Origin of the sequence: Sphingobacterium sp. CZ-UAM, assembly GCF_002000245.1 — a bacterium.
In the GTDB taxonomy this organism is placed as follows: domain Bacteria; phylum Bacteroidota; class Bacteroidia; order Sphingobacteriales; family Sphingobacteriaceae; genus Sphingobacterium.
Genome location: NZ_MTCM01000001.1, coordinates 57672 through 288357, shown reverse-complemented (window position 1 = coordinate 288357; position 230686 = coordinate 57672). Strand labels below are relative to the sequence as shown.

At 39.9% G+C, this 230686-nt stretch carries 177 protein-coding genes, 2 tRNA genes, 1 other RNA gene and 1 pseudogene (1 of these 181 running past the window's edge); 75 read left to right on the top strand and 106 right to left on the bottom strand.

Features of this window, described 5'->3' with window-relative positions; translation table 11 throughout:
- A protein-coding gene (locus BWD42_RS01165; RefSeq protein WP_077432651.1) for a tetratricopeptide repeat protein crosses the window boundary here: on the bottom strand, positions 1 to 644 show its start. It extends 1834 nt beyond the left edge of the window; the window shows 644 of its 2478 coding nt (coding positions 1–644); its start codon is at positions 642 to 644; its stop codon lies off the left edge, out of view.
- 202 nt (positions 645 to 846) lie between these two features.
- Between BWD42_RS01165 and BWD42_RS01160 the strand changes: the two genes are divergently transcribed.
- Complete coding sequence (locus BWD42_RS01160; RefSeq protein WP_077432650.1) at positions 847 to 1386, top strand: hypothetical protein; 540 nt, start codon at positions 847 to 849, stop codon at positions 1384 to 1386.
- A 26-nt stretch (positions 1387 to 1412) separates the two neighbouring features.
- Here the strand turns inward: BWD42_RS01160 and BWD42_RS01155 are convergent, their stop codons facing one another.
- From BWD42_RS01155 to BWD42_RS01130, 6 genes are all read right to left on the bottom strand, one after another.
- The gene (locus BWD42_RS01155; protein WP_139350976.1) at positions 1413 to 2255 is read right to left on the bottom strand and encodes a hypothetical protein; all 843 of its coding nucleotides are present in this window, start codon (positions 2253 to 2255) and stop codon (positions 1413 to 1415) included.
- A gap of 217 nt (positions 2256 to 2472) precedes the next feature.
- Entirely contained in the window at positions 2473 to 3177 is a 705-nt protein-coding gene (locus BWD42_RS01150) for an NUDIX hydrolase (RefSeq protein ID WP_077432648.1), read from the bottom strand.
- 4 nt (positions 3178 to 3181) lie between these two features.
- Entirely contained in the window at positions 3182 to 4096 is a 915-nt protein-coding gene (locus BWD42_RS01145; protein WP_077432647.1) for a hypothetical protein, read from the bottom strand.
- A 155-nt stretch (positions 4097 to 4251) separates the two neighbouring features.
- Positions 4252 to 5034, bottom strand: coding sequence for an NAD(+) synthase (gene nadE / locus BWD42_RS01140; protein WP_077432646.1), 783 nt, complete (start codon positions 5032 to 5034; stop codon positions 4252 to 4254).
- Positions 5024 to 6532 (bottom strand): nicotinate phosphoribosyltransferase, encoded by a 1509-nt coding sequence (locus BWD42_RS01135; protein WP_077432645.1) that lies wholly within the window; start codon positions 6530 to 6532, stop codon positions 5024 to 5026. Before BWD42_RS01135 ends, nadE begins: the two co-directional genes overlap by 11 nt.
- Positions 6525 to 7334 (bottom strand): phosphoribosyltransferase family protein, encoded by an 810-nt coding sequence (locus BWD42_RS01130; protein ID WP_077432644.1) that lies wholly within the window; start codon positions 7332 to 7334, stop codon positions 6525 to 6527. Before BWD42_RS01130 ends, BWD42_RS01135 begins: the two co-directional genes overlap by 8 nt.
- 399 nt (positions 7335 to 7733) lie before the next feature.
- Between BWD42_RS01130 and BWD42_RS01120 the strand changes: the two genes are divergently transcribed.
- The 3 genes from BWD42_RS01120 to BWD42_RS01110 all read left to right on the top strand — a co-directional run bounded on the left by BWD42_RS01120 (position 7734) and on the right by BWD42_RS01110 (position 10175).
- Complete coding sequence (locus BWD42_RS01120; protein ID WP_077432642.1) at positions 7734 to 8228, top strand: hypothetical protein; 495 nt, start codon at positions 7734 to 7736, stop codon at positions 8226 to 8228.
- Positions 8215 to 9177 (top strand): hypothetical protein, encoded by a 963-nt coding sequence (locus BWD42_RS01115; protein ID WP_217699974.1) that lies wholly within the window; start codon positions 8215 to 8217, stop codon positions 9175 to 9177. The genes BWD42_RS01120 and BWD42_RS01115 overlap by 14 nt, the downstream gene beginning before the upstream one ends.
- 320 nt (positions 9178 to 9497) lie before the next feature.
- Complete coding sequence (locus tag BWD42_RS01110; protein WP_077432640.1) at positions 9498 to 10175, top strand: YiiX family permuted papain-like enzyme; 678 nt, start codon at positions 9498 to 9500, stop codon at positions 10173 to 10175.
- 1 nt (position 10176) lies between these two features.
- Here BWD42_RS01110 and BWD42_RS01105 read toward each other — a convergent pair whose 3' ends face one another.
- Positions 10177 to 11367 carry a M20 family metallopeptidase gene (locus BWD42_RS01105; protein ID WP_077432639.1) on the bottom strand — a complete coding sequence of 397 codons (1191 nt, stop codon included), beginning with the start codon at positions 11365 to 11367 and terminating at the stop codon, positions 10177 to 10179.
- A 263-nt stretch (positions 11368 to 11630) separates the two neighbouring features.
- Here BWD42_RS01105 and BWD42_RS01100 point away from each other — a divergent pair, with 263 nt between their 5' ends.
- Positions 11631 to 12830, top strand: coding sequence for an MFS transporter (locus tag BWD42_RS01100; protein WP_077432638.1), 1200 nt, complete (start codon positions 11631 to 11633; stop codon positions 12828 to 12830).
- Between the two features lie 304 nt (positions 12831 to 13134).
- Here the strand turns inward: BWD42_RS01100 and BWD42_RS01095 are convergent, their stop codons facing one another.
- From BWD42_RS01095 to BWD42_RS01045, 10 genes are all read right to left on the bottom strand, one after another.
- On the bottom strand, positions 13135 to 17310 hold the full coding sequence (locus BWD42_RS01095; protein WP_077432637.1) for a two-component regulator propeller domain-containing protein: 4176 nt from the start codon (positions 17308 to 17310) through the stop codon (positions 13135 to 13137).
- Positions 17311 to 17372: 62 nt separating this feature from the next.
- A complete protein-coding gene (locus tag BWD42_RS25125) occupies positions 17373 to 19994 on the bottom strand; it encodes a glycoside hydrolase family 88 protein (protein WP_077435673.1) in 2622 nt (873 codons plus the stop codon).
- Positions 19995 to 20152: 158 nt separating this feature from the next.
- The gene (locus tag BWD42_RS01085) at positions 20153 to 21340 is read right to left on the bottom strand and encodes an alginate lyase family protein (RefSeq protein WP_077432636.1); all 1188 of its coding nucleotides are present in this window, start codon (positions 21338 to 21340) and stop codon (positions 20153 to 20155) included.
- Between the two features lie 18 nt (positions 21341 to 21358).
- Positions 21359 to 23929 carry a glycosyl hydrolase family 95 catalytic domain-containing protein gene (locus BWD42_RS01080; protein ID WP_077432635.1) on the bottom strand — a complete coding sequence of 857 codons (2571 nt, stop codon included), beginning with the start codon at positions 23927 to 23929 and terminating at the stop codon, positions 21359 to 21361.
- A 4-nt stretch (positions 23930 to 23933) separates the two neighbouring features.
- Entirely contained in the window at positions 23934 to 26408 is a 2475-nt protein-coding gene (locus BWD42_RS01075; protein ID WP_077432634.1) for a glycoside hydrolase family 2 protein, read from the bottom strand.
- A 36-nt stretch (positions 26409 to 26444) separates the two neighbouring features.
- Positions 26445 to 27899, bottom strand: coding sequence for an alpha-L-fucosidase (locus BWD42_RS01070; protein WP_254846152.1), 1455 nt, complete (start codon positions 27897 to 27899; stop codon positions 26445 to 26447).
- A gap of 18 nt (positions 27900 to 27917) precedes the next feature.
- Positions 27918 to 29486 (bottom strand): RagB/SusD family nutrient uptake outer membrane protein, encoded by a 1569-nt coding sequence (locus BWD42_RS01065; protein ID WP_077432632.1) that lies wholly within the window; start codon positions 29484 to 29486, stop codon positions 27918 to 27920.
- 11 nt (positions 29487 to 29497) lie between these two features.
- Positions 29498 to 32587, bottom strand: a complete 3090-nt coding sequence (locus tag BWD42_RS01060) for a SusC/RagA family TonB-linked outer membrane protein (protein WP_254846151.1) — start codon at positions 32585 to 32587, stop codon at positions 29498 to 29500.
- A gap of 288 nt (positions 32588 to 32875) precedes the next feature.
- Positions 32876 to 34390, bottom strand: a complete 1515-nt coding sequence (locus tag BWD42_RS01050) for a RagB/SusD family nutrient uptake outer membrane protein (RefSeq protein WP_077435669.1) — start codon at positions 34388 to 34390, stop codon at positions 32876 to 32878.
- Between the two features lie 113 nt (positions 34391 to 34503).
- Positions 34504 to 37605, bottom strand: coding sequence for a SusC/RagA family TonB-linked outer membrane protein (locus tag BWD42_RS01045; RefSeq protein ID WP_077435667.1), 3102 nt, complete (start codon positions 37603 to 37605; stop codon positions 34504 to 34506).
- Positions 37606 to 37927: 322 nt separating this feature from the next.
- On the opposite strand from BWD42_RS01045, the gene BWD42_RS01040 reads away from it, so the two are divergent.
- From BWD42_RS01040 to bglX, 5 genes are all read left to right on the top strand, one after another.
- Entirely contained in the window at positions 37928 to 40813 is a 2886-nt protein-coding gene (locus BWD42_RS01040; protein ID WP_077432630.1) for a triple tyrosine motif-containing protein, read from the top strand.
- 265 nt (positions 40814 to 41078) lie between these two features.
- On the top strand, positions 41079 to 44177 hold the full coding sequence (locus BWD42_RS01035) for a SusC/RagA family TonB-linked outer membrane protein (protein ID WP_077432629.1): 3099 nt from the start codon (positions 41079 to 41081) through the stop codon (positions 44175 to 44177).
- A 19-nt stretch (positions 44178 to 44196) separates the two neighbouring features.
- A complete protein-coding gene (locus BWD42_RS01030) occupies positions 44197 to 45627 on the top strand; it encodes a RagB/SusD family nutrient uptake outer membrane protein (protein ID WP_077432628.1) in 1431 nt (476 codons plus the stop codon).
- Positions 45628 to 45709: 82 nt separating this feature from the next.
- On the top strand, positions 45710 to 47095 hold the full coding sequence (locus tag BWD42_RS01025) for a glucoamylase family protein (RefSeq protein ID WP_077432627.1): 1386 nt from the start codon (positions 45710 to 45712) through the stop codon (positions 47093 to 47095).
- 234 nt (positions 47096 to 47329) lie between these two features.
- Positions 47330 to 49606: a beta-glucosidase BglX gene (gene bglX, locus BWD42_RS01020; protein WP_077432626.1), complete on the top strand. Its 2277-nt coding sequence runs from the start codon at positions 47330 to 47332 to the stop codon at positions 49604 to 49606.
- A 346-nt stretch (positions 49607 to 49952) separates the two neighbouring features.
- Here bglX and BWD42_RS01015 read toward each other — a convergent pair whose 3' ends face one another.
- From BWD42_RS01015 to BWD42_RS01000, 4 genes are all read right to left on the bottom strand, one after another.
- Positions 49953 to 51317, bottom strand: a complete 1365-nt coding sequence (locus tag BWD42_RS01015; RefSeq protein WP_077432625.1) for a sulfatase-like hydrolase/transferase — start codon at positions 51315 to 51317, stop codon at positions 49953 to 49955.
- A 42-nt stretch (positions 51318 to 51359) separates the two neighbouring features.
- Positions 51360 to 52967, bottom strand: a complete 1608-nt coding sequence (locus BWD42_RS01010) for a RagB/SusD family nutrient uptake outer membrane protein (RefSeq protein WP_077432624.1) — start codon at positions 52965 to 52967, stop codon at positions 51360 to 51362.
- Positions 52968 to 53000: 33 nt separating this feature from the next.
- Positions 53001 to 56096 carry a SusC/RagA family TonB-linked outer membrane protein gene (locus BWD42_RS01005; RefSeq protein WP_077432623.1) on the bottom strand — a complete coding sequence of 1032 codons (3096 nt, stop codon included), beginning with the start codon at positions 56094 to 56096 and terminating at the stop codon, positions 53001 to 53003.
- A 430-nt stretch (positions 56097 to 56526) separates the two neighbouring features.
- Entirely contained in the window at positions 56527 to 57513 is a 987-nt protein-coding gene (locus BWD42_RS01000; RefSeq protein ID WP_139350974.1) for a hypothetical protein, read from the bottom strand.
- Between the two features lie 138 nt (positions 57514 to 57651).
- Between BWD42_RS01000 and BWD42_RS00995 the strand changes: the two genes are divergently transcribed.
- Together BWD42_RS00995 and cydB are read left to right on the top strand one after the other, a co-directional pair.
- Complete coding sequence (locus BWD42_RS00995) at positions 57652 to 58989, top strand: cytochrome ubiquinol oxidase subunit I (protein WP_077432621.1); 1338 nt, start codon at positions 57652 to 57654, stop codon at positions 58987 to 58989.
- A gap of 6 nt (positions 58990 to 58995) precedes the next feature.
- Positions 58996 to 60072, top strand: a complete 1077-nt coding sequence (cydB, locus tag BWD42_RS00990; RefSeq protein WP_077432620.1) for a cytochrome d ubiquinol oxidase subunit II — start codon at positions 58996 to 58998, stop codon at positions 60070 to 60072.
- A 17-nt stretch (positions 60073 to 60089) separates the two neighbouring features.
- Here the strand turns inward: cydB and BWD42_RS00985 are convergent, their stop codons facing one another.
- The 5 genes from BWD42_RS00985 to BWD42_RS00965 all read right to left on the bottom strand — a co-directional run bounded on the left by BWD42_RS00985 (position 60090) and on the right by BWD42_RS00965 (position 64670).
- Positions 60090 to 60713, bottom strand: coding sequence for a response regulator transcription factor (locus BWD42_RS00985; RefSeq protein WP_077432619.1), 624 nt, complete (start codon positions 60711 to 60713; stop codon positions 60090 to 60092).
- A 14-nt stretch (positions 60714 to 60727) separates the two neighbouring features.
- A complete protein-coding gene (locus BWD42_RS00980; RefSeq protein ID WP_175991925.1) occupies positions 60728 to 62650 on the bottom strand; it encodes a sensor histidine kinase in 1923 nt (640 codons plus the stop codon).
- Between the two features lie 278 nt (positions 62651 to 62928).
- Positions 62929 to 63501, bottom strand: a complete 573-nt coding sequence (locus BWD42_RS00975) for an NADPH-dependent FMN reductase (RefSeq protein WP_077432617.1) — start codon at positions 63499 to 63501, stop codon at positions 62929 to 62931.
- 6 nt (positions 63502 to 63507) lie between these two features.
- Positions 63508 to 63999 (bottom strand): DUF2480 family protein, encoded by a 492-nt coding sequence (locus BWD42_RS00970; RefSeq protein WP_217699973.1) that lies wholly within the window; start codon positions 63997 to 63999, stop codon positions 63508 to 63510.
- Between the two features lie 44 nt (positions 64000 to 64043).
- Positions 64044 to 64670: a superoxide dismutase gene (locus BWD42_RS00965; protein WP_077432615.1), complete on the bottom strand. Its 627-nt coding sequence runs from the start codon at positions 64668 to 64670 to the stop codon at positions 64044 to 64046.
- A gap of 194 nt (positions 64671 to 64864) precedes the next feature.
- On the opposite strand from BWD42_RS00965, the gene BWD42_RS00960 reads away from it, so the two are divergent.
- From BWD42_RS00960 to fabF, 3 genes are all read left to right on the top strand, one after another.
- Positions 64865 to 65491, top strand: a complete 627-nt coding sequence (locus BWD42_RS00960; protein ID WP_077432614.1) for a helix-turn-helix transcriptional regulator — start codon at positions 64865 to 64867, stop codon at positions 65489 to 65491.
- An 84-nt stretch (positions 65492 to 65575) separates the two neighbouring features.
- Positions 65576 to 66169, top strand: coding sequence for a TetR/AcrR family transcriptional regulator (locus BWD42_RS00955; protein ID WP_077432613.1), 594 nt, complete (start codon positions 65576 to 65578; stop codon positions 66167 to 66169).
- Between the two features lie 60 nt (positions 66170 to 66229).
- Complete coding sequence (fabF, locus tag BWD42_RS00950; protein ID WP_077432612.1) at positions 66230 to 67468, top strand: beta-ketoacyl-ACP synthase II; 1239 nt, start codon at positions 66230 to 66232, stop codon at positions 67466 to 67468.
- A gap of 322 nt (positions 67469 to 67790) precedes the next feature.
- Here the strand turns inward: fabF and BWD42_RS00945 are convergent, their stop codons facing one another.
- A complete protein-coding gene (locus tag BWD42_RS00945; protein ID WP_077432611.1) occupies positions 67791 to 68672 on the bottom strand; it encodes an AraC family transcriptional regulator in 882 nt (293 codons plus the stop codon).
- Positions 68673 to 69177: 505 nt separating this feature from the next.
- On the opposite strand from BWD42_RS00945, the gene BWD42_RS00940 reads away from it, so the two are divergent.
- The 3 genes from BWD42_RS00940 to BWD42_RS00930 are packed head-to-tail and all read left to right on the top strand — an operon-like array spanning position 69178 to position 74474.
- The gene (locus BWD42_RS00940) at positions 69178 to 70566 is read left to right on the top strand and encodes an aminopeptidase P family protein (RefSeq protein WP_077432610.1); all 1389 of its coding nucleotides are present in this window, start codon (positions 69178 to 69180) and stop codon (positions 70564 to 70566) included.
- 55 nt (positions 70567 to 70621) lie between these two features.
- Complete coding sequence (locus BWD42_RS00935) at positions 70622 to 72796, top strand: S9 family peptidase (protein ID WP_077435665.1); 2175 nt, start codon at positions 70622 to 70624, stop codon at positions 72794 to 72796.
- A 4-nt stretch (positions 72797 to 72800) separates the two neighbouring features.
- Positions 72801 to 74474 carry a M1 family metallopeptidase gene (locus BWD42_RS00930; protein WP_077432609.1) on the top strand — a complete coding sequence of 558 codons (1674 nt, stop codon included), beginning with the start codon at positions 72801 to 72803 and terminating at the stop codon, positions 74472 to 74474.
- 141 nt (positions 74475 to 74615) lie between these two features.
- On the opposite strand, the gene BWD42_RS00925 is transcribed toward BWD42_RS00930, so the two are convergent.
- The 5 genes from BWD42_RS00925 to BWD42_RS00905 all read right to left on the bottom strand — a co-directional run bounded on the left by BWD42_RS00925 (position 74616) and on the right by BWD42_RS00905 (position 80122).
- Positions 74616 to 75881, bottom strand: a complete 1266-nt coding sequence (locus BWD42_RS00925) for an NAD(P)/FAD-dependent oxidoreductase (RefSeq protein ID WP_077432608.1) — start codon at positions 75879 to 75881, stop codon at positions 74616 to 74618.
- A 20-nt stretch (positions 75882 to 75901) separates the two neighbouring features.
- The gene (locus tag BWD42_RS00920; protein ID WP_077432607.1) at positions 75902 to 76900 is read right to left on the bottom strand and encodes a 4-hydroxyproline epimerase; all 999 of its coding nucleotides are present in this window, start codon (positions 76898 to 76900) and stop codon (positions 75902 to 75904) included.
- 19 nt (positions 76901 to 76919) lie between these two features.
- Complete coding sequence (locus BWD42_RS00915; RefSeq protein WP_077432606.1) at positions 76920 to 78377, bottom strand: aldehyde dehydrogenase (NADP(+)); 1458 nt, start codon at positions 78375 to 78377, stop codon at positions 76920 to 76922.
- 84 nt (positions 78378 to 78461) lie between these two features.
- Entirely contained in the window at positions 78462 to 79361 is a 900-nt protein-coding gene (locus BWD42_RS00910; protein ID WP_077432605.1) for a dihydrodipicolinate synthase family protein, read from the bottom strand.
- A 230-nt stretch (positions 79362 to 79591) separates the two neighbouring features.
- Positions 79592 to 80122: an NAD(P)H-dependent oxidoreductase gene (locus tag BWD42_RS00905; RefSeq protein ID WP_077432604.1), complete on the bottom strand. Its 531-nt coding sequence runs from the start codon at positions 80120 to 80122 to the stop codon at positions 79592 to 79594.
- A 157-nt stretch (positions 80123 to 80279) separates the two neighbouring features.
- On the opposite strand from BWD42_RS00905, the gene BWD42_RS00900 reads away from it, so the two are divergent.
- Positions 80280 to 80639, top strand: coding sequence for a winged helix-turn-helix transcriptional regulator (locus BWD42_RS00900; RefSeq protein ID WP_077435663.1), 360 nt, complete (start codon positions 80280 to 80282; stop codon positions 80637 to 80639).
- Between the two features lie 529 nt (positions 80640 to 81168).
- Here the strand turns inward: BWD42_RS00900 and BWD42_RS00895 are convergent.
- From BWD42_RS00895 to BWD42_RS00865, 7 genes are all read right to left on the bottom strand, one after another.
- A complete protein-coding gene (locus tag BWD42_RS00895) occupies positions 81169 to 82584 on the bottom strand; it encodes a Gfo/Idh/MocA family oxidoreductase (RefSeq protein WP_077432603.1) in 1416 nt (471 codons plus the stop codon).
- Positions 82585 to 82590: 6 nt separating this feature from the next.
- The gene (locus BWD42_RS00890; RefSeq protein WP_077432602.1) at positions 82591 to 83982 is read right to left on the bottom strand and encodes a DUF1080 domain-containing protein; all 1392 of its coding nucleotides are present in this window, start codon (positions 83980 to 83982) and stop codon (positions 82591 to 82593) included.
- Positions 83983 to 84302: 320 nt separating this feature from the next.
- Positions 84303 to 84875 carry a Crp/Fnr family transcriptional regulator gene (locus tag BWD42_RS00885; protein ID WP_077435661.1) on the bottom strand — a complete coding sequence of 191 codons (573 nt, stop codon included), beginning with the start codon at positions 84873 to 84875 and terminating at the stop codon, positions 84303 to 84305.
- 206 nt (positions 84876 to 85081) lie between these two features.
- Complete coding sequence (folK, locus tag BWD42_RS00880) at positions 85082 to 85540, bottom strand: 2-amino-4-hydroxy-6-hydroxymethyldihydropteridine diphosphokinase (RefSeq protein ID WP_077432601.1); 459 nt, start codon at positions 85538 to 85540, stop codon at positions 85082 to 85084.
- 416 nt (positions 85541 to 85956) lie between these two features.
- On the bottom strand, positions 85957 to 87066 hold the full coding sequence (locus tag BWD42_RS00875; RefSeq protein ID WP_077432600.1) for an AAA family ATPase: 1110 nt from the start codon (positions 87064 to 87066) through the stop codon (positions 85957 to 85959).
- Positions 87066 to 87764, bottom strand: coding sequence for an RNA ligase family protein (locus BWD42_RS00870; protein WP_077432599.1), 699 nt, complete (start codon positions 87762 to 87764; stop codon positions 87066 to 87068). Before BWD42_RS00870 ends, BWD42_RS00875 begins: the two co-directional genes overlap by 1 nt.
- A gap of 265 nt (positions 87765 to 88029) precedes the next feature.
- Positions 88030 to 89205 (bottom strand): hypothetical protein, encoded by a 1176-nt coding sequence (locus tag BWD42_RS00865; RefSeq protein WP_077432598.1) that lies wholly within the window; start codon positions 89203 to 89205, stop codon positions 88030 to 88032.
- Between the two features lie 336 nt (positions 89206 to 89541).
- Here BWD42_RS00865 and BWD42_RS00860 point away from each other — a divergent pair, with 336 nt between their 5' ends.
- Entirely contained in the window at positions 89542 to 89940 is a 399-nt protein-coding gene (locus tag BWD42_RS00860) for a hypothetical protein (protein ID WP_077432597.1), read from the top strand.
- A 133-nt stretch (positions 89941 to 90073) separates the two neighbouring features.
- Positions 90074 to 90685, top strand: a complete 612-nt coding sequence (locus tag BWD42_RS00855; protein WP_077432596.1) for a hypothetical protein — start codon at positions 90074 to 90076, stop codon at positions 90683 to 90685.
- 98 nt (positions 90686 to 90783) lie between these two features.
- On the opposite strand, the gene BWD42_RS00850 is transcribed toward BWD42_RS00855, so the two are convergent.
- Positions 90784 to 91080, bottom strand: coding sequence for a hypothetical protein (locus BWD42_RS00850; protein ID WP_139350973.1), 297 nt, complete (start codon positions 91078 to 91080; stop codon positions 90784 to 90786).
- Between the two features lie 438 nt (positions 91081 to 91518).
- Positions 91519 to 91592 (bottom strand) — tRNA-Ile (locus tag BWD42_RS00845).
- A 388-nt stretch (positions 91593 to 91980) separates the two neighbouring features.
- On the opposite strand from BWD42_RS00845, the pseudogene BWD42_RS25145 reads away from it, so the two are divergent.
- The 5 genes and pseudogenes from BWD42_RS25145 to BWD42_RS00820 all read left to right on the top strand — a co-directional run.
- A pseudogene (locus tag BWD42_RS25145) lies at positions 91981 to 92163 on the top strand (NUDIX domain-containing protein); the annotation flags it as partial.
- 66 nt (positions 92164 to 92229) lie between these two features.
- Entirely contained in the window at positions 92230 to 93162 is a 933-nt protein-coding gene (locus BWD42_RS00835) for a hypothetical protein (RefSeq protein WP_077432593.1), read from the top strand.
- Positions 93163 to 93318: 156 nt separating this feature from the next.
- Complete coding sequence (locus tag BWD42_RS00830) at positions 93319 to 93696, top strand: hypothetical protein (protein WP_077432592.1); 378 nt, start codon at positions 93319 to 93321, stop codon at positions 93694 to 93696.
- Between the two features lie 81 nt (positions 93697 to 93777).
- Positions 93778 to 94314: a GNAT family N-acetyltransferase gene (locus tag BWD42_RS00825; protein ID WP_077432591.1), complete on the top strand. Its 537-nt coding sequence runs from the start codon at positions 93778 to 93780 to the stop codon at positions 94312 to 94314.
- Positions 94315 to 94493: 179 nt separating this feature from the next.
- Complete coding sequence (locus BWD42_RS00820) at positions 94494 to 95024, top strand: NADPH-dependent FMN reductase (protein WP_077432590.1); 531 nt, start codon at positions 94494 to 94496, stop codon at positions 95022 to 95024.
- Positions 95025 to 95347: 323 nt separating this feature from the next.
- Here BWD42_RS00820 and BWD42_RS00815 read toward each other — a convergent pair whose 3' ends face one another.
- The 7 genes from BWD42_RS00815 to BWD42_RS00785 all read right to left on the bottom strand — a co-directional run bounded on the left by BWD42_RS00815 (position 95348) and on the right by BWD42_RS00785 (position 105266).
- Positions 95348 to 96496: a TlpA family protein disulfide reductase gene (locus BWD42_RS00815; RefSeq protein ID WP_077432589.1), complete on the bottom strand. Its 1149-nt coding sequence runs from the start codon at positions 96494 to 96496 to the stop codon at positions 95348 to 95350.
- Between the two features lie 8 nt (positions 96497 to 96504).
- On the bottom strand, positions 96505 to 97695 hold the full coding sequence (locus tag BWD42_RS00810) for a thioredoxin family protein (protein ID WP_077432588.1): 1191 nt from the start codon (positions 97693 to 97695) through the stop codon (positions 96505 to 96507).
- Positions 97696 to 97770: 75 nt separating this feature from the next.
- A complete protein-coding gene (locus BWD42_RS00805) occupies positions 97771 to 99219 on the bottom strand; it encodes a RagB/SusD family nutrient uptake outer membrane protein (RefSeq protein WP_077432587.1) in 1449 nt (482 codons plus the stop codon).
- A gap of 12 nt (positions 99220 to 99231) precedes the next feature.
- Complete coding sequence (locus BWD42_RS00800; RefSeq protein WP_077432586.1) at positions 99232 to 102894, bottom strand: SusC/RagA family TonB-linked outer membrane protein; 3663 nt, start codon at positions 102892 to 102894, stop codon at positions 99232 to 99234.
- 90 nt (positions 102895 to 102984) lie between these two features.
- Positions 102985 to 104127 (bottom strand): FecR family protein, encoded by a 1143-nt coding sequence (locus tag BWD42_RS00795; protein WP_077432585.1) that lies wholly within the window; start codon positions 104125 to 104127, stop codon positions 102985 to 102987.
- 99 nt (positions 104128 to 104226) lie between these two features.
- Positions 104227 to 104820 carry an RNA polymerase sigma factor gene (locus tag BWD42_RS00790; RefSeq protein WP_077432584.1) on the bottom strand — a complete coding sequence of 198 codons (594 nt, stop codon included), beginning with the start codon at positions 104818 to 104820 and terminating at the stop codon, positions 104227 to 104229.
- A 104-nt stretch (positions 104821 to 104924) separates the two neighbouring features.
- Complete coding sequence (locus tag BWD42_RS00785; protein ID WP_175991924.1) at positions 104925 to 105266, bottom strand: winged helix-turn-helix transcriptional regulator; 342 nt, start codon at positions 105264 to 105266, stop codon at positions 104925 to 104927.
- A gap of 111 nt (positions 105267 to 105377) precedes the next feature.
- Between BWD42_RS00785 and BWD42_RS00780 the strand changes: the two genes are divergently transcribed.
- From BWD42_RS00780 to BWD42_RS00750, 7 genes are all read left to right on the top strand, one after another.
- On the top strand, positions 105378 to 106442 hold the full coding sequence (locus BWD42_RS00780; protein ID WP_077432583.1) for an NADH:flavin oxidoreductase: 1065 nt from the start codon (positions 105378 to 105380) through the stop codon (positions 106440 to 106442).
- Between the two features lie 169 nt (positions 106443 to 106611).
- Positions 106612 to 107334: an alpha/beta hydrolase gene (locus tag BWD42_RS00775; RefSeq protein ID WP_254846150.1), complete on the top strand. Its 723-nt coding sequence runs from the start codon at positions 106612 to 106614 to the stop codon at positions 107332 to 107334.
- Between the two features lie 243 nt (positions 107335 to 107577).
- Positions 107578 to 108633: an L-dopachrome tautomerase-related protein gene (locus BWD42_RS00770; RefSeq protein WP_139350972.1), complete on the top strand. Its 1056-nt coding sequence runs from the start codon at positions 107578 to 107580 to the stop codon at positions 108631 to 108633.
- 26 nt (positions 108634 to 108659) lie between these two features.
- Complete coding sequence (locus BWD42_RS00765; RefSeq protein WP_139350971.1) at positions 108660 to 109667, top strand: alpha/beta fold hydrolase; 1008 nt, start codon at positions 108660 to 108662, stop codon at positions 109665 to 109667.
- A gap of 346 nt (positions 109668 to 110013) precedes the next feature.
- The gene (locus BWD42_RS00760; RefSeq protein ID WP_077432580.1) at positions 110014 to 110328 is read left to right on the top strand and encodes a hypothetical protein; all 315 of its coding nucleotides are present in this window, start codon (positions 110014 to 110016) and stop codon (positions 110326 to 110328) included.
- Between the two features lie 27 nt (positions 110329 to 110355).
- On the top strand, positions 110356 to 110676 hold the full coding sequence (locus tag BWD42_RS00755) for a hypothetical protein (RefSeq protein ID WP_077432579.1): 321 nt from the start codon (positions 110356 to 110358) through the stop codon (positions 110674 to 110676).
- A gap of 11 nt (positions 110677 to 110687) precedes the next feature.
- Entirely contained in the window at positions 110688 to 111020 is a 333-nt protein-coding gene (locus BWD42_RS00750) for a hypothetical protein (protein ID WP_077432578.1), read from the top strand.
- Between the two features lie 12 nt (positions 111021 to 111032).
- On the opposite strand, the gene BWD42_RS00745 is transcribed toward BWD42_RS00750, so the two are convergent.
- The 4 genes from BWD42_RS00745 to BWD42_RS00730 form a co-directional block, all read right to left on the bottom strand.
- Positions 111033 to 111896, bottom strand: coding sequence for a DUF72 domain-containing protein (locus tag BWD42_RS00745; protein WP_254846149.1), 864 nt, complete (start codon positions 111894 to 111896; stop codon positions 111033 to 111035).
- A gap of 131 nt (positions 111897 to 112027) precedes the next feature.
- Positions 112028 to 112741, bottom strand: a complete 714-nt coding sequence (locus BWD42_RS00740) for a WG repeat-containing protein (RefSeq protein ID WP_175991923.1) — start codon at positions 112739 to 112741, stop codon at positions 112028 to 112030.
- Positions 112742 to 112881: 140 nt separating this feature from the next.
- On the bottom strand, positions 112882 to 113760 hold the full coding sequence (locus BWD42_RS00735; RefSeq protein ID WP_139350970.1) for a hypothetical protein: 879 nt from the start codon (positions 113758 to 113760) through the stop codon (positions 112882 to 112884).
- A 19-nt stretch (positions 113761 to 113779) separates the two neighbouring features.
- Positions 113780 to 114283 carry a hypothetical protein gene (locus tag BWD42_RS00730; RefSeq protein ID WP_077432575.1) on the bottom strand — a complete coding sequence of 168 codons (504 nt, stop codon included), beginning with the start codon at positions 114281 to 114283 and terminating at the stop codon, positions 113780 to 113782.
- Between the two features lie 291 nt (positions 114284 to 114574).
- Here BWD42_RS00730 and BWD42_RS00725 point away from each other — a divergent pair, with 291 nt between their 5' ends.
- The 3 genes from BWD42_RS00725 (at position 114575) to BWD42_RS00715 (ending at position 115988) form a co-directional block, all read left to right on the top strand.
- Positions 114575 to 114814, top strand: coding sequence for a hypothetical protein (locus BWD42_RS00725; RefSeq protein WP_217699972.1), 240 nt, complete (start codon positions 114575 to 114577; stop codon positions 114812 to 114814).
- A gap of 86 nt (positions 114815 to 114900) precedes the next feature.
- Positions 114901 to 115404, top strand: a complete 504-nt coding sequence (locus BWD42_RS00720; RefSeq protein WP_077432574.1) for a YfbM family protein — start codon at positions 114901 to 114903, stop codon at positions 115402 to 115404.
- 41 nt (positions 115405 to 115445) lie between these two features.
- Positions 115446 to 115988, top strand: a complete 543-nt coding sequence (locus tag BWD42_RS00715; protein ID WP_077432573.1) for a GNAT family N-acetyltransferase — start codon at positions 115446 to 115448, stop codon at positions 115986 to 115988.
- 80 nt (positions 115989 to 116068) lie between these two features.
- On the opposite strand, the gene BWD42_RS00710 is transcribed toward BWD42_RS00715, so the two are convergent.
- From BWD42_RS00710 to BWD42_RS00700, 3 genes are all read right to left on the bottom strand, one after another.
- A complete protein-coding gene (locus BWD42_RS00710; protein WP_077432572.1) occupies positions 116069 to 118312 on the bottom strand; it encodes a GH92 family glycosyl hydrolase in 2244 nt (747 codons plus the stop codon).
- Between the two features lie 32 nt (positions 118313 to 118344).
- A complete protein-coding gene (locus tag BWD42_RS00705; RefSeq protein ID WP_077432571.1) occupies positions 118345 to 120594 on the bottom strand; it encodes a GH92 family glycosyl hydrolase in 2250 nt (749 codons plus the stop codon).
- 478 nt (positions 120595 to 121072) lie between these two features.
- Positions 121073 to 124210 (bottom strand): GH92 family glycosyl hydrolase, encoded by a 3138-nt coding sequence (locus tag BWD42_RS00700; RefSeq protein ID WP_077432570.1) that lies wholly within the window; start codon positions 124208 to 124210, stop codon positions 121073 to 121075.
- A gap of 773 nt (positions 124211 to 124983) precedes the next feature.
- On the opposite strand from BWD42_RS00700, the gene BWD42_RS00695 reads away from it, so the two are divergent.
- A complete protein-coding gene (locus tag BWD42_RS00695) occupies positions 124984 to 125745 on the top strand; it encodes a response regulator transcription factor (RefSeq protein ID WP_077432569.1) in 762 nt (253 codons plus the stop codon).
- A gap of 16 nt (positions 125746 to 125761) precedes the next feature.
- Here BWD42_RS00695 and BWD42_RS00690 read toward each other — a convergent pair whose 3' ends face one another.
- Together BWD42_RS00690 and BWD42_RS00685 are read right to left on the bottom strand one after the other, a co-directional pair.
- Positions 125762 to 126451: a hypothetical protein gene (locus tag BWD42_RS00690; protein ID WP_077432568.1), complete on the bottom strand. Its 690-nt coding sequence runs from the start codon at positions 126449 to 126451 to the stop codon at positions 125762 to 125764.
- 113 nt (positions 126452 to 126564) lie between these two features.
- The gene (locus BWD42_RS00685; protein WP_077432567.1) at positions 126565 to 127311 is read right to left on the bottom strand and encodes a HesA/MoeB/ThiF family protein; all 747 of its coding nucleotides are present in this window, start codon (positions 127309 to 127311) and stop codon (positions 126565 to 126567) included.
- 212 nt (positions 127312 to 127523) lie between these two features.
- On the opposite strand from BWD42_RS00685, the gene BWD42_RS00680 reads away from it, so the two are divergent.
- Both BWD42_RS00680 and BWD42_RS00675 read left to right on the top strand, forming a co-directional pair.
- Positions 127524 to 128090, top strand: a complete 567-nt coding sequence (locus BWD42_RS00680; protein WP_077432566.1) for a hypothetical protein — start codon at positions 127524 to 127526, stop codon at positions 128088 to 128090.
- Between the two features lie 62 nt (positions 128091 to 128152).
- Positions 128153 to 128503 carry a DUF2200 domain-containing protein gene (locus tag BWD42_RS00675; RefSeq protein ID WP_077432565.1) on the top strand — a complete coding sequence of 117 codons (351 nt, stop codon included), beginning with the start codon at positions 128153 to 128155 and terminating at the stop codon, positions 128501 to 128503.
- A 59-nt stretch (positions 128504 to 128562) separates the two neighbouring features.
- Here BWD42_RS00675 and BWD42_RS00670 read toward each other — a convergent pair whose 3' ends face one another.
- Positions 128563 to 129771, bottom strand: coding sequence for an exo-beta-N-acetylmuramidase NamZ domain-containing protein (locus BWD42_RS00670; RefSeq protein ID WP_077432564.1), 1209 nt, complete (start codon positions 129769 to 129771; stop codon positions 128563 to 128565).
- Positions 129772 to 130149: 378 nt separating this feature from the next.
- Here BWD42_RS00670 and BWD42_RS00665 point away from each other — a divergent pair, with 378 nt between their 5' ends.
- Both BWD42_RS00665 and BWD42_RS00660 read left to right on the top strand, forming a co-directional pair.
- A complete protein-coding gene (locus BWD42_RS00665) occupies positions 130150 to 131016 on the top strand; it encodes a helix-turn-helix domain-containing protein (protein ID WP_077432563.1) in 867 nt (288 codons plus the stop codon).
- A 178-nt stretch (positions 131017 to 131194) separates the two neighbouring features.
- Positions 131195 to 132718 (top strand): acyl-CoA dehydrogenase family protein, encoded by a 1524-nt coding sequence (locus tag BWD42_RS00660; RefSeq protein WP_077432562.1) that lies wholly within the window; start codon positions 131195 to 131197, stop codon positions 132716 to 132718.
- A gap of 47 nt (positions 132719 to 132765) precedes the next feature.
- Here BWD42_RS00660 and BWD42_RS00655 read toward each other — a convergent pair whose 3' ends face one another.
- A complete protein-coding gene (locus tag BWD42_RS00655; RefSeq protein WP_077432561.1) occupies positions 132766 to 134679 on the bottom strand; it encodes an AAA domain-containing protein in 1914 nt (637 codons plus the stop codon).
- Positions 134680 to 134905: 226 nt separating this feature from the next.
- On the opposite strand from BWD42_RS00655, the gene BWD42_RS00650 reads away from it, so the two are divergent.
- The 3 genes from BWD42_RS00650 (at position 134906) to BWD42_RS00640 (ending at position 136211) form a co-directional block, all read left to right on the top strand.
- Complete coding sequence (locus tag BWD42_RS00650; RefSeq protein ID WP_077432560.1) at positions 134906 to 135244, top strand: cupin domain-containing protein; 339 nt, start codon at positions 134906 to 134908, stop codon at positions 135242 to 135244.
- A 67-nt stretch (positions 135245 to 135311) separates the two neighbouring features.
- A complete protein-coding gene (bla, locus tag BWD42_RS00645) occupies positions 135312 to 136061 on the top strand; it encodes a BlaB/IND/MUS family subclass B1 metallo-beta-lactamase (RefSeq protein WP_077432559.1) in 750 nt (249 codons plus the stop codon).
- Positions 136062 to 136137: 76 nt separating this feature from the next.
- Positions 136138 to 136211 (top strand) — tRNA-Ala (locus BWD42_RS00640).
- 94 nt (positions 136212 to 136305) lie between these two features.
- Here the strand turns inward: BWD42_RS00640 and BWD42_RS00635 are convergent.
- Entirely contained in the window at positions 136306 to 136734 is a 429-nt protein-coding gene (locus BWD42_RS00635) for a nuclear transport factor 2 family protein (RefSeq protein WP_077432558.1), read from the bottom strand.
- A gap of 289 nt (positions 136735 to 137023) precedes the next feature.
- On the opposite strand from BWD42_RS00635, the gene BWD42_RS00630 reads away from it, so the two are divergent.
- Positions 137024 to 138280: a hypothetical protein gene (locus BWD42_RS00630; RefSeq protein ID WP_077432557.1), complete on the top strand. Its 1257-nt coding sequence runs from the start codon at positions 137024 to 137026 to the stop codon at positions 138278 to 138280.
- A gap of 3 nt (positions 138281 to 138283) precedes the next feature.
- Here the strand turns inward: BWD42_RS00630 and BWD42_RS00625 are convergent, their stop codons facing one another.
- Positions 138284 to 139408 (bottom strand): lipid II:glycine glycyltransferase FemX, encoded by a 1125-nt coding sequence (locus BWD42_RS00625; RefSeq protein WP_077432556.1) that lies wholly within the window; start codon positions 139406 to 139408, stop codon positions 138284 to 138286.
- A 259-nt stretch (positions 139409 to 139667) separates the two neighbouring features.
- Here BWD42_RS00625 and BWD42_RS00620 point away from each other — a divergent pair, with 259 nt between their 5' ends.
- Together BWD42_RS00620 and ybaK are read left to right on the top strand one after the other, a co-directional pair.
- Positions 139668 to 141326 (top strand): DNA polymerase/3'-5' exonuclease PolX, encoded by a 1659-nt coding sequence (locus BWD42_RS00620; protein ID WP_077432555.1) that lies wholly within the window; start codon positions 139668 to 139670, stop codon positions 141324 to 141326.
- A gap of 11 nt (positions 141327 to 141337) precedes the next feature.
- Complete coding sequence (ybaK, locus tag BWD42_RS00615) at positions 141338 to 141814, top strand: Cys-tRNA(Pro) deacylase (RefSeq protein ID WP_077432554.1); 477 nt, start codon at positions 141338 to 141340, stop codon at positions 141812 to 141814.
- A 19-nt stretch (positions 141815 to 141833) separates the two neighbouring features.
- Here ybaK and BWD42_RS00610 read toward each other — a convergent pair whose 3' ends face one another.
- The 8 genes from BWD42_RS00610 to BWD42_RS00575 all read right to left on the bottom strand — a co-directional run bounded on the left by BWD42_RS00610 (position 141834) and on the right by BWD42_RS00575 (position 151851).
- The gene (locus tag BWD42_RS00610) at positions 141834 to 142601 is read right to left on the bottom strand and encodes a methyltransferase domain-containing protein (protein WP_077432553.1); all 768 of its coding nucleotides are present in this window, start codon (positions 142599 to 142601) and stop codon (positions 141834 to 141836) included.
- A 42-nt stretch (positions 142602 to 142643) separates the two neighbouring features.
- The gene (locus BWD42_RS00605; protein WP_077432552.1) at positions 142644 to 143627 is read right to left on the bottom strand and encodes a lipoate--protein ligase; all 984 of its coding nucleotides are present in this window, start codon (positions 143625 to 143627) and stop codon (positions 142644 to 142646) included.
- Positions 143628 to 143889: 262 nt separating this feature from the next.
- Positions 143890 to 144891 carry a glutathione synthetase gene (locus tag BWD42_RS00600; protein WP_077432551.1) on the bottom strand — a complete coding sequence of 334 codons (1002 nt, stop codon included), beginning with the start codon at positions 144889 to 144891 and terminating at the stop codon, positions 143890 to 143892.
- 14 nt (positions 144892 to 144905) lie between these two features.
- Complete coding sequence (locus BWD42_RS00595; RefSeq protein ID WP_254846148.1) at positions 144906 to 146738, bottom strand: flavohemoglobin expression-modulating QEGLA motif protein; 1833 nt, start codon at positions 146736 to 146738, stop codon at positions 144906 to 144908.
- On the bottom strand, positions 146728 to 147507 hold the full coding sequence (locus tag BWD42_RS00590; RefSeq protein WP_077432550.1) for an N-formylglutamate amidohydrolase: 780 nt from the start codon (positions 147505 to 147507) through the stop codon (positions 146728 to 146730). The genes BWD42_RS00595 and BWD42_RS00590 overlap by 11 nt, the downstream gene beginning before the upstream one ends.
- A 789-nt stretch (positions 147508 to 148296) precedes the next feature.
- On the bottom strand, positions 148297 to 149565 hold the full coding sequence (locus tag BWD42_RS00585) for a Glu/Leu/Phe/Val dehydrogenase dimerization domain-containing protein (RefSeq protein ID WP_254846147.1): 1269 nt from the start codon (positions 149563 to 149565) through the stop codon (positions 148297 to 148299).
- Complete coding sequence (gene hppD / locus BWD42_RS00580; protein WP_077432549.1) at positions 149537 to 150664, bottom strand: 4-hydroxyphenylpyruvate dioxygenase; 1128 nt, start codon at positions 150662 to 150664, stop codon at positions 149537 to 149539. The genes BWD42_RS00585 and hppD overlap by 29 nt, the downstream gene beginning before the upstream one ends.
- Positions 150665 to 150693: 29 nt before the next feature.
- A complete protein-coding gene (locus BWD42_RS00575) occupies positions 150694 to 151851 on the bottom strand; it encodes a homogentisate 1,2-dioxygenase (RefSeq protein ID WP_077432548.1) in 1158 nt (385 codons plus the stop codon).
- A gap of 315 nt (positions 151852 to 152166) precedes the next feature.
- Here BWD42_RS00575 and BWD42_RS00570 point away from each other — a divergent pair, with 315 nt between their 5' ends.
- Together BWD42_RS00570 and BWD42_RS00565 are read left to right on the top strand one after the other, a co-directional pair.
- On the top strand, positions 152167 to 153141 hold the full coding sequence (locus BWD42_RS00570; protein WP_077432547.1) for a fumarylacetoacetate hydrolase family protein: 975 nt from the start codon (positions 152167 to 152169) through the stop codon (positions 153139 to 153141).
- Positions 153142 to 153154: 13 nt separating this feature from the next.
- Positions 153155 to 154054, top strand: a complete 900-nt coding sequence (locus BWD42_RS00565; protein ID WP_077432546.1) for a flavin reductase family protein — start codon at positions 153155 to 153157, stop codon at positions 154052 to 154054.
- Positions 154055 to 154173: 119 nt separating this feature from the next.
- Here the strand turns inward: BWD42_RS00565 and BWD42_RS00560 are convergent, their stop codons facing one another.
- The 10 genes from BWD42_RS00560 to BWD42_RS00515 all read right to left on the bottom strand — a co-directional run bounded on the left by BWD42_RS00560 (position 154174) and on the right by BWD42_RS00515 (position 164791).
- Positions 154174 to 155802 carry an NAD(P)/FAD-dependent oxidoreductase gene (locus BWD42_RS00560; protein WP_077432545.1) on the bottom strand — a complete coding sequence of 543 codons (1629 nt, stop codon included), beginning with the start codon at positions 155800 to 155802 and terminating at the stop codon, positions 154174 to 154176.
- Entirely contained in the window at positions 155780 to 157294 is a 1515-nt protein-coding gene (locus BWD42_RS00555) for a polyamine aminopropyltransferase (RefSeq protein WP_077432544.1), read from the bottom strand. Before BWD42_RS00555 ends, BWD42_RS00560 begins: the two co-directional genes overlap by 23 nt.
- The gene (locus BWD42_RS00550; protein ID WP_077432543.1) at positions 157287 to 157505 is read right to left on the bottom strand and encodes a DUF350 domain-containing protein; all 219 of its coding nucleotides are present in this window, start codon (positions 157503 to 157505) and stop codon (positions 157287 to 157289) included. Before BWD42_RS00550 ends, BWD42_RS00555 begins: the two co-directional genes overlap by 8 nt.
- A 14-nt stretch (positions 157506 to 157519) precedes the next feature.
- Complete coding sequence (locus tag BWD42_RS00545) at positions 157520 to 158956, bottom strand: hypothetical protein (protein ID WP_077432542.1); 1437 nt, start codon at positions 158954 to 158956, stop codon at positions 157520 to 157522.
- A 3-nt stretch (positions 158957 to 158959) separates the two neighbouring features.
- Positions 158960 to 159319: an S-adenosylmethionine decarboxylase family protein gene (locus tag BWD42_RS00540; protein WP_077432541.1), complete on the bottom strand. Its 360-nt coding sequence runs from the start codon at positions 159317 to 159319 to the stop codon at positions 158960 to 158962.
- Between the two features lie 81 nt (positions 159320 to 159400).
- Positions 159401 to 161158 carry an aromatic amino acid hydroxylase gene (locus BWD42_RS00535; protein ID WP_077432540.1) on the bottom strand — a complete coding sequence of 586 codons (1758 nt, stop codon included), beginning with the start codon at positions 161156 to 161158 and terminating at the stop codon, positions 159401 to 159403.
- Positions 161159 to 161290: 132 nt separating this feature from the next.
- On the bottom strand, positions 161291 to 162493 hold the full coding sequence (tyrS, locus tag BWD42_RS00530) for a tyrosine--tRNA ligase (protein ID WP_077432539.1): 1203 nt from the start codon (positions 162491 to 162493) through the stop codon (positions 161291 to 161293).
- 312 nt (positions 162494 to 162805) lie between these two features.
- A complete protein-coding gene (locus BWD42_RS00525; RefSeq protein ID WP_077432538.1) occupies positions 162806 to 163771 on the bottom strand; it encodes a hypothetical protein in 966 nt (321 codons plus the stop codon).
- An 81-nt stretch (positions 163772 to 163852) separates the two neighbouring features.
- Complete coding sequence (locus BWD42_RS00520; protein ID WP_077432537.1) at positions 163853 to 164272, bottom strand: SH3 domain-containing protein; 420 nt, start codon at positions 164270 to 164272, stop codon at positions 163853 to 163855.
- 15 nt (positions 164273 to 164287) lie between these two features.
- Positions 164288 to 164791, bottom strand: coding sequence for a BON domain-containing protein (locus BWD42_RS00515; RefSeq protein ID WP_077432536.1), 504 nt, complete (start codon positions 164789 to 164791; stop codon positions 164288 to 164290).
- 308 nt (positions 164792 to 165099) lie between these two features.
- Between BWD42_RS00515 and BWD42_RS00510 the strand changes: the two genes are divergently transcribed.
- On the top strand, positions 165100 to 166203 hold the full coding sequence (locus tag BWD42_RS00510) for a DUF695 domain-containing protein (RefSeq protein ID WP_077432535.1): 1104 nt from the start codon (positions 165100 to 165102) through the stop codon (positions 166201 to 166203).
- Positions 166204 to 166250: 47 nt separating this feature from the next.
- A complete protein-coding gene (locus BWD42_RS00505) occupies positions 166251 to 166871 on the top strand; it encodes a murein L,D-transpeptidase catalytic domain-containing protein (RefSeq protein WP_077432534.1) in 621 nt (206 codons plus the stop codon).
- On the opposite strand, the gene BWD42_RS00500 is transcribed toward BWD42_RS00505, so the two are convergent.
- Positions 166865 to 168373, bottom strand: a complete 1509-nt coding sequence (locus BWD42_RS00500; RefSeq protein ID WP_077432533.1) for a hypothetical protein — start codon at positions 168371 to 168373, stop codon at positions 166865 to 166867. The genes BWD42_RS00505 and BWD42_RS00500 overlap by 7 nt on opposite strands.
- A gap of 140 nt (positions 168374 to 168513) precedes the next feature.
- Here BWD42_RS00500 and yiaA point away from each other — a divergent pair, with 140 nt between their 5' ends.
- The gene (gene yiaA / locus BWD42_RS00495; RefSeq protein ID WP_077432532.1) at positions 168514 to 168981 is read left to right on the top strand and encodes an inner membrane protein YiaA; all 468 of its coding nucleotides are present in this window, start codon (positions 168514 to 168516) and stop codon (positions 168979 to 168981) included.
- A gap of 97 nt (positions 168982 to 169078) precedes the next feature.
- Here yiaA and BWD42_RS00490 read toward each other — a convergent pair whose 3' ends face one another.
- Positions 169079 to 170416, bottom strand: coding sequence for a sigma-54-dependent transcriptional regulator (locus BWD42_RS00490; protein ID WP_077432531.1), 1338 nt, complete (start codon positions 170414 to 170416; stop codon positions 169079 to 169081).
- Between the two features lie 267 nt (positions 170417 to 170683).
- Between BWD42_RS00490 and BWD42_RS00485 the strand changes: the two genes are divergently transcribed.
- The 3 genes from BWD42_RS00485 to BWD42_RS00475 all read left to right on the top strand — a co-directional run bounded on the left by BWD42_RS00485 (position 170684) and on the right by BWD42_RS00475 (position 174951).
- Positions 170684 to 172276, top strand: coding sequence for an ABC-F family ATP-binding cassette domain-containing protein (locus BWD42_RS00485; protein ID WP_077432530.1), 1593 nt, complete (start codon positions 170684 to 170686; stop codon positions 172274 to 172276).
- Positions 172277 to 172578: 302 nt separating this feature from the next.
- Positions 172579 to 174315, top strand: coding sequence for a GMC family oxidoreductase (locus BWD42_RS00480; protein WP_077432529.1), 1737 nt, complete (start codon positions 172579 to 172581; stop codon positions 174313 to 174315).
- Positions 174316 to 174318: 3 nt separating this feature from the next.
- The gene (locus tag BWD42_RS00475) at positions 174319 to 174951 is read left to right on the top strand and encodes a gluconate 2-dehydrogenase subunit 3 family protein (RefSeq protein ID WP_077432528.1); all 633 of its coding nucleotides are present in this window, start codon (positions 174319 to 174321) and stop codon (positions 174949 to 174951) included.
- Between the two features lie 88 nt (positions 174952 to 175039).
- On the opposite strand, the gene BWD42_RS00470 is transcribed toward BWD42_RS00475, so the two are convergent.
- Both BWD42_RS00470 and BWD42_RS00465 read right to left on the bottom strand, forming a co-directional pair.
- Complete coding sequence (locus BWD42_RS00470; protein WP_077432527.1) at positions 175040 to 175918, bottom strand: flagellar motor protein MotB; 879 nt, start codon at positions 175916 to 175918, stop codon at positions 175040 to 175042.
- Between the two features lie 102 nt (positions 175919 to 176020).
- On the bottom strand, positions 176021 to 176545 hold the full coding sequence (locus BWD42_RS00465) for a hypothetical protein (protein ID WP_077432526.1): 525 nt from the start codon (positions 176543 to 176545) through the stop codon (positions 176021 to 176023).
- A 436-nt stretch (positions 176546 to 176981) separates the two neighbouring features.
- Here BWD42_RS00465 and BWD42_RS00460 point away from each other — a divergent pair, with 436 nt between their 5' ends.
- The 4 genes from BWD42_RS00460 to BWD42_RS00445 all read left to right on the top strand — a co-directional run bounded on the left by BWD42_RS00460 (position 176982) and on the right by BWD42_RS00445 (position 182033).
- Positions 176982 to 177356 carry a hypothetical protein gene (locus BWD42_RS00460; protein WP_077432525.1) on the top strand — a complete coding sequence of 125 codons (375 nt, stop codon included), beginning with the start codon at positions 176982 to 176984 and terminating at the stop codon, positions 177354 to 177356.
- Between the two features lie 67 nt (positions 177357 to 177423).
- The gene (locus BWD42_RS00455) at positions 177424 to 179400 is read left to right on the top strand and encodes a DUF3857 domain-containing protein (RefSeq protein WP_077432524.1); all 1977 of its coding nucleotides are present in this window, start codon (positions 177424 to 177426) and stop codon (positions 179398 to 179400) included.
- A complete protein-coding gene (locus BWD42_RS00450; RefSeq protein WP_077432523.1) occupies positions 179397 to 181298 on the top strand; it encodes a DUF3857 domain-containing transglutaminase family protein in 1902 nt (633 codons plus the stop codon). Before BWD42_RS00455 ends, BWD42_RS00450 begins: the two co-directional genes overlap by 4 nt.
- Positions 181299 to 181373: 75 nt before the next feature.
- Entirely contained in the window at positions 181374 to 182033 is a 660-nt protein-coding gene (locus BWD42_RS00445) for an HAD family hydrolase (RefSeq protein ID WP_077432522.1), read from the top strand.
- A 137-nt stretch (positions 182034 to 182170) separates the two neighbouring features.
- Here BWD42_RS00445 and BWD42_RS00440 read toward each other — a convergent pair whose 3' ends face one another.
- Both BWD42_RS00440 and rnpB read right to left on the bottom strand, forming a co-directional pair.
- Positions 182171 to 183562, bottom strand: coding sequence for a sigma-54-dependent transcriptional regulator (locus BWD42_RS00440; RefSeq protein WP_077432521.1), 1392 nt, complete (start codon positions 183560 to 183562; stop codon positions 182171 to 182173).
- A gap of 65 nt (positions 183563 to 183627) precedes the next feature.
- Positions 183628 to 184005: RNase P RNA component class A (rnpB, locus tag BWD42_RS00435), an RNA gene on the bottom strand.
- 158 nt (positions 184006 to 184163) lie between these two features.
- Between rnpB and BWD42_RS00430 the strand changes: the two genes are divergently transcribed.
- Positions 184164 to 185207, top strand: coding sequence for a helix-turn-helix transcriptional regulator (locus BWD42_RS00430; protein WP_077432520.1), 1044 nt, complete (start codon positions 184164 to 184166; stop codon positions 185205 to 185207).
- 86 nt (positions 185208 to 185293) lie between these two features.
- Here the strand turns inward: BWD42_RS00430 and BWD42_RS00425 are convergent, their stop codons facing one another.
- From BWD42_RS00425 to argS, 3 genes are read right to left on the bottom strand one after another with little or no spacing between them, the layout of a single operon-like run.
- On the bottom strand, positions 185294 to 186487 hold the full coding sequence (locus BWD42_RS00425) for an NAD(P)/FAD-dependent oxidoreductase (RefSeq protein WP_262507799.1): 1194 nt from the start codon (positions 186485 to 186487) through the stop codon (positions 185294 to 185296).
- Between the two features lie 9 nt (positions 186488 to 186496).
- Positions 186497 to 187573, bottom strand: a complete 1077-nt coding sequence (locus BWD42_RS00420; protein ID WP_077432519.1) for an oxidoreductase — start codon at positions 187571 to 187573, stop codon at positions 186497 to 186499.
- 4 nt (positions 187574 to 187577) lie between these two features.
- Positions 187578 to 189362, bottom strand: coding sequence for an arginine--tRNA ligase (gene argS, locus BWD42_RS00415; RefSeq protein WP_077432518.1), 1785 nt, complete (start codon positions 189360 to 189362; stop codon positions 187578 to 187580).
- A 108-nt stretch (positions 189363 to 189470) separates the two neighbouring features.
- Here argS and BWD42_RS00410 point away from each other — a divergent pair, with 108 nt between their 5' ends.
- Positions 189471 to 190862 carry an arginine decarboxylase gene (locus tag BWD42_RS00410; RefSeq protein ID WP_077432517.1) on the top strand — a complete coding sequence of 464 codons (1392 nt, stop codon included), beginning with the start codon at positions 189471 to 189473 and terminating at the stop codon, positions 190860 to 190862.
- Between the two features lie 499 nt (positions 190863 to 191361).
- Here the strand turns inward: BWD42_RS00410 and BWD42_RS00405 are convergent, their stop codons facing one another.
- Positions 191362 to 191868 carry a thioredoxin family protein gene (locus BWD42_RS00405; protein ID WP_077432516.1) on the bottom strand — a complete coding sequence of 169 codons (507 nt, stop codon included), beginning with the start codon at positions 191866 to 191868 and terminating at the stop codon, positions 191362 to 191364.
- Positions 191869 to 192235: 367 nt separating this feature from the next.
- On the opposite strand from BWD42_RS00405, the gene BWD42_RS00400 reads away from it, so the two are divergent.
- From BWD42_RS00400 to BWD42_RS00390, 3 genes are read left to right on the top strand one after another with little or no spacing between them, the layout of a single operon-like run.
- Positions 192236 to 193813: a glycerol-3-phosphate dehydrogenase/oxidase gene (locus BWD42_RS00400; protein WP_077432515.1), complete on the top strand. Its 1578-nt coding sequence runs from the start codon at positions 192236 to 192238 to the stop codon at positions 193811 to 193813.
- 25 nt (positions 193814 to 193838) lie between these two features.
- Positions 193839 to 195338, top strand: a complete 1500-nt coding sequence (gene glpK / locus BWD42_RS00395) for a glycerol kinase GlpK (protein WP_077432514.1) — start codon at positions 193839 to 193841, stop codon at positions 195336 to 195338.
- A gap of 9 nt (positions 195339 to 195347) precedes the next feature.
- Positions 195348 to 196082: an MIP/aquaporin family protein gene (locus BWD42_RS00390; RefSeq protein ID WP_077432513.1), complete on the top strand. Its 735-nt coding sequence runs from the start codon at positions 195348 to 195350 to the stop codon at positions 196080 to 196082.
- A gap of 33 nt (positions 196083 to 196115) precedes the next feature.
- Here BWD42_RS00390 and BWD42_RS00385 read toward each other — a convergent pair whose 3' ends face one another.
- Both BWD42_RS00385 and BWD42_RS00380 read right to left on the bottom strand, forming a co-directional pair.
- The gene (locus tag BWD42_RS00385; protein WP_077432512.1) at positions 196116 to 197075 is read right to left on the bottom strand and encodes a GNAT family N-acetyltransferase; all 960 of its coding nucleotides are present in this window, start codon (positions 197073 to 197075) and stop codon (positions 196116 to 196118) included.
- Positions 197076 to 197080: 5 nt separating this feature from the next.
- Positions 197081 to 197914 (bottom strand): 1-acyl-sn-glycerol-3-phosphate acyltransferase, encoded by an 834-nt coding sequence (locus tag BWD42_RS00380; RefSeq protein ID WP_077432511.1) that lies wholly within the window; start codon positions 197912 to 197914, stop codon positions 197081 to 197083.
- Between the two features lie 243 nt (positions 197915 to 198157).
- On the opposite strand from BWD42_RS00380, the gene BWD42_RS00375 reads away from it, so the two are divergent.
- The 9 genes from BWD42_RS00375 (at position 198158) to BWD42_RS00335 (ending at position 208508) form a co-directional block, all read left to right on the top strand.
- Positions 198158 to 198820: a CBS domain-containing protein gene (locus BWD42_RS00375; protein ID WP_077432510.1), complete on the top strand. Its 663-nt coding sequence runs from the start codon at positions 198158 to 198160 to the stop codon at positions 198818 to 198820.
- A gap of 51 nt (positions 198821 to 198871) precedes the next feature.
- Complete coding sequence (locus tag BWD42_RS00370; RefSeq protein WP_077432509.1) at positions 198872 to 199756, top strand: NAD kinase; 885 nt, start codon at positions 198872 to 198874, stop codon at positions 199754 to 199756.
- Between the two features lie 236 nt (positions 199757 to 199992).
- Positions 199993 to 200730: an isoprenyl transferase gene (locus tag BWD42_RS00365; RefSeq protein WP_077432508.1), complete on the top strand. Its 738-nt coding sequence runs from the start codon at positions 199993 to 199995 to the stop codon at positions 200728 to 200730.
- Between the two features lie 115 nt (positions 200731 to 200845).
- Positions 200846 to 203410, top strand: a complete 2565-nt coding sequence (gene bamA / locus BWD42_RS00360; protein WP_077432507.1) for an outer membrane protein assembly factor BamA — start codon at positions 200846 to 200848, stop codon at positions 203408 to 203410.
- A 387-nt stretch (positions 203411 to 203797) separates the two neighbouring features.
- The gene (locus BWD42_RS00355) at positions 203798 to 204331 is read left to right on the top strand and encodes an OmpH family outer membrane protein (protein WP_077432506.1); all 534 of its coding nucleotides are present in this window, start codon (positions 203798 to 203800) and stop codon (positions 204329 to 204331) included.
- 104 nt (positions 204332 to 204435) lie between these two features.
- On the top strand, positions 204436 to 205002 hold the full coding sequence (locus tag BWD42_RS00350; RefSeq protein ID WP_077435645.1) for an OmpH family outer membrane protein: 567 nt from the start codon (positions 204436 to 204438) through the stop codon (positions 205000 to 205002).
- Positions 205003 to 205454: 452 nt separating this feature from the next.
- Positions 205455 to 206126 carry a TetR/AcrR family transcriptional regulator gene (locus BWD42_RS00345; RefSeq protein ID WP_077432505.1) on the top strand — a complete coding sequence of 224 codons (672 nt, stop codon included), beginning with the start codon at positions 205455 to 205457 and terminating at the stop codon, positions 206124 to 206126.
- Between the two features lie 281 nt (positions 206127 to 206407).
- Positions 206408 to 207706, top strand: coding sequence for a (Fe-S)-binding protein (locus BWD42_RS00340; protein ID WP_077432504.1), 1299 nt, complete (start codon positions 206408 to 206410; stop codon positions 207704 to 207706).
- A gap of 7 nt (positions 207707 to 207713) precedes the next feature.
- Positions 207714 to 208508 (top strand): (Fe-S)-binding protein, encoded by a 795-nt coding sequence (locus BWD42_RS00335; protein WP_077435643.1) that lies wholly within the window; start codon positions 207714 to 207716, stop codon positions 208506 to 208508.
- Positions 208509 to 208897: 389 nt separating this feature from the next.
- On the opposite strand, the gene BWD42_RS00330 is transcribed toward BWD42_RS00335, so the two are convergent.
- From BWD42_RS00330 to BWD42_RS00290, 9 genes are all read right to left on the bottom strand, one after another.
- A complete protein-coding gene (locus tag BWD42_RS00330; RefSeq protein WP_077432503.1) occupies positions 208898 to 209599 on the bottom strand; it encodes a class I SAM-dependent methyltransferase in 702 nt (233 codons plus the stop codon).
- Positions 209596 to 210615 (bottom strand): ABC transporter substrate-binding protein, encoded by a 1020-nt coding sequence (locus BWD42_RS00325; RefSeq protein ID WP_077432502.1) that lies wholly within the window; start codon positions 210613 to 210615, stop codon positions 209596 to 209598. The genes BWD42_RS00330 and BWD42_RS00325 overlap by 4 nt, the downstream gene beginning before the upstream one ends.
- Before the next feature lie 6 nt (positions 210616 to 210621).
- Positions 210622 to 212781 (bottom strand): TonB-dependent siderophore receptor, encoded by a 2160-nt coding sequence (locus BWD42_RS00320; protein WP_077432501.1) that lies wholly within the window; start codon positions 212779 to 212781, stop codon positions 210622 to 210624.
- Positions 212782 to 212914: 133 nt separating this feature from the next.
- Positions 212915 to 213505 (bottom strand): TIGR00730 family Rossman fold protein, encoded by a 591-nt coding sequence (locus BWD42_RS00315; RefSeq protein WP_077432500.1) that lies wholly within the window; start codon positions 213503 to 213505, stop codon positions 212915 to 212917.
- 24 nt (positions 213506 to 213529) lie between these two features.
- The gene (locus BWD42_RS00310) at positions 213530 to 214927 is read right to left on the bottom strand and encodes an aldehyde dehydrogenase family protein (RefSeq protein WP_077432499.1); all 1398 of its coding nucleotides are present in this window, start codon (positions 214925 to 214927) and stop codon (positions 213530 to 213532) included.
- 39 nt (positions 214928 to 214966) lie between these two features.
- A complete protein-coding gene (locus BWD42_RS00305) occupies positions 214967 to 216043 on the bottom strand; it encodes an SO2930 family diheme c-type cytochrome (protein WP_175991922.1) in 1077 nt (358 codons plus the stop codon).
- A 2-nt stretch (positions 216044 to 216045) separates the two neighbouring features.
- On the bottom strand, positions 216046 to 217320 hold the full coding sequence (locus BWD42_RS00300) for a parallel beta-helix domain-containing protein (protein WP_077432497.1): 1275 nt from the start codon (positions 217318 to 217320) through the stop codon (positions 216046 to 216048).
- A 27-nt stretch (positions 217321 to 217347) separates the two neighbouring features.
- Positions 217348 to 220101 carry a TonB-dependent receptor plug domain-containing protein gene (locus BWD42_RS00295; RefSeq protein ID WP_077432496.1) on the bottom strand — a complete coding sequence of 918 codons (2754 nt, stop codon included), beginning with the start codon at positions 220099 to 220101 and terminating at the stop codon, positions 217348 to 217350.
- A 76-nt stretch (positions 220102 to 220177) separates the two neighbouring features.
- Complete coding sequence (locus tag BWD42_RS00290) at positions 220178 to 220786, bottom strand: TetR/AcrR family transcriptional regulator (RefSeq protein ID WP_077432495.1); 609 nt, start codon at positions 220784 to 220786, stop codon at positions 220178 to 220180.
- 326 nt (positions 220787 to 221112) lie between these two features.
- Here BWD42_RS00290 and BWD42_RS00285 point away from each other — a divergent pair, with 326 nt between their 5' ends.
- Together BWD42_RS00285 and BWD42_RS00280 are read left to right on the top strand one after the other, a co-directional pair.
- Complete coding sequence (locus BWD42_RS00285) at positions 221113 to 221784, top strand: DinB family protein (RefSeq protein ID WP_254846146.1); 672 nt, start codon at positions 221113 to 221115, stop codon at positions 221782 to 221784.
- Between the two features lie 4 nt (positions 221785 to 221788).
- Positions 221789 to 222238 carry an SRPBCC family protein gene (locus BWD42_RS00280; protein WP_077432494.1) on the top strand — a complete coding sequence of 150 codons (450 nt, stop codon included), beginning with the start codon at positions 221789 to 221791 and terminating at the stop codon, positions 222236 to 222238.
- 365 nt (positions 222239 to 222603) lie between these two features.
- On the opposite strand, the gene BWD42_RS00275 is transcribed toward BWD42_RS00280, so the two are convergent.
- The 5 genes from BWD42_RS00275 to BWD42_RS00255 all read right to left on the bottom strand — a co-directional run bounded on the left by BWD42_RS00275 (position 222604) and on the right by BWD42_RS00255 (position 230675).
- Positions 222604 to 223914 carry a hypothetical protein gene (locus BWD42_RS00275; protein ID WP_077432493.1) on the bottom strand — a complete coding sequence of 437 codons (1311 nt, stop codon included), beginning with the start codon at positions 223912 to 223914 and terminating at the stop codon, positions 222604 to 222606.
- A gap of 103 nt (positions 223915 to 224017) precedes the next feature.
- Positions 224018 to 224515, bottom strand: a complete 498-nt coding sequence (locus tag BWD42_RS00270) for a lipid-binding protein (RefSeq protein WP_175991921.1) — start codon at positions 224513 to 224515, stop codon at positions 224018 to 224020.
- A gap of 25 nt (positions 224516 to 224540) precedes the next feature.
- On the bottom strand, positions 224541 to 226013 hold the full coding sequence (locus BWD42_RS00265) for a SusD/RagB family nutrient-binding outer membrane lipoprotein (protein ID WP_077432491.1): 1473 nt from the start codon (positions 226011 to 226013) through the stop codon (positions 224541 to 224543).
- A 99-nt stretch (positions 226014 to 226112) separates the two neighbouring features.
- Positions 226113 to 229313 carry a SusC/RagA family TonB-linked outer membrane protein gene (locus BWD42_RS00260; protein ID WP_077435639.1) on the bottom strand — a complete coding sequence of 1067 codons (3201 nt, stop codon included), beginning with the start codon at positions 229311 to 229313 and terminating at the stop codon, positions 226113 to 226115.
- Between the two features lie 102 nt (positions 229314 to 229415).
- Positions 229416 to 230675, bottom strand: a complete 1260-nt coding sequence (locus tag BWD42_RS00255; RefSeq protein ID WP_077432490.1) for an OmpA family protein — start codon at positions 230673 to 230675, stop codon at positions 229416 to 229418.
- Positions 230676 to 230686 lie beyond the last annotated feature (11 nt).

The following is a 230686-nucleotide window of genomic DNA, read 5'->3' as shown; positions in this document are numbered from 1 at the left end:
ATCCCTGCTTCGTTGAATTCAAATATCTCATCATATTTCGCAGCGACCAGGATATTTCCACCCGCATCCTTTAATCCTTGTTTTCCATTTTCTTCAAAAACTTCGGCTCCCTCTTTCTGAAAGGCATCTTCTTCCCACAAGCCCAAACCATAATTAATCCAGTCTGTCTCGAGCATTTCCAGAAAAGTATCGTAGCCAGACGGGCGCAAAATTTCCTGTAGCGGATCCAAATTTTGTTGCTCAAAGGCCTGTGTATATAATGCCCCTGTTCTCCTGATTTCATCAACCCAGTCACTCGCCTGTTCCGTATGGTTTTCTTCATTCATATTGAAGACATCCCGACCATCGATTTGAAAAGTATCAAATGGCAAACTTTCCAAAAATTCAAACATCTTATTAACAGGTTCGGTATACTTCTTTTTGTAATGCAATTGATAAACATCAGCAAGCAATGCATAAAAATAGCGTAGCCTTGCAATACCGTCTTCCTTATTGGCATAGAGCTGTGTTCCTCGGGAACGGATATCCGAAGAAAATAGCGGGAACATCAAGGCTGGAATTTCATAATTCCATTCGGCCAGATGTGATTCAAATGTTTCTTTTGTTTTAAGATTTACGTTATATATATAAATGCGATGCGCCATAACCTTATTGCTAGATAGCCTTAAAATAGATCGTGCTTACCTCAATAGATGAAAACGGCAAGCACTATACCCGATGCAGTAAAATTACAGCTATTATTAAATATTCTGCTTAGCGGAAAACAGGGATTTTTATTTTTACAGATTTTCCGCAACTTTGAACCGGATTTTGTTTAATAATAAAATAATAGCTCTATTTAATGTTATGCGCTATCTTATTACACCTTTGCTGATCTTGTTTGCAAGCTCGGCGTGTCAGGAAAAACAGCAAAAAAAGCAGCAGTTAGCACTACCGGCGAGCCAATTCAGCCATAGCAAGGATACGCTGGTTCAGCGACCTAAAACACCGACGCTGTCCCGCTTGGACAGCATTGATCAAGCAAATGCAACAAGTATTCTTGAATCGGATGAATTAACAAAGGCACAGGTCAACCTTAGTACCAAAGATAGTATTATACGTTTACGGGCGAATATCCGAGTCGACCATCGTTTTTTTGGTTACGAACAGCCAAATATTCAGTCAAAAAAGCTGCTATTGTTCTCTATTTTTACGAATGATGTGCAAGATAACCCTTTCCAGCTCAAATTCGGCGCATATTATGAGACATCAGGGTTGGATGACAAAGGCCTCAAGCTAAAATACCTGCGGACAAAAGATGATTTTATTGAAGCTGAGCTGATCGATGTCAGTGGCTATCCGGTTACAACAATTTATTTTGAAAAAAAATGGGTTGATATTAAATAATAGCAAACAATCCGATATGTAATTTTTTATTCAACACCTTTATATTGGTTGCTGTTGTTTATTTCAGCAATAATATCTAACCTGTAAAAACCTGCTCGCTTATCATGCGGTGCTCCATAGAAAAAATTCCTAAAGTATAGCTGCTGATCTCCTTTCCAAAAGATCTCTTTTAGGGTACATAGTTCAAAGTTATTATTCCAATCTAAGGGAATCTGCGCATAGGTCAGATAGACCTCATTTTCCTTTTTTTGCAAAAAATAACTGGAACATTCCTGTCCGTCAAACATGCCATTCAATCTATATTTCTTATGCTTAGAGAAATAGACATAGTCTAAATTGCCGATTTCTTCCACATCCCATTTTCCTAGACGCAAATCGAGCGCCTGATCGGTGCTATGCCCCCCTTCAAGCAGCAGAACCTCCTCGGAAGGATAATATTTTACAAACATATTTTCAAACAGATCAATCTCTCCTTCTGTTTTTCCAGCTTCTAGCAATCGGCCATCGTTAAATCGTACCCGAACAATTAAATCTCCCTCCACAACGGTATCAATTTCCATTGGCTTACCTGGCATATAACGTCCAAATTTAACACGTCCCTGCAATAGTTTTCTCGCGACATTGATATCGCTAATGGAAGCAATGGTATCCCTTCGGTAATCGGCCTGCTGCCGCTCCTTAAAAAAATTGACGGAATCTATCTTATAAATTCGGATCATGTTATCCTGGAAGACAAGCGAATCGACCGCTGGCTTTTCGTTTACAATAGTCTCCTTTATCGGAGAAAGAACAGGATTTTTCACTTGGTTTTGTTGACATGCCGAGCATATCAACAAAACAATACCTACGCAATAAAGTACTTTATTCATCACAGTGCATCATTAAGATATTCTAATATCGTATTTCAGCCGGATAATGAAGCAGCTCAATTAATTTAAGCGCCATAACAATCCATATTCGACTTGTGGTCACCAATATGTTATAGAGAATCATCGCGATTAAATTGATCATCCGCACACAGCCCTAGTCCATCCTTTACACCGGATGTCTTTATTATTTCAAGAGCCTGATGCATACACCAAATGATCAGATTTCAAAATAAAATCCCTTTTCTTTTAATTCTTCGTATTTTTCTTTATCAAAACTATAGATCTTTGCTGCTCTGGCATGTCTATCCTTTTGCATATCGCTATGGTCGATCAACAGATCCATGCTCAGTATCTTTTTGCGAAAATTACCGCGATCTATCGAACGCTGCAGAATCGTTTCATACAATTTGTGCAGGTCTGGTAAGGTAAACTGCGCTGGCAGCAGTTCGAATCCGATGGGCTGGTAACGGATTTTACCTTTTAGGCGTTCGACCGCGACAGACAAAATCTGCTGATGATCAAAAGCCAAATCAGCAACCTCTTCCAAACTAAACCATTGCACCGCATCGATGTCAAGTCCGGCCTCCAGGGTATATTCGTTAGGTTTAACTAAAGCATAATAGGCAATACTGATGACCCGTCCCCGGGGATCACGATTTAATTCCGAAAAGGTATAGAGTTGCTCAAGAAAGATATTGCTGAGCCCAGCTTCTTCGGACAATTTACGTAGCGCACATTCATCCGCAGTTTCATCCTCCTGAATAAAGCCGCCGGGAAATGCCCATTTCCCTAAGTAGGGTTCTATTGCCCGTTTGGTTAACAACAGTTTAAGCTGATTTTTTTCAAAACCAAAGATCACACAATCGACTGTAACTGCGGGTCTGGGGTATTCGTAGTTATATGTTTTTGGAGTACTGGCCATCTTGTTATAAAATTACGTCTGTGGATTTTTTGATCTGTATGCCATATTTTTCACGCAGTGATTCAAAAGCCTGCAGTGTAGCCTCTTCGAAACCAGCAATAGGCGACATACAGTCGATCAGTAGTGTAATGCGAGACGTAATCGCTTTATCCTCCGCAAAATATTCCAATATCTGCATTGCAGATGCCAATACACAGTGACTTGATGCCTGTCCTGCAATATAGATGGCATCGTAAGCCTGGATAGCCTCGAGCACGGCATGATTGACAAATTTATTGTCGTCGTATTCGGCTTTGATGATACCATACATTTCAGTGTAGGGATCCTGTCCTTTATAGACCAATAGGGGTTTGACTCGCCGTGCGGCGCTGTGAAAATAGAGCATATTGGTAAATTGACTTTCCAATTGCGCCCCTGAACTCCCCTCTAAACAATGATAGGGCCAGATACAAAGCTCCTTTCTCCCTTCGGCTTCTAAATTTTTAAGATAAACTAGAGATTGTTCAGCTGTGTCCGAATTGGCAACAGTCCAGGTTCCATCGATAAGATCCTTGTGACGGATGACCGTAAAAGGTTTAGGCTGATTTCCTTGCTTATCCACCCACCAGTCTGCATGGAAAATCTGCCGCAGTGAATGGCAGTCAAGGCTGCACATAACCTGCGTCAAAGAAGCCATATTGTTGTATATCCATTGGGTCAGTCGTTGTACATCAGCACGCGAACCAGCTACCGGTAGACTCCCAATGGATTCCATAAAATCGTTTTGTACATCAATCGCCAAAAGCAGTGTCCGCTTTTTATCTGATGCAGCAGGCAGGATTTGCTCCTGTTCCGCCAATGACAATATAGCCGGAATATCCCCTCCTTTTTCGGATGCGATCTTCCTTACATCAACGATCTGTTCATATCTTGTTTTCATCTGTCAATAATTATGTGTTTTAGGTATCCTATCGATGATATAAATAAATTGTTATGCTCCTATACCATCTGTCAAATGGGCGTTACTCCGTTTAAAATCTACATTCCTTTAGCCAGAATTCTAAACCCAAAGATTTCTATCAATTATGTTTTTTACTAGCCTTTGAAAGTTGGAATCGCCGCAAACTTATGCGCAGACTGTTGTTGACGTCTGCGGATCAGTTCATCTATCGTTGAATCACCGGATGTTCCAGTCAGAATAAATCCGTCAATCTGTGCATAACGCATGCCCAATTCTTCTTCGTCTGTCTGTCCTTCCCATAACCCTGCAGAGGGGCTCTTATATTGAATGGATTCGGGAACACCTAGGTATTTTGCCAGTGTATATACTTCTTGCTTGGTCACCATGGCCAAGGGATTAAGATCATAAGCGCCATCTCCCCATTTGGTAAAGTAACCTACGGTCGCTTCGGCCATATTGCCGGTACCGATCACAAAACGGCTTCCCAATTGTGCAAATTGATAGAGGTAGGTCATACGAACCCGTGGCCGGATATTGGCTAAGCTCAAAACACGGTTGGATTCGCTGGAGGCTGCGATATAGGCTTCATTATTGATGGTCAACGCATCGACAGCTGGCTTGATATCAAAGATATGGTAAGGAAAATCAAATTTTTCAATAAGCTCCATCCCATGTGCATGACTCTTACTATTGTTCATATCGCTACCATAGGGCATCATGACCAAATGGACATCCACTTTCGCCAGATGGCATAGACAAGCCACCACACTACAATCAATCCCGCCGCTCATGCCAAGCACTAAACCTTGACGGTTTGCCGCATTTACCTGACCCGCAATCCATGATGCCATTTTTTGGGCATACTGTGCAACGTTTTCATCATTGATGAAAAACGGTTTTCTTAAGTTATTTTCCATATACTCTTACTGATTCTGTTTCCAATCTGTTTCTTATTTCCTTAAAACTAGCCGCGCTGACAAAGGCCCCATCCACAAAACATTCTTTGAGCAGATTACGTTCATTCAATTGTTCGATAGTTACTGGATTGAGGTCGTCTATCATACGAAAATCGTTATCTTCGAATATAACAGCAACCATACCCTTTTGGGATTTTTTAAAGTTACCTGTATCTGTGGCCGGCCTTTTCTGAATAGCTTTAAACTGACCGTCAACAATTTCGGCCGTTCCCTTTAAAGCGAAGCCAAAGGTATCTCTCGTAACATACTGATAGGTATAGGATCCTATTCCAAGTATTGTATTGGTCGAGGCAAAACCTTTCGCCACCAAACCTTCGCAGATCTTTGTTGCCCGTTCCACGGTGATGGAATCGCCATATACAACAGCAATATGCGGATCAAGTTCTTTGAAGCCTTTCGCGTTGACCTTCCCGCCAAAAAGTTCAAACAAACGTTCGACAATCCCTTTTTGAACTGTTTCGTGGTCAGCTTCCGGATCACCACAAATAATCTTAACAGGATCGCCACTGTCTGGTCGAATGACAACTTTGCCTTCCCGTCCCATGATCAGTTCTTTCAATTGTGGCAATACATGATCGACAACATGCCATAGGTCATAGGTGTCGGACACAATAGAAATGTTTCCGCTGGGATAAACCTTCGTAATCAAATGCCGGAAGGCTTCAACCTCCTGTTCACCGTAAGAACACATCACACTATGTTCTGTTGAAGGCGTGTACATCATGACATCACTTGTGGCTGCGTAATAGGTTTTGAGGTATTCCCGAACGGAGAGTGTTGCAGAAACACCGAAGCTTAGTAAATGCCCGCCTGCAGTGCGATAAGCCGTTTCAGGTGACCCCATACCCCGCATGGAGAAATCTCCAGCTTGGGTGAATACTTTAGTGACATCACCTGTTTTTTCAGCAAAACCTGTCAACAATCGCTTGTATTGATCAGCGATAGTCGCAGCGGTCATTGGTGACCAGATATAAGCGGAGAGTTGCGTTTCAAGATAACCTGGCAACCAGAAGAAATCTGGATGGGTATTCTCGATCGTAAACATCGGCACGCCTATCGGTACGAGACTGCCCTCTTTCAAAGCTTTCACCTTAATCGGAAGATAACCCAAACGATGTAAAGCGCGTATATGTTGTGACTGATGTGTACTCGCAAAATTAGGATTGGTCATCGCGAACACTTCACGAATGGCTTCTTCATACTGTGCAACAACTGTGTCCTCAGGTTGGTTAAAAAAATACTCGTCGAAAGAATTATTGATCTCTGCTAAGGCACCCTGCAATCCAAAGAATACAACATGGCTTATTCCTGCGATCCTTGACATCCGGGGAGTCCAGGTTTCATATACCCATTCTGTATGCGCTGGATACTGATCCTTGTGACACAATTTGTAACCGTCCGTCCAGAGAATCGGATTTTTGCTAATTGCTCTAAACATAGCTTTCAGTTGTTAAGTTGATATAATTTAATTTCGGATGCGTAGTGTTCATCATAGAATCTGTGGTAAAAACAAGGTCGATCGGTGAATCTTCCTCCAACAAAGTACCTTTGAAAATCCTTGACTCACAATGGGTCACCAACAGGTAGATTTCACCTGCCCCCATCTCCTTTAGAATTTTTCCGGCCCAGAGAAATGTTCCACCTGCAGAACATAAATCATCGACAATTATGCATTTGGCACCTTTTACAATGTTACCTGTTTTTAATTTCATCGCTTCGATACGTCCCGTTTGTGGATTGCGTTGCTTTTCAAACACACAGACATCTTCGTAGCCACTATTTAAATAGCGTGCTGCTGCCCCTTTATCCGGAAATACAATTCGGTCATTAGCTGAAAATTCGAGTTTTTCCATTAGTTTCGGCAACCAATCAAGCGCAGGATAAATTGCTACACTATTTTCCAGTAAGGTGAGGGTTGTTTCGGAATGCGGCTCGACAACATATACTTTATCAAACTGCAGGCTATTAATAAATGCAGCGACATATTTTAGGGAAAACAGGTCGCCCTCAATTTTGCGATCCATACGACTATAGGGCATATAACGAATCCATAATTTACAACTCGCCCCTGCTTCCTCAAGTCGCTTCTTGACAAAAAACAAACGGATCAAATCGCCATCTTCCTGATAGGTAAATTCTAGCAGATTATCCGCTTTGATCCACTGATCGAAATCCTTCACTTTCGTTTCTCCATTTGGAAACTGTTCGGTGATGAGCTGATGTTTATTTAATATAATCATTTTTCTTTTTTTACAGCTACTCTAGTTGAGTACTTTTTACTCAACAAATATGCGTATTATTTTTACTTTAACAAAATTCATTGAGTATTTTTTACTCAATGAATCAAAACAAAGACACAATCAGCTAAATATCAGTGGAATAAATTTCATTAAAAACACTTTATTTATTAATAAAGCACAATACAAAATCACAGTTTTACCTTCAGCGACACCTAAACATACGCAAACAAACGCTAAAATTTGCTTGAAAATGAGAAACACAAAACGACCAGGAGGCCGTATAAAATTAGCTGAATACAGGGATAGTATCTTTCGCAGAAAACCGGATCTTTGTCTTTAAGACAAACAGTCAAACGAATTGATCACGATCGTTGACTGCCAAAAGAACAAAATATTCGCATGAACAAAGCAAATTTAATCAATAAGGATATTGAAGCTATTTTACAAACAGAATATCAGGACATCTCGCAGTTGGTCAAAGATTATCAGGACGTTCCGGTCAGTGAAGAAAATCAGGAAGCCTTATATGCCTATAACCTGCTTTACATGAATATACATTCCTTATCGGAACAGGAATATCTTGATGCATTCAATCAACTAGGTGAAAAATACCCTAATTACGGTCTAGCGGCAGAAAATGACCACAGAAGAACAATTGCCGAACTGGAGCGGTTGAAACAGGCGTTCAGCCAACTTTGCTTACAAACCGAGCAAGGGCAGTATTTACTTCAACTCAAACTCAGGAGTATTGATCTGGACATTCAAGTATATCGAAAACTGATGCAATTGCCGATTACTCCGGCCATTCAAGCCGACATCGACCTGCTGGAATCAGCCTCCTATAAACTTACAGATGAGATTGAGGCAATTTTAGCGCAATATGATGTTGAATAACTTGTATTTTGTTCGAGCATTTCTTTTGCGGACATCAACGTATATATGCTATTTATTTATCAGTCTAAGCACACTCTTATTGCCACAGGACACTTGGGCCGCTTCGCCTGATCAGCTCCAACAGCAGTCATTCAGTCCCTATTCGATCAGTGACGACGGCTATTTACACTATAATCTACAGGTAAATGATAGCAGCTATCTTGCTATAGTATTGAATCTGAATACCCTATTCCCAAGCACAAACGTCGAGAATCTTAGGCTGAAACAATATGAATTAACAGGCTCAGAACTTAAAATCAGTAGTTATCAGGGGTCTCCCATTTCTATTCATTATCAGGTTACTGATAACGAACTCAAAATATTAAGAACCAGCAATTTACCATCCAAACCTAGATTGAACAGCCATTTATTTTCTTTGAACTTTATCAGGGAACTGGAAACTTTATTTGCAGTGAACGATTTAGAACAATTAAAAATACTCAACTGGGGGACCGTTCCCAAAGAAAACATACTCTTGTTTTTAAGCCAATTGAACGATTTCTCCAACACAGCAGAATTTGGTTACAATGCGATCCACAATTTGTTAGCCAGTAAAAACTATGCTGTGGCAAAGTTCTTTTATAACTCATTTTTGACAAAGAATAAGAATTTCAATGACTTCGAATTACTTAAAATGGCGATCGAACAGGAGGACTTGGATTTTATCAAAAAAACATCCTTAAACAGTTTAGACATCTTGGGTATAGATGAGGTCAAATTCGACTACAGTTTTACACAATGCACCTTGCTCGGTAAAGCAATACAACAAAAAAATAAGGTTATCGCACGTTATCTTTTGGATCATCGTGCTTCAACAGAAAAGGTATACAAATATGAAACAGAAGTACTTAATGCAATTCAATTCGCAGAGCGGGCGAAAGCAAAAAAGCTAGCTGATCTTTTTAAATAAAACAACACTTATCACATATCAAACTATCTATCATCCTAATAGCTAAACTTAAAAACAATTCATAGCCATAAGATAAGGACAACAACTTATGCTATGCACTACTTCTGGTAGTATAGTGACTGAATAACAGCATAGCTGTTTAAAAGGAATGACAGGATTGAAACAACAATACATAATCAGCGCATACTAACAACAGCTAAAATAACGTTACCAAAATAAGGTCATACAGATAAATCTATAAATTATGCCGATACGTTTCTTATCTTGCTGGAATAAAAGATGATAGCAGATTATATGATCCTATTTAAAAAACTACACATATGAAAAAAATAGCTTTATTTGTCCTGTTGCTCATTTGCACGCTCCTGATCGGGCTATCTTATTTCCAGATTAATGCAACGAAAGCTCAAAACGGAGCTTTAGATAAAAAAGTTAACAGTAGCGCGATGCTACCTCAGTTAAAAGATGGCGATATGATCTTTCAGTCATCCGTCTCGCCGCAGTGTAAAGCTGTGCAACTAGCCACAGGTTCTCCTTACTCTCACTGTGGTCTTATTTTTCATGAGGATGGAAAACCTTACGTGCTGGAGGCTGTTCAACCCGTCACAGTGACCAGCATGATGGATTGGATCGCTCGAGGAAAAAACAAACATTATGTCATCAAACGACTTAAAGAGGCAGACAAAGTACTATCGACAGAAGTTTTAGCTAAAATGAAGGGAATCGGTAAAGAATTTTTGGGCAAAAACTACGATGCTACATTCGAATGGTCGGATAACCGAATTTATTGTTCGGAACTAATCTGGAAAATCTATCAGCGCGGTGCCGGAATCGAAGTGGGCAAACTGGAAAAACTCAAAGATTTTGATCTCAGTAGCGTCGAGGTCAAAAGCAAACTCAAAGAACGTTACGGCAATCGGATCCCTTTGGAGGAAACAGTAATTTCCCCTGCATCTATTTTCAATAGCAAGCTTTTGACAACAGTAGCAAGCAATTAATTTAAGACTCGTTCAAGAGGGACAGTGCAGCATTTATAAAAACTGAAATTCCTATTTTAAACGCCTTTTCGTCGAGGTTGAACTGAGGATTATGAAGCCCATGTTGAGTCGCATTATCGTTATTATTCGTCCCTACTAACATAAACAAAGACGGATATCGATAAGAGTAATAAGCAAAATCTTCTGCTGCCATCCAAATTTCCAAATCCTGTACCACGTCATTCCCCATGTTTGCCTGTATGATATTTTTTACCTGCTGGGTCAATACAGGGTTGTTGTTCAAGGCTGGATAGCCATGTCGAACCTCGACATCCACTGTCGCTCCCAAAGCGACAGGTAATGTTCGCGAAATTTCGGCAACTGTTTCCAACGCTTCTTTACGCCAGGCTTCGTCCATTGTCCGGAAGGTTCCGGCCAGTTTGACTTCTTCAGGGATAACATTCGCTGCCCCCTCACCGATAAAACGACCAAAAGTAAGTACGGATGGGATATCCGGATTCGCCTTACGGCTGACCACTTGCTGTAAGGTCGTGAGCAGCTGCGCAGCGATCATAATGGGGTCGATGGCCCGATGTGGCTCAGCAGCATGACCACCACGTCCTTTGATTGTCATATAGAATTCATCACTCGAAGCCATAAACCTTCCTGGTCGTAAGCCTATTTTTCCCAATGGAACGCGTGGACTTACGTGCATTCCCAAAATAGCCTTAATCTTTCCACCAAAAGATTCCAATATCCCGGATTCCAAAATCTGGATTGCCCCACCGGGAATTTTTTCCTCCGCAGGCTGAAACAGTAATACAATCTTTCCTGAAAATTCAGCTTTATACCCCTTTAATACAGAGGCTACACCCAATAGATTTGCTGTATGAAAATCATGTCCACAAGCGTGCATGACGCCTTCATTTTTAGATTTATAGAACACATCATTCTGCTCATGAATCGGCAATGCATCAATGTCAGCCCTTAAAACCACAATAGTATCACTAGGCGATTTTTCGCCCTCCAATAGGGCAACCACACCGGTATTGGCCACAAGTTTAAATGGGATATCGAGTGCGGTTAATTGTTCCTGGATATAGGCACTCGTCTCATACTCCTGAAAAGATAACTCAGGATGCTGATGGATATGCCGACGGATAGCAACGACCTTTGGAAAAATAGCATCAATTTCAGCGTTCAGGTTTTTCATTATCGAGATATTAGTTAAAAACGATATTTCTATTATGATAATCTTTATAAATCGTCCAACAAGTTAAGTTAAAAATGTTGTATGCCAAAGCCAAGGAAAAAAATACCAAGTCTATTATGCGAACCCGCACAGCGTCATAATCGCGTCAATATTCTTGCTTTAGGCGCATTGTGATATAGCTGTTTGATTTTCACAATAATTTATTTGAATTCTATATATTTTGTATCCATCAATGGAATTATTTTTGTCGACAAATTATCACGATGGAAAAAAACACTAAACCCAGACAATCCTTTGTTCCAACGATACTGGCTTTTGCGCTTGTTCCGATTACAGGTCTTGCTACTGATATCTATCTCCCCTCGATGCCCCAAATGGCATCAGAGCTTGGTCTCAGTGAAAGCCGTATCCAGTTAACACTGTCCTTATTTCTGATCAGCTATGGTGTAGCTCAATTCTTCACGGGCGCACTCGTGGATGCGTGGGGAAGATATCGGATCAACCTGATTTCACTGTTTCTCTTTATCCTTAGTTTTTGGATAACCGCAACTACTGATGATATCTGGATTATTTACGGCATGCGTATTCTTCAGGGAATTCTATCTGCATTCGTCGTCATTTCCAAACGGGCTTACTTTGTCGATGTGTACGAGGGCGAGCAACGCAAGCACTATCTCAGTATCATGACCATCGTCTGGTCTATTGGACCTATTATTGCTCCCTTTATCGGCGGATATCTTCAAACACAGTTTGGATGGCGTTCAAATTTCATGGTCCTTGCTGTTTATAGCGCCATACTTTTTGTTCTGGAATTTATCTTCTCTGGCGAGACAATTAAACAAAGAAAACCACTACACGTCAATTATCTTATCGGCGAATTTAAAATGATGTTAAAGACAAACGATTTTACTTTTGGCGTGTTGATGTGTGGAATATCTTACGGCTTAGTGATGTTTTATAACCTTAGTGGCCCATTTTTTATCGAGCATCAATTGGGTTACGGAGCAATCACCACGGGCTATACATCACTTATCATGGGATTAGCTTGGATGTGCGGTGGTTTTATTGGAAAAGCGCTGATCAAAAGAGCCTTAATACCAAAGCTGCGAGTCGCTAATTTTATCCAGATTATCCTGGTACTACTGATGATTGTGGTATCCCCTTATCAGACGAATTTATATACACTAACATTCTTCGCATTTGCAGTACATTGTTCCGCCGGATTTATATTCAATAATTATTTCAGTTATTGTTTGGGTCGATTCCCATTGTCAGCAGGAATAGCCGGCGGATTGGTCGGTGGAATTACTTACCTATTAACGTCCTCCCTGAGCTACGGTACAGTCAGTTTAATCAATCCCTCTTCTCAACTTGAAATCGGACTGGGATACGCCGTATTTGCGAGTTTGGGACTGCTCACACTCTTTTTCATCAGTAAGCTAGCTAAAACGAATAGGCTATAGCTAAAACAAATAAAAAGACTTTGTCAATTTTAAGCTACACATTTCAATATAGCTGCTATTTTATTTTTGGAATAAGTTAAAAACAGTTATCTTTGTATCATCATAATTTAGGTTTATAATTGGTTATTGAAGGTTTTCATTCTCCCCGTTTGAAAACCTTTTTTTATGCCCATTTTTATTGATTCTTTTTTTATTAAGGGACTAGACAGCGTCCAGCACTCGGCTTATTGACCGGAAAGGACCCGCAGTCAATTTTCATAATCGTTGTCCTTTTGATAACATGAAGATTTATGATATAATTATCTTAATTATTTTTAACACTAAATTTCTCGATATAGGTACGTGGGCTTTCTTTATAGAATTTCTTAAACGTTTTGCTAAAATATTTTGGGTCATTGAAACCGACCTGATAGGCAACTTCACTAATACTCAATTCGCTATCACTCAACAGTATTTGCGCCGCTTTTTTCAGACGTACCATATTGATAAATTCGACCAGATTCAAGCCCGTTTGCTGTTTTATTTTACGGTATAAAACTGACCTGCTTACCCCTATTGCCTGCGTGAGCTCTTGTACACCGAAATCCTCGCAGCCTAGATTTTCTTCCACAATACGCAATACCTGATCCAAAAAGCGTGTTCTTTCGGTTGTCTCTGTCGCTTGTCCTCCCAAAAGATAATTTTGAACAAACTTTTCTTCCAAACGTTTTCTTGTCTGTATGATATTTGATATCTTTTGAATCAAATGTGGCATACTGAATGGTTTGGTAATATAATCATCAGTTCCAACTTCAAAAGCTTCGGTAATATAAGGATCCGCCGTCCGCGCAGTCAATAAAATAACCGGAATGTGATTTGTACTATTATCATTTTTTACCTGTTGCAACAGCGTGATACCATCGCAATTTGGCATCGTCACATCCGAAATAATAATATCAGGCTGCTGTTCATGGATCAAGGCCAGCGCCTCGTTTCCATCATTGGCTTCCAAAACCACATATTTTTTGCGTAAATTTTCACAAAGAAAACATCTCAGCTCCACATTATCTTCAGCGACAAGTATAATCGGTTTCTCATCCGTCGTACGATCAATTTCTACGGGAGTATGCTCATGCTCTTCTACCAATTGTTCAGCCTGTTCAGGGATAGCGTCGATAGCTGACTCACGGAAAATATAAGCGGTCGATGATGGATCCGTAGGCAAATTTTGCTGTGGTAAACTGATCCGAAAGACTGTATTATAGGCTAAAGGTTCTGCGGCCATATTACTTTCAACAGTTAATATACCGCCATGTAATTGGATAATGGATCGTGACAATGCAAGTCCAATACCACTACTTGTGGCAACAAATCCTTCGGTATTTGCCTGATAGAATTGTTCAAATACAAATGGAATATCTTTTGCAGGGATGCCTCTACCGGAATCCCAGACGGAAACAAGTAATTTAGCCGCATCGTCATTGCCCTCGAGTTCAACTTGCACTTTTATCCTTCCGCCCTTATCGGTAAATTTAAAAGCATTGTAAATAAGATTGACAAGCACTTTCTCAAACTGCTCAGGATCAAAATATGCCTGGTAATCAGTGGAAATATTATTATCAAGGAAAAACTGGATATTATTCTTCTCTGCTATAAAATGGAAGTTTAATAAAACGTTTTTCAGATATTCGGATACAAGAACTTTCTGACTGTGCAGTTCCATTTTTCCGCCTTCATGTTTCCGGAAATCAAGTAGTTGATTGACCAAATTCATCAAGCGATTGGCATTTCGTGTGGCGTAGCCCAGATGTTCCTGTGCATAGTCAGATAGCGAATGATCCGTTTTCAATTGATTCAATGGTCCTATAATCAAAGACAGGGGTGTGCGGAATTCATGCGAAATGTTTGTAAAGAAATTGAGTTTGGCCTCATGTAGCTCCTCCTGTTTTTCAGATGCAATTTTTCGGATCAAAAGGTCACGTTTTAGTTTATTTCTACCATGAAAAAAACGGATAATCAAGAACACAACAAAACCCAAAATCAAGAAATAACCTGTATAAGCCCACCATGTTTTCCACGGTGCTGGGAGAATTCTTATTTTTAAAACCCGCGCCTTTTCATTCCAGATTCCATCATTATTTGATCCTTTTATCCAGAGTTCGTAATTCCCCGGATCCAAGTTTGTATATGTAGCGACCGGATTGCTTACAAAATTCCACTCTTGATCAAAGCCTTTTAAGTAGTAAGCATAGCTGTTTTTTTCAGGATGAACATAGTTTAACACACTGAATTCAAGACTAAATACATTCTGATTATGATCTAAGACCAATTCATCCATCATGGATATGTCCTTGGGGATTACACCATCTATTCCGGGTCTAACGGTACGATTAAACAATTTAAGATCAGTAAACTGTATCGGCGGAACATAGCTATTGACGCTAAGACTGTCAGGATTGAATAGGGTAAAACCAGAAAAGCTACCAAAGGCGAATTTTCCGTCTCGTAGCACGGTGGCTGCATTTTGAATATATTCATTACCAGGCAAGCCATCCACTTTTGTATAACTTCTAACAGTTCCAGCTTGCGGGTCGAAACAAGTAATTCCTGTATTCGTGCTCAGCCACAATTTGTTCTTTTGATCACTCAGTATACCAAAAACATTGTTGACAGGTAGTCCATTTTGTTCATTGAAACGTTTAAAGGCTTTCTTTTCGGGCAGATAGCGATTTAAACCGCCCATATAGGTTCCGATCCAGATTTGTCCTTTTCGATCTTCGTGAATGCTAATGATATCGTTACCACTGATTGAAAGTGAATCGTTTTTACGGTTCAAAAAAGAAATGAATTTATCGGTACCTGCTATTTTAAGATTGAGCCCATTCGAAGTACCGATCCATAAGTTACCTTTGGAATCCTCCATTAATGCTCTCACCATATTAGAGCTCAATTGTTTACCGGCAACGTTGAAAGTCTGGAAATAACCGGTTTTTTGATTTTTCCGCTGTACCTGCAAACCGCCACCAAATGTTCCGATCCAAATATCGCCCTGCCGATCTTCCAGCAATGCATACACGTTATTGTTTGCCAGTCCATTGATGTTATTGGGATCAAAACGAAAATGCTCGTAAACCTGTTGTCCTTTACGTCTTAAATTTAATCCACCATCATAAGTGCCTACCCACAAATTACCCTCCCGGTCGCGACAGATAGACTTTACATTATTATGGCTTAGGCTTCCCGCACTACTTTTATCATGACGTTCATTAAAAAAAGAATTGCTGTATCTGTTAAAATAGTTCAAACCACCCCCCTCCGTTCCAATGACCAAATCGCCATTTGGATTCTCCAAAAAAGCACTGACTACATTGTAGCTCAAGCTGTTTCTCCGAGACTGATGCGTAAAATTTTGAAAATTAGGGATATCTTTATCGTAGATATTAATCCCGCCAAAATAAGTACCGATCCAGATAGAGCCTCTTTTATCCTGAAATATTGGCCGAATAGAGTTGTTACTCAAACTATTGGGATTGTTATCGTCGGCCTGTATAAATAATATTTTCCCGTTTCGGTATAAATAAAGGCCATTGAATGTTCCAATCCAGATGCTCCCATCGTCAGCCTTCTTCAAAGAGCGTACATCCTGATTCGCCAAATTTACAGTAGGACTGTCATCCGTATTCAAAGAAGATACCTCTCCTGTATTTTCATTGATTATTTTTATGCCGTTGTATTTCGTTCCTACCCAAAAAACACCAGGCGCAAATTCCAGAACAGCCTGAAATCGTTGATTTACTTTGTTAACCAATCCTTTCTGATTGAAATAAGTCCGCAACACCTTCAATCTATTGCCATCCTTGGAAGCTGACTGCATCAGCACGATTGCATCATCTGTGCAAAACCATAATCTTTTCTTCCCGTCCTCGTATATCGTTCTAAAATTTCTAAAATATGAGCGGCCATTGCTCCCCTCCACCGTGATTTCATTGAAAACTAACTCAGCCTCCAAATGCGCGCCTTCTTTTATCCGATATAATCCAACATTTGTCGCAATCCAAATTACACCATTTGAATCTTGGAAAATCTGATGCACATTTACTTCTATTTTCCCACTTGTACTCTCAACCACAGGTAAAGGAATACGTGTAAAATTATCTGCATTTCGATTGTATAAGTTAAGACCACCTGTTGTCCCTACCCAAAGACGTTGTTTCCTGTCCTGGGTAATTGCTTGTATAAAATTATGTTCCAGGGAAAGGCTATCCTGCGGATTGCTTCTATAAATTGTAAACTTACGTGCATCATATTTATTCAGGCCATCCCGCGTACCAATCCACATAAAGCCCAGATGATCTTGCTCAATAGCAAAAACGCTACCTTGTGATAAACCTTCGTTTACATCAAGATGTAAAAAACGATAGTTCTTCTCCTGTGCATTAGAAATAGAAAGGACAAACAGCGTACTAAAAACCCAAAGTATACAAATACGTAATGGCATCATGAGGAATATAATTGAAATTGGATACGATAAAAATAATCATTCCATTCTATAAACACCAATAGTTATTTATTTAATCTATCGTTCAATTGTTGCTCATAAAGTGACTCTAAGAGCAATTTTTTATTTTGATTTTCCCAAAAACCGGCAGTCCTGTCTTTAAAACGACCTTGATTTTTTTCCCCCACTACCCCTATGGCAAAATTTTGCCCGGAAGCCCAAGGCTGTTGTACGGCTGCACGCTTGACTTTGCAATTCCACAATACCTGTGTCACGCCGGCCCAACCGTGTCCGCTCCCCCAGTTACCGCGATCCTGAACATTAATCTCGCCATCGGTGGTTATCTGATCGTACAGGGTGCCTACTGCCCAACGATGATGTGGTCCAATATCCGCATGGGTATTTGTTGCAGTGGACAAGCTAAAAACATTTGGCCCCAAAGTTCTTGCTCCCGTGACATAGTCATGCCGCCCTTCTGTGGTATATAATTGTCGAAATAAATTGAGCTGACCATTGTTATTGAATGAATACCTACGTCCTCCTGTAATTTGAGATTTGGGATCCAAACATTTCGAGTTGATCACTGTTATTTGTTTTGCTAAGGATTCCAAGCTCACCGCCGCGTAACCAAAATAGCATGTGGTGATGTTTCGCACCCATGCATTTTCGACTTTATCAAGTTCAACGGCTATCCATCCATGATTTTCGTCTGTTTCGTTGGCATATTCGGATTCAAAACGTAGGTTTTCAACCCCAACTTCCCGAATACGCCCTGTAAAACTATATGGTACGACAGACACTTTACCAAACTGTGGGTTTATGGCCATAACAACAGGATTATCTAAAAACAATGTATCTCCGCTGATGGCGGAGATAACACGTTCAAATTTTAGTCTGTATTCTTTGGTTGTCCACTGTTTTGTTCCTTCCCGTGTTATAATCTGATTCATTTTAATGGCACTAATCCAAGCCTCATTGAGTTCATAAGAAAGGAGAACCGGTTCATCTTTCTGGAAGACACGACTATCGTCCACAACGACATACTGAGTACCAACCGGTATATATATTGCTTTAACGACCTGTTCTTTAGCCTTATCTTCGACATAATTCCCTTCGCCAGAAATTTTAAGCAAGCTACGCTGTTGCCCTCCGGTCGCACGCAATAAGGTTTTACCTTCCATATCGCCTTCGCCTCTCAGAACGATACCACTCGATCTGATCAGTAAACTCCCGGGGATATTATACGTGCCTTTTTTTAGCATTATTGCTCCTCTATAACCATTCTTATCGAGGGGTTTTCCGGAAATTTCATCGATGGCACGCTGGATCATCTGTTGATCAGTTCCATCTCGTGTAGGAAACAACGAAATAGTGTTAGCAACAGTAGGAATTGGCCGATTTCCCTGATGATAGCCAACCCGGCTAAAATCAGGGATGATATTCCCCTTATTATCGGGGAAATAGATAAGCTTTCCTTCAGGGTCTTTCCGAACCAAACTCGATTGCACCTTCCCCGAGCGCAGGTTTTCTTCCCGAAGCAAGGCTTCTAAAAAATAGTAATCAGCATAACTTAAGGGCTTATCGACCTCTGAATTGGAGGGTTTTGATCCCGTACTGTGCAATAATATAAATCCCTTGTTTTTATTTGGAGGGGACATATATCCATCAATTAGATTTGATAATATCGTACGTGCCCTGCTCAAATGCTCCTTTCCCTGTTTACTGAACGTACTCAATTCCAATAGTCCGGATGCGATCACTGTTGCGGCTGAAACGTCCCGCGGTTCGTTGGGAATATGAGGTGCATCAAAATCCCAATAAGGGATTAAATCCTTTGGCATACGTGGATGGGCAAAAAGCCAATGTGCTATTTGTTCTGCTTGCTGCAGATATTTCGGATCCCCTGTTTCGCGATAGCACATGGTATAACCATACAGAGCCCATGCTTCCCCCCGGGCCCAGGTAGACTCGTCACTAAAGCCCTGATGTGTATTTCTGTGCTGTATTTCGCCGCTGACGGGATTATAGTCAATAACATGATAGGTACTGTAATCCGACCTAAAATGGTTTTTCATGGTTGTGTTTGCATGGCTAACAGCAATATGGTAATACGTAGAATCCCCCGTCAGTTTTGTTGCTTCAAAAAGCAATTCCAGATTGAGCATATTATCAATAATGACCGGAAAATCCCAACGATGGCTATTGTGATCCCAGGAGCGGATACATCCGACCTTTGGATTAAACCGTGTTGCCAAGGTCTTCGCGGATTGGATAATAACATCCCGATAATGGGTATTGGCAGTAAGGCGATAGCCATTACCAACGCTACAAAAAATCTTAAAGCCCATATCATGGGTCTTCCCATTATATTGTTCAGCTTCTATTGATTTGGTCAATTCGCCCGCCAGCTCTTTCCATTTATGTTTGCCGGATTTCTCATACAAATACCATAAAACCCCAGGATAAAAACCACTGGTCCAATCGCCACGTTTAACGGCCACCAACTCGTTATTTTCGGAGAGTGTACGTGGAGAAGCCAATGTAGAATCCGCTTTTTTTAGCAACTGCAGTTCCTTATAGAGCAATTGCGACTGTCGATCAGCAAGGGCCCAGGCTTTTTTCAATTGACTGGTGCTCTGTGCCTTCATTTCCTCAGCAGCACAAAGGATATATATTATGCACAACATCCAAATGATAAACCGTTTTCTGCAGATAAAACGATTCGAAACATCTACGTATTTTGATAGCAGCCTATTTATATTGAAAATCATATTACATTTAGGTTTATTTAAGTAAAAGGTTAATTGGTCAGATTTATAGTTGGATTAACATTATTGCACGATGATTATAGCCAGATTAAAGGATTGCGGATAGGCAAGTTACGAATGACCTCTTCCTCTTTGGAATTATGGTCGAGCTTAGTCCAAAGTCGTAAATAGCTACTGTCTTTATAAGCATTTGCGGCAAAGACAAGAGCAGGCTGAGCAATAGGCCACTGCTCCCAGTACATTACATCTTTTTGATAAGGCCATTTGTTCTTATTACTGATATAAGGTATCATAAAATCGATCCCTTTTTTTATTGTACGTCCATCGGACAGCGTGTATTGCCATAGCGATTCGTCTGCTGTTGATAGGATATGACAAATCATGGTCATTGCATCAAGGTTAAAAAGGGAATATCCAAAAGGCTTCGTACGTTGAAGTTCCCGTGGAAAACTACCGTCTTTTTCCATCTGATTGGGCAGTAAAATTTGTTGATAGCGTTCGCTGCACATCTTGAGCAAAGCTGTGTCCTTTACTAAGCTGGCAAAGGAGGCTACCTGCATCACCCAACAAGTGCCATGATTATTTGCTGCATTCATTTCATCTTTACCGTATTGGTGCTCCGTCAACCAGCGTAAGTAGGTAGCAAACCAACGGTGTATGGCATCTTTAGTTGACTGTGGAAAGTTAGGATCATTTTCGAGCATTTTTACGCCCTGTGCCACTTCCATTAAATGAATGGTGTCAATAATCCCGATACCACGCCCTGTAAATCGTCCTTGTACAGCTTGGGCATACAGCAGATTTGGACTCATCCTGGTCGCCGAATCAACAAACCAGGCATTCAAATGCAGCAGCGCCTGTTGTACGTATTTTTTATCAGGCTGCAAACGATAAGCAGAGGCTAATGCACCTATAATTCTGCTAAAGCGGATCATGGCTTTTCGATGGGCAACAAAATTCGCAGGATTACTCATACCATCCCTTTGGACATAGGGCGCACCCGCATCCATTGGATCTGGCCACCAATAGTCGCCTTCCGAGTAAAAGTCATGAATGCCACCGCTACTTCGAACTGCAGGATAAGCCGTCACGGTCAAGGGCTTTTGCTTCATGGCCCATTTTGATTGCTTTTTTACGATAGGACGCAAAACTGTCACGATTTTACTCTTGAAAGATCCATTGGGTTCATTCGCCCCAGCGAACAGGGGGAGCAGCACAATCCCAATAAATGTGCTAGCGCGTCTGAAAATTGATTGTAAATTCATTTCCTTAGATTTTATGAGCTATATCGGGATAATGCGGTACTCTTTTCCTTTCACTGTTTGAAATTCAATTTCAAAAGTTTCTTTGGTTGATAAAGGCGATAATTTTTCGCGGTCAAGGATATGGTATTTCAATGAACTTGGTTTGTATAGCAATTCATTTTCAGCCCCATTGACTTTATTCCCATTCGTTCCAATTACTTTCACTGGCATAGCGGTCCGTAACTTGCATATTCCACCTATATTGGAAACGATGCGCGCCTCTTGCAATTTATTATCCTTCCAATCCATATCGACTGTAAAGTTTCCTCTTGCTTTAATTCCCTTGATATGTCCCGCGGACCACTCATCGGGTAATGCGGGCAATAAATGAACTGCACCATCATGACTTTGCAAAAGCATTTCAGTCATTCCGGCCGTAGCACCAAAATTTCCATCGATCTGAAACGGAGGATGTGCATCAAATAAGTTCGGATAAGCACCACCACCACTCATTTGAGCGCGGTCCAGTTTGGGATCAATAAAATTCAATGCATCCTTAAGTATTTTATAGGCATGGTTTCCATCCTGTAATCTTGCCCACCAATTTGTTTTCCAAGCCATCGACCAACCGGTACTCACATCACCGCGCAGAAGCAACGATTTTTTTGCCGCAGCGGCCAATTCACTATTTGCTGTAACGCTGATCTGGTTACCCGGGTAAAGTCCAAAAAGGTGTGAAATATGTCTATGCTGATCTTTGGGATCATCCCAATCTTTAAACCATTCTTGCAGTTGACCATATTGTCCAACCTGATAGGGATATAATTTTGCACTCGCCTGTTCCAATGTCGATTTAAATTCAGGATCAACCTGTAGCACATCGCAAGAACGAATTACCGCGGTAAATAACTCGCGGATAATGGCCATATCCATTGTGGAGGCCATGGTCAATTGATATTCCTTTCCTGCTATTTTTATCGTATTCTCAGGTGATGTAGACGGATTTGTGATCAGGTATTTATTTTCAGGATCAGCAATTAACCAGTGTAACATAAACTTCGCTGCCCCCTTCATCAGTGGATAAGCTTTATTTTGAAGAAAAGATTTATCTCCAGTAAAGCGATAATGCTCCCACAGGTGCGTGCTGAACCAAGCCGCAGCCATTGGCCATGCAGACCATCTCGGCATTCCCTTTGGATCCCATTCATATCCCCCAGGAGGAGAAGTTTTGGCCCACAGATCTGAATTATGATGGACCACCCAGCCCTCCTTTATGTTGTAATTTACGGCAGCAGTTTTAGCTCCATTAACGGCCAATTCTTCCATAAAATCAAATAATGGCTGATGACATTCGGACAGGTTGGTATTTTCCGCCAGCCAATAATTCATTTCAGTATTGATATTCGTGGTGTAGTTACTTCCCCAAGGTGGCTGTACATGATCATTCCAAATCCCCTGTAAATTGGCCGGTCTACCGCCCTGTCGCGAGCTTGCAATCAGTAGATAACGTCCAAAATGATAATACAACGTCAATAAATCAAGGTCGGCAGGTCCTTTGGAAAATTGCATAATGCGCTGGTCTGTCGGTAAACTTGCATGTGTTGACATTCCGGCCAGTTCAAAATCTACCCTGCTAAATAGCGATCTGTAATCCTTCTGATGATCAGCAAGCAATGTTGCGAAATTTTTAGCAGCAACCTGTTTCATCAAACCGTTAACTGCTGTTTTTACATCTTTTCCTGCTTGGCTTGGCGATTTGTCGAAACCGTTAAAACTGGTCGCTTCTGTCAGCAATAGTAATACCTCGTCGGCTCCCGTAATACGAAGCTTATCTTTTTCCTGTTGTACTTTTCCTCCTTTTGCCTGTACCTTAACACGCATTTCGAAAGTCATCCCCTTTCCCTCAATGCTATCGTAAACCACCTGTTTAGGCTCATAATCCCTATTTGCAACAAAACTCGGTGCTTTCCCCACGAGACTTAACATATCACTACCGATTGCAGAAACAGTACTTTTAAGCTTACTCGTCATGGATAGATCGAATGTTATCGATTTTGCTCGATCTGCTTTCAGGCGAATAACCAAAGCTTTGTCCGGATAACTGACAAAACTTTCCCGTTGATATTGCACACCTTGATAAGTATAACTTACCGTACTTACTGCCCGTTCCAAATCCAAATCTCTTCGGTAAGCTTTCACCGCTTTCTCGTCTTGGTGAAAATCTAACCATAGATCGCCCATAGGTAAATAACGTGCCGAATAAGGACCTTGCATTTTCTTCCAGAGGGCAGCAGCTTCTTCATATTTGCCCGCTAAAACGGCTTCACGTACTGATGGTAAAATTTGGGGACCATTGGGGTTGTTGCCAGCCTCGGGTTCCCCCGACCATAAGGTATTATCATTCAACTGAAAACGATCTTTCGTTACCCCGCCAAAGACCATAGCCCCAGTTGTACCATTGCCCAATGGCAATGCTTCTTCCCAATAAGCAGCAGGTTTATCGTACCAAAGTTCCAGCTTCTTCTGTTTATGCTGTGCAAAACCGTAATTCACAGTCCCCATTATCCCGAGCAATAGTAAAATGCTCAAATTACTGTTCAATTTTATCATCGCACTATTTTTCAATTGTCAACAATGTACTTTTTGATTCGTCCAAGCGTCCTGAGACAACGGCCTTCCCCTCGGATAGACGCAATCGTATGCAGGCACTTCCATTGTATGCCTGCACTTTTTTGGCGCCGATTGATGTGCCTTGATCAACAATCAGTTCACCATCTCCCGTTGCATCAAAATAAATCCAGTTTTTGGCATCCAGACAAAGGATCCCGTTTTTATCGAGCACTTTGGCCTGCACCGTTATGATATCACCTTCCCGTGCAATTTCTTCAACCTGTAATTTTGTAGGTTGTCCCCAGGCTTGAGTCTGATACACTTGTTCGATTTCATCTGTCAGTAGTTCCTTGCCATTTTTCGCAACTGCTTTGAGCTGATTTTTCCCTTCACGTAACTTTACCATCCAACGCAATCCAGCAGCGGGGAAATCTTGGCTATTTCTTTTCTTGACCCCTTGACTTTCACCATTGACAAATAGCTCGACTTCTTTCGCGTTAGAATATACTTTAATCATCTTCGCTTCATCAGTCTGTCCCCAACGAACAGGCCAGGTATGTCCATAGATATGCAACATAGGTTTTGAAGTCCAGTACGATTGAAATACATAATAGGATTCTTTCTTCGTAAAATCGCGTTCGACGACACCTTTCTGATTGACGTAGGGAACCGGATTATCAGGCCGAACAGGTGTAGAAAAATCTTTAAAGGGCCAATAAGCGGTACCGGTAAGCCATGGCATGGTTTCCTGTTCCTTGAGGTGCCAATCGATCAAGTTACAGATATAGCTCTCACTCCAGTCACCATCCTTGGAAACTCTTGCTGCACCGCCAATGAGCGATGCATCACCAGCCCGCTCATCGGTGGTACCATCACCTTCTATTTTGGCTAATGCCCGATCCGGATCCTCGGCATGTCGACGAGCATGACTATCTCCACCCCACTCCACATGAAGAAAATGTTTGACCTTTTTCATTTCTTCTGTCGAGGCCGTTTTATAATCTGTATATACGCCACGGTACCAACCGGCCCAGATAGAAGGTGAATACACATCGACAATATCTTTACAAAAATCACAACGCCGTATGGCTGTTTTCCGACTGGGATCCAATTGGTGGGAAAGTTCGTGCAGTTCACGCATAAATGTTCTGATTTTCTCTTTGTCGAATTCAGGGAAATCGCCAGGCCAATCATTTTCATTACCTAGGCCCCAGATAATGATCGAAGGGTGATTATAGTGCTGCTCTATCATATTTGTCAGCATACGTTTTCCCTGTTGCTGATAGATTTCACCGCCCAAGCCACCACGGCACCAAGGGATTTCCTCCCAGACTAAAATACCGAGGCTGTCACATGCTTCGAGCACCCTGCGGCTTTGCTGATAATGCCCCAATCGAATAAAGTTGACCCCCATTTCTTTCATCATCGTCATTTCCTGTAGAATCTGTGCATCCGTCATCGCTGCTCCTACGGCAGCATGATCTTCATGACGGTGAGTCCCACGGAGCAACAATCTTTTTCCATTTAGCAAAAAGGGACCATTCGCTTTAAATTCTACATGCCGGAAACCAAAAACGGTCTCTTCTTTAAATGTCTGTCCATTGCTTTTAACGATGGTCACCAAACGGTACAAAGCGGGATGATCCGGACTCCACAATGCTGGTTTTTTAACCGTTAATTTTCCAAAGTCAAGAGATCCTTCCACCGAACGAACAACCGGCGTCTGACGCTCAAGCAATTTACCCGAAGGGTCGTAAAGCTGCGTTTCGACATCAAAATTTGAGCTGTTGGATTCTGTTAATAGCCGACCACGGATTTGCAACAGACCTTGCTTTCCCTCCACATCCACTGTAGGGCTAACAAAGACCTTTTCTAAGGCCGTCTGTGGTACATATTTCAAATTCAGGTGGCGATAGATACCTCCATAAAGATTAAAATCGGAAAGATCCGAGGGAATCATTTCGAGGTCACGTGAGTTATCTACCCGAATTGAAACAGGTATCTTTCCTTTAAACTGTGTTTTATAGGCTTCCGTTTTTTTAAACTGCTCGACCGCCTCAGTAATATCTACTGTCCACTCATCATATCCCCCAACATGTTCTCCTACTTTTTGCGTATGGATATAAACCGTGGACTTTTGTCCTGCACCTTCAAAATGGAGCAATGTACGACCATTTGAATAAGGATTTTCGATCGTTAATCTCTTTCGATACCAACTGGGGCCCTGATAATAATTGACATCGGGATCAACCGCATCCAAAGCATTATAGCAATGTGGTAAACTAACGGTTTGCCATAGTGGAACAGATTCTGGATTGCCTGCTCCTACAGGCCGGACAGCCTCCCAGATCCCCCCAAGATCACTCCTTAGAAAATCCCATTCTTGATCGATTCGCTTTGATTCCTGAGCCTGGATCTGTAAAGCGCCAAATCCCAAGAGCAGTGTAAGTATTTTATAAAATTTATTTTCTGTTATCATTAATGTGCTTCTCTTTTCTTAATCTTTGGTCCCAGATTACTCATCCAAGGCTCCAGTTTTCATTTTCTTTGCTGTGGCTGTCTTATCTCTTTCTAGTTTTCCAGCCAACTCCATTTTGATCACCGTTGCGACAGGATCAATTGCCTGTTTGGAAACTTCAATTTTGATCGCATCAGACTGCGATTTCACGTTAAGTGTTTTACCATTCGCTAAAAAACTAGCTTTTAAAACCTTATTCTTTATTGGAAGAACGATCGTTCCATCTTGAGGCCAGTCAAATATGGTCAGGTAAAGCAGGGTCTTGTCGCCCTGCTCCTTCATTGTGCATCTTCCCCAATCAAAAGGCTGCAAAGGACTGCTTTTGGTCGCATAGATAGCCTCGCTGTTTGTTTTCATCCATTTCCCTATCGTCGCCAATCTATCTATGCTTTCCTGTGGGAAGGTACCATCGGGTTTCGGACCAACATTTAGCAAATAATTCCCGCCTTTGGATGCGATATCAACCAAATTACGGATCAATGTTTCCGCCGACTTCCATTTATGGTCAGAGGTACGATATCCCCAGGTTCCATTCATCGTCATACAAGTTTCCCAGTGCTTTCCTTCTAATTCGCTCCAATCAGGAATTTTCTGTTCTGGCGTCTTGGTGTCGCCAGGAAAATTTGGTCTTTTCAAACGATCATTGGTAATAATATTGGGTTGCAGGCGCAGTTGTTCCTGGAGCATACTTGCGGCTTCATCAGTCATATTTGTTGGTGTATCCCACCATAACACAGCAATGTCGCCATAATTGCTCAACAGTTCTTTCACCTGTGGTACAGACACATTTTTGATATAGTCGTCAAAGCTCGCTGCCTCTTGCTTGGGATCCCAATGGCCTTTGTGCGCTAAGGTATACGCATCAATCTTCGCTGAATCCGGATTTGGCCAACCTTCCCGCATGAGTTTTCGAGCAGCTGAACCTCCTGGGTTATTCCAGTCTTGTGCTTGCGAATAATAGAATCCTAATTTAATGCCATACTTTTTACAAGCCGCAGCTAAAGGTTTTAACAGATCTTTACCATAGGGAGTTGCATCAACCATATTCCATTTGCTGGTTTTTGTTTCGAATAACGCAAAACCATCATGATGTTTGGCTGTGATAATGAGGTATTTCATACCGGCATCCTTCGCCATACGTACCCATTCATCTGGATTATATTGTATCGGATTAAATTGAGCTGCCATTGCCTGGTATTCGTCAACGGGGATCTTTGAACGGTTCATAATCCACTCTGCTCCCCCTCGAGCTTGCTCATGACCACGATAGACCCCACCGAATTGCGCATATACCCCCCAATGGATAAACATGCCAAATCTGGCTTCCTCCCACCATTTCATGCGCAGACTATCAGGAAGCTTATTTTCTTGCGCCATCGATGTGCTACTTGACATTCCTGATACCAAGAGTATCAGCAATACTATTTTATACATGTTGAGTTTAGTCTTCATACCTATCTTGGTTATATTTTAGAATCCTATTGTTTGCTTAAATTTATCATTTCCCAAAGTTTTAGCAATATCTACCTCAGATTGCGGAACCGGCCAAAGGGTATCTCTCGCGGCAAATAAGCGCATCGCACCATCGGGATCTTTAGTGTTATCCATGACCTGTTTGATGACTCCCCATCGCTTCAGGTCAAAATAACGTTGCCCCTCAAGCGCTAGTTCAACACGTCGCTCGTGGCGGATAATATCTCGAAATTCATCCTTAGTCAATGAAGAACTAAATTCCAACAAAGGCATTTTAACATCTGCGCGCGAACGCACTTGATTCAACGCGTCTACTGCAGTTTGCTCAGGTCCAACGCTTTCATTTTTTGCCTCAGCATACATCAACAGCACATCGGCATAACGAAGAAATACCCAATCCTGGTCACTTTGCGTAGCATAGCTGGTGGGCCATTTGGCTTCATTGATATATTTTCTAGGTAAGAAGCCACCCTTAACATCCGCTGCTACAGGATCAAATGCGGAGGAAGCTGTCGTACCACGCCATACGCCACTGTAGATAATAGATGCCTTCAATCGCGGATCACGATTTTCATACGGATTTTTCGCATCATATTTGGCAGAAGTACTGATATCTTTACCATCAATACAGTGGTATGAATCTACGAGATACCCCAAAGGCTGTACCGTCATTAAATAAGAATACATCATATCCGCAGGACTGTACATATTAGGTGGTAAAAAGCGTGCTGAAAACATGATTTCGGGATTACCATTTTGACCGGGTTTTCTAAATAAATCCCGGTATCCACCTTGATAGATCGAGAATTTGTTTTCATCGATCACCATCTTTGCCGCTGTGGCGGCTTCAGCCCATTTCTTATTTGTCAATAATACCTTTGCTTTATAACCGAGGGCAGCCCCCCTAACAGCGTGGCCTTTATAGGCCGTATTTGGCAATTTTTCAATGGCATAATCAAGGTCTGCCAAAATAGCTTCTACTACTTTGCCTTTTTCGGCCCTTCCCAGTCTAGCACTGGCATCATCCATCCCCAAGGGCTCAAGTATCAAGGGTACATCACCATAGAGATTAGTCAGCAAGAAATAATAATGTGCACGAATGAAACGCGTCTCAGCTTTATACCGATCCCGATCCTGTTGGCTCATGCTGGTAATTCGGTCAATATTCGCAATCAGTTTATTACAAGCCGCGATTGCTTGATAGGAGATTTCGTAGCCTTCAGCTTGCATACCGCCTGTTGTTGAGGTCAATCCGCCTCTAGAAATTGTGTTAAAATTATTGGACGTACTGGATATAAATGCGTCATCGGAAAGCCCGTCCCAAAACATGCTGGCTCCGCCCCATCCCCCTCTCGCGTTGGAAGAAGATGTAGAGTTATAGCCGCGACATAGGAATTCATACACACCCGATAGCGCGAGGTCTGCGTCTGCCTGAGTTTTCCAAAAAGTAGATTCCGGTATTTTATCAGTTGGGTTTTTATCTAAGAAATCTTTTGCACAACTGCCCAGCGCTGTGGTAGCCGCCAAACAAAAATATAGATATGTTTTTTTAAGTTTAATTTTCATGATCTCATCAGTTAGAAGGTGATATTTGCACCAAATGCAAAAACTTTATTTTGAGGATGGGTTACATAGCGTCCTGAGGTAGCACCACCACTGCTGGAAACACCTCTTTCAGGGTCTAAACCTGGGAACTTCGAAAAAGTAAGCAGATTATCTGCGGCAAAATAAACCCGAAGACCTGAGATACCTGCCTTCGACAATGTGCTTTGCGGAAGACTATATCCGATTTGAATATTTTTCAATCGCAAGAAAGATCCATCTTTCAGGAAAAATGTCGAGGCTGTCCTGACATTATTTGCTGCAGGAGAATTATCTAAGCCTACAATCGGCAACGATGCATTTGGATTTTCCGGTGTCCAGGCATCCATCCATTCACGGGTGAAAGTTCCCCCTTGTCTAAAAGGAACGATTCCCCATTCGCTAACAAATATTTTCTGGCCTTGAGATCCAAAGAAAAATGCTGTAAAATCAAAATTTTTCCATACTGCTGTTGCATTAAAGGAATAATCAAAATCTGGGAATGCTCCTGGCACAACAACGCGATCATTATTATCCACCATATTATCGCCATCGACATCTGCAAATTTCAAATAACCAGGTTGTGCTGGCACTTGTTGTTTTGGCGAATTTGCAACCTCCTCCTTAGAGCGAAATATGCCTACACTTTCCAATAAATAAAAACTGCCATAGGGTAGACCTTCACGGGTAATTGTATTGCCCGAAATACGTTCAGCTCCATATTTTATAACCTTATTGCGATTGGCCTGAATATTTCCGTTCAATGTCAGCGAAACCTCACCTATTTTTTCACGGTATTGCAGTCCGAGTTCGATCCCTCGATTACGGAGCGTTCCATAATTTACCGTCGGTGCCGTCAGACCAATATAGGAAGGGAATGCTGTCGACGAGGAAAGAATATCAGAGGTGACTTTATTGTACCAGTCAAAGGAGGCTGTCAGTTTATTATTCCAGAATCCAAGATCAAAACCAAAATCGAGTACCCGGGTGCTCTCCCATTTTATCTGTTCATTTGCCATGGCAACCTGACGTGCGCCCTGTTGTAGGTTTTCTTCAAATGGATAGGCAAAAGCAGAGCTGTAAACCGTCTGATAGGGGTAATTGCCAATATTCTGATTACCCAAGGTTCCGATGGAAGCCCTAAGTTTGACTTCATTCACTGTTTCTTTAAGCTGCTCGCCAAAAAAAGCCTCGTCTGAGATCTTCCATCCTGCCGATACAGATGGGAAAAAGGCCCATTTACGATTCTCAGGAAAACGTGAAGAAGCATCATAACGGGCATTTCCCTCCAAGAGATACTTACCCTTGTAATCATAATTCAAACGACCATAATAGGACCTTAGCGACCATTCATTCGTGATACCACTATTAGACTGCTGTCCTGCGCCGCCACCATCTAATTCCAGCAAATCCTTATTTGGGAACTGCAATCTGCTGCCAAATAATTTTTGCGCCTTATTATATTCGGTCTGTGTACCTGCCAATACCTTTAGATTATGGTCTCCGAATGACTTATCATACGTTAGTTGGGTATAACCTACAGGATAGACATTATTATCATCCGTCACTTCCAATCCTTGGCCACCAACGTCCAATTGTCGCGCCGGAAGCGCATCTGGTTTTGCCTGCCACATGTACTGGTTGATTACAGGTTTGTTGGTGTAGTTTTTTGTAAATCCATAAGTCAGACCGCCACTGGTTTTCCATTCCAAGCCATCCAGTAATTTTATATTAACAAAAATATTTCCCTGCATAAAATAATTGTTTAGCCTTGTGAATGCATTTTCAGCAACGGCTACAGGGTTTTTATTGGGAGACTGAAAAGGATATGCCCTGGAAGTATATCGACCACTACCATCCGGGAGTACTGGACCATATAACGGCGATTGGCTTATTGTTGACAGAAACTGATCTTCGGCTCCATTTCTTGGATATTTTCGATCACCGTAATTCAGCGTAATGCTCGAACCAAAACTTATTCGATCATTGATTTTCGAATTGAGGTTCAACTGCAAATTATACTTTTTAAAGGACGTGCCGATCATAATATCGGGCTGATCAACATAGCCAAGGATGACGTTGTAATTGGTTCCATTAGCACCACCACTTAAACTTAAATTATGCGTTTGCACAGGTACCGTTTTAAATACGGCATCCAACCAGTTGAAATCCGGATAAAGTGTCTTATCCGTCGCATTTTTATAGGCGTCGATCATTTCCTGGCTGAAAAACGAATTCGCATTGGTAATACCTGAATTTTTAGCAGCTTGATTATATAGGCTCATATAATCTACCGAATTATAGACCAAATCAGGCAATGCTGAAGCCTTTGTGATGCCGACATTGTAATCGTAACTCAATTGTGCCTTTCCAGATTTACCCTGTTTGGTTGTCACTAGGATGACACCGTTTGCAGCTCTTGCCCCATAGATTGCTGCGGAGGCGGCGTCTTTTAATACCGTAATATTTTCAATCGCCTGTGGATTCAGGTTTTCCAAACTACCAGGAATCCCATCTACGATGACCAATGGCGCAGAAGATGCACCGTAAGAGCCCAATCCCCTAACCTGTAAATTCACATTTTCATTCCCGGCCTCTCCGGAGCCCTGTGTCACACGAAGTCCCGGCATACGCCCCTGAAGTAATTGTGTAGGGTTTGTTGCGATCCGCTTGTTCAAGGTTTTTCCGTCCACTGCCGCAACAGCCCCTGTTAAGTTACTCTTCTTCTGGGTTCCATAGCCTACTACGACAACTTCATCCATAAGACTACTTGATTCTTGTAGGACAAGATTGATATGATCTTTTTTATCAACAGCTATTTCTGCTTTTTCTCTACCTACTAAAGAAAAGATCAATACATCGATATCTTTAGCTATAATTTGGTAATTGCCGGATACATCTGTAACAGTCCCATTCTTTGCGCCTTTAATCTGTACTGTCACCCCCGCGAGTGGTTCGCCCGCAGGTGAGGTTACTTTTCCGGTTATTTTTAACTGAGACTGGGCAAATACATTTGGCGCAGTCATACTCATCAGCGAAAATAAAAGCAAACCCTTCCCTACCGTTTTGGTTATCGGTGTTATCATAGTTCTCTTGGTTTATGTGGTTATTTGAACTCAATAAATGAAACCAAATATCAAAAATCGCGGGTTTCCCAAGGGAGAATTTTCGTTCAAATAAGTGGAAAAAATGTCTTTTCCCTCGATTTTCAGCGGAATTAAACGGATTTTTAAAAAAATCTTATTTTCAATTGCTGATTCACTATTGAATAGGGCCTGAAAAATGCTTTTTATATACTTATTAAAAGAAAATATCAACTTACGAATAGGTTGATATTTTCTTTTTTTTGCTTCAAAGGAGTATGCTACTGAGGTTTAATACCCTGGATTTTGAGGTAGTAAATTGTTATTACGTGCGATTTCATCCTGAGGAATAGGCATCAGTGCGTGAAAATCTTTTACTTTTGGCTGGCTTTCATAAGCACCCTGTCTTGTAAATGCCTCCACGACCTGTCCCCAGCGTTTGATATCGTACCATCTTTTCCATTCAAAAGCCAATTCGACACGGCGTTCCTCTTGCACTGCTTTTCGAAAGTCAGCCTGTGTCATACCTACTGTCAGATCCGCTGGAAAATTCTGTACTCCCGCCGGTGTGTATCTTGCTCTGGCCCGAACAGCATTTATATAACTATAGGCTTTCTCTGTTGGTCCACCTTTACTCTCATTTATAGCTTCAGCAGCCATTAAAAGAACTTCGGCGTAGCGAAAGATAACATGCTTGATATCAGAATCAGAACCATCCGCCCCGGCATTAGCTCCCGGGTGCAGGCACCATTTTGCGGTATGTATACGGGGCCATTTCCATTTTTGATAAGGGGTCATCACTCCTTTTACAGGTGTTTCGGTCAGGAAGCTGATTTTCTTTCTGTAATCTTGATCGGAAAAGCTTGCATATACGCCATTGGACGGTACAATGACACTCCATCCCAACATATCAGCATCCCGTACCCCCGTCATTGGGGCGGTATAATCCTGATTGGATGCATTTTCACCAGTAATTCCGCCTAAAAAGTCAACTACCCAAACATGTTCGGTCTGAAAACCAAGATCGGCATCCCATAGGCTATTGTAGTCTTTGACCAAGGCATACTGGTATTTGTTTGCATCATTGATTACAGCCTCAGCCATCTTAGCGGCATCATCCCATTTTTTCAAGACCATATAGACCGAAGCCAACAAAGTCTGCGCGGCGCCCTTAGATGGTCTCGCTTTATTATTGTTGGCATAGGTATTCGGCAAATTCGCTATGGCATATTCGCAATCCGCGATGATATTGTCATAAACCTTTGCTGCCGGAGTTTTGCTGATAGCAATTACCTTACTTGGATCACTGACGAATTCGCTAATATAGGGAATGTCCCCAAATAGTTGAACCAAGTGATAGTAATACAAAGCCCGTAGCAATCTCGCTTCGGCGATAAGTGCGGATTTTTTAGCCTCATTCATGGTAACAGCCGGAATACCATCTATCGCGGCATTTGCCGCACCAATACCCAAATAAGCGGTTTTCCATACGGCTAGCAGATCTTGGTTGCTTGCATCGTGTGTAAAACTGTTGAGCTGAATACGACTAGACTGTGTCCCAATATCCGCAATATCAATGTCATCTCCCAGCAATTGCAGTACCATGGTCAATCGTCGTCCATAAAAATCTGCATTGGCCAAAAGTCCATAAATTCCCATAACGGAAGCCTCAGCATCCGCTTCGGTTTTAAAATATTGCTTAGGATCCAAAATACTTACCGGTTCTTCGTTTAGTTTTGTACAGGAAAACAAGCTGGTAAAACACAGCGTCGTAAGTATCATACGATATAGAGTTATCTTTTTCATTAGCATAAATTTTAATGGGTTTTATTTCCAGCATCTTGCTAAAAACTATTACACCCAATTATTTATTTTTCATTTATTTACCATCAATAGTACTTCGTAGGTTCTACTTGATGTTAAAACCTTAGATTTAGACCAAGGGTGTACGATTTAATATTGGGGTAACCCATATAATCCAACCCTACATTTCGGTTAGAGTCTTGATAGCTTACCTCAGGGTCAAAACCCGTATAGTTGGTCCAGGTCCATATATTTTGTGCGCTGAGGTATATTCTTAAATATTTTAAATGAATTTTTTCGAGCGACTTTTCTGAAAAATTATAGCCCAGAGCAAGATTTTTCAAGCGAAGATATGAGCCATCTTCTACCCAGCGTGAGGAAACTTCCGGATTGTTTGTTGAGCTTGCCCTTGGAACATCCGTATTTGTATTTTCCGGTGTCCAGCGTCGCAAGGCATCCTTGGTAGCATTTCCTTTTCCGGCCATCCAGTCCAGTTCCATTCGTGTGATGTTCAACATATCATTTCCATAACTTCCTTGCATAAAAATGTTCAGATCGAAATTCTTATACTTAAAATCATTGTTAAAACCGAAGGTGAAATCAGGATTTGGATTGCCTATAATCGTACGGTCATCGGCATTCACAACACCATTTGCGCCCGCGGTCAACTGATTATTCTGATCGCGGCCAAATAAATCCTTATACCGGATGTCTCCTGGTTTTTTATTAGGTTGCGCACTAAAATCGTCACCCTGCTGATAAATTCCGTCTGTCACCCATCCAAAAAATGCACCAAGGACCTCACCTTCACGTAGCAGCTGCGAATCCGTTGAAAGCATGTGTCCCGGTATGGTGTTATATCGGATCTCACCGCCGGGAAGCTGCAAAATCTTGTTGCGATTGAAACTGATATTAAAATCTGTTTTCCATCCAAAAGCACCGTTGAGATTCGTTGTCTGCAATCCAAATTCCCAGCCTTTATTTTGCACACTTCCCACATTCTGGAGTGCAGTTGTAAAACCTGAATAAAGCGGCAGTGGCACCTGATACAACAGGTTGATTGTTTTTTTGTAATAATAGTCTACCGATAGATTGATTCTGCTTTTTAGAATACCGATATCCAATCCAGCGTCTGTCTGCTTGGTTGTCTCCCAGGTTAAATTAGGGTTGGCAACATTCGTAGGCCGAACAGCATTAACAGGACTTCCCCCCATTGTTGTTAAAGTAGGTGAGAATCTAGCCAAAGATTGGTAGGAACCAATTTCCGAGTTTCCGGTTTCGCCATAACTTGTTCGCAATTTTAAATTGCTCAGCCAATCGATTGATTTCATAAACGGCTCCTGGCTCAGGTTCCAGGCAAGTGCTCCAGAAGGAAAGAAGGCCCATTTATTGTTATCACCAAACTTCGAAGATCCATCATACCGCCCAGTAGCTGTAATAAAATAGCGATTTTTGTAGTTGTAGTTTAAGCGCCCATAAAATGAAGACATTACCCAATCTTCGAGATTCGATGCTGCATTTTGATAATTGGAACCAGCACCCAGATTCCAATAGCTAAAGCTGTCTGAAATGAAATTTCGATTATTGGCCTGCCAGGTTTCATTTCTGGAACTTTGATAAGAATAACCAGCCATGGCATTCAGATTATGATCTTCGTGAAATGTTTGTGTATATGTCAAGAAGTTCTCATTGATCAAGTTGGTATTTTTATGCGCCGCAATGGATCCAACCCCACCAAAATTTCTCCCTTCGACGAGTTCTTTTGACACATAGTTACCTGTACGTTGATTGCTGACCTGCACACCGAAGGTGCTACGAAAGGTTAAATTTTCTAAAATCCCCAACTCCACAAATCCATTTCCCTGAAAAAGGTCTGTAATCACCTCATTTTTCCTTTCCATAGCAGCCGCTACCGGATTGTCATGTGGATCGCCGAACTGCTTCAGCGTGTATTTTCCTTCCGCATTGTAAACGCCCTGTGTGGGTTCAAAACGCAATGCTGCGGAGATCACTCCCGCGCCTGTCGTTCCGCTACTTCCTTCCTGTGTCCTTACTCCATTCAATTTATTGCGGTTAAACAGCAACCTTGTTCCAATTTTGATTCGATCAGAAACCTTCATTTCTAAATTTGAGGTCCCAGATAATCTTCTAAAATCGGAATTGATCACGGTTCCTTTCTGTCCAAAATGGCTCACGGAGGTATAATACCTGATGTTGTCGCTGCCACCGGACACAGAGACTTGATTATTCAACTGATTTCCGTTTCTAAAAATAAGATCCTGCCAATCTGTTCCTTCACCAAGAGATTGCGGATCTTTAAATGGTAAATTGTTGTTCCCCGCATTCGCATAGGTATCATTAATATAAGAAGCAAATTCCGAAGCATTTAATAGCGAAAGGCGCTTACCTACTTTTTGAGAGGCAAAGGAATTATTTAATTCAATAACAGGTTTGCCCGAACGCCCTTTTTTCGTTGTAATCATGATCACTCCATTGGCACCTCTCGAACCATAGATCGCTGTTGCAGAAGCATCTTTTAATACTTCGATAGATTCAACATCTTCGGGAGCCGGAGCCGAGCTACCAGGAAATCCGTCTACAACATACAAGGGATCGCTACTTGCATTGATAGAGCTACCACCCCTGATCCGTACGCGCGGAGCTTTGCCAGGTTCTCCATTCGTGCTGGTGACCGAAACCCCAGCAGCCCGTCCCTGTAAAGCTTGTGCAGTACCGGCCAATGGGAAAGCATTGATTTGATTTGCGTTAATGGAAGATACAGAACCTGTTAAATCGCTTTTTCGCTGTGTTCCATACCCCACCACGACAACCTCATCCATAACAGACTCGTTCGACTCTAAAGTAAGCTGTATAGTCTTTTGATTTGTAGCAAGTTTAATTTCCTGCTTAGCGTATCCTACGGACGAAAAAGTTAATGTTGCTTGCGCAGGTACCTTTAGCGTAAATTCACCTTTTTCGTTGGTCTGAGTACTCCGGCCAGGAACTCCCTTTACGCTAATAGAAACTCCTTGCAAAGGCGAATTGTCTCTATTGACAACCTTACCTCTGATTTCTGATTCTTCCTGATTAATGCGATGATAAATGCCGATACCTTCGCCCCTAGTTGCTCCCATGGATAAGCCCGGGGACAAAAATATGGCCATGGAAGCATAGGGAATAAGTGCACAAGGCCCTCTTCTGAAAAGCTTTGATTTCATAATTTTACTGTTTAGTGTTTTTGGGTTTACGTTTGTAATTGATGGATTCACTCCTTGAGCAATTCGTTTGAATCCAAATCTAATTTCTAAAGATTTGTTCAAGTCATAATCATGTTTTATTTGGTTATTTGTTTCCAAGGTAATTAAAAAACGAGTAGACTTTACTGAATCGGACTATTAAAAATGCGAAAACGATTTCGACTATTTGATCAAAAAAATAAGCTTGAATGCCTATAATGACATTCATCTGCTGTAAGTATTCTGCCATTTGCGATAAAATCTATATATTGCTTTTCAAAATCAATTTAAAGTGACGGATTCGATGATATCAAAAAAATATAGCGTTGCCTATATCTTTTGGTTATGCGCTTTTTTTATACTGAATATGAATACTGGCTATGGCCAGACAATCATACCTACAGGCACACCTTTTGTAAAGCAGTACAAGAAAAGCCAATACAAGGCTGGAAACCAAAACTGGTCATTGGCTGTTGATCACGAAGGGCGAATCTATAGTGCTAATACAGAGGGATTATTGCGGTTTGATGGACAATACTGGCGCATATACCCACTCCCCAACCACTCGACGGTCCGCAGTGTAGCTGTTGATAAAGCGGGAAGAGTATACACCGGTGGACGCGGTGAATTTGGCTATTGGACACCAAAGGCTTTTGGAGATATGAGTTACCATAGCCTTTCCAAGCTGGTCAAAGACAAAACTTATTTTCCAAACGAGGAAATTTGGAAGATCATTGTGGAGGATCATCGTGTATTCTTTCATACATTTTCCAAAGCCTATATCTGGGAAAATAATACGATAAGACCGCTTACAGCTAAAGGTGAGCCTTTCTTATTTCCACATCAACTTAACGGCCAGCTGTTTTTTGAACAACTTCCGAGTGGCTTACATGAATTCAAAGCGGATAAATTAGTACCTGTACCAGGAAGGGCGGCACTTAAAGACAAAAATGTCTTGGCCATATTGCCCTATGATAAAAATAGATCAATTATAGCAACTGCCCGTCACGGGCTCTATCTTATGGATTCCAATGGGACTATTAAACCCTGGCCCATTGCTGCTAATTCAATCCTAATCCAATCCCAAATAAACAACGGTATCTATTTATTTGGAGGACAGTATGCCTTTGGAACCATCCAAAATGGTGTAATTATTATTAATAAAAATGGAGAAGTCGTCCAACATATCAATAAGAATAATGGTCTACAGAACAATACTGTACTCAGTATTGCGAAAGACAGACAACAAAATATCTGGGTCGGCCTGGACAATGGTATTGACCGGATCGAAATCAACTCCCCCTTATCTTTTTACACCGATTTTGCAGGAAAAATAGGTACCGTATATACTTCTATTATCTATCAGGGGAAAATTTATCTAGGAACCAATAAAGGTTTATTTGTCAGCCACTGGAAAGGATTAAACAATTATAATTCCCTGGATTTTGCCCAAGTGCCCAATTCAAATGGTCAGGTCTGGACATTGGCTATATTCGGTACAGAACTGATCTGCGGCCACAACGATGGAACCTTTAGATTGGTCAACGGTAAACTGGAAAAAATTTCTGAAATTACGGGCGGCTGGATATTCAGACCTATATTCGGGACAAAAAATATTCTTCAGGGGAATTATACAGGATTATCAAAATTCGTTTTTGATGATATGCAGCTGCGATTTGTACAACAATTTTCCACGATTAAAGAACCTGTCCGATTCCTTGCTCAAAAAGACAATCATTCATTCTGGATTGGTGACTGGGGACAGGTGCAGTTAATTGGTCTTGACGCAAACTTTCAACAAGTCCAAATTCAATTTACATCAAGGCAAGATAGTCTTGCTTCCAAAAGAAGATTTACGGGTATTTACACGCTGGAAAACAACCTTGTTTTTGCTACGGATAGTGGATTCATGCAGTTTGATAATATCGTCAAACGCTTTAGTTATGCAAACGAATTAAACAATGCTTTAGGAAGTTATAAAAATTCAAACAAGATCATTCCAATCAATACCAACAGCTATTGGTTTATTCAAAAGACAAGAATCGCCAAGGTAGATTTTGATAGCAAAGGAAAGCTTAAAATCGATTCTAACCTGCTGAGCCCCTTGCAGGATCGGATGATGAGCAATTATGAAAACATCCTACCGATCGAAAATCATTATTATCTTATCGGATTAGACGACGGCTTTGCCATCTATCGGAATTCAGGTCAAAATTATAAATCTGTATTGCCCCCACCTCAGGTTGCTCAATTGACCAACCTTACAACTGGTGAAACAATCCTACCCAATGCTGAGCTCAGATTGGCTTCATCCGAGAATAACCTGAGAGTAAGTTTCTCAAGCCCCTATTACTCTTCTTCTCCCTTACAATATCAGTATTACCTGGAAGGTTATTCAGATAAATGGTCGGATTGGAGCGAAACAGCTTATCAAGATTTCACAAATCTACCCTATGGGCATTTTGAAATTAAGATAAGGGCCAGAACCAATACCGGCCTGACTTCAGAAATACGGACAATATCTTTTACGATTAAATATCCCTGGTACCTATCCTGGTGGGCAAAAATCTGCTATATCTTTATGGTTACGGGCTTGATCTATCTTATTTATAACTTCAATCTTCAACGAGAAAGGAAGAGACAGTTTCAGGCAAAGCGAAAATGGCTGGAGGAAAAGAAAATTGCATTGGAAAGAGATGCCGAACAACAGGAGAAGGAATGGATTAAATTAAAAAACCAGCAGCTGGAGGATCAACTCAGTCTAAAAAATAAAGAATTGGCCAATGCTGCGCTCAATATTGTTTATAAAAATGAAATGCTGAACAATCTACACGATGAACTCAAGCAACTCAAAGATGCTGAAGGAAACAAGCTCAGTTCGGACGAACTGAAAAAAATAAATAAGCTAATCGAAGATGCGCATAACGACGATCGCGACTGGCATATTTTTGAGAAAAGTTTCAATGAATCACATGAGAATTTCTTTAAAAAATTAAAGCAGGAGTTTCCGGATCTCGTTCCCAATGATCTAAAACTATGTGCTTATTTGCGGCTCAATATGTCCAGTAAAGAGATTGCTTCGCTACTTAACATCAGTACACGCGGGGTCGAGATCAGGCGCTATCGTTTACGCAAAAAACTGGGCATACCAACAGACAAAAACCTATCCGAATTTCTATTGGAACGTTAAATTTTTGCTACAAAGACTACATCATTACCACACAAGCGCTTTAGTGTAAAAACAACACTAAAGCGCTCTTTTTTTTACAAAAAAATATAAATTAAAAACCTCAATATCAAAATATTACAACTAAACAAAAATTGCATTGAGAAAGTACAAATCCACTGTAGTAGTGATGTGAAAATGTTAAATTTTGGCAAACTTGTACTACATCAACATATTTGCTGAGGGAATAACCAATTGAATTTTTAAACAAACACCAAAATTTTACGATATGAGGAATCTATCCGCATTATTTTTGACATCCATGGTCGTCTCGGTTGCCTATGGACAAACTTCTATACAGGGAGTGGTCAAAGATGGTTCCAGCATGATATCCATGCCCGGGGTCACCATTAGTATCAAGGGGAAAGCAGTATCTACCAAAACCGACGCAACGGGTAAATTTCAGATCAACGCCGCTCCTACCGACTCCTTAGTTTTCAATTTTCTAGGCTACCGCACGCAAACGGTATACATCGGAAACCAAACTCAACTGAATGTTTTTCTAGAGAACGAAAATAAAGCCTTGGAAGAGGTTGTCGTAATCGGTTACGGTACCCAGAAAAAGGCCGATCTGACAGGATCAATCAGTTCATTAAAATCAGCTGATATAACTAAACAGCCCGCAATGTCAGCGATGCAATCTATACAGGGTAAGGCCGCAGGTTTAAATATTGTTGCCAATGAAGCTCCGGGCTCATCCCCCAATGTCATTATCCGAGGCTTAGGAACAGCGCTTTCTGGACGTAATCCATTATATGTTGTTGATGGTATCGCCCAAGATGATATTAATAACATCAATCCGTCGGATATCGAATCTATGGATGTGCTAAAAGATGCTTCCTCGGCTTCTATCTACGGCTTAAGGGCTGCAAATGGGGTCATTATAGTAACCACAAAAAAGGGTAAAGCGGGTACTGTCAACATTAATTATGAAAGTTATGCTGGGATGAAAAAAATTCTAAATGGTGTCAAAATGGCCAATGGGGATCAATTCAGAACGTATTTTAATGAAAACTTACTCTCTCTTGGAATAACTGATTGGGAATTAAAAGAAAATCAGCCCAATAATACGGATTGGTATGACGAATTAATCAAAACCGGAACTGTATTTAATAATGCCATAAACATTGCCGGTGGTACTGAAAAGGTCGATTATTTTGTTTCGGCGAATAACTTTACCGAGAATGGAATCCTCGATGGCTCCAAATATGTCCGAAACACAATCCGGAACAACAATGTCTATAAATTTCTAAACAATAGGCTCAAATTTTCGCAAAACCTCAATTTAACTTTAACAAACGCGACGCCAAAACCCAATAGCGCTTTTACAAGCGCATATAAGCAATCTCCGCTCGTGCCATTAATGTATTCGAACGGACGGTATGGGATCGGACGTGTCAACCAAAAAACAGGGATAGTGGGAATTGACGGAACTGCCGGACAGACCATTGGAAATTTAAATACGATCGGTAATCCAGTCTATGAAGTGCTTCGACAAAATGAACGCACAAATACCTTACGGTTACAGGGGAGCTTCGAAGCTGAATTTAAAATCACGGATTATTTAAAAATAAATTCTCGCATCGGTGCCAACAAATTCTATTCTAAACAGCGAGTCTTCACTGATATCAAAAACAATTGGCTACAGGCTAACCCATTGCGGTCGGAAGCCGATTTCTATACCGAGAAAGCAAAAGGGGGCGCTGGCAATGTTGCTTTTGCTAACAATAGCCTCAAATATGAAAATCTTGAACAGTTCAGATGGTCATGGGAAAATTTCCTAACATTCAACAAATCCTTTGATAAGCACAACATCGAAGCTGTACTGGGAATGTCTCGAGAAAAATATGATATAAACAATATGAATAGCCAAATGGGCTATAATGTCCCGGGGCAGGAACAGTACTGGAATATTGATCTGGCATCGGATGAATACAAATTGGTCACTCGTCAGACTTACTATACACCGAGAGCTTTAGCCTCTTATTTTGGGCGGGCGCAGTATAACTATGACAGTCGCTATTATTTAACAGCAACAGTTCGAAGAGATGCCTCAAGTGTATTTCGTAATACAGGTAAATATTGGGGAACATTTCCATCCTTCGGCCTGGGCTGGACCGCATCCAATGAAGAATTTGTTAAAGACATCAGCTGGATCAACTTCTTAAAAGTTAGGGCTAACTATGGTCATTTGGGGAATCAGAATATTCCATTAAACGTCTTTAATATTTTTTCCAGTCCGGAGAGTTCCAACTACAACTATGTTTTTGGTCCCGAACAGAATATGGTATACGGTAGCGCCAAAGGAACACCTCCGGTCGACTTAAGCTGGGAGGTTACCAAGGAAACCGGTGCCGGAATAGACTTCACGTTATTTAATAATCTGTCAGGTTCAGTCGATTATTATCATAAAAAGAATACCAATACCATTCTCGACGTCACTCCGATTTATTCGTCACCAGATGAAAAAAACTATTACGCACATGGCGCCAAGGTATTAAATCAAGGAGTTGAAGTCGCCTTAAATTGGAACAAGAATATCTCGCCAGATTTTAGTTATTCGGTCGGAGTCAACTATTCTTATAACAGCAACAAAGTAACAGAGGTAGTCCATACCTATGATGGCGCTACCGGGGGGAGTCTGAACAATGGTGAAATCACAAAGCAGCTGCGGGTCGGCCAACCTATTTATGCTTGGTGGATGTTTGAATCAATCGGTGTATTTCAGGATGCGAATGATATCGCTAATAATCCTTCTTTCGGACCAGCTAAACCAGGTTACTTAAAATATAAAGATCAAAATGAGGATGGCGTAATTGATACCAGAGATAAGAAATTTTTCGGTTCCTTTATACCAAGTTCAACCTATGGGATTAATCTGGGTATCAACTATAAGGTCATTGATTTTAATGTTTCAGGTTATGGTGTTGCCGGCAACAAGATTTATAATGGCATGAAAAGTACACGTACCGATGGTGGAGAAAATATTGCCCTGTCGACCTTTGAGAACCGTTGGACAGGACCAGGTTCAACCAATGTACATCCAGGAGCCGAACGGGCAATCTGGGCCTCAAGTTACTTCCTTGAATCAGGCAGTTATTTCCGTATCAACAACATCACTATTGGCTACACATTTGATAAACTATATAGCTCAAAATCAAAATTACGATTATATGTAACCGCTCAGAATCCATTTATGTTCACCAAATATAGCGGTTTCTCGCCTGAATTGGCTGGTGACGGTAGTCCCAATTTGACCTCCGGTATCGAGCTTTCGGCTTATCCGACCACCCGTAATTTCCTTTTTGGACTTAACATGCAATTTTAATCTTTAAAATTACAACACGATGAAAATTAATAAACTCTATATAGCAATCGTACTCAGCGCAGGTTTGACATTACATTCCTGCAAAGACAGCAAATTTTTAGATGTTCCTTCAAAAGAAAATGTCGAGGCAGAAGATAGTGGTACGGTATATACCCCTGAACAATTTGTGAATGGTGTCTATGGCATGTTTACGGATTGGGATTATGCTTTTTCCTTTTTGGGAATAACTGAAATGATTTCAGATAACGCAGATAAAGGGAGCTCCGCAACCGATTCAGGTGGCGACAAATTATTATTGGATAATCTTACCTATACCTCCACAGCGGGTTCATTTCAATCGATGTGGGCCCGATGGTATAAATCTATAGGTCGCGCTACACGCGCAATTGAGTATACTGAAGAGTATGGCCTAACTGATGAGGCCTATAAAAACAGATTAATCGGAGAAGCCAGATTCCTTCGGGCACTGAACTATTTTTATTTGGTCCGCGGCTGGGGGGACGTTCCCATCCAAGAACGCGATTACATCAAAAGGGAACCAGCTGCCGAAGTCTATGCGTATATCGAAGCGGATCTTAAGTTTGCAATTGACAACCTTCCTGTAAAATCTGCATATGCGGCAAAAGATCTCGGACGCGCGACCAAAGGTGCTGCACAAGGATTATTATCAAAAGTGTATCTATATCAAAATAAGTGGCAACAAGCAGCCGATATGGCCAAAACTGTTATCAACTCAGGGGGCTATAGCCTTGAAAAAGACTACGCGACAATTTGGCGGCTGGCAGGAGAGAATGGTCCAGAATCATTATTTGAATGGCAGGCACGCGGAACATCCATTGCACATGGCATCCAACAATATAGCCAAGTACAGGCTCCCCGTGGTGGTGCAGTCGCTTTAGGCTGGGGTTTCAATATCCCCAGCCAAAATCTACTGAATGCTTTCAATGCAGAAAATGACAGCATCCGTCGCGACGCAACCATTATTTTCAGAGGTGAAACGCTTTATGATGGCCGGTTGATCGACAATGGCGTAGAAAATCCGATGTATAACGAAAAAGCCTATTCTTCCGCAAACGGTGGTGCCGGTGATACGGATAAAAACATTCGTTATCTGCGGTTAGGCGAGATTTATCTTATCCTTGCAGAAGCTTCCAACGAACTTGGTAACAGCAATGAAGCCTTAGATGCACTCAATATAATCCGTACACGTGTAAAATTACCGAAAATAACGACGACGGATCAAGCGCAGCTCCGTCAATTAATATGGAAAGAAAGACGCCTTGAACTAGCTTTCGAACATGATCGTTGGTTTGATCTGATACGTACAAAACAAGCTAAAGCCGCAATGGCCGCAAATGGAAAAACATTCCAGGACAAAATGCTTTTATTTCCAATTCCAGAAAATCAGCGTATACAAACACCAGAAATGCCGCAAAACCCAGGTTGGTAATACAGCACAAACAATAACACTGTCCAAACGACACGATGGTCGTTTGGACATTTTTCAAGACTCTTAAAAAACTTTTTTATCCATGAGAACACGAATAGCATATCCAAGCCTTGCCGGTATTGCTTTGGCCCTTCTTCTCAGTAGTTCATGCCAAAACACCGCCACCAAAAACGTTGGAAATCCATCCACAAATGATTCTATAGATCAGTCTCAAATGAATGAAGACTCGCTGTTGACGAATATTCAACAACAGACCTTCCAATATTTTTGGGAGGGTGCCGAGCCAACGTCAGGGCTAGCACGCGAACGTATCCACATGGATGGTGTATATCCGGAGAATGATCGTAATGTGGTGACTATCGGTGGAAGCGGTTTTGGTCTGATGGGGATGATCGTTGCCATGGAACGAGGCTTTATCACAGCGGAACAAGGTATTCAAAAGCTCAACCATATGATGGACTATCTTGCCAAGATCGAAAGATTTCGCGGTGCCTGGGCACATTGGTATAACGGCGAATTAGGCACGGCCAAACCTTTTAGTGACAAAGACAATGGTGGAGATATTGTTGAAACGGCCTTCTTAGCACAGGGACTCATCACTATTCGTGAATATTTAAAAGACAAGAGTGACGCGGCTAAAGTAGTTTCCCAAAAAGCGGATAAACTTTGGAAAGAAATCGACTGGAACCATTATACAAATGGAAAAAATGTGCTGTACTGGCATTGGAGTCCAAAATTTAATTTTCAACAAAACCATCCCATCAAAGGCTATGATGAATGTCTGATTACCTATGTTCTAGCAGCCTCCTCTCCCACTCACCCGATTTCACCGCGTGTGTACCACGAAGGATGGGCAAGATCCGGCGGGATTAAAAGCAATGCTAAAAAATATGATATTCCATTAGTCCTTAAACACAATGCCAAAGAAGGCGAAGTAGGCCCTTTGTTTTGGGAACACTATTCTTACTTAGGTTTAAGCCCGAAAGGCTTAAAAGATCAGTATGCTGATTATTGGGAGGCCACCAGCAACCATGTTAAAATAAATCTGGCTTATGCGGGACAAAACCCAAAAGGTTACAAGGGTTATGGACCTGACAAAGGTTGGGGCTGGACAGCCAGCTATTCCATCAAGGGATATGATGCGCATCATCCCGACAACGACCCGGGTGTCATCTCACCTACCGCAGCATTATCTTCGATACCCTACACCCCACATGAAAGTATCCGGTTTGCGCAATATCTCAACGGAAAACTAAGGGATAAAGTTTGGGGTAAATATGGTTATTATGATGCCTACAGTGAAACTGCCAACTGGTTTCCACAACGTTATCTAGCCATCGATCAAGGACCGATCATTGTTATGATCGAGAATTATAGAACAGGAAAGATCTGGGATTTATTTATGCAAGCACCAGAGATCCAGCAAGGACTGAAAAAACTTGGTTTTACAAGTCCTTATTTAAAGTAGTGGTAAACGTCGGAATCATTTTTAATCCGTCACACGTTAAAAATGGTTCCCTCCACGAAAATATAAAACCGTCAATAACAAACATGAACAGATTATAAAGATCATATTGAGCTGTAAATTAAATTAGGTTATAGCATGTAATCGTGATCTAACAAAACTTCAATCATCCACAAAACCGGATATGGTAAGCCCGTTTATAACAATCGTTCATAACAATATAAAAGAAATTAATACATGAAAAAAGTAGTAGGAACATTCCTCCTTGCGTTTTTGGCTTGGCATGCCAGCCCAGCACAGTCGAATCAAAAAATGGACCAGTTTATAGACCAACTCATGGCTAAAATGACTGTAGAAGAAAAGATCGGGCAGCTAAATCTGGTCACAGGCGGTGAAGCGACAACAGGAACTACGGTTTCCACGGATGTGGAAACTAAAATCCGAAATGGTCAGATTGGTGGCATATTCAGTATGAGTACGCCATCCAAGATTCGGAAAACCCAAGAAATTGCAATCAAACAGTCCAGGCTTAAGATTCCGATTATCTTTGGTATGGATGTTATCCATGGCTATCGCACGGTTTTCCCTATTCCTTTGGGCCTTGCAGCGACATGGGACATGGGATTAATTCAGCAGTCTGCCCGTATTGCTGCCGAGGAAGCCACAGCTGATGGGATAAACTGGGCTTTCTCGCCGATGGTAGATATTTCGAGGGATCCAAGATGGGGTCGTATCTCTGAAGGCGCCGGTGAAGATACTTACCTGAGTTCGAAGGTTGCCGAAGCTGTTGTTCATGGTTTTCAAGGCGATAATCTAGCTGCACACAATACCATGATGGCCTGTGTGAAACATTTTGCGTTATACGGTGCCGCAGAAGCTGGCCGGGACTACAACAGTACCGATATGAGCCTTCATCGTATGTACAATGAATATCTACCGCCCTACAAAGCGGCTATAGATGCTGGCGCAGGGAGCATCATGACTTCTTTCAACGACATCAATGGCGTACCTGCTTCGGCCAATAAATGGTTGATGACCGACGTATTACGCAAACAATGGGGCTTTAAAGGCTTGGTCGTAACCGACTATACCGCTGTTAATGAACTCTCAGCACATGGCCTTGGAGATCTGCAACAGGTATCGGCGCTCAGCTTAAATGCCGGAGTAGACATGGATATGGTCGGCGAAGGTTTTCTAACCACGTTGAAAAAATCACTTGATCAAGGTAAAGTCCAACTCGCCGATATTGATCGAGCCTGTCGTTTTGTACTGGAAGCAAAGTATAAACTGGGATTATTCGAAGATCCTTATCGTTATTGCGATGATCAGCGCGCAAAAACCGTCATCGGTTCTGCAGCCAACCAGGCCAAAGCAAGAGAAATTGCGGCTAAATCATTCGTTTTATTGAAAAATGAAAATCAGATTCTCCCATTAAAAAAGTCGGGCACAGTCGCTGTAATCGGCCCGCTAGCCAATTCAGGTGCCAATATGCCGGGAACCTGGAGTGTGAGTGCGGAATTAGAGAAAACAGCTTCATTGGTGGAAGGAATGAAAGCGGTTTTGGGTAACAAAGTAAATCTCCTTACGCACTTGGGCAGTAACCTTCTGGAAGATCCTACTTATCAAAAACATGCAACAATGTTTGGCCGTACAATAGCCAGGGATCCCCGAAAAGAAGATGAAATTATTGCGGAGGCGTTGAAGGTTGCCGAACAAGCGGATGTCATTGTTGCAGCACTTGGGGAATCCTCAGAAATGTCCGGCGAAAGCTCAAGCCGTTCCGAACTGGATATTCCGAAAAATCAGCAAAATCTTTTAAAAGCCTTGTTATCAACCGGAAAGCCAGTTGTGCTTGTTTTATTTACTGGTAGGCCGCTTACCTTGACCTGGGAAGATGCCCATGTCCCCGCTATATTAAATGTTTGGTTTGGGGGCACAGAGACCGGAAAGGCCGTTGCAGATGTATTGTTTGGAGATGTCGTTCCCTCTGGAAAGATTACAGCAACTTTTCCGCGCAATGTTGGGCAAATCCCCATCTACTATGCGCACAAAAATACCGGAAGACCTTATGGAAATTCTGGGGATTTTGAAAAATTTAAATCGAATTATTTAGATGTAAGCAACGCTCCGCTCTACCCTTTTGGTTATGGACTGAGTTACACAAGCTTTACTTATGGTGATATTCATCTAGATAAAAACACATTGGACAACAACAGTAGTATTCAAGCGAGTATCACGATTAGCAATACCGGGAAATATGATGCCGAAGAAACAGTTCAGCTCTACATCCAGGACTTGGTTGGCTCAGTTACCCGTCCGGTAAAAGAATTAAAAGGATTTCAGAAAATATATTTGAAGAAAGGTGAAATGAAGACGGTTAAATTTGAGATTAACGTAAAGGATCTCAAATTCTTCGATAATAATCTGAACTACGTAGCCGAGCCAGGAGATTTTAAAATCTATATCGGTCCCAATAGCCGTGATGTTAAAGAGGGGAATTTTAAACTACTTTAAAGTCGATCTGCCACATTCGCAACTGGCTTTACTTTTAGATTGCTTTCACTCAACACTTATTGAGCACAAATTAACTACTGATTAATACCAACTTCGCCTTTAATAGGGGTTTAACAGGGATATAGCAGGGGGGTAACAGGGGTATTCCCCTATTAACCCCCTGTTAATACCTTATAAAATTCCTACTGATCTGGTTTTATATACGAAATTGGTATTAAGTTGGTCACAAGTTAAGTACTAGCATTTGTAAACAACCCATTAAAGCAAATAGGTACGATTTCCACAATAGATCCAATATTCCCCACGGAGAAATTAGCACTATAAGCGGAAATTCATAATCTCCTGACTATTTCATATTCCCATCAAAGCTTTCAAATAGTGCACGTAATTCCGCTGCTTTCTCCGGATAATCTGCAATTACATTCGTTCTTTCGCTCGGGTCCCAAGCAATATTATGTAGTTCTTCTACCGCCTCGTAGGGTTTTCCCGATATCTGGTTAACACCCGCCGGTAGGCGTCTATATTTCCAGTCGCCAGCTCGAACAGCTTCAACATGCCCATAGTTTACTAGAAATATCGGTCGGTGTGCCGCCTTTAGATCTTCTGTTTTACCATTTAATAAAGCATCTATTGCCTGACCATCAATGGATTTTTTTGGAAGCGGTGCCCCTGTCCATTTTGCGATTGTCGGTAATACATCTAAATTACTGATCGCCTGTCTAATCACCTTCCCTTCCTGAGCATATCCTTTCCCGTATACGATAAATGGCACACGCACTCCACCTTCCGTAGTTTCGGCTTTCGAACCCTTAAATACTCCAGCCGTACCCACATGCCAATTTTTTGTTGCATGGTCATCTGACATCCGCGAAGGATAGGCGATCCATGGGCCATTGTCGCTCGAGAAAATCAGAATGGTATTATCTGCCAATCCCTTTTTCTCAACGGTCTTCCAAAGTTCAGCAAAATTATGATCCAGTTCCCGCATGACGGCTCCCAAGGGACCTGCATTCTGTTGATCCGCAAATTTGTTCTTATTGTTCGCAAAGGCTAATGGGAGATGCGGGAAATTGTGCGCGTAATACAAAAAGAATGGATGATCTTTATCCTGATTTTCAATAAAACTCACCGTTTCCTTATGGTATAATGCACTTAAATCCGAATCGTCGGGAGCAATGACCTCGGGTTTTCTATTCCTAAAGATTTTAATTACAGAATCTGTTTTTACATAAGGATCGCGATAGTCATGACTATATAACATTCCATAGAAAAAATCGAAACCTTGTTTATTGGGATGATGATAAACCTGTTTATCACCAAGGTGCCACTTACCGATCAGACCAGTACGATAGCCTACTTTTTTAAGTAGTTCGGCAATGGTTTCCTCCTCATCAGGTAGCCCGACATTTGATCCGGGACCGATTGGCACCGGAAGATTATAACGAGAAGCATATCGTCCGGTCAGCAAAGATGCCCGCGAAGGAGTACAAGAGGGAGTCGACACCATAAAATTTGTTGCACGCACACCTTTGCTGGCGATGGAATCCAAAAAAGGAGTCGAAATATTCGGACTACCATAACAGCCGAGGTCACTATAACCTAAATCATCTGTAAGAATCAGGATTATATTAGGCTTCTTGTTTTGTGCATTAACAAATGTAACGAAGAGAAACATGGTCATTGCCATGAAAAGTTTAGTATATCGCATCATGATTGTATGATTTAATTGGAAACAATGTCGCAATATAAGAAATTACCAATTTGGATTTTGCCGTAAGTTAGAATTTAGATTTATTTCACGCTGGGGGATTGGCCAAAGGTAATGTTTTAGCGGATCGAAAACACGACGTTCGGAAGCTGCTTCAACTACAACCGTTTCGCCCTTGTTATTTTGATAGGTAATACCATACACTTTACCGGGGACGACCTTTTCAGCCGTTTTCCATCTTCGAATGTCCGCCAGGTGTAAGCCTTCGAAAGCAAGTTCGACAGTGCGCTCACGACGAACAAGCTGACGAAGCTGCTCGCTGTCTCCTATTGCATTTATATTTGGTAATTTTACGTCATTCCGGGAGTTTCTTACTTGATTAATTGCAGCATAGACGCTTTCATCGATTTCTCCAATTTCAATTTTAGCCTCTGCAAAAGTCAGCAATACTTCTGCATAACGTAACAGTATAATATTTAGTCCACTTTTGGAAGGGTTGGAGAAGTCTTTTTTATCAATATATTTTTTGATATTAAATCCTGTTGTTGACGCAATATAGGTACTACCTACTGCATCGGCGGTCCCACTGTTCGGCGCGGGATGAAAAATCGCACCACTAGGTAGTTGATCGCCATCTAAAAAAACCGAATGATAAAGTCTAGGATCTCGGTTTTTATAAGGATTTTTGACGTCATAGTCAGCAGCATCTGTGATCACTTGTCCGTTACTGGTCACGTAACTATCGACCAAAGCTTTTGTCGGTACATAAGTGCTTTGTCCATTCTGCTGACTGTAAGGTGCCAACTGACTGAAAACATTTTGAGTATATATATTTTCTAAAAATTGCTTATCTAAAAGGACTTCTTTATTATTTTCTGCTGCATAGGAGAAAAGCGTCGCATAGGAAGGATACAGTTCAAACTGATGACTATCAATAATTAACTTGGCCGCTTTGACTGCAGCTGCAAAACGTCCTGCATAGAGGTCTGCTCGTGCCTTCAGGCCTAAGGCTGCCCAGCGCGTGATCCTCCCGATATCATTCCCGCTATAAAAATTAGGTAAGCCCGCTGCTGCTTCCTCCAGTTCCTTGTCAATAAAATCATATATTTCAACAAGCTCTGCCTGCTGCACTTCCCTTCCTTCCTGCAATGTCAACGGTGTTTTTACCAAAGGCACCTTACCGAATAAATAGGCCAACTTGATATACTGATAAGCCCTTAATACCCGAGCTTCGCTGATATATTGCGTAATTAATGCTTCATTTTTACTTCCTTCAATTTTATTGACATTTGCCAAGAAATAATTGACGGCACCAATTCCCTTATACGCATTACTCCAGGTGTTATATAGACGCGAACTTGATGCATCATAAGTTCCTTGTTCGATATACGCGTCTACCGCAAAAGGCTGATTGACATGCGCAATATCTGTTAACGCATCCAGATAGAAAATTTCCGCTCCATCCAGGTCATTATACAATGCATTAACAGCTAATTCTGCATCTGCTTGACTTTTCCAAAATATATTTTCCGAAAGTCGATCTGTAGGTACTGTATTTAGGAGATCTTTATCGCATCCGGCCGTCAGCAAGGATAGGATCATGAAAGCGTAAAAAAGATTTCTTTTTTGATATAAATAGTTATAAAAATTCATTGCTCTTCAATTTAAAAAAACACAAAAAATGGTCTAAAGGGTCAAATTCACGCCGAAGGTATACAGTGCTGTCTGAGGATAATAAACTGCCCTTCCCGATTCCGCCTCTGGATCCAAATTCCATTCATTCAGTTTGGAGAAGGTCAGCAAATTAGTAGCAGACAGATAGACACGCAGTTTGCTGACACTCACTTTCCCTATCCTGTTTAGTGGAACAGTATATCCTAATTGTATATTTTTCAAACGGAGATATGAGCTATTGACAACCAATCTGTCAGCGGTTGCAACATTGCGCAGATCATATTTCACCACGCGTGGAAAAGATGTATTGGGATGTGTTGGTGTCCAATAATTAGCGGTATAAATTTCATGGGTAAATCCCTCCTGATTTCCCATCTCTGCCAGTGCACCCGAAAGTCGGGCATCAACTTTTGCTGTCCCCTGAAATAGGATATCAAGATCAAAATTTTTGAAGGCAAAGCCACCATTCAGTCCGAAAGTATATTTTGGAAAAGAATTTCCAATAGCTGTCATATCACCCGCATTGATTACACCGTCTCCATTCAGATCTACATATTTCACATCACCGGGTTGCGTATTTGTTGCATAGGTTGCGCCATAGGCTTTTATCTCTTCAGCGGACTGAAATAGCCCATCAGTCTTATAGCCCCATAGGGTATTGATTGGCAATCCCGTTGCAATGATATACCTTGGATCAATATCAGAACCGACGATATAGGGTCCCGTGCCTTTCAAATCCGTCACCTCATTATGGTTGATACCCAAGTTAGCGTTGATTTGATAAGTAAAAGCACCGGGACGCGATGCCCTTTTATGATAATTTACGGCAAATTCCCAGCCGCGGTTAAGTACGGTTCCTGCATTCTGAGGTGAAGGTTTTAGCCCCAACACAGCCGGAATATCCAAATTTAATAAAATATCATTGGTCACTTTATGATAGTAATCCAATGTGAAAGCCAATCTATTGTTTAAAAATGAAGCATCCAATCCTAAGTCATACTGTTGCGTAGATTCCCAGCCAAGTTGTTGATTCGCGTAGCTATCCAGTCGATAACCTTGCACGGATTTGCCACTAAAATTATAACCGGCCGCCACCAATGCAGAATAATAACTATATAGATCGACAGATTGGTTACCAGTTTTACCCCAAGAAGCACGTAGTTTAAACTCATTCAGCCAGTTTTTTATTGGTGTCCAAAACTGCTCATTCGACAGCAACCACCCAGCTGAGGCAGAAGGGAAAAAACCGTATTGTTTATCACCCGTAAAACGGGATGAACCATCATATCGACCATTAAATTCAACTAGATATCGGCCGTTCCAATCATAATTCAGCCTGCCGAAAAAAGAGCGCAATCCATATTGTGCGTCGAATCCATTGTTATTTTTGGTTGCGTCATCCGCCCCTTGCCCAATGGATGTGATGTCATTACTATAAAATCTTTCCCGATATGCGGTGAGATTGTTTTGGTAATTGTGGATCTGTGAATATCCTGCAAGCGCTTTAATATGATGTGAACCACTCGTCAGTTGGTAAGTAAGTAAATTATTCCAGGTATATTCACTGTTATTGTCCCTAAGCTCAGTCAACGAATTTATAGGAAAACTTTTTACTATTCCTGTATTCCTGTCCCTGTTTTCAAAGGCATTTAGAAGAGTCTTTGTGTTGTTAAAATTCAGTCGGACTCCGAACTGGGAGGTAAAAGTTAGGTTTTCCAACAGCTGTACATCTGCTTTTACAATGGAGCTTAAATAATTTTCGCTTACCTTTTTATAACCGCTTTTCTCAATCAACATCAATGGATTATTTCCTTGTGTACTCAATCCATAGGTTCCATCATCGTATTTGGGAACTACCCACATCGAGCCGTGAAGGAAGTTGTTAATCGGATCGCGCCCGGGCTCATAGGCTTTACTATAACGGTAATTAATACTTCCAGTAAAATTGAGCCAGGATGTTGCCTTATAATCATTATTCAATCGAAAGTCAGCCAATTCTGCACCATAATTATCGATGATACCGTTTTGTTTGTTATAGCGCACTGCTAATCTAGACTTCAATACTTCGTTCCCGCCCGAAAATGATAGCGAGTGATCGTGCTGTGGCGCTGTTTTCAATAAGGTTTCAAACCATGTGTTTGGCAAGGGGTATTTTTGACGATCTGTTGCATTGCGATAACTTTCGATTGATTCATCTGTAAATCGTGCGGGTACAGCCAGCCCGGCGTTACGATAAGCATCCTGCTGCAATTGGAGATAGGATATTACATCCATTTGCTGTGGCCGATTGATTGATTTCTGCACCGCATAGTAGCCATTGTAATCAATAATAACATGACCGGTTTTTGCACTCTTTGTCGTTACAAGAATAACACCATTGGTAGCACGGGAGCCATATATTGCTGTGGAAGATGCATCTTTTAAAACAGAAATTGAAGCGATGTCATTTGGATTGAGCTTGGACCAAGGCTGCTCGATACCATCTACAATAACCAACGCATTGTTTTTGCTCAAATCATACCCACTGGTATTGCTTGAATTGGTGTTAAAAGTAGTTAATCCGCGAATTCGAATATTTGCAGCAGATTGTCCAGGTTTTCCTCCTAAATCCTGTACAGTTACACCAGGTAGCATCCCCTGCAATGCTTGTTGTGTATTAGAAACAGGGCGTTTGTTCAATTTCTCACCATCGATACTAGCAATCGAATTCGTCAAAGAAATCTTCTTCTGTGTTCCATACCCTACGACAATGACTTCATCCAGATCCTTGGTGACAGGCTCCAACTCTATGATAACAGGGGATTGAGACACAGAGATCGTCTTTCTATTGTAACCAACGCGTGAAACAGTGATCGACAGCGGCAACTTTTGTCCGGTAACAAATTGAAAAAATCCTTTTTGATCCGTTTTAACGCTATGTGTAACTGCTTCAAGTTGAACGGTTACATCTCCAAGTGCTAATTTGCTCTGGCTGTCGTAGATATATCCGGCTAGTGATGCATTAATAATGGGTTTAGGTTCAGTTTGTGCATAGGTATATTGCCCAAGACAAGATAAGCCTAAACATAAAGACAATGTAGAATACCGTAGTACCCTAAAATTTTTCATAGGTAAAGATTTAATTGTGAATACTAACAAGTGCCAACGCCAATCGAAAACTTGTTTCTATTTTGAAGACATTCAGGGAAGCGAGCGCTTCCCCAATTGTCAATTTGAGAAAAGATAAGGGAAATTTATCCTATGATCACATTCGCATTTTTCTTACAGAAGGGATTCTAGCCATGAAAGACTTTAAAGTAAAACTTGTAAGGAATGTGATTTTACTAATGTTGGTATAGTTCATAATGTATTAAAATTTTCTTTTGCTACAAAGACGCCATTTTCATCCTCGTACGCTTTCGATGTCCTTCACAAATATAAAAGATATTTCAATATAATCTACTAATTCTATAGATTTTATTAAATTCCCAATAAAATACACGTTGTGGAATGCATAAATCCGTGAATACTAAATACAAATACTCTACAAATAGAATATTTATTTCAAGGAATTGAGATAGTCCTTTATTAGTGTGATGCCTTCCGCATGAAGTATCGTAGTACCTTTTTGGGGCATATGCATCTCACCCAATACAGACATTCGGCCAATAATTTTTGCCTGTTTGAGCAAAATTCCCGTTTCGTTTAGCGGGCTTTCAAATCTAAGATCGAGCATCGTCATATAGGCAGTTCCCATAGGATTATGGCAATGGGCGCAATTCACCTCCATATAAGCTCTTGCACGCCGCTCGACAGATTGATTATGGTCTTCGTAACTTGGTAACAGACTTCGTTTTCTCAAAGGGGAAATAGCCAGTATGCCTAGATGTTTCAGATAATCCAACTGTTGAATGGTATCATTTGCCCGATACAAAACCCGATTTAAATTTCTGATTTTGGGACCGATCGGGAGGATACGGTTCACTTGGCGATGACATGCAATACAGTCCTTACGGGAAGGAATGATATAATGCGTCTGCCGCTTCACACCTTTACCGTCTAAAAATGAAACAGGGACAATTGCACTATCAGCTAATAAGACAGCTTCATCCTGTGCCGAATTCCATTGATAAGTCGCTGCATTCCATTGTCCCCCTTTGTTGATCAGGAGACGCGTTTCTAACAAGACTGATTTAGGCCCTCGTAAACTATCTATATTTGGGTAAAAAAAAGATTTGGCAATAATAGTTCCATCCGGAAAATCAGGCAGTCCATCATCCGAAGCAACTATTTTTTTTCCTTTTGGCAGGAAGATAACACGTTTTTTGTCCGCATAATCTGTAAAAAGACTCGAAGCCAGCTCATAAGAAACTCCTTGGTCATTAGGTACAAGATCTGCTATTTTCCCTTTGAACAAACCATAATCGGATAATTTATCCCGGAATATTACATTATCCGCAGCCACTTTGCCCCTGTTCTTATTGTTGAGTACAATAAAGAGTATAGGTATAAGCAAAACGCCTATTAAAATTATCGCTTTTTTCATATCTCCTGTGCTCCGCTTCCCTTGTCGCCATTTTCTGTTATCAGGGCGAAGATAAGACAAAAAAAATAATACAGCGTGGGAGTTAGGTACGACAAAAAAATTTTATATTTAAATGTCATTAACCAAAACTCCGGATCCATGGAAGACATGATTCTTTACAATCGGCTTCAATTTGCCTTTACAATTACATTCCACTACCTATTCCCTCAATTGACTATGGGATTATCCTTGATGATTGTTTATTTCAAATGGAAATTTCTAAAAACCCACAACGAAGATTACAACCATGCCTCAAAATTTTGGATGAAAATCTTTGCATTGAATTTTACAATGGGTGTTGTGACGGGGATCCCTATGGAATTTCAGTTTGGCACGAATTGGGCAAAGTTTTCCGAGCTTACAGGGGGAATCATTGGGCAAACTTTGGCCATGGAAGGTATGTTTTCTTTTTTTCTGGAGTCTTCTTTTTTGGGAATGTTTCTCTTTGGAGAAAGATTACTTGGCCACAAGCTGCACTTTCTCTCCGGTTTGATGGTATTCATTGGATCCTGGGCGAGTGGATTTCTGATTATTGCCACGCATTCCTGGATGCAGCATCCGGTTGGATATGAAATTCTCGAAAATGGCAAATTTGTATTGAACAATTTTGGTTCTTTATTCAGCAATCCATGGTTATGGCCCTCTTATCTACACAATCAGGCGGCATCCTTAGTCACAAGTTCCTTTTTTGTAGCCTCAATTGGAGCATTCTATCTTCTCAGCGACAGACATAGCAAATTTGGCAAGATATTCGTTAAAAGCGGCGTTATCTTTGGAGCTATTTCCTCCATTCTTGTTGCGTTTCCTACAGGAGATCTAGCGGCCAAAAATGTGGTGAAATATCAACCTGCAGCATTCGCAGGCATGGAGGGGATCTTCAAGACGGAGAAAGGGGGATCCGAGATTATCCTTATCGGTCAACCTGACATGGAAAACAAAAAACTGGACAATAAAATTGCAGTTCCTAATGTTTTAAGCTTCCTCACCTATCAGCGTTGGGATGCGGAAATAAAAGGATTGAATGAATTTCAGGACGCTTTACATCCCACCAATGTCCCCGGTCTTTATTATAGTTATCACATCATGGCCGGCCTAGGCACAATATTTATCGGAATCATGATCTTGGGCACTGTTTTACTTTGGCGGGATAAATTATACCAGACCAAATGGCTCTTATGGATCATTATGTTTATGATTCCTTTTCCTTATATCGCCAATACCGCAGGATGGTATACAGCCGAACTCGGACGGCAACCCTGGTTGGTCTACAACTTGATGCGTATGGTAGATGGTGTATCCCCTACGGTATCTTCTGGTAACACCTTATTTACCTTACTCGGATTTGTCGGATTATATATTCTTTTGGGACTGTTATTCCTGATGTTAGTATTGAAAATTATTAGAAGAGGCCCCGAGCCCCATATTGTTTTAAATTAATTTGTCATGGAAATATTCTGGTTTATAGTATTGACTTTCATGTTGGGTATCTACATTGTCCTTGATGGCTATGATTTTGGAGCAGGAATTGTACATTTATTTTTTGCAAAGACCGAACAGGAGAAAAAGGCTGTAACAAATGCAATCGGACCTTTTTGGGATGCCAATGAAGTCTGGCTTATCGCAGCCGGTGGTGTTTTATTCTTCGCCTTTCCAACATTATATGCTTCATCTTTCAGCGGATTCTACCTCCCGCTGATGTTAGTATTATGGCTGCTGATCTTTAGAGCAATAAGTCTTGAACTCAGGGGACAGATCCATCATAGACTTTGGGAGGCATTATGGGATAAAGGGTTTGGTTTAGCCAGCTTACTCCTGGCGTTATTTTTTGGTGCCGCTTTAGGCAATGTCGTGCGCGGAGTCAATCTGGGAATGGTGGAAAATGGGATTTCAACACAAGAGCCACATTATTTCTTCCTGGCGCTCTGGAACCCGACATTCGACCCTTTGGCCGAACATCAGGGTATCATAGACTGGTTCACCTTAATCCTGGGCTTGGTCGCGGTAGTAACGCTCACCATCCACGGCGCAGGATGGGTCATATTAAAAACATCCAGTTCACTCAATCAGCGGCTCAAAACCATCATATTCAAGTTGAATTTTGTTTTGCTATTATTAGTGATCTTATCGGCTTATGTCTGGCATTATGTGAAACCAATCTCCTTAAATAATTTCCAACAATATTACTGGCTCTGGATATTCCCCTTAATTGCGGCAATCGGCCTGCTGGGGCAATTCTGGGTTAGAACCTTCAGAAAAGACGGTACAGGTTTTTTCTTTTCCTCCCTATTTATTCTTGGGAGCTTTGCGACCACAGTCGCATCTATGTTTCCGACCTTATTACCATCAACGAATGAAGTAAACCCTTCACTTACCATACAGAATGCTGCAGCACATGAATATGGCCTTTCTGTAGGATTGGGATGGTTTATTTTTGCTGCGATTTTGGTCGTAGCCTATTTTGTTATCCAGTTTAGGGTTTTTAAAGGAAAGCTCGATGAGGTAGGTTATGGCGAACATTAACCGGTCACACGGCTAAGCTAGTGCTCCAATAATCTATGTTTTAGTGCAAGTTGCACCAACTCAATCATGTTTTTCACTTTAAATTTGGTCAATAGATTACGTCGGTGCGTTTCTATCGTAACAGGGCTTAAAAATAGTTTCTCCGCAATCTGATTGCTGGTATGGCCATTTGCAATCATTGTCAAAATTTCCTTTTCCCTTTGTGTTAACCGTGGAAGATCTTGCAGGGAAGAAACAGCTCCCGTGTAAAGCTCCTTTGCTTTATCGCAAAGGGCTATCTTTCTGTCCAGTCCAAGATGCACACAATGAAGAAACTCATCATTGGACACATCCTTTAATATATAACCATTTCCGCCATTTTGCATAAACTGAAAAATAAGATTGCGGTCTGCGATATTGCTCAATGCGACAACAGGAAGGCCAGGAAATAATTTTTTCAATTGTACACAAACCTCAAGTCCGCTGATATTCAAGAGCTGCATATCCATAAGTACCAAATCTACTTCCGTGGTATTCAGAAATTCTATCAACGATACTTCCTTCAGAAATGAATATACCTTATACCCTTTTTGGTTGTTAAGAAAAGAGGTCACCCCCTCCAACAACAGGGGATGATCGTCTAGTACGGCAATAATTTTCATATACTGGTTTTTAACTAAACACTTACACCTATTTCAATTTGGGTACCAGATCCAGGTTTACTCCGTATTTCAATAGATCCATTGATCCAGTTAATTCTCTTGACAATATTATTTAATCCCATTCCATAATTGGCCACAGAAGCGTCAAATCCTTTTCCATTGTCTTCTATCAAAACCTGCAATATTGCTGCTGATTTACTTACCTGAACAATAATAAGGTCTGCATCTGCATATTTCAATGCATTTGAGATTGCCTCCTGGACAATCCGATAGATTGCCAACCCTTTTTGGAAGTCGAGCTGTACTTCGTCCTCATAGTTTTCAAATTGGATCTGCACCTTATTATTTTTCATTGAAAGACATAATTGTTCCAATGCTGCTATCAGACCAAATTGCCGCAATGACTCGGGCATCAGATTATGCGATATACGTCGTACTTCACCCAAGATATCGTTCAGTTTGTGCGGTAATTCGTCCTTCAGATCATATTCTCCAGTCTGCTCTCCAGCGATCTTAAATTTCAATCCTGTCAGCATCCCGCCAATACTATCGTGTAAATCTTGCGCAATACGTTGCCGTTCCTGCTCTTCGGCCTTTAGCATAGACTCAGAGATCTGCAGCTGTTTTTCCTTCGCCAGTTTCTCCAAAGCAATCTCATGATTCATCTGGATCTGTCCATTCAGCTTCCGTTGTTTCCTATAAGAAAAAGTGGCAAATAAAACAGCTATGAAAAGTAAAACAGCAATACCCAAGACAAGAAAAACCTTTAGCTGGTTGCGTTCTTTATCTGCGCGAAGATTTAAAATCACTTTTTCTTTTTCGACGGCTTTGTATTTAGCCTCCATTTCATTCATTTTTTCCAAAAGCTGAACCTTCTGTATACTATCCGAGAGCTTATTTGCAACATTCGACATCTTCAATGCTTCTTTGTAATCTCCCATTAATTCATTTACAGCGGCCAGTTGGCTATAAACAATTTTACTGTTATAGAGATCACGTGTCAATAGTCCATTTTTTATAATCTCTTCTAAGGGCTGTTTCGCTTCAGCATATTTTTTCTGCATCAAATAGACATTAAACTTTCTAAACAGCATCATCTGGTAAGATCTCCAATTGTTCGTTTTCTTAGACCAATCCAAACCAGTATTCAGCATGCGCAACGCTTCATCAGTTTGCTGCTTCGTTGTAAAATAAAGTGCTTCATTGTAATAGTAATTGGGCAATTGCGAGGAGTTGGCATTATCGCCCAACATGACCTTGACTTTATCTAACAATAGCCGGGCCTCCTTTGATCGGACTTGATAACAATAAGTGCTAACAGCATTTAAATAGGCGACCAATAGCGTTGTACTCTTTGGTTGCTGCTCCAGCTGTTTAATCGCCAACTGGTGATATTCATCTGCTTTCGCCAATTGATTGGATGACATAAAGGCCATACCAATCATGGTATTTATAGCCCCTTCCATGAGGGGATCATGTGCTTTGGCATAGGGCATACACCTACTATTAAGTATATCCAGGAGATCAGCAAAGCCTTTTTTTGGGAACCGAATTAATCCCAGATTATACCATGCTCTGGCCAACAGCTCTTGCTCAAAGGGCAGTTTGGTATCAGCAAGGATATCTATGCATTTTTGGGCTTCTATCCCGGCATGCTTACTGTCCAAAAATTGCCCATAGTAAATGCTTTTGTAAAGTGCAGCCATAGCCCGAAGGCTTCGAAAGGGCTTAGCTAATCGCTCTCCCTGCCGCATATTTTCCCAGAATTTCAGCGTATCCCGAAAGCGGTAGTAATCCGATAGATAAAAGTATTGTAGTGCCCTTACACTATCCTCTGAGGTCGACTTCAACAGCATTTCGGCATCAGCCCGATATTGATCCTCATTTAAGGGCAGAAAACTTTGGGCCCGGCTGAGCTGTACAGTAAAATACAGCATACAACATGCAATTAACTTTAACCAAACTATACGTTGTAAACTCATTAACTAAAACTTATATCTGATGAATAATAAATACAGTTTATTGCATTTTTTTGAGATGCGGCTCCATAGCTGTGTTATTCCGGAAAATTCGATGAATATGATGAACACTCCCATACACGGTTTCTCAAAACTAAACAATTTTGAAAACATATAAAGCACCCCAATGGATATTGAGGTGCTTTATTATAAGATGCAGCAATAATTTATAAACTGCCTTTATGGAAACAATATTTTCAGGAACGTCCCAATAATGTTTCAAACGTTGCCGTTCGCGTAGTTGCTATATTGATCAACAGATCCAATTTACAGCTATAATTCGACGATAGTTCTTTTGAACCACTGTTTCCAAATAACTCCCTTTTTACAATGGGGACACTAAAAGGTAAAGTCCATGCCCGTAATGATTTAGCTATTGCATCCATCGCATTGATCCCCTGCAAAGCCTGTACACCATCTGCCCAGCAAACCAGACCTACAGTTTTATCGGTGAGGTAGGCCGGGCTATTCTTTGCACTTATCTCCAGCCAATCCAAACAGTTTTTCATTACCCCCGGCACACCGCCATGATATAAAGGCGATAACCAAAAATGTAGATCTGCCTCCAGAAAAAGACTGTTCATGATCTTTACACTATTGGGTATCCTACTGAGACTTGTATCAAAAAGTGGTATGCCACTATCCGCGAGATTAAACACACTGTTCTCAATACCAAGCTGATTCAATTTTTCGGCAAAATAATTAGACAATACTCCTGAAGTCGACTCTTGTCTACGCTCCAGAGCGCCATTAAATATCAATGCTTTCATTCTTTTCTATGCTCTTTTAAAAATAACTTTTGGCATTCCGATCTCTCCGTACATCAATGATTTAACAATCGGAATTAAACGTTCGGCAGCTAACATATAAAGTGATTCAGGCATATTTGGTCTCGCCCTTACAACCACCTTTTGCCCCAGATAGGAAGACAGATCTGCCCTGGTCAAATTCTGTGTCCATAATTCCAATTCCAGCGTTTCCACAGTTTTAAAATCATAATATGCTACCTCAGCATGAAATTTCTCCGCTAAAGCCATATAAACCCAAGGAGGAATAATGGCATCAGCAGAACAGGTAAAAGCGACAGCTTTGCCTTTATAAGGGGTCAATTCCAATGCAGCAAGAGCCGCTTTAAACTCCTTTTCTTTGACGATCATTTCCTGGAAAAAAAGGGTTTTAATGTCAAAGTCTATAATGTCAACTGTGGGTTTGAAATCAATGAGATCAAGCGCCAAAATACCCGAATTTTCAACCTTATTTACAAACATGCTTTTTATAATTATTAGCTCCGCTACCCAAAACATTTAACATGCTATATCAGTTTGCCGATCATCTCTTCGTATCGCTTTTCGACTGCAGACCAGTCCAGGACAGACCAAAATGCATCCAAATAATCGGCTCTTTTATTCTGATATTTCAAATAGTATGCATGTTCCCATACATCAACTCCCAAAATGGGAACTCCTCTACTGGTCAATTGTGTATCCATTAATGGATTGTCCTGATTGGCTGTAGCCACCACATCCAAAGTGCCGTTGTATTTGATGTAAAGCCAGGACCATCCTGAACCAAATTGTCCAAGTCCAGCATTTTTTATCTTCGCTTTCAACTCATCTAAAGAACCAAAAGTTGCGTCTATTTGACTCGCCAACTTTCCGGTAGGCGCGGTTTTCGGTGCGGCAGATAAAACTTGCCAAAACAAGGAATGATTATAATGTCCGCCCGCATTATTACGTATAGCAGGACTATACTGACTCACCTGTGCCAATATATCTTCTAATTCAAGGCCTTCAGCACTTGTACCGATTACGGCTTTATTTAAATTATCGACATAGGCCTGATGGTGTTTTTGATGATGAATCGTCATTGTCTCCCGATCAAAGTAAGGTTCAAGTGCCCCATAAGTAAAGGGTAAATCCGGTAACTGAAATTTGCTCATATTAATCTAATTTGTTGTTTCAATAATGATTCAAAACTAAATAATAGACATTAATAAAACAACCAATAAGTTGTTTTATTAATGTCATAAAATTATTCCGCCATTAGAAAAAACTTTACTATTATGCATAATAGTGATAATAAGAAAAACAGTATCTTTGTTGACAAGAATTAAAACAACTTTTTAATTGCCAAATGCAAAAGACTCCAGCAGATCGAATATTAATGTTATTAAAAATGCGAGGTGAGGTTACCGCCGCTCTTATTGCGATAGAGTTGGGTATTACAAAGGAGGGCGCCCGCAAACAGCTACTCAATCTTGCGAACCAGGGTTTAATTGAATCCTATGCGAGAAGTGAAGGCAGAGGCCGGCCATCGACCTACTATTGTCTTTCAGCGCTAGGACTTGCAAAATTCCCGGATAGTCATGCTGACATTACGGTACAACTGCTGCAATCCATTAAGCAATTGCTCGGTGAGAATGCTTTGGATCTACTGATCAGCGATCGGGAATCAAAAGTATATGAGAAGTATAGAAAAGCATTGTCTGCTAGTAAATCCATCGAAAGCAAACTTGATATCATCGCCAGCAAAAGAACGGAAGAAGGTTATATGGCTGAATGGAGAAAAGATGAAGGATCTTATCTTCTCATTGAGAATCACTGTCCCATTTGTGCCGCAGCGACTGAATGTCAAGGTTTTTGTCGTTCAGAACTCCACAATTTTCAACAGCTTATCGGTCCATCTTATTCGATCGTTAGAATAGAATACCTGATCGAAAATGGTTCCCGCTGTACCTATCGCATAACGGAAAGAAAATAATGTAACTTTTTCAGGTACATCCATGGAAATAAATAATATACCGAAAAGTATTTTTTATATTTGCATCCAAAGAATAGTGTCATTATGTCAAAAGCGGAACAGACCCGACAATTTATCGTTGAGAAGACAGCCCCAATCTTTAATAAAAAAGGATATTTTGCTACTTCACTTTCGGACATTACAACAGCTACGGGCCTAACAAAAGGAAGTATTTATGGTAATTTTAAAGACAAAGATGACTTAGCCCTCCAGGTCTATAGTTATCAAAGCAAAAAAATTGCCAACGCTGTGGAACAGCAGATCAGCCCCCACAGGACGGCCTTAAAAAAACTCTTCGCTTTTTTTGATTTTTACAAAGAAAATTTCAAAAATATCGCTGCTTCAGGGGGATGTCCGCTGATGAATGCTGCAGTTGAGGTGGATGATTCCCTCCCTTTTTTAACCCCAAAGGTCAAACGGTCGTTTACGCTTTGGAAAGAACGATTGATTTCGATATTGGACGAAGGAATTAAGAATGGAGAATTTAAAAAGCATATTTCTACCGAACAATTTGCAATTATTTTCATGGCGATGATTGAGGGTGGGATTTTACTTGCAAAGATTTCCGGCCGGGCTAAAGATCTAAGTATTGTCTTGGACAATATGAAAGACATGGTCGATCGGGAGATCAAAATCTAATTTTTTTTAACAAAATATATACCAATCGGTATATTGAATATTAATGAAAAAAAATAAAAAATGAAAAGAGTAGTCATTACCGGCATGGGGACAATTAACCCCTTGGGCGAGAATGTTGATACATTCTGGGAGAATATTTTACGAGGTGAAAATCATACTGCTATCATCAGCCGTTTTGATGCATCTCTATTTCGGACGCAAATCGCAAGTGAGGTCAGGAACTTTCAACCGGAAAAGTACCTGGACAGAAATGAGATCAAGAGAAGTGACTTATTTACACAATATGCTTTATATAGCGCATCCCAGGCGCTGGAAGATTCTGGTTTGGATCCCAACATCATGGATCCATTTGATATAGGTGTTATTTGGGGTGTTGGTCAAGGTGGAATGGAAACATTCGAAAATGAAGTTGAGAGTTATGTAAAAGGCAATTACGCGCCACGGTTCAGTCCTTTTTTCGTTCCGAGGCTTATTGTTAACATGGCATCAGGGATGATATCGATGAAATTTGGTTTGAAGGGAATAAATTATACAACAGTGTCTGCCTGTGCGACTTCGAATACGGCTTTCATGGATGCATTCAATTACATTCGATTAGGGAAGGCCAAAGTTTTTATCAGTGGTGGTTCAGAAGCCCCCATTACTCCAGCTTCAGTCGGTGGTTTTTCTGCGATGAAAGCAATGTCCAGCAGACACGATGATCCGACAAGGGCAAGTAGGCCTTTTGATCGGGATCGCGACGGCTTTGTCATGGGCGAAGGTGCGGGAGCTCTGGTACTGGAAGAATACGAACATGCCAAAAGAAGGGGCGCAAAGATATATGCCGAACTTGTAGGCGCATCAATGACAGCAGATGCCTATCATATGACTTCACCTCATCCCGAAGGTATAGGTGCAGCCAAAGCAATGTCCTTGGCGATGGAAGAAGCTCAAATGAACAGTACCGAGTTGGATTATCTGAATCTTCATGCCACCTCTACCCCTGTGGGCGATATTGCTGAACTGAAAGCCATGCAACTTGCATTCGGTCCATCCAGCAATCTTTGGGTAAGCTCAACCAAGTCAATGACTGGACATCTGCTCGGTGCCGCGGGAGCAATTGAAGCAATTGTCGCCATAAAGTCGATAAACAATAATGTTATTCCAGCGAGCATCAACATCGAAAATATCGACCCTGCAATTCCCGAAGGCATCAACATTGTTATCAATCAGCCCTTGGAGAAGAATGTTCAAACCGCTATGAGCAATGCTTTCGGCTTTGGTGGGCATAATTCGAGTATCCTCTTTAAAAAGATTTAATATTTTTTAAAAAAAATTTGCCACAGTGTAATAAACACACTATCTTTGTGTCATCATAATTTAGGTTTATAATTGGTTATTTAAGGTTTTCATTCTCCCCGTTTGAAAACCTTTTTTTGTTTATTCAAATTCCCATATGGACAAAAAAATCATCTGATCTTCTTTATTTTTATATCATAAACCGAATGAAAAATTTTATTTTTCCGCAAACATTTTTTAGCAATTGCTATACCCAGCCGCCGCTACGTGAAGGCAATGTCCTGAATTGAATTATGAAAACGATGGAGTAGATATTTTCAATTTTTCAGCACATAATTTTGCATTAAATTACAGAGTATAATGTTTGCTTATACTGTTGCACATATTCTTTTGGATTACAACCAATGATCTGCTTAAACACTCTATTAAAATTTGTAATACTGTTAAAACCACAGCTGTAAGCGATAAACGAAACGCTATCTAGGTGATCTTCGGTCAATTGATTACAGACTTCTTTTACGCGAATTCTATTTAAATAAGTTACGAAGGTAACTCCGCAGTGTTTTTTAAAATATCGACAAAATGCCTGCGGCGTAAGGCTTGCATAGTCCGCAACCTCTTCCAGGCTAAGATCATGTTTGTGATTTTCTTTAATATAATTACAGATGATATTGATCCGGTTTGTGCTATGAATGGTATCCAACATTTCCGCCCTCTCTGCACAAAGTGGCTCCGTCTCTCTTGATATATTCGCCAAAGACCTCAATAGGTAGAAAAAGTGCATCAATTTGTCGATTTGATCCGAAGACTTCAATTGTAAAACGCGTTCTGAAATCTGCTTAAAATATTCCTCCGGAATTTTAAAACCACAGGAATTATTATAGATAAACTGATTTAATGATTCAAATTCTTCTAAAGAGAATAAGAATTTGAGCTTACCGTTTGGGTCAAAAAAAATCGAGATCGAACGGGACTCATTTGAAAACCCATCCTGGGAAGAGGACTTAAATACATGCGGCTGATTTGCTCCCAAAAAGAATATATCATTTTCCTTAAAAGGATGTAAAGTATCTTCAACAATCAATACCCCTCTTCCCTTTACGATCCACATAAGTTGCGCTTCCTGATGCCTATGAAGGTGCGGGTAAAAAGTCTCTAAAATATCTTCTTGTATCGTTAAGCTTTGGCCTTGCATTGCTGGCACATTAAATTGGAGCGCTTTCATAGGATTTCGTAAGTTTATATTTGTATTTACTGCTGTTTAGTTAATATAAATATAATAACTACGTAACAAGTAAACATATCCTTACTAATACTTGGAAAAATAAAAACAAAATATGTATATCATGTGATAATATTTAGCAATCTGTAATTTTTCTATTCAATCTTTCATAAAACAGGAAATCAAAACTCCTTATCTTACAAAAACAAGGTTAAAATACAATTAGACTTTGATAAATTGTGATAATTAATATTCAATAGAAACCTAGAACTTTATTAAATACCGATATTATTCCATTTTCATGAATTAATCAGTAAAAATAGGCAATTGTAACAACGTTAAAATACAATCCATAATACCATTTCTTGAATGGGAGCCTTCAAGAATTAAAAGATTAAATTTACGATATTGGCTCTTATATTATATATGTTAATAATACCGCTTTAAATCTTAATAAGGCGCCTTTTTAAATCTTAATTAGAAATCGGCGCTCTTAATTTTCGTAAATATGTTTAAAAAAGAAATCTATACTAGCCGCAGGCACGAGCTTATTTCAAAATTTTCTTCGGGTAAACTCCTATTCTTAGGAAATATTGAAAACCCGATCAATTTTGAACACAATACCTATCCTTTTCGCCAGGACAGTAGTTTTTTATATTATATCGGGATAAAAAGCCCCCGATTAGCGGCTGTACTTGATATTGATAACGGAGAAACTTTGCTATTTGGGGATGAAATGACCATCGACGATATTGTCTGGATGGGACAGCAACAAACGCTATCAGAAAAAGCGGCTCTTTCGGGAATCAATAAATTACTTCCCTTTGAGCAGCTGGTCGACTACATAGAAAAATACGGCCAACATACGTTTCATTACCTCCCTCCCTATCAATCGCACAATAAGTTATTGCTCGGGAAATTATTTAACTGTCCTATTGACCAACTTCAACCATCCGTAGCTTTAATCCAAGCGGTAGCTGCACAGCGCAGTATTAAATCAACAGCAGAAATTATCGAATTGGAAAAAGCCGTAGACGTAGCAGTTGACATGCATCGTCTTGCTATCCGGATGACAAAACCCGGTTGTTATGAATATCAGATCAGCAATGCCATGCAGCACTTCGCACAGGATCAGGGCATGACCTTTTCTTATCCCCCCATCGTTACGAAAAGAGGTGAGATCCTACACAACCATATGCAATTCCATCAAGTTCATGAGGGGGATCTTGTATTGAATGATTCGGGAGTTGAAACCTCATTGGGATATGCTTCTGACCTCACACGTACCTTTCCAGTTGGCAAACGTTTTACCACGCTACAGGAGGAAATTTACCAGGTCGTTTTACATGCCTTTAAATCGGCAGAAAAGTTATTGACCGCTGGAATACGCTTTAAAGACATCCATTTAAAAGCCTGTGAAGCTCTTGTGGATGGACTAACACAGATAGGTTTCATGAAAGGTAATCCACAAGATGCTGTTGCCAACCATGCCCACTCCTTATTCTTTCAATGTGGTCTAGGCCATCTGCTCGGATTGGATGTACACGATATGGAAGACCTGGGCGAACAATATGTAGGCTACAGCAAATCCGAGCCTAAGGATACCAAGACCTTTGGTCTTAAGTCTCTGCGATTGGGGAAAGAATTGGAAGCAGGCAATGTACTTACTGTTGAACCAGGCATCTACCTGATCCCTGAACTGACACAGCTATGGGAGCAGCAAAATGTTCATAGGGATTTTGTCAATTATGACTTTCTAAAGAAACATCTTGATTTTGGGGGAATTCGTATTGAAGACAATTATCTTATTGAAGAAAATGGTTACCGACGTCTTGGAAAATATCTCGAACGTGAAGTAGAAGAAATTTATCGTTTAAAAGATAATGCAATCGATTAGTTACATGAGCAGGGACAACAAACGCATCTTCTATAGATTAAACAATTATATACAAATGAATAGCATTAGACATTTTATTATTGCAAAGCTATTATTGGTTCTTTACCTATCCAATCCACTCTTTGCACAAAGACTCTGGACAGATATTGGAGACCAATATTATGAGTTCTCGGATAAAGGGATTGAGATTGTAAATCCAAAAAATGGAAACCCGGGAATATTTTTATCCCAACAGGCCCTTATTCCAAAAGGCAGCAATGCCGCATTGAAAGTTGAAAATTTTTCAATCTCCGGGAATAAGGAACTCATTTTAATCTACACGAACAGCAAAAGAGTATGGCGTGAAAATACACGGGGCGATTATTGGGTGTACAATAAGAAATCCAACCAACTGACTCAATTAGGCCGCCAATTTCCGTCATCCCAGCTGATGTTTGCTAAATTTAATCCTCAAGCGAATAAAGTAGCTTATGTGAACAAAGCAGATCATAATATCTATGTGGAAGATCTGGCGACAGGAACTATTCATGCAGTAACGAAGGATGGTACAGACCGTATGATCAATGGAACTTTCGATTGGGTTTATGAGGAGGAATTTGGTTGCAAAGATGGTTTCAGATGGTCCCCTGATGGTCTCTCCATTGCCTACTGGAAACTTGATGCAAATAGTATCCGTAAGTTTCTAATGATTAATAATACGGATAGTCTTTACTCGTTTACCATCCCCGTAGAATATCCTAAAGTAGGACAGTCTCCAAGCGCCTGTTCCATATGGACTTACGAACTATCTACCGGTAAGAATAGCCGAATCAATATTCCGGGTGATCCTGAACAACATTATATTCCACGCATGGAATGGTGCATGGACAGCAAACAGCTAATTTTGCAACAGCTCAACAGGAAACAAAACGAGAGCAAGATCTATACAGCTTCCATCGTGACCAATGAAGTTCAATCGATACATCAGGAAACGAGCGACTCTTGGATTGATATCAAGGCAAGATGGAATAATAATGATCCTTCGGGCTGGGACTGGATACAGAATGGGAAAGCATTTATATGGGTATCCGAAAAAGACGGCTGGCGAAAAATCTATCAAATCGACCTAAAAGGCAATGAAAAACTGATTACCAACGCAAATTACGATATTATTAATCTTGATTTTCTTGACCCAAAAGGAGAAACAATTTATTTTACTGCTTCTCCTACGAATGCGACGCAAAAATATCTTTATAGTATCTCCACGAAAGGCGGCTCGCCCAAAAGGCTCACACCAGCATCTTTTGAAGGCACCTGCGATTATGATATTTCGAAAGATGGCAAGACCGCTATCTTCAGCTTCAGTAACCGCGCCGAGTTCAAACAGGATGCTGTTATCGACCTTCCCGCACATCGGATGGTAGTAGATTTTGAGGTCAAACGTCAAAAGAAAGCGCAAGATGGTATCGCTGAATTTTTCAAAGTTAAAACCTCCGAAGGGATAGAACTAGATGGCTGGATGGTTAAACCATTGGATTTCGATCCCAATAAAAAGTATCCTGTAGTCTTTATGGTATATGGCGAGCCAGCTTCACAAACTGTTTTGGACAACTTTAGTGCAGGTCACAACAGCCTATATAAAGGAAGTATGGCTCAGGATGGATACATCTATATTTCCTTGGACAATCGAGGTACACCCGCTCCTAAGGGTAGTCTCTGGCGCAAAAGTATCTATCGTAACATTGGTCAACTCAATATTCGCGACCAGGCATTAGCTACTCAGGAGATCTTGAAATGGCCTTTTGTCGATAACTCGCGCGTAGCAGTCTGGGGATGGAGCGGTGGTGGTTCGAGTACGCTCAATCTGCTGGGACAGTATCCACAAATCTATCAAACTGGTATCGCAATAGCCGCTGTTGCGAACCAACTGCTTTATGACAATGTCTACCAGGAGCGTTACATGGGACTTCCTCAAGAAAATTTAGAAGACTTCGAGAATGGTTCGCCATTGAAATATGCTAAAAATATAAAAGGAAATCTTTTGTATATACACGGGACTGGGGACGATAATGTCCATTATCAGAATGCAGAAGTTCTGATAGATGAATTCATAAAAAATAATGTACAATTTCAGCTGATGTCCTACCCCAACCGCAGCCATTCGATCAGTGAAGGACAAGGGACTTATGAGCATCTCAGAACATTGTATACAAACTATTTAAAACAACATTGCCCTCCAGGTGGAAGATAAACTAATGAAAAAAATATTATTATATGCCCTAGGTACCTATGGTATTTTAGTTGCAGGTGTTCAGCAATCCACTGCACAATTGATGAAAGAAAAAAATGAATTCACACGAGCGGATTCATTGCGGGGTCACCTCACGCCATTGCGGACCTGTTACGATATCCAATACTATCATTTGGACGTGAAAGTAGATGTAGATAATAAGTTCATTTCCGGTTCAAACCTCTTCCGCTTTAAGGCAACGGAAGATTTCGAACGTTTACAATTTGATCTGTTTGCCAATCTTAAAATTAACAAGGTTGTTTATCAAGGGAAAGAGCTTTCATTTAACAGGGAGCATAATGCTGTATTTTTGGACTTTCCCGCCAAGATCGCCAAAAATACGCTAAGTGAATTCACGGTATATTACGAAGGACATCCTACCGAAGCTGCCCGCGCTCCTTGGGATGGTGGCTTTGACTGGAAAAAAGACAGCAATGGCAAACCTTGGGTGGCTACCGCCTGCCAGGGTATGGGCGCTAGTGTCTGGTGGCCCAATAAAGACCATCAATATGATGAGGTCGACAGTATGATGATTTCCATTGCTGTTCCCAAAGAAGTGATGAACGTATCTAATGGGCGGTTGGTAAAAGTGGAAAAAATGAAAGATGGTTACACAAAATACCATTGGAAAGTCGCTAATCCGATCAACAACTACAATGTCGCCATCAATATCGGGGACTACGTTCATTTTAAAGAAAAATATAAAGGTGAAAAAGGTCCTTTAGATATCGACTACTATATTCTGCGGGAGAATGATAAAAACGACAAAAAGGCTCACCTTCAAAAAAATGCCAGACAGACCCTGGAAGCATTTGAGCATTGGTTTGGTCCATACCCTTTTTATGAGGATGGTTACAAATTGGTTGAAACATATCATTTGGGCATGGAACATCAAAGTGCGATCGCCTATGGCAATCGATATCAAAATGGCTATCTCGGAAGTGATGCTTCCGGTACAGGCTGGGGCCAAAAATGGGATTTCATTGTCGTTCACGAATCTGGTCATGAATGGTTTGGCAATAATATTACGTCTGCCGATCTCGCAGATATGTGGATCCACGAAAGTTTTACAAATTATTCCGAAGGCCTATTTATTGACTATTTCTACGGCAAAGAAGCCAGCCAAGCATATGCACATGGCATCCGAAGTGGTATTCGTAATGATAGCCCGATGCAAGGGCCATATCATGTCAACAAAGAAGGGTCTGGTGATATGTATCCAAAGGGCGGTGTCATGCTCAATATGATTCGTACAATGATAGATAACGATGAAAAATGGCGTTCAATATTACGAGGTTTGAATTCGAAATTCTATCATCAACAGGTCGATTACAATGACATTGTCAATTATGTAACCCAACAATCTGGTCTGGACCTATCAAAAGTCTTTGAACAATATGTCCGGCACAGCTCCATTCCAACATTAGAAATCCAACAAGATGCTGCAGGAAAAATAATGGCCCGGTGGATTAGCGAGGTCAAAGGATTTCAGATGCCAATTCATATTGGGATAAAAGGCAAAAACAAACAACTTATTCAACTGGATCAACAGTTCCGAACAATTAAAATCCCAGGATTAAACAAGGAAAACATCGATGTGGATACGTTCAATTATTACATAGGGCTTTTGTCAGAATAGCATTTATTACAAAGTATGCTAGAAACTCAGGTATCATACAAGAAGAACATCCGAATCTAATCAACCCAGGAGCAAAATTTTAACGGTTGCCCCAAAGATAGTTCAGACTATTTTTAGGGCAGCCGTTTCGAAAACAAGTTTTTAACGTGCGAAACGATCGGGCTTAAACCCCGCAATAACGGGCTCAATTTTCCTTGCAGCCAACAGGTCACATACAACCTTACCGTAGGCAGGCCCTAAACTCAATCCCATCATCCCACCACCACCAGCGACAATAGCATTATTGTATTTTTTTAATCTCCCCAAATAAGGTAATCCATCCGGTGAACAAGGTCTATAACCATACCATATTTTATCTTTTGGATAATCCACCTGCAGTTCCGGATAATATTTGGGGATAGCTTCTACAATTCCCCTTACCCTATTTTCATAAATCTTATCGTTTGCAGCTCCCAATTCCATAGTACCGCTAAATCTGATCTGCCCATTCATTGGTGTAACAGCCACCCTAGCCTCTAGCAACAATGCGGCGTGATTCAATTTCCTCTCCCCTTGTGTGTCATACATAAAGGAATAGCCTTTCCCTGGCAAAAGCGGCGTATGAACATGCAATTTGGACATCAATTGTGGTAAATTGGCTCCGCCTGTTATGACGAATGCATCTGCATCGAAACTTCCTTTATTACTTAAAACAGTCTTAATGGTATTTCCGACCGTGATAAATTTTTGAGCTTCAGTTTTCTCAAAAAACGTCACACCAGCAGTTTTCAAATACTGAATCAACTGTTGCATTAATTTGGAGGGATATAATTTTCCATCGCAGCGATAAAGTACAGCTCCCAAGACATCTAGTTTGAGATTCGGCTCCAAGGCTTTTACAGCGTCTGCTTCCAATACTTCAACATCCAGTCCAAGGTCATGGGCACGATGTGCCAATTCCGTCTCCTCCTGCTTCACCTCGTTGGATTTATACATCATCAGAATACCATTTTGTTCCAGTTCAAAATCGAAACCATCGGCTGAATTCAATTCGTCATATAACCGGCTGCTATATAGATTTAAGTCACGAATGGCCGTCGCGTGCTGATCAACATGTGCCTTATTTGCATGTTTTAAAAATTTTAGTCCCCAATCTAGCAAACGTGGATTTAACGATGGCCGTACATAGAAAGGGCTTTTACTGTTAAACATCCATTTTATTCCCTGTGCTACGATTCCCGGTGCCGCCAAAGGCGTGAAGTGACTCGGCACAATCATCCCTGCGTTGCCATAAGAACAATTATTGTCCACCTCATTTCTTTCCAGAATTTTCACTTCCCATCCGTCTTTAACAAGATAATAGGCTGAAGCAAGTCCAGCAATTCCGGCACCGATTACGACTACTGTACCTCTTATATGTTCTTTCACTTTTTATATCAATTAAACTATCAAATTACTTGAAAACCGTCAAAATATGGGTCTTCATCATCCAAAAAAATGGTATTGTAGCCTGTTACTCTCGCCCATCCTTCTACGGACGGTATGATTGCTGGTTTTCCGTCGACGGTAGTCTCTCCTTCTATTTTGCCAATAAACTGAGAACCAATGTAACTTTCGTGAACAAATTCATCTCCTTTTTTCAATCTACCTTTTGCATACCACTGTGCCATTCGAGCTGAAGTACCCGTGCCACAAGGAGAGCGATCCAATGCATTTTCACCGACCAATACTGCATTTCGCCCGGAGGAACCTACATGTACAGGCTCTCCTGTCCATTGTATATGACTCAACCCCTCGATATTGGGATCTTCAGGATGGATGAATGTATATTTTTCATTGAGCAATTTGCGAATTATTTTACCGTAGTGAATCAGCTGACTCGCGGAATAAAATTTAATATCTTTAAAATTAGCCTGAGGGTCAATTATACCATAGAAATTTCCGCCATACGCCACATCAACAGAAATATGCCCCAAATCAGGACAGTCGACAGTTAAGTTTTCGGCGTATAAAAAAGATTTTACGTTTGTCAACTTGACACTTTTTACTTTTGCCCCTTCCTGAACGTAGTCGATATGAACCAGTCCTGCAGGGGTTTCCAATCTTAATTTCCCCGGTATCTTTGGTTGAATCAGCCCCTCTTCTATAGCGATGGTCACAGTACCGATCGTACCATGTCCACACATGGGTAAGCAACCACTGGTTTCAATATAAAGGACAGCAATATCATTCTGTGGATCTAAGGGCGGATAAAGCATGCTTCCACTCATCATATCATGCCCACGGGGCTCAAACATCAGTCCTTTACGAATCCAGTCATATTCCTGCATAAAATGCAGTCTGCGCTCCATCATTGAATTCCCCTTTAAGAGCGGGGCTCCAGCAGCGACTAATCGTACAGGGCATCCGCAGGTATGCGAGTCAATACAGAAAAATGTTTTTTTCATAATCGGTTTTTTGTCGTTATTAATCTTTTGTCCAGTGCTGATTTACCAAGCGTTCTATTTGCAACGGATTACCATCTTGTAACTCTTTCGGCAGGAACTCATCGGGCCAGTTTTGAAAACTGATTGGACGTATAAAACGCTTAATAGCGTCAGGACCCACCGAAGTAAAACGCGGATCAGTTGTCGCAGGAAATGGTCCTCCATGTTGCATTGCATATTTTACTTCAACACCGGTTGGCATACCCTGAAACAATAATCTTCCACACTTATTCTTCGCTATGGTAAACAGCTCTTGATATTCCCTCATATCGTCCTCAGACGCCGCAAACGTCAAGCTGATCTGACCAGCTAAGCTGTTCATTAAAACCTTCATTTCATGACGATCCGCGCAGGAGATAACCAGTCCAAATGGACCGAAAACTTCTTCCAGTAATTCTGGTTTGCTCAATACACGCGCTGCATCTGCTTCAACCAAGATGGCTTGAGCAAATACTTCTTCCGTATTGGCTTTTCCTTGTGCCAATATACGAACTCCGTCACATTCAACGCGCTCATTTTTCAAGCGGATATAATGATCAGCTATACCCTGATGCAACATCTTACCAGCTGAAATAGTTTGTATTTCGGCTCTCAGATGAGCCTTGAGCGTATCGAATCTTTCTCCTGAGAGCCCAATCAGTACTCCTGGATTAGTACAAAACTGCCCTTGTCCCAATGTTAGTGAGCCAATATATTGTTTTGCAAATGTTTCAACATTGTTCTTTAAATAATCGGGCAAAACAAATACAGGATTTATACTCCCCATCTCAGCAAAGACCGGAATAGGATCAGGTCTTGATTGTCCCAAATCAAATAAGGCCTTTCCTCCTGCAAACGAGCCTGTAAAAGCCACCGCTTTTACCAATGGATGCTTGACCAACTGCTGGCCTATTTCCAACGAATCTGACAGGACATGACTGAATATGTCCGCAGGAGCACCGTAGCTCGAAATACCCCGATGAATGGCGTCGGCCATCAATTGAGATGTCCTGACATGGGCAGGATGAGCTTTCACAATCACAGAACATCCAGCTCCCAAAGCACTTGCAGTATCCCCGCCAGCTGTGGAAAAAGCAAATGGAAAATTACTTGCTCCGAAGACCAGCACAGGCCCTATTCCGCCATTGTATTTTCGTAAATCGATCTGTCCCCCTAGGTTCTGGTCAATTCGAGCCTCGGTGTACAGACCGGTACGAACCGCATCCCCATACATACGCCATTGATTCACTGTTCTCGCTTTTTCACCTTCCAGTCTACCGACAGGCAGGGCGGTCTCCAGATGGGCAGTTTCGATCAAAACTGTACCCATTGCTTCAATTTCATCAGCAATCGTGTGCATCAATTTTGCCCGCTCGATCACATTACACTGTTGTAGAAACTGAAACCCGGCTTCAGCACGCTTTACTACAACATCAATTTCATTTTCGGATGCAATCATTCTTTTTCTATTTTCGTATTTCTAAAATATTCAGAAGAGACCTCGCAGGACCTCTTCCGAAGGTTGTAGTCCAGTGAAATCTGATTATAATTCAGGTCTTGTTGCTATTGCGTCCGCAATGATTTTATTAACCCGCTGCTCCTCCTCCCCAATCAATGCTAATCTCGGAGCTCTTGTATACGGTGTGGAAATTCCCTCTGCGGTAGCGGCCAATTTGATATACTGAACGAGCTTGGGATGAATATCCAATTCCAATAAAGGCATAAACCAACGATATATAGCTAAAGCCTGCTTATATTCTCCTTTACGGGCGAGACGATACATTGCAATGGTCTCCTTTGGAAAGGCATCCACCAACCCCGCGACCAATCCGTCAGCGCCCAACATCAAAGATTCCAAACAGAGGGTATCTACACCCCCTAATATCTTTAGGCGATCGGCAAAACGGTTTTTCAGACGAGTAATATTTGTCACATCTCGTGTTGACTCTTTCACCGCCTGTATATTGGGTTCCAGTAATAACTCCTCAAACATATCCAAGGACACATAGGTACCGTAATCAACAGGATTATTATAGATTAAAATTGGTAATGTTGTACTCTGTGCAACCGCGCGAAAGTAAGCAACAGTTTCCCTGTCATCAGCCCTATAACGCATAGGAGGCAACAACATCAATCCATCCGCACCTAAATTTTCACTGCTTGTTGCAACTTTGATTGCATCGGCAGTCGTATTCTCCGCAATATTGAGCAAAACCGGAATACGTCCGTTCACTACCTTCAATGCCTGTTTCAGTAAGGCATACTTTTCCTCCGTGCTCAAAACACTTGCCTCGCCCAATGATCCCGCAATAATCAATCCGTGAACACCAGCCTCTACTTGTGCTTCAATATTTTTTGCAAACATGTCAAAATCCAAATTTCCGCTCTCATCAAATGGAGATAACATTGCGGGAAAAATTCCTTCCCAATTCAATTGTGTCATAGCTTAATAATTTTTTAATTCGTTAACACAAATCTATAGGCAATAAGTTCTGCTGTCTTCTTATGAATTAATCAACTCTGCCCTAATATTGACTTTTTACTGTAGATCAGCTGGGGAAAGAATGGGAAAATCTGACATTATCAAAGGCATCTTATTACATAAAAGATGCCTTTGAAGTATAGTAAAGTTGATCAACAAAATTCATAAGCAATTCAGTTCATGGATCTTTTTTACAGCTGTTGCAAAAAATTAAGATAAAGGGGCACACTCTGCTCAATCCATTCTTTGGAGGTATGTTTTTCGATACCGTAATAGGCAAAAAGTGGATGATAATCCGCGTGAACATAGTTGAATGTAATTTCAAATGGACTTGTTAATTGATCCAGGCTATATTTATACTTTCCATTCGTATTATATTCTATTTCGTCAATGCCTACGGAGATGGCCAAAGCAATCTTCTTTCCCGCCAACCTATAGCCACTCGATTTTCCATATGCCCAGCCGTAGGTTAATACTTCGTCCAGCCATTTTTTAAAAAATGGGGGACAATTAAACCAATAAAATGGAAATTGAAATACTATTTTATTATACTTTTCAAGCAATTGCTGCTCTAGGAGAACATCAATTTTTTCATCTGGGTATTTTTCATACAACTGATGAATTTCAAAATTCTCTGGTTGCTTTTCCAATTCCTCAATCCACCTTTTATTAATAAGTGATTCTTTTATATTTGGGTGTATTACAATGACCAATGTTTTCATTATTGTTCTTTATTCAAAAAGTTTAGATACTCTTTATCTCAGCATTTTAGAGCTAAGATCGTTTTATTTAACTCAGTTATTTGAATTAAAAATAGCAAGATATTCCTTATTTTGACCCCATGTAGCCCAATGTTCGGTACTATAAAAAATGTGCGTAATGACTAAGATCAAAGAGAGTTCAACTAATTTTGCCAATAAACAAATTCTTACAAATGATTGCCCGGAGGTATTTGCGGTCAATATTATTGGCGGTCAATGGTCGTTGGCTATCTGTTGTTATCTCATCAATGGGAGTCTCCGATACAGTGAAATCAAGAAGTGCCTACCAAATATCACCGAACGTATGTTGACTTTACAATTACGAAAATTAGAGGAAAACGGAGTAGTGCAAAGAAAGGTATACGCGGAAGTCCCAACACGTGTGACCTATGAATTAACAACTATTGGTTATGAGTTATCCCCTATTATTCGTGAACTTGGCAAATGGGGTAAAAAATTAAAAGGTGATCCGGCATAAAAACCAGACCTAACAAAAAAATGTAAAATAAATTTGCATAGTGTAAAAAATACACTTACATTTGTGTCATCATAATTTAGGTTTATAATTGGTTATTGAAGGTTTTCATTCTCCCCGTTTGAAAACCTTTTTTTATTTCATCTAAATTTGTTTTTTCGTTCTTCATTTTATAGTTTCTCAGCTCAGTTCCTTTTCATTTATTAATTCGCTTACTTCAAAACCATTTGATCAATTGCTTCTTTTTAGACAGCAGTTCGGTTCGACAAGGTTCCAAAACTCCATACGAAGAGGTCTATCTCTTTGAGGAATTAACCTATATTAATTGCACTATCCCGATCGATAAAAATCCAGCTAGCTTATCTATAAAAAATTAAGATTTCATAAATACCAATACCATGAAAATAAACTGATGCTTCTTGCTGACCAATAAACCAGGCCTAGAGAGCCCGCAATAAAAACAGATTTCCAGAAAAAAGGCGAGGGATACATTTCATATCACTCGCCTTTTATACAGATAAACTATTTCCAATTACATTTTATAATACTGTTCCCAACCTCTTGCAGGCGGAGGTCCTGCCAACAGTGCATTCGCAAACTTATCATTACTGATTTCCTTTTTCTGGGGATCAAAAATCAGTTGAGCATTCAAACGCTGTGCAATTACTCCTAGACAGAAAACTTGACTTAACGGCCCTGCAACTTCAAAAGCTGACCTTGTTTTCTCCTCCCCTTTACACCCTTTCAGGAAGTTGGCATAATGATTAGAAGGTGACTGCGGGACCTCTGGAAGACGGGATGCTATTTCCTGTGCCTTCGCTTCAGGTATAATCTGCAAAATACTTGCATGGGAGCCACCTTTGAAAGTCAGATCTTTTCCATAGATGATTTTCCCAGGATTTAATTTTGCTGGTTCCAACTTACCTGTACTAGGGGCCGGAATATTCGGATCCAATCCCGAAACCCCATAGCCTTCTGGTATTGGCGGTAAATTATTTAAGCCATCATACCAGTTAATATCAAGCGCAGGCATCTTTTTCCGTTTCGGAAAATGGAACTTCAGGGTCGAAGACATCGGGAAGAAAAATGAATTATGTCCATCGAGCTTTACCGCACTAACTTCAGTAGGCAATCCTAGATCCAAAAATTCATGTGCTGTATCTAAAATATGCGCTCCCCAGTCACCTAGAGCCCCCATTCCAAAATCATACCAACAGCGCCATTGCCCATTCACAAAGTCTTTATTGTAGTTATGTCCCAAGGTCTGCATTTGCCACAGCTCCCAATCCAGTGTATCTGGTGTTATTTCGGCGGCCGGAAATCCTTTCATATTCACATCCCAGCCATGCCATCTACGGGGCATATTCATATGAGCGTCTATGCGTGTGATGTCTTTAATGATCCCAGCGTCCTTCCAGGCCTTAAATTGAAAGTAATTCGCTTCGGAATGCCCCTGATTTCCCATCTGTGTGACAAGCTTCGGATTTTTCCTCGCTTTATTTGTCATTAGTTCAACTTCGAGAAATGTCCTTGCCATTGGCTTTTCTACATAAACATGCTTGCCGAGATCCAGGGCTAACATCGTAATGGCAAAATGGGAAAAATCGGGTGTGCCGATGCTAACCGCATCGATCTGATTCGCCATCTTGTCAAACATAACTCTAAAGTCCTTAAATTTTGGGGCATCAGGAAACATGCCCAATATTTCCTGCGTATGTTTAGCTCCTAGATCAACGTCACAGAGCGCAACTATATTACAGAGTCCAGTTTTATAGAGTTCTTTGATAATTTCCGCCGCTCTATTTCCGAGACCTACACAGGCCAGATTGACCCGCTCATTCGGCTTTGCCAAATTGACCTTACCGAGAACACTATTGGATAACATGACAGCACCCGCTGCAATAACAGATTGTCTAACAAAACTTCGACGTGATAGATAATGATTCATAGGAGCTTAGTTTTGTGTATTAATCTTTATACTACGAAATGAGACCCGATCACCATGATCTTGCAATAAAATGAACCCTTCTTTTGCTTCGCCAAAGTTGTCCCAATCCTTATATTTGCTGATAGCGACAAGATCCTTGAACTCTTTTGATCCTCTTTCATAGCTCAACATCTTTATTCCATTCAGATAATGCTCAACCTTATTGTCCGCTGTAACCACTACCCGACCTCTATTCCACTCGCCTATCGCTCTTCGGGCACGTCCATCTTTATTCGAAGTAATAAGATCATATAGTGAAGCCAAAGTACGATTACCGTCCCGACCTAGCTTTGCATCAGGATGCAAGGCATCATCGAGTACCTGATATTCCAGACCGATAGCTGATCCTTTGGACTTTTCCTTTAGGGTTACAAAATATTTTACACCACTATTTGCTCCAGGGCTAAGTTTAAATTCAAAAGAGAGATCAAATATGGCATATTTATCTTTCGTGACAATATCACCGCCATTAGTGGACTCCCCACCATCAGATTTCAAGACGGTCAATTGACCATCCTTAATTTCCCAGCCACGATCAGGAAATTTATCGCCATGGATGCTGCGCCAGCCGTTATTAGTTTTACCGTCAAATAATAGTTTTATGCCCTTTTTCTTTTCGGCAGCCACGATTTCATTTGGCTTTAGATTGACGATATAAACATCTTTTGGAAAATCTTTCGTCTTGAGATCACTGGTCTTTATTTTAACATTTTTAAAATAGACTTTCTTTCCATCCAATTCTGAAGGAATACTATGTACCTGTAATCCGATAAATCCGGTTCGATCAATTGTATCTACGACATAAGAAACAGGAACATCATTGATCCAGGTACGCAGTTCATCACCTATTGCCTCGATTCTAATATGATTGTACTCTTCGGCCTTGTATGCTTTTTTTGCGTTTTCATTGAGATCCAACGGATAAAGCCAACCACGGCGTGCTTCATCATAAATCCCCCCTGTCCAGGCCCTGGATGAAGGATCTATCTCCACTTGCCTTCCGTAGACTCTGCCCCGCCCATCATTTGCTTGCGGATCAAGATGACTCCGGGTCTGTATCCCCGAATTCGTTTGACTGCCCTCGAGCTTAACATCCAGTTCCAATATAAAATCACCGTATTCTTTTTCTGTAATCAAAAATGAATTGGGTGTTCCTTTAGTCATCCGTCCCACGATCGCATCTCCCTCAATAGAATAAGGAGCTTTCCCACCCACGGCTTTCCATCCATTCAGTGTTTTCCCGTCAAAAAGATTTGTCCAACCTTTTTCTGAGGCCTTACTCCCCTGCGCATGCGACAATATTGTATTTCCAACCATCGCCGCCAGTAAGACAGATTTAAATAATGTATTTCTTTTCATTGTGATATTACTTCTTGAGCTCGAATGCCCGGTTTATGTATTGTATATTGGTCTATTAATCTTATTATTGTGCACCGTATTTTTTACTATCGGGATATTTAAAGTTATTGTGCAGTTTAATCCCTATCGGTTTAGGAGAGCTGTACAGCCTCCATAGCAATTGTTTTTTTTCAATTGGTTCTATGAAACAAGATATCAATTAATATAGGTGAAATGAATCGAATTGCATGATTTTTTTACGAAAACGTTTGAGAAAACAGAAAGCCGTGTTCGTAAAAATATTATATGCAGCAGCCCCTGTGCTTTGAAATTTATGGGGATTAAAAGCTTATTTTTTTTCGAATTTCACTCAGATATTCAGGTGTAAACCCTAAAAAAGATGCAATAAGATATTGTGGTACACGCTGTACAAACTCAGGATATTTACGTACCATGTCGCGATAAAACTCCTCTTTAGGTAGGGAAAAAAGATATTTAACACGCATTTGTGCTGCTGCATATGCTCTCTGGTATACAAAGCGAAAATAGCGTTCCATCAACGGAAATTCTGTCATTAATTTTTCCTGATTTTCCTGACTAATATATAAGACTTCGGATTTTTCAACAGCTTGAATATAAAAGGAGCTTACAAGCTTATGTTCATAAGCCATATTATCCGTTAGCCACCAGTTTTCGATAGCAAATTCGGTGGTTTGTTCCACCCCTTTTTCATTTATAAAAAATTTACGCAATATTCCCTTTAGCACAAAATAATGGTACCTACAGATCTGACCTTCTTCCTGCAGGTTTTCTTTTTTTGCAACTGAAATTAGGCTAAAGTATGCCGATATCTGCTCAAAGGTCCTGTCGTCGATCTGGATAAATTTTTCCAAATGTGTTCTAAATCTTTCCAATAACTTGCTTTTTATTTTAATGCCATACACCTCGGCATCTACTGCAAGGTACCATAAAAATTAGTTTGGCCAAAATGTAAATTATCTTAATAAGCTCAGCCCGCTTGTTAAATAAAAGTTTATGTACCGGATAAATTAGCGTGATTTACGGCGATATTTCCATATATAATATCCAAATGCGGGAAGCGCAAGCAGTTGGAAAATATTTACCGCCATTTGAAGATTTCAGGTTGCAGCTGTTTTACAAAATCATATAAGAAAGGAAGCTGTACAATATCTTTTTCATCGGCAATACTTCCATTAAAAGTAATTACATCCAGATCGATAATACGGGGAGCGTTCTTATTTTTACTTCTAAGGCGTCCCATGTCCAATTCGATCTGTTTTAATTCACTGTATAGTTCATCAAAGGATAAACAGGTCTGTAATAATAACGCTCCATTCAAAAAATCAGGCTGATCTTCATATTGAAGAGGTTTCGTATAGATAAAATCCGTTTGGTTTCCTATCTTTCCTAATTCCTGGATATAGCTTAGGGCTTTGGTAATATTTTTTTCAGAATCGATATTTGATCCTAACAATATCAAAGCGGTATTAGTTTGTTTGTCGTTAGATCTGTTTGCATTATCCGTAGCGCACAGTGCGCATGCTTTCGTTCCTTCCATTTTCTTCTTATGTTCTCTTTGAACCAATTGGCGAGCTAAACTTTCAACGCCATCAATATACAGGAGCCGACCTATAACAAAGAGCTACATCTCCAAAAAATGCGAGCTATTTTGGAGTGGGGCTAAACTTTCATTATAAAGTTCCCATTTGCCCGTATGGTTTAAGTAAGTTCTGCTTATCATAATCGGGTAAATTCTGTAAGCAATTTTTTTGCCAATACATCATCCAAATGAATGAAATGATTTCAGACCTCTCTCCTGTACAAGTTGTAGATCAACCTATCAGCAGGCAAGATCCCGCTTCAGAGATTTCCCTGCGTTAAATAAGCGTTCACTTGCTGATGATTTCTATCAAAACTGTCTATTTATTAAATAGATTTTTGGCGCATTCGCCAAAAGCAACCTGAGGTTATGGATTATTCAACGATGTAGCGCAGCCTGTGTGCCTCGGTCTGTTGTGGCACCTCCAAATTATGGAGCATTTTATCCAAAACTGCATCTGGTAACGGATAGGCTCTATCTCGATTTTGAACACGCCATTGCCGGTGCGGTTTTTCGATATAGACTAGCTCAACATAAGCCTGATAGCTGACAAAGAGGTCGATCAACTGTTTACGCATCAAGGCCGTAATATTCGTGGCATTCCATATGAAATCTTGGCCTTTACGCAGGTACATCTTGGCCTGTTCTTTCGCCTGTTGGACCACCCAACCGTTCCTTTTTCTATCTGTGGGATCGATACGATGTTGACGACGAATATCGTCAAGGCTAATGACGGGTACATCCCTGTTGTGATTAGCGATATAATGGTCTTTTCCCATTCCTGGTAAGCCGGATAGCATAATGACCTTAGATCTAAAATTATCAAAAGGAATGTAATCCACATAACCGTCCTCACTATTAAAATAAGTAAATTGAGCATTTGGAGTCGAAAATGGTCGCGGAGACTCCCAACAACCAATTTCTTTTGCATACAGTTCAAATAACTCCAATGCATCGAGCAGGCTACTTTGATCTTGACAAACTCGCCCTTTAGCGTCAGCCTCAGCTAGAAGTTTCAATTCCGCCATATTTACCCTTAAAGACGCCTCTAACGCGCTACGCATGGGGTTAACTTTGTCCATAAGCCAGAGCGGCAAACCATGAAAACGAACCAAACCTACAATTTCTTCCCGTAGGGTAAAGGGCGCTTCAACATCGCGAAACAATATTTCACGTGCCGTCTGTGCGCCTTTTCTTGCATGATTTGGAGAACTGACCCGTCCTTGTCCATCGATCAGGGTCGTAGACCGTTTTTCGACATCATGTAATAATGCCGCAGCCCAAAGGATTTCTTGCCTTTGGCTATTCAAGCCTATATACTTAATGGATTGCTCCAAGTGCTCAAGCACAAGCTGGGTGTGAATAGCAACATTTCCCTCCGCATGATGAATGGGATCCTGCGGCACATTCCGCATATCCGCTATCCAGGAAAATTGTTTTTCCAGTTGCAACCAATCTTTATCTGCTGTTAATTTCCATTCCATTAGTTTGTCCCCCTTTCCCAAATGAGTTTTGTTCTTTTCCAAGATTTTGTCCAGTGTTCATCCGTCTGCACATGTCCTTTTCGTACATATTTAAACACATTATGTTGAAATTCGGAGACAGGATATGCGGCAGCATTGCGGCAGACCAAACCTTCTGAAGTACAGCTAGTTTCTGTTCGCGGATCCATAGACCCCAAGATCGAAGGTTGAAGCGCCAGGTGTTTTACAGTTTCTTCTAACAAAGTCGCCGTAAGATCTTGCACCCTATCCGATCGCAACACGGGGACCATTGGCAAGTCAAATAAGCTAGCATAAAAGGTAACTTCCTCCCAAGAAAGCCAAACCTCCTTGATACGGGCAGCGAACACAAAATAATAGTGCTCCAATTGGGTATATTCGATAGAGTGCACCGCATACAGGTTTTCTCCAAAAAACTCCAGGTCACCCAAATCATTTTTCATACGTCCCCAATGTTCCCGTAATTGTGCTGTCCATGGAGATGTTGTCGGAGCAGCATGAGATCGGGCAAACACGCCCCGTTTGGACAGGCAATTGTTTTCGCCATCCAATTTTTCGGTATAAAGTAGCTGTGAAAAGGATTGTATATCCGTCCAGTACTCATGATTAAAACGATCGTCACTGCTGGTTCCCGGTGAAAAAGGGAAATGGTAGGTACGACCATATTTTGTTGATTCCATTTTTTTAAACTAAAGTGAATAATACTGATTTAAAAACACAGGTATAGCAGCAACCAAGTTGGGCATCTATCCCAGCTGATTACTTTTTCCCTGCATATTGGCACAGCATTACATGGCTTTATATTTTAAAAAATGTATAACAATTATGATCTAATGGGGCAAAAATAGATAATTTTTGCATAAAATAAAAAATCGCTATACCGATAAGTATAACGGAAATACCGAAACCTATAAAAATTCTTTTGTCCCAGGGCCCATATTATCTCTATATTCGGATATGTGCATCCCAACCTGAACGTGTGTAGTCATGCTGATTGTTTAAGAAAATTTTCACGTTATGCCCCCTAAGTCCTTTTCCGGTTTTCAATATTTCATTAAGCTGCTCCTCTTGAATATTTTGCAACAGCATTTTCGTCATAAAGGGCTGTAACTTCAGGTTATCTGCCACACGTTTGATCGGATATTGGACAAAGAACATATTGACTGCGTAATTTTTTGATATTTTGACAATCCACTCGTCCATACCGATTTTCTTTAACTGATCAAAGATTGTCGAGCAATCCAATGTAGTTCCGTTACGCAGGATAACACATTTCGTCTCCGCAGTTGTATATACGGCGATAATGTCTATAAATCGGAGCTGCTGCAGGTTGATCTGTTCGACAAACTCCCCTTTTTTATTTAATAGATCGCCTAGTAAATACACGTCGATGCTGTCAATATCCATTCCATAGCATTGCTCTTTGCTCTTCATCCCTTCATCTTTTATCATCCGTTTTTCCTTCAGCGAAATGATTGCAGCATTTTGTTCGAACTGTTCAAATGCTGGCCTTGTTTTAATAAAAAGTCTCCTTTTTGTCACCAAGGGTTGTGGAGTTGGCAATTCTTTTCCTGCTCCCACATTGTGTACGATCTGCATCAAAGGCCGGTTGTAGATAACAGCAAGATTTTGCCGCTGCCCGACAGAGTGATAAAGCAGCGACCAGTTTTCGCGCATATAGACCAATAGACTATATGAAACAAAAATAGTTGCATAACGTATTCCATAGACCTGCATATGTAGTTCAAAAAGCAATGATCGTTCTATTGACGACTGACTGTAAATAAAGATAACGGCAACATACAAAAGTATAAATGGAAAAACAGAAACCAATATAAGTGAGAAGAAGGCGATAAAATGCAGGATAATATCGAGCCCAGGTATATTTTTGACCTGCTCCCCTAGTCGCTCGCGCATATAGGGTACGCTCCAGTAAGTGGGTAAATTAAGCACTAACGATACTATTGTCGCTCCAATCCAGAAGACACAGAGCATAATGACAACCAAAATCCAATATTTCAACTGGTCTGACCGCTCAAAAAAACCTTGCAACGATATTGTCTTTAGATTAAAAACAATAGACAGCATCAGCGAACTCAAAAAATAAATGATAGATTTCATGACTTTTCTCCGAAATAATATCTGGTTAGGATAATAAATTAGCAACACTCAATTACAAAACTATACTAATATAACAAAACAACATCAAAACAGCAAAATAAAACCTTACGTACACGATAATATTTATAAAAAAAATAACAAAAGCATAACTCTATTCGTGCCTGAAGTATGTTAATAAGCGAATGATATTTATTATTTTAGAGAATGAATCCATATATGATACAGGCGTAATTGTCCAATAACCTACATTTCACTGTCGTGTTATCATATTTTTAAACAAAAACCAAACAATTTATAAGCAAAGATTGAGATATTGTAATATAATAAATATAAATAATGAAACAACAATTCAACAACCATGGTGTAGCCAAAGTGCAATTCAGGATCTTGTCATTACCCGAAAGTTTACTGGCGGTCGAAGTAAGTGCTATTCGCGAAAATTTTCTTTCTTGGATGGCCGCAAATTTCGCTTTGACCACCAGTCAAAAATTTCAACTGATGACAATGCCCGATGACCTACAAAAAACTTTGAGCCAAGCGATTGCAAATAGTTACGAGCTCGGGCAGCCGGTTCAGTTTTTCAAAGAAACCGCTTCAAAAGATGATCAGCCCGACCTGAAGGATATCGTAATCAATGGTGCTGAAACAATGGCGGAATTAAATAGCCAAAGCAATAGAAAAACAGCCTTCGTAGGGCAGCTCGCAATCAATATTCGCTATAAAGTAAGTATGTAAATTACTGAACGATTATATGTCCAATGATGGACGAACCAGATAAGCACCTTTAACACCAATTTCCGGTTTATTTTTTTGAGAAAATAAACCGGAAATCCACTTCAGAAATTTCCTGACATCAATTTATAATGAAATGAAAAGATTGTACGACAAAATCAGAACACGATTTAATACACTATTTATTTGGCCACGAAAATTATATACCCATAATACCATTGACCAACATTTCAATATGGCTCTGCACTATAATACACATCGAGCTAATATCGCCAGGAGTCTTACACGGCTATCAGACCGACCTTTAACAGTTGGTAAAGCCCTCTACCCTCCGGTGCAGAACGAACAAAGTACCAGTTTAAATGAGAGGATTCCCCTTAACTTCAAAAAATCTTACAGCGTTTGCCTTTGGCAGCCTTATTTCTGGTTGACCGATATTTATTCAGCCTTGATCCAAGGGAACGATCGGCTTACTTTGCTCAACGATACCAACCTATTCAAAGCTGCTGCCCAAGCAGACATATTATTCTTCGGTAGTGGTAATAACTTTTCGGTGAACAATATGCTGGAGCAGATTGACCTTCATAATAAATATGTCATTGTTATCTCGACACATAGTGAACAAGATATACGTATGAATATCAAGTACCGCATTGACCATTGTCAGCATGCATACCTTGTCGATTCACAGGCTGAGTTTGATCAGCTTATTACCCACATATTAACAAAGGCGATCCAACAGGATTAACGGCGATCAAACTACTGCGGATCTCAATTCCCTGCGTAGACAATTTTTTCTTATGAATGGGTGTCATAGTTTTTAGCAGGGTATGCGGTCAATAGCATCTAAGACTGTAACTGCAGACGAATCCAGTTCAACACAAAAAGCAAAATGAGGATATAGAAGATATACTGTTCTACTTTATTGACTTTGGCAGCACCAAATTTCCATACACAGATCCTGTCAATACCTAGTAGCAGGAGGATCGGAATCAAGCCAAACATCCCGATATACATGGCCATTAATTTATCAGGAGCAGAATGTCCCGTAGCCAACACGGTAACCGTGGCCGCTACGCCAATTAAGCCTAATATCCCAAGGATAAAAAAAAGAGTACCCTTAGCTTTAAAGAATTTTATCATTGTTTGTTTTTTGTCTCTATTCCTGTACAGACCACACCAACTTGCTACTCTCGGTCTCATTCAAATTTACACGTTTCAATACTTTAAAAAAACAAGCCCCCGAAAATCGGGGGCAAGTGGTTCAAAGCCGGTTCATTTTTCTAGTTCGCTAGGGAATGTTCCGAACCTTGCAACCAAGATTGATAACTAAGTTAGGTAATTTAAATTATACTAAGCTATAGCTGCTTTTATTTAAAATTCGGGCACAGATTATTCGATACCTTACAACTTATAGAATTTATGGCTAATTTGGGCTGCTTATAAACGTGTAATATCTTTCGCTCGCTAAAGCTTAATCGCAAAAAATGATACAATTGATTTTATTGTTGTTGAATTATATCAGAAAAAGGAGAGGGTGCAAAAATTAATTTATTGTATTTAGGATGTAGGAAAAAGAGGTGCGCCCACCTGGGCTCGAACCAGGGACCAAAAGATTATGAGTCTTCTACTCTAACCAACTGAGCTATAGGCGCATTTTCAAACTTACATTTTGAAGAGTTCGCAAAGATATAAAATCAATTTAAAATAAAAGTAAAACATCAAAATCCAGCTTTAATTAATCGACGACTTCATTAAAATCCCCACGAAGACGATATATCCTATTAATCAATCTGTTTAACAGATTTTCTAAATCGAAAGTTATCGTGAAACCACTCATTATCCAATGTTTAACTAGTGAATTAAATCCTCTAAAAATTCGAAGAATAATTCCATAGCATGGATGTATCGAAATAGCCTTGTTTATCGCATTTTTGTTATATTCGATCTTTAAATAAAACAGATGAGCAATAATATCATTGATAAAGTCGCATTGATTCATATTTCTGATAAGAAAATTTAAGTACCCGTTCAAAGTCCAAAGAGAAACTGTACTTTCCCGGCGGAAAAAGAGAACAGGGTGAAACTGATTTAGCCTGCTTGAAGAGAGAGATACCTGAGGAATTAAATGTCGATATTGTGAAGAATTCAATTCAGTTTTTTGGTATTTTTAAAGCAGTAGCTAACGGACGTGAAAAGGGTTTACTTGCAAACTATATGATTTAAAACTCATTGATTGATAAGGAATAAAGGCATGATATGGGAGAATGTTAATTTTAGTTCGTATTTATAATGGATAGAATCAAACCTTTATTGATATTTATAACCTTGGTATTGTCCCTTAAGTCATTTTCGCAGGAAAAACTCTATTACTTTACCAATGCGGATAGCAGTTTGGTGGGTGTACGTGCAGTATCGGGAAAGGTCATTATCCCATTGCAGTTCCCAATGATCGGCTACTACGATTTAGAAGAACCCATAACGAGCGCTTTTGTCGAATTCTTCTATGCCTATCCGGATACGACAACCGACCCGATGAATCCTAATCAAGCCGTAGGCCGTGTATACGATAGAACAGGGAATTTTATATATACCCCGTTTCTTTATGATAACGGTCCCGATTATTGGCAAGAGGGCATCCGCCGTTATGTATCTAATGGCAAGGTGGGCTATGTAGACCTAAACAATACCATTCTCACGGAAGCTAAAACAGGCTTTGCAAAAATGTTCAACTACGGTTATGCCGCATTTTATGAAGGTGCTGTGACCAAAGTCTATGAACCCGGAGGTGAGCACTGGACAGTATCCCCTACCGATAATAAGGGTAAACACTATCTAATCAACCGAAAAGGGGAAAAGGTGCATGGCCGTAAAAAACCAACTTCAACAAAAGATTACTACTATGGAGAGCTTTACTATCCATATCCCTTTCAATACACTGTTGCCGAAGAGAAAATACTGAACGGTTTAAACCAGTTTGCAGCGATTTCTAAAGTTGACAAACTGCTATCCGGGGATCAGAGCCAATTAAGCCCTATTCAATTTGAAATCATCGGTAGACCATCGGCATACACTCCTTACTATACAATACAAGGCTATAAAGAGCAGCAGGCCGATGACAATTGGGTAATTGAGGCTACCACAAATGGTCAATACTTTTATTCTCGTTATGGAGAACGGACGGCACTCAGTCAATGGATTGATGAACAGCTCACAAAGGAATAAGATCGAACATAAGCCAAGTCGATATAAGAATCTGAAAAAGGGAACAGAAAGCGCGTAAATCATTATAAATTTTTATTATTAAATAATTTTAACGATATTTAATTTTATACGCTTTATTCTCGAATATATTTTTAGATATTCACTCAAATTAACCGTATGAATAGTATAAAGGCCACTGTAACCCATTTTCGTTATAAAAAGCATCCCGGAGATTTATTTAGGGACACCTCTGTTCAATTACTACCGCACCCCTATAAAAATCAATCGGAATTTTGGGTATGGTTTCATCCTTCATACCATCGCAGCGAAGATATTGCGGATCTGAACGAGCTGTATAAACAGTTGCAAAGTTTTTCCTGTCAAGAAGAAATCATCGGAGCAAATCCCGAATTTAGTTACGCCGGTATAACCAGGGAACGCATTACTGAGGAGATAAAACTTCTCGAACACAAAATATATCAGGACTGTTTTGAAAACTTCTATTTATTGCTTATTGAAGGACATATTGAATTGATAGAAAACCAACAGCAATAGAAAAGTGAATCAGTATCTTAATTATTTTTAGCTGAGTGATCTCAGTTCAATTGTTCACAATCACTTTATAACAACCAAAAGATGAATGACTTTCCAAAATTAGAAACAGAAAGACTTATTCTCGACAAAATAACAATGGATGATATCCCACAGATAGTAGCATATCTCCAGAACAAGGTCTTTTCTGATCATACGTCAAATATCCCACACCCCTATCGCAAGGAAGATGCCGAATTTTGGCTTAAACTGTCCGCCGAAGCTTTTAAAAACCGTAAAGGATTTACCTTTGCCATACGGGATAAAAAAGGGAAATTACTTGGGGCAATCGGTCTTCACGATGAAGGCTCGGATAAAGCAGAATTAGGCTATTGGATGGGGATTCCAAACTGGAATAAGGGCTATGTCACTGAAGCCGCAAAAGCGATTATTGATTATGGATTCCGGGAATTGAATTTCAATAAGATCTTTGCTACCTATTTCCAATACAATCCGGCCTCAGGAAAAGTCCTGGGCAAGATAGGTATGAAAAAAGAGGCGTTGCTGAAGCAGCATCTCAAGAAAAATGGAAAATATTATGATATCCCAATGTATTCGATTTTTAAAGAAGATATTGACTAATATTACCTATCGCCCACTATAGCCGGCGGGTTTCTATACAATTTCACCTATAACCAGACCTTATTCTTTTCAGCTAAGACCAATTCGTGGGATCAGACGCTTGCTAAACAATGAAACTGAGTTTATTTTTATCGAAAAATTCGGTAAATTTAAATATAGACAATCACAGAAAGTACAACATGAAAGTATTTGCATTTGCCGGAAGCAATTCTTCCACTTCGATCAATAAACAATTAGTCAAGTTTGTTCTAAAAAGCTTTAGTGACCATGAGATCAATCTGATCGATCTAAACGATTATAACATGCCTATTTTTTCTGTCGACCTGGAAAAAAATGGTTTTCCCGAGGAGGCGCATCGGTTTCTGGATAATATTGCCGAAAGCGATTTTATTATCTGTTCCTTAGCAGAGAATAATCGCTCGTATAGTGCTGCGTTTAAAAATGTTTTCGACTGGGCTTCCCGAATAAATGTAAAAGTATTTCAGGACAAACCAATGTTATTAATGACCACCTCTCCAGGGGGCTATGGTGGCGGAAATGTAATGGCCGAAGCTCTAAAATTTTTTCCACAATTCGGTGCTATCATCAAAGAGAGCTTTTCCCTACCAAAATTCTATGAGAATTTTGATCTCAACAACGGTATCATCAACCCCGAGCATCTTAGCACACTTAACGAAAAAATAGACAACTTTAAGAAACAATTGTCCTAATCATTTCCTATAATAGGTTAAAATGCCTTACTCGAGTAATTCACTTTTCCTATTTACAGCAAACATTATATAAAAAGAAAGTCTCCGTGAGCGGATCAGATCTGGATGATGAAGACAAAAAAGAGGTTGTCTCATAAATGAAATTCACAATTGCAGATCAGAATTAAATTTGGGAGGACAGCTTTTAATTACAGGAATCATGAAAAAAGGATCAAATCTCTGATGAGTTTTGATCCTTTTTCGCTAAATCTAATAAAGCGTCGAAATTTTATTTGATATCAATCTAGTAAAATTGACTTTTGATCAGCCCCTTCTTGAAAACTTTATCTGATTAATTCAGCCAGTTTTTCAGTTAGCTGTTTACCCTTTAAATTAACACCTACAATCTTCCCTTCTGGTGATATCAGATAATTTTGCGGAATTGCCTGGATACCATATAACTGAGCTGCGCTATTTTGCCAGCCCTTTAAATCGGACACCTGTGGCCATTTTAATCCATCTTGTTCGATGGCTTTTATCCAATTATCTTTCTTTCCTGGCTTATCAAGTGATATACCTAATATCTCAAAAGCTGGCCCTTGAAATTGTTTATATATTTTAACCAAATGTGGATTTTCGGCGCGACAGGGACCGCACCAAGACGCCCAAAAGTCCAGTAATACATATTTACCCCGGAAGTCCGATAACTTGAGCGATCTACCATCTGCTGTTGTCTGTTCAAATTCGGGTGCAGGCTGTCCAACACTTAATTTTTTGGCTAGTAAAATTTCTCTTTCCAGTTTCTCCCCTATTGCCGTTTTTCTCAAGTTAGTAGCTAATTTGAAAAAGAGCGGTTCAATAAGACTGACATCATTGCTATAGCGAGCAACTTCCTGAAGCGACAATAAGCTAAAATAATTGTCCGGATTTTCAGCAATGAATTTGCGCTGTGCCTGGATACGCAATTCTTCTATTTTCTCAATTTCTGCTGATACCTGCTTCATTGCCGCCTCATTTTTATTTTTATCCTGATATAAATCAGCACGTATGGATTGCTGTTTAATCAATTGCTTTTCGTAGGGATATAAATATTCCTGATATTTCCGGAAAGCAACCTGCAATTGTCCCCCCTTTACAAGAGATGATTCAAAAGGATCTTGAATAGTAATCTCTGTATTGGGATCAAGAGGATCCGCGTAGAAGGTAAGACGTTGCATAGGTCCTCCCTTTCTATTGAAAAAGGAAGTGCCATCTTTAGAATAAAATAATATAATCTGTGTAGGTTCTTCAATTTTCCCGCTATAAGTGACACTTGAAGATGTTAAACTAACAGAATCTATTTTTAATTTTTGACCAACAAAGTAGCGGACAAATATTTTGGCCTCTGAAGGGGCTGTTCGCCCGTTGATAGACAATTGAAAATCTTGTGTTTGTCCCACCGAAATCCCAATCATAGAAAAGCTCAAAAGAGCCGAAATTAATATTTTTTTCATGTTGTTCGTTAAAGTGATTTGGCTCGCTCCAATAACGCATCAGCCAGTTTAATGATTTTCGAGGTCTCCAGTTCCGCTAAGCCTCTTGCTGCTTCCGCCGCTTTGATCGCTTCCTTCTTTTTCTTCAATGCAATACAGATATCTGCTAGGGTACCTTGATTGGAGTAGCTCGAAGGGTTCATCTCCACTGCCTGTTTTGCCAGAATGTAACATTGTTTTAAGATACCAGGCTTAGCAGCATCTCCCTTTACGTTGGCATTCCGTCGGGCGATAAAACTCAGCTTCTCATCCTCTTCTTTTAATAGCCCCTTCCGTAAGTGGTCGGTCAACGAAACAAATTCTTTTTCGGTGCCATGCGCTGCGGTCCATTCAACCTGATACATCGCCGCATCAATCTTGTACTCCAATTTATTTGACTGTTCAAAATAGGCGAGCCCCTTCCTGAATTCCTCAGCTTTGTTATCACGGATATAACCATACATCGCATACCTCAAGAGTTGCGTTTCCTTGTTTTCAAATTCATCTGCCAAAGCGATACTTTTAAAATAAGACTTATTGGATCCAAAAAATTTACCATAGCGATCCTCATTGCTCTGTGCCATCATTTTAATCGTTTCCCAGCCATTTGGACTACGTAAAAATTCATCCGTAGCGACACTGTCTAGCGTTTTTTTAGCATTATTTGCGGCTTTACTGTCCGTTTGTTCCATCACTTTGATGTAACGCAACAGAAAGTTGGATTCACGAATTCCCTGATCATACTGTTTTCGTAGATTAGGAATCTGATAGTCGGGATCATTCGCCTGTTGTGCCTGTTTTAGGAAAAGCTCGGCTTCCATACGGGACTGCGTCCTATAAATCAATGTACCCTTTTCGTCCAGGAACAAATAGGTAGGAAAGCTTTTTATCTGGTAATTTTTTGCAATCTCCACTCCTTCCCCCACTTCACAATCAAATTTGGTATTAATAAATCGTGTATTAAAGTAGGCTGCGACTTCAGGCTGCGAAAACACATTTCCTTCCATCCACTTGCAGGGAGCACACCAAGAAGTAAATCCGTCTAAAAAAATCAGTTTATTTTCTTTTTTTGCCAATTCTTTTGCCTCACTGAATGTTAACTTTTGGAACTGTATATGCTCTTGTGCCAGCAATATCATAGACTGGACAAAGGCTAGTGATGTTAATAATAATCTCTTCATGAAAGTATTTTTTAAAAAAGGTCTACCCGACCTTTGCCATCAAAGGCAAAGATTGGGTAGGTAAAGAATTATGTTTTATCGTTCGTACTGTGGAATTCCTGGATTTAGGGAAAGTACCTTTGGCGGAACAGGGAGTATCATTCTAGGATCTGTCGATTCCATTTCAAAAACTTGACCTGCCAGTGGATGCTTGATTGATTTCTTATAATTGTCCACAACAAACAAACGTTTCAGGTCGATCAATCTATCAGAAGCCATAAGTGGCATTTCGCGTCGTCTTTCATCAAGCGCCAACTGTAGGGCGACTTTCGGATCACTTGTTGTCAATGCCTTGTTATTTTCAATTCGGCTATTTCTTAATGTATTCAAGAAATCTAAAGCTTCCGTCGTATTTCCTATCCGTGCCGCTGCTTCGGCCGCGATCAAAAATAATTCAGGTGTATTAAACCCAGTGCTAAAATCAACATAAGGTGCGTAAAGTACACGTCCTGGAAACTTCACTAAATTAGGGCCAAAGGAAGCTTGATCTCGACAGAAAAATAATTCATAGCGCTTGTCATTTGCTCCGGCCGGAAGGTCTTTTGCATAATTATCTATCAGTTCCTTCGAGGCATAAAACTCCGCATTTTGTCGCCCCAATGAACTTGTGCCCGAACGGACCCAAACAGACTCTACGTTTGTTCTAGCATCAGGAAATTGTACCGAATTATTGCTCTTTAGACAGACACGTCCCCAAGTTGTTTTGTCTTTATTCGTATAGAGATTGTAGTTGATCAGGTTTTTATTCAGAGCCAGCGCCTGTTTGGCATTTTCCAATGCCTCCTTGAATTTACCCTGATAAAGATACATACGGCTTAGGAAAGAAAATCCGACAGAACGTACTGCTTGAGATTTATTTGACTGTGCAGTACTCAAATGCGGCAGTGCATCCTGGAGATCGCCAAGCACAAGATCATAAATGGCCTGTACGGATACCCGCTCATATTTTTGATTGATATCCTCCTTTATGACCAAAGGTACACCCAAATCCTTGGCTGCAGTGGCTGGATTATAATGAGCAGCATACATATTGACTAAACTCAGATATTCAAATGCTCGGCCGATCTTTGCTTCGGCCCAGACCCTTCTTTTCTCAGTTTCCGAACCATCTGTCGCTCCCAGTACATTATTGATGATCACATTGTATGTAAAGATATGGCCATAAGCTGTCTCCCAATAATGATCTGTTTGGCCATCTTCAAATATCGCACCATGAGCAAACCTATAAAGCTGCTTCTTGACATAATCATAGTAATCAAAACTAGCAGCAGACTGCACATCTTGTGGATCACCGGACTGTAGATTATCGGTTAGGTAATTGGGATAAACCGGGGACGCATTAATTAGTCCTTGATCGTTTAATAATAATTTATAATCATTGAGATTTTCTGGAATAGTAAATCCCTTAGGTTTTATATCTAAGTATTTATTACAACTACTCAATGTCATTAAGCCCAATAGCAATCCTATGTATATTTTTTTCATGATATCTTCTTTTTAAAATCCTACAGAAACACCCAAGTTATAAACCACCGGAGCTGTCACTCCACGGCTAGGTCCTGACATATTTGTACTCGTCGCGATTGTATAACCTACCCAAGCCTCTGGATCCAGATTCTCCTTGTTAGCGGCCCAACGCCAGGCGTTCAATACCTGTCCGGTCAATCGGATATAACTTAGTTTGGTCGGCGCAATCCATTTGCTTGGGAAATTATAAGACAGGGAAATATCCCTCAATTTGATGTAGTCTGCCTTTTGTACAAATTTATGTGCAGCATTATAGATATCCGATATATTACCGGAGGCCGCAGAAATAAAAGCTGGGGCGATATCAGGATTATTTTCATCGCTAGGTTGTTTCCAATAATTCAACCAAAGCTTATCGAAATTACTGTTATAATTCAGTTCTGCGTATTTACTCAGGAACTCTGGATGAACACCGCGCATTACATGTCCACCGTTGTAAATAAACATGAAAGAAAGTGTAAAGTCTTTGTATTTAAATCCATTTCTGAAAGAAACACTATACGGAGGTATTGTCGTTCCCTCGTAAATCAGATCGTCGACTGTCAGTTGCTGCGTACTTTCGACTAGGCTCCCGTCCGCCTTTCTTGCCAAAGGTCTTCCTTTATCGTTCAAACCCGCGTAATCAATACTATACAAGCTTCCCATCGGCACTCCAACGCGGTTTTGAGGCGTATAGTAATAATAGTAAGGTGTATTTTGCTGTACAAAGAGATTCGTGATCTCATTTTTATTATAACTGAAATTCAGGGTACTATTCCAACTAAATTGCTCATGTTGAATAATTTTGCCATTAAGTCCCAATTCAATGCCCCTATTCTGCATATTGCCATAATTGAGTAGTACAAGGTCCCAGCCTAATGTTGGATCTAATGAGGTATTACCCAATAAGTCTTTCGTTTTTTTGTTGTAAAAATCGATACTTCCTGAAAGTCTATTTTTAAATAGGGAAAAATCCAGACCAGCATTCCATACCGATGTGCGTTCCCAACGCAATAATGGATTTGGAGGTGAATCAATTGTAGCCTGTAATTCGCCATTATACGGATTAACAGATTTACTTACTCTCGAAATCAAATATGGTCCATTATCTTTTGGCACATTTCCGTTCACCCCATAGGTCATTCGTATTGCCCAACGGTCCAATGGTTCCCAATTTAATTTTGGCAATTGATACAGTGCGCCAATCGACCATAAAGGTTTGTATTGATTTTTGATATCCGTACCGAAAAGGTTGGATTGATCCACCCGTATGCTTCCACTTAAGGTCAGTTTTTTGCTATATGTATACGATCCGTTCGCATAAAAAGAAACGAATCTATCAATGGCATCACGAAAGCCTTCATCTTTATTTCTGGAAATAGTATAACTATTGAAGAGTGCCTGAGTATTTGGGATCATTATACCAAACAATTCTTCGTTAATTCCTTTAAAGGCCAAGCTACTCTCATCATAACCATATTTAAAAATATTGGTATAACGATTGTGAACCTGTCTCCGTTCTGCACCCGCGATTGCGGCGATCTCATGTTTATCCCTAATATTATTCTGATAGTTGAATTGACCACGGATGGTATAGCTATTGACATCATTACGCTGCTCCAAGAATTGTCCGCCTTGCGGAATATTGCGCTTGATTACACCGTCTGTTCCAATTTGTGTGGCATCATTGACCATGCCAGCAACCGATTGAGCATTCTTTCTATTGATTGTACCCTTATACCCTTCGGTTCGTTCATTTTGGTAAGATAGATCAAAATCCAATCCTTTAATAATTTTAAAGTTAGCCCCAAAATTGAAATTGATATACTTATTATAGAACTTTTCATGCACAGCTGAAACATGGTTCAACGGGATATAAGTTTCATCTTCCAAACCTAACCTGTTTAATCGGTCTATCTCAAATTGAGATTTGGATCCATACCATTGCGCAGGTGATCCATCTTCATTACGCAATAAGAAATAGGAAGCTTTTGTCCCCACGTATTTCTCATTAAAACCGATATAGTTATCATAGAAATTAAAGCCGATATCGCCTTCTCTATTTTGGTTTTTTCCCAAGATGTTAGCTCTAAAATTGAACCAGTCAGTCACCTTAAAATTATTTTTCAGGCTGAATCCCAGCTCCTTATTCGTTGCCCTTCCTTTGTTATAGTCTCCTGGTTGTGTATAATTAAGGGAGTAGTGATAAGTGTAACGATCTGATCCACCGGAAATCGCCAAATTATGCTGTTGATCAAATCGGGTTGTGTTCAGAAATTCCTTCATTTGGGTAAATCGGTCACGATTACGATAGACGTCCAACTGTTTCTCCATTTCCTCTTCAGAGATCACTCCTCCTTTGTGATTATAAAGAATTCGGTAAACGTCGTTCATTGCTTTTCGGGGATCAATCGCTGCATAGTCGCCTGATCTATAATTGAACATCTGTTTTTGAAAATCGACCAGTTCCGAACTACTCATCTGGTTGAGATACTTCCGGCTCGGGAGGCCACGGAAGGACAAGGTATTGCTATAATCAACCTTGGTTTTACCTGCAGTACCGATCTTTGTTGTGATCACGATAACACCGTTGGATGACCGTACACCATATATTGACGCTGCTGAAGCATCTTTTAAAACAGTGATAGATGCAATATCATTGGGATTGATCGCGGTGAGGTCACCTTCGTAAGGCATACCATCCACAACAATTAAAGGTGCCGCCTGAGCATTGATAGTTGAACGTCCACGTACTTCGATACCGAGATTATTTCTTTCATTTTGCGGGCTGGAGGTATTACGAACCAAATTCAGACCGGGGAGCAATCCATCAATCCGATCCAAAAGATTGGGTTGCAATCGCCCTTCCATATCTTCCGCCGTCACCTGTGCGAAGGAGCCTGCAGCCCGCTCTTTATTGATTTTTTGGTATCCTGTATTTACAGTGACGTTAACTTCCTGCAATTGCGCATCTATTACATGTAGCCGAATTGTTCCAAGATCAGGTTTTACAGGTAGTGAAAGTGGCGAAAATCCGACCATTGTAATCTCTAACAAATTCTTTGTACTGACGTTACCGATTTCAAAATATCCATTTTGATCTGTAGTCGTACCCTGCGGTACACCTTTAACACGAATGGTTGCACCTTGTAATGGACGATCATTATCATCAACAATAAATCCCCTGATCAGTATTTTTTGATCTGATAAACCAGTGTATCTAGATATACTTGCTGCATTTTCGGCTTTTTCATGTACAACGATAATCTTCCCCTTAATTTCAAAACTAAGATTCAGATCATTCAATAATTTTTCGAGTGTTCCATTCAATGTGCCTTTTTCGATGTTCAGATTAACTTTCGTATCGGGATCAATTGTTTTCGCCGCCCATACATAGGAATAGCCCGTCTGTTTATTGATCGTCGAAAAAACCTTTCTCAACGAAACAGATTTTTCATGAATAGATACACTTTGTCCGTAAGTTTTAGCTCCAACATGAAGCAGGCAACAGGACATCATAATGGTTGTAAGCGATATACGCATAATGTTTCCCCTCCAATGCGACCTTCCCCAAAAGTCCGTCCGATCGCTGTTTTTCATAATTTCCGTTTGTCCGTGTAGGGCACGACAAACTTCTGCATAATTTTTATACATTTGTTTTAGGTTAAGAAATAAAATTCAGTTACAGTTAGCATTGCTTGACCAGAAGCCCTATTTGTTGCAAGCGTCTAGGGCTTCGTCTTTTCAATTAGATCGTTTTTTATCTACATAAATCGTATTTTCTTTAAATTTAAAATTGACTTTTCCTGTACTCTCTAATACATTGATAATATCTTTTAGACGGCTATTGCGTGACAGCATTCCCTCAAATTTTTCCGACTTTATCTCATGATCAAGGTAAACCACGTTGACATTATACCATGCGGATATATCCTCCATAATAACTGACAATCGTTCCGAGTTGAATATAAAATAACCTTCTTTTAGGGCATTGCCTATTTCGGTATCTATACCTCGGCGTTGGATGCGGCCCGTATTCATATATGCCTCCTCTCCAGGAGATAAGATAATTTGTCTTTCTCCCTGCTGAACCCTTACTTTTCCTTCGTATAATGTCGTCCTAAAATCACTTAAATTTCGATTTGCTTTAACATTAAAATGTGTACCTAATACCGTCACGTGAATATTTCCGGTCTGAACAATAAATGGTTTCAATTTTGGTTGTTCTCCTGAAGGAGAATATCTCTTTGCTACTTCAAAATAAGCTTCACCGATTAGTCGGACCTGTCTGAGACTATCCATTTCATAATAATCCAATTGCGTTTCGGCATTCATCCAAACTTTGGTACCATCCGGCAGGAGAACGGCCATTTTACCACCTTTAGGTGTTGAAATAAGCAAGCTATCATTTCCTTTAGCCTCACGAGCAGGTAGAGAAGTGAAAGATAACATCGTATCTTTAGGTGAAATTGTGATCGAATCACCATTTTTCAGGTAGATTGTTCCTGCGGTCCTGGCTGGAAGAATTTTGACGTCTGGACTGTCTTGATAGCTGGAATCCGTCAGATAATGGGTAAAGAACAATGTGAATGCACCAATTAGCATCGCAGCGATTCCATACAACCAAATCCTCCGGTAAGGGGAAATAGTTTTTGGAGTACCTAGATGCTCCTGTTCAAAAGTCTCAAAGGAAGTTTCCCAATCATAGGCAGACAAACCCTTCAAATCTCTTGCCAACAACTCCTTATTGTCCAACATATCACATATATCCTGGTTCGAAGCCGCATTGAGGCGCCAAGAATCCAACTGTAATTGTTCCTCATCACTTAATTTCTCAAGTTTTGACTTACTCAATAAATAGATGATATATTCGGTTGTATGCTCCATATTGCTTTATATACTTAAAACAATATTTCGATTTCGTTTCTCTAAAGAGCTGGAGAACATATTTATAACAAATTGAAAATCAAATTCATAATTTACAACCTAATAATACAAGAAGAGTAACAGTAGACAAAAAAACTGATCAGGCCTAAGCCTTTGTCTTAGAAGTTCAATTCCTCTTTTCTTTTGATTGTATACCGTACTTGTGGTAATACCTAAGGAAACCGCAACTTCATGAGGACTTAAATCTTCAACAACCAGCTTGTATATTACATTTCGACATTGTTCTGGCAAGGTCTCTATTGCTCCGTGAACCTCGCGCAGCGTTTCCAGATAGATCATTTGATGGCTGATTGGCAAGTCTATCAGATCGACATGTGTGGTATAATTATCTACAAGCTCTTGTGATCTCTTATGTTGTTGAATCCGATTAAGTGCGGCATTTCTACAACTGGTATATAAAAAACTCCGGATCGATTCAAAATGATTAAAATCGTCCCGCCTTTCCCATAATTTTAAAAAGACATCTTGGACAATTTCCTCGATAATACCTTTATCCAAGCTCATTTTTTCGAGAAAATAACACATTGGACTATAAAAGGTTTTGTACAAGAACTTTAAACCTTCCCTTTCACCTTCACGAAAAGATTCGATGAAATCCTGTTTATTGCGTCCTTGATTTACCTTGTTTTTCACATTTCAATATTACTTAAATTTTAAATAATTATGAACCGTATAAGTTTAAAATTTCATTTTCTGTTAGTTATATATCCAAAAGGGTATAAATTACTTGCTATTTCTTATAATTCTAACGCTGCGGGCTCCTCATAATATTCCTCATTCCATTTCGCCAACTGGCACATAATTGGAATAAGTGCCTTGCCTTTTTCAGTCAGAGCGTATTCTACCCGAGGAGGTAATTCTTTAAATTCTTCTCTCAAAATAATTCCATCTTCCTCCAATTCTTTTAATGAGGAAGTCAGCACTTTTCTTGAAATATTTTCGATCAATGCATCAAGTTGCCCAAATCGGGCTTTCCGATCTCTTAGTGTATATATTATAATGGGCTTCCATCTTGTTCCCAAAATTCCCATAGAGCGTTGCATCGCGCATGAACAATTTTTAAAATCAGTTCTTTTCATTGCCAAAACATTTGATAGTTACGCAAAGGTAACTACTTTATACTATCAATAGTTACAAAAATATACTATTTAAAATATCTTTGTAATGAAATTCGCAAATGATATAAAAAAATGAGCATACAAACACTTTTCAGTCCATTTCAATACAAAAATCTTGTATTAAAAAACCGTTTCGTCATGGCTCCTATGACACGAGCATTTTCTGTTGACGGGATTCCTGGAGATGTCGTTACAGGTTATTATGAACGGCGGGCAGCCGGAGACGTAGGTTTGATTCTAACCGAAGGTACTGTTATCGAAAGACCAGCGTCAAAAAATTTAAAGGACATCCCAAATTTCTATGGAGACCAAGCACTAAAGGGGTGGAAAAACATCCTAGATGCTGTCCACGCAAAGGGAGGTAAAATAGCTCCTCAACTGTGGCATGTAGGGTATACGCCCATGCAGTGGACGCCGCCGGCAGCTTTTGAAAGTCCCGACACAATGACTTTGGCCGATATAGAAAATACGATTCAAGCCTATGCTAATGCAGCAAAATCTGCAAAAGAGCTAGGTTTCGATGCCTTTGAAATACATGCTGCTCATGGTTACTTGATTGATCAATTCTTTTGGGAGGAGATGAACCACAGATCAGATGAATTCGGTGGGAAAACGATAAAAGAGCGTTCCAGATTTGCTGTCGAAGTAGTGAAAGCAATGCGAAAAGCCGTTGGACCCGATTTTGTAATTATCATCAGACTATCACAATGGAAACAGCAAGATTACGCTGCGAGATTAGCACCTACCCCAAAGCTGATGGAAGATTGGATCTTACCATTAGTCGACGCGGGCATAGATATTTTCCATGGAAGTCAACGACGTTATTGGGAGCCAGAATTTGAGGGCAGTGATTTAAATTTCGCCGGATGGCTAAAAAAAGTCTCTGGTCAACCGACAATAACTGTGGGTTCAGTAGGACTTGATAAAGATTTTGGAGAGGTATTTACAAATTCAGAATTTAAGTCATCTCCAGCTTCACTAGACGAATTGGTACGTCGATATGAAAGAGGGGACTTTGATTTGGTCGCTGTAGGTCGGGCGATCTTACAAGATCCAAATTGGGTAAAGAAAGTTCAAGCAGAACAATTTGAAGACTTATCTGTCTTTGAGGCAAAAAGCTTAGCAACTTTGTCTTAGCTAGATCAATGATCTAAGTATTTTGATGACCCCTATCAACAGCCATAAGATAAAAACACATAAAAGACTGTTATTAAACTTTATACATAAAACAAGATATCCACTCGTATTTGGGTATCTTGTTTTTAAGAAGTCTTAGGAAGTTCCATAACCTAAATATTAATCGCCTTTGGATATAGAGGCATTATTAATAACTTGCAGTCAAAATGTATTTAAGCCTATCATCATGTCCGATGCACATGTTTATATAATTAGTGGATTAGGTGTCGACCAAAGAGTATTCAATAAAATAAATTTTAAGGGCCTAAAAGTTACCTACTTGGAATGGATCACTCCGGTTTCAAACGAATCAATTTCATGCTATGCGCGCCGGTTATCGACTAAAATTACGACAGAAAGCCCCGTTCTTATTGGTTTATCTTTTGGAGGGATGGTTGCCATGGAAATAGCTAAAATGATCGATGTAAGACAAGTTATTTTACTCGCATCTGCAAAAGATGATAACGAACTTCCTAAACTTTATAAACTTATCGAGACACTAAAGTTCCATAAATTTATTCCTGCTCCAATTCTAAAATCACATCATATTTTATCAAATTATTTCTTTGGTGTTAGCTTAAAAGAAGATAAAAAGTTACTGAAACAAATACTTCGAGATACGGATACTAAATTTTTGTCTTGGGCGATTAATCAAATCGTCAATTGGAAAAACAGGGCTATCCCCAACAACTTGATCCATATCCATGGCAGCAAAGATCGCATTATCCCCATTAGAAATGTAATCCCCACTTTCGTTATTCAAGGAGCTGGTCATTTTATGACTATCACACATGCAAAAGAAATCGAAACGCTCTTACAGAAGATATTACTAAAAGATCTAAAGCATTCATAGCTTTATCTAATCAGTGAGGATCTATCATTCCTTGCACTACGAATCTATTCTATGTGAACTAACAGGGCTATTCTCCTCCCTATATAATAATCTTATAAAACAATAACAGTAAAAAAGAAGTTATAAAATAGAATATTGGTTTTCACAATTCATTCAGCGCGGTCATCAGATCTCAAATAAATAGCAAGTATGTTCAAAAGACTTTTATTTTATTTCCTATTCGTTCATCTATTACGCTCTACAATGCAAGCACAAGACAAACTCGCGCTAGATCCGAAACTGGAAGTCGCGGCATCTTTTGGACCATACCGTCCCATAGGCGTTAGCGCAACTTCGACAAATAGATTATTCGTATCATTCCCCAAACAAAACAAAGATTATCGGTACGCTCTTACTGAAATCATTGATGGTAAAAGCATTCCCTATCCTAATAATGCATGGAATAGCCCAGGGGACGAAAGCTCACATTTTGTAAACGTTCAGGACATCTTTGTGGATGCACAAGACAACTTATGGGTATTAGACTCTAAACCATCAACCTCTGGGTCTATTTTCAGCCCTGATGATGCGGCTTCCACCGGACAATTCAAACTCCTTAAAATCGATACAAAAAATAATCAAATAGTACGAATTTATACATTTGATGATCTTGACAAAGCGAAATCAGGATTGAACGATGTACGCATTGACCTTGAAAAAAATCTAGCCTATCTTTCCGATCCTGGTCAGGCCGCAATAATTGTGCTTGATCTTCAATCAGGAAACAGTAGAAAAGTACTGGAAAAAAGCTCCTTCACATTAGCTGATCCGGAAGTTGTCATCTCCTATTCCGGCATAGACATGCGCTATAAGGACGGTAAACCTTTTCTTTCTCACGTTAATGGGATAGCGCTAAGTCATGACTTCAATTACTTCTATTTTAAGCCAATTAATAAAAAGCACTTATACCGCATCGCTACAAATTACCTTGCGGATGATACACTATCCCAATCAGCCCTGCAAGACAAAGTAGAAGATATGGGAAATGTAGGCGTTACACATGGCTTGCTTGCGGATCGGAACGGCAACATTTATCTGACAACCTCAATGGATTACAGTATCAAATACCTGAGTCCTGATGGACAAATTCATCTCTTGACACAGGACCCCAGATTGCTATGGCCGGATTCTTTGGGTATAGATGGTAATGGTTATCTTTACTTTTCATGCGCACAACTATCCAGAGATCCGCAATGGAATAATGGCATAGACCGGGTTGAATTACCCTATCAGGTTTATAAAATAAAGTTGCCAAAGTGATGATGTTTACTTTAAAAAACACATACATGAAGTCATCGATAAAACAGTTCGCACTAGTACTGCTCAGCCTCGTCTATTCGTTATCAAACGCGCAAACAGATCGCCCTGTACTGGATATTATGCTCAATAATTATCAATATCCATATGAAGTACATTACTTGAATTTAAACAGTCAGGGTGAAAAAATAAAAATGGCCTATATGGATGTCAGCTCGCAGCAACCAAATGGTCGCATCGTTTTACTACTCCATGGCAAAAATTTCAATGGTGCGTACTGGAAAGCAACCATTCAGGCGCTAAACTCGGCCGGGTATCGTGTTATAATACCTGACCAGATTGGTTTTGGAAAATCTTCGAAACCCACAGCATATCAGTTTACCTTTCAACAACTAGCCCAAAATTCAAAATTGCTTTTAGACAGATTGGGACTTAATAGGGTCACCTTACTTGGCCACTCTATGGGTGGTATGCTTGCAACGAGGTTTACATTAATGTATCCCGAAACTGTCGAAAAACTTGTATTAGAAAATCCCATTGGGCTGGAAGACTGGAAACTTGTCGCTCCTTATACTTCCATCGATCAAAATTTTCAAACGGAATTAAATGCTGGATATGAATCTGCAAAAAGGTACCAAAGTAATTTCTATTACGACAACAAATGGAAGCCAGAATATGACGAATGGGTATACCTGCTTACGGGTTGGACAAAAGCTAAGGATTATTCCGTTGTTGCCATGGTAAATGCCAAGACATCAGACATGATCTTTACTCAACCTGTTGTTTATGAATTTCAACATATAAAAACCCCCACCCTTCTTATCATTGGCACGCGAGATAGAACTGCGATCGGTAAAGCCAATGTAAAAGATCCTAAAGTAGCCGCAAAAATGGGTCTGTATCAGTATTTGGGAAAGGAAACTCAGCAAAAAATTAAAGGATCAAAACTCGTTGAACTTGATAACGTCGGACACCTGCCCCATATTGAAGCGTTCGACCGATTTATCAAACCTCTTATTTCGTTTCTGAAAGACTGATACTATTATCTCTTCCGTCTAAGAGCTCCGCAAAAAGAGCTCTAGTATATTATTGTTGAATAATAACAATTATTCCTGCTTCACATTACTTTTCATCCACTTAATGCTATGGTATGTCTACGTTCTACGAAAAATAAGAAGTGTATAAACTGCGTTTAGCTCAAAAAAAGAAATTAGCCAGCAAACCGCTAATCAAAATCCCTTTTATCATTTATTCTTCACCGATAGAAAAGAAGGCAAAGCGCCCTGATTTCGACTATCAATATATTTAGCAAAAAAAATCAATAAAATTTTACAAAACTAATATTTTTAGTATATTTGAATATCAATTTTAGACAAGGTCTTTATGGAACAGGCAAAAGGATATGACAATAAGGAATTACATGTTGGCGATATTGTTCGCTTTCATACACCCTATCCGGATGAAGATCCTCATACAATCTTTATTGTACTTTGGTCGTATTACGATCCCGAAGGTAGATCATCCAGAGCTGAAGTGGTAAAATTTGATCCAGCTCTGAAGCATTATCCAATGATTCAAAAATGGTATATCCGCGATCTGGAAAGAGTACCAGAAGTCAGCCCTGAATTGCTCCAACAGATTGCGTTATTTATGAAAAGTAAATTAGGGAATGCGATCATAAGCAAGTTAATTGTTTAATTACAGTCCGACAGAAAAGTAAAAACAATGGAAAATAAATTTAAAGCAAACAGAGAATTTACGTCGCGTCCCATATGGACCGATTGGCGTGAGCAGCTTAAAGAAAGCGAGATAAATGGTTTATTTCAACGGCTCGAGGAAATGGACCGGGAGAAACTTGTTGATTGGCTCCAATGGTATAATCCCAAAGGTAATTACACTGATCGTAAATGTATGCATAATGGTGTTAAGCCTCTTTGTAAGTCAAAGGCGGTAGAATACACCTACAAAGCGATCTTGCGAAATCATACGAAAAAGCAGGTTAATCGTGTTTCGCATGGTCCAATACAACTTATGTTCAACAACTAATTGTTCAGTACATGGAATCTTTCATCAAACAGATTATCGGTTATCAATTACCAAAAATCATCGCAATGAATTCTCAGTCAAAGGATTGGCGCTATCAACTCCTGGATTTAAAAGATAAATCCCTTTTTGACAGGCTCACGCACATGAAACGTCAGGAGTTGCTGCAATGGCTTCAATGGAATGATTGCAATGGAATTTACACAGATTACGACTGCATTCGGAAAGGTATTCCTTTATTGACCAAAATGCAGGCTTTGACCACCGTCTATCATCACATTATGCGAGACCATGAAAATTGGGACGGCTATATGGGGAAAGAATATATCCGTGAAAATATCTTTTAAACAATCCGTATATTATCCTCTTTTAACATACTCTTCTAGGGTTCTTTGGTTTTTAATAGCAGCGCCGATGGTATTGTTAAAATAGACATACACTTCCTTACCCTCAGCTAACCATTCCTTGATATAACCTTTATACTCATGTAAAACAGCATTCTCATAACTTCCCTTATAATCACCTTCTGGACCGTGAAAACGCAGATAGATGATATCATTTTCAGTATGCATCCTATTGTTTATTCCAAAACCATCTTTGTCGTGTAACACCAAATTCATACCATAAGAATTTAATAAGATTAATGTTTCCTGACAATACCAAGACCGATGACGAAATTCAACACAGATGTGCCAACCTAAACTTCGTGTATCTGTCGCAATGCATTTTAACAGTTCATCTAATTTGATCAGCAAAGAAAACGTGGCTGACGGAGGTAATTGTATTAATAAACATCCCTTCTTATTACCCACTGCGTTGATGATATCCAAAAATCTAACAACATCACTAGGTTCAAAAATCAAACCTTTTTGATGGGTAATTCCCTTCCAAAGCTTAAAAGTAAAACGAAAGTTATCACTTGTTTCCTGAGACCATCTAGCGACAGTTTCCTTACGGGGTATTTTGTAAAATGAGCTGTTTACCTCCAACGAATTAAACAATAGACTGTATACAGAAAGCCTACTTCTGTCCTTTAGACTGTCGGGAAAATAACTTTTATTCTTATAAGGCAACAGGATTCCACTTGTGCCTGAAAAATATTGAACCTCCATAACACTAGAACAATTGAAACGAACAAATAGATCAAATTTCAAATAATACTTTACAAGTCCACTACTTGAAATGGGCTGCGAACAATCTGCCGTAGGTTTCCATACGAACATATTCCGTTCTCTTTGACAATGATTTAGGTTTCTTTTGGAATTATGTTTATCTTTCTTCCAGCACAAAACATATCCCACAATTCCAAAATTTTACAGAAATGAACGTTTCCAGCCATTGTCCACAATAGCGCTTATTTCTTATCAATTCTCCCGTCTTCATAAAGGGTATACGCCTCGCCATCGGCTTGTTGTAAGACAGTTTTTCCTTCGACAAAGATACCGCTGTGTGTAAAAACTGGGGCTGTGATTATTTTGCCATTATAATCCATCAATCCCCAATGTTGGGGTGATTCCATATACATAATTCTATTCTTACCCGCGATATCAAGGAGCTGATATTTTAGCGGTACTACGATCTTCCCGTTACGATCGATAAAACCCTGTTTCCCATCTTTATCGACTTTGATCACCGTGCTGTCAATCTCCAACAAACTGTCGTCCAAAAAGATAGTTTCATATTGAGGTGGTACAACTTCTACCCCATTCACATCGATCAAACCTACACGTTGCTTGCTATCCTGTACTTCAAAAAAGCCAGATCGCGGTTTTGTTGATGTACTGAAATAGTTGGGTTGGACAATAACCTTTCCTGTTTTATCAACAATACCAACGGTCCCTAAAGCTCCATCAGCATCCGTCCGATAAAAAGTAGCAAGATTTTCGCCATCAAATCGTATAAATTGTTCATAGGCAGTATCTGGATTTTCCCAAATATCTTCGGCTGCATTATATTTCCCCTGCAATTGACTGATTGGCAAAATAGCCTCTTCCGAAGCTATTTTAGCAGCTTTGGTTGAACCTTGTCCTTGACAAGAACTGCTTATAAATACGATTATTGCTACCATGCCCATAATTTTATATGGATTGTTTATGCTCATACTATTTCAAAATTATATTTATTTATCAAATGTTATTTAAATCATGCAGCTTAAAACAGACAGATTTAAAAAGCGGAGGTCCGCACCCCACAATGAAGTCTTATCTATTAAAGCATTTTCTCAAACTTGTTAAAACCGATTGTTATCAACTGAAATAATTGTGGTGTAAACAATTTAGGTGAAGGCGGCATTTTCTTGGCTGCTCTGTTTAAGCTCCATTGGGCACGTTTCTCAAGCAGAAATTGCAATCGCTGTAGTGTTGTTAATCCAGGCAATGTGTAATATATACTATTTTCACCTTCTTTTCCTTGCATTTGAATATATCGCCCAATAGTTACCTTGAATTTATTTTTTTCCTCAAAGCCGCGAATAAAGGAACTATCCTGATCAGCGATATCCCACATTGGATCACGGGGACAACAGACAGAGCCATAGCTTTCCTTCCTATATACGGTTAGCATATCATCCGGAACCGCAGATTTGTCAAAATCAAGCAATGGGTTTTCTAGTCCTCCAAGGCGAGCACTATCAACTTTTACATGATCCTCTTCCCGTCTTATAAAGTAGTAAAAATTAGTCGTTTCCGGTTCTACGCACATACCTTTCATTGCAGCCATTTTACTGACTTCAGCATAAAATTTCCAATCAGGAACAATAAGAATAAACTGCTTCAATTCGGGGTAAAACCCCAATGATTCCTTAAAAAGTCCGACTGGAATTTTTGCATTCAAATAAAATACATAGCTGGAATCTGTATTAAACTGCAATGGTATGTCCACGAGGTAATTCCCATTTAATACCGCCACATGATCATTATCAATCATTGTCACTTGCGAATACTTCTGGGCTAACCAGTCTGGCCTTACCATTTGCCGCTGATCGGCAACGCTAACAGCCTGCTTTATAGCTTTGCTTTTACAGGATACAATTAGCAAGAATAAAACACCTATTAAATAAAATCTATGGTTTGTTAAACATGTTCTCATTTGTCCGAAATTAATAGTGTTACCGCACAGCAGTAACTTTTATTCCCACACGATTTAAAAATTCTACCTGTTTCTCTAAACAAGTATCAGCTAAGACTGTTATTTTAGCTCTTTCGTCAGTAATATCTCTCAATAAGGCCTGTCTCGCACCTTTTTTTTGTTCATCTACATATTTGATCAACAACGGTCCATAACCATCCGCTATTCTTGTCATATAAGTCATTATGGTCGAATGAAAGCTCTTAGCGCTTTCACTGGGCGTCAATGCATTAACTTCACTCTTTATTCCCTTGATATAACTGTTCAATGCCTGTACTTCTTTTAGCGTCATTTCGTAGGATAATTCGTCAGCTTTATCTACATCATATGCTCCTTCCAACAATTTATTGTAGCTCTCATCCAACTTCTCCTTACATTGATAGAAAAGATCGGCAATCTTTTCGTTATAACCAAAATCCAGATTACCACCACAAGATGTCAATGCAAATGCACTGATGATTAATGTCAAAATAATAATTCTCATAGCTCATTTTTTAACAAATAACGTCTTTTCAAAACAGGCAATTTAAGTCAGTTAATATTCGCTGCTTGTTTTTTAAGATTCGTTATTATTTTGCTGTTTATAAAGGTCAATTTTAAAGAAAGATCCCACATTTGTGTCCTTAATGAATGATAAAACCAGTTAAGAGATACGTTAGTTTGTTTCTTAAAGAAGAATTACGGAACTTAGAAAAAGAATACAGACCATTAGATGAAATTCAATAGAATGAAGAAAATCAATGACGAATCAAGAACGAAAAGAACTAAATAAAACATGATGAAAAAATTAGCTTTATTAATTATGTTCATTGGGATATCGGGTATGGTTTTCGGACAGGAAATTAGCCGCTCTACAACTGAGACGATTACGCAATCCGGGATCGGACTTGGTTCTGTAATTGCAGTTGTCACTTCATGGGATCGCAACAAATCTATTCTATGGGCATTGATACATGGGATCTTAGGATGGCTCTATGTTATTTATTTTGCATTTACACGAAGTAATAATTCATAGGTACAGGAAGCGTATTCACAGTGCAATCCATTGTTTCATTACAACGCTGCAAAACAAAAAAAATAATCAGATAAAATCGAGGGATCATGAGCATGATACAAAATTTTCTCCGGGTCAATTCAGAAACATTGAATAGTTTTCTCACGGATAGTCGCCTGTTAAGAAATATGGTTTACAGCAAAGAGGCCGTACATTTGAACAATCTGATCGATATAGATAAAGCCTGGGAAGGTATTTTCTTTTTATTAACAGGAGAATCCATCGGAACCTACGATCAGGCCTCACCTCCTTTATCCTGGCTATTAGTTGGCCCCAATGACATCGACCGGAATCAGGACATGGGCTATGGTCCAGCGACCTATACGGATATCGAACAAACCAGACAGATTGATTTAGCGCTACAGGAAATTTCAGCAGCAGAATTAACACAGCGCTTTGACTCCATCATGATGTTAGAGAAAGATATATATCCCACAATTTGGGATGATGAAAATGCATTAGATTATCTGCTTCAATACTTCGAGGACTTGAAAGCATTTTATCATATGGCCGCATTACAGCATGAAGCGGTAATTCTATTTCTCAATTAAAGCGCAATTATCCCACACGACTAAAACATGATAATATAACCATGCATATTTCAGACAAGAGAAGTATCCACATTCAAGAATTAAAGGAAATAAATAACAACACCGTTTCGGACCTAGCTGCATTAACATTGGATATTGTTCAAGGGGGAGCCTCAGTAGGCTTTATGCAGGATATAAGTAAAGAAAAGGCAAGTGAATTCTGGCACAATGTACTGGCAAAGGTACAACAACAAAAAACAGTACTACTTGTCGCAAAAGACAGCCTAACTGAACAGATTGTTGGGACTGTACAATTGCAAATAGACCTTCCCCAAAATCAGCCCCACCGGGCAGATGTGGCAAAAATGTTGGTACATTCGTCTTTTCGACGTCTGGGTATAGCCGAGAATCTACTGCAACATATTGAAATCATCGCGAAGAAAATGAAAAAATCACTTCTGGTTTTAGACACCGTAACCGATAGTCCTGCCCATGCTTTATATCTAAAATGCGGCTGGAAAGTTGTGGGAAATATTCCGAATTATGCGCTTTTTCCGGATGGCACACCGTGTAGTACAACCTACTTTTATAAAAACATTCAATAATAGCTTCATTCACCAAGGAACCTCCAGTAGCTGTTAGCTAGTTGAGGTTCTTTCAACAAAAACGATGCATTAATTTTCAGTTATTTTTTGTACCACCTCGGCCCAGGTTTGCTTCCCATTTGGAAAATAAGGGTAGCCCCCGACATGATCTGCTCATGTGTGATATAGCTCGTTTCGAGCGGCTTCCCATCCAAAGTAACCGACTGGATGTAAATATTGGTTTTATTTACATGATCCGCTTTGACAGTAAACTTTTTCCCATTCGCAAGTTTAAATTCGCTATGTTCAAACAATGGGGTACCGATTTCATATCTTCCACCCACAGGATCTACCGGATAAAACCCCAGCGCACTGAAGACATACCAAGCAGACATCTGTCCGCAATCATCGTTTCCGCTTAACCCCGACGGCTTATTGAGATAGAGTTTTTCCATTACTTCAGCAGCATATTGCTGCGTTTTCCATGGTTGCCCGATTGCATTAAACAAATAGATAGCATGATGGCTAGGTTCATTTCCATGCGCATATTGTCCGATCATACCTGTGCTGAAAATAGGTAATTTACTTGTATCAGACGGGTGAAAGGTAAACATGCTGTCCAACTTCTGCCCGAAGCGCTCGTCTCCCCCCACAAGATTGATCAATCCGGGGATATCATGCTGAACTGACCAAAAATATTGCCAAGCATTACTTTCGCAGATATGCGCGCTGTATTCCTCCGGATCAAAGGGAGTTACAAATGCGCCCTGGCTATTACGTGGCTGCATAAAAGACGTAGTAGGATTATAGACATTTTTATAACTTTTTGCTCTTGCGAAAAAAGTTGATGCCACGGCTTTGTTTCCCATCTTTTCTGCCATCTTAGCAATGCAATGATCATCAAACGCATATTCGAGCGTACGTGACAAAGACCAGTTATCAGCATTGTATTTATCCACGATATCATAGGGAACATATCCCAGCTTTTTATACAACCCAATCCCCCTATAATTATCTATATTTGCCGTAGCCACACAAGCCGCCAATGCTTTATGCGCATCAAAATCACCTATTCCCTTCAAGTACGCATCTACAATAACCGGGATTGCATGATTACCGATCATCATATCTGTTTCACTACCGTAGATATTCCATACCGGCAAGCGACCATGCTGTTCGTAAAATGCAAGAAATGATTTAACCATATCATTTACCCGGCTTGGATCAAGGTAAGTAAATAAGGGGTGTGAAGCACGGTAGGTATCCCAAAGCGAAAAAGTACTATAATTTGTCCAGCCCTCAGCCTGATGCACCTTTCTATCCGCGCCAAAATAGGTTCCATCTACGTCTCCAAATATGGTAGGAGCCAACATTGAATGATACAGTGCTGTATAGAACTTCATTTTAGCTTCTTTGTCTGCGGTTTGGATGGTGATCTTACCAAGTTCCTTGTTCCAGCTTTTTTCAGCTTCTTTTAAATAATAATCGAAATCATCTTTTGGCACCTCTGCCTTCAGATTCTTGGAAGCACCGTCCATACTTACCCCCGAAAGTGCTGTACTAAGTGTTACCTGCTCACCGGCAGTTGTTTTAAAATCAAAACGTGCTTTGAAAGCCGTCCCTATGCGTTTGGATGATTTTGTAAGCGTATCAACATTTGATTGTATTGCTGAACTGTCTATATGAATTGCTTCGAAGGGCTTTGAAAACCGGGTTGCAAAATAGACACGCTGCCCTCTGGCCCAGCCCTCAGAAAATCGGTAGCCTCGTACGGTGACCGAATCGACAACCTCTATATATGAATCGGTGGTAGCGTCCCAATTCATCGCTTTTTTCAGATCCAAAAAAACAGCTGACTGCGCTTCAGGAAATGTATAACGTTGGATACCACAGCGCGGGCTTGCTGTTAACTCTACATCGATATTATAATCTGTCAGCTTTACCTTATAATATCCCGCATGCGCCTGTTCATCCTGATGGGAAAACTTGGAATGAATGCCCAAAGGTTCCGCGGCTTCATGATAAGGCAATGTAACTGGCATAAACGATATATCATATAGATCCCCAGCTCCCGTCCCACTTAAATGGGTATGACTAAAGCCCGAAATCGTGCTATCGGGATAAAAATAACCCGAAATACGATCCCAACCGGGCAATCCATTATCCGGACTCAATTGCACCATACCAAAGGGCGATTGTGCTCCAGGATAGGTGTTACCCGTAAAATCTGTCCCTATAAAAGGATTGACTGATTTTGCATAAGAACCTTCAGCCGAATCCTGCTGTGAGGCACAGCTCAGTATTCCCAATAAACCTGCACCTGCCAGGTATTTCATATATTTCATAGTGTAGATAGCTTCTTTAATCTGCGTGTCATTTATCTGTCTCCCGTAACAATCAGGATATCTTTGCTATTGACCAAAACTTGATGGCTTATCTTAAAACCTCCTAATGGCTTTCCATCGACGATAATTTTTTTGATGAATTCTCCATTGCCCTCTTTTTGGCGTCTAATGGTCACACGATCAGACTTAGGATAATACTTTTTATCAAGTTGAATAGTTACTTTATCAAATACCGGAGTAACGATCGTATAATCTGGTCTGCCGGGACAAAAAGGATAAATTCCCATCATATTCATTAATGCCCAAGTCGACATTGTCCCTGTATCATCATTTCCCGGTATCCCACTGGGGCTATTCGTAAAATGTTTATCCAAAATCTGCTTAACCAATTTTTGTGTACGCCATTCTTCACCTTTTATCTCCGAAAAAACATGTGGATAAAGCATGTCAGGTTCATTGGTTACATCGAAATACCCCTTATCAAAAGTTGCTTGCAATCTAGCCACGAATTTCTTCTTCCCCCCCATCAGTTGAACTAAACCAGGGATATCAAATGGGATCGCAAAGCTATAATTCCAGGCATTTCCTTCATGAAAACCATGGTTAGGCTCAAAATTAGCTCCCATCAATGGGTTGAAAGGTGTCAAAAATGATCCATTCGGAAGAATAGGCCTAAATGTTCCATATTCTGGAGAATAGTAATGTTTGTAACCTTGCGCTCTTTTGCCAAAAGTCTGCGCATCTTTGGATTTTCCTAACGAGCTGGCCAGTTGTGCTAAATTCCAATCAGCGACATAATATTCGATTGCGTGGGAAACCGAATTATCAAAAGAATCACGTAGTGGAACATAACCATATTTTACATAATCGGCATTATCCGGACGGATTCGATTCGTCGAATCGGTGGTCGTTGCTGATTTCAAAAATGCCTCATAGGCGGTATCAATATCATAATCCCGAATGCCTTTCATCCAGGCATCTACAATAACAGGTACGGCTGGATCCCCATCCATTGTATAACTCTCACGGCTATAAAGTTCCCATTTAGGCATCCATCCATTTTCTTTATAGATATCAATCATAGAGCGAATCATACCAACCTGTTTTTCTGGATAGACCAGTGACATTAATGGTTGTACATTTCTGTAAGTATCCCATAAAGAGAATACCGTATAGCGGTTGTGATCTGCAACGAGGGTCTTTCTATTTTCCATAGCCGGATATTCGCCATTCACATCCTGTAATATATTAGGATGGATCATAGCATGATACATAGCTGTATAAAACACCGTTTTTTGATCTTCAGTACCTCCTTCTACCTGAATTTTTGACAATTCACTGTTCCACAAAGATGAAGCTTGCGTTCGGATCTGTTCAAATCCAAAACCTGGCTGCTCTGCCTCCAGATTTTTTCGGGCATTTTCAACACTCACGAAAGATACCGCCAACTGAACCTCCACACTTTCATTTTCCTGGACATCAAAGCTCAAGAAGGCGCCAAGATCATCTCCAGATAGTTGGCCTGAATAGTCGGTAAAAATCTTGTATTTGCCGGCATCCTTGTTCCAGTCGTTTTCCCATTTTTCACCCGCACGTTGAAATTTCCAGTACCCTTTTTTTGTGGGCTTTTTATTCACACGCATCACGAAGAAAATAGGATATACGGCCTGATTGTTGGTATAACAGAACGAACCTAATAATTTCGAACCTTCAAGTTCCGTATCACTGACATAACGGACTGTAGCCCCTGTTTCATTCGTCAGTCCCTCGCCTAAATTGAGGAGAATATTCGCCTGTCCCTTCGGAAAAGTAAATTTTGACACTCCTACACGAGCTGTTGAGGACGCCTCTGTTTTGATACCGTATTTTTTTAACACATTACTATAATAGCCTGGATGAGCCTCTTCTTGCGTATAAGTACTTCCATATTGGTGGTAGTCAACTTCCAGTTTTCCAGCTGTAGGCATCAATAACAAACTTCCCATATCCGGGCAACCTACACCACTCAGATTAACATGTGAAAAACCCGTAAAATAGCTATTACTATGTTCATAAGGTGTAGACCACCAACGCGCGTCCTTATCGAAGGCATTAAGTGAGGATCCCATTACATTGAAGGGGGACACATTCATTAAACCATGAGGTACCTGAGCTCCAGGATTGGTCGTCCCGTAATTACTCGTACCAATAAAAGGATTCACATAGTCTGTTGGCAGTTTTTGCGCAGACGCGTGCTCCCAAACAAATAATCCCAAAAGGAAATAGCGGATAAACTTGATCATATCATGTTGATAAAGGCAATCTACTTTTGTGCTACAATGAACAGCGGATTGCACATTTTTAAGTGTGGTCACAATACTACAGATAATACCAAAGATTTACAAATATCCGCTAAACTTATATCTATCATTTTACAAATGTTAATAGGATTTAGCAAGAGTAAAAATAAACTAAAATCACCACGACTCTGCTGATTTTAAAGTACAGCCCCAATATCCATGAATAGCAATCGGCGTATTGTCAACTCTGGAGAAATATCTTTCGACAAAAAAATCCTGAAGCGGGGAACTCCAGGATTTTTACTAACTAACCAATTATTAACCTAAATTATGAAAACTACATTGATAACGCCATCCTTCGAGCTTTGTTATCCCCCTCCACTGTGTTTAACCAAACTTTAACAAACAGTCCTGCCTAACGAAGAAAGTAATAATCTGAATGTGTAGTTTCCCGTCAAAAGTTTATTTCAGTACGATCTGATTAATGCAACAATCCCCATTGCATATTCGGTTTATCGCCCATTTCCAAAACAAGTTCACCTCCTTTTAGCAATTCCGTTGCATCGAAATAAAATGTCTGCAGCGGTTTACCATTTAAAATCGCCCGTTGCACATACATATTCTTTTTGCTCGCATTTTTAGCTTTTATAACAAATTGATCTCCGCGCCCATATTGCCGTCCCAGTTTGATCTTAATTTCTTCAAAATATGGGCTACCAATTTCATAAATAGGTTTTGTTCGTGTTCCCCCATCCAGTTGGAATAATCCAATCGCATTCATGATATACCAGGCACTCATCTGTCCCTGATCCTCATCTCCCAGATAGGCATTGGAAATACCTTGTCCATAGTAGCGTTCACCGATAGAACGACTCCATTTTTGTGTAAGCCAGGGTTTGTTTAACCAGTTAAAAATATAAGCGAAATGCATAGACTGTTGATTTCCCTGAACAACAGGATAATCCCAATATTGATCATTTGGCCCGTTATATCGCCATTTTTCACTTTCTCCGAACCCCCATTCCAAGCGCTTTAGGAAAACATCCTCCCCGATCATTTTCGCCAATGCCGGGACATCCTGAGGCACAAAGAACGTTAACTGCCATGCATTGCCTTCAACATAATGATGATTGGCTCCGGATTTAAACGGGTCAAAGTCGCGATACCATTCACCCTTGGCATCTTTCATCCTCGCATATCCACTTTTAACATCTATTGCGTTCTTCCACCAGCTACCTCTATCATTAAAATAACCATATTCCTTTTCCTTTCCCAATGATTTTGCAAATTGTCCAACACTCCAGTCGTCAAAACTATATTCCAGGGAATTTGAGAAACGACCAAGGTCATAAGGAACATACTTATACTTTAGATAAACATCTAGATCACGATTACCTGCAAAACCACCTTCAAATTTCAGCGGACTTGTTGTCTGCATTTTCTTAACGGCTTCAAATGCCTTTGTAACATCGTAATCGCGTATTCCCATCTGATAGGCTCCTACAATCAAAGGAATTTCATGTTCAGCCACCATTACGGGAATATACTCCATCCCGGCGGGCCCTTTTGCCAGCCAACCATCGGCATCATACATCGCCAATTGCGAACGCACCCATTTGTTCGACCACTCCGGTGTTACCAGGTTCCAGAACTGGTTTAAATTCCAGAATGTATTCCAGAACGCATCACATCCCAGGGCCAGATCCCCTGCCTGTTCCATCGTTCTGATCTTCTCGTCAGAAGATCGCCATTGACCATTGACATCGCTAAACGTATTACGGCTAGCCAAAGTGCGGTACATATTGGTGTAAAACTTCTCTTTTTCCAGATAGTCATTGCTCTTTATCTCCAGGCGACCTAATAATTCATTCCATACCCGGTGTTGATTTTCGACCACAGCTTCAAAAGACCAACCAAACGGATCTGAAAGTTCTGTTTTCAGATTTTCTGCTGCATTAGCTATACTGATATAGGAAATCCCAGTTCGCAATTGCACTTCCTTGTCTTTACGAACGTCGAACTCTACATACATACCTGCAAATTGAGCGCTGTCCGCATCCAGATCTGCCTTAGTTGTAACACGACCATCATGCCAGGTACCGAAATTGATAATTGGCTTATCAAACTCCATGACGAAATAAACGACATAATCCTGCTTGGCATCAGTAGACCAGACATTTTCGGACAACTGGCTACTATAACCGATAACCTTATAATCTGAAACCTTTTTAAGTGAGAGATCTTTGATCTTATAATCATATTCACCATTCACTTTAAGATCGATCATAACACGTCCGGTATCTGACTTATGATAGGTATATTTCTGGAAACTAGACCGCGTTCCCGCAGTAAGTTTTGCATCAATATCCTGATCGAGGAGGTGGACGGAGTAGTATCCCAATGGAGCCTGTTCACTTGTTTTATCTATTGCAGAACGGTAACCTGAATGCACACTATATTGGTCTCCCACACTGGTCTTCAATTGGCCCGCTGTCGGAAAAGTGCCAAGCCCTGCCATTGTCCATTCGTGTATATGGCTAAATGTACCAATGGATTCTATCGATGGCTCGTAACCAGCCTGCCAGCCGATATTCTGGTTATCGGGGCTGATCTTAACCATTCCAAATGGCATCCATGGTCCCGGTGCCAACATCCACCTGGAATGCGCAGCCCCTATCATGGTATTGACATAGTCCGAAACCCCACCTAATCGCTTTGGGGATCGTTTTATGAAAGCTGTACGAATTAATTTATCGTTGACATAGATGGCATATTTGCTTCGTACTTCCTTCGATGTATAAGGCATGGGAATCTCAAGTCGAGATACTCCTTTCTCATGAGTTTTATCATAGATTTTCTTCCCATCCAATAGTACTTTTATGCGCTCGTCATCTTTCAATTTCAAAAGGTCAACAAGCATATACTGTATACGTTCATTTCCATTTTTCAGTTCAAAATCCGATTGCCTTACCCCTTTTATTACTGAGGTGTAATCTGTTAACAATTTGACCTGCTCAGGCCCCAATAACTTAAAGGAATCGAACTCAACCCATCCTCCTTTTATTACGGTAAGGGTCACCTGATTAAATCCCGTCGAAATAAGATGGTCAGGTAATGCTATCCGTATGGTAGAGGCTCCAGACTTCGAACCCGTAGCTATCGGATCAACGGGGCCATCACTATTCTTGAGTTCGTAATTATAAGATTTACCATTGATTGCGATTTGTAAGGTCGGTTTATTCTGAGGATCACTATTTGCCAATTTTACTTCCAGAGCCCATTTCCCATTTTCAACCGGACCACTCAATACACTGTATAAATTCAGAAAATGGGTTCTTAGTCCAGAAGTTCCACCAGTCCCGCCCCATTCGTTGGCAGGTCCGGGTAACACATAGGGTAAATCTCGCGATAACGAAGATTGCCCAACCAAAAAATAATTGTCTTCGTAACCAAAATCGTGTTCAAGGAATTTTTTATAATCCTTTGGAGCCAGTGCGAATTCTCCACTGGAGCCATCAGAATTGCCCAGTTGCCAAATTGTAATTTCCTGTCCCGAAACAAGCTGCCCAGTCATTAACAGTAAACCGGCACAAACGGAAATGGGGAGATGCATTTTCATAATCGATGGATTTTATAATAAAAAATATGCAGTAAATGCTTATTCTAGTATTCGGTTCTTTTTACCTGTTTAAATTTATCTTCGCTTCCAATTCAGTTGAATAAGAAGAGTCGCCCCCAAGCATTCATTTAACCGGTGAAATATTGTATATACATAATAAAAAACAATACAAAGCACGATTAAAAGCTCAAAAGTTTAATTTAAGAACACAATAATACTATAAAAAATAAGAAATATCAAGTAAAAAATATAAATGTACATACATAGTAAAAACAAGAGATATTCTTATCTAAGCTGTTTGTTATCCCCTTAATAGGACTAAAGTTAAGGATGACTTAGCACCGTTAAAATAAAATCGAAAATTGAAATAATCAGGGAGAGGTATTTTTAAGAAAGGCCTAAATAAATTAAAATTTTTATGAAGATTCTATATAAAGCAGCACATGTCATTGGGTATTTTGAATCCAATAAACTATCTTTATATAATTTTAAATTACCTTGAAAATATAAAGATAGAAAGTAAAATCCGACATTTTATCATGCTGGACAATATTCTACCCATTTGTGTAGAACATTATTCTATTATATAACAGGAATTTAAAACAAAAAAGAGACCCATTTATTTAGACAGCGAGAACAACTTATGCTTGGAAAGATCCATTTCAGGCCCTAGATTTAGATAAACTGTTATTTTGGTAAACTACTATTAAAAGTGACATTCGTCTAAGTGGAAATTTTGAAGCAACAATAGATCATCTTTGCCATTTTACAATATGAAAATAAAAATTGAAGATTTTTTTGAGCCGATACATGTTAAAGACAACTTTAGCCAAGATGATTATGAGATCGTCAACGCATTTATTAATTTCGCAAGATCCCTCAGTCGACTAACTTATCAGAGCATCTATCTAATTGACTATTCAAAGAAAAGTTTTTTATTTGTTTCCGACAATCCTATCTTTCTATGTGGAAGTTCCTCTGCGGAAGTGATGAAAGAAGGATATCATCATTATGTAAATAATGTTCCTGAAGATGATCTTCACTTATTAAAAAAGATAAACGATGTTGGATTTGATTTCTATGGCAAGTTATCTGCAGATGAGCGTTTAAAATACTCCATATCGTATGATTTTCATCTAAAACAGCCCGGCAGTAAACCGTTACTTGTTAACCACAAATTGAAGCCACTTTTACTGGATAACCATTCAAACCCCTGGATTGCACTCTGTTTGGTTTCTATGTCTTCGCATCCAAATGCTGGTAATATCAGATTCAAATCAGATGAAGATGGAAGGCAATTTGAATATGATCTGGTGAAAGATATCTGGGTTGAAACGCCGCGTGTTAAATTAAAACCCCGGGAAAAAGACATTTTACTTTTTTCTGCACAGGGTCTGACAATGGATCAGATTGCAGATCGGCTCTATGTATCTATTGATACTGTTAAATTTCACAAAAAACAGATATTTTCAAAGTTAAAAGTAAAGAGTATAACTGAAGCCACAGCATTAGCAATCGAGTTATCTCTTTTTTAAAAGGCGCTTAAATTCACTAATTGTTTTTGGAATCCAATAACATAGCTTTTGACATAGTCACAAATTTTTGGATGTCACTATCATTCCTACTACTGTACTGCGAAGTTTTATTTTTTTGGATAAAGGCCTCCAGCCATTCCGACTTAATATAGATGGGTAATGTCTCAGAATAAAAATAAATAATCGGATCTCCCAATTGATATGATTCTATTTCAAGTTTACGCAGCGTATTCACAACTTTCCGGTCACATTCGGCAATGATTAAACCATCCTCCATACTATAAGGGCCATAAAAAGCATCAAAAAGCATTTTTTTCAGAATATTAATCCGATTTCCCATAATTTTTCCTGAAATTACAAAACGTCCGATATGCCAAAAATTATCAACTCCGGGTATCAGCAGGTCATCGGTTTTAATACCAAATAGCTTTTGAATAGGTAAGCTGGTTTTCTTATCCCAATACGTAATTCGAATTGAGGCATGGATTTCATGATTTATCTTGCTCCGCAAAACATAATAAATAGATTGATCGAAAAAGACTGAATCCTCTCCTATCAAAGCATTATAGTCCGCATGATAATCCTCTTTTGAATACTTGTCAAGTTTATAGTGCTGTTGGAGGGTGGTCAAATAAAAATGGATAAGTTCAGGTAGCTCTGCACTATTAAGTTTGGTAAAATAATAATTTTCTGGTGTCCAGTTCATGCAGTTGAAATTCAATATTTTTTATAAAATAGCTTTTGTTGATTAGATCATCACAGAGACGCAGATGTAATACAAAAATATAATAATTATTACAATCAATATAGGTCATTTCATTAACGCATAGACAAATAGTAGGATTCAGGAAAAACTTTTATGGGTTTATCTGTGGCAATATTGAATACAACCTGGCAAACCATTCCAGCTAATAAATATAGCCCCAATGAGAGCTGTGGTGGTGGAGAATCCATAGCAATTTTACCGTATGCCAATAAAAAATCTTCCAACCATTTTGTATCAATATGCTGTTTCTGTAATCGATCAACAATAAATTTTCCCACATTGATCTCAAAGGCATGATGCTCTTTATCCAAAGAGCGCAGATTGCGACTCTCTGCTGTAATGACAGTTAAAAACCCAGCCCAGCCCAGATTGTACGGGTGGACAACAGGGATATTACGATCTGCCATATATTCATCAAATAAAAAAGGAATATCGGAGGAAAAGTCCAGGGCATTTATAGCGACTTTACAATTTAAATCAAGGTTATACAAATTGTTCCGGTCAAGAAATTCAGGATAAGCCGTAATCTTCGCTTCTGGATTTATGGCCATCAGGCGGTCTTTTAGCGCAATCGCCTTATTTACTCCAATATCCGCCACTACATAATTCTGACGATTAAGATTCGTCATTTCCACTGTATCGCCATCCACGATGATCAAATTTTCAAATCCCATACGTAATAGACACTCAGCGATATAACTCCCAATACCACAACCTCCAATAAGCACCGTAAAATCCTGAATACGTAGCTGTTCCTCTTCTTCAATATGAATGATATTTCGCTTGTATCTCAGACTCATTTTTCACAGAAATTTTGTATCCAATAAAGATAGGATTTAAAAATTATTAGATCACCTTTATCAATTAATCCTAAAATTGTTTCTTAAACCAATTGCAATGTATTGTTTATTGTTTCCGATCCGTATATTTACTGTTACAATAGATTCAATCATATTCATGCTCCGAATAAAATCTAAGAAAAAAATCCTGTTTTAAAACGATAAATCAAACAATGAAAAGTAAAATACAAATAATATATATTTTTATTACCCTATTGCTGTGCGTAGACATACTCGCTTACTACCTGGAAAAGATAAGTTTAATAGGCTATTTTAGTGACGTCTTGCTTTTCTGGATATGGCTAGGGCTGACTATGGCTGTTATCGTTATCTTCTGGAAAAAGATCCTGGCAAAGATTATGCTGGCTATATTAATATTGGGGTTAATTTGTAGCATCTTGCCAATGATGCTTCCCTTTTACACAGTGATGTTGTCCATGTCTTCTTACGGCCTACGGATGAAAAAAGATCTAAATGAAAAATATCGTGCACAAATCGTTGGATATAGTGTTTTATCCTCGCCTTGGTTAGAAATCATTGAGAAAAGAGGAATAATTGAAAAAAGGGTTTTTAGTTGCACCGATAATAGCATAAATGGCGAAACAGAACTAAAGATAGGTAGCGCAAAAGATATCATTTTCAATTCGGAATCGGATAAAACACTTCTCATTACACTCTTTTATGGAGATAAAAACAAAACCATTACTTTTGATAAAACAACAGGAAAAATTATATTGTAAAGAAATTTAACGTTCAAAAAATAGTAAATTAGCAAAAACCACAAACGATCATCAGTAGAAAAATGGACAATACTAGAATATATCGCATGTCATTTGCTGGAGTATATCCGCATTATATACAAAAAGCAGAAAAAAAAGGTCGCACAATAGAAGAAGTCAATGAAATCATATTTTGGTTAACCGGCTATGATGAAACTTCCCTGAATCAAGTAATAGCTGATAAAATTGATTTTGAACAATTCTTCAGCCAGGCACCGAATTTCAACAGCAATGCAAAAAAGATTACAGGTGTCATTTGCGGTTATCGTATAGAGGATATTGAAGATCCACTTGTTCAAAAAGTCCGTTATTTAGATAAACTGATTGATGAACTGGCGAAAGGCAAGTCAATGGAAAAAATTTTAAGAAAATAAATTCCTCAACGAAGATTAAAACATTCCTTGCCTCTGTACATAAAACAGGTACAAAATTATTATGGATATATAAGATATTTCTTTCTTATTTCCTTATAACGTGTTAATCCAGGTTCCCAACTTTTTCGAATTTCTTCTTCAGAAACACCTTCAGTGATCTGTCGTCGAAAGGAATCAACCCCAACCAATTTTTCTATACTTCCAATCTGCTTGGAAAATGACTGATCAAAGAATTTATCTTTTTCTGGAGAATTCCGATAGAGTTCCTGCATCCAGGAAAGATTTATTTTTTTACTGTCCACCAGCTTCTGCAAATCATATTCACGTAGATCTAAACCATAACATACTTCATTCATAAAGAGAGGTGTTTCACTCATTCCCTTTTTACTCACAGGCGTAAACGAAAAACGATATACCTCTTTATAGGCTGGACTTCCAAAAACAGTAAAGGGATAATCCGTCCCCCTTCCATGATTGATCTTTACACCTTCAAAAAGGCAAGTACTTGGATAAAGGAGAATACTCTGTTCGGTATTTAAATTTGGAGAAGGATTAACCGGTAGTTTGTATAACATTTGATGGTTATATCCTAATACAGGTATGATCTTTAGCTTACATTTTTTTTTCGTCGCCATCCAGCCCTCGCCGTTAATCATCTGGGCAAACTCTGCAATTGTCATCCCATGCGCAATCGGAACCGGAAACTGACCGATACCCGATTTATATTTCATATCCAATATAGGGCCATCGACCAAATACGCATTTGGATTAGGGCGATCTAAAATCAAGAGTTCCTTCTCATTTTCGGCACAGGCTTCCATGATGTCCCGAAGTGTGTTAATATTGGTGTAAAATCTTACCCCCATGTCTTGTACATCAAAGATGAAAACATCAATATCTTTTAGATCTTTCGATGAAGGCTTTTTTTTATTTCCGTAGAGCGAGATAACCGGAATTTTGGTTGCTGGATCGACTTCATCCCGCACTTTCGTTCCGTTGCTGGCATTTCCGCGAAATCCATGTTCAGGCCCAAATATTTTTACGATTTTAATTCCTCTGGCGAGTAGGCTATCCACAAGATGTTTTTTCTTGATCACGGTAGATGGATTACCCAAAATAGCTACACGCTTACCATTGAGGTAAGGTATATATTGCTCCGTTCGCTCTGCACCGGTTTGGATGTGATCATTGCAGTAATTCATCCGGTCCTGTGCCCGAAGAGCAACAACAGCAAAAAATAAGGATATAAAAACAAATACAATTTTCATACTCGCTCGGTTTATAATAAAGAAGTCATTGAGAAACAAACAATTCAGCTTTTACCAAAGATTAAAGCTAATGATAAACCTTCGTTTTCCAAAATCATTTCTTATCGGTCATAACTACCACCTCGGCTCTATATAGATAGAAAATCCGATTACTTTTCCACCCCTACATAGAAGTGATTATGGCGTTTAGTTATTGGGAACAATGGTAGCATATTGCACTTATTTTGAAAACCATCATACATTTTATATTGACAAACCTATTTTATCCCATTACCTTTGGAATATTATCCTGATATTACGTTAAATCCGTTTGCAACGAATAGTAATCATCGGATAATAGGAGAATTTGATGTTTTTGCAAAAACATAATGGACGACAATGGAAAAGCAGGTAAATGCAGGTGAATTCGTAGATAGATTTATGACTGGTAGTCTGGAACACCTGAGGTACCAGCAATCCCCAGTTAAGATCTTTCAGCTTAGTGAAATCGCTCCATATATTAAATTCCCAACGCCTCCCATTTTCTTGGGATACAATCTCCTTGTACATATAACAGAGGGCCATTTTAAACACAAGATCGGGGCAAAAGAATATGTAGTAAAAGCGCCGGCGATTCTGATCAGCAATTATGGTAATATTTCTACGATCAAATCTGTCGACAAATCTGCAAAAGGTCATTGTGTACTGATCAATGACAACGCGATGACTTCGATATTTCGGGAACAGGAGATACTGAATATTTTTAACATTTCACCGCTGCTCAACTTAGCCTCACAGGATAGTACAGACCTTAACGAGCTATTCAAATTGCTCTACAATGAATTACTTTCTGAGTCTCCTTATAAAGAACTCTTCGAAAGTTTACTAAAATCCCTTTTGCTAAAGATTATCAAGCTATCATCTTCCAATCAAGCACTCAACCGAAGGCAGGAAATTGCAATGATGTTCAAACAGCTTGTGCACAAAAACTTCAAAAAACAAAAACATATCGGCTTTTATGCTGACCGGCTCGCGGTGTCAACCAATTACCTAAACCGCTGCGTATTTTCGGTGTTCAAAAAGTCTTCCAAAGAACTGATCTTAGAAGTACTTATCATGCATAGTCAATTTCTTCTTTTTGAATCAAATAAAAGTATTGCCGATATCTGTTATGAGCTCGATTTTTCTGATCCCTCCTATTTCTCCCGTTTATTCAAAAAAATCGTAGGAATTTCCCCTACTTCTTATCGTAACAAGGCAACTTAATATTTTTCAGATATGCACGATTTGTCCTATCTTTTATACTGAAGTGGACAGACCGATCACAGCGATATGATTTATTTTTGTATAGCGATTGGGATGTAAGCAAAATTCACAGCTATTTTTGAAGCTTTATCGTAAACATCTTCTATTGCAAATGTTTCATCATTTAATTAATATAGCGATGTCCAACGTTTTAGATCACACGAACAAAGCCCAAAATTTCGATTTATTTATCGGAAACTTTAAAGAAAGATTATCAACCTTATTCCATACGGAATACGACTATAATAACCTAAGCTTATCACGTGGTTTACCACCTCAGTTTTTAAGCGAAATCATGGCAATGAGACCATTGTCTGTTGCTATTCCCGAGTATCACGGAGGCCGTGGCCTACATGTAAAAGAATGTTTAGGAGTGCTTGCGGCGGCGTCTTATGAATCACTTTCACTGTCTTTGATCTTCGGGATCAATATCGCTTTATTCTTGGAGCCTTTTGCTAAATACGGTAATACCTTACTTCAGGAAAAAGTTTTCCATCAATTTCTAGAAAATAAAGCCATGGGTGGGCTGATGATTACTGAGCAAGCCTATGGTAGTGATGCCCTCAATATGCGTACCTCCTACCAACAGGATGGAGATAAATACAGCCTTAACGGAGAAAAACATTGGCAAGGTTTAACAGGTGCTGCTGACTTTTGGCTTGTTACTGCCCGAAAGAAAAATGAGAATGGTGAACTTGTACGTGATATAGATTTCTTTGTTACCGACAATTCCATCGAAGAACAAAAGATTGAAGTAACAAAAAAATACAATAGCTTAGGATTGTATGCTATTCCTTATGGTATCAATAAAATAAACATCGAAGTACCCGTCGACAATAGGTTAACACCAGAAAGCACTGGTATAAAACTGATGTTGGATACTTTACACCGGAGCAGACTTCAGTTTCCTGGAATGGGAATGGGATTCATAAAACGAATGCTGGATGAAGCCATGAAGCATTGCACGGAAAGACGTGTTAGTGGAATTCCATTGAACGAACTGGATTCGGTTAAGTTTCAGTTGTCTCGCTTGCAGGCTGCTTTTACGATATGTTCAGCGATGTGTGCATACAGTAGTTCGATCAGTTCAATTCAAAATGATCTTTCTGGCCACAGCGTGGATGCCAATAGTGTCAAGGCACTCGTGACCGACCTGATGCATGAATCTGCACAGATCTGTGTACAATTATCTGGAGCAAATGGTTATAGATTGGATCATGTTGCAGGTCGTGGCTTAGTAGATAGCAGACCTTTCCAAATTTTTGAAGGGTCAAACGAGATGCTCTATTCGCAAGTAGCGGAGGCAATCGCTAAACTGATGCGCAAAAGCAAAGAAAGCAATCTGCTTTCATTCCTGAAAATAAATCCGGCAACCGGACTTGCGGCTCCATTTTTCTCTTCTATTTTGAATTTCGACTTCCCGCTTCAACCTAAACAGCGCGAGATGGTGACTTTAGGAAAAATAATTGCACGTGTTGTTTGCTTCCAATATGTCCTGCAAATCAATAACGCTGGTTTTAATGATAAAATGACTGAAATTGCCCGTCAGCATATTAGTATGGATCTGTACATGTTGGTCGGTCAACTCTCCAATAACAATAATGCCGAACCGCTTATGCACTATGACGAAAAGGCTGATTGGATGGATTTCATCTCTTTATAAAAATTGACTGGGGCTGCGAAAAAATTTCATCGCAGTCCCTTTTTCTATTACATCTCTGCAATATCCCATTCCCAAACACTATGGTAGTGGCCAAGATTTTCTGCGTAATCAATAAATTTCTGGTAGAACGAATGAATCCCTATCGTCGCACTATCGCCAATGACGACCAACTTCTTTTTGGCCCTTGTCATGGCGACATTCATCCGTCTCACATCGGATAAAAACCCAATCTGTTGTTCGTTATTACTTCGCGTCAAACTGATATAAATAATATCTTTCTCCTGCCCTTGAAAACTATCAATGGTCTGTACTTTAATAATAGCAGCATACGGCCGTAATTCTTCATCCTGCTCCAACATTTCCTTTAATACAGACACTTGCTTCCGGTAAGGTGCTATTATCCCAATATTTGGCCATTGTTCGCTTGGAGAAGACCCTACCCAAGTTGCGATGGCTGCCTTTAAATGAGATTTCAGAAAACTGGCCTCCCCAAGATTATAGATGGCACCATCGCTTTCGGTTTCCTCAAAACCTGCCCCAGCCGTATCAATATATACAATCGGTTCCGAATCGTTTGCTATTGTCCAATGCGCAACCGAACAATCCGCTTTCAAGAGACCTCCATACAGAGCTGAGGACGGATAATTCATGATCTGCTCGTTCATTCGATATTGGATATCGAGCAACGAAACCGCTTCGGGATAAAGATTGATTAGTTTTTCAAACAGTGTATGGCTCAGCTTATTGCCTATACCTTTAGTTGATTTCACTGTTGGTGAGAGTTGGCAATGATCTCCAGCCAACACCAATTTGTCTGCCTTTAATATCGGAATCCAGCAGGCAGGCTCCAGTGCCTGAGCAGCTTCGTCAATAACAACCGTCTCATATCTCCGGTTTCGTATAACATCTTGATTTGCCCCTACGAGCGTCGCGGTTATTACCTGAGAGCGATCGAGAATATCCGCTACGATAAAATCCTGAATCTTATCAACATCTTTCCGGATTCTGTAAGCTTCGTCGAACAATGCTTTTCTTTGTTCCCGCTCGGCCTTGCCAAAATTGCGTTTATATTTTTGGGCCATATCCGTATAAGTTCTAACTTGCTTTTGCAAGGACTTTATATCCTTATTCGCGCTATGACGATCTATTCTGCTGTCAAGGGTTAACTCCTGCAGATGTTCAGATACTTTAACCGGATTACCTATCCTAGTGACAGATATTCCAGCAGCATCTAAACGCTCTGTCAGTAGGTCAACCGCCGTATTGCTAGGTGCTACAACTAGTATCTGTTTTTGATTATTCTTGAGTAATGCGGCTATTGCCTTGATCAGCGTTGTCGTTTTCCCTGTCCCTGGAGGCCCATGTAAAAGTGCAATATCTGTTGTATCCAAAACCTGCTGAACGGCCTTATTCTGACCGAAATTAAGATCAGTATGCTCAAAATGTGCGTCTTTTTCTCTAATATGTAATTGTTCTCCACCAATAAGCTTTCTGATCAATTTACCTTTTCGTGGATCAGCTGCGAGCTCCTTTGCCTGTCGCAATGCATGCTCCATTTCACGGTATGAGTGCTCATCAAATAACAAGTCCACACCAAGTTTTCCCCTTCGACTCCAATCCGGCAGCTCATCTACACGAAATGAAATCCGCATACTTTCCTTATTAACCGAAGATATAATGCCGTCTATTCTGTCCGCATTTGGGTCGTGGTTTGAAAATAGAGAAACAGGCATCCCAAAACGAAACCGATGATCTACATCAAGGTGATTGGTTTTTTTTAAACTAACTGACAGATAATCACCCCGCCCCAGTTCGCTATCCGTGATCTGAATCGGAAACCAGGTCACCCCCTGCATTCTTCGTTCATTTAAACTGCTTTTCAATAATAATGCTTCATGCTGCATCTTATCATATTGCTGTTCTTCACCTAATAGCGTAATAAGTTCGTCGAAATAATTCATATCAGTACATTCGCTTTAATCAGACACAAAGTAACAGTTTTTTCAAGTACTTTACCGATCAGTTTTTATCCATGTTCTTTATTTTCCTGAGAAAATCGGGGTATTCTCTCATCAACAAGGTACACTTATCAAGAACTTTTAAAGCTGAGGTACAAAAGTCATAATTATTTCCTATCATTGACGATAAAGATTTGTTGATTAATTTTTCAAAATAAAAGCGGTTAAAATGAGTGCGATATTCCTACACGATAAAACGCAGAGCTGGACAGATCTAGGCGATGGTGTACAACGTAAAATATTAGTCTATAACGATGAATTGATGTTAATGAAAGTACGTTTTCAAAAAGGTGCAATCGGTGCCCTACATCAACACCCACATACACAAATATCTTATGTCAACGCCGGAAAATTTAGGTACCACATCGATGGCATAGATGAAATCTTAACTGTAGGTGATTCCTGTATTATTTACCCAAATTTAATCCACGGCTGTGAATGTCTTGAAGAAGGTGAATTGATAGATTCCTTTACACCACATCGAGAAGATTTCATTACATCATTGTAGCTAGAAAAAAAGGAATTTTACTGGTCCAACAAAACAATATTCGTTCAGAACAATCGTTTATTTACTTATGTTCAAAAATACTATTTCGCTCTTCTCCGCCAAAGTAGCCACGCTACTTCTCGGTCTTTCTTGCTGTATATTGCCATCTTTGCGCGCACAGGAAAAACCATTATCCATTGAAAAGATCAACTCACAACTATATCTTTATACGACTTATAATACTTTTGAGGGCACCAAATACGCTGCTAATGCGGTCTATCTAATCACCAAGAAAGGTGTTATTCTATTTGACACGCCTTGGGACTCGACACAATATCACCCGCTTTTGGACAGCATAAAACAAAAGCACCAGCTACCTGTCATTGCAGTATACGCTACCCATTGGCACGAGGATCGCGCGGGAGGCTTTGCATATTATAATCGTATGGGAATTCCAACCTATGCGACAAAAATGACCAATGACCTGCTTAAAGCAAATCATAAAGCCCAAGCTACGCATCTCGTTAAAGTCAACAAGACCTATAAAGTCGGTGGTCAATCCTTCGTTTTGAACTTTTTTGGCGCAGGACATTCGTTGGATAATGTCGTTGTCTGGTTTCCAGACTATCAAATTCTGGATGGGGGTTGCTTCATCAAAAGTTCGGAAGCCAAAGACTTGGGATTTGTTGCTGATGGTGATGTCAAAGCCTGGAAGCCTGCATTGGCAAGATTGTTAGCGAAGTATCCACAGATAAAAATGGTTATTCCGGGACATGACGCATGGAAGGACAATCAGCAGATAAAACGTACTGAGGAACTACTTACTGAGAAGCAATAAATAATAATATTTAAAAAAATAAAAAAGCAATTTTGTTTTTACAAAAAAGGTACTATCTTAGCGACAGAAAAAATAAGGGGCATTAGCTCATCTGGCTAGAGCGCTTCGCTGGCAGTGAAGAGGTGATCAGTTCGATCCTGATATGCTCCACAAACAAAAGAGGCTACTTTTCACAAGTAGCCTCTTTGTTGTTTTTATACATTGATCCGTTTTCCCGAAACATCATTTCAATTTGCAGTAATTCCTATTTGTAAGAATTAACTGATTTAGAAACTTTCCATGCACCATTTTCCTTCACAAGTGTGATCAAATCGGTCTTAGCGAAACCATCAAATTGCATGGTTACTTTTGCAATAGCGTAATCTGGTAATTCTTCAACGATCTGCGTTGTTGTTTTGCAGTTCATTTTTATTCCTTTTTGTTTTTTCAAGAACTCGATCATCTCCGAACGACTGTGATTTAAATCTTGTTTACCACAGATTTTCTGATTAAAATCAGAAGTGAATAGCTTATTTAAATTCCCCACCTGACCTTCGGTCATTGCACCAACATATTCATCAATCGCCAAATCTGCTGTAATTAAATTACGCTCTTCTGGTTTAACCGAAGCCATTGAGCAAGTAGAGATCGCTATCATTGCTGCCGCTACAAATGTTTTTACTAAAGTTTTCATATTTTTTTCTTTTATAATGTATTAGTATATTTTCTTTATTCTATTGTCGAAGACAAGCTAAATTTGTTGCAACTTTTTCTTATTTATTTTCTGATTCAAATTTAAGACAACTAATATGTTGATTCCATTACATTTAGATTAACATTACATTAAAATCGGTAAACGCTATTTTTTTCTAGGTGAATGAAATTCAGGCTTATTCAACCTATAGACAAAACGCGACATAACAGATAAAATATTCTTTACAATATTGTAATTCTGTGCAATTCCTCTTAGATTGCGTGCTTTCATGGCACACTACGACAGACGACATCCTTTTTTACATCAGCTTGTTTCCTTGACATTTTTATTGGGGATATTTCAATCTGAGCTCTATGCACAACGCCCAGTCAATGAAATAGAAATAACCACGCATATTTCGGACACAAGTAGGCAAAGGGATCTAATCGATATTGGCAAGGAGATACTCCATGTTAAGCCCCCACAATCCGTCGATAGTACTGGAAAAAAGGTTTACTTTTCATTCCTTCCTTTTTCGACAAATGTCCCTGGAGGGGGGCATGCATTAATTACAAGTACGACTGCAGGATTCTACCTGGGCGAGCGCAAAAGTACCTATATGTCTAAAGTAACTTTCACTCCCTATACCAATTTTGGAAAGCGATTCGGCTTACCTATCCGCTCCTATGTGTGGTTAAAAGATAATACATGGGTTATCGATGGTGATATCAGGCTATTAAAATACCCGCATGAAACCTGGGGAATAGGCAAAGAATATCACGGCGACCAACAGATCAATTTGGATTATACTTATTTTAGACTATATCAACACGCATTGAAAAGAATCCACGGCGGACTGTTTATGGGTATTGGTTATGATCTGGATTACCGTATGAATATCAAATCCACGAGTGCGGTTCCTCTTGAAGAATATACCTCCTACCCGTATGGTACAGCGTTGAAAGATCATACTATTTCCTCGGGACTCAGTCTTAACCTTATCTATGACACCCGGGCCAACTCGATCAATACCTGGTCTGGCAACTATGCCAATCTACAATTCCGCCTTAACCCGGTTTTCATGGGAAGTGATCAGAATTGGAAGTCCTTATTCCTCGAAATCAGGAGATACCATCGCTTGACCCAGGATCCGAATAAGCAGAATATGATTGCTGTGCGTAGCTTTTTCTGGACTGTTTTCAATAGCAAAGCACCTTACCTCGATTTACCCAATCTGGGCTGGGATCCTTACAACAGTTCCGGAAGAGGCTTCCCGGTAAGTCGGTTCCGTGGTAAATCGCTATTTTACCTAGAATCAGAATACCGCCGTGATATTACTGAGAACGGGCTATTTGGCTTTGTGGCTTTTATAAATCTCACCACCGTAAATGGGCCAAAAAACACCATGTTTGCAGACTGGAACATCGGGACGGGTGCAGGTGCTCGAATTAAATTCAACAAAAACTCGGGCACCAACATCGGCATAGACTATGGTGTTAGCACCAATCACCGTGGAGTAAGATTGACACTAGGTGAAGTATTTTAATCTTTAGCCCAAATGGTAGCTTTGATTTTTAAACTCCATGGAGGCGTAATAGCGATATTTCTCATTGTCTAACGGATAATCCCAACAACCCATTCGATGATAGATGTCGCCACCAAAACCAGTCTTGAATCTATAAAGTCCATACAATGGATGTGATGGATCAGCCTGAGGCGATACACCAAAGAAATCATACTCCGTACACCCTTTTTCCTTTGCCACCTGCATCGCACGCCATTGCAGAGCGTAAGTCGCCATATAATTACGGTTTTCGGAAGCAGAGGCACCGTAGAGATAAGTCCCGCGGTTTGCAGCAATAACCAGAAACATAGCCGCCAGAGGTTTATTGTCCACTTCAGCGACCAATAAAAAAACATCTGCCGGTGACAAGGTATCCGCTGCCTTTGCAGATAACACAATCTTGAAATAATTGATGTCATGCAAGAAAAAATTATTCCGGAGCGCAGTCTGCCGGTACAGCTCATACCAGATCTCCAGACTCTCTAAACCCAGAGAACGAACCTTTACACCTTTCCTTTCAGCCAAATGGATATTATAACGTGTCTTGGATTTCATATTGGCTAACAGGAGATCCTCCTCCTTCCTAAGATTCATAAAAATTGTATTCGAAGGAAGAATATCCGTATTCGCTTTGTGAAAATTCCAGTTTTCTGTATTAAAATTAAAACGCATTTCCTGGATTCGTTTTTCAGGTACACCCAACCAATTGCCATAAAGATCATAACAATCTTCCTCCTTCGCCCAATGCGATTCCCAGGATAGATCATAACGTATCATAATACAATTGGGAGGTAAACATGCGCGTAAGCTTTCCGAAAGCTGCTCTAAAAACAGGCCCTGATTTTCTTCCGAAGGTTCTATTTCAGGACCGTATGGTACATAAGCTATACTATGTTCACGATCTATCGCCTGAATGATGATTAATAGGTCACCAACAAAATAGGTATCGTCTTGGACGCCGATATAAAGATCGGATTGCTTGGATTTAAAATTAAAGGCTTTCGATTCTATCCCTTGCATCTTTTTCACGGCAGACCAATAGGCTGTTTGTTGAATAATACCTGTCTTATAAAGACCACTGACCTCTTTGTCACTTATATCTGCTATCATAACACCTTAATTCTTATCGGATATGTTCAAAAAACTCCATATCCTTTATCGATTTTAATATCCAAAAACGGCAAACTTAGCCAAAATGACCGGTTAAGTGAGTCGTCATTTGTCACTTTGTTGTTAATTTAAAAAAACAGCGCATGATTTTGACCAAAATCAGCTTTTTCACATTATTTAACGGCATTATATTATCAACTTGGTTGGTATTTTGGTTCAAAATTTAGGATATTTGTAGCCTAACAACTCTCCGACAATAATGGACAATAAAGCGATCTCTAAAATTTTTAAATTGTGTAGCCAATTAATGGAACTTCATAACGAAAATCCATTCCGAACAAAGGCTATGGCTAGTGCATCTTTTAAATTGGACAAATTGCCCTTTCGGATCGATGGTGCCTCGCTTGAAGAATTGAGCGCACAGCCGGGCATAGGAAAAAGTACCGCCGAAAAAGCGAAAGAGGTCGCACAAACCGGAACGTTTAAGGAGCTCCAGGACCTATTGGCGAATACGCCATCAGGAGTTGTTGAAATGTTGGCCATCAAAGGTCTCGGGCCTAAAAAAGTCCAGATAATCTGGCAAGACTTGGCCATAGAGAGTGTAGGTGAACTACTCTATGCCTGCAATGAAAACCGCCTTGTTGAAGCCAAGGGGTTTGGATTAAAAACGCAGGAAGAAATAAAGAAATCCATCGAATTTTCTATCTCCAATCAAGGTTGGTTCTTATACGCGAAAGTATTGTCCCAAGCTGATGCATTCTATGCTGTTTTAAAAACACATTTTCCTGCATCTCTCCTATCCTTTACAGGAGATTTTAGAAGAAAATGCGAGGTTCTGAGTACGGTAGACTTGCTCATTTCTGAAAGCATAGATGCCGTAGAAAAATTCCTAGGCGGTTATACTTTAGTACAGAAAACTGAAAATTCACTGGAAATCACCGATGAACTAGGTTTTACCTTCAAGGTTTTCAGTACGAATATCAATGATTTTTATCGGGACCTTATTCTCAGCACAGGATCGACCGCACACTTGGATCTTTTATTCAATATTCTTCCAGACTTGCCTTCACTTTCTAGTGAAGAAGCTATCTATCGTAACTTAAGGCTTGATTATATTGAACCGGAATTGCGCGAGGGTCTTGACGAAATTGAACGCGCGCAGAACCATACTTTACCTCAATTAATCCAATTTAAAGATCTCAAAGGGACACTGCACAACCACTCAACTTATAGTGATGGCGTGCATACCTTGGAGCAAATGGCTCTTCATTGTAAAGATGCATTAGGTCTCGAATATCTCGGAATATGTGATCACTCCAGAACGGCAGTTTATGCAAATGGTCTTTCCATCGAAAGATTGGAAGAGCAGTGGAAAGAAATTGCTAGCTTAAACGAAAAACTAGCCCCTTTTAAAATATTTAAAGGAATAGAATCCGATATTCTAAGCGACGGATCACTGGACTACCCCGATGAAGTATTAGCACAATTTGACTTTGTTGTCGCCTCTGTCCACTCCAACCTGAAGATGGATGAGGAGAAAGCAACTGCTCGATTGATCAAAGCAATTGAAAACCCATATACAACCATTTTGGGACACCCCACAGGTCGTCTGTTATTGAGCAGATCAGGTTATCCATTAGACTACAAAAAGATAATTGATGCCTGCGCCGCGAATAAGGTCGTCATCGAAATTAATGCAAATCCTTTAAGGCTAGATTTAGATTGGAGATTGCATCGCTATGCCGTGGAAAAGGGTGTATTGTTATCCATTAACCCTGATGCGCATCGCACGGAAGGGCTGTTGGACATGCAGTATGGTACCTTTGTTGCACAGAAAGGTGGTCTGGAAGCAAAAAATTGTCTAAATACATACTCCTTGACAGAGATTACAAACTATTTTTCCAATCGTAGATCTTAAAAAAGCTTATTATGTCGCATAAGACCAATGCAGTCCGCTTGTTGGATACGGCAAAAGTAAACTATGAATTAAGGGAGTATGAGGTGGATGATCATGACGTCAGCGCGGAGCATGTTGCCTTGTCCTTGGGTCTAATACCTGAAACACTTTATAAGACTTTAGTATTGAAAGGAAATATAGATCCTTACATTGTTGCTGTAATTCCCGGGAATGCGCAACTTGACTTAAAAAAGATCGCTAAAGCATCAGGTAATAAAAATTGTGAAATGCTCCCCATGAAGGATCTGCTAGCTGTAACGGGTTATATCCGTGGGGGCTGCTCACCTATTGGCATGAAAAAACTATTTCCAACATTTATCGAGGAAGCAGCTCAATTGGAAACAGAAATTTCTGTCAGCGCAGGAAAACGAGGCCTTCAAATGATATTAAATCCCAATGATTTAGCAACGCTGACCAAAGCGATCTGGTCCGATTTGATCAGCATTTAACACGAACCCTCACCCGATTTCAGCTCTTTCGTCCATACAACAAAATACGTTTAAACGGATATATTGCAGGGAATCTGGAAAAATGCTGTTTAATACCTGTCTTAAAAGCCTCAATAAAAACAGGTCGTTTATCTTCGTCCAGTCGCTCAATATAAGGGATCAATGCCGATCCGGAAATAAAGTCATAAAGTACTTCCGCTTCGGCAGCTATAATTGGGTATATACGAAGCGAGAGGTCCAATTCCTCCAAGCCCGAATGAAACAAAATCTGTGCATAGTCATCTATACTTAGCACCGATGAAGCCCTATTCCAACCATCCAAATAGCTTCGGTAAGGTTCTTCAGCAGCCAGCTCAGATAGCAGTTTATTTAAGACATTTTCTGGCTGGTAAGGCATCTGAACGGCCAATTGCCCACCACTACTCAATTTGGAAATGAGATGCGGAAAAAGCAGTTGGTGATCATCCAGCCATTGCAATGCCGCATTACTGAATATCAAATCCCAGGAACCCGCTGTCTCCAGAAATTTTTCAACACTACTATTTTCAAATTTCAGGTGTTCATGTTCAAGTTTACGGCTCATCGATAACATTTCTGGAGATGCATCTATTCCAAGAAATGTAGCCTGTGGAAATTTATCGCTTAAAATAGCGGTTTGCTCTCCGGTTCCACATCCGAGATCTACCGCTTTCATCGTTGCTTCCGAAGCTATTAGTTCGGATAGATCAAAAAAAGGTTTGAAACGGATGTCTTTAAACTTATTATAGATATCTGGATTCCAAGGCATAATATCTTTTATTTAAGTCCCAATGGGATAATACAATAGCTATTATTTAAATAGCTCCAAAATTTCAGCTACATCAACTTTTCCAAAATACGAAGTTAGATCTATGGTTTCCAACAGCGCTCTGATTTCTTCCAGTTGATGTTTTTTTCCAATCAATAGTTGCTCCAGTTCATGAATAGATTCAGAAGCAAAAAAATCCCCGAAAATCTTAGCATGCTCAATAGAACCTTTATGTACATCCAAATGCAATTCTATAAAACCAGCTGGGATCTTGATTGCCTTTTTAAAATTATAATTCGGGGAGAAACCGAAATTCCAGTCCCAGGTTTCATATTTTTCCTTCGCCAGATGTTCGATATGCTGGATATCAGTTGCAGAGAAATGAATGACCTCCGCATCAGGATTTTCACGCTGCATCTCTGCGATCAATAGTTGCTTAAATTTTACCGTTGTAAAACCTTGAGGTAGATAACCGATCAGATTTGTCACCCTAGCACGGTTGGACTTGACAGCTTTATCGACAAATTTAAGCGGGTTTACCTTCAATGCATCACTCAATATCCGCATCTGTGAGTCAATTAAAATGGTGCCATGCTGAACCATTTTACCATTTTTTGCGAGCTTAGCATTTCCACTAAACTTTTTTCCATCCACCAACAGATCATTCCTTCCCTCCAATTTTGCCGGAATATTCAATTTGTTCAAAACAGAAACAATGGGTTGTGTGAAGGTCGAAAAATCCATAAAATCGAGATTTCCCAATAGGGTGTGAAAAGAGAAGTTAAGATTTCCCAAATCATGATATACGGCCCCACCTCCAGACATTCTCCTCACGACCTTAATCTTATTATCATTTACATAATCAAGGTTAATTTCGGCCAAAGTATTCTGAAATTTGCCTATAATAATTGAGGGATCATTTATGTACAATAAGAAAATGGGTTCTTTCGGATATTTCGTGAGCAGGTATTCCTCAGAAGCAATATTGAAATAGGCATCATGGGAAGGCGAATCAATAATATACATCGTATTTTTATATTTTCTTAAAATTAACAAGAATTTAAATGGCTTGATTCATCTCAAACTCATAATTTTCGTCAATCCCACATTTTATCAGCGTCCTATTATAACAATCCTATTTACTACTAAAAGATTTCAAATAATGCCAAAAATAGCATTGTTCTCAGGACTTGATATATTTTATACAGCCCCCCTCAATTATTGATCTTTGCCCGTTTATCGCTTATTATAAAACCAATTACATCTAACTGTTTTACTATTCACACGATTAACGTTTAGAAGATCGTATTTTTTCTTCAAGATTCTTGATAATCAATGCGGAAAAGTCTTCTTTTACGATCTCTTCTGTCTGACATAAAGCTCCCGGACTAAAAACATTAATTTCCATAATGCGGTCACCCACGATATCCAAACCAACAAAATACATCCCATCCTGAATCAATTTGTCTTTGATTTTATCGACCATCAGCAGTAAATCCGATGATATCACCGCTGCCTGCGTTTTCGCTCCCTGATGTACGTTGCTCCGTATCTCGTTCTCCTGTTGCACGCGGTGAACAGCAGCATGTTTGCCATTAATGGAGATAGGTTCACCATTCAAGAGAAAAAAACGGATGTCACCGCCGCTCGCCTCCGGTAAATATTCCTGTCCGATTACATAGCCATCCCGGGCAATTGCCTCTACTGTTTGCTTGAGATTCTGCTGGTTATCTTTATTGATTAAAAACACATTTTTTCCACCCGAACCTTTTAGGGGTTTTAAAATAATCAATTTATTCTGTTGTTCAAAAAACTCGACCACATCGGCATAATTTCTAGTGACAATTGTTTTCGGTCGGATAGATTCGTCAAAACCTTCAAGATACAATTTGTTACTTGCCCGCCCCAAACTATCGGGATCATTAATGACCAGTACCTCTTTTTCTTTCAATAAGGAGGCGAACTGCAGCGCTGAAGAAGCTGCCCATGGCCGATTCACCATATCTAAAACAGGATCGAATCGGAGCCAAATGACATCCATCTTCTCCAATTCCATTTTTGTCTTTGTGGTAGCTCTCAATGCCTCCATCAACTGCTTTGCAGAGGTAATCTGTTGCGTAGGGAGGACCTCACGTACATGGGCGGCAATATGGGCAGATTCATAATAAAAATCGGCTAGCCCGATGTAATATACCGCATGCCCTAGCTGATGAGCCCTCAAGGCAAGAAGGGTTGTTGTGAAACGTTCTGTTTCCTTATGTGTTTGGTTAATAACAAATGCTATCTTCATATAGTATCGCTAAATTATTGGATCATCTGAAATATTCCTTTACTTTTCTTGAGGTTGGTTAATACATCTTTATAGGGTGAGGTCAAGTATTTGGGTGTTAACACCGGTGCATTCAATACACCCTTAAGCATTAATTCTTCCACGATGGGGATATAGTCCTCCCTGATCTTGCCCATAGTCAATAAGCTAAGATCCCGGCCACTTTTTATATAGTTGATCAGTTCGATTAAACCACTGAGGTATAAGGCATCTTTTGTCAGTCCCCCACTTCTAAAAACACGCATGGTCATCTGGAAGGCTGTTTCGGGCAAAAACTGATATTTATCTACCAGCAGTGCGAAGGTATCCAGAAAAGTATTTCCCTGTTGCATGTGGTATACCGCAACGACCCGGCCAGCCAATATCCGTAATCGATTATTTGTCAAGCCGCCAACAAGGTATTCGGCCAGTACAGCCAGCCCTTCCTGAAGCTTCTCATAGCCAGGCACTCCAAGTCTAAAAAGACTAAAAGGCTGTTGTTTGCCATTATAATAAGTGACGATATGGGTCCCAACTTCATGTTGGATCAATGCCTGTACCCGATGTCGGGGCAGGCTATATTGTTTACTGATATTTAGCACGCCCTGATTCACCATCACCCCATAGATATCATCCCGCAGCCGCACCGTGGTACCAAAATTTGAATCCTGACTTTTTAAATAGTCGAGTTCAGCTTGCGCTAGTTTCGCAAACTCTTCCGCATAAACAATATCCTCCTCCTTGGTCTTATGCTCCCTATCCGTTGCAGTAATTGTCAAGATGGCTTGTGCTTTATCAAGCAATTTTTCATTTACGGTACCAAATACCTGCATGCTGCCCAGTAAAAAACCTTCTTTTCCCCGCTCACTCAGCATACTCATCATCTGATCAAGTTCTTTGCGTTTATCCCGAAACAAATAAGCGATAGAAGGATCGTAAAGATCTTCAATATGCAGATTATAGAGGTTACGTTTTATGATATCGGGATCAATGGGCATGGGTCTATAATGAAAAACCGGAACCTTACGGTAATTACCTTTTTTGAATTGTAGCCAGGCATCATATGAATTGGTCGGTGTAACCAGCAATAGAAAATCAAACCGCTGACTTTCACGCGCCAATTTCTGATCGATCTCCCAAGCCAGTGGTAACATCTTTTTGGGATGACTAATTTTAAACGATGTTGGTTTGGACAACGTGTGGATACGAATAAATTCAAAAAATGTTTTGGATAAACTTCGGGATATAGCCTCACGAAAATGGCGCAGATCTATGGGAAGTATCTGTTGATTAACCCCCAGCAGATACTTTGGTTTGATTTCCAACCCCATATATAAGATATTGCTATTTAGTTTATCCAATTGTATGCTCGCAGGAGAGAGACTTTGCGTCGCGTTGGTTTTTGTATCGGTCACAATTTCGACTTTGGTAATAGATTCCTCTGTCTCCAATTGCTTGCCAAGATACTGTGCAATGGATTGTACATTTTTTCGGGCAATATGAATCTGAATATCTTCCTCTTGTGCCGGAGCAGCAGTCCAAGCTTCTATGATCAGACAGGCACCAAATTCTTCCACCAGCTGATTAACTATCGGGGCAATCCAGTCGGATATATTCATTTCCGGATCCTTCACCCTAAAATATGCGGGTTCGGATTTCACCAATTCCGCCAGCATAGGATCTGGACTAAAGAACTGTCGGTATAAAAATAAGTAAGGCACAACCTGATTGAACACCATTTTATTTTTTGGGGGTATCTGCACATGAAAAACTTCCTTATTCTTTATTTTTTTTAAAATACCCGCTAGCTGCTTCGCATTATCTTTCATAGGCAAAATAGGATTCGAGGGTGTCAGTGGTTTGCATTAAAAGTTGCTTATATTCCTGTAACTTTTGAGGGTAGACCTCTCCTGTCCATTCATTCATAAAATCCTTGCGAAACTCAATAGAAAACACACAACCCTTATCGCCAAATTGCTCATTTAAATAAGATGACAAAAAGCCGCCCTTAAATTTAACGTTCTCACGCACGTCGTAGACCTGCCCATCTTTACCCGTACGAAGCCCATCCATCAATGCGCTGGTCAATTCCTGCCATTTGCTGTGATTGTTTGCTGTTCCAATATTAATCTGCGGATTGTTTACTTTGTCGATCATAGCCGTCGGCCCATCCCGGAGCGCATTATAGCTATGAATATCATAAACAACAAAATAACCATAGCGGTCAATGGTATGTTGAATCTGCTGCGTTATCTTTCGGTACAACATGTCATAAGATTCGTACAGTTGATCTTTTATATGTTGCGGCAACGCTATCCTCCAGACCTGAATTCCCCAAGACTGTTCAGGAGTCAGATAAATCGCTCCATCCTTATTCCGGTTTAAATCCAACTGGAACCTTGACGTACCACAGACAAAACGACTAAAGGGGAGTTCTGCCAAAATTGCTGTATAAGGATCCTCCTCACGTAAGCGATCTTCGGGAGAAATATGCAAATACGGTTCTAAATCCGCATCGATATGATGGCCATCATGGATAGCAAAAGCCCAAAAAGGGCTTCTATGATTTTCGATTTGATAGAGATAGGATAAAGACATGTAGTTTATATTAAACAGTTTCACGGATTATTTAGCTCACTCCGCTTAAGTAAACGCTTACGAGTGACAAAAGGTTTGAAAAATAAAATACGCTAGACCGAACAAAATGATGTTTTACCGTTTTTGGATTAGAAAGCGTTAAAAATCGTTAAACAAACCATTTCGTTTATGTCTTGGCATCCTTATTGAAAGTTACTTACTAGTTTCATAAATTTAGGTTAATAATTAGTTAGTTTATAAAAAACCTGTTAGTCCCCGCTAACAGGTTTTTTATTTTTCTAATACGAAAAGAAAATGAATATTAGAATATTTTGCCGAAAATCGATATAGAAATACAAAAAAATGTTAAAAAATCTAAAAAAGTAAAAATAGTTGAAACATTTTCTGTTCCATTCACGTTATACTTGTACTTTTCATAAATTTAGGTTAATAATTGGTTAGGAAAACTCCTGTTGCTCCCCGCTTCAGGAGTTTCTGTTTATCAGTTATTTATAAAAGTTAAAAGTAATAGATAGCCTGAACAAAACTTTCGACTTTAATCTAGCTGCCACCTCCACGATTGAATGCTAAATTAATGCTTAGAGTTATAGCCCCCCCCTCGTTTATTCAATTAAAGACCAAACAATAAGTTAACAAAAAAATGACAATTTATTCATCTTAGGTAAATAAGTTTTGGCACAGGTATTGTACTGTTTTAAACATTCATAAATTTAGGTTAATAATTGGTTAGTTAAAACACTTGAAGTTCCCCGCTTCAAGTGTTTTTCGTTTAACGACTTACATAAAGAATCAAATCAATTGTTTAAGCGCAATTTCGTAGGCTCTCGAAGAAATGTGTGTGTGATCAGCGGAAGATTTCCGGATTTTTTCCAAAGCTTCAAAAATCACTTTTGAAACGTCAGAGAAAATGGCATCATCACTCATTTCAATATTTCGCTGCATTAAATAGGCAAATACCCTTGCCATACCGCAATTAGCGATAAAATCGGGTATCACTGCTACATGCTGGTCTGCGAACTCCATGACCGGACCATAAAATATTTCCTGATCAGCAAAAGGTACATTTGCTCCCGAAGAAATGACTTCAAGTCCATTTTCCATAAGCTGTTGTATCTGATCTTTCGAAACCAGACGTGATGCCGCCGCAGGGACAAAAATATCAGCCTTCACTCCCCAGATTTCCTTTTGAATCTGCTCAAAAGACATTAAATCCGGTGAATTAAGCTCATTTCCTTTACGGTCTAAGAATAGCTGTGTAATAGCTGACTCGCTGAAGCCCTCCTGATTGATCAAACCACCCGCCCGATCAATAATTCCAACAATTTTCACCCCCAACTTAGCGAGATAGAAAGCCGCCGCCGCCGCAACATTTCCCCAGCCCTGAATAACCGCACGTTTTCCCCTACAGTCGCTTCCAAACAGTTGATAATAATGACGAATGGATTCCGAAACGCCATAACCTGTTATCATGTCAGCAACCTTGTATTTACGTTTTATATCGGGACTGTAGGTATTATCTTCCAATACTTTGGACACGCCATAGCGCAACTGTCCTATTTGATGGATACGGTTGCTCTCATTGACCTTAAAATGTCCATTCAAGATTCCCTCTTGGGGATGCCATAGCCCGTATTCTTCTGTCAATGGAATGACATCATGAATTTCGTCAATATTAAGATCCCCGCCTGTCCCATAGTAATTTTTTAGTAAGGGCGTTACTACTTTAAACCAGCGGTCCAAAACCTCATTTTTACGGGGATCGTGTGGATCAAAATCAATACCGGATTTGGCTCCGCCAATTGCAGGACCTGAAACGGTGAACTTCACTTCCATAGTTTTGGCTAGGGACTCTACTTCATGCCGATCCAGACCTGCCCGCATTCGTGTGCCGCCACCAGCTGCACCACCGCGTAACGAATTGATAACCACCCAGCCCTTCGCATCTGTTTCACTGTCTTTCCACTCGAATACGATTTCCGGACTTCTATGCTCAAATGCACGCAATAATTCTTTCATACCCAACATATCCTTATAGGTTACCTCTACGTTCCTGTTCACGTTCTATCGCTTCAAAAAGTGCTTTAAAATTACCGGCACCAAAACTCTGTGCGCCTTTTCGCTGAATGATCTCATAGAATAAGGTAGGGCGATCTTCAACTGGTTTGGTGAAAATCTGAAGGAGGTATCCCTCATCATCGCGGTCTACCAAAATACCCAGTTCTTGGATAATTCGGATTTCTTCATCTATATCACCTACCCTTTCCGGTAGCATTTCGTAATATGCCTCTGGAGGAGCTCCCAAAAATTCCACCCCCCTGGATTTAAGCTCCCTCACCGTACGTACGATATCCTTCGTTGCCAATGCGGCATGTTGCACCCCCTCACCTTCATAAAATTCAAGATACTCTTCGATCTGAGATTTCTTTTTCCCTTCCGCAGGTTCATTAATCGGAAACTTGACATAGCCGTTGCCGTTACTCATCACCTTGCTCATTAATGCCGAATATTCAGTATTGATCTGCTTATCATCAAAGGACAGGATATTAACAAAGCCCATCACATCCTGGTACCATTGAACCGTTTCATTCATTTTATTCCAACCGACATTGCCTACACAATGATCGACATAGAGCAACCCAGTCTCCGTTGGATTATAATCACTTTCCCATTTTTCATAGCCAGGCATAAATACTCCATTGTAATTCTTTCGTTCCACAAACAGATGTACCGTTTCGCCATACGTGTATATTCCTGCGGTCCATACCTCCCCTTGCTCATCCTTGAGTAACTGCGGTTCCTGATAGACCTTTGCCCCCCTTTTGGTAGTCTCCTCAAATGATTTTCGGGCATCATCAACCCATAGAGCCAATATCTTAACCCCGTCACCGTGCTTTTTGACATGCTCAGCGATAGGATGCTCTGATTTAAGCGCTGTGGTCAGCACTAGTCGTATTTTATCTTGTTTCAAGACATAGGAGGCACGGTCTCTAACACCAGTCTCTGGGCCCGCATATGCCTCCGACTGAAAACCAAAGGCTGTTTTGTAATAATGTGCAGCCTGCTTCGCATTTCCCACATAAAACTCTATGTAATCGGTTCCATTAATAGGTAGAAAATCTTGCGCTTGGGCAATCTTTTCTGCAAATGTATTTGCCATAATTTATATAAAGGTTATTCGTATTCAACTTAGCTCATCCAAGATTTAAAATAATCAGGATCTTCAATTTTTAGTGCTTCTTCGGTCAGCATCAGGGGGCGGAAAGGGTCGATCATGACCGCAAGCTCCTCCGTTTTAACTTGCCCTATACTCTTTTCTACTGTACCGGGGTGCGGCCCGTGTGGAATACCCCCGGGGTGTAATGTGATCTGTCCTTTCTCCACGGATTTGCGGCTCATAAAATCACCATCTACATAATATAGTACTTCATCTGAATCAACGTTGCTGTGGTTATAAGGTGCAGGTATTGATTGTGGATGATAGTCATACAAGCGTGGGCAGAAACTGCACAATACAAATGTATCGGTCTCAAAGGTCTGATGAACAGGTGGTGGCTGATGCAATTTTCCGGTAATTGGCATAAAGTCATAAATGGAAAATGCCCAAGGAAAATGGTAACCATCCCAGCCGATAAAATCAAAGGGATGACTTCCGTAAATATACGGATAGATCAATCCCTGTTTCTTGATCTTCACCTCAAAATCACCAAACTGGTCAAAAGTCTCGAGATCCTGTGGTACACGGATATCCCGCTCAAAAAAAGGAGCATGCTCCATCAGCTGGCCAAATTCATTACGATACCGCTTTGGCGTACGTACCGGCGAAAAAGATTCAACAATAAATAGTCGGTTGTCTGTCTCATCGAATTCCATCTGGTAAATTGTACCTCGCGGAACAACCAGATAATCACCATACTGAAAAGGAATACTTCCATACCCTGTCTTGAGTTTCCCGGTACCACGATGCACGAAAATTATCTCATCGGCCTGACTATTTTTATAAAAATAATCTGTCATAGACTGACGTGGTGCAGCCAGGGAAATGTGCAGATCCTGATTGACCAGGACAGCTGTACGGCTCTCTAGGTAATCATTCTGGGGCTGTACCTGAAATCCTTTTAAACTGGTGTGTTTAAGATGTTTTTCCCGGGCAATCTTCGGTGTAACATCATAGGGTTCACGAATCTGTTTGACCAATGTAGGTGGGTGGCAATGATACACGAGCGAATAAAGACTGGAAAAGCCATGCGTGGAGACCAATTCTTCAGCATAGAGTGTTTGATCGGGCTTTCTAAAAACAGTATGTCGCTGTGCTGGAATTTGCCCTTGTTTAACATAAAATGGCATAATTCTACGATTTAAAAAACGGTTATAAAAAATAAATGAATATCAAGTTGCCAAATAGAATCGATTGGCAATAAGTTCGAAGGGATTAGTATTGGGCAAAAACAATATCAGCTATAATTGCTCTATTGAAAGCAATATAGGGCATGGATGACGCAAAGCGATGTATTCCACGATTGATCATTTTTGTAAGTTTATAATGTTATAATAAAGGTAAGAATATTTTTCTGTTTTCAAGTCAAGAAATATTTTTTTCGAAACTTATACGATATATTTGTGTCGCATTCAAAGTTTGAATAACCAATATAATATTCCGCTATGAGAATTGTTACGTGCGTAAATAACGGCCAACACGAATTAGGTATCATGATTAATGACCGAGTATACAGCTGCTCGGCGATAGCTCCTTCCCTTCCAACCAATATGGCTGATTTTTTAGTCCGTGGAGATGAAGCCATAAACGATTTAAAGTACTACCATTCGGCACTGCAGGAAGGGCGGATATCCAAGCCCTATCAACTCGTACAAGATAGTCAACTCATAGCCCCGGTACCCCATCCGACATCGGTACGTGACGCTTATGCTTTTCGACAACACGTAGCGACATCCAGAAGAAACCGTGGACTGGATATGATTCCTGAATTTGACGAATTCCCTGTTTTTTATTTCTCAAATCATCAGGCCATACAAGGCCCCGGCCCCGTACAATGTATGCCGCTGCATCTTGAGCAACTGGATTTTGAACTTGAGGTGGCCATCGTGATCAATAAAACAGGGATAAATATTCCCGCCGCCAAGGCTGATGACTATATCGCCGGATACATGATCATGAATGATTTCAGTGCCCGAAAACTCCAGCTAGATGAGATGAAATTAAGCTTGGGGCCAGCCAAAGGAAAGGATTTTGCTACGGCAATCGGCCCATGGTTGGTCACCAAGGATGAATTGGAACCCTATAAAATTAAGTCTACGGGAGATCATATCGGCGATCGCTATAATCTCAACATGTCTTGTCGCGTGAACGGTGAACAGGTTTCTTCCGGTAATTTTGCGACGATGCACTGGACATTTGCCGAAATTATTGAACGCGTATCCTATGGTGTACGTCTCTTTCCGGGGGATGTAATTGGTTCTGGAACAGTTGGAACGGGCTGTTTTTTAGAACTTAACGGTACCGGGCGTATGGAGAATCCGGCATATCAGGATCAATGGTTGCAGGTAGGCGACCAGATCGAACTGGAAGTAACAGGTTTGGGAACACTTTCCAACTCCGTTGCATTATACCATAATTAAAACTTTTCAACAAATGAATTCTTCTTTCGATACAGTCACTTTTGAACCATCAGCTGATAAAGCAATCGTTGATAATTTAATCAAATATGCCATTGCCCCCCGTCCCATCTGTTTTGCGAGTACCATCGATGCGACAGGCAAGGTTAACCTCAGTCCTTTCAGCTACTTCAACCTGATGTCACACCAGCCCCCAATATGTGTGTTCTCGCCCTTGCGTCGCATGCGTGATGGAAGTACCAAACATACACTGGACAATATTCAGGAAGTCAATGAGGTCGTCATCAATATCGTAAACTATGCGATGGTACAGCAACAATCACTGGCCAGCACAGAGTACAGCAAGGAGGTCAATGAATTTGATAAATCGGGGTTTACGCCGATTCCTTCTTTACATGTTCGTCCGCCTCGAGTCGCAGAATCTCCAGTTCAATTAGAGTGCCGCGTAAGAGAAGTGATCGCCCTGAGCGAAGAACCCGGAGCGGGAAATCTCGTTATTGCAGAAGTCCTCTATATGCATGTGCACAAAGAACTATTACACAAAAACAATACGATAAAACAAGAGGAACTAGATCTGGTCGCCCGTCTAGGTGGTGACTGGTACTGCCGTGTAACCAATGAAAACCTCTTTATTGTTCCTAAACCACTCCGCAGTCTGGGTATTGGGGTCGATCAATTGCCAGAAAGCATCCGCTTTTCCAAAGTACTTACCGGAAACCACCTGGGACTATTGGCTAATGTAGAATCCTTACCTGTTTTAAAGCAGAATTCCCTAGAGGATAAATATTTAAACTATCTCATGCTAAACTTTCAGCAAGGTTCGCCACAATTGACACAAAAAGTACATGAATACGCGGCGCAATTGTTGGATACAGAACAATTGGAAAAAGCATGGCAGGTGCTATTAAGCCTATAAGGAGCTTCAGGCGCAAAATACTACATATGAGTAAGCGATTAAAATATCGGGAACGCAAGTGCTATAGCAAACCCATAGAAATAACAAACACACAGAAATCCGGAAACATAGACCGACAGCTATGCTTCTTTTGCGCTTGAACTAGTCATAACCTGATCAGCTGCAGTGATTCCCTGATAAAAGGCTTCTTCAAAAATAGATATGCCGCTTAAATCAGAATGCGCAAAATAGACTTTGCCAGCGATAGGTTTCGCCAGTTCTGTGCGCGCTTCGTTTGATAGAAAACCACTAACAGGACTGATCATACCATGTCCATGTCGAAAAATTTCTATACTGATGACTTCATTTTCTATTCCATAATGGGCCTTTCCCAAATCTTCCAGTATAAAATCTTTCCATTGCTGATCTGTCCAGTGGTACAGCTGTTTCCGGTTTACATTGAGGTCCCCATCACCTAAACTGTGGTAATAGGTAATTACAAAAGGGCTTTGCAGCTGGTTCAGGCTTTGGTGCTGATCATAAACATAGCCCAATCCCTTTCCATTATAAATTATATTTTCCCAGGAAAGTGTCGCGCCATCCGTAAAAGGAAAACGGTGCAATACAATCGTTGCCACAATCCAGGGGGCATAATGAAATTCTTTCGTCAATGACTTACGGTTTGGCAGCAGATATTGGTTGACAAACTGCGGGCAGCAATTGATCACCTTCTGGGCTTTAATGGTCTTTGACACTTTCCCTTTGCTGTCGAATACAGACACTTCCACCGCATCTTCCCTGACATCGATCTGATAAGCCAAATGCTGATTCAGTACCTTACCATCCGCATATTTTTTCAAGTGACTGACCAACCGTCCATTCCCTTCCTGCCAGGTGAGCACCAGATCCTGATAAGTGGACCAGTCATGCTTGCGGCTCGCAAAATAATGTATACCGGCAAAAGCGGAAGTAGCCAATATACCTGTTCCATAATCGTCCCGGCAGCAGTAGTTCACATAGCTATAGATCGCTTCGGTCTTATACCCTTCCGATTCCATCCATGATCGCATGCTCATAACATCTAGCCTTTTAAGATGGTCTGATTGTGAAGCACTGCGCATCGGAATATCAAAAACATACTTCCCATCAGCTCCTTTCAATTGCTTAAACTGACCCATCTGTGTCATAAAACGATCTATTTCAGCCGCCTCCTGCTGGGACAATCCATAGCTAGGAACAATACCTTCCTGCCAGATATTATGAATAAAAAGTCGCTCCTGCGGAGCAAAGGACAATTGTTCCGCATCAAATAATGGAACACCTTGATTCGTCCAGCCGACGATAATTTTCGATTCCTCCAAAAACCGCAGCAGTTCAATATTGGAAGCATTTGGAATAGGAAGATAATGTGCTCCCAGCGGATAACGACTATAAGCATTCTCGCCATGACGCGCATTCCCCCCCACTTCCGATTCCATATCCAATAGCAGAAAATCTCCCCTTCCGTTCTGTTGCAAACGATAAGCCGCAGACAAGCCAGTTATACCGCCGCCGAGAATCAGGATGGGTATTTCAATAACTGTTGTCGGTTTGGGAAAATCGGGAAACCGAAGGCGATGCCCCAAAATATGATCTGTCCCTGTCAGCCGTAAAAAAATATGGTTTGCTTTTTTCTTGCAGGCCTGAGCAAATTGCATTCCGATTGCCCCCAAGAATGCAAGCTTAAGGAAACCGCGTCGCGAGGGATTAAATCTTACTCCATTCTTCATCAAAATACCGCACTAAAATCTGATTGTCCAAACCATTTATTTCTACATGATCCGCACGCATGTCTGGTGGAAAATCAGTCAGTTCTCCAAAATGATAATTGTAATACCGTAGCTTGTCCACACGTCGGGTAATACGCTTAAACTGCTGCCTCATATCGGCCGAAAACAGACAGAATCCCCATTCGCCAAAGGAAGGCACATAGGTATGATAAGCGACTGTATTTGGAAAAACTGTACTGATCGTCTCATGGATACACCAGTACGATTTGGGAGCAAAATAAGGCGAGGTGGTCTGTACCGAAACCATGGTATAGGGCGTCATAAGCGGCGATAGACTTTGGTAAAAACTCGTCGTATATAACTTTCCAAGGCTATAGTTTGATGGGTCCGGAAAATCAATAATCATAACATCGTACTTTTCCTTCGCCGATTTTGCCCAGATAAATGCGTCCTGATTGATGACTTTTACCCGGGCATCTTTCAGCGAACCTTTGTTATGATTGACCAATAATTCATTGGTCTGGAATAACTTGGTCATCCCTTCATCCAGATCTACCAACGTAACTTTTTTTACACCGGGATATTTCAGGATCTCGCGGACAGCTAATCCGTCTCCACCACCAAATACCAAAACATTGGAAACATCTTTCGCCATAGACATCGCTGGATGCACCAACACCTCATGATACCGATATTCATCCTTGGTGTTGAACTGTAAATTATTGTTCAGAAACAATTGATATTCACCCTTGCTCTCCGTCAGAACGATACGTTGATAGGGTGTAGAATGCTTATAGATAATATTATTCCCATATAACTGACTTTCGGAATATTGAAGCAAGTTATCGGAATAAAAAAAGACAACCGAAAGCAGGGTCAGGCAAGCGATAGACTTGGCTTTTATCCAATTTGGATTTTTGAGCCTTTTAGCAAGATAGAAGGATAGAAAGACGCCTACCAGAATATTGATTATTCCGAAAAACAGGGATGTTCCCATTACGCCCAACTTGGGGATAAGCAGAATAGGAAACAGTACCGAAGCAATCAGCGCACCGATATAATCAAAGGCAAATACATTGGAAACCAAATCCCTAAACTGGACTCGGTCTTTTAGAATATTCATCAGTAAGGGTATCTCCATGCCGCAAAGACAGCCTGTCAGAAAAACAAAGAAATAGAGTACAAATTGAAAGTGCTCAACCTGCTGGAACAGTAAAAATAAAACGACTGAACTACAGCCACCGATAATCCCGATCAAAAGTTCAATGTCTATAAACCGATCAAAAAGGTTTTTCGTAATATACTTTGCCAAAAATGACCCCACCCCCATTGAGAATAGGTAGGTACCGATAATAAATGAAAACTGCTTGACTGAATCTCCCAACAGATAGCTCGCCAAAGCTCCTGCAACCAGCTCATAGATGAGCCCACAAGTAGCAATGATAAATACCGCAAATAAGAGAAAAATGGGCAGATTGCTCTTTTTACCCATGTATTGCCGCAGCTATTATGATCGATATGCCTAATATAAAAGCAGCAAAAACAATCGCCAAAGCCATATTCTTGTTCTTTACGATCTCCTGCCAGGACTTCTCGGGTGTCAGTCGCTCGATAAGCCAATAGGCCAATAACAATACAGCAATTCCAATAAGCGAATAAATCAATGATGCTGCAATTCCTTTATAAAACAATTCGTAATTCATTTTTATATCAATTTTTATTTATGACCTGAACCATATCCACTATAACTACCACCGCTACCGTAAAAAGATCGATAATAATGCGATCTTGATCCTGTATAGGTATGGTCTTCCAACGTGCTTGTCCGCAATGTAGTCCTACAATTGGTTGAGGAATTTACAAATAAGCTAACAGCAATGAAAAAAGCAAAAAAAGCAATTAAAGCTACCCCCAGCCAATCAAATTTTAAGATATCAACGTAACTTAGTCCCTCTCCCCGAGCTACAAAATCCTTATTTTTAATTGCTAGCATATTATGTCTGAAAATCCCCACAAGGACCACGAGTCCAACTAGACAAGTAATCAAAAAAACATAACTGGTACCCCCGTACGTCAATTTATAATCTTCATTAAGTTCAAAATTAACAGCCATATCAGTGGAACCATTCGATGAAGAGGTCACGAAAACAAGGTGATAGACCCCCGGTTGGATACGGCAAAAATCAACGGTCAATCCACTTGCATAATTAATGTCATTATTATCGTGGACAGCTGTACCGGTCTCTATAATCTCATTTGTTTTTTCATTAACTAGTTTGATCATCAGCTGGATGGGATGGTTCTTAGATTCCGATATTCCCTCCAGGACCAGTTTTTTGGGTTTATCGCCTTTTAATTCAAAGGAAGCGCCGACAAATTCCGAGTTTGTTTTTTTAGCGAAGAATTTTTCATCAAACTTATACTCATCCTTCCCAATCTGCCCCCAATTTAAAAACCAGAATAAAGCGGCCAAAAGTAAAACAGCAAGAATTCCGATGTTTCTCAGTTTCGTGCCCGCGATTTCTTTTTGAGCTGTGTAGCTTTTATAAATGTCAAAGATTTGATAATAGTCCTCATCATCTAGGTAAATCCCTTGATAATACTGCACATCGTTATCAATAAATTCCTGAGAAATAAACCGATCCTCATTAACGACCTGAATATAGGTATTGGTTGTTGACGGCGACTCCAGATCTTCGAACACAAATCCCTCCGCATAGACCACCGTTTGCTCCTCCGTATACTCGAGGTTGTATTTTACGTTATTGAACTTGCAGATATTACTCTGCGGCAAAAGCATCACCTTTTCCCGTTCAACGGTATGTAAAGCACATGCATAATCTACTCCATCGCTGAAGTAGATGTCTTCTCTATTCGCATTTAATCCCACAAACTCGTTGCCATATTCGCCATTTTTTGAATAGCGCTGTATCTTGGTGATGATCCAGTAGCTATTTTTCTTGAAGCGAACCAGTTCTCCCAAACTAGCCCATTGCATCATTAAAGGAGCGGAAAATTCCTTTACATAAGTTAATGTTTCAAGTGTTGAACCTTTAAAATAACTGTGGCAGTTGGCACAAACGAAGCCCGAAAAGTCAGTTACCTCGATTTTGAACTGGTGTACATGGCCACATTTTTTGCAAATTACATCCATATCCTATCGATTAACAACAGTTTCATTCATGACCGTTGCATTAAAATAGCTTTTAAAAACACTACCCAACAGCAAAACTTTTTCACTGTTATCTTTCAGATAATTACAGAGATAGACATCTAATGTCAATTGTCCAAACTCAGGCCATGTATGGATACAAATATGTGATTCCATCAGACAAATTGCAGCAGTAAATCCACCGCCCTCAAAAGAATGGGTGGAAATACCTACAATTTGTAAATTATGGATATTGATTTGCTTTTTTGTAAAGTCCAAAAAAGGTTCTATATTAGTCAATAACGATACCTCCTCCACCTGCAATGTCATCAGCAGATGTTTTCCCGGAGTATACTTTTCATTCATCAGAAATAACTGGATAAATTAAACATTCCAAATATAAAAAGTTTTACCTAATTTTTATACAACAGGAATCAATCATTTCACTCAGTGATTATTTAACGCCTCCTCTTTTGCGACCCGTATGCCGTCTTCTATCAGTTTTTTCAGGCTGGGCCGTATTGCGATTATAGCGCTAAGTTTACTTTCAGCCTCTTGCGTTAGCTCATATACATGATGCGCCCACGCGATCTCGTACAGTTCTACCAGTGCGAGCCAGTTATCTGTGATCTCTGTGTACAACTGATCAAAGATATCCTTCCAACTTTTCCTGTCAAAAGATTCCGAACGTAGTTTTCCGATACACGCATGTATGGCGACCAATTTCGAGTCTTCAATTGGTATATGCGATAAATTGGGTGTTTCCTCCGTTTTTTCGTCCACAGATGGATAAGTGTCTTTATCAGCTGCACCGGCAAAGACAGACACAATCTCAGCACCAACAGCCATGTCGTAAGTTCCCCATTCCGGTTTAAAATAAATTTCCATCCGATCATTTCGGTAGACTTCGCAATCTTCAAACGAAATCAACACGACCTTGGTCTCTTGACGCAGAGCCTTCATAACAACACCTTCCACCACGATACCCGAAGAAAACCGCAAAGAACATCGTTTTCCTGGGCGAATGCCATAATCGATCAATTCTTCATCCGAGAAATCAGCCAAATCTTTAGGGCTGTTTTCCAACAAACCGACTGGAGAACCAAAGCCCTCCCGATGATAGTTTGTACCATGCTCCGCTAATTGCTTTCCTGAAAATGCCAGCGCAGTAGGGCCTACAGTTTGTAAATAGGAAATAGCCTGATCTGAGTTTGCTGTTTTAAAAACACCTGAGACTTGTAATCCGGAGCTATAAACGGCTGTACATACCGCTTGACAGTCAATCGCTTTTTCCAAACTTTGTTTGCCTCCGACCCGAAAGGCCATAGTATCTGCAAACTGGTTCAGAACTTTCATTAAATGCTCAAAATCCGGTGTCACGAACAACTGTGGCTGTGGCTTCGTAATATCATAGGCATAGTTCACAGCATCTAGATCATATGGAAGTTTAGGCACCGATTTTTGCATACAGCTGGCGCTCTCACCGATTGAAGACAATAAGCCTGCTCCATAGATTTTCGGATCTTCCAAACTGCCTATCAGCCCATACTCCACCGTCCACCAATGCAATCTGCTCAATAAGGCCATCTCCGAAGGCTCACCCATATTGTCCTGAACGGTTTTCAAATGGCTTTCAGCTTCCGCTAATTCCGCTTCGGTTGTACCGGCATGTTCTTTTAAAATGGACAAGTGGCGAATGGCTTCATACAGTTCAAAATCCTTACGGGAGGATAGTGCTTTTGTTCCAATTTCCCCAAAATACTGCAAATAAACGGCATAGTCTGGCTCACCGATAATCGGCGCATGTCCTGACGATTCGTGGATAATATCCGGAGCCGGCGTATATTCGATATGTTCCAATTGCCGGATATCTGCCGCTATGACCAATACCCGATGTGCCTGAAATTCCATAAAAGCCGACGGTGGTATAAATCCATCAACTGTTACTGCTCCCCAGCCGATTAATTTCAGACTATCATTCATTTGTTGCAGATCTGGTATACGCGCAATGGATAAGCCCGCTTTCTTCAATCCCGGGATATACGGGTAATAAGCGACGTCTTTTAAAAAGGAATAATTCTGACGCATGACATAGCGCCACAGGGCTTGATCTAAAGCTGTATAACGTTCATATTGCTGGGCGACTACAAAGCGCTTTAAATGTTTTGGCAACTGCTCCAAAACAACATTATTATATGTTTCCATTTATAATCGGTATCAAAGTAAAGTATGAGACTTTGTATGAAGGTAGAAAATAATTGTGGTTTCCGAAAGAGCAACCTTGCATTTCCACTCTTTTTTACAAAACATCTTAAAGGTATATCTACTAAAACCTTCCTAAACAATTTTAAAAAAACTTCTTTTTCCTAATTTAATTTTAAAACCAATTCCCAGGTCAACATACAGATCAGCATCTAGACATTTGTTTGAGTCAATTTGTACTGCGCCTTCAGCAATGAGCCTGCGAATCGCGGACTTACTTAGATCTTTCTTTAAAAAGTGACAAAGGTCAACAAGCTTTGCAACAGTACCCAATTGCGCATTAATATACTGTAACGATATCTCTTCAAAGTTTTTATCATCAAATGATTTCTGCTGGAACTGTTTGGCAAAAAAATCCAATGCAGCTGCGGCAGCCTGCAGATCATGGTATTGGGCCACGAGATTATGCGCAATAAGCTTTTTGACTTCCATCGGATTTTCGCCTAATTCCACTCTTGATTTTAGTACCTTCTTTTCTGTCGGGCTAAAGTCCGTCGTGAGGTCAATATAATCTGGGATTAAGCTGTCAGGAATAGACATCGCCTTGCCAAACATTTCATTCGGTTCATCCAGCAACCCAATGGTATTGTGCAGCGATTTGCTCATTTTCTCTTTGCCATCCAGTCCTCTGAGCAATGGCATACATAAGACAAGCTGAGGATCGAGGTTAAAAGATTCCTGAATTTGACGTCCCATTGCACAATTAAACAATTGGTCTGTCCCTCCCATTTCTATATCGCTTTTGATGTGTACAGAATCAAACCCCTGCAATATCGGATAGATAAGTTCATGCATGGCAATCGGCTGATTATCTGTATAGCGCCTGTGAAAATCATGCCGTTGCATCAGCTGCGCGACCGTCACTTTTGAAACAAGCTGAATAACCTCTGCAAAATCTAATTTATCCAACCAATCCCCATTAAAGACGACCTTTGTCTTTGACACATCGATAATTTTAGCTAATTGTGCAATATAGGTAGCCGTATTGTTAGCTATTTTTTCCTGATTCAAAGGCTTGCGCGCTTTATTTTTGCCTGTTGGATCACCTATTCGCGCAGTAAAACTCCCAATCAAAACCACGATTTCATGACCCAATTCCTGAAATTGCCTAAGTTTTTTCAATACCACAGCATGCCCCAAATGAAGATCTGGAGCTGTGGGATCAAACCCGAGTTTGATAACCAGCGGGCGCCCGGTTTCTTTAGATTGTTGCAATTTGGATCTCAGCCCATTCTTGGGCAACATAATTTCAATGTTTTCTTCTAAATCTGTTAACATAATGCTATAAAAACAAAAAAGCCCGAACGTTATGTTCGGGCTTAGCTATATAAATAATTAAATTTTCTAAATTTTAATAGGCATAAGGTTCCCGAACTACTATCGGGAGATAATAATTTGAGAAAAATGGAAGACGTAATATATTGTTCATTTTCTTCATTGCCTTAACAAAGGTAAGGCTATATTTCTAAAATCCAAAAAACTCAAAATAATATAGCAAACCATCCGCTCCTGTTCACGCTGCTCTGATGGCCTCAATCAACTCTTATCGGACACCCAACTATATCCATTAAATTTGTATCAAAAATCCTACTAGACGTGATTCTCATCTCCTTTTTTAGATACAGTATCCTTGCTTTTCTCCAGTAGCCTACCTTCGGCACTATATACATATCGCTCGATCCGGCCATTTCGCTTTTTCTCAACGATTTTCTTCAATAATAATTGGTTCTTAAAATATTCCCTGTAGTTCACGTCGTTGATTTTGTACAGCCGCTCGACTAGATTGTTATGCTGATATAATTCCGTATAATTGATTTTATCCTTCTTATACGTGTGTCTAAGTAGCTGACCATCTCTATTGAACGACTTGGATTCAACGACCTGACCGACACAATCCAATTTTGCCTTATAAAGTAATTTATTATCCCGGCTGTAGTCAGACCTACTATGGTCAAATTCATTTTCAATGGTATAGTAGGTATCAAAAAATGTCTTTAACACTTTCTTCTTCCCTAAATTTGGTTGATAAATCACGATCTTCTCCTGGCTAATTTTGCCATTTCGAAAATCACGCTGTACACTCGAAGTATCTGTAATGATATACTGCAGATCCAACGTTGCATCGATAAGCACATCGATTTGCTCCATCACACCATGCCGCACCTGAGCCACAGCACGTTTTCCATTTTTTTCAATCTTAAAATTTCCATCCACTAACCCCTCTTTATTGACGGCAATAAAAGCGTTCGAGGTACCCATAAATTGGTTCTGTTGCAGAATATATTTTCCCTGCTTCAATTTTGTAACTTTTCCTTTTTCAACGATCCTAATGGTATCTTTTGGAGATTCTGATAAATGTAACTGATACCGGTCTTTGTCCAAACGAACATACTCCTGTGCTACCACTATTTGCCCCGATAGAGCAATAGCTGGAAATAAGAAAAAAATCAATTTCAACATATTGTAATAAGTTTGTTGCAATACATATAATACAATTATTGCTCCAAAACCAGAAGATCGAACCAAACGTAATACAAATAGTGAATATAATGTCATACAAAATAGCTTATAGAAAAAGAAAAGGGAGAAATACCCTAAGGTAGATCTCCCTTTTATGTGGTTCAGGAGCCGATCGTATTAGACTGACTCCAAATATTGAGCGTAGCAATAGCCCTCTTCATTGTCTGTGGTCCGCACCAACCACCATTGGTCATTTGCTTTGCTAATCAGTGTGATAATTTCACCTTTTGCAGCTTTTCCCACGATAGGCTGATCTGTCCCTGGGCCCTTTCTGATATTTAAATTGCTATTCTCTGTAATCACCCTAACCTGACTACCCGGAACCTCAGTGGCCACGTCTACGTTTAAGACTACATCACCGGTCTGGAAGTTAGGATCGATATTTCCGTAAATTTCCCAGAGTTTATTTTTCACATCTGCACTAGGTGCGGTACCTCTAATTTGAAGTACGCCATCCATTTCAGCGTAATTCAGATCATTGACCCCTGAAGATTGCGCAGTATCCAAAAGAACTTTATATTTTTCTTGTAATGACATAATTTATGCTTTTTTTTATTTTTTAACTACAATACCACTTAAATCTACTTTCTTTGGATTCAGATTATCCAAACCTTGCTTCAAAGTAACAATCTTCGCCTGTTCCAAGGTTCCTGTTACCGAAATAACTCCATCTTTAACACTCGCTTGAACGGACGGAAAATCTTTCATAAACGTATTTACAGCCGCACCAAGTACAGCGTCATTATTCGACACCGTAATAGGCGCCGGTGTTGCAACAGGTGCGCTCACAACAAGATCATTTTGAATGGATTTGACATCTTTGTCTCCGGCGGTCTTTGCAATAGATTCTATCTGCTGCTTTTCTTCCTCCGAGGTTACAGTACCACTTAGGATTACTTTTCCTTTCTCGACTTCAACATCAACAGTTTTACGTCCCGTAAGTGCATTTTCTATCTTTTCCTCTAATTTATCATCAGATAATCCCGATTTACATGCAGAAAAAGAAAGTACTGCTGATGTTGCCAAAAGGCAGAATGTTAATTTGCTAAATTTCATATGTAAATAATTATTTATTAAGTTTCTATTCTTCTTACTTTAAATGAACTCATTACAACCCATTTGTATTTAAGTCAAGCATACCCCAACGATTCCGACCAAATGTGCCCCTACTTTGCTATGGGTATCCCATATGTTCCGTATGAATTTATGATGTCCAATACTATCCTTAACAAACTCCTGGACCAATTGTTTGTCACATGATTTTTAGACAGTGAATTACTTGTTGGATCATAATTATATCATTAATTTTAGAAGCAAAGCTGTAACAGGCCTGATATAGGGTACCAATCGAACACATACAAATTATGGGATTTTTGAACAATATTTTTCGAAAGAAGGAAAATAGAAAAGATAGCATACAGGATTTTTGGAACTGGTTTGAAAAAAACGAGCAAACCTTTTTTCAAATTGTAAAAAATGGAGATCATATTGATCAGAATTTTTTCAGCAAGCTTTCCCCAAAAATCGATGCGCTCCGAAAGGATCTTTATTTTTTAACTGGAATGTGCAATGACGATACTGCAGAGCTTATCATTACCCCTGATGGTGTTGTAAAAAATATTGCGTTCGTAGAGACTTTAATCAATGCAGCTCCTGCCCTTCCCAACTGGAAATTTACAGCTTTAAAGCCCGCAGTCAAGGACATGGAAAAATTTAAAATAACAATGTACGGTTTTTCCTTTGACATCAACGATATGTCTTTTTACCCCATTGAACACCAATACCGTCCAGATGAGGTGGATATTGTTATTGTACACCCCAAGTATACCGAAGAAGATAAAGCAAACATTGCCCATGGGGTTGAAATATTCCTGGATAATTATATTGGCGAACTAAACTCGATCATCACTATTGACAATTTAAATGTCACTTCCAGTAATCAGGCTGCAGGTGAACTCATTCCGCTGATTAAATTAAAAGACTATCTAATCTGGCGTGAAAAAGAATTTGTCGAAAAATACACGGATGTCAGACATGAAGCTGAAAATGATTCCTACACCGCTTTCGAAGGTATGCTACAAAATGATTTACCGATCTTAGCCATAATAAATACTTCCCTGCTGGATTGGAACGGAAAAGCATCACACCCCTGGATCGTAACACTGCGGATCAATTACAACGGTACGGCAACAAACGGCATGCCCGACCAGCTTACATACGATTTAATGGATAAATTCGAAGATGACTTAATGAGCAGTCTTCCACAGGATATAGGTCACCTCAATATCGGCCGGGAGACGGCTGATAACATTCGGGAAGTTTACCTGGCCTGTACGGAATTTAGAAAATCGTCCCAAACCATAGATCAATTAATAGGGGAATATCAAAATAAACTCGATATAGACTACGCTATCTATAAAGACAAATATTGGAACTCTTTTGAGCGATTTAATAAAACAATAGAATAACAGCAATAGGCAACCAAAAATAAATATTCATCACCTTTTGTTTTACAATGAATAAGTTCATCGCATTTATTATCCTAATCGGGATCTGTCTGATTGCTTTTAAAGTTTCTCAAAATAATATCTCTAAGACACATCGTACGGAAAACACGGCGGCATCCGATTCAGCACGGTACAACAATGCTTTCGATCGGGTCAAAAATCTCGTGAAAAACAATAAAAACTACAATAAGGAGCTTGCATTTCTACTTGATATGAAAAGACCTTCTGGTAGAAATCGCTTTTTCGTTGTCGATCTTCGAAATAATCAGCTGCTGGATCAGGGTTTAGTAGCGCATGGTTCCGGTTCGGAAACTGGGCAAACTGGGCAACTAAAATTCAGCAATAAAGACAGCTCCTATGCGACCTCATTGGGCCTGTATGCAATCGGGGTATCCTATAATGGTCGCTTCGGAAAGGCTTACAGGTTATTTGGTCTTGAAGATTCCAATAGCAATGCCTATGACAGAAATATCGTTCTACATAAATATGACAACATGCCTTATGATGAACAGGTTGCTCCAATATGTTTAAGCCAGGGCTGCCCAATGGTGAACGTCAAATTCTATGAAAGATTGCAACGTATTATCGATACCTCTCAAAAACAAATTATCCTGAGTATCTATTATTGATCTTTTTTATTTACCGATCGATCGACTAAATGCAACATGGCCTGGTAAGGGCTTTCCGATGTGATCAGGGATTTTAACCATGCAATAAATGCCAGCACAAATAGATCTTGATTTTCCAAATCTATAGCCATCGTATCTATGGCGGTAATAAAAGTCTTATTTTTTATTACAGCAGGATCTTGCAGATACTTTTCAACCAATCTTAAAAAATTTACAACCCGGCCTTCCCGTACCGTTTCCAGGTATTTTTTGTACCGGCGCTTAAAGCTCTTCACACGCGAAAACGCCAAATCAATATCTCCAAATTGAATGTGGATCAAAATCTCCAGCAAGCTCTTACGGATTGTCCATAACATACCCATTTTTCGCTCATACCAAGCATCTGTCCGGATCATTTTTCTTAATTCTGCCAACGCTAGTTTATCTTGAGATTGCGCCAAAAACATAACCAGACATAATTGCAGGTCCGCAATATCCGTATCGTTGGATTTCAATGTCGATTGTTGTGTTCCTACACGTAAAAGATCAAGCGCTTTGGCACCCTCACCCATATAATGGTAATTTAAAGCCTTTAGCAGATAATAACGTAAATGAAACTGAGTCCGAAGAACAGTCCCTGGAGCACAGTCAGCCATCAACTGTTCCAAATATGCTAAGCTTTCCTGAAATAACCCGTTCCGTAAATTGAAATTAGCAAGGTAATAGAGGATATGTAAGTAATAATACAAGTGATGGGGCGCATTCGCTTTTTGCTTTGTTATAAACTCGTGGCTTGTTACCAAAAATGACCCCACCAGTGCATAATTCTGATGAATCATCGCGTATTCATTGGCGATATACAAGAGTTGATAAAGCGATTTAAAAGACAACAGTTCCCGTAAGGAAATGTCATACCTGCCGATTGTATCCATCACTAGCTTATTTAGATCAACGATCTTGCCCTTGAGATGGATATCCTGTAGCTCCACTCTTAGCAACGCATAGGCTATCTGAAATCTTGCCTCTTGCTGTATTTTATGTTGGTTAGATATTAAACGATCAATTAGCGGCGCCAGATCAGGGCTCGACTCCAGATAGGCATATTGCAGTCTAACCTGTAGAATTTCATTGAGTAAGCTAAACTGCTCCAAAAGTAAAGCCTTTTGCTCCGCCCGCTGAAGGCATTTAAAGCCTAGTTTCATCAAATCATTCTCTAGCAGAAAACGCCCAACTATAAGTAAACGCAGTGCCTCATGAGCCTCACTATTATCCCGTTCAAATGTCTTATTGGAAATAAACAATAATAGACTATCATGTAATCTTTTTCTTAAAGCGTGGTAAGCATCTTTATTTTTTGAAGACGCATAGAGTTTTTTTAATCCATTTATATCATCAGTTTTTAATATTTCTAATAATTTGATATTCTTGACATCATTGCGTTTATTTTTCTTCTTTAAAAATCGGCCAAAATCTTTAATATCATTATTATCCAAAAGACCAATAAGCTCTACAATCGAATCCATAGTATAAAATTTAAAGGGATATCAAATTTAATAAATAAAATATATCATCAGTATTTTCTATATATTGATTTTATATACTAAGGAATGCTATTGATATTTGAATCAACAAATAACAACAACAACTATAAAAAATTAAAATTATGGAACCGCTAAAAAACATGATTGAAGAAAAAATTTCAAAAAAGGATTCAAACACAAGAAATCCTTTTAAACCAACAGGAGCTTTTATTGGCGCATCGTGGACTGCTTTACTGGTAGGTACTATAGGTTACTGTATCGGTTTATGGAACGCAACAATGGCTCTGAATGAAAAGGGCTATTACTTTACCATTCTATTGTTTGCCTTATTCGCCGTTATCTCTGTTCAGAAAAGCGTCCGAGATAAAGCTGAAGGACTTGCTGTAACCGAACTTTACTATGGACTAAGCTGGTTTGCAACAATTGCCGCGATAGTTTTATTGGTTATCGGCTTGTGGAACGCTGATCTGCTACTTAGCGAAAAAGGATTCTATGCGATGTCCTTTTCTTTAAGCCTATTCTCTGCGATAGCTGTTCAGAAAAATACACGGGATGCTAAACTTATTGATGATAATGAAATAAAACTTTAGCGGTTTGCCGATCCTGCGGCCCCTGGCGAACATGCCGTAGGATCTATTGCAAAAAGAATCCCAGGGATATTTTGATTTAACCTTATTTTAAGTTTTACTATATTTTATATTCCTCGAGTTTACGGTATAATGTCGCTATACCAATCTCCAGCAATCGTGCTGCTTCAGCTTTATTCCCATTGGTATGCTGCAGTACACGCTGAATATGTTGACGTTCCATGTGCGCCATGGAAAAACTGGAGGCCAAGGTTTGCTCCGTCTTTAAACCGTTCATTCCAAAAGGGAGGCTTCCTAAATCTAGCTGACCGTCGTCGCTTAAGATGACACTGCGTTCGATTACATTTTTTAATTCACGGATATTGCCGCGCCATGGATTTCGTTCGAGAGCAGCGACAAACTCAGCTGTCATTTTTAATGGTTTGAGATTCGACTTTACCGCAAAAAAATCAGCATAATACTGAGCCAACAATCGAATATCCTGAACACGTTGACGCAAGGGTGGCAATTGAATTGTAAAGACCGATAATCTATAGAATAAATCACTTCTAAAATGTTCGGAATCTATTTCAGCTTCAAGATCTCTATTGGTTGCAGCGATAATACGGACATCTACTTTCGTCGGCTTGGAATCACCAACTTTTAAAAATTCGCCGGTCTCCAGTACACGCAAGATTTTAGACTGGAGTTCGATCGCCATCTCCCCGATCTCATCCAAAAAAATAGTGCCCAGATGAGCCTCTTCAAACAGACCACGTTGATCTTTTGTTGCTCCTGTAAATGCTCCGGCCTTATGTCCGAATAGTTCATTTTCCAGCAGATCTTTTGTGAAAGCCGCACAATTAATAGCGACGAAACTGCGCTCCTTTCGAGGACTAGCCTGGTGGATTGCTTGTGCAAATACTTCCTTACCCGTCCCCGTCTCCCCTGTTAATAGAACGGTCGTGCTTGTTACAGATACCTTTTGCGCAAGTGCAATGGCCGATTTAATCGAAACAGAACTACCTATAATTTTGTCAAATGAAAGCCTATTGCCTAATTGTTTCTCCAACTGTTGTACCCGGCGCGCCAGCGCCACCTTCTCACAGGCTTTATAGAGCAAAGGTATAATCTTATTGTTATCATCACCTTTGGTGATATATTCAAAAGCACCGTTTTTGATCGCCTGAACTCCGTCCGGAATGTTACCATAAGCAGTCAATAAGATGATCTCAACAACTGGATGACGCTCTTTAATCAACTTCGCTGTCTCTACCCCATTACCATCGGGTAACTTGACATCGCATAGTACCACATCAATATCAAACATATCAAGCTTTTTCAAACCAGACCGGATGTCATCAGCTTCTATGACCTCAAAGCCCTCCAAGCTGATGATCTTAGCAAGCAGTTTACGAAGCTTCTCTTCGTCATCTATAAGAAGTATTTTATTTACCATGTTTTTTCCAAAATTACGATTTGTTCAATGCAAACCGCAAAAATTTAGCGTTAAAAAGTTACTTGACCGTTTATCTATTTTATATTGAAAACATGAAGGGTTTGACTATACCTAAAAAATAGCTTTTTTGAGATTAGAAATAAACTGCTATATTTGTAGCTCATCCACAAAACTGTATGTAAGATCAAGATTCTTTAGAACGTAATAAATACCGCCGATAAATAATTATCGCGATGGTTTGTTTTTAACATTATAAAGAATTTTGGCATGATTTCATTACAACAGATATCCTATATACATCCGAATAAAGATTTATTGTTTGAAAACATAAGTCTAACAATCAACTCACAAGAGAAAATCGCATTAATTGGCAACAACGGTGTTGGTAAATCAACATTATTGCGTCTTATTGCTGGTGAGCTAGCACCCGCAACAGGGAGTATACATCGTGATACCCGCCCTTTTTATGTTCCACAGATTACAGGACAGTACGATGATCTAACCATTGCAGAGGCTTTAGGCATTGACAAAAAACTGGACGCTTTTTATGCCATTTTAGAGGGCGATGCTACAGAAGGAAATTTTAATATCCTTCAAGACGACTGGACGTTGGAAGAACGATGCCAGGAAGCTTTTAGGTATTGGAATCTGCCCGAAATTCATTTGACAGGGAAAATGTCTGATCTCAGTGGGGGCCAAAAGGCAAAAGTATTATTGGCAGGAATCCAAATTCACGGATGCGAACTTATCCTATTGGATGAACCGAGCAATCATCTGGATATGGACAGTAAAAAATTACTTTATCAATGGCTGCAGGCTTCAAAACAGACTGTTGTGATTGTTAGCCACGACCGCACGCTGCTCAATCTGCTCGAGGACACTTTAGAAATGACACCGAGGGGCATAAAACGATATGGAGGAAACTATGCTTTTTACGAATCACAAAAGGAAATAGAGCGCAATGCCTTGGAACAGGACATACACTATCAGGAAAAGGCGATCAAAATAGCTAAAGAGAAAGAAAGAGAAACGATTGAACGCCAAAATAGATTGAACAATCGCGGTCAGAAAAAACAGGAAAAAGCAGGCGTGGCCCGTATTATGATGAATACGCTTCGCAATAATGCGGAAAAAAGCACGGCCAAAATCAAAAGCGTTCACCAGGACAAAATCGGAGACATGAGATCCAATCTACAGGACCTCCGGAGCACAAAAGCGAGCTTAGATGAAATGAAAATTGATTTAGGAGACAGTACTTTCCCACGCGGAAAAAGCATGATAAAAGCGACTAAAATCAATTTCAGCTACAATACCACAGAAATTTGGCCGGAAAATATTGACCTGCAGCTATTCAGCGGAGAACGCATTATTTTACAGGGGAAAAATGGTTCCGGTAAAACCACATTGATCAAAATCCTGTTAGGACATCTTAGTCCCAGTCAGGGCCAGATTGAACGACAGCGATTTAACGCAATCTATCTCGATCAGGAGTACTCACTTATTGACCTCCACTTGAGTGTATATGAACAGGCGCAATCCTATAACAGTGAATCCTTAGCTGAACATGATATCAAAATAAGACTCAATCGTTTTTTATTTGGAAAGGATGATTGGGACAAGCCCTGCAGGCTTTTAAGTGGTGGTGAAAAAATGCGTCTGATCCTCTGTTGCCTGACGATTAGACAACAAGCTCCGGATCTCATCGTTCTGGATGAACCTACAAATAACCTGGATATTCAGAACATTCGTATCCTTACCCGGGCGATTCAGCATTATAAAGGCACACTCCTTGTCATTTCCCATGACGAAATGTTTCAAAACGATATTGGTATCGACAGGGCTATTAGCTTAAAAAATTAGATAAAATAAACTAACGTGGACATCTCTACGTTTAATGATATTGGTACTAGTCCGATCTGGATATGTGCAATCGAACCACTTTCATTGCAATCGACAGGCCTATTTTGTAACAATCTCGTATTCTTTATTTAGAATAATGCTAAAACGATAAATTAAATTGAAAAAAAATAAAATTTTATCAATATATTCACGATGATTTTAAACATGAAACAATAACCATCGATTAGTTGAACCTTCCCACAGATATAGATCTCAAAAAACATGTATCTCGCAGGCTTTTCAATTAATTACTCAATTTAATTATGTCAAATTATCAAATTAAAGAGAATCCCGAATTGTTTGACGCTATCGTCGTAGGCTCAGGTGCAGGTGGAGGTATGGCCGGATATATCCTGGCACATGCGGGCCTTAAAGTATTGATGCTGGAGGCTGGCCCATTTTACGATCCCGCAAAAGATTCGTTACAACTACGCTGGCCTTGGGAATCTCCCCGCAGAGGAGCTGGTACCACACGCCCTTTCGGCGATTTTGACGCAGCCTTTGGTGGCTGGCAACTCGAAGGAGAACCTTACAGCAAAGTTAGTGGAACCGAATTCGAATGGTTCAGAGCAAGGATGCTTGGTGGTAGAACAAATCACTGGGGTCGTATTTCATTACGCATGGGTCCCGATGATTTCAAACCAAAAGATGGCATGACCGACGAATGGCCCATCACCTATGATGAAGTCAAGCCATTTTATGATCGTGTCGACCGTATGATTGGTATTTATGGTACCGTTGAGGGTATACATAACGAACCTGACGGTATTTTTATGAAACCTCCCAAGCCGCGTCTTAATGAACTATATATTGCAAAAGGAGCAAAGAAAGCTGGTGTACCTGTTATTCCGGGAAGGGGTGCAGTCCTGACCGAGGTATCGAAAGACATAAAAGACCGCGGTACTTGCTTCTACTGTGGCCAATGCGGCCGTGCATGTAAGGTATATGGTGATTTCTCCTCTTCATCCTGCCTGGTAATTCCGGCAATGAAAACAGGAAATCTGAAGGTCATCGACAATGCAATGGTACGGGAAGTGCTGACCAATGACGAAGGATTAGCTACCGGTGTTTCCTATGTTGACACCAAAGATTTACAGGAATATACCGTAAAAGGCAAAACTGTAATTCTAGGAGCCAGCGCCTGTGAAAGTGCCCGGATTATGTTAAACTCAAAATCTAAAGCGCATCCGGGTGGTGTCGGCAACAGCAGCGGTTTAGTCGGCAGATATCTCCACGACTCCACTGGTGCCAGCCTCTCTGGTTATTTACCTCAATTACTTGATCGTAAAAGGTATAATGAAGATGGTGTCGGAAGTGTGCATATCTATTCGCCCTGGTGGGAAGACAATGCTAAATTGAACTTCCCAAGAGGCTACCATATTGAATATGGCGGCGGTCTGCATATGCCCTCCTATGGATTCTTAAACTGGGTACCAAAGGTAAATGACGCTGGTAAAAGCGCTGACGGAAAAACAAAAGCAAAAGGTGGCTATGGTACTGCGCTTAAAGAAGATTATCGTAGTTACTATGGTGCCAATGTGGGCATGGCCGGACGTGGCACCGCCCTGGCAAGAAAAGATAACTATTGTGAAATTGACCCCAACCAAGTGGATAAATTCGGGATCCCTGTCCTTCGCTTCAATTACAAATGGGCCAATGAAGAAATCGCTCAGGCCAAACATATGCAAGAAACTTTTCAAGCTATTATGCATGAAATGGGGGCTGTCATCACATCGAAGATCCCTGGAGCTGATACCTTATATGGCTTAGAAGCTCCCGGAAAAATTATTCACGAAGGTGGTACAACAAGAATGGGGAACGATCCAAAAACTTCGGTATTAAACAAATGGGGACAAGCGCATGATTGTAAAAACCTCTATGTGGTCGATGCTGGACCTTTTGTACAACAAGGTGACAAGAACCTTACATGGACAATTCTGGCTTTATCGATGCGTACCGCAGAATATATATTACAGGAAAAGAAAAAATTAAATGGTTAAAGCATGAACAGAAGAGAATCTCTAAAAGCACTGGGCTTTATTGCTGCCGGATCAGGTCTTTTAACCGCAGCTTGTAATTCAAAAGAAACCAAAAATACGACAGCCACAAATAGCGATAAACTCCCGGGCGTCCAGGATTTTGAATATGAACGGACAGCTCGCTTAAAAGAAGAAAAGTTTTTTGATGAACATGAAATGGCAACAATTACAGTTTTAGCCGACATCATTATTCCGAAGGACAGCAAATCAGGTAGTGCCTCTGAGGCGGGAGTCCCAGATTTTATCGAGTTTATTGTAAAGGATTTACCTGACAACAAAATCCCTATGCGTGGTGGGTTGCGATGGCTCGATCTCCAGACCAAAAGACGATACGGTAACGTATTTATAAAATGTGACTCAAACGAACAGCTCGCACTCATTGACGAAATTGCTTATCCTGAACTAGCAAAGCCTGAAATGCAACAGGGAGCGGCATTTTTCTCCTTAATGCGCAATCTGACCTCCTCCGGTTTTTATACCAGCGAAATAGGAATCAAAGATATCGGATATGCCGGCAACAAACCTGGTGTATGGAACGGTGTTCCGGACGATGTCCTAAAAGAACATGGTTTTGATCCAAGTAAATTTTTCGGATAAAAGAAAATCCTTTCCAAAGCTGGAAAGGATTTTCTTTTTTTAACTGTTCGCAATATCGTTATTACGACAGACATTGCTATTATTTACTTTATTGTACCGGTGTCACTTCAGTTGGTTCCGGAGCCTTGTCGATCAATTCCATGAATTGATCCAGTTTTGGTGTAATAATAATCTGTGTTCTCCGGTTCCGCTGTTTTCCGAGAGCTGTGGAATTGTCGGCGACAGGATTATACTCACCTCTACCCCCTGCTGTCAATCGCTTCGGATCCACTCCGTACTTCGTCTGTAAAGCCTGGACCACCGAAGAAGCTCTCAATGTACTTAAATCCCAATTATTCCGGATGTTGGGTTTTGAAATCGGATCAGTATCGGTATTACCTTCAATCAATACTTCATAATCTCTGTAATCTTGGATAATCTTTGCTATTTTGCTTAACGTCAGATCAGCTCGCTCACTGATTTCATAACTACCGGACTTGTATAACATATTATCTGCAAGCGAAATATACACGACACCTTTTAATACCTGCACATCCACCTCCTGTAATTCCTCACGACTCAATGACCGCGTTAGGTTATTGGTCAAGACCAAATTCAACGAGTCAGACTTGTTTTTGGTCTCAACTAAATGTTTAATGTATTTATTTGAAGCATTAATTTCATCAACAAGTTTGGAAATATTGACATTCCCCTGGGAGTTTTGATTGATACTCTTATCCAAAGAACCTTGTAATGCGGAATAAGCCGCTTTAAGATCAGCATTATTTTGCCGTTCCGAAGCTAACTGATCTTCCAAACTCTTAATTCTTGTCCGACTTTCAGTCAATTGAAGTTGACTATCCTGATATTGTGTCTGCAAATTTTTATATTCTGTCTGCAAACCTAGGTATGTCTTTTTACTGACACCACATCCCGTAACAAGTAAACTTGCGGTCAGTATGGATATCGGAAAACCTATATTCTTCATAGCATTCTAATTTTGTAGATGTTGAATTAATTCGTTGAACTAAGATAAAGCAATATCTTAGCCAAAAAAAAAGTACGCTACTGAATTAACATCCTTTAACGTCTATTGTCCTAGCTCCTTTAGCTCCGCTGTAGTGAATATTTGCTCACCTTTCAAATAAGGATTGGCTCCTTTCAGATAATTGTAAATAATGGATTTCGCTTCCTCATTCGGGAGTTTACGAAGATTCTTGACCAAGAAATTTTTATCTTCTATAATATTGTCTTTATAGCCCAAAAAAGATGGAGCATGGACCTGTACGCTCCAACGAATGAATCTGGCTTCAATGTGATTGGGATTGTCTTTGATCAATTCCTCCAAATGCTTCTTACCCTCTTTAAATTGGCCAACTTTCCTAAACGGGTTGCCCATGTGTTTCGCTATCAATATCTCATAAGCTGCACGATAGACCTTCTCTGTAGTAGATTTGGCCCCCTCATCAAGCACCTCAAAATTACGTTCGCACAAATCCTCATCCTTAACGGCCTCAGCATAGTCTTTCCTGATCTTATCAATATTCAGCTGCTGTCCCAATCCAATCTTTGCTATTGTAAATAGAAATACTGTCAATACTATTCGTGTCATCATAATTATAAATCAGGCTTTTTCAAAACATTCTTTTTCCGACTTAAATTACTAAAAAAATCGAATTCAAATATTAATTTTCAATTATCATACCACAAAGCCTAAAACCAGCTGTCATCAGATCACTACAGTTGGCTTTTTCCAAACCGAATTTCTTTCCAAAAGGATATTTTTAACGCATTTTTGCGCCATGAAAGTAGCACTTAAAACAAGCCCCAAATGGTTAAAAGTATGTCTATCTGTTCTTTTTGGAATTCTATTGGGCTGCATATTGGGCGAACTGATTTTCAAACTCCTACAGCCTTAATCCAGATCAGACCGAACGAAGGAAAAGTTCTACAACTTCCTATCTCTTTCAAAGAAATCTTGTCTCCATTCTTGCTTAAAATAGAATTATTTTTAGTATATTGCTTATACCAATATAAATTTAAAGCGAGCTATGGAGACAAAAGCGGAGTATCAGATTTGGGACACTATCGTCAATAGTGCAAAAACTAAATTCGATTATAAGCATATTCGTGCTATGTTCAAAAAGGAAGATGACGAAATAACCGATAAATTTCTATTCCATATTATTGCCGGATTTGCCTGTGGAGAAAATCACCAGACCATTTCAACAAACTTGTTCAATGAATTGCAAAGCATCCATTTCGAATGCAATGAACAACAGATTGATAAGTTCATTTCAGATAAACATGTTAAATTTAGTCCTGAAATCTACGCAACCTACCTCGCATTTTCTATGCTAGAAGATGGCGAGGATATTGATAATATTACCGATGTCATTGACAATTTATTACAAATAGATAAATAATATTTTTTAGAGCTATCGTTTAATTTTGGCTAAAAACTTATATTCGTATACAAATTACGCCTAAGTTATGCGCCATTTTTTAACGCTGTTTTTAATATTTTGTTTTTGTTCAAAGATCTTTGGACAGAATTTCGATTTTGGTAAAGTAAGTATCTCGGATTTCTCGACTACGCCACTGGATAGCAATGCCAACGCTATTGTTTTAAAAGAATTTGGACAAAGTTCCGTGTTCGTCGATGATTATGATCATCGGATCAAATTGATGCATGAATACCATGTCCTCATTCGTATAAATAATAAAGAAGGATTTAAGAAAGCTAATTTCGAAATACCGTCCTACAAAAGAGGAAGTTATGTCCGTGACCACCTGGATGAATTGAAGGCTGTTACCTACAACTTGGAAAACGGACAGATTATTCGAGCAGAACTTGAAAGTAAAAAGGTTTTTAAAGAAAATTACTCCACTTACCTCGATCTGAACAAATTCACACTTCCCAATATTAAAGAAGGATCCATCATAGAAGTTTCTTATCGGACACTCGAACAGGATCTATTTAATTTTAAGACATGGGAATTTCAGGATGATATCCCCAAATTACAAAGCCAATATATCGCAATCATACCAGCATCTTTTACCTACAATGTGGTATTGCGTGGTCCTTATAGACTTGATGACCAAAAAAAGGGAGAAGTTTTAAAGGAATATCTTTTTTTGGATGGAGTAAGAATGGATTGTTCAAAGCTCACCTATACGATGTCCAATATTCCGGCTTTTGTTGAAGAAGACTTTATGACTTCCCCAAAAAATTTTAAATCTGCCATATATTACGAACTCGAATCCATATTCTATCCAAGCACTGGTGTTAAAAAAACATTTAGTAAAACATGGAAAGATGTTGACACAGAATTAATGAATGAGAAGACCTTTGGTGGGCAATTCAAAAAAACAGATCTATTCAAAACTACGCTATCAACGCTTTTATCTCCAGATGACTCAAAATTGGTAAAGGCCATTAAAATCTATGACTACATCAAGAAACAGATAAAATGGAATAACTATCTTGGAAAATATTCCGAAAATGGGATCGAAAAAGCGCTAGAAAAAAGAACTGGTAATATTGGTGATATCAATTTATCGCTGATCACTGCCCTACAAGCAGCGGATTTAGATGCTTATCCAATTATTTTATCGACAAGACGAAATGGTAATCCCAATTCGCTATTTCCTGTATTATCTGACTTTGATTATGTAATCGCCTGTGTGGACATTGACGGAATAAAATATAAATTGGACGCATCAAATAGCTATCTTCCCTTTGGCTCATTACCTTTGCAATGTCTCAATGAGCGTGGCAGAATCATATACTCCAAAAAGAGTTCAGATTGGTTCCCCTTAGCCTCCGAGGAGATCTCCGAACAATATTATACGTTGACGGGAGTACTGAATGAACAAGGTCAAATTAAGGGCACACTCACCATCAGCAGTCAAGGTAATAAAGCGCTCTTAAAAAGACAGCATATCGCTAAATTCAATTCGCTCGAAGAATATTGGGAAAAACTAGATGAGGAAATGCCCAACGTTAGTTTTACGAATGCCAAAATTGAACATCTTGACGAACTTGATCAGCCACTGAGCGAAACGTTTGAAATTACACTGGAGGTGAATAAACAACCCGAAAGCAACCTTTTATCACTTGCTCCAAATGTCATTGATCGCATATCGTACAATCCCTTCAAAATTCAGGACCGCACTTATCCTGTAGATATGGGATTTAAATCTAAACTTCAATACAATATTCAATTAGAAATCCCAGAACAATACGAAGTAACCGATAAACCACAAAATATATCTTTGGCTCTTCCCGAATCTGCTGCAAGATATAAATACATCACACAGCTAGCTGGCACCAAACTAGAGGTTATGGGGAGCCTTAGTTTTAATAAACCAATATTTACGGTAGACGAATACTTCTCTTTAAAAGAGCTCTATTCTCGTATTATACAACAGCAGAAATTAGACATTAGATTAACCACAAAAAAATGAAAACGTTATTTGCCAATTTAGCCTATTTCCTTATACCAATTGCTTCAATTGCTCAGGAAAACTACGATATTGCCCAGATTCCGGGTGTGCTAAAAAGTCGGGCAGTAGCAACAGTCCGAAATGACAAAACTGTTGTGGAAGTAAAATCGCCTGAGCAAGTCACGGAAACTGTCATGCGTGTCATTACTGTTTATAATAAAAATGGGGATTACTATGCCGCCCTTCCAATACATTATAATAAATCAAATGAGATCAAAAACATCAAGGGAGCTATCTATAATGAGATGGGGATATTGCAGAAAAAAATAGCAACCAAGGATTTTAAAGATGTAAGTGCTGTTGACAATAGTACAATGTTCGCTGACTCAAGAATGAAGGTCTATATCCCGGATTATCATAGTTACCCCTATACCGTCGAGTATCAATATGAAGTAAGGCATAAACAAAACTTAATCATTCCCTCATGGACTCCTGAAGTTTCAAACAATGTATCCGTTGAAAAAAGCAGCTATCAATTCATAAGTCCAATAGGCAGTGAATTCCGAATTGAGTCAAAAAACTATAAAGGCAATATCAAAGAAGAGAAAACCGATAAAACAGTCAGTAAAACCTGGAGTGCAGAACAAATTCCAGCTAAAAAAGAGGAATCTTATAGCCCCAATCCTAACCTGAAGAGAACAAGTTTATTAATCGTTCCCGAAAACTTTGTTTATTATGGAAAAGAAGGCAACTTTAACGATTGGAAAGAGTATGGTGACTGGTTTACAACCAAATTGTTGAGCAAAAAGCAAGATCTTACTGAAGCCTCAAAACAGAAATTCATATCACTTACAAAAAATGCCGCATCGGATCGGGACAAAGCCAAGATCCTTTACGATTATCTGCAAAAAAACACGCGATATATCAGTATCCAAATTGGAATTGGTGGACTGGAACCTTTTCCGGCATCTGAGGTTGACCGTTTAGGTTATGGTGATTGCAAAGCCCTGGTCAATTATATGGCAAGCATGTTATCTGCTGTAGGTATACCTTCTTACTATTGTATGGTCGAAGCGGGTAAGCGTAAGGAAAATTTTCATAAGACATTTGCAAATGTGCAGGATGGCAATCATGCGATTCTATGCCTACCATTCAAAAATGACACAACCTGGCTAGAGTGTACCAGCCAAAACCTTCCTTTTGGATTCCTGAGCAATTTTACGGATGACAGAGATGTGATTGCTTGTACCGAAAATGGCGGTGTAATTATGCATACACCAAAATATACCAATTCAACCAATCTTCAGGTTCGTAATGCCGATCTCAGTCTCTCCGATGATGGCAGCATAAAAGGATCGTTAAACACAAAGTTTTATGGAACGCAATATGAGAATCATATGGAAATTCTTTTGGCGAGCAATAACGAAAAAACAAAGCTGCTGGCAGAGTACTATAATATCGATAACATCAATTTTGAACAGGTTAAATATACAGAACACAAAGAACACAATCCATTCATTGAAGAGAACATCTCCATTTCCATTAAAAACTATGCTGTAAAAAATGGAAATAAGATGCTGATTCAGCCAAATATATTCAACACACAATCCAGCATATCCGAGAATAAGAACCGTACGGAAGATATTTTTATTGAAAGGGGATTTGTCGATATTGACAGCATAAACATCACACTGCCGGAAAACATCGTAAAAAAAATAACCCCAGAGCAGAAAGTCATTGAAAAACCATTTGGAAAATATGAATTGAAATCGGAGATAAAAGGAAATAAACTTTTCACCTATAGAAAATTGGAGCTCTTTGAAGGGAATTATCCGGCAAGCAACTATGAGGATTTCTTTCAGTTTCATAAAGAAGTGAGCAGTTCCGATAGAGGACGTTATAATCTGAGCCTATTGTAATATCTTCCTAAAATATTTACCAGAATATGAAGATTGTCAAACAACCGGATAAAGCAATTATTGTATATTAGCTGAATGACAGAATATGCAGCTATTTTTGATATGGACGGAGTAATAAGCCATACAAATCCCTTTCACGCTGAAGCATTCAGAGCTTTTTTTAAAAACCATAACGTCCATCAAGCTACTGAAGAAGAATTTGAACAGCATATGTATGGCAAACACAACAGCTATATTATGCAACATTTTTTTAAACGTCCAATCTCACCTGAGGAATTGCGTACGCTTGAGTTTGAAAAAGAGCAACTGTTCAGGGTAATCTATAAGGAACATGTTGCGCCGATCAAGGGCTTAATTGAGTTTCTGAAGGACTTAAAAGACAAGGGCTTCAAACTTGCGGTAGCAACTTCCGCCCCAAAAGAAAATATGGACTTAATTTTGGATGAATTAGAGATCCGAGATCTCTTCTCTTCAACCTTGAGCAGCGAAGATGTCAAATTGCACAAACCGCATCCTGAAGTTTACTTGAAATCAGCGGAGAATCTGGCCATGCCGATAGAAAGATGCATTGTATTTGAAGATTCTTTCTCTGGGATTACAGCAGCTAAAAATGCAGGCATGAAGGTTGTTGCCGTACTATCTACCCATAAAAGAGAGGATCTTCCCCTGAGCGATATCTATATCAGAAACTATACTGAAATTTCGGTCGCGAATGTAAAAGCTATATTGCACTAAAAGAAGCTCATCAGAAAATGATCGATAAATTGACACAAGGCCCTATTTAACCTTGTTTCTTCAATTGAATACAGCGGAATTATAGCAAAAATGTATACAAAAAAATAAGGGCTTCTTTGGGAAGCCCTTATTTTTTGTTAATCTCTTTTGAGACCAAATTTTTCGATCTTACTATAGAGATGACTCCGTTGTATATCCAGGTCATCCGCAGTTTTGGAAACATTCCAGTTATTTTTTTCCAATTTATATTTTATAAATTCTTTTTCTGCATGATCTTTATAATCCTGAAATGAATCAAACGAATCCATATCCAGTCCGTAATTTACCGTGCCTCTCTCATGGGCAATTCCATTGACAGGTTCACGCGAAGGATTAGCAAATGCAATAACATCCTTATCGGTAATCGATTTATCACTCAAAATAATCAACCGTTCGATCATGTTACGCAATTCACGTATATTTCCGGTCCAAGGCAGATTACTTAATTCTTTCATTGCGGCATTTGTGATTTCTTTAACAGGAATACCATATTCCATACAGATTTCCTCACAAAAGTTTGTTGAAAGTAAAGGAATATCATCGACACGATCTATTAATGCGGGCACATGGATTAAAATCACCGAGAGACGATGGTATAAGTCCATTCTAAAATTGCCGTCTTCAATTTCCTTAAGCAGATCTTTATTGGTGGCAGCTACAACACGTACATTGACATCGATTTCTTTATCTCCGCCAACCCGGGTGATTTTATGCTCCTGTAAAGCACGTAGCACTTTGGCCTGAGCAGAAAGGCTCATATCACCTATCTCGTCCAAAAACAGTGTCCCGCCACTTGCCTGTTCAAATTTACCGATACGCTGTTTTATCGCCGAAGTAAAAGAGCCCTTTTCGTGTCCAAATAATTCCGATTCGATCAGCTCAGAAGGAATAGCGGCACAGTTTACTTCAATCAAAGGAGCTTGTGAACGATTTGATTTTTCATGCAGCCAACGGGCCACCAGTTCTTTACCCGAACCATTCGCTCCGGTAATCAATACTCTTGCTTCTGTTGGAGCAACGCGATCGATCGTTTCTTTAATACGTTTTATTGCTCCCGATTCTCCTAATATATCTTTGGTTTTTGAACTACTGACCTTGCGTTTTAAAACTTTGGTCTCGGTGACAAGAGAACTTTTATCCAAGGCATTCCGAACCGTAATAAGTAACCTGTTTAGGTCCAACGGCTTTTCTAGAAAGTCAAAAGCTCCTTTTTTTGCTGCTTCAACGGCCGTTTCAATCGTTCCATGGCCAGAGATCATGATAAAAGGAATATCTGGACTGCTCTGATGTGCTTCAGATAGCACTTCCATTCCGTCCATGTTGTTCATCTTGATGTCACACAGAACCAAGTTGACCTTCTCCTTTTTTAAAATATCCAATCCATCGCGACCATTGTCAACATCTAAAATCGTATAATCTTCATATTCCAAGATATCACGCAAAGAACTTCTGATGGCGCGCTCATCGTCAATGATTAAAATTGTACTCATAAATTCAGCGTTATGCTATTTTCAATTATGGATATCAATATAAGGTTTTTTTAGCAATTAGCGAAAAAGAAGCAAACCTTGTAAGCCGGGTTCTGTAGACCACCGAAGTGGAATTTCTATCATTTATCTAGATTTGCCATCGCTGACAAACTCAATCAACCTACCCATTGCGAATTCCAATAAATTGAAAGAAGACGAGCAGCCTTCGGGTTTCGCAACCTATTTGGTCTTTCAACACACGAGGTTTACCGTAATGTATGTTACCATACAAGACCGTAAGCTCTTACCTTACGTTTTCACCCTTACTCCGAAAAGCGGTATATTTTCTGTGGCACTTTCTGTCTGCTATTTACATAGCATCCTTCCCGTTAGGAAGCGTGTCGCTCTATGTTGCCCGGACTTTCCTCTCCTCCCTAAAGAGCAGCGATAGAACCAGTTTGCTTCTGCGCAAAAGTAGCGATTTTAGTTGGATAAACAGCCTATTTCTTTATTATTTCCATAAAGCTGCGCTTAAGACCTCAGGCACAACAAAAATTACGCAATACTCCTGCGTAGATAACATAAAGTTTCGTATTTTCATCTAAACTTGTACCAACAACTTATGGCATTAAACAAACTTGCACTGATCCGTTATAAAACAATAGATAATTGTCTGCGCTTAAGACATCGTAAATGGACTTTGGAAGACCTCATGGAAAAAGTTTCCGATGCTCTTTATGAATTTGAAGGTATCAAAAATGGCATAAGTAAACGTACTGTGCAAGGTGATATCCAGTTGATGAGAAGCAATAAACTGGGATATAATGCACCAATCGTCGTTACACATCGTAAGTTTTATACCTACGAAGACCCAAACTATAGTATAAGCAACTCTCCTATTTCGGTTGGAGATATGCAAAAAATGAAGGAAGCTGTAGAGGTCTTAAAACATGTTAGTGGCTTTTCAAGCTTTGATGAAATGAGCGATATTGTCGCACGCCTCGAAGATAGCATCCATACTAAAAAAGACAATCAACCCTCCATTATCCAAATGGAAAACAATAATCTTTTGAAGGGCTTATCATTTATTAGTCAACTCCATCAGGCCATTCGCGAAAAAACACCGCTTCTTATAGGCTATCAATCCTTTAAAGCGCAGCAAAAACAAGATCTGATATTCTCCCCCTACCTCTTAAAAGAATATCGCAATCGTTGGTTTCTCATCGGCCATCACAGAAAAAATGAGGGCTTGATGACGCTTGCCTTAGATCGAATTGATACAATAGAGGAAATGGGCAAAAATTCATATATAACCTATTCGGGAATAGATTTTGAAAGATATTTTGCCGATACTATTGGGGTGACGAAAACACAGAAAGACCGTGGCCAACGTGTTATCCTGGAAATCAATGCAAGGAATGCACCTTATGTCGAAACAAAGCCATTACATTCTTCACAACAGATTTTAGACAAAAAGGAAGATGGATCAATTTTGGTCCGCATTGATGTAGTCCTTAACTTTGAGTTGGAAAGGGAAATATTAGGCTTCGGTGAAGCGATCAAGGTAATTGCCCCGCGCAATTTGCAGAACCGGATAAAACAGCGGTTGACAGCAGCATCTCAGCTATATCTCGATCAATCGAAAAAAAGTAACGATACCTTATAGAATTACAATTTTTTCAATCTTCTCTCGGCAAAAATCTGGATCGGACATTCACAATAGGGCAAAGGAATGATCTGGACGAACGCATTCTAAATAGCTTGTGCAATTGCATAACCACTAGCCCAAGCCCATTGGAAATTATAACCTCCAAGCCAACCCGTCACATCAACAGCCTCACCACCGAAATAAAGACCTGGTATTTTCTTGGATTCTAATGTCCTACCGTGCAATTCTTTCGTCGAAACTCCGCCCCGCATCACCTCCGCTTTATCGTAGCCCTTATCACCCGCAGGTCTGACCTTAAAGCGATGAATTGTATCTACGATCAACTTAGCGTCTGCTTTGCTCAGGGATGCTATTTTGATGTCCAACGCCAAGAATTTACCCAACGCATCCACCAATTTCCGGCTAAAATAATCATTCAGCAATTGGGACACCATTCGCTTTCCGCCCTGCTGCCGCTCTTCCTTGATCAACTGTTCAAGATTAAATTTTGGAAGTAGATCTATCGTGATCTCCTGCCCAGGACTCCAATAACTTGATATCTGGAGTATTGCTGGGCCGCTCAATCCCCAATGTGTAAATAATATATTCTCTTCAAAAGCGATGTTTGCTGTGGACACTTTCGAAAACACTGTATTACCAGCGAGAGAGCTGTACCAATCAGCATCTTTACCTGTAATTGTTAAAGGCACAAGCGCCGGGGCAGTCTTCACAATTTCTAGCTCAAACTGTTTTGCGACACGTAAAGCAAAATCAGATGCGCCTAGCTTTTGAACCGGCAGCCCACCTGAGGCAATAACCAGCTTTTTAGTTTCATACTGATATTCCCCTTTCGAATGCTCTGCCTTTACGATAAATCCATTAGCACTCTTTTCGACCGATTTCACAAGCATATTAAGCGCAATATCCTGTCCGGTTTCATAAAGAATTTTTGAGAATATTGCAACGATATCTTTCGCCTTATTGGTCTCCGGAAATAACTGCCCTAAGGTTTTTTCCTGTCCTTTAATACCGTATGCTTCGAAAAAATCGATGGTATCGTCGACCGTCCATTGCTTAAAAATACCATGTAAGAAATCGGGATTTTCAGAGATAAAATTAGCGATTGTGGTCCCGGTATTTGTATAATTACATCTTCCACCTCCTGAAATCAAGATTTTTGCACCAACTTTATCATTACGCTCCAATAACAGTGTTTTCTTGCCCTGCAGTCCTGCCTGCGCTGCGCACATAAGACCACAGGCACCGGCGCCAATGATAATCGCATCGTATGTCTTCACTGTCTGATATTAATAAGCAATCAATTGACCATCAACCGGAACAACGCGCCGCTCCTGTTGGCTCTGGTAACCAAGTTCGATAATACGAATCACGTCCCGTGCCTGGTCTGCCGAAGTTAGTAAGGTCGCGTGGCCTAAAATAGTATCCGCAACATTTTGATAAAAATCAGGATATGACCCACGTTCCGACGCAATAATTTCTTCTACATCTTTTCCATCCTCAACAATATTGAGTTTTCCATAAATACTTGGATCCTCTTCGCCCCAATTTGGGTCTTCATCGGGAAACTTACCGTCACGCAATAATGCTTCTTGGGGGTCAACGCCATTTTTCACAAAATTTCCATTCATACCAAAAACACGATACCGTGAGGTCGGTTCTTTTGCAAGCATTGATCCTTTCAGAGAGACTCTCAGGTTGTCATAGTACAGAATACATTCAAAATTATCGATGGTTTTTGCATGATCACGTTGTATGGCAAGGTCTGCAAATACCGCATCGGGCCTTCCGAATAACTGTAAAGCCTGATCGATAAGGTGCGATCCTAAATCATAAAATGTACCCGATCCGGGCAAATTTTCCTCACGCCAGGCATTTGGCCGCAAATAATTCCGAAAACGGTCAAATCTCGTTTCCAGATTTACTATCCTTCCCAGTCGTCCACCTTTTACGATTTTCACGAGTGTACGAAAATCCGAAGTAAATCTCAGATTATGATAAGGAGCAAGCACCAAATTCTTTTCTTTCGCTAAGGCGATCAACTCATCAGCCTGCTCTACCGTATTTGTAAACGGTTTTTCAACAACAACATGTTTTCCTGCCTCCAATGCACGTTTTGCCAGTGGATAATGCATATCGTTAGAAGTCGCAACCACGACCAGCTCGATTGTATCATCAGCAAAAATTTCATCAGCAGATAATGCGATTTCAGCTTGCGGAAAGCGCTCTTTCAATAAAGCCTGTTGTTCAGCTTTACGCGCAGTAACCTTTACAAGTTCCAATGCCGCAATCGAACGCATAACGGGGGCATGAAAAACCTGCCCCGAAATACCAAAGCCTATAAGGCCTACACGAATCTTTCTCATATTGTTACATTCTTTCTGGTACAGAGATACCCAACAGCTCCATCCCCTTAGCGATAACTTTAGCTGCAGCAGCGGACAGATGCAACCTAAAATTCTTTACGTCATCAGCTTCGGCTTTCAATATGCTCTCTTCGTGATAAAATTTATTATATAATTTGGCAACCTCGTAAATATAATTTGCCAATTGTGCTGGACTAAATTCCTGTGCAGATGCTTCAATCGTTTCGGGAAATGCGCCCAACTGCTGAATCAGATCACGTTCGTAAGGCGAGATGGAGGTCAGCAGCGAAACAGGGCTATTGCTATCAAATCCAGCCTTACTCAAAACAGACTTGATACGCGCATGAGTGTATTGAATAAAAGGTCCGGTATGTCCCTGGAAGTCTACCGATTCGTTTGGATCAAACAATAGGCGTTTCTTCGGATCTACTTTCAATAAAAAGTATTTTAACGCCCCCATCCCTATCGTGTTATAAAGTTCAGCCTTCGCCTCTTCGGTCAAACCTTCGGTTTTCCCAAGTTCTTCCGTACGTTCCTGCGCCGTTTTAAGCATTTCAGCCATCAAATCATCAGCATCCACGACAGTTCCTTCACGGGATTTCATTTTACCGGAAGGTAAATCAACCATCCCATAAGATAAGTGGAATAATCCGTCAGCCCAGGACTTACCTAATTTTTTGAGAATCAAAAATAATACCTTGAAATGGTAATCCTGTTCGTTACCCACTACATAAATAGATTCACTCATCTTGAACTCATCATATTTAAGCTGTGCAGTACCCAAATCCTGTGTAATATAAACCGAGGTACCGTCGCCACGGAGCACCAATTTTTGGTCCAGTCCTTCATCTGTCAGATCTATCCAAACGGAGTTGTCCTCTTTCTTAAAGAAAACACCTTTGTCAAGCCCTTCCTGAATAATATCTTTACCTAACAGATAGGTATCGGATTCGTAATAATATTTATCAAAGTTTACGCCCAATTGTTTGTAGGTTTTTTCAAAACCAGCGTAGACCCAATTGTTCATGGTCTTCCAGAGGCTAATCACCCCTTCGTCTCCTGCTTCCCACTTTTGAAGCATAGACTGCGCTTCTTTCATCAGTGACGCATTCTTTTTTGCTTCATCTTCTGACTGACCTTCCGCTTTCAATGCTTCAATTTCTTTCTTATACTCTTTATCGAAGACTACATAGTATTTGCCCACAAGGTGATCACCTTTCATTCCTGTAGACTCCGGCGTTTCTCCGGCACCGAATTTCTGCCAGGCCAGCATGGATTTACAAATATGAATACCGCGGTCGTTTACTAGATTTGCCTTGATCACTTCATAACCATAGGCTTTCAGAATTTCAGCAACAGAATAACCTAATAGATTATTTCGGATATGACCCAAATGCAGTGGCTTATTTGTGTTGGGCGAAGAATATTCAACCATCAATTTCTTTCCATTCGCCGGAAAGACACCAAAATCTTTGGCAACAATCGTTTCATTCAATAAGGAAACCCAGTAGTCATCGGAAAGTACAATATTCAAAAAACCCTTTATCACATTGAAGTCCGAAATTTCAGCAATATGTTGTTGCAAGTAGGCACCGATCTCTTTACCTGTTTGCTCCGGTGAAGATTTCGAAAAGCGGGTTACCGGAAAAGTTACGATGGTAATTTGCCCTTCAAACTCCTTTCGGGTCGCCTGTAAAGCAATTTGATGTTCTAAAATATCTGCATTATAAAGCGTTTTAACAGCCTGTACAGTGACTTCAACAAGTCGCCTTTGAATAGAATTTGCCATTTAATGATTTTGTAAATTTTACAACTTCCTGATAGTGAACTGGAAATAAATAACATTCCTTATTTAGGTATTCACCATTAAAGTATATCTTTGCAAAAATAATAAAAAATGCAGAGCTATCAGGAATTTCTTGACTTAAGTGTTGGTTTTCCGCAAGACGGATTCGAAATCATCGACGACGAATTGTATTTCCACGATTTGAATTTAATGGAAATGATAGAAACGTACGGTACGCCGTTACGTTTTACTTATTTGCCTATCGTCAGCAAAAAAATTCAACAAGCGAAAATCCTGTTTCAGACCGCTATTCTGAAACACAACTATCGCGGAACTTACAAATACTGTTATTGTACCAAATCCTCTCATTTCAAGCATATCGTAGAAGAAGCCTTGAAAAATGACATCCACCTTGAAACTTCGTCTGCATTTGACATGCCGATGATTGACTCATTGGAGAGACAGGGCACCGTAACAAAAGACATTACAGTCATCTGTAATGGATTTAAAACCTACCAGTACAAGCAGTATATTGTGGATATGATCCATGATGGATATAAAAATATTATACCCGTACTGGACAACAAAGAAGAATTCAACCTGTACGACGATGAAATTGAATTGGACGAGCCCTGTGCTCTTGGGATCCGCATTGCATCAGAAGAGCAACCTGATTCTCAATTTTACACATCAAGACTAGGCATTCGTCAAGAAGATGTTGTAGAATTCTACAACAACAAAATTGCTGACAACCCCAACTTCAAAGTAAAACTGCTTCACTTCTTTATCAATTCGGGGATTTCTGACACACCATATTATTGGAATGAGCTGGAGAAATATGTAACCCTCTATTGTAAATTTAAAAAGATAAACCCTGACCTAGACACCTTGGATATCGGTGGTGGAATGCCTTTTAAAGATTCACTGGTACACGATTTCGATTATGAGTATATGGTCAACGAAATCGTCAACCGGATCAAACAAATCTGCGCACACCACGAAGTGATGGAACCGGATATTATTACAGAATTTGGCAAATACACCGTCGCTGAAGCATCAGGCATCCTATATAAAGTACTGGGACGTAAACAACAAAATGACCGCGAACGCTGGTTTATGATTGATGGATCTTTCATCACAAACCTACCAGATGTTTGGGCGTTGAACCAAAAGTACATTCTATTACCGATCAACAATTGGGATTCAGAGTACGAACGCGTCAACTTGGGCGGAATCACCTGTGATGGCCAGGATTATTACAATCAGGAAGCACATATGAACTCTGTTTTTATGCCTAAAACACGTAAAGTACAATACCTAGGTTTCTTCCATACAGGTGCTTATCAAGACGTATTGAGTGGCTACGGAGGAATTCACCATTGTTTACTTCCTTCGCCAAAACATGTTTTGGTTCGTAGAAATAGAGATGAGACGTTCAACTACGAAGTATTTGGAGAGGAACAAAATTCCAAACAAGTCATGAAGCTATTGGGCTATCAATAAAATACCCCATCTAAAAAATGGCACTCTAAATTTAACGCATCTTTTCAGTGCGAATCAACCATAAGAGATAGGTCTGGATCTTAAGATCCAGACCTATTCTTTTAGGTCGCTACCCTACTTTTTCCAATCATCTGCACTCTAAGCTCTCCCCTATCAATCAACGAAACTAACAGTACTTAACTTTATAACAAGTTGCCAATTAACAGGGACTTTATACGGACCTAACAGGGACCTCATTCGGACCTCATTCGGATGAAACCGAATAAAGTATGTCTAAACTCCGAATAATATTCCCTATAAACTAGGGCTAATTATGAAGTTGCCTCCCAAATTCCCTAACGCAAACCCACAGCTAATCGTGAAATCTTTGGCAGGAAACTTCTCCGATCTATCAGCTTGCCACAAAATAAAGCAGGCCCCTTATTTAGGGGCCTGCTCACTGTATATTTTCTGTTATTTTATGATAATTTTCCTTAAGAAATTCTGCTGCGGTACTCTTTTATTTCGCTACCCAGGCACTGAAAAATTTCAGTACTTTGTCTTCGTCGTAACTTTTCCCTTTCTCCAAACTACCACTCTCCTGTACATGAAGCGTCTTTCCGTTCTTATCCAATACAATAAAAAACGGATAACCTAATTTACTTCCTTCAGGTGCATACTTTTGAAAAACCGCTTCGTTCTTATTTTCTTTCGAATAGTTTAGGTGATAATAAAGGAAACGACTTTTTAGCAATTTATCTACACTTGCTGTTTTATGGATATAATCATTAAATCGCAGGCACCATACACACCAATTCCCTCCAGCCTGAATAATAATATTCTTTTTTTCCTTCTTAGCCAGCTGTATCAAACCATCAATATCTTTTTGCGCATCGGCCTCCGGGTTGTAAGGCTTGATCAGTTCACCCTGTGTTTTTGAAACCTCCTGAGCGATCGCACGTGAATGCACAAATTGGCTTCCCAAAAATACAGCTATCCCCCAAAACAATAATTTAATCCTTTTCATTCTCCAACAAATTATTTATGTGATTTAAAAATACAAAATCATTTTCCCCAAACCAAAACATAAGCCCACTATAATGGTTAAACAGTATATAAAAAAAATATTCATCACAACGACATATAACCAGCCATAATAAAGAAACCATACAATATCTTTCTAGTTTTTAAAAGAATAAAAACTAGAATACCTTATCTAGAAACAAGACAAACATAAACAAACAAAACAAAAGAAAACAAAAGAAAACACAAATTGTTTTCAAATATTTTTCACAAAATTCCTTTAAAATCTCATAAATATACTATAACTTAGTATCAATTGGTTATATCGACCCAGAAAAGGGACAACACCCCAGAACCAGAAACGAAACAAAATGAAACAAGAAGAATTCAAAAGGTCAAAATTAATAGAAAGAATAAAGGACACAAGTGAATGGGATGTTATCGTCATAGGTGGCGGAGCAAGCGGTTTAGGTGTCGCATTGGATGCATTGAGCAGAGGATTCAAAACAATATTATTGGAGCAGGTTGATTTTGCCAAAGGCACATCCAGTAAGGCAACCAAGCTGGTGCATGGCGGTGTACGTTACCTCGCTCAGGGAGACATCGCGCTGGTTAAAGAGGCACTTCACGAAAGAGGTCTACTACAGCGAAACGCCCCACATTTAGTCAAAAATCAATCTTTTATCATTCCTAATTATAGCTGGTTTGACGGCCCTTTCTACACAATTGGCATGAAGATATACGATTTCCTTGCAGGCAAACTGAGCTTAGGGAAATCCATACACATCAACAAGGAAGAAACGTTACGGCGAATCAGTACCGTGAGAAAAAAGGGCTTATACGGTGGAGTTGTCTACCAAGATGGACAATTTGACGATTCGAGACTAGCTGTAAATGTAGCGCAGACCTGCATCCAAATGGGCGGTGTAGCACTTAATTATATGCGGGTCACCAATCTCACCAAAAACAATAACGGTAAGGTCAATGGTGTTATTGCCGAGGATACTGACACCGGAGAAGTTTTCACCATCCAAGGTAAAACCATTATCAACGCAACAGGAATTTTTGTCGATGATATACTCAAAATGGACAAACCCGAAGCAAAACAAATGGTCAGACCCAGCCAAGGTGTGCACCTTGTTTTCGATAAATCGTTCCTTCCTGGAGATGACGCAATCATGATACCGAAAACAGATGATGGCCGCGTCCTTTTTTTGGTTCCATGGCACAATCGTGTCATAGCTGGAACTACAGATACACCGATCGACGAACATAGCTTAGAACCCATAGCGCTAGAAAAGGAAATTGAATTTATCTTAAAAACAGCAGGCCGTTACCTTACAAAACAACCAACGCGTCAGGATGCACTTGCTGTATTTGCCGGTCTTAGACCCTTGGCCGCGCCAACAGGAAACTCGAATAAGACCAAAGAAATTTCCCGAAGCCATAAAGTAATTGTCAGTGAATCAAATTTGCTGACGCTAACTGGGGGAAAATGGACGACCTTTCGAAGAATGGGACAAGACACTGTTGATAAAGCAATTAAAATTGGCTGTCTTCCCAAAAAGGAAAGCACATCGGCAACTCAGAAAATCTATAGCGCTATTCCCACAAGCGACCGAAGTAACCACATGTATATTTACGGTTCCGACCAAGAAGCGATATATGCGCTTGCGCAAGAAAATCCGCAATGGGGTGAAAAATTAGTCGAACATCTGGAATTTAAAAAAGCAGAGGTGGTCTGGGCCGTTCGCAACGAACTCGCCCAAACCGTGGAAGACGTACTTTCACGCCGTGTACGCATCCTATTCCTTGATGCAAAAGCGGCAATTACAGCCGCCCCCGAAGTTGCTAAAATACTTGCTCAGGAATTGGGCAAAGATGAAACCTGGCAAAAAAGTCAGCTAGAAAATTTTCAAAAAGCCGCAAAAAACTATATCTTAAACTAATATAAATAACCCGCAGTAATCAATTATGGAACAACAATACATCTTGGCGATGGATCAAGGCACAACAAGCTCCAGAGCCATTATTTTTGATAAGGACAGAAATATCGTTTCAATTGCTCAAAAAGAATTCACACAAATATTTCCAAAACCGGGATGGGTGGAACACGACCCCCATGAAATCTGGTCCACACAAGCCGGTGTAACGGCCGAAGCCACAACCAAAGCTGGGTTGAATGGTAAAAATATTGCGGCTATCGGCATAACCAATCAACGGGAAACCGTAGTTGTGTGGGAAAAGGAAAGCGGCAGACCAATCTACAATGCCATTGTATGGCAAGATAAGCGCACAGCGGATTACTGTGACGAACTCCGCCAATCTAACAAACATAAAATGATCCAAGAAAAAACAGGTCTTATCCTAGACCCTTATTTTTCAGCAACCAAAATAAAATGGATTCTTGATCATGTGGACGGAGCCAGAGAAAAAGCAAAAAATGGAGAGCTTATCTGTGGCACTATCGACACTTGGTTGGTATGGAACCTAACCCGCGGGGATGTCCACATTACCGATGTTACCAATGCCTCCCGCACACTTTTATTCAATATACATACAATGGATTGGGATACAGAGCTTCTTGAATTATTCGACATCCCAGCTGCCATGCTACCCAAAGTTAAGGAAAGCAGCGAAATATATGGCGAGTCCAGAACGACGATTTTCGCACACAAAGTCAAAATCGCGGGAATCGCGGGAGATCAGCAGGCAGCCCTTTTTGGCCAACAATGTACTGAAAAAGGAATGGTAAAAAACACGTACGGTACGGGATGTTTTATGCTAATGAACATTGGTGATAAGCCGATCATGTCTAAAAACAACTTATTGACTACCGTAGCCTGGAAGATCAATGGCAAAACCGAATATGCCTTGGAGGGAAGTATATTTATTGGGGGGGCATTAGTCCAATGGCTGCGGGACAATCTTAATATTATTTACAAATCAGCAGATATTGAACAGTTGGCGCTCGCTGAAAAAGATAATGGCGGAGTAACATTTATCCCAACTTTCGCCGGATTAGGCGCGCCTTATTGGAATGCCAGGGCACAAGGCACTATATTCGGCTTAACACGAGCAACAACAAACGGACATATTGCCAGGGCTTCCCTGGAGGCCATTTCACTCCAGACCAGAGATGTTTTACAGGCGATGGAAGCGGACAGCGGAATACCGATCAAAGAACTGCGTGTAGATGGCGGAGCAACAGCAAATAATCTGTTAATGCAGATCCAAGCCAATGTACTGGACAGCAATGTGATCAGACCTAAAATTACTGAAACAACTGCATTAGGCGCTGCCTACCTTGCTGGACTGGCTGTCGGTTTTTGGAATAATGAAGAAGAGCTTGCTAAATTTTGGGCGCAAGACCGTCTTTTTGAACCCGAAAAAGAACAAGCAGAGCAGACTAAACAAATTATTAAACAATGGACTAAGGGCGTTAAGGCATTGCAATTCTGGACAGAAAACTAATCAATACATATGAACCATTATTTAGCTGAATTTATCGGAACGACACTGCTCCTGCTCCTGGGGAACGGTGTTGTTGCAAATGTAATCTTAAAAGGAACAAAAGGAGAAAATAGTGGCTGGATTGTCATTACCACTGCATGGGCCCTTGCCGTGTATGTTGGAGTGGTCTTCGCGGGACCTTACACGGGCGCCCACCTCAACCCAGCAGTGACAATTGCCATGGCACTTAATAAGGCTTTACCCTGGACGGAAGTACCAGGCTATATTCTGGCTCAAGTTGCAGGCGGATTTTGCGGCGCATTGTTAACTTACGTTATACACAGAGACCACTTTAATGCAACAGCTGATCCCACCACCAAACTAGGTGTTTTCGCTACAATCCCAAATATCCGGAATACTTCAACAAACCTGGCAAGTGAAATCATTGGAACTTTCGTCTTAATTTTTGTTATCTTTTTTATAACAGGACAGGATATCACAATTAATGGAAAGACTGAACCTATTGGAATGGGCTCTTTAGGTGCCATACCGGTCGCCTTTTTAGTATGGGCTATTGGTTTATCCCTAGGAGGCACAACCGGCTATGCAATTAATCCCGCCAGAGATCTCGGTCCCCGCTTATTCCATGCGCTTTGGCCGATTAAAGGTAAAGGAAGTTCGGACTGGTCTTATGCCTGGATCCCTATCATTGGTCCAATCATCGGGGCGATATTAGCATTTGTAGTCTATACTTTAATAAAATAATAAAGGGATTCAATATTGAATCCCTTTATTATTTTAAACCCGTTTTGGTTTACGATGACCATATTCTCTATCGCGCTCAAAAGTATTCATATGCCGCTCCTTTTTCACGGGATAAACGTCGTCAATAACAATCAAAATTCCTTTTTCTTCTACCGTACCGAACTCATCATTTCGAGCAGTACCGAAAGATTTCATCGTCGGGGAGAGGTTCATGTAAGTATTGATTAAAGGTGGGATATTTTCCCCCAATGCTCTTACATGACTATTTAATATTTTATAACCTTCCTTATAATCTAAGCCATCAAAAACACCGATAAAACGGTCATAATCGTTTTTAATTTCTAAATCAGGCAATGGAATAACCAATTTATCATGATCCGGGAAATAGTAGTCCATAAAGTAAAGCAACATATCCCGTGCGTCCTTGTTATAATGTGGATACATTGTCACTTTCCCAAAAAGGTATTTAATTTCTGGATTGAGCATCACCAAGGCCCCCAAACCGTCCCACAGATTGTCTAAGGAAAAAATTCCTTTTCTATTGTCAATTGCAGGTTGATATCGAGGTTGAACAAAAGATCGCCCTAATTCAATGGTATAGGGTAAATAATCTTTTGTAAACTGATCTGAGAACTGAAAATAATGGGCGGTAGATAAATTGGGAATACCATTGGTCTCTCCTGCCTCTGCACATTTAATCACACGATAACCGGCAACAACTTCTTCATCTTCGGGATTCCATGCGATCAGTTGATCGTAGCAATCCTCAGATGTATCATTTTCATCGATATCGATCGAAAGCCCTGTACCTCCACCTGCGCCACGGAATGTCAACTCCCGTAACCGTCCAATTTCGCGCATGACATTGGGCGAGTTATGATAGTTGATTAAGTATATCTCGTTATTTCCATTGTTGGTATATCGTACGAAAACGTCCTTGTTCAATTCGGCTTTCAATAGTTCTCTATCAACTGGAGGTATAATTTCTTGCATAAATTCTATTTTTCTTGAGCTAATCCATAAACTCTTCTTTTCACTTCTTCAGCCCAAGTCTTTTCGTTCTTTGATTGATCAAACGCTGTATAAGGGATTCTCTTTCCTACTATAATGTTAACAGTGTGCCCGCGCTGGGCAAACATTTCATCAGGTAAATATAACATTTCAATGTTTACCTTAAGACCTATTTTTTGTCTAAGCCTTGCAAAATTATAAAAAAACTTAGAGTTTTTGCCGTCAATAAGCACCGGAATGATATCTTTTTTATATTTCTTCGCTTTGCTGATAAAGCTTTTTTTCCATTCCAGGTCCTCGATACGTCCGTCTTTCTGCTTTCTGGAGACCAGGCCGGCGGGAAATACAAGCAGTGCATCATCGGCCCCATAAGCTTCCTCAATTGCCGAAATAGCTTGTTTACCCTGTCCTCCCAATTTATTCACACCGACAAATAAAGGCCTCAAATTTCCTATATTTAATAAGATATCATTCACCAAAAATTTCACATCCCGTCGATGCTTTCCTATCGCATGCATAAACGCAATCCCATCTAAACCACCCAAAGGATGATTGGAGGCAAAAATGACCGGATCAGAATCCGGAATGTTTTCGGCGCCATATAAATTTACTGTAACTCCCAAATCATTGATTAACGCATCGACAAAATCCAGCCCCTGCAAATCTGCAAAACGCGTCATAATATCATTGATCTCATCTTCATGAATGGTCCGCTTGAGATAATTCAACAAAAAAGATGGAATCCACTTTGCTAATCCTGCATTTTTTTTGCGAATAACCTCGCGTATATCAATAAATTTTTTATTCTCACTCGTAACCATCAATCTTATTTTTCTGAAAAAAACTAGCTACCCTCCATTTTTAGCATAGCTCAAATTGTGGACAAAAATACTAACAGAATGCTAATAAAAGTACAATTTTAAACATTAAAATTGTACTTATTTGCAATAATGTAATTACTTACTTTTAATTTATTCATCAAACACAAAAAAGTCCAGACACTGCCAAAGATTCTGATCTATAAAATTTTCCCTATCACATCATTTTTTTTATTAAGTTTGGGTATGTTAATAGGACAATTTCTTTCAAACGCAGATTTCAGCATCCAGAAAGCTGATTCAATACAGCAGGCCTTAGAAAAACTACAAGACATGCTTTGTAAAGAATTGGTTGTTTTAAATGGGGATGAATATATTGGATTCGTCAATGAGTCTGTTTTGTTGGATGCCGATAATGAAGAAGCTTCTATTTCCTCCATTAAAATTAACACTGCACCAATACAGCTTAAATTTAACCAGCATCCATATGATGCATTGGTCATGACAACTGTATACAACAGTTCATTAGTCCCAATTTTGGATCAAGATAACAAATATATTGGTGTTTCTACGCAATTAGATATTTTAAAGGCAATTTCATTGATCCAATCTCAGAATGAATCCGGGGCTATCATTGTCTTGTCAATAGGGTTACATGATTTTTCTTTATCCCAGATTTCGCATTTGGTAGAAAGTGACAACTGTAGAATTCTCAATTGCGCCACAAAAATAAATCTCGAAAGCGATTCCATTGAAGTGACACTGAAAGTAGACAAGTCCAATATCAACGCGCTGCTCAATTCATTCTTAAGGCATAATTATATCGTTATGGAGACACACAATACTGTTGCCGCATTTGATGACACTGCCGATCGTTATCAGCAACTGATGAATTACATCAACATTTAATTAATTAAGATTAGTTTTTTTCTCATCTTTGCCCCATAAATTCAAAAAAATATGAGAATTGCGATATATGGACGAGAGTTTCAACCCTCCGTTATAGCACATGTGAAGCACTTATTTAAATATCTCGTTGGTAAAAACGTCGATATATGGGTTTATGATCCTTTTTATAAGTTCTTGACAACGCAGTTTGAATGTGGATTTAGTTTTCCCACCTACCATGTATATGAGGAAATTAAAGACAACGTTGATCTCATGCTAAGTTTAGGAGGCGATGGCACTATGCTATCAGCGGTATCACTCATTAGAGACTCGGGTATTCCCATCGCAGGTATTAATTTTGGACGTTTGGGCTTTTTGGCCTCCATCAATAAGAATGACTTTGAACATGCAATAGAAGATATCTTAAACAATCGTTACGATATTCAAAAACGTGTACTTCTTTCGGTAGAATCTGAACAGATCAATCTATTTCAGGGTAATCATTATGCCCTTAACGATATTACGGTATTTCGTTACGATAGCTCTGCAATGATCACAGTCAATGCACGGATTAACGGCGAACTACTCAATTCCTATTGGGCAGACGGGTTGATTATCGCTACTCCTACCGGTTCAACAGCTTATTCGTTGAGCTGCGGAGGACCAATCATTATGCCTGAAAGCGGGAATTTTGTAATCACGCCGATCTCACCACATAACCTTAACGTCAGACCGATCGTTATTTCAAATCAATTCACCCTTGAGCTGGAAATCGAGAGCCGAAGCAATCAATACATACTCAGTTGTGACTCAAAAAATGAGTCTATCGATACTTCCGTTAAATTGACAATCAAACAAGCTCCATTTACGATCAATCTAATCCGTCTTCCGCAGGAGAGTTTTTTTAGCACATTGAGAGAAAAACTGCTTTGGGGAATAGATGTCAGAAACTACTAATCTTTATGATATTATGCTTCTGAATTATCAATTAAAAATCGATATTTGGAAGGAATAATACAGCATAAGAGACACAAAGCACCTAAAATAAGGTGCCAAAAATAATGATCAAACGGTTTAACCTTGGGAGGTAAAACATCGTTTGAAGGTAATATACAGAAAGCCAGTATCTGGTTTTAACACACAAATACGCTGTAAAAGGCTAAAAGGTGTTAATTTTATTGAATATAGCAACAATGAGCTTTTTAGATCAAATTGATAACATTAAATTACCCCAACATATTGCTATCATCATGGATGGTAACGGTCGTTGGGCAAAACAAAAAGGTAAACTCCGTGTATTTGGACATCAAAATGGGGTAAAAGCAGTGAGAGAGGCTTTAGAAGGATGTGTTCAGGCCAACATAAAATTTCTAACGCTTTACGCTTTCTCAGCGGAAAATTGGAATCGCCCAAAACTGGAAGTGATTGCTTTAATGGAACTGTTGGTTTCCTCCTTAAAAAAAGAAATCAAGACATTTCAGGAAAATGGTGTCCGATTAAATGCAATCGGAGATATCAGCAAACTTCCTTCTAATGCGCAAAAGAAACTTCAGGAAACAATTGAGGCCACCAAAGATAACACGCACTGCACACTCACGCTGGCCTTAAGCTATAGTTCCCGTCAGGAAATTGTTGAAACTACCCGAAATCTGGCTAAAAAAGTTCAAGCGGGAGAATTGAGCATCGAGGAAATCAATGATGATATTTTCTCTGCCAATCTCTACACCCGGGGATTACCAGATCCAGATCTATTGATAAGAACCAGTGGAGAACTCCGGATCAGTAATTTCCTTCTTTGGCAAATTGCTTATTCTGAATTATGTTTTTTAGATAAGATGTGGCCAGAGTTTACAAAGGAAGATTTATTTAAATCCATTGTCGATTATCAACAGCGTGAAAGAAGGTTTGGAAAAACAAGTGAGCAGTTATAAATGATTTTATTAAATTTGTCAACTGATTTGAATAAAAAACAAGCTGGTTAAATTTTCTTAATTAACAAAAATTAACAACTGATTGGTGTACTTTAGCGCCAATAATTCAAGATAAATGAAGCGTATACTACCCGTAATACTATTTTTTGGTCTCTCATCAATGCAACTTGTCTACGGACAGCAAAATGGTGCGTTCAACTTAAATGATCCCGAAAAAATCAGTTATCTCAACCCTAAAAACTATGTAATTAGTGCTGTTGATGTAACCGGAACACAATTTTTGGATAAGAACGTATTAATTACAATATCTAAATTGTCTGTAGGTCAATATCTGGAAGTACCAAGTGAAGCGACTGCGAAAGTAGTAAAAGACATGATGGCTCAAGGCCTCTTTGACGCTGTCGAATTATGGGCAGAAAAAATTGAAGGTGAAAATATCTTCTTAACCATTCGTGTAGTAGAACGTCCGCGTTTGACGCGTATTGATATTAACGGACTGAGCAAAAGTCAAACCGAGGAAGTCCGCAAGCGTTTAAATAGTAATACCGGTAAGATTGTCAACGAAAACTTGATGAATACGACCCGGGCAACGATTCAACGTTTTCTAAAAGAAAAAGCTTATTTATATCCAGAAATTACACTAAAAACAGTTAAGGATTCGGCTCAGGCGAATAATGAGATCTTAATTGCTGACGTAGATAAAAAACACAAGGTAAGAGTCAAAGAGATGACCTTTACAGGCAATGAACATTTTTCACAAAAAGATTTGCGGAAAATGGCAAAGCCAATTAAACAAAAAATGTGGTACCGCATATTTGGTCCGGGTAAATTCAAAGAAGAGAAATACAAAGAGGGAAAAGAAAACCTGATCAAAAAAATGGCCGCTAAGGGTTATCGCGATGCGGAGATCTTAAAAGATACGATCATTCGCGATGGCGAGAAAAATGTATTGGTCAAATTTGATATTTATGAAGGTCCAAAATATTATGTAGGTAATATTGTGTGGACAGGAAATGCAAAATATTCAGATACCTTATTAAATAAAATTTTAGGAATCAAACGTGGTGATGTCTTCTCAGAGGAAAAACTGAACGCAAAATTACTAGGTGGAGGCAAAAATTCAGATGACATCTCATCTATCTATATGAATGATGGTTATTTGACCTTCTCTGTAGACCCTGAGCAAACACGTGTATATAACGATACCATCGACTTAAATTTACGTGTATATGAAGGCGCGCAATATACCATTAACAACGTTATCGTAAAAGGTAATGATGTTACAAATGACCGAGTGGTATTACGTTCAATCTATACAAAACCGGGACAAAAATTCTCAAAAGAGCAAATTATGCGGAGCGTTCGTGAGATTGCCCAATTAGGGAATTTTGATGAGCAAAAAACAAATCCAGTTCCGAGCAATTTGAATTATGCGGAAGGTACGGTGGATATTGTTTATAATGTAACGGAAAAACCATCCGATCAGGTAGAACTTTCCGGAGGTTATGGAGCCGGACAGATCATAGGTACATTAGGTTTAACTTTCAATAACTTTTCTACAAGTAACTTCTTTGATAAGAGTTCATGGAAACCTCTTCCTCGTGGTGATGGCCAAAAATTAAGTGTGCGTGGTCAGACTTCAGGTAAACGTTACCAATCCTATAGCTTCTCCTTCTCGGAACCTTGGCTAGGTGGAAAAAAACCGATATATTTTGGTTTGAGTGCTTATACCTCCAGTTCATCCTATGGTGGATTCAACTATTATACCGGGGAGCAAATCGTAAAAGATTCAGAATTGAACCGTATTTGGATGACGGGTATTACAGCAACTTTAGGTAAACGCCTACAGTGGCCAGACAACTGGTTCCAAGCCAATACTTCATTGTCTTTCCAACGGTATAAACTTCAGAATTATGGCAACTATTTCTTGTTTGATAACGGTACAGCATACAATATCAATTTAACACAAGAATTTAGCCGTAACTCGATCGATGCTCCGATCTACCCAACTTCGGGTTCGAACATCAAGTTCTCGGTACAATTGACGCCTCCTTATTCCCTATTCAATAATATTGATTATAAAAATGGGACTCCTCAGGAACGTTATCGCTGGACGGAATACCATAAGTGGAAATTCGATTCGCAATGGTATGCAAAAATTGTCGGAAAATTAGTTTTCAAAGCTCAGGCACAATTTGGTTTCTTAGGGAAATATTCTAATAAAACTGAAACGTCTACATTCGAAAGGTTCAAAGTCGGTGGTGATGGTATGCAAGGGTTTGATTACCTTCAAGGATCTGAGATTATTGCAATGCGTGGTTATGCAAATGGTGTAATTATTCCAGAAGGTACACAAAATGTTAACGTAGCGCGGAATTCAGGTAGCCCAATCTATACCAAGTATCAAATGGAATTACGTCATCCGGTTATGTTAAATGACCAGGCTACGGTGTATGTATTGGCATTTGCGGAAGCTGGAAACACCTGGAACAAGTTTACCGAATACAATCCATTTAAGGTCCGTCGTTCGGCAGGTGTTGGTGCACGTATCTTCTTACCTATCTTTGGTATGTTGGGGATCGACTACGGTCACGCATTTGACCCTATTCCGGGATTACCGAGCAGTACTTGGAAACAAAACTTTACCTTCAGTATTATGCAAAATATGGGCGGATTTTAACCGAGGTTGATCCAATCACTAAGATATATCCTTATCGGGATGAAAAAGCTATCAGCAGTTTCTGCGATAGCTTTTTTTATTTATAGCATTTAAATTTATTTAGTTGAACGCTGCATATCGCTTAAATCTTCTTATCTTGAAGGAAGTTTGCTTTTAACAACAAAGGTTAGCCGTAATGAGCTCTTTGGAAATGTATAACAGGAATCGGCCAACAAGTTAAATAGTGTTAAACCCGAGAAATATCTGTTAGATTGCATCTTTTTTGTTATTTTTGAGCGGTAAATTTATTTAAGACGGCTTCTCAGATTAAACTTTTGGGCTCAGCCATTGTCATAATGTAAATGAATGTTAAATATTAAATTATAGTCTATAAAACTTACAGGAAATATGAAAAAAATATTGTTAGTTATAGCTTTTGTAGTCGTTAGTGCTACAGCGACATTTGCGCAACAGCTTGCATATGTAGATTCAGAATATATCCTAAAACACATTCCCGAATATACCACTGCCCAGAAACAATTAGATGATCTTTCCAAACAATGGCAGGAAGAGGTAGATCAAAAATATGCCGAAATAGAAAAATTATATCAGGCTTATCAAAAAGATCAGGCCTTGTTAAATGAGGACATGCGTCGTCGTCGCGAAGATGAAATCGTTACGAGAGAAAAAGAGGTGAAAGATTATCAAAAACAAAAATTCGGATTTGAAGGCGAACTTTTCAAAAGGCGGGTTCAATTAATTAAACCTATTCAGGACCGCGTAGCAAAAGCGATACAAGATGTTGCTTCGGCACAGAATTTTGATTTCATCGTGGACAAAGGCAAAGAATCCACTTTCCTTTATGCAAATTCAAAATTGAACAAAAGTAATGATGTCATTACAAAATTAGGCTATAAACCTAATCCTAGTCTTGCAAACTAAGCTGGAGTTTGTTATCATTGTGGACACAAGTAAAAAAAGTAGTAATTAATTAGAAAACTAAAAAGATTGCCATAGAGATGGCGTATTAGATTAAAATGAAAAGCATGAAAAACTTATTAAAAGGTGCGGTTGCTATAGTGGCAGTATTTTTCTCAACTCAATTCGCTAATGCACAGCAAAAGATCGGTCACATCAATTTTGCTGACATTATTCAATCAACTCCAGATTATAAAACAGCGGAAGCTCAATTGAAAACTTTGAGTGAGAGTAAAACCAAAGAAATTCAAGGCATGGTCACTATTTTACAGACCAAACAAAAAGAAGGAACTGATAAATTACGTACCAGAAGCGAAGCTAACAAAGATACGCTAGATCCTGAATTGAATAAATTAGGACAAGAAATCCAAGATATGCAAACTCGTATTCAATCATCACAACAAACTGCTCAAGAAGAATTGGGAAAAAAAGAAGATGAATTGATTACACCTATCCAAAGAAAAGTAGCTGATGCAGTCAACGCTGTGGCAAAAGAAAAAGGAATGGCTTATGTATTTGATATCTCAAGCACGAATATTCCTTATTTCCAAGGTGGTGAGGATTTAACCGCTGCTGTAAAATCTAAATTAGGTATTTCGGCAACAGCTGCGCCTGCTGCACCAGCAAAAAAATAATAACGTATCACATACGTCATAAAAAAGGGATTATTCGTAAGAATAGTCCCTTTTTTATTGCCCCATATCCTGCTAATTCCAAAGTAAAACAATTTACCGCAACTTGTTAAATGGCAATCTGCGTGTCGACTAAAATAGTTTATTAAAAGGAATTAAAATCTGTTATACGATTTTCTTGCTTTTCCCAGCTAAAATTTAGATATTGTAGAAAAAATATACATCTACCCTAATGAAACATCATGAGTCCAAATTTGTTTATTAACGAACGAATAGGATAACTCATGGAAGCTTCGTTGCTAAAAATGGTTTTATTCGTATGAAATTATCACGGGCTTAAATTAGCTCAAGACTTATACGACTGAGTCTATGATAGCTTCATTCTTAGTAACACCGCCAAAGGCAGTATAATGCCTTTGTAAATAAATTGGTAATGAATAAACAAAATTATTCTAATGAAAAAGAACGTAACTGAGGATCGTCCAAAGAAAGAAAGAAAAGTAACATCGGGTCCCATCCGAGACAAGGAACGTACCAAAGCGCGGATGATCGCCGCAGTGGGAAAAGTCATCCAAAAGAAAGGCTACCATGCGCTGAACGGCCCGAATATCGCACTGGAGTGCGGCCTAAATAAAGCACTCATCTGGAATTATTTTGGAGGCCTCGATCAATTAGTAGAGGCTTACTTAACACAAAAAGATTTTTGGCAGATTGGCGATAAAGGTGTTTTGGAGCAAATGATATCGAATCCAAATGATATTGATGTCGCTCTGGTAAACGAATTACTTAAATCCCAATTGAATACTTTTTTAAAGGATAAAACCAAACAGAAAATCATCCATTGGGGACTGGGTGAGAAAACTAAAGCATTAAAAAATATAGCCGATAGACGCGAAGTTCTTGGTGAAGAATTATTTAAACACGTTGATCCAAAATTTGAGCATTCAGAAACGGACATAAGGGCGACACTCGCCATACTAGTAAGCGGAATTTATTACTTAGCACTACAGGCCAAATCTACAGGCAGCACTTTCTGCGGTATTGACATCAATACAGAAGAAGGAAAAATCCGTATTGAAAAAACCGTTGAAAAAATCCTTAAGCAAGCATTTGCCGGTATAGAATAAATCATTAGCCGAACAATCTTTGCCCCCAGAAAATCATTGCAACTTTCTCGGGGGCTTACTTTTCCAACCCCTTCTTCCTATTCTTTATTTTTTCTGAAAGTATCTGTTTTCTATTGGTCAGAAAGAATCCTCAGTTGATTTTCATGGCTGTTGGTGCTTATAAGAATAGGGATATTTTTTCAGAAAATTACCTTTATAAGCTTATTTTTTTGATTTATTTTTATTATGTTAGCATAATAAAATATTATAGTATATTTGTTTTGTAACCAATATTCGAGCATATGATAGGTCAGCTAATATTTGCGGTTTGTTTTTTAGGAGCATTATTTTTCTTTGGTAAAAATGTGCAACAGATCTACAGTAATATAAAATTAGGACGAGATTTAGATCGTTCGGACCGAGCTCCAGAGCGCTGGAAAACGATGATTTTGGTTGCTTTTGGACAAAAAAAGATGTTTAAGCGGATTACTCCCGCCATCCTACACTTATTTGTTTATCTGGGTTTCGTTATTATCAATATCGAAATGCTGGAAATCATTATTGACGGTTTATTCGGAACGCATCGGATCTTTTCCTTCTTGGGCGGTTTCTATAACTTTTTGATCGGTTCATTTGAATGGCTGGCACTTGCTGTACTCGTGTCCTGCCTGGTCTTCCTTATTCGAAGAAATATTGTCAAAGTAAATCGTCTAAATAGTAGAGAACTGAACAACTGGCCCAAAACAGACGCTAATATTATTTTGATTACAGAAATTCTGCTGATGTCGGCCTTTCTGTTAATGAATGCGACGGACCTCAAATTACAGCTTTACGGGTATGAACATTTTAGTTCTGTGGGCTCCTTTCCGGTAAGCCATTATTTATTACCCTATCTTCCGACCTCTACTAGTACACTGTATATCATCGAAAGGTTTTGCTGGTGGTTTCACATATTAGGTGTATTAGCTTTTTTAAACTATCTGCCCTATTCGAAACACTTGCATATCGTTCTGGCTTTTCCAAACACTTATTTTTCAAGCTTGGATGCGAAGGGAAAATTATCCAATATGCCCGCTGTCACCAACGAAGTAAAAGCGATGCTTGATCCAAGTTTTACGCCACCATCTTCAGATACCGTAGCTCGCTTTGGCGCCAAAGATGTGCAGGATCTAACATGGAAAAGCCTTCTGGATGCCTATACCTGTACAGAATGTGGTCGCTGTACCTCCTCCTGCCCGGCCAATATTACGGGAAAGCTGCTATCCCCGCGAAAAATAATGATGGATACAAGGGATCGATTAACTGAAGTAGGTAAAAACATTAAGGTAAATGGAAGCTTTGTGGAAGATGGAAAGTCGCTAATCGACAATTATATCAGTCGCGAAGAATTGTGGGCTTGTACAAGTTGTAATGCCTGTGTCGAGCAATGCCCTGTCAATATTAACCCTTTGGACATTATCGTAGAACTTCGTCGATTTGCGGTTATGGAGGAATCTCAGGCCCCCGCAAGTATCAACAATATGTTTGGCAACATTGAGAATAATGGTGCTCCATGGAAGTATGCACAAATGGATCGTGCGAATTGGACTCAACAACAATAGTTTAATGATGGAAAATGAATTAAAAGTTCCAACAGTCGCTGAACTGTTAGCTAAGGGAGAAGCTCCCGATATATTATTTTGGGTGGGATGTGCTGGTAGTTTTGATGAGCGCGCTCAAAAAATAACACGTGATATTTGTCGGATTCTCCAGCATGTTGGGCTCAACTATGCAATTCTTGGAACAGAAGAAAGCTGCACCGGAGATCCCGCAAAAAGAAGTGGGAATGAATTTCTATTTCAGATGCAAGCTATGATGAATATCGAAATATTGAATGGTTATGAAATCAAAAAGATCGTCACTGCTTGTCCACACTGCTTTAATACACTTAAAAATGAATACCCTGCTTTGGGGGGTAACTATGAAGTTATCCATCACACACAGTTGATCCAAAGCCTCATTGACGAAGGGAAGTTGAAACCGGCCGACAATACGATATTTAAGGGTAAAAAAATAACCTATCATGATCCTTGCTATCTGGGGCGGGCAAATGAAGTTTACGAAGCACCCCGAAAAGTACTTGAAAGTCTGGATGCGCAACTTGTCGAATTGAAACGTTGCAAAAGCAATGGGCTGTGCTGTGGTGCCGGCGGTGGCCAGATGTTCAAAGAACCTGAACAAGGGAAGAAAGATATTAATATCGAACGTATTGAAGAGGTTATAGCCGCACAGCCCCAAGTTGTTGCCGCTGCATGTCCCTTCTGTATGACGATGTTAAAAGATGGGGTCAAAATAAAAGAGAAAGAGTCCGAAATTGAAGTACTTGATATTGCTGAAATAACTGCCCGTGCAAATAAACTTTGAAAAGTTTCGATCGGTCAATCATCAGCATAAATTAATAAAGGCTTGATCCGAAGATCAAGCCTCCTTTTGTTGAAAGGAATTGCCTTTCAACATTGGTAAGAACTAGCCGTCATAGGTTACCCTACCGGTTAAAATAAGGGTACCTATGCTACCGGCTAGCTAAGAGGAATATATGATATCCTCCATTCAACCAATGAATTAACCATTTCAAATTTAGCGTTCATTTTTCATGTATTTATTGATGATTTCCGAGAAAATATTGATCAAATCCGAACTATTGAAAAAAAAATCATTTTTTTTAAAACGCATGAGGCCGCAATCCTAAAAATTTACAGCCTCATAGGTAGTTTTTTATTTAAAATAAGATAAACAGATGGTAACAGGAAGGCCTAGGGCATTGGCTTTATAGCACTTAGCATGAATAATCCATCTTCTTCCTCAGGTTTCGAATAGATTTTATTGTGAACTTCATTATCATTTTTTAAATCAATGAAGCCCACCTTATCCAATAGATATAAATCTCTTTCTGGTCGGCTATATTTGCTTATATCCAAATTGGATTTGATGTCATTTGCTTCTTCCATAATTTCTTTAGGATATCTTTCATGCCCCTCTTGACTGAAAACTGTCGCTCCGAAATCACCGTCAAAATTTATAAACCTTCCTCCGGGCTTCAATACCCGAAATATTTCACGATAACATTTAAATAAATCCGGTATCGTCCAGGTCATAAGACGTGTAAAAACAAGATCAAATTTATCATCATCAAATGCTAAATTTTGAGCATCCATTACGTGATAATCCACTGTTAGATTCAATGCATCAGAAACCTGTTTTGCTTCATTGATCATGTTTGGAGAGAGATCAATAGCGGTCACCTCAAAGCCTGCCTTGGTCATAATATTACCAAAGTATCCTGAAGCAGTCCCTATCTCCAAAATATTCTTTCCACCCAACTTTGGGTCAAGCAATAATTCTTCGAAAAACTCCAACCAATTTGCTGTTTCGGGTTTGGACCAAGCCTCTTCTTTCTCTTCACGCCAAATCTTACTTTGTTTGTCCCAATACGATGTAATTCTGTCAATTATCATAATAAATCTATAATTTTATCAGCTTTTTGCTTTCCATAAAGATGGGTAATAATTTCTTCAACCTGCCCCTTCTGATCTAATTGCTTATCACCATACGCCCAATGATGTATTGCCGTTGCTGTACAAAGCGCCTTCAACGTATGTGGATTGTAGGCAAACATTGGCAACAGATTAAAAATCTGCTTCTCCTTTATCGCAGGAATATCCGCAAACTCTTTTCGTTTATAAAATAATTGTGGACTATCGTTCCACATGACAATCATATCAGGGTTCCAACCGATCAATGTTTCCGCGTTAATATTCGGTTGATCCAACTCAAAAGGACAGACATTTTCAACGCCGGCCATTTCCAGGCAAGCGTGCATCATGCTCTTCGTACCTGTTGTCGAAAAAACACGTCCATACGCCCAGGTAAAATATACCCGTCTTTTCTTTGCTATCGTATCGGAAGTTTTTTTGATGAGTTCCGCTTTCTGCTTTACATAGGAAATCAACTCCATACCTCTTTCTGTACTCGCTGTAAGTGTGGCAATATCCTCCACTGTTTTAAACACCTCCGCTTTCAATTCGGCTTTCGTTGCATACACCTTCATTCCAGCATTCCGCAAGCCCTCTATCAGATCCGCCTGACCAGCATGTACGATTACTAAATCTGGACTGAGTCCGACAATCTGTTCAACGCTTCCCTGATTATTTGTCCCTACTACTGGTAATTTCCGTTCCAAGATTCGTGCATCCATTTTCGAAAAGAAGGGAAATAGTTCATCACTGGAATAAACATCATTAAATAGCCCAACAATTCTATGCTCAGCCTGCAGCATATATAGCGCGTCCAATCCGGGTTCGTATAAGCATACGATACGTTCTGCAGGTTTCTCTAACGCAATAAGATGCCCTTGCGCATCGGTTACCTCAAAGGCGGCTCCATTCGCTTTTCCTTTTTGATTTTCGCCACTACAGCCTATCCAAATAGGAAATAGGACCACTATAAGCTTTTTTATAAAATTTATTTTCATCGTTTTTTACAGATTTATTCCCAACGAGAGCCTTGCATGTATAGGTGCCATTTGTACCCAATAGTACATATTTCCACTACCATTACGCCAAGCTGTAGAATACATTTTTTCGTTCAATAGATTATTGACGATTAGATTAATACGATACTTATCATTGCTCCATCCTGCTCCGGCATCCAATCGAAAGATATCTTTTAGGGCTATAGGATTCGTTGATGTAAAACGCTCAGCTCGGCCGGCGAGCAACTGGTATCCCAAGGATACCGTCAAACCTTTTACACGTTCGATAGGCAATAGATAATTCAACCAGGTATTGTGGATATGCTTTACCCGATTAGGTGTGGCCATATCTATATTTTCGGGTTTCATTTCGTCAGCAGAGATTTTAGAATCCGTGTAAGCATAGTTAATCACCGCATTCAGGCCTTTCGCCAGTCTTCCCTTAAGGTCAAACTCAACTCCTCTCGATTTACTTTCCCCAGTCTGATAGATCAGATTGGATACTGGGTCAGGTGTGATCAAACGATTTCTTTCGATATGGTAGACAGAAACACTTGTATTCCATTTTCCTTCCATCCAATCACGTTTAATCCCTAATTCGTAGTTAACTCCTTTTAATGGTTTTAATGCTGTACCATCCACGGAAATCCCTGCTTGTGGCAAATAACTCTGGTCATGTAAGAAGTAGAGCGAAGTATTTTGATCCAAGGCATAATTGATTCCCAATCGTGGGGTTAAAACAACATCTTCTGAGTTACTCTTTGCACCATAATCATTTGTTTTGCCATTCGATGCAGTGACACGTAAACCGAGAGAAATCCGTAGTTTTTCGTCCAGAAAAAGTAATTCATCCATTGCATAAGCCGAAACATAGAAAAGTTGTCGATGTATTTTACTTCCCTCGGAAGTAAAATCATTCTCCGAAACAAAATCGCCACCTATACCTGTATTAAGTATTGTTTCCGAATACTGTGGATTCGTGATGGACAGCGGATAGACTGTTGTCGCTGTGCCCCATGTATCCCAACTTCGGGATGATTTATTATTGACATCAATTCCAGTGATGATACGGTGGCCGACATTTCCAGTTTTAAAATATCCATTCAGGTATGCCTGCGTAGAAAAGATACCGTACTTATTCGAATCGTAAACTAGATTTCTATCCAAAATATCCTTATTTTGAGCATTCGCACCATTCACCCAGAACAATGTACCGTTATAGCCGCTATGGATATACGCTAATTTCGTTGTCAATTGCCAATCGCTCTTAAATCGATGTTGAAAAGTCAGAAATGCATTATGGTCGTTACCTACAAAAGGTCGTATACTAGGGTCGGTAATGGTAAAATCTTTCGGAAGTGTGCCATAACCGTAAGGGGACATCTGTGCTTCACTGAGGAGAAGATAATTCAATTGTTGATAGATGTATTCGGCCGTTATTGTTGTGCGCTCGCTAAATTGATATTTTAATGCGGGTGCGAATAATAATCGGTTATTTCGATCATATTTAAGAAATCCATTACTGCGCATGCCCATGACATTCAAACGATATTGGATTTTATTGCTCTTATCAAGTTGTCCATCCAAATCTACCGCGGCGCGCAATAAGCCAAAACTTCCGGTTAGCAAATCGAAACTTCTTTTAGTTTCTCCCGTCGGTTTTTTCGTGATGATGTTATAAGAACCAGATGGATCGCTAATAGCATGCATAAAGCCACTTGGGCCTTTTACAAATTCCACCCTTTCAATAATCGCCAAATCATCGGCTATCGGCCCCTTGCCCAATGGACGCATATCCACGCCATTACGTTGTGCACTGATATAGCCGCCACGCGAATATATATCGGGGGATATACCATTGTGTAATTCTTCTCTAAAAGTTCCACTTACGTTACGCGTAGCACTTTCATTTAGGTTTAATACTGCCTGATCCCGAAAAATCTCGCTATTAATGACCTGAATATGCTGTGGGGCTTTCAATAAAGAGGTTTCTAAGCGCAATGCTTCAGACAATTGTTTGGGATTATACCGCTTGTAATACTTAGAGGTAATTTCTATTTCATCAATTTTCAACAACTTTAAGGTGTCAGATGAAATAGTCTGTGCATTAAGACAAAAAGGAGCAGCAATTAATAAAGGTGTAACAAGGCCTTTGAATTGTAACATACTTAGCTAAAGATTTTTGCTACAAAAATCCAAAAACAACATTAAAACTCAATAAGAACAATCTTAATAAACCATAAGAGTAATATTAAGATTGTCTTAGAAATTAAGTAGCCATTAAAACAATAAGATCCGCTCAGATCTCATTTTTGTCAATCCATTTCGTTACCTCCGGCGCCGCATAATTTTCCATCTTATCTAATAGATCTTCAATTGAATCGCTTACCAACAGCATTTCTCTATTCTCCTGTTTTAATAGTCCCTCAACAACCATATGATCCATAAATTTGATCATATGATCATAAAACCCATTAATATTTAATATTCCCACTGGCTTACGATGTAGACCGAGTTGCCCCCAGGTAGTCATTTCAAAAAGTTCCTCAAGGGTTCCGAATCCTCCAGGCAAAGCTATTATTCCTTCGGCATGATCATTCATGATCCGTTTACGGTCATGCATACTATCTACCGTAATTAATTTTGTTACGCCGCGATGCTCTCTTTCTTTTGAGTTTAGAAAGTGGGGAATTACGCCAACGACCTCACCACCTTTTTCTAAGGCGGCATTTGCAACCACGCCCATTAATCCGGCGCGACCACCTCCGTATACCAGCTGAATGTTTCGCTGAGCAAACGTATAACCGACAGATTTCGCCTGATCTTCATATATGCTTGAATTGCCCAAACTGGAAGCACAAAACACAACGATGCTTTTGATTTTATTCATATACAAGTATAAAAAATAAGCTTCCTAAATCCATTTTTTCAGCAATTTAAATATCATTTTTTTCCCTTGATATGGTGGATAAATCATTGTAGAAAATGCGTATCTGGATTGACGCATCACAGCGCGTTCATGTGAAAATGCTTTGAAGCCAAAAAAACCGTGGCAACTTCCCTGCCCGCTACCATTAACACCGCCAAATGGCAAGTGAGGATTGGAAACATGGATAAGTACATCATTGATACAAACGCCGCCCGATGCTACTTGCTGGACAACCCGTTGAATATGATGTTTGTTTTCGCTAAATACGTACAATGCAAGTGGCTTTTCACTTCGATTTACGATAGCAATTGCATCTTCCAATTTCCCATACGTTATCACTGGAAGGATAGGTCCAAAAATTTCCTCTCCCATGATCGCATTATCCAATGAAACATCTAATAACAATGTCGGACTCAATGTTAAATCCTCAGACAGTACACCGCCTTCAACTAATCGGGCTCCTCCTTGAACCGACTTATTGATCAAAGCAATAAGACGATCAGCATGCCTCTGGTTGATAATTTTTGCGTAGACAGTAGGATCTATTTTATCATCCTTCGAAAAAAACATTTTTTTGACCGCATTTAAATAATGTCCCACAAATTCGTCACGTCGCTTTTCCGGAATAAGAACATAATCTGGAGCTATACAAGTCTGACCAGCATTGATCAATTTTCCCCAGGCCACTTTATTTGCAGCCTTTTCGAGATGGACGGTTTCATCCAAAATGACCGGTGATTTCCCTCCGAGCTCCAAGGTTACTGAACTCAAATGGTCGGAGGCTGATTTCATAATCTGTTTACCAACGGAAGAACTACCAGTAAAGAAAATATGATCAAAAGGAAGCTTCAAAAGAGTTTCCGCTGTAGATTTTTCACCCGTTATACAGACTATCTCTTCCACATCAAATGATTCGGATATCATCTTCTGAATCACTGTTGCTGTGTATGGACTATGTTCAGAAGGTTTCAGTACGATGCAATTACCCGCGGCAATCGCAGATACCAAGGGACTCATCGTAAGCTGAAAGGGGTAATTCCATGGCGATATAATCAGAACCACTCCTTTGGGTTGATAGACGATTGAACTTTTTGCCAGCAAGTTTGTCACCGATCTCCCTACGCGTTTGGGCCGCATCCATTTTTGCAAATGGCGAATAGCAAAATCGATTTCACCATAGATAAATAATACTTCACTTATTGCCGCCTCATTTCTTGATTTACGCAAATCTTTCGCCAATGCCTCATAAATTAAATCTTCGTTACTTTCAATCGCACAACGTAATTTACGCAGCTTTTTTATCCGTTGCTGGGCATCACTCTGTCGTAATTCGATTTGAAAGAGTTGCTGTTGCTGAAATATTGAATCTATTTGCTCAATCATGTTGTTCTAATTAATATAAATTGAAAGGTGATGATATTTTTATTTTTTCCTGGGCATATTATCTATCCATTGGCGGATCAAATCCACACCTTCCTTATGGATAATACTTCGGGCCAATTCGGGCATTGCCGTTCCCGGTTCGGTACTATTCATCCGATAAAGCAGGATCGAATGCTTTGAGTCACCGGGTATGATATCAAAGTTTAAACCACCAGCCCCTCCTCCGGCAGATACGGGCGCTTTATCTACACCGAGATGTGCAGATGCGTTCTCCTCATAATTGAGAAATAACCCTGTATTAAATGCGTCCCCACCTTTGGTATGACAGTGTGCGCAATTGATGTCCAAATAAGCTCTGGCACGTTCTTCGATACTGTATTTTTCTGTATCGGTCCATACGGGCAGTAGTGAAATATTCTTTAAGTCTGGCATATTTTTCAACAATCCCAGCGAACTCCAGTGGGTCAATTGGTTGACAGAATCGCCCGCACGCACAAAATTCAGGTTACGCGCTTTAGGACCTATTGGCATTAGTTTCGATGCATTATTATGACAACGTTTACAATCATTCGTATTCGGCACCATATAATTTGTTGTATGTTTAATACCGGAGTTATCGACCAAAGTAATCGCTAGTTTCGATCCTCTAATATGTTTAACCGCATCCGTTTGCTCCGCATTCCAAAGGTAATTCATGACTTTCCATTTGTGATCTATTGGATCTTTGACCAACAAGCGGGTTTCGATGACGACCTTTTGTCCCTGAACATTGATATAGGAGAAATTTTTAACAATTATGGTTGAATCAGGAAAATCCAAAGGTCCCTGTTCAGTATATTCAATTGATTTTCCCTGTGGAAGAACAATAAAACGATCTTTAACCGTATAGTCTGAAAACAAAGGCGTACTTAGCTCGTACGGAAGCACCCCCTCTCGCGGCATTAGACTACTTAGGCTTCCCTTAAAAAAACCATAATCAGACAGTTTTTCCTTAAATACGAAAGATGTATTAGTTTGTTCTGATTTGTTTTTCCCCTGTCGGCAGCTTTGTTGCAAAGTTAGGGAGAATACAGTCAAAACGATGATAACACCAATGGTCAATTTTATATTTTTCACGGTTATTTACATTGAAATGGTTTCACATTACTTGATGGTTTCCATTTATCTGCTTGCCCCGCATGTTTAAAATCTGCCGAAACAAACATATTTTCACCGGGCTGGTCAATACAAATAGAATCTGGATTTAAGGAAGTACCATTGGTCATCATGTTACTGGTGATTCCATCGTACAGGATCGCAGGGATTCTTTTTACTTTGCGATCAGGTTCAACGGCATTCAGCTGTGCTTCAGTAGCAATAATTAATTGGCCAATACGATGTTCATAAGCCGGTTTCGGGAACTTGTCGTCCATCTCTATGGTGTTGCCATGGATCTTAATATGGGTCGGTATTGGGGAGTAGTTAGCATTGATACGTTCAGCAGCTTTTTCATCTACAGCAAAACCAGAAGCTATAGTAATCGCCGAAGTATTATTTTTTTCAATTGTATTGTCATATATTTCAATATTTGAGGTGGAAAGGATAATAATTCCACTTCCGGGAGAGGCGTTTCCTACTCCCCAAAAAGTTCCAAAACTTCCTCCTTTCGCAAAATTCTTGAAATTGTTATCATAGATCTTGTTACGATAAGCTTTCACATGACCACCTCGCTGCGATAGATCAGGTAGATCGAAAATCAAAAAACCTGCTGTATTGCCATAAAACTCATTGTCATATACCTCAGCATCTGTTGTATTTTCAATTTCACAGCCAGCCACATTTTTGAATGCTTTACATTTTCTTACCACCACTCCTTTGGTCTGTCCTACGTAGATACCGGCATCAGAAGCTCCCTCGGCATAACAATTCTCAATCAGCACATTCTTACAGAGTACGGGATAAATTCCATATCCACCGCTGGTAGAATCGGCTGAACTCCATATACTATGTAGATCTGCAATAATGATGTCCTGACTATTGTTTATCTTCAATAAATCACCTTTTGAATCCCGGATCGTCATATTTCCGATGGTTAGCCCTTTGACATCAGTGATACGGATCCCTTCTCCCCCCTGTGTCTGCCCCGAAAAATCAACAATTGTTTTATCATGCCCCTCGCCGTCGATTTTAATATGATTTACCTGGGCGATACTCAGGTTTTCAAAACGATATTTACCTGCTTTCAAGTGTATATTGGTACTATCTTTAATCGACAGAAAAGCCTCTTCAATCGCTTCCTCCTGCCCCGGACCAAAAGTCAATACATTATAGTCCGTACTTTGCTGATTCTTACAGCTCCATAAGGTGAGCCCAATGAACAGCATTATGAATCTGTTTGCTACATTTCTTTTCATGATTTATCTTTTTATGATTTATTTTGGTTAAAAAATATTATAAGCATAAGTGACATAATACACCGCACCAATGCGAGGGTTGGCAATACCGGTAGAATAATATTTGTTCGTAATATTCGTTCCACCAATACGAATGCCAGAACGCGCTTTAATAAGCTTATAGCTCACCTGTGCATCAATCACAGTCGAGCTAGGCACCTGCCCGGCCGCAAGCCCCCCTGACACAACATAGTAATAGCCGGGCTTATACCGAAGTGATGTGCTAAACGACCAGACTTGCTTTTTACCAAAACCACTATTTCCAAATTCAAAGTTAAAGTGATAATTAGGTGTATTAAAGTTATTGATCTGGCTATTGTTTTTATTTTTAAGATAGTCCGAGTAATAGTTTGCCTTGGTCATAAAATTCTTGCCCAGATCTACGCTCACACTGGCAGCATACCCGTATGTATTTACTGTTTCTCCACCATTAAAAGCGACATTATATTGAACATAGGTAGCATGATCCTTAAAAGCGTTGATATCGTCGGTGCCTGGCGTATTGGCAACATTGGCATAACCGATAAAATTCTTCCATGTTGAAAAATAGCCGAGCACATCAACCATGACGCGCTTACCAAACATCGCTGCGTATCCTAATTCAAAAGCATTGACTGACTGTGGTTTGATATCATCAAACTTAAAATGCTGAAGTACTTTCGGATCATTTGTAACCTGAAATTTTTGTACACTTTCTAACGTATAGGGTGGATAGCGGTCAAATTGATAGTTATCAATCAATAATAGCGAAGATCCTCCGGAGGAAAAACTATTATACCCATTCAATGTATTTTGGAGCGCCTGAATATTAGAAGGAAAACTATATGCATTCTGATAAGAGAAACGCAAATAATTCTGTCTTTGCATCTCATAGACCAATGATGCTCGTGATGTAAGCCGTGGTTGAGCAAATAAGGTATTCTTGTCATATCGAAAAGAAGTCGCGATATTTAATCGTTCATCCATGACTCTCTTTGCCATTTGTAGATAAGCACTGTATTCATTGACATGAATAGGTTTATCCTTATCTGGGAAAAGTGTATTTTTAGAATTGAGACTATACAGGCGCCAATTGACACCGGCAATGACCTGCATAAATTTGATATGATCTGAGAAATTATATTGCGCCTCAGCATTATATAACTTACTGCGGTCAAGAAACAATGTCCCACCTTCTGAAATTGGCGTATTGCTAATGCTATCTTTAAGTCTATTGAATAATGCGCTACCAAGTTCTGCCCGGCCCTGATCAGCTAAAGTACGTCCTTGGAGATGGGCATCTGTAAGCGATGTGCCAGTGGCAAGTGCATTAAGAAGACCAGCTGTATACTCCGGGTACCAGCCCCCGACATTTCCATCGTAACTTGTTTTCCAGGACTCATTAATGTATTGGGCCGTTGGTCCGGCTACGAGTGTTTTTCCTGAATTTTCCTGGGTGGTATAAGCCCGGACGAACCATTTGTCATTTCGTACCTCCAAACGATATTGGCCCACTTTAAATCCTTTTAACTGATAACGGGTATCATTGGTGTACACGATGTTTCCAGTGCCAAAAGTCGCCGAAGCGATCGCTTCGATATCCGATGAAATCTTATAGCGAAATTCGCCATTTACCTTAAAAAGCTTCGCCCTATTATCGAGATACCCATACTCAGGATAGCCTGTCCGGGAAACATAGTTTGAATGGGCAAGCAAGGGTTCAACAATTGGCGCCAAATCTGGATTTCCAGCAAGTGCAGCTTCCAGGAAAGGGTTGATATCTACCGAAGTCGCTCCGCCGTACATATTGACACCATTATAATTGGGATCCGTTAGCGCTGTACCCAAGCCATTTTTATTTGTCTCATCATTGGCCACCCAATCTTTTGCCTGGGTATATTGACCATTGACCTTAAAAGCTATCTTATTGCTCAGTTGTTTGGCATAGCGAATTGTCCAATCATAATAGGGCGATGCCGGAACAGGATCATTGTTCTTTTTAGCGTTTATATGATTTACCCCCTGCGTCACCAATACACTTAATCCCTGATATTTGAATGGATTTTTCCCAGTTGCAATCATGGTTCCGTTGAGTCCCCGGGAGCCATATAAGGCAGAAGAAGCTCCTGATAAAAGCTCAATATTATCCACATCAAGCTGGGTCAAACCAATAACTGAGCCCAGTGGAAAATTCAATCCCGGAGCCTGATTGTCCATACCATCGACAATCTGTGTAAAATTTGTATTCCCGCTTGTATTGAACCCGCGTGTCGTCACACTGGTGAAACCAATACTGGACACAGTAACATCGACTCCCCGCAGACCCTGAAGCATATCCATATAACTTATTTGGGCAGAATTACGGATATCTTTGTTGCTGATCTGCTCGATAGTCACAGGGGAAGAAAGTTTGGTCTGGACTGTTCGGCTAGCGGACACCACCACCTCCTGCCCCAGTATCGGCGAAACATTCAGCGGAATTTCTAAGGGAGAGGCTGCACTTTCAACAAGGACCTCACGGGGTTCAAATCCGATCGCTGAAATAGAAAGGATTAGGGGCAAAGGTCTATTCGTTTTCAATTGAAAACGACCACGATCATCCGAAAAGGTACCATCCTTACTATCTTTTATACGTATGGAAATTGCATAGGCGGCCTCCCCGGTCAGGCTATTACTAACACGTCCGTTTATCGTCTGTTGCGCAAACAAAGAAAATGGAGCGCAGATACAGAGAATCTGGATTAATAAGGTAATTTTTTTCATAGTTTATATTGGTTAGCGTATAATATTCGCTTCAATGCCTCACTTTACCCCATCCATGATTCCCTGAGACAGGTCATCATCCTTGTTTTCTGATTCCCTTGAAAATCAAGGAAACCAAAAATTTAGTATCCCGAAGACTTTGCGCATAGTCGATCTCGACTTGCTTCTTTAGGATCGCTTGTTGCTCTGTACTATGTTTTAATGCATTCGCAAAATTGATTAGTACAGAAGCCGTATTTTCTGGATCTTCCATATCCAGCTGCTCCTGAGCGATGGCTTGCAGCAAAAGCTTTGTCAGAAAATCTTTTTCCTGCACCATCATCGCATCATATAGTTCAAAAAAACGAGGTAAAATCTTGTCTAGCGATTCTACCGACACCCTATTCATATTGAGAACATTCGTATAATAGTTCAATCGCGATTCTAAATAGAACCCGATCTGATTCTCCACGCCTTTTTTCTTTAACGTACTCTGTTGCAATGTATTTATAAAAGACTCACCCTCGCGGATCGCAACTTCTATAAAAATATCTTCCTTGTTCTTATAATAATAATAAAGCGAAGTTTTGTTCAATCCTACGGCTTTCGCAATATCGTCCAATGTCGTCTTCTCTAAACCATATCGCTCAAAACACTCCATTGCGGCCTGACCAATCCGCTCCTTAACCTGTTCCTTTTTGTTCATCTGAATTAAAGTTAGTTATATATTTTCAATATTCAAACATTTTAATAAATTGTTTGAATATTGAAAATATATAAAGTGAATACTGTTATCTAGCAATCTCCACCAGCAAGTTGATATTCAATGCAAATACCAACCTGCATATTCTTGCTACAGGTTAAATTTAACATTTCGCAGGTAGTTTTGGATTCGCTATTTCAAAAAACGTAATTTTTAATTACACTCCGCTCAAGAAGTTATTTTCTTGCCTTATGAAAAGAATAAAAAAACAAAAATGCATTATAATTGTAATGAGAAAGTGACGTTTAACAATTTAAAAAATTATAAATATGAACCAGATTATGAACATGATAGCGATTGCGGGTCTCAGCGCAGTACTCCTTTCGTCAACCCCAGTACCTCAACAAAGTGTAGGTCAGAACAATTACACCGAAGTTATTGAGCAAGCCCCACTTACAATAGGGGCAGAAGGTACCGATTCCTTATTGCAATACTTCGACCAGACAACCAAAGAACTCGAAAAACAAGTCTCAGGTCTTAGCGAAGCTCAGCTGCAATTTAAAGCAGCCCCAGATAAATGGTCCATCAGCCAATGCCTGGAACATATTATACTCTCTGAACGTATGATATTTGATATGGCAAAAGCATCTTTGACAAAAGCTCCGCAACCTGAGAGAAAAAGCGAGGTACAAATGACTGATGACAATCTAAAAACGACAATTACTGATCGAAGTCATAAGTTTCAGGCTCCCAAAGAACTCCAACCGACAGGTATTTACAAAGACTCGAAGACAGCTTTAACTGATTTTCGGACTGCAAGACAACCGGTCATTGATTACATAAAAAAAGCAGATGCCAAAGATCTCCGCAACCATATTAACGATTATCCGACAGGCGTTGTAGATGGTTATCAAGGCTTAATGTTTATTGCTGCACATTGTGCCCGACATACCAAACAGATTGAAGAAGTAAAAGCAGATCCTAATTTTCCAAAACAATAAGAAGATGAAGAAAATGAATTATCAGATCACGATCGACTCCCCTGTCGATCATGTGTTTAAAACAATGCTTGGTAAAGAAACGTACAAAAAATGGACCACCGCCTTCAACCCAACATCTGACTTTGAAGGTAGCTGGGAAAAGGGTTCCAAGATTTATTTTACAGGTATCAATAAAGACGGTGAAAAAGAAGGTATGGTGGCTGAGATCGCCGAAAATATTCCAAATAAATACATATCCATTCGTCACTACGGTATTTTAGACAAAGGGAAAGAGATTACCGAGGGACCAGCTGTGGAAGCATGGGCCGGATCATTTGAAAATTACACATTCTCTGATCTCGATGGCAAAACATTATTAAAGGTCGACGTGGACACCAATGAGGAGTATCTTGATTATTTTGACGAAGCCTGGCCAAAAGCTCTACAAATTCTTAAAGAAATCAGCGAGAAATAAAAAGGATATATTGGTAAAATAGAGAAAAAGCCAAACCTTTAGATAGGGTTTGGCTTTTTTTAATATTCCATTTCACTACTTTCTCACAAGACTAGCAATAATATGACGCACCAATGCAAAAACAAAAAAGCCCCACGTCCACTGGGGACTCGGGGCCATAAATAAACATATGAAACAAATTCTTATCAGATCTCCAAGCACCTTTCAGCGCTTACCTTTTGGTTCAAATATATAACGAACAAATGGACACCGATGCTAACATAACTATTATCAGTTATTCGTTCTTTATTGTTCAACACAATGACTTTTCTAATTGACTGCCGGCTTCTTCATATCATTCGCAAAACTACTTTTTCTTCATTCAATTATGACTTGTTAGCTTTAGCCGAATCGTAAATTTTTGCTCTGAACCGTCCACTTGCTGAGGTTATATCTAATAGCATCGGGCCATAACCGGCATTCGTCACACGAAATATCCCTTCAACCCAACCTTTATCTATTTTGGTAATCTGAATTTGTCCACCACTAGGTACTATATCTTTAATAATCTCATCAAAATATCTACTCATGTAGGTTGTTTTTGATGTCTGAAAATGAAAATGATTGCCTCCATTGGACACTTCATACTTATAGTCGCCTACACCACCATTCCATCGCAGTAAAAAGTATCCTCCACCCTCATTTTCAGGATTTGACAATAAGTAGCTATTTCCCGATTTCGCAGCCGAAGAAGCCGGGAACTTTACAGGTGCCCCACCAGCAATACTGAGCTCTATCCAGCCGTTACCTGAAATCTGGATATTGGACAGTAATAGATAAGTTCCGGCGCGAGGTGCCTTTAATTTGAGGCTTACCACGGCTGTTGCACTTCCATTAACGCTAGCGGGTGCCTGATAGGTTACGGTACTGGCATCTGCTTTAACGATTTTACCCGGTCCCGCAAGCTCCCAAGAATCTATAAATTTGCTAGGTAAGGCTGCGGGTGTTCCAACAGGATACCCCGGCTCGGTCCCCTGACCAGTGCCGGTCAGGGGTGTCAAAAGATCATCCCATTTTGTCTGGGTATAGATAAGGGCACGTACCGCCTGGGTCTGTCCGGGTTCGATAGAAGCTTCATATGGCTCCAATGAAAGCCTATTCATTAACGACCAATCACTAAAATGGGAGGTTTCATAACTGATTGTTTTCTGAACCGTATCCGTTTTACTTGCACCGACATATTTCCAAACCTGATCTTGCTGCTGATAGGCAAATCCCAGGGTTTGTGGCAGTCCGACCTGATCGGTTATCGTCTTCCAGTCGAAGGTAAGTGTTACCGCCTTCTTAAATGTGACATCGTGCGGTGTCAGGCGGTAAGATAAACCGATACCCGCGATATTGGTCTGTACAATTGGCTGTATTGAAATTAGCTTTTCCTCCGTGAGTGCACCAGCAGGAACAGAAATTTTTAATTGTCCATCAGCTGAAGACAGCACACCACCGGCTGGACCAATGGTTTTACGCGAAGCTTGCCCTTTGATAGCCCCAATCGGACGCGCCAAGGGTGTGATCGCAATTTCTGTCTCAGGTTCTTCCTCAGGCTTAATAGGATCTCTTTTACAGGATGTGCCCAATAGTGCCACACCAAAAGTGACTCCTATCAGAAAAATATATAAACAGTTAAATTTTACGTTCATTTCTTTAATATTTAATAATCAACAGTAGCAAAATTAGATGCATTTACTGGCTATAAACATGAGCTGAATCACTTAAATTCATAGGCATTATTACCTATAAATACTATTTTTGATCCTCCGGCCATTGTGTCCTCCGGTGCCCCTTTACGATATAGATTTTACCATTGACAGCGGTTTTATACCTGACATAAATACTGTCGGCAACGGTTTTACTTGGCTGTGTAGAGGCGTTTAACAAAATCTTCCCCTCAAGTAGCGTAACAGCGGTATTAGCAGCTGGTACAGCCAGGGTATTTTTATATTCACCTGCCACAAAAGTTCTATTTTGCAGGTCTATATTGACTTTTGCCAACAGGCCAAAGGGCTGGGCCGCGTTACTTAGCTTAAACCAGGCCGCATTCGCCAGATTGTCTGAAGTGTTGTACGTGCTCAATGTAAATAGGTTTGTACTCGCCGAAGAACCATCTTCATGGAATACGCGTGTATGCCATTCTCCGGAGACTGGGAAAATAGGAGAATACGCCACAGCGGGCTGCTCCTTTTTGCAAGCAACACAGCTTAACACAAGACATACGAAAAAGTATTTAAAGCTATTTTTCATTTCTTTATTTATTGAAAATCTAAACTTATTTTTTATGCCACCACATCTTTGTATCAATGGAAACCGCTTTGGGCGTGTTTGGATTATTATCCGAAGATACCTTTGGATAAGGTAGTCTTCTTGGAAGCTCATTACCAACCAATGAAGTATTTAATGAAGGTGTGTATTGACCGGGAACATAACTCTGCTCATCAGCCGGTACGGTACTGACAACTGGATATCCGGTTCTATTTTGGTCATAGAAGGCGTCCCATGCCTGACATCGTGCTGATGCGATCCATTTTTGGGTAATAATCTGCTCCACCATCAATTCAGCTACCCCTGGTTTAAACGCGTAGGCCCCATCAGTTCCTAGAAAGGCTGTCGCATCCTTGCCCCATCTGGAGAATGCCAATTTCACAGCTGATTCATAATGACTTTGTGCTTTGCTTACAGTATTTAAGCGTGCCCAGGCCTCCGCCTGTAAAAATTCTACCTCCGCATGGGACATAAAATATACGGGATCGGTTGCAGCTAATTTGGCCCTTGAGGTACTTCCCACCGGATATTCAGTACTGGTGGCATTATAATTTCCTTGCGCGTATGCAGTATATTGGCCGTTTATATCATTGGTTTCATAGAAATCCGCGATCCTGGGATCGTTATTTTCCAGCAAATAAGATAATAATGTTTTGCTTGCGCGGATATTCGCCCCTGTGCTCAGGGCCCGTCGATCGGATTCAAAAAGTGGGTTTGATTTATCTTTGATATCTTCAAATGCATCTACCCGTGCATCCGCGAGCAACAAGTCACCTTCTTCCAGTAGGGACTTTATCGCCAAAGCGTTTGTTGTAAAATCGCGCATTAAAACTTTCAGCTTCAATGATTTCGCAAACTTGCGCCATTTATCGATATCTCCTGAGAACACAAGGTCCTGATTCCCCATACTGGGAAGTGCCTTGGCCTCGGTAACCTTTGTTAAGACATCGTCCAATTGACTCAATATCAATCCATTGACAGCTTTCCCCTCATCCCATTTCGGATTATAGCCACCTTTATCCCCCTGCAAGCCCTCTTTAATCGGTAAATCGCCATACAGATCTACCAGAACATGGTAGTCAAAAGCGAGCATTACAGATGACGCGAGATAATAATTCCAGAGTCCTGCCGCTTGCGCTTTCTCTTTGGCGATATACAGATCTTTCATTCCACCCCCAAAAAGGTTCGCCCAGATTCCGTTATAAGAAGATATTGTCAATGCATAGGAGTCAATATTTTTGTATTGATTGGACGTGTTATTCTGCGTATAATGCTGTGCCCAAAAACCACCTATAAGTTCCAGATCACCGCCTATTTTCGCCGCACTATATGCAACGCCTGACGGAAATAAAAGATCCGGAGCTGCATCGGTTTCTGATGGTAAATAAGGATCTTTGTTGATATCCAAAGCCTTATCGCACGAATTAAAAATTAATGCACCCGCTATCAATATGTATCCAAATGTTTTTATTGTTTTCATAAATAATTTGTCTTTTAAAGGCCTTCTGTTATACCGCGATTATTTGCCCTTACCTCTATACCTGCCAATCGCGGATCATTTGATCGTGTCAAAAAATAATTAGAACCGTACGCGAACACTACCTCCATAACTACGAAATGTTGGACCAGCGGCAAACTCACCAAAATTGGAAATAATATCGTTTCCATAATTTGTTGATTCCGGATCTACGAAATTGTTATTTTTCGGTGTCCAGAGGAATAAATTCCGACCGACCAGGCTGAAATCAACTCCCTTGATTTTCGACCCAAGGATGCTCTTTGGCAATGAATAGGTGAGTACAAGCTCCCTTAGTTTAACAAAGTCGCGTTTCAATACAGCACGATCATATATAAAATTGGTGCTGCTCGGATTCCAATAATTATTAATGTTGTTCACCGAGATCTGAACATCATTTTCCACATACTGATCCCCCACTTGTTTAACAGAATTTGGGATTAGCCAAGGTTGGCGCTCGTTGTACATAGTTTCTGTTGCATTTCCTACAAAGTAATTCAGCTGCGCTGTGTAAGAATAGAAAAAACCTCCCTTGCGCCAATCCAGTACACCGGCCAAGCTCCAGTCCTTGTATGTAAATTTGGTATTGAAACCTACGACAAAATCGGGCTCATAATTTCCTATAGTACGTTTGGAATTGGGCTCAGTCAACGGTATCCCATTCGTTCCGTTCACAACTACTTTACCGGCATGTTCACCATTCTTGACTGTCATCACTTCAGGAACCTTAAATACACCAAGCGGTTGGCCAATCAGGGCGACAAAATCCACCATATAGGCTGAGTATATATTAAATTCCTTAACATCATCCCATAATTTCACAACTTTACTGTTATTCTTCGTAAAATTTATTCCCAGATCCCATTGAAAATCTTTCATTCTTAGCGGAGTAGCATTTAATCCGATTTCAACACCTGTATTTCGGATATCACCAATATTTTGAGTTCGTGTCGTAAAACCAGATTCCGGCGGTAGTGCCGAAGAATAGATCTGATCAACTGTTTTTCTATTATAATAAGAAACATCCAGCCCAATTCTGTTATTCAATAATTTCATCTCCGTCCCGAACTCAAATTCTGTGGTGATCTCAGGTTTGAGATTATCATTACCCAACAATTTACCATGCTGTAATCCAGCGGTACCCTTTAAAGGCAATACGATATCCCCGAATCCTAAACCTAAACGGGAGCTCGCATAGGTATTTTGAACACGATACGGAGAAGCATCGTTCCCTGTTTTGCCCCAGGCGGTTCTAACTTTTATAAAATTGAACAGATCGGACTTCAGTTCCCCAAAAGCATCAGTCAAAATCAATGCAGTGTTAATTCCGCCATATTTATAATTGTTGTGTTTGATTGGAAGCGTGGACGACCAATCCGAGCGGAAAGACGCATTTAAAAACCAGTAATTTCTATAACTCAATGTAGCATCTGCAAATAACCCCATCAGACGCTGTCTCAGGAAAATATTGTCCACAACTGGTGTTCCGCTTGTATTTTTTAAGCTGTACCATCCCGGTATGTTCAAACCACTAATGTAGGAATCGAGATAACTGAACCCTTGCTGGTTAAAGTTATACCCTACATTCGCTGACAGGTTAAGCGCTTCATTGAACGACTTATCCGTCTTGAACATAAATGTTGCATCAATTTGATTTGCCTTCCGATAATTTTCGCCATATCTACCTGTGGTAATAGCCTTCTTATGCACAGCCGATGTAGAACCGGGGGTATACGTGATTCGTTGAGAAAAATCCTTTGTATTGATACTTCCAAAATCACCGCCTAGCTTACCTACAGCAGTTAACCAAGGTAATATCTTATAGGAAAAATCTATATTTCCATAGACACGGTCTTCCTGAAGTTTGGTCCCGTTATCCAGCAGGGCTTTATAAGGGTTTGACGAATACGGTGTAAAGTAATTATCATAATTATAATAGGGATTGTTATAATCCGCCATAGACAAAATATCAATATCAACTGGGGTCTGTATCAGTTCCTGAAAAGTTGTCTTTCCCCCGTCAGCCGATCCTTGCCCTTGGAAAATTGCATTTAAATCACGTCGTACATAGTTTACACCGTAATTAAAGGTGAATCTGTCGAGGTTGGTATTCCCACGAAAAGAAAAGTTATTGCGTTTCAATTTATCCGGATGCCCCGGCAATACGCCGTGCTGATAAAAGTTACCGTAGGAAAATAGGTAGGAAGATCGCTCTCCACCACCTGATATTGACAATGTATTAGTGGCATCCAACCCCGAAACGTAGAATTTTTTTATGTTATCTTTAACATATGAAAAAGACTTTGTCTGACGGACTCCATTAATGGCAGAGCCCCAAGGCCTTTCGATCCCATCTAGTTTTGGTCCCCATGAACCGTTCTCTGCAGCATCAAAATCTGGCCAGCCCTGCCCAAATAAATGCTGTGTCTGGGGAACCATCAGTACATTGCTCACATTTATGGCTCCATTATAGGTAACTGAAAGATGCTGCCCCAACTTTCCTTTTTTGGTCGTGATCATAATGACACCGTGTGCGGCACGGGAACCATATAAAGCCGTTGCCGAAGCTCCTTTTAAAATTGTCATTGACTCAATGTCATCGGGATTTATATCGTTTGCGGCATTTCCCAGGTCAATAGACCTTGTGGATTCAATTTTTGCCTGATAACCACTATTGGATTCAACCTTTGCCTGAAAACTATTATTAATGGGAACGCCATCAACGACATACAAAGGATTATTTGCTGAAAAAGAAGATACGCCACGAATAATTACTTTTGTCGATCCGCCCGTTGTCCCAGAATTTGAAATACTGACACCGGCAACCTTACCCTGTAGGCCTGTCATTGCATTCATATTATTTGCTGCAACGATATCATTGGCCTTAACTGTAGTAGCTGCATAACCAAGCGCTTTACTCTGCTTCGACATACCCATGGCGGTGACCACGACTTCTTCCAGCGCCTTGTTGCTGTCCTCCAGTGTAATATTAAAACCGGACTGCCCGTCTTTTACAATAAGGGTCTGCTCCGCAAATCCAAGCGAGCGAAAAACAAGTACCTTTCCTATAGGTACAGATAATGTATAATTGCCATTTTGATCGGTTTGAGCAGTCGTATTGGATCCCTGTACAGCAATTGTTACGCCTGCCAATGGCTTCCCGTCAGCAGCAGTTACACGACCGCTCACTTTCCTGTCCTGCGCAAAAGCAACAGATGACATCATCATGCTACCTACCAAAAAACTAAGTAAATTTTTATTCATACGATTGTTGATTTTATTTAGCTTGCGTATAGCCACCGATTTTGATCTTAAATAAACCATTGTTCAAAAACTGTCTCGATGGCTATCCAATAGCGGTCCTTATTAAATTTTGATAAATTCAACTCTTCTATTTTTTGCTTTATTCTGCTCACTGGATTCATCAGCTACAGGTGCGGTATCCCCTTTCCCATCGGTTTCTATCTGCGTAATTTTTACCTGATAATCATTGATCAAGATATCGCGGACAGCGTCAGCACGCTTTTTAGATAAGATCAAATTCGCGCTTGCATTTCCCACCGCATCCGTATGGCCTATGATACGAATCTTCATTTCCTGGTTCTCGCGAAGTACTGTCGCCACCTCCTTGATGGTCCCCTCACTATCAGACTTTATTTCGGCGGAATTCGTGGCAAACAAAATACCACTGGTTTCAAGCTTTCCTCCGCTCAGCAGTTTGGAGCGCGTATCCCCACTCCCTTCAGCAATTTTGAAGTTTGATACATAGAATCCCAGTTGATCGTTGGTATAATTGGAGCTGCCCATATCCAACTTGAGCTGGTTAAAGTTGCTGTTCAACGGCACTGCATTGGGCAGATCAAAGACCTTCTCCTTATCTAACCAGATACGGATACGTTCTTTCTGAATACTGATCGCTACATGAATCACATTTCCAACTTTCCTGTCAAAATTGGCCACCCGATATTTATCTGTTTCCAGTTTCTTTGCGACATTCTCATAGGAGGTCAATTGTACCGCCGCTTCTGAACGATAAGGAGCAATACCTACTTTGAGACAATTTTTTAGGCGGTAATCATAGGACATGATCTCACCTTTGTTGCCCCGATCATAGAAAGCGAAATTAAAAGCAGGCACCATGTAGCCTCCAGCGAGAGGCCAATCCATAATCAGGTCAAATTCTATGGTTGCATTTTCGCCAATATTGACTACAGGACTTACAAAAGCTCCGGGATAAAGCCGGAGCCATTTACCTTTGGCATTGTTGAGGGTGACAACCTCTCCCTTACTGCGGGTATACCATTTCAATGGAAACTGTCCCTGCGCGTCTTGGGAGAAATCATCCGCTAATAAGACCTTACTTCCCGGAATAAAATCGTAAGTAGTTGTGCTGCTTAATGCCGTTTTTTTTCCAACTGGCTCATTCTCCTGATGTCCGTTATCGTCACCAGAAGCATTGGACTCAACAGATGTCTTCTTACCGGTATTGGTCTTGCCATCAATTACATTCTCCAATGTTTTGGTGGCCATATTTTCAGCCTTTTGTTTAAGCTTATTAAGAAAGCCCTGGGCGATTGCACTTCCGCCAAGCAGAAGCATAACTGAAGTAAAAAATATCTTTTTCATGGCTATACTTT

Bases quoted from the DNA above. Each gene is read 5' to 3' on its own strand.
- BWD42_RS01160 (WP_077432650.1), top strand. From the start codon at position 847: ATGCGCTATCTTATTACACCTTTGCTGATCTTGTTTGCAAGCTCGGCG.
- BWD42_RS01155 (WP_139350976.1), bottom strand. From the start codon at position 2,255: ATGAATAAAGTACTTTATTGCGTAGGTATTGTTTTGTTGATATGCTCG.
- BWD42_RS01150 (WP_077432648.1), bottom strand. From the start codon at position 3,177: ATGGCCAGTACTCCAAAAACATATAACTACGAATACCCCAGACCCGCA.
- BWD42_RS01145 (WP_077432647.1), bottom strand. From the start codon at position 4,096: ATGAAAACAAGATATGAACAGATCGTTGATGTAAGGAAGATCGCATCC.
- nadE (WP_077432646.1), bottom strand. From the start codon at position 5,034: ATGGAAAATAACTTAAGAAAACCGTTTTTCATCAATGATGAAAACGTT.
- BWD42_RS01135 (WP_077432645.1), bottom strand. From the start codon at position 6,532: ATGTTTAGAGCAATTAGCAAAAATCCGATTCTCTGGACGGACGGTTAC.
- BWD42_RS01130 (WP_077432644.1), bottom strand. From the start codon at position 7,334: ATGATTATATTAAATAAACATCAGCTCATCACCGAACAGTTTCCAAAT.
- BWD42_RS01120 (WP_077432642.1), top strand. From the start codon at position 7,734: ATGAACAAAGCAAATTTAATCAATAAGGATATTGAAGCTATTTTACAA.
- BWD42_RS01115 (WP_217699974.1), top strand. From the start codon at position 8,215: ATGATGTTGAATAACTTGTATTTTGTTCGAGCATTTCTTTTGCGGACA.
- BWD42_RS01110 (WP_077432640.1), top strand. From the start codon at position 9,498: ATGAAAAAAATAGCTTTATTTGTCCTGTTGCTCATTTGCACGCTCCTG.
- BWD42_RS01105 (WP_077432639.1), bottom strand. From the start codon at position 11,367: ATGAAAAACCTGAACGCTGAAATTGATGCTATTTTTCCAAAGGTCGTT.
- BWD42_RS01100 (WP_077432638.1), top strand. From the start codon at position 11,631: ATGGAAAAAAACACTAAACCCAGACAATCCTTTGTTCCAACGATACTG.
- BWD42_RS01095 (WP_077432637.1), bottom strand. From the start codon at position 17,310: ATGATGCCATTACGTATTTGTATACTTTGGGTTTTTAGTACGCTGTTT.
- BWD42_RS25125 (WP_077435673.1), bottom strand. From the start codon at position 19,994: ATGTTGTGCATAATATATATCCTTTGTGCTGCTGAGGAAATGAAGGCA.
- BWD42_RS01085 (WP_077432636.1), bottom strand. From the start codon at position 21,340: ATGAATTTACAATCAATTTTCAGACGCGCTAGCACATTTATTGGGATT.
- BWD42_RS01080 (WP_077432635.1), bottom strand. From the start codon at position 23,929: ATGATAAAATTGAACAGTAATTTGAGCATTTTACTATTGCTCGGGATA.
- BWD42_RS01075 (WP_077432634.1), bottom strand. From the start codon at position 26,408: ATGATAACAGAAAATAAATTTTATAAAATACTTACACTGCTCTTGGGA.
- BWD42_RS01070 (WP_254846152.1), bottom strand. From the start codon at position 27,899: ATGAAGACTAAACTCAACATGTATAAAATAGTATTGCTGATACTCTTG.
- BWD42_RS01065 (WP_077432632.1), bottom strand. From the start codon at position 29,486: ATGAAAATTAAACTTAAAAAAACATATCTATATTTTTGTTTGGCGGCT.
- BWD42_RS01060 (WP_254846151.1), bottom strand. From the start codon at position 32,587: ATGATAACACCGATAACCAAAACGGTAGGGAAGGGTTTGCTTTTATTT.
- BWD42_RS01050 (WP_077435669.1), bottom strand. From the start codon at position 34,390: ATGAAAAAGATAACTCTATATCGTATGATACTTACGACGCTGTGTTTT.
- BWD42_RS01045 (WP_077435667.1), bottom strand. From the start codon at position 37,605: ATGAAATCAAAGCTTTTCAGAAGAGGGCCTTGTGCACTTATTCCCTAT.
- BWD42_RS01040 (WP_077432630.1), top strand. From the start codon at position 37,928: ATGATATCAAAAAAATATAGCGTTGCCTATATCTTTTGGTTATGCGCT.
- BWD42_RS01035 (WP_077432629.1), top strand. From the start codon at position 41,079: ATGAGGAATCTATCCGCATTATTTTTGACATCCATGGTCGTCTCGGTT.
- BWD42_RS01030 (WP_077432628.1), top strand. From the start codon at position 44,197: ATGAAAATTAATAAACTCTATATAGCAATCGTACTCAGCGCAGGTTTG.
- BWD42_RS01025 (WP_077432627.1), top strand. From the start codon at position 45,710: ATGAGAACACGAATAGCATATCCAAGCCTTGCCGGTATTGCTTTGGCC.
- bglX (WP_077432626.1), top strand. From the start codon at position 47,330: ATGAAAAAAGTAGTAGGAACATTCCTCCTTGCGTTTTTGGCTTGGCAT.
- BWD42_RS01015 (WP_077432625.1), bottom strand. From the start codon at position 51,317: ATGATGCGATATACTAAACTTTTCATGGCAATGACCATGTTTCTCTTC.
- BWD42_RS01010 (WP_077432624.1), bottom strand. From the start codon at position 52,967: ATGAATTTTTATAACTATTTATATCAAAAAAGAAATCTTTTTTACGCT.
- BWD42_RS01005 (WP_077432623.1), bottom strand. From the start codon at position 56,096: ATGAAAAATTTTAGGGTACTACGGTATTCTACATTGTCTTTATGTTTA.
- BWD42_RS01000 (WP_139350974.1), bottom strand. From the start codon at position 57,513: ATGAAAAAAGCGATAATTTTAATAGGCGTTTTGCTTATACCTATACTC.
- BWD42_RS00995 (WP_077432621.1), top strand. From the start codon at position 57,652: ATGGAAGACATGATTCTTTACAATCGGCTTCAATTTGCCTTTACAATT.
- cydB (WP_077432620.1), top strand. From the start codon at position 58,996: ATGGAAATATTCTGGTTTATAGTATTGACTTTCATGTTGGGTATCTAC.
- BWD42_RS00985 (WP_077432619.1), bottom strand. From the start codon at position 60,713: ATGAAAATTATTGCCGTACTAGACGATCATCCCCTGTTGTTGGAGGGG.
- BWD42_RS00980 (WP_175991925.1), bottom strand. From the start codon at position 62,650: ATGCTGTATTTTACTGTACAGCTCAGCCGGGCCCAAAGTTTTCTGCCC.
- BWD42_RS00975 (WP_077432617.1), bottom strand. From the start codon at position 63,501: ATGAAAGCATTGATATTTAATGGCGCTCTGGAGCGTAGACAAGAGTCG.
- BWD42_RS00970 (WP_217699973.1), bottom strand. From the start codon at position 63,999: ATGTTTGTAAATAAGGTTGAAAATTCGGGTATTTTGGCGCTTGATCTC.
- BWD42_RS00965 (WP_077432615.1), bottom strand. From the start codon at position 64,670: ATGAGCAAATTTCAGTTACCGGATTTACCCTTTACTTATGGGGCACTT.
- BWD42_RS00960 (WP_077432614.1), top strand. From the start codon at position 64,865: ATGCAAAAGACTCCAGCAGATCGAATATTAATGTTATTAAAAATGCGA.
- BWD42_RS00955 (WP_077432613.1), top strand. From the start codon at position 65,576: ATGTCAAAAGCGGAACAGACCCGACAATTTATCGTTGAGAAGACAGCC.
- fabF (WP_077432612.1), top strand. From the start codon at position 66,230: ATGAAAAGAGTAGTCATTACCGGCATGGGGACAATTAACCCCTTGGGC.
- BWD42_RS00945 (WP_077432611.1), bottom strand. From the start codon at position 68,672: ATGAAAGCGCTCCAATTTAATGTGCCAGCAATGCAAGGCCAAAGCTTA.
- BWD42_RS00940 (WP_077432610.1), top strand. From the start codon at position 69,178: ATGTTTAAAAAAGAAATCTATACTAGCCGCAGGCACGAGCTTATTTCA.
- BWD42_RS00935 (WP_077435665.1), top strand. From the start codon at position 70,622: ATGAATAGCATTAGACATTTTATTATTGCAAAGCTATTATTGGTTCTT.
- BWD42_RS00930 (WP_077432609.1), top strand. From the start codon at position 72,801: ATGAAAAAAATATTATTATATGCCCTAGGTACCTATGGTATTTTAGTT.
- BWD42_RS00920 (WP_077432607.1), bottom strand. From the start codon at position 76,900: ATGAAAAAAACATTTTTCTGTATTGACTCGCATACCTGCGGATGCCCT.
- BWD42_RS00915 (WP_077432606.1), bottom strand. From the start codon at position 78,377: ATGATTGCATCCGAAAATGAAATTGATGTTGTAGTAAAGCGTGCTGAA.
- BWD42_RS00910 (WP_077432605.1), bottom strand. From the start codon at position 79,361: ATGACACAATTGAATTGGGAAGGAATTTTTCCCGCAATGTTATCTCCA.
- BWD42_RS00905 (WP_077432604.1), bottom strand. From the start codon at position 80,122: ATGAAAACATTGGTCATTGTAATACACCCAAATATAAAAGAATCACTT.
- BWD42_RS00900 (WP_077435663.1), top strand. From the start codon at position 80,280: ATGACTAAGATCAAAGAGAGTTCAACTAATTTTGCCAATAAACAAATT.
- BWD42_RS00895 (WP_077432603.1), bottom strand. From the start codon at position 82,584: ATGAATCATTATCTATCACGTCGAAGTTTTGTTAGACAATCTGTTATT.
- BWD42_RS00890 (WP_077432602.1), bottom strand. From the start codon at position 83,982: ATGAAAAGAAATACATTATTTAAATCTGTCTTACTGGCGGCGATGGTT.
- folK (WP_077432601.1), bottom strand. From the start codon at position 85,540: ATGGAAGGAACGAAAGCATGCGCACTGTGCGCTACGGATAATGCAAAC.
- BWD42_RS00875 (WP_077432600.1), bottom strand. From the start codon at position 87,066: ATGGAATGGAAATTAACAGCAGATAAAGATTGGTTGCAACTGGAAAAA.
- BWD42_RS00870 (WP_077432599.1), bottom strand. From the start codon at position 87,764: ATGGAATCAACAAAATATGGTCGTACCTACCATTTCCCTTTTTCACCG.
- BWD42_RS00865 (WP_077432598.1), bottom strand. From the start codon at position 89,205: ATGAAATCTATCATTTATTTTTTGAGTTCGCTGATGCTGTCTATTGTT.
- BWD42_RS00860 (WP_077432597.1), top strand. From the start codon at position 89,542: ATGAAACAACAATTCAACAACCATGGTGTAGCCAAAGTGCAATTCAGG.
- BWD42_RS00855 (WP_077432596.1), top strand. From the start codon at position 90,074: ATGAAAAGATTGTACGACAAAATCAGAACACGATTTAATACACTATTT.
- BWD42_RS00850 (WP_139350973.1), bottom strand. From the start codon at position 91,080: ATGATAAAATTCTTTAAAGCTAAGGGTACTCTTTTTTTTATCCTTGGG.
- BWD42_RS00835 (WP_077432593.1), top strand. From the start codon at position 92,230: ATGGATAGAATCAAACCTTTATTGATATTTATAACCTTGGTATTGTCC.
- BWD42_RS00830 (WP_077432592.1), top strand. From the start codon at position 93,319: ATGAATAGTATAAAGGCCACTGTAACCCATTTTCGTTATAAAAAGCAT.
- BWD42_RS00825 (WP_077432591.1), top strand. From the start codon at position 93,778: ATGAATGACTTTCCAAAATTAGAAACAGAAAGACTTATTCTCGACAAA.
- BWD42_RS00820 (WP_077432590.1), top strand. From the start codon at position 94,494: ATGAAAGTATTTGCATTTGCCGGAAGCAATTCTTCCACTTCGATCAAT.
- BWD42_RS00815 (WP_077432589.1), bottom strand. From the start codon at position 96,496: ATGAAAAAAATATTAATTTCGGCTCTTTTGAGCTTTTCTATGATTGGG.
- BWD42_RS00810 (WP_077432588.1), bottom strand. From the start codon at position 97,695: ATGAAGAGATTATTATTAACATCACTAGCCTTTGTCCAGTCTATGATA.
- BWD42_RS00805 (WP_077432587.1), bottom strand. From the start codon at position 99,219: ATGAAAAAAATATACATAGGATTGCTATTGGGCTTAATGACATTGAGT.
- BWD42_RS00800 (WP_077432586.1), bottom strand. From the start codon at position 102,894: ATGTATAAAAATTATGCAGAAGTTTGTCGTGCCCTACACGGACAAACG.
- BWD42_RS00795 (WP_077432585.1), bottom strand. From the start codon at position 104,127: ATGGAGCATACAACCGAATATATCATCTATTTATTGAGTAAGTCAAAA.
- BWD42_RS00785 (WP_175991924.1), bottom strand. From the start codon at position 105,266: ATGAAAAGAACTGATTTTAAAAATTGTTCATGCGCGATGCAACGCTCT.
- BWD42_RS00780 (WP_077432583.1), top strand. From the start codon at position 105,378: ATGAGCATACAAACACTTTTCAGTCCATTTCAATACAAAAATCTTGTA.
- BWD42_RS00770 (WP_139350972.1), top strand. From the start codon at position 107,578: ATGCAAGCACAAGACAAACTCGCGCTAGATCCGAAACTGGAAGTCGCG.
- BWD42_RS00765 (WP_139350971.1), top strand. From the start codon at position 108,660: ATGAAGTCATCGATAAAACAGTTCGCACTAGTACTGCTCAGCCTCGTC.
- BWD42_RS00760 (WP_077432580.1), top strand. From the start codon at position 110,014: ATGGAACAGGCAAAAGGATATGACAATAAGGAATTACATGTTGGCGAT.
- BWD42_RS00755 (WP_077432579.1), top strand. From the start codon at position 110,356: ATGGAAAATAAATTTAAAGCAAACAGAGAATTTACGTCGCGTCCCATA.
- BWD42_RS00750 (WP_077432578.1), top strand. From the start codon at position 110,688: ATGGAATCTTTCATCAAACAGATTATCGGTTATCAATTACCAAAAATC.
- BWD42_RS00745 (WP_254846149.1), bottom strand. From the start codon at position 111,896: ATGTTCGTATGGAAACCTACGGCAGATTGTTCGCAGCCCATTTCAAGT.
- BWD42_RS00740 (WP_175991923.1), bottom strand. From the start codon at position 112,741: ATGGTAGCAATAATCGTATTTATAAGCAGTTCTTGTCAAGGACAAGGT.
- BWD42_RS00735 (WP_139350970.1), bottom strand. From the start codon at position 113,760: ATGAGAACATGTTTAACAAACCATAGATTTTATTTAATAGGTGTTTTA.
- BWD42_RS00730 (WP_077432575.1), bottom strand. From the start codon at position 114,283: ATGAGAATTATTATTTTGACATTAATCATCAGTGCATTTGCATTGACA.
- BWD42_RS00725 (WP_217699972.1), top strand. From the start codon at position 114,575: ATGATGAAAAAATTAGCTTTATTAATTATGTTCATTGGGATATCGGGT.
- BWD42_RS00720 (WP_077432574.1), top strand. From the start codon at position 114,901: ATGAGCATGATACAAAATTTTCTCCGGGTCAATTCAGAAACATTGAAT.
- BWD42_RS00715 (WP_077432573.1), top strand. From the start codon at position 115,446: ATGCATATTTCAGACAAGAGAAGTATCCACATTCAAGAATTAAAGGAA.
- BWD42_RS00710 (WP_077432572.1), bottom strand. From the start codon at position 118,312: ATGAAATATATGAAATACCTGGCAGGTGCAGGTTTATTGGGAATACTG.
- BWD42_RS00705 (WP_077432571.1), bottom strand. From the start codon at position 120,594: ATGATCAAGTTTATCCGCTATTTCCTTTTGGGATTATTTGTTTGGGAG.
- BWD42_RS00700 (WP_077432570.1), bottom strand. From the start codon at position 124,210: ATGAAAATGCATCTCCCCATTTCCGTTTGTGCCGGTTTACTGTTAATG.
- BWD42_RS00695 (WP_077432569.1), top strand. From the start codon at position 124,984: ATGAAAATAAAAATTGAAGATTTTTTTGAGCCGATACATGTTAAAGAC.
- BWD42_RS00690 (WP_077432568.1), bottom strand. From the start codon at position 126,451: ATGAACTGGACACCAGAAAATTATTATTTTACCAAACTTAATAGTGCA.
- BWD42_RS00685 (WP_077432567.1), bottom strand. From the start codon at position 127,311: ATGAGTCTGAGATACAAGCGAAATATCATTCATATTGAAGAAGAGGAA.
- BWD42_RS00680 (WP_077432566.1), top strand. From the start codon at position 127,524: ATGAAAAGTAAAATACAAATAATATATATTTTTATTACCCTATTGCTG.
- BWD42_RS00675 (WP_077432565.1), top strand. From the start codon at position 128,153: ATGGACAATACTAGAATATATCGCATGTCATTTGCTGGAGTATATCCG.
- BWD42_RS00670 (WP_077432564.1), bottom strand. From the start codon at position 129,771: ATGAAAATTGTATTTGTTTTTATATCCTTATTTTTTGCTGTTGTTGCT.
- BWD42_RS00665 (WP_077432563.1), top strand. From the start codon at position 130,150: ATGGAAAAGCAGGTAAATGCAGGTGAATTCGTAGATAGATTTATGACT.
- BWD42_RS00660 (WP_077432562.1), top strand. From the start codon at position 131,195: ATGTCCAACGTTTTAGATCACACGAACAAAGCCCAAAATTTCGATTTA.
- BWD42_RS00655 (WP_077432561.1), bottom strand. From the start codon at position 134,679: ATGAATTATTTCGACGAACTTATTACGCTATTAGGTGAAGAACAGCAA.
- BWD42_RS00650 (WP_077432560.1), top strand. From the start codon at position 134,906: ATGAGTGCGATATTCCTACACGATAAAACGCAGAGCTGGACAGATCTA.
- bla (WP_077432559.1), top strand. From the start codon at position 135,312: ATGTTCAAAAATACTATTTCGCTCTTCTCCGCCAAAGTAGCCACGCTA.
- BWD42_RS00635 (WP_077432558.1), bottom strand. From the start codon at position 136,734: ATGAAAACTTTAGTAAAAACATTTGTAGCGGCAGCAATGATAGCGATC.
- BWD42_RS00630 (WP_077432557.1), top strand. From the start codon at position 137,024: ATGGCACACTACGACAGACGACATCCTTTTTTACATCAGCTTGTTTCC.
- BWD42_RS00625 (WP_077432556.1), bottom strand. From the start codon at position 139,408: ATGATAGCAGATATAAGTGACAAAGAGGTCAGTGGTCTTTATAAGACA.
- BWD42_RS00620 (WP_077432555.1), top strand. From the start codon at position 139,668: ATGGACAATAAAGCGATCTCTAAAATTTTTAAATTGTGTAGCCAATTA.
- ybaK (WP_077432554.1), top strand. From the start codon at position 141,338: ATGTCGCATAAGACCAATGCAGTCCGCTTGTTGGATACGGCAAAAGTA.
- BWD42_RS00610 (WP_077432553.1), bottom strand. From the start codon at position 142,601: ATGCCTTGGAATCCAGATATCTATAATAAGTTTAAAGACATCCGTTTC.
- BWD42_RS00605 (WP_077432552.1), bottom strand. From the start codon at position 143,627: ATGTATATTATTGATTCGCCTTCCCATGATGCCTATTTCAATATTGCT.
- BWD42_RS00600 (WP_077432551.1), bottom strand. From the start codon at position 144,891: ATGAAGATAGCATTTGTTATTAACCAAACACATAAGGAAACAGAACGT.
- BWD42_RS00595 (WP_254846148.1), bottom strand. From the start codon at position 146,738: ATGAAAGATAATGCGAAGCAGCTAGCGGGTATTTTAAAAAAAATAAAG.
- BWD42_RS00590 (WP_077432550.1), bottom strand. From the start codon at position 147,507: ATGTCTTTATCCTATCTCTATCAAATCGAAAATCATAGAAGCCCTTTT.
- hppD (WP_077432549.1), bottom strand. From the start codon at position 150,664: ATGGCAAATACATTTGCAGAAAAGATTGCCCAAGCGCAAGATTTTCTA.
- BWD42_RS00575 (WP_077432548.1), bottom strand. From the start codon at position 151,851: ATGCCATTTTATGTTAAACAAGGGCAAATTCCAGCACAGCGACATACT.
- BWD42_RS00570 (WP_077432547.1), top strand. From the start codon at position 152,167: ATGAGAATTGTTACGTGCGTAAATAACGGCCAACACGAATTAGGTATC.
- BWD42_RS00565 (WP_077432546.1), top strand. From the start codon at position 153,155: ATGAATTCTTCTTTCGATACAGTCACTTTTGAACCATCAGCTGATAAA.
- BWD42_RS00560 (WP_077432545.1), bottom strand. From the start codon at position 155,802: ATGAAGAATGGAGTAAGATTTAATCCCTCGCGACGCGGTTTCCTTAAG.
- BWD42_RS00555 (WP_077432544.1), bottom strand. From the start codon at position 157,294: ATGGGTAAAAAGAGCAATCTGCCCATTTTTCTCTTATTTGCGGTATTT.
- BWD42_RS00550 (WP_077432543.1), bottom strand. From the start codon at position 157,505: ATGAATTACGAATTGTTTTATAAAGGAATTGCAGCATCATTGATTTAT.
- BWD42_RS00545 (WP_077432542.1), bottom strand. From the start codon at position 158,956: ATGGATGTAATTTGCAAAAAATGTGGCCATGTACACCAGTTCAAAATC.
- BWD42_RS00540 (WP_077432541.1), bottom strand. From the start codon at position 159,319: ATGAATGAAAAGTATACTCCGGGAAAACATCTGCTGATGACATTGCAG.
- BWD42_RS00535 (WP_077432540.1), bottom strand. From the start codon at position 161,158: ATGGAAACATATAATAATGTTGTTTTGGAGCAGTTGCCAAAACATTTA.
- tyrS (WP_077432539.1), bottom strand. From the start codon at position 162,493: ATGTTAACAGATTTAGAAGAAAACATTGAAATTATGTTGCCCAAGAAT.
- BWD42_RS00525 (WP_077432538.1), bottom strand. From the start codon at position 163,771: ATGACATTATATTCACTATTTGTATTACGTTTGGTTCGATCTTCTGGT.
- BWD42_RS00520 (WP_077432537.1), bottom strand. From the start codon at position 164,272: ATGTCATTACAAGAAAAATATAAAGTTCTTTTGGATACTGCGCAATCT.
- BWD42_RS00515 (WP_077432536.1), bottom strand. From the start codon at position 164,791: ATGAAATTTAGCAAATTAACATTCTGCCTTTTGGCAACATCAGCAGTA.
- BWD42_RS00510 (WP_077432535.1), top strand. From the start codon at position 165,100: ATGGGATTTTTGAACAATATTTTTCGAAAGAAGGAAAATAGAAAAGAT.
- BWD42_RS00505 (WP_077432534.1), top strand. From the start codon at position 166,251: ATGAATAAGTTCATCGCATTTATTATCCTAATCGGGATCTGTCTGATT.
- BWD42_RS00500 (WP_077432533.1), bottom strand. From the start codon at position 168,373: ATGGATTCGATTGTAGAGCTTATTGGTCTTTTGGATAATAATGATATT.
- yiaA (WP_077432532.1), top strand. From the start codon at position 168,514: ATGGAACCGCTAAAAAACATGATTGAAGAAAAAATTTCAAAAAAGGAT.
- BWD42_RS00490 (WP_077432531.1), bottom strand. From the start codon at position 170,416: ATGGTAAATAAAATACTTCTTATAGATGACGAAGAGAAGCTTCGTAAA.
- BWD42_RS00485 (WP_077432530.1), top strand. From the start codon at position 170,684: ATGATTTCATTACAACAGATATCCTATATACATCCGAATAAAGATTTA.
- BWD42_RS00480 (WP_077432529.1), top strand. From the start codon at position 172,579: ATGTCAAATTATCAAATTAAAGAGAATCCCGAATTGTTTGACGCTATC.
- BWD42_RS00475 (WP_077432528.1), top strand. From the start codon at position 174,319: ATGAACAGAAGAGAATCTCTAAAAGCACTGGGCTTTATTGCTGCCGGA.
- BWD42_RS00470 (WP_077432527.1), bottom strand. From the start codon at position 175,918: ATGAAGAATATAGGTTTTCCGATATCCATACTGACCGCAAGTTTACTT.
- BWD42_RS00465 (WP_077432526.1), bottom strand. From the start codon at position 176,545: ATGATGACACGAATAGTATTGACAGTATTTCTATTTACAATAGCAAAG.
- BWD42_RS00460 (WP_077432525.1), top strand. From the start codon at position 176,982: ATGGAGACAAAAGCGGAGTATCAGATTTGGGACACTATCGTCAATAGT.
- BWD42_RS00455 (WP_077432524.1), top strand. From the start codon at position 177,424: ATGCGCCATTTTTTAACGCTGTTTTTAATATTTTGTTTTTGTTCAAAG.
- BWD42_RS00450 (WP_077432523.1), top strand. From the start codon at position 179,397: ATGAAAACGTTATTTGCCAATTTAGCCTATTTCCTTATACCAATTGCT.
- BWD42_RS00445 (WP_077432522.1), top strand. From the start codon at position 181,374: ATGACAGAATATGCAGCTATTTTTGATATGGACGGAGTAATAAGCCAT.
- BWD42_RS00440 (WP_077432521.1), bottom strand. From the start codon at position 183,562: ATGAGTACAATTTTAATCATTGACGATGAGCGCGCCATCAGAAGTTCT.
- BWD42_RS00430 (WP_077432520.1), top strand. From the start codon at position 184,164: ATGGCATTAAACAAACTTGCACTGATCCGTTATAAAACAATAGATAAT.
- BWD42_RS00420 (WP_077432519.1), bottom strand. From the start codon at position 187,573: ATGAGAAAGATTCGTGTAGGCCTTATAGGCTTTGGTATTTCGGGGCAG.
- argS (WP_077432518.1), bottom strand. From the start codon at position 189,362: ATGGCAAATTCTATTCAAAGGCGACTTGTTGAAGTCACTGTACAGGCT.
- BWD42_RS00410 (WP_077432517.1), top strand. From the start codon at position 189,471: ATGCAGAGCTATCAGGAATTTCTTGACTTAAGTGTTGGTTTTCCGCAA.
- BWD42_RS00405 (WP_077432516.1), bottom strand. From the start codon at position 191,868: ATGAAAAGGATTAAATTATTGTTTTGGGGGATAGCTGTATTTTTGGGA.
- BWD42_RS00400 (WP_077432515.1), top strand. From the start codon at position 192,236: ATGAAACAAGAAGAATTCAAAAGGTCAAAATTAATAGAAAGAATAAAG.
- glpK (WP_077432514.1), top strand. From the start codon at position 193,839: ATGGAACAACAATACATCTTGGCGATGGATCAAGGCACAACAAGCTCC.
- BWD42_RS00390 (WP_077432513.1), top strand. From the start codon at position 195,348: ATGAACCATTATTTAGCTGAATTTATCGGAACGACACTGCTCCTGCTC.
- BWD42_RS00385 (WP_077432512.1), bottom strand. From the start codon at position 197,075: ATGCAAGAAATTATACCTCCAGTTGATAGAGAACTATTGAAAGCCGAA.
- BWD42_RS00380 (WP_077432511.1), bottom strand. From the start codon at position 197,914: ATGGTTACGAGTGAGAATAAAAAATTTATTGATATACGCGAGGTTATT.
- BWD42_RS00375 (WP_077432510.1), top strand. From the start codon at position 198,158: ATGTTAATAGGACAATTTCTTTCAAACGCAGATTTCAGCATCCAGAAA.
- BWD42_RS00370 (WP_077432509.1), top strand. From the start codon at position 198,872: ATGAGAATTGCGATATATGGACGAGAGTTTCAACCCTCCGTTATAGCA.
- BWD42_RS00365 (WP_077432508.1), top strand. From the start codon at position 199,993: ATGAGCTTTTTAGATCAAATTGATAACATTAAATTACCCCAACATATT.
- bamA (WP_077432507.1), top strand. From the start codon at position 200,846: ATGAAGCGTATACTACCCGTAATACTATTTTTTGGTCTCTCATCAATG.
- BWD42_RS00355 (WP_077432506.1), top strand. From the start codon at position 203,798: ATGAAAAAAATATTGTTAGTTATAGCTTTTGTAGTCGTTAGTGCTACA.
- BWD42_RS00350 (WP_077435645.1), top strand. From the start codon at position 204,436: ATGAAAAACTTATTAAAAGGTGCGGTTGCTATAGTGGCAGTATTTTTC.
- BWD42_RS00345 (WP_077432505.1), top strand. From the start codon at position 205,455: ATGAAAAAGAACGTAACTGAGGATCGTCCAAAGAAAGAAAGAAAAGTA.
- BWD42_RS00340 (WP_077432504.1), top strand. From the start codon at position 206,408: ATGATAGGTCAGCTAATATTTGCGGTTTGTTTTTTAGGAGCATTATTT.
- BWD42_RS00335 (WP_077435643.1), top strand. From the start codon at position 207,714: ATGGAAAATGAATTAAAAGTTCCAACAGTCGCTGAACTGTTAGCTAAG.
- BWD42_RS00330 (WP_077432503.1), bottom strand. From the start codon at position 209,599: ATGATAATTGACAGAATTACATCGTATTGGGACAAACAAAGTAAGATT.
- BWD42_RS00325 (WP_077432502.1), bottom strand. From the start codon at position 210,615: ATGAAAATAAATTTTATAAAAAAGCTTATAGTGGTCCTATTTCCTATT.
- BWD42_RS00320 (WP_077432501.1), bottom strand. From the start codon at position 212,781: ATGTTACAATTCAAAGGCCTTGTTACACCTTTATTAATTGCTGCTCCT.
- BWD42_RS00315 (WP_077432500.1), bottom strand. From the start codon at position 213,505: ATGAATAAAATCAAAAGCATCGTTGTGTTTTGTGCTTCCAGTTTGGGC.
- BWD42_RS00310 (WP_077432499.1), bottom strand. From the start codon at position 214,927: ATGATTGAGCAAATAGATTCAATATTTCAGCAACAGCAACTCTTTCAA.
- BWD42_RS00300 (WP_077432497.1), bottom strand. From the start codon at position 217,320: ATGAAAAGAAATGTAGCAAACAGATTCATAATGCTGTTCATTGGGCTC.
- BWD42_RS00295 (WP_077432496.1), bottom strand. From the start codon at position 220,101: ATGAAAAAAATTACCTTATTAATCCAGATTCTCTGTATCTGCGCTCCA.
- BWD42_RS00290 (WP_077432495.1), bottom strand. From the start codon at position 220,786: ATGAACAAAAAGGAACAGGTTAAGGAGCGGATTGGTCAGGCCGCAATG.
- BWD42_RS00285 (WP_254846146.1), top strand. From the start codon at position 221,113: ATGAACCAGATTATGAACATGATAGCGATTGCGGGTCTCAGCGCAGTA.
- BWD42_RS00280 (WP_077432494.1), top strand. From the start codon at position 221,789: ATGAAGAAAATGAATTATCAGATCACGATCGACTCCCCTGTCGATCAT.
- BWD42_RS00275 (WP_077432493.1), bottom strand. From the start codon at position 223,914: ATGAACGTAAAATTTAACTGTTTATATATTTTTCTGATAGGAGTCACT.
- BWD42_RS00270 (WP_175991921.1), bottom strand. From the start codon at position 224,515: ATGAAAAATAGCTTTAAATACTTTTTCGTATGTCTTGTGTTAAGCTGT.
- BWD42_RS00265 (WP_077432491.1), bottom strand. From the start codon at position 226,013: ATGAAAACAATAAAAACATTTGGATACATATTGATAGCGGGTGCATTA.
- BWD42_RS00260 (WP_077435639.1), bottom strand. From the start codon at position 229,313: ATGAATAAAAATTTACTTAGTTTTTTGGTAGGTAGCATGATGATGTCA.
- BWD42_RS00255 (WP_077432490.1), bottom strand. From the start codon at position 230,675: ATGAAAAAGATATTTTTTACTTCAGTTATGCTTCTGCTTGGCGGAAGT.